The organism is Ectopseudomonas toyotomiensis (assembly GCF_017167985.1).
In the GTDB taxonomy this organism is placed as follows: Bacteria; Pseudomonadota; Gammaproteobacteria; order Pseudomonadales; family Pseudomonadaceae; genus Aquipseudomonas; species Aquipseudomonas toyotomiensis.
On record NZ_CP070505.1, the window covers coordinates 3559854 to 3784685 of the forward strand.

General features: G+C 62.8%; 215 protein-coding genes, 4 tRNA genes and 1 other RNA gene (2 of these 220 running past the window's edge). 122 read left to right on the plus strand and 98 right to left on the minus strand.

What is annotated here, in order from left to right:
• Positions 1 to 11: the 5' portion of an ArsR/SmtB family transcription factor gene (locus JWV26_RS16345; RefSeq protein ID WP_169886839.1), read on the minus strand. It extends 286 nt beyond the left edge of the window; 11 of the gene's 297 nt are visible here — the first part of the coding sequence; its start codon is at positions 9 to 11; the stop codon falls past the left edge of the window.
• 126 nt (positions 12 to 137) lie between these two features.
• On the opposite strand from JWV26_RS16345, the gene JWV26_RS16350 reads away from it, so the two are divergent.
• Positions 138 to 722, plus strand: coding sequence for an acyl carrier protein phosphodiesterase (locus JWV26_RS16350; RefSeq protein WP_072422906.1), 585 nt, complete (start codon positions 138 to 140; stop codon positions 720 to 722).
• 138 nt (positions 723 to 860) lie between these two features.
• Here JWV26_RS16350 and JWV26_RS16355 read toward each other — a convergent pair whose 3' ends face one another.
• Entirely contained in the window at positions 861 to 3575 is a 2715-nt protein-coding gene (locus tag JWV26_RS16355) for a cation-transporting P-type ATPase (protein ID WP_206417344.1), read from the minus strand.
• A gap of 175 nt (positions 3576 to 3750) precedes the next feature.
• On the opposite strand from JWV26_RS16355, the gene JWV26_RS16360 reads away from it, so the two are divergent.
• Entirely contained in the window at positions 3751 to 4599 is an 849-nt protein-coding gene (locus JWV26_RS16360) for a universal stress protein (protein ID WP_045734270.1), read from the plus strand.
• Between the two features lie 6 nt (positions 4600 to 4605).
• On the opposite strand, the gene JWV26_RS16365 is transcribed toward JWV26_RS16360, so the two are convergent.
• Together JWV26_RS16365 and olsB are read right to left on the minus strand one after the other, a co-directional pair.
• Positions 4606 to 5382, minus strand: coding sequence for a lysophospholipid acyltransferase family protein (locus JWV26_RS16365; RefSeq protein WP_206417345.1), 777 nt, complete (start codon positions 5380 to 5382; stop codon positions 4606 to 4608).
• A gap of 68 nt (positions 5383 to 5450) precedes the next feature.
• Entirely contained in the window at positions 5451 to 6182 is a 732-nt protein-coding gene (gene olsB, locus JWV26_RS16370) for an L-ornithine N(alpha)-acyltransferase (RefSeq protein WP_196456797.1), read from the minus strand.
• 147 nt (positions 6183 to 6329) lie between these two features.
• Here olsB and JWV26_RS16375 point away from each other — a divergent pair, with 147 nt between their 5' ends.
• From JWV26_RS16375 to JWV26_RS16420, 10 genes are all read left to right on the plus strand, one after another.
• Positions 6330 to 7220: an acyl-CoA dehydrogenase family protein gene (locus tag JWV26_RS16375; protein WP_206417346.1), complete on the plus strand. Its 891-nt coding sequence runs from the start codon at positions 6330 to 6332 to the stop codon at positions 7218 to 7220.
• 66 nt (positions 7221 to 7286) lie between these two features.
• Positions 7287 to 8072, plus strand: a complete 786-nt coding sequence (locus tag JWV26_RS16380; RefSeq protein WP_074913374.1) for an oxygen-binding di-iron domain-containing protein — start codon at positions 7287 to 7289, stop codon at positions 8070 to 8072.
• A gap of 83 nt (positions 8073 to 8155) precedes the next feature.
• Positions 8156 to 9274, plus strand: a complete 1119-nt coding sequence (locus tag JWV26_RS16385; RefSeq protein WP_206417347.1) for a serine hydrolase domain-containing protein — start codon at positions 8156 to 8158, stop codon at positions 9272 to 9274.
• Positions 9271 to 9591 (plus strand): amidase, encoded by a 321-nt coding sequence (locus JWV26_RS16390; protein WP_206417348.1) that lies wholly within the window; start codon positions 9271 to 9273, stop codon positions 9589 to 9591. The genes JWV26_RS16385 and JWV26_RS16390 overlap by 4 nt, the downstream gene beginning before the upstream one ends.
• A 129-nt stretch (positions 9592 to 9720) precedes the next feature.
• Positions 9721 to 10293 (plus strand): YceI family protein, encoded by a 573-nt coding sequence (locus JWV26_RS16395; RefSeq protein WP_074913367.1) that lies wholly within the window; start codon positions 9721 to 9723, stop codon positions 10291 to 10293.
• A gap of 2 nt (positions 10294 to 10295) precedes the next feature.
• Complete coding sequence (locus JWV26_RS16400; protein ID WP_074913365.1) at positions 10296 to 11450, plus strand: phospholipase D-like domain-containing protein; 1155 nt, start codon at positions 10296 to 10298, stop codon at positions 11448 to 11450.
• 186 nt (positions 11451 to 11636) lie between these two features.
• Positions 11637 to 12653 carry an alpha/beta fold hydrolase gene (locus JWV26_RS16405; RefSeq protein WP_206417349.1) on the plus strand — a complete coding sequence of 339 codons (1017 nt, stop codon included), beginning with the start codon at positions 11637 to 11639 and terminating at the stop codon, positions 12651 to 12653.
• Positions 12654 to 13017: 364 nt separating this feature from the next.
• Complete coding sequence (locus JWV26_RS16410; protein ID WP_072422894.1) at positions 13018 to 14814, plus strand: DUF1302 domain-containing protein; 1797 nt, start codon at positions 13018 to 13020, stop codon at positions 14812 to 14814.
• A 27-nt stretch (positions 14815 to 14841) separates the two neighbouring features.
• Complete coding sequence (locus tag JWV26_RS16415) at positions 14842 to 16209, plus strand: DUF1329 domain-containing protein (RefSeq protein WP_072423740.1); 1368 nt, start codon at positions 14842 to 14844, stop codon at positions 16207 to 16209.
• 170 nt (positions 16210 to 16379) lie between these two features.
• Complete coding sequence (locus JWV26_RS16420; RefSeq protein ID WP_206417350.1) at positions 16380 to 18986, plus strand: LuxR C-terminal-related transcriptional regulator; 2607 nt, start codon at positions 16380 to 16382, stop codon at positions 18984 to 18986.
• Between the two features lie 288 nt (positions 18987 to 19274).
• Here JWV26_RS16420 and JWV26_RS16425 read toward each other — a convergent pair whose 3' ends face one another.
• The 4 genes from JWV26_RS16425 to JWV26_RS16440 form a co-directional block, all read right to left on the minus strand.
• Positions 19275 to 20618, minus strand: coding sequence for a short-chain fatty acid transporter (locus JWV26_RS16425; RefSeq protein WP_074913357.1), 1344 nt, complete (start codon positions 20616 to 20618; stop codon positions 19275 to 19277).
• A gap of 221 nt (positions 20619 to 20839) precedes the next feature.
• Positions 20840 to 22018 (minus strand): acetyl-CoA C-acetyltransferase, encoded by a 1179-nt coding sequence (locus JWV26_RS16430; RefSeq protein WP_206417351.1) that lies wholly within the window; start codon positions 22016 to 22018, stop codon positions 20840 to 20842.
• 130 nt (positions 22019 to 22148) lie between these two features.
• Positions 22149 to 22805 (minus strand): CoA transferase subunit B, encoded by a 657-nt coding sequence (locus tag JWV26_RS16435; RefSeq protein WP_100548368.1) that lies wholly within the window; start codon positions 22803 to 22805, stop codon positions 22149 to 22151.
• A gap of 12 nt (positions 22806 to 22817) precedes the next feature.
• A complete protein-coding gene (locus JWV26_RS16440; protein ID WP_206417352.1) occupies positions 22818 to 23516 on the minus strand; it encodes a CoA transferase subunit A in 699 nt (232 codons plus the stop codon).
• A 123-nt stretch (positions 23517 to 23639) separates the two neighbouring features.
• On the opposite strand from JWV26_RS16440, the gene JWV26_RS16445 reads away from it, so the two are divergent.
• Positions 23640 to 24524 (plus strand): LysR family transcriptional regulator, encoded by an 885-nt coding sequence (locus tag JWV26_RS16445; protein WP_196456813.1) that lies wholly within the window; start codon positions 23640 to 23642, stop codon positions 24522 to 24524.
• A gap of 51 nt (positions 24525 to 24575) precedes the next feature.
• Here JWV26_RS16445 and JWV26_RS16450 read toward each other — a convergent pair whose 3' ends face one another.
• The 3 genes from JWV26_RS16450 to JWV26_RS16460 all read right to left on the minus strand — a co-directional run bounded on the left by JWV26_RS16450 (position 24576) and on the right by JWV26_RS16460 (position 28432).
• Positions 24576 to 25169 carry a nucleotidyltransferase family protein gene (locus tag JWV26_RS16450; RefSeq protein WP_206417353.1) on the minus strand — a complete coding sequence of 198 codons (594 nt, stop codon included), beginning with the start codon at positions 25167 to 25169 and terminating at the stop codon, positions 24576 to 24578.
• Between the two features lie 2 nt (positions 25170 to 25171).
• Complete coding sequence (locus JWV26_RS16455) at positions 25172 to 27370, minus strand: OsmC domain/YcaO domain-containing protein (RefSeq protein ID WP_206417354.1); 2199 nt, start codon at positions 27368 to 27370, stop codon at positions 25172 to 25174.
• 129 nt (positions 27371 to 27499) lie between these two features.
• On the minus strand, positions 27500 to 28432 hold the full coding sequence (locus JWV26_RS16460; protein WP_021488248.1) for a LysR family transcriptional regulator: 933 nt from the start codon (positions 28430 to 28432) through the stop codon (positions 27500 to 27502).
• 212 nt (positions 28433 to 28644) lie between these two features.
• Between JWV26_RS16460 and JWV26_RS16465 the strand changes: the two genes are divergently transcribed.
• Genes JWV26_RS16465 through JWV26_RS16490 form a run of 6 tightly spaced genes read left to right on the plus strand, consistent with a single transcriptional unit; the run spans position 28645 to position 35030 of the window.
• On the plus strand, positions 28645 to 29721 hold the full coding sequence (locus tag JWV26_RS16465) for a 4-oxalomesaconate tautomerase (RefSeq protein ID WP_079784428.1): 1077 nt from the start codon (positions 28645 to 28647) through the stop codon (positions 29719 to 29721).
• A 38-nt stretch (positions 29722 to 29759) separates the two neighbouring features.
• Positions 29760 to 31010, plus strand: coding sequence for an OprD family porin (locus JWV26_RS16470; RefSeq protein ID WP_206417355.1), 1251 nt, complete (start codon positions 29760 to 29762; stop codon positions 31008 to 31010).
• A gap of 41 nt (positions 31011 to 31051) precedes the next feature.
• Positions 31052 to 32032 carry a Bug family tripartite tricarboxylate transporter substrate binding protein gene (locus JWV26_RS16475; protein WP_093049009.1) on the plus strand — a complete coding sequence of 327 codons (981 nt, stop codon included), beginning with the start codon at positions 31052 to 31054 and terminating at the stop codon, positions 32030 to 32032.
• 52 nt (positions 32033 to 32084) lie between these two features.
• Positions 32085 to 32537 (plus strand): tripartite tricarboxylate transporter TctB family protein, encoded by a 453-nt coding sequence (locus JWV26_RS16480; RefSeq protein WP_093049012.1) that lies wholly within the window; start codon positions 32085 to 32087, stop codon positions 32535 to 32537.
• A gap of 4 nt (positions 32538 to 32541) precedes the next feature.
• Complete coding sequence (locus JWV26_RS16485) at positions 32542 to 34056, plus strand: tripartite tricarboxylate transporter permease (protein ID WP_206417356.1); 1515 nt, start codon at positions 32542 to 32544, stop codon at positions 34054 to 34056.
• A 14-nt stretch (positions 34057 to 34070) separates the two neighbouring features.
• A complete protein-coding gene (locus tag JWV26_RS16490) occupies positions 34071 to 35030 on the plus strand; it encodes a D-2-hydroxyacid dehydrogenase family protein (RefSeq protein WP_206417357.1) in 960 nt (319 codons plus the stop codon).
• A 276-nt stretch (positions 35031 to 35306) separates the two neighbouring features.
• Here JWV26_RS16490 and ssrA read toward each other — a convergent pair.
• Positions 35307 to 35698: a transfer-messenger RNA gene (ssrA, locus tag JWV26_RS16495) on the minus strand.
• A gap of 128 nt (positions 35699 to 35826) precedes the next feature.
• On the opposite strand from ssrA, the gene JWV26_RS16500 reads away from it, so the two are divergent.
• Positions 35827 to 38742, plus strand: coding sequence for a hybrid sensor histidine kinase/response regulator (locus tag JWV26_RS16500; RefSeq protein ID WP_206417358.1), 2916 nt, complete (start codon positions 35827 to 35829; stop codon positions 38740 to 38742).
• A gap of 16 nt (positions 38743 to 38758) precedes the next feature.
• Here the strand turns inward: JWV26_RS16500 and JWV26_RS16505 are convergent, their stop codons facing one another.
• Both JWV26_RS16505 and JWV26_RS16510 read right to left on the minus strand, forming a co-directional pair.
• Positions 38759 to 39004, minus strand: a complete 246-nt coding sequence (locus JWV26_RS16505) for a hypothetical protein (RefSeq protein ID WP_004423350.1) — start codon at positions 39002 to 39004, stop codon at positions 38759 to 38761.
• Between the two features lie 67 nt (positions 39005 to 39071).
• The gene (locus JWV26_RS16510) at positions 39072 to 40925 is read right to left on the minus strand and encodes an Lnb N-terminal periplasmic domain-containing protein (protein ID WP_206417359.1); all 1854 of its coding nucleotides are present in this window, start codon (positions 40923 to 40925) and stop codon (positions 39072 to 39074) included.
• Between the two features lie 142 nt (positions 40926 to 41067).
• Here JWV26_RS16510 and JWV26_RS16515 point away from each other — a divergent pair, with 142 nt between their 5' ends.
• Entirely contained in the window at positions 41068 to 41379 is a 312-nt protein-coding gene (locus JWV26_RS16515; protein WP_196456862.1) for a TraR/DksA family transcriptional regulator, read from the plus strand.
• Here JWV26_RS16515 and JWV26_RS16520 read toward each other — a convergent pair.
• Positions 41372 to 43012 carry a cation:proton antiporter gene (locus JWV26_RS16520; RefSeq protein WP_206417360.1) on the minus strand — a complete coding sequence of 547 codons (1641 nt, stop codon included), beginning with the start codon at positions 43010 to 43012 and terminating at the stop codon, positions 41372 to 41374. The genes JWV26_RS16515 and JWV26_RS16520 overlap by 8 nt on opposite strands.
• Before the next feature lie 183 nt (positions 43013 to 43195).
• Between JWV26_RS16520 and JWV26_RS16525 the strand changes: the two genes are divergently transcribed.
• From JWV26_RS16525 to JWV26_RS16560, 8 genes are all read left to right on the plus strand, one after another.
• On the plus strand, positions 43196 to 45685 hold the full coding sequence (locus JWV26_RS16525; protein ID WP_196456865.1) for a Lon protease family protein: 2490 nt from the start codon (positions 43196 to 43198) through the stop codon (positions 45683 to 45685).
• Positions 45686 to 45851: 166 nt separating this feature from the next.
• Positions 45852 to 46205 carry a PA4575 family protein gene (locus JWV26_RS16530; RefSeq protein WP_072422856.1) on the plus strand — a complete coding sequence of 118 codons (354 nt, stop codon included), beginning with the start codon at positions 45852 to 45854 and terminating at the stop codon, positions 46203 to 46205.
• A gap of 139 nt (positions 46206 to 46344) precedes the next feature.
• Positions 46345 to 46836 carry a TIGR00645 family protein gene (locus tag JWV26_RS16535; RefSeq protein ID WP_004423362.1) on the plus strand — a complete coding sequence of 164 codons (492 nt, stop codon included), beginning with the start codon at positions 46345 to 46347 and terminating at the stop codon, positions 46834 to 46836.
• A gap of 132 nt (positions 46837 to 46968) precedes the next feature.
• The gene (locus JWV26_RS16540) at positions 46969 to 47271 is read left to right on the plus strand and encodes a DUF6482 family protein (protein ID WP_206417361.1); all 303 of its coding nucleotides are present in this window, start codon (positions 46969 to 46971) and stop codon (positions 47269 to 47271) included.
• 56 nt (positions 47272 to 47327) lie between these two features.
• Positions 47328 to 48668 carry a 3'-5' exonuclease family protein gene (locus JWV26_RS16545; protein WP_239690017.1) on the plus strand — a complete coding sequence of 447 codons (1341 nt, stop codon included), beginning with the start codon at positions 47328 to 47330 and terminating at the stop codon, positions 48666 to 48668.
• The gene (locus JWV26_RS16550; protein WP_206417362.1) at positions 48665 to 50200 is read left to right on the plus strand and encodes a cryptochrome/photolyase family protein; all 1536 of its coding nucleotides are present in this window, start codon (positions 48665 to 48667) and stop codon (positions 50198 to 50200) included. The genes JWV26_RS16545 and JWV26_RS16550 overlap by 4 nt, the downstream gene beginning before the upstream one ends.
• Positions 50197 to 50340 carry a DUF2256 domain-containing protein gene (locus JWV26_RS16555; RefSeq protein ID WP_072422852.1) on the plus strand — a complete coding sequence of 48 codons (144 nt, stop codon included), beginning with the start codon at positions 50197 to 50199 and terminating at the stop codon, positions 50338 to 50340. Before JWV26_RS16550 ends, JWV26_RS16555 begins: the two co-directional genes overlap by 4 nt.
• 80 nt (positions 50341 to 50420) lie before the next feature.
• Positions 50421 to 51050 (plus strand): BamJ family beta-barrel-assembly machinery protein, encoded by a 630-nt coding sequence (locus tag JWV26_RS16560; RefSeq protein ID WP_072422851.1) that lies wholly within the window; start codon positions 50421 to 50423, stop codon positions 51048 to 51050.
• Positions 51051 to 51155: 105 nt separating this feature from the next.
• Here JWV26_RS16560 and JWV26_RS16565 read toward each other — a convergent pair whose 3' ends face one another.
• Both JWV26_RS16565 and JWV26_RS16570 read right to left on the minus strand, forming a co-directional pair.
• Positions 51156 to 51386: a PA4570 family protein gene (locus JWV26_RS16565; RefSeq protein ID WP_004423370.1), complete on the minus strand. Its 231-nt coding sequence runs from the start codon at positions 51384 to 51386 to the stop codon at positions 51156 to 51158.
• A gap of 254 nt (positions 51387 to 51640) precedes the next feature.
• On the minus strand, positions 51641 to 53266 hold the full coding sequence (locus JWV26_RS16570; protein WP_074913309.1) for a methyl-accepting chemotaxis protein: 1626 nt from the start codon (positions 53264 to 53266) through the stop codon (positions 51641 to 51643).
• A gap of 227 nt (positions 53267 to 53493) precedes the next feature.
• On the opposite strand from JWV26_RS16570, the gene JWV26_RS16575 reads away from it, so the two are divergent.
• Entirely contained in the window at positions 53494 to 54648 is a 1155-nt protein-coding gene (locus tag JWV26_RS16575; protein WP_206417363.1) for an L-talarate/galactarate dehydratase, read from the plus strand.
• Positions 54649 to 54652: 4 nt separating this feature from the next.
• Here JWV26_RS16575 and JWV26_RS16580 read toward each other — a convergent pair whose 3' ends face one another.
• The 6 genes from JWV26_RS16580 to JWV26_RS16605 form a co-directional block, all read right to left on the minus strand.
• Positions 54653 to 55558, minus strand: coding sequence for a LysR family transcriptional regulator (locus JWV26_RS16580; protein ID WP_074913306.1), 906 nt, complete (start codon positions 55556 to 55558; stop codon positions 54653 to 54655).
• Between the two features lie 361 nt (positions 55559 to 55919).
• The gene (locus JWV26_RS16585) at positions 55920 to 57440 is read right to left on the minus strand and encodes a tripartite tricarboxylate transporter permease (protein WP_072422847.1); all 1521 of its coding nucleotides are present in this window, start codon (positions 57438 to 57440) and stop codon (positions 55920 to 55922) included.
• A gap of 9 nt (positions 57441 to 57449) precedes the next feature.
• A complete protein-coding gene (locus JWV26_RS16590) occupies positions 57450 to 57956 on the minus strand; it encodes a tripartite tricarboxylate transporter TctB family protein (protein WP_074913304.1) in 507 nt (168 codons plus the stop codon).
• 66 nt (positions 57957 to 58022) lie between these two features.
• Positions 58023 to 59000 carry a tripartite tricarboxylate transporter substrate binding protein gene (locus tag JWV26_RS16595; RefSeq protein ID WP_072422844.1) on the minus strand — a complete coding sequence of 326 codons (978 nt, stop codon included), beginning with the start codon at positions 58998 to 59000 and terminating at the stop codon, positions 58023 to 58025.
• A gap of 35 nt (positions 59001 to 59035) precedes the next feature.
• Positions 59036 to 60430, minus strand: coding sequence for an enolase C-terminal domain-like protein (locus tag JWV26_RS16600; RefSeq protein ID WP_074913302.1), 1395 nt, complete (start codon positions 60428 to 60430; stop codon positions 59036 to 59038).
• Positions 60431 to 60486: 56 nt separating this feature from the next.
• Positions 60487 to 60651, minus strand: a complete 165-nt coding sequence (locus JWV26_RS16605; RefSeq protein ID WP_162843926.1) for a hypothetical protein — start codon at positions 60649 to 60651, stop codon at positions 60487 to 60489.
• 327 nt (positions 60652 to 60978) lie between these two features.
• Here JWV26_RS16605 and kdgD point away from each other — a divergent pair, with 327 nt between their 5' ends.
• The 8 genes from kdgD to JWV26_RS16645 all read left to right on the plus strand — a co-directional run bounded on the left by kdgD (position 60979) and on the right by JWV26_RS16645 (position 70929).
• Positions 60979 to 61890, plus strand: coding sequence for a 5-dehydro-4-deoxyglucarate dehydratase (gene kdgD, locus JWV26_RS16610; protein ID WP_072422841.1), 912 nt, complete (start codon positions 60979 to 60981; stop codon positions 61888 to 61890).
• Positions 61891 to 62001: 111 nt separating this feature from the next.
• Positions 62002 to 63351: a glucarate dehydratase gene (gene gudD, locus JWV26_RS16615; protein ID WP_206417364.1), complete on the plus strand. Its 1350-nt coding sequence runs from the start codon at positions 62002 to 62004 to the stop codon at positions 63349 to 63351.
• A 146-nt stretch (positions 63352 to 63497) separates the two neighbouring features.
• Positions 63498 to 64823, plus strand: coding sequence for an MFS transporter (locus tag JWV26_RS16620; RefSeq protein WP_206417365.1), 1326 nt, complete (start codon positions 63498 to 63500; stop codon positions 64821 to 64823).
• Positions 64824 to 64845: 22 nt separating this feature from the next.
• Positions 64846 to 66402 (plus strand): galactarate dehydratase, encoded by a 1557-nt coding sequence (gene garD / locus JWV26_RS16625; RefSeq protein WP_074913297.1) that lies wholly within the window; start codon positions 64846 to 64848, stop codon positions 66400 to 66402.
• Between the two features lies 1 nt (position 66403).
• Positions 66404 to 67822 (plus strand): FAD-binding oxidoreductase, encoded by a 1419-nt coding sequence (locus JWV26_RS16630; protein ID WP_206417366.1) that lies wholly within the window; start codon positions 66404 to 66406, stop codon positions 67820 to 67822.
• A gap of 186 nt (positions 67823 to 68008) precedes the next feature.
• A complete protein-coding gene (locus JWV26_RS16635) occupies positions 68009 to 68950 on the plus strand; it encodes a 2-hydroxyacid dehydrogenase (protein ID WP_196456888.1) in 942 nt (313 codons plus the stop codon).
• 291 nt (positions 68951 to 69241) lie between these two features.
• Entirely contained in the window at positions 69242 to 70171 is a 930-nt protein-coding gene (locus JWV26_RS16640; protein ID WP_072422836.1) for an ABC transporter ATP-binding protein, read from the plus strand.
• Positions 70168 to 70929 carry an ABC transporter permease gene (locus tag JWV26_RS16645; protein WP_017678012.1) on the plus strand — a complete coding sequence of 254 codons (762 nt, stop codon included), beginning with the start codon at positions 70168 to 70170 and terminating at the stop codon, positions 70927 to 70929. The genes JWV26_RS16640 and JWV26_RS16645 overlap by 4 nt, the downstream gene beginning before the upstream one ends.
• A 244-nt stretch (positions 70930 to 71173) precedes the next feature.
• Here JWV26_RS16645 and JWV26_RS16650 read toward each other — a convergent pair whose 3' ends face one another.
• The 3 genes from JWV26_RS16650 to JWV26_RS16660 all read right to left on the minus strand — a co-directional run bounded on the left by JWV26_RS16650 (position 71174) and on the right by JWV26_RS16660 (position 74817).
• Positions 71174 to 71566 carry a protease inhibitor I42 family protein gene (locus JWV26_RS16650; protein ID WP_072422835.1) on the minus strand — a complete coding sequence of 131 codons (393 nt, stop codon included), beginning with the start codon at positions 71564 to 71566 and terminating at the stop codon, positions 71174 to 71176.
• A gap of 88 nt (positions 71567 to 71654) precedes the next feature.
• On the minus strand, positions 71655 to 74051 hold the full coding sequence (lon, locus tag JWV26_RS16655; protein WP_206417367.1) for an endopeptidase La: 2397 nt from the start codon (positions 74049 to 74051) through the stop codon (positions 71655 to 71657).
• 61 nt (positions 74052 to 74112) lie between these two features.
• Complete coding sequence (locus JWV26_RS16660) at positions 74113 to 74817, minus strand: hypothetical protein (protein WP_072422833.1); 705 nt, start codon at positions 74815 to 74817, stop codon at positions 74113 to 74115.
• Between the two features lie 245 nt (positions 74818 to 75062).
• On the opposite strand from JWV26_RS16660, the gene JWV26_RS16665 reads away from it, so the two are divergent.
• The 5 genes from JWV26_RS16665 to JWV26_RS16685 all read left to right on the plus strand — a co-directional run bounded on the left by JWV26_RS16665 (position 75063) and on the right by JWV26_RS16685 (position 80240).
• On the plus strand, positions 75063 to 75812 hold the full coding sequence (locus tag JWV26_RS16665) for a helix-turn-helix transcriptional regulator (RefSeq protein ID WP_004423396.1): 750 nt from the start codon (positions 75063 to 75065) through the stop codon (positions 75810 to 75812).
• A gap of 138 nt (positions 75813 to 75950) precedes the next feature.
• Positions 75951 to 76637 (plus strand): methylamine utilization protein, encoded by a 687-nt coding sequence (locus tag JWV26_RS16670; RefSeq protein WP_162843925.1) that lies wholly within the window; start codon positions 75951 to 75953, stop codon positions 76635 to 76637.
• On the plus strand, positions 76624 to 78963 hold the full coding sequence (locus JWV26_RS16675) for a putative bifunctional diguanylate cyclase/phosphodiesterase (protein WP_206417368.1): 2340 nt from the start codon (positions 76624 to 76626) through the stop codon (positions 78961 to 78963). The genes JWV26_RS16670 and JWV26_RS16675 overlap by 14 nt, the downstream gene beginning before the upstream one ends.
• A 3-nt stretch (positions 78964 to 78966) precedes the next feature.
• Complete coding sequence (locus tag JWV26_RS16680; RefSeq protein WP_206417369.1) at positions 78967 to 79818, plus strand: DUF3034 family protein; 852 nt, start codon at positions 78967 to 78969, stop codon at positions 79816 to 79818.
• 2 nt (positions 79819 to 79820) lie between these two features.
• Positions 79821 to 80240: a group I truncated hemoglobin gene (locus JWV26_RS16685; RefSeq protein ID WP_206417370.1), complete on the plus strand. Its 420-nt coding sequence runs from the start codon at positions 79821 to 79823 to the stop codon at positions 80238 to 80240.
• 18 nt (positions 80241 to 80258) lie between these two features.
• Here JWV26_RS16685 and lpcA read toward each other — a convergent pair whose 3' ends face one another.
• The 12 genes from lpcA to minC form a co-directional block, all read right to left on the minus strand.
• Entirely contained in the window at positions 80259 to 80846 is a 588-nt protein-coding gene (gene lpcA / locus JWV26_RS16690; RefSeq protein WP_079784380.1) for a D-sedoheptulose 7-phosphate isomerase, read from the minus strand.
• Between the two features lie 12 nt (positions 80847 to 80858).
• Entirely contained in the window at positions 80859 to 82148 is a 1290-nt protein-coding gene (locus JWV26_RS16695) for a M18 family aminopeptidase (protein WP_017678002.1), read from the minus strand.
• Between the two features lie 186 nt (positions 82149 to 82334).
• Positions 82335 to 83810, minus strand: a complete 1476-nt coding sequence (locus JWV26_RS16700) for an outer membrane protein transport protein (RefSeq protein WP_206417371.1) — start codon at positions 83808 to 83810, stop codon at positions 82335 to 82337.
• Positions 83811 to 83909: 99 nt separating this feature from the next.
• Positions 83910 to 84428: an alkane oxidation protein activator PraB gene (gene praB, locus JWV26_RS16705; protein ID WP_072422825.1), complete on the minus strand. Its 519-nt coding sequence runs from the start codon at positions 84426 to 84428 to the stop codon at positions 83910 to 83912.
• Positions 84429 to 85005: 577 nt separating this feature from the next.
• The gene (locus JWV26_RS16710; RefSeq protein WP_074913275.1) at positions 85006 to 86271 is read right to left on the minus strand and encodes an HlyD family secretion protein; all 1266 of its coding nucleotides are present in this window, start codon (positions 86269 to 86271) and stop codon (positions 85006 to 85008) included.
• Positions 86261 to 87745, minus strand: coding sequence for a TolC family protein (locus JWV26_RS16715; RefSeq protein ID WP_072422823.1), 1485 nt, complete (start codon positions 87743 to 87745; stop codon positions 86261 to 86263). Before JWV26_RS16715 ends, JWV26_RS16710 begins: the two co-directional genes overlap by 11 nt.
• Positions 87738 to 88952, minus strand: coding sequence for an ABC transporter permease (locus tag JWV26_RS16720; protein ID WP_239692289.1), 1215 nt, complete (start codon positions 88950 to 88952; stop codon positions 87738 to 87740). Before JWV26_RS16720 ends, JWV26_RS16715 begins: the two co-directional genes overlap by 8 nt.
• Complete coding sequence (locus tag JWV26_RS16725; protein WP_072423737.1) at positions 88949 to 89653, minus strand: ABC transporter ATP-binding protein; 705 nt, start codon at positions 89651 to 89653, stop codon at positions 88949 to 88951. The genes JWV26_RS16720 and JWV26_RS16725 overlap by 4 nt, the downstream gene beginning before the upstream one ends.
• A 303-nt stretch (positions 89654 to 89956) precedes the next feature.
• Positions 89957 to 90592 (minus strand): RluA family pseudouridine synthase, encoded by a 636-nt coding sequence (locus JWV26_RS16730; protein ID WP_017677995.1) that lies wholly within the window; start codon positions 90590 to 90592, stop codon positions 89957 to 89959.
• A gap of 142 nt (positions 90593 to 90734) precedes the next feature.
• The gene (minE, locus tag JWV26_RS16735) at positions 90735 to 90989 is read right to left on the minus strand and encodes a cell division topological specificity factor MinE (RefSeq protein WP_003241592.1); all 255 of its coding nucleotides are present in this window, start codon (positions 90987 to 90989) and stop codon (positions 90735 to 90737) included.
• Entirely contained in the window at positions 90986 to 91801 is an 816-nt protein-coding gene (gene minD, locus JWV26_RS16740; protein WP_021488304.1) for a septum site-determining protein MinD, read from the minus strand. Before minD ends, minE begins: the two co-directional genes overlap by 4 nt.
• Before the next feature lie 100 nt (positions 91802 to 91901).
• On the minus strand, positions 91902 to 92630 hold the full coding sequence (gene minC, locus JWV26_RS16745) for a septum site-determining protein MinC (RefSeq protein WP_017677993.1): 729 nt from the start codon (positions 92628 to 92630) through the stop codon (positions 91902 to 91904).
• 216 nt (positions 92631 to 92846) lie between these two features.
• Here minC and JWV26_RS16750 point away from each other — a divergent pair, with 216 nt between their 5' ends.
• Together JWV26_RS16750 and JWV26_RS16755 are read left to right on the plus strand one after the other, a co-directional pair.
• Positions 92847 to 93779: a lipid A biosynthesis lauroyl acyltransferase gene (locus tag JWV26_RS16750; RefSeq protein WP_206417372.1), complete on the plus strand. Its 933-nt coding sequence runs from the start codon at positions 92847 to 92849 to the stop codon at positions 93777 to 93779.
• A gap of 35 nt (positions 93780 to 93814) precedes the next feature.
• Positions 93815 to 94996 carry a patatin-like phospholipase family protein gene (locus JWV26_RS16755; RefSeq protein WP_072422821.1) on the plus strand — a complete coding sequence of 394 codons (1182 nt, stop codon included), beginning with the start codon at positions 93815 to 93817 and terminating at the stop codon, positions 94994 to 94996.
• A gap of 6 nt (positions 94997 to 95002) precedes the next feature.
• On the opposite strand, the gene JWV26_RS16760 is transcribed toward JWV26_RS16755, so the two are convergent.
• From JWV26_RS16760 to JWV26_RS16775, 4 genes are all read right to left on the minus strand, one after another.
• Positions 95003 to 95857 carry a pirin family protein gene (locus JWV26_RS16760; RefSeq protein ID WP_021488308.1) on the minus strand — a complete coding sequence of 285 codons (855 nt, stop codon included), beginning with the start codon at positions 95855 to 95857 and terminating at the stop codon, positions 95003 to 95005.
• Positions 95858 to 95967: 110 nt separating this feature from the next.
• Positions 95968 to 96738 carry an MlaA family lipoprotein gene (locus JWV26_RS16765; protein WP_074913263.1) on the minus strand — a complete coding sequence of 257 codons (771 nt, stop codon included), beginning with the start codon at positions 96736 to 96738 and terminating at the stop codon, positions 95968 to 95970.
• Positions 96731 to 98029, minus strand: coding sequence for a serine/threonine protein kinase (locus JWV26_RS16770; protein ID WP_206417373.1), 1299 nt, complete (start codon positions 98027 to 98029; stop codon positions 96731 to 96733). The genes JWV26_RS16765 and JWV26_RS16770 overlap by 8 nt, the downstream gene beginning before the upstream one ends.
• A 159-nt stretch (positions 98030 to 98188) precedes the next feature.
• On the minus strand, positions 98189 to 98413 hold the full coding sequence (locus tag JWV26_RS16775; protein ID WP_021488318.1) for a DUF2061 domain-containing protein: 225 nt from the start codon (positions 98411 to 98413) through the stop codon (positions 98189 to 98191).
• Between the two features lie 192 nt (positions 98414 to 98605).
• Between JWV26_RS16775 and JWV26_RS16780 the strand changes: the two genes are divergently transcribed.
• The 7 genes from JWV26_RS16780 to JWV26_RS16810 all read left to right on the plus strand — a co-directional run bounded on the left by JWV26_RS16780 (position 98606) and on the right by JWV26_RS16810 (position 103794).
• On the plus strand, positions 98606 to 98935 hold the full coding sequence (locus JWV26_RS16780; RefSeq protein ID WP_079784372.1) for a DHCW motif cupin fold protein: 330 nt from the start codon (positions 98606 to 98608) through the stop codon (positions 98933 to 98935).
• Between the two features lie 6 nt (positions 98936 to 98941).
• The gene (locus JWV26_RS16785) at positions 98942 to 99310 is read left to right on the plus strand and encodes a DUF2784 domain-containing protein (RefSeq protein ID WP_074913258.1); all 369 of its coding nucleotides are present in this window, start codon (positions 98942 to 98944) and stop codon (positions 99308 to 99310) included.
• Between the two features lie 105 nt (positions 99311 to 99415).
• Positions 99416 to 100228 (plus strand): SDR family oxidoreductase, encoded by an 813-nt coding sequence (locus JWV26_RS16790; protein WP_206417374.1) that lies wholly within the window; start codon positions 99416 to 99418, stop codon positions 100226 to 100228.
• Between the two features lie 100 nt (positions 100229 to 100328).
• Positions 100329 to 101492 (plus strand): MFS transporter, encoded by a 1164-nt coding sequence (locus JWV26_RS16795; protein WP_074913256.1) that lies wholly within the window; start codon positions 100329 to 100331, stop codon positions 101490 to 101492.
• Between the two features lie 74 nt (positions 101493 to 101566).
• Positions 101567 to 101995: a hypothetical protein gene (locus tag JWV26_RS16800; protein ID WP_072422801.1), complete on the plus strand. Its 429-nt coding sequence runs from the start codon at positions 101567 to 101569 to the stop codon at positions 101993 to 101995.
• 9 nt (positions 101996 to 102004) lie between these two features.
• Positions 102005 to 102337: a YnfA family protein gene (locus tag JWV26_RS16805; RefSeq protein ID WP_206417375.1), complete on the plus strand. Its 333-nt coding sequence runs from the start codon at positions 102005 to 102007 to the stop codon at positions 102335 to 102337.
• A gap of 158 nt (positions 102338 to 102495) precedes the next feature.
• Positions 102496 to 103794: an OprO/OprP family phosphate-selective porin gene (locus tag JWV26_RS16810; protein ID WP_072422796.1), complete on the plus strand. Its 1299-nt coding sequence runs from the start codon at positions 102496 to 102498 to the stop codon at positions 103792 to 103794.
• Positions 103795 to 103951: 157 nt separating this feature from the next.
• On the opposite strand, the gene JWV26_RS16815 is transcribed toward JWV26_RS16810, so the two are convergent.
• Entirely contained in the window at positions 103952 to 104557 is a 606-nt protein-coding gene (locus JWV26_RS16815) for an inorganic diphosphatase (RefSeq protein WP_072422795.1), read from the minus strand.
• Positions 104558 to 104654: 97 nt separating this feature from the next.
• Here JWV26_RS16815 and JWV26_RS16820 point away from each other — a divergent pair, with 97 nt between their 5' ends.
• The 4 genes from JWV26_RS16820 to JWV26_RS16835 all read left to right on the plus strand — a co-directional run bounded on the left by JWV26_RS16820 (position 104655) and on the right by JWV26_RS16835 (position 109348).
• Complete coding sequence (locus JWV26_RS16820) at positions 104655 to 105788, plus strand: GNAT family N-acetyltransferase (protein ID WP_206417376.1); 1134 nt, start codon at positions 104655 to 104657, stop codon at positions 105786 to 105788.
• Between the two features lie 469 nt (positions 105789 to 106257).
• Complete coding sequence (gene putP, locus JWV26_RS16825) at positions 106258 to 107742, plus strand: sodium/proline symporter PutP (protein ID WP_072422793.1); 1485 nt, start codon at positions 106258 to 106260, stop codon at positions 107740 to 107742.
• Between the two features lie 187 nt (positions 107743 to 107929).
• Entirely contained in the window at positions 107930 to 109063 is a 1134-nt protein-coding gene (locus tag JWV26_RS16830; RefSeq protein ID WP_206417377.1) for a redoxin domain-containing protein, read from the plus strand.
• A gap of 72 nt (positions 109064 to 109135) precedes the next feature.
• The gene (locus JWV26_RS16835) at positions 109136 to 109348 is read left to right on the plus strand and encodes a VF530 family protein (RefSeq protein WP_072422791.1); all 213 of its coding nucleotides are present in this window, start codon (positions 109136 to 109138) and stop codon (positions 109346 to 109348) included.
• Between the two features lie 15 nt (positions 109349 to 109363).
• On the opposite strand, the gene JWV26_RS16840 is transcribed toward JWV26_RS16835, so the two are convergent.
• Positions 109364 to 110248 (minus strand): alpha/beta hydrolase, encoded by an 885-nt coding sequence (locus tag JWV26_RS16840; RefSeq protein ID WP_017677974.1) that lies wholly within the window; start codon positions 110246 to 110248, stop codon positions 109364 to 109366.
• 95 nt (positions 110249 to 110343) lie between these two features.
• Positions 110344 to 113442: a transglycosylase domain-containing protein gene (locus tag JWV26_RS16845; RefSeq protein ID WP_206417378.1), complete on the minus strand. Its 3099-nt coding sequence runs from the start codon at positions 113440 to 113442 to the stop codon at positions 110344 to 110346.
• 178 nt (positions 113443 to 113620) lie between these two features.
• Here JWV26_RS16845 and JWV26_RS16850 point away from each other — a divergent pair, with 178 nt between their 5' ends.
• The 3 genes from JWV26_RS16850 to JWV26_RS16860 are packed head-to-tail and all read left to right on the plus strand — an operon-like array spanning position 113621 to position 115546.
• Entirely contained in the window at positions 113621 to 114301 is a 681-nt protein-coding gene (locus JWV26_RS16850; RefSeq protein WP_004423451.1) for a class I SAM-dependent methyltransferase, read from the plus strand.
• A gap of 2 nt (positions 114302 to 114303) precedes the next feature.
• Complete coding sequence (locus tag JWV26_RS16855) at positions 114304 to 114738, plus strand: VOC family protein (RefSeq protein ID WP_206417379.1); 435 nt, start codon at positions 114304 to 114306, stop codon at positions 114736 to 114738.
• Complete coding sequence (locus JWV26_RS16860) at positions 114725 to 115546, plus strand: aldo/keto reductase (protein ID WP_206417380.1); 822 nt, start codon at positions 114725 to 114727, stop codon at positions 115544 to 115546. The genes JWV26_RS16855 and JWV26_RS16860 overlap by 14 nt, the downstream gene beginning before the upstream one ends.
• Positions 115547 to 115648: 102 nt before the next feature.
• Here JWV26_RS16860 and JWV26_RS16865 read toward each other — a convergent pair whose 3' ends face one another.
• Complete coding sequence (locus tag JWV26_RS16865; RefSeq protein ID WP_206417381.1) at positions 115649 to 116605, minus strand: hypothetical protein; 957 nt, start codon at positions 116603 to 116605, stop codon at positions 115649 to 115651.
• Positions 116606 to 116625: 20 nt separating this feature from the next.
• Positions 116626 to 118341, minus strand: coding sequence for a proline--tRNA ligase (locus tag JWV26_RS16870; RefSeq protein ID WP_206417382.1), 1716 nt, complete (start codon positions 118339 to 118341; stop codon positions 116626 to 116628).
• Positions 118342 to 118470: 129 nt separating this feature from the next.
• Between JWV26_RS16870 and JWV26_RS16875 the strand changes: the two genes are divergently transcribed.
• Entirely contained in the window at positions 118471 to 118878 is a 408-nt protein-coding gene (locus JWV26_RS16875) for a PaaI family thioesterase (protein WP_093049077.1), read from the plus strand.
• Positions 118879 to 118947: 69 nt separating this feature from the next.
• Here the strand turns inward: JWV26_RS16875 and JWV26_RS16880 are convergent, their stop codons facing one another.
• Positions 118948 to 120243 carry an OprD family porin gene (locus tag JWV26_RS16880; protein WP_079784358.1) on the minus strand — a complete coding sequence of 432 codons (1296 nt, stop codon included), beginning with the start codon at positions 120241 to 120243 and terminating at the stop codon, positions 118948 to 118950.
• 661 nt (positions 120244 to 120904) lie between these two features.
• On the opposite strand from JWV26_RS16880, the gene JWV26_RS16885 reads away from it, so the two are divergent.
• Positions 120905 to 121336, plus strand: a complete 432-nt coding sequence (locus JWV26_RS16885) for an HIT family protein (protein WP_072422779.1) — start codon at positions 120905 to 120907, stop codon at positions 121334 to 121336.
• A complete protein-coding gene (locus JWV26_RS16890; protein ID WP_004423461.1) occupies positions 121333 to 121539 on the plus strand; it encodes a SlyX family protein in 207 nt (68 codons plus the stop codon). Before JWV26_RS16885 ends, JWV26_RS16890 begins: the two co-directional genes overlap by 4 nt.
• 42 nt (positions 121540 to 121581) lie before the next feature.
• Here JWV26_RS16890 and JWV26_RS24640 read toward each other — a convergent pair whose 3' ends face one another.
• From JWV26_RS24640 to JWV26_RS16910, 4 genes are all read right to left on the minus strand, one after another.
• On the minus strand, positions 121582 to 122205 hold the full coding sequence (locus JWV26_RS24640) for a cold shock domain-containing protein membrane protein (protein ID WP_420890273.1): 624 nt from the start codon (positions 122203 to 122205) through the stop codon (positions 121582 to 121584).
• A 171-nt stretch (positions 122206 to 122376) separates the two neighbouring features.
• Entirely contained in the window at positions 122377 to 123444 is a 1068-nt protein-coding gene (locus tag JWV26_RS16900; protein ID WP_196456945.1) for a GGDEF domain-containing protein, read from the minus strand.
• A 96-nt stretch (positions 123445 to 123540) separates the two neighbouring features.
• On the minus strand, positions 123541 to 124011 hold the full coding sequence (locus JWV26_RS16905) for a Dps family protein (RefSeq protein ID WP_072422775.1): 471 nt from the start codon (positions 124009 to 124011) through the stop codon (positions 123541 to 123543).
• A gap of 198 nt (positions 124012 to 124209) precedes the next feature.
• Complete coding sequence (locus tag JWV26_RS16910; protein ID WP_206417383.1) at positions 124210 to 125328, minus strand: HD domain-containing phosphohydrolase; 1119 nt, start codon at positions 125326 to 125328, stop codon at positions 124210 to 124212.
• A gap of 198 nt (positions 125329 to 125526) precedes the next feature.
• Between JWV26_RS16910 and aspS the strand changes: the two genes are divergently transcribed.
• The 16 genes from aspS (at position 125527) to nadA (ending at position 138708) form a co-directional block, all read left to right on the plus strand.
• Positions 125527 to 127302 carry an aspartate--tRNA ligase gene (gene aspS, locus JWV26_RS16915; RefSeq protein ID WP_206417384.1) on the plus strand — a complete coding sequence of 592 codons (1776 nt, stop codon included), beginning with the start codon at positions 125527 to 125529 and terminating at the stop codon, positions 127300 to 127302.
• Positions 127303 to 127406: 104 nt separating this feature from the next.
• Complete coding sequence (locus JWV26_RS16920; RefSeq protein ID WP_079784356.1) at positions 127407 to 128156, plus strand: YebC/PmpR family DNA-binding transcriptional regulator; 750 nt, start codon at positions 127407 to 127409, stop codon at positions 128154 to 128156.
• A gap of 162 nt (positions 128157 to 128318) precedes the next feature.
• Complete coding sequence (ruvC, locus tag JWV26_RS16925) at positions 128319 to 128843, plus strand: crossover junction endodeoxyribonuclease RuvC (RefSeq protein ID WP_072422771.1); 525 nt, start codon at positions 128319 to 128321, stop codon at positions 128841 to 128843.
• 21 nt (positions 128844 to 128864) lie between these two features.
• Positions 128865 to 129470, plus strand: a complete 606-nt coding sequence (ruvA, locus tag JWV26_RS16930) for a Holliday junction branch migration protein RuvA (RefSeq protein WP_031306450.1) — start codon at positions 128865 to 128867, stop codon at positions 129468 to 129470.
• Between the two features lie 13 nt (positions 129471 to 129483).
• Entirely contained in the window at positions 129484 to 130536 is a 1053-nt protein-coding gene (gene ruvB, locus JWV26_RS16935) for a Holliday junction branch migration DNA helicase RuvB (protein WP_072422769.1), read from the plus strand.
• Positions 130537 to 130589: 53 nt separating this feature from the next.
• Complete coding sequence (gene ybgC / locus JWV26_RS16940; protein WP_074913233.1) at positions 130590 to 131042, plus strand: tol-pal system-associated acyl-CoA thioesterase; 453 nt, start codon at positions 130590 to 130592, stop codon at positions 131040 to 131042.
• Between the two features lie 2 nt (positions 131043 to 131044).
• Positions 131045 to 131740, plus strand: coding sequence for a protein TolQ (tolQ, locus tag JWV26_RS16945; protein ID WP_072422767.1), 696 nt, complete (start codon positions 131045 to 131047; stop codon positions 131738 to 131740).
• 27 nt (positions 131741 to 131767) lie between these two features.
• On the plus strand, positions 131768 to 132220 hold the full coding sequence (tolR, locus tag JWV26_RS16950) for a protein TolR (protein WP_021488348.1): 453 nt from the start codon (positions 131768 to 131770) through the stop codon (positions 132218 to 132220).
• Entirely contained in the window at positions 132217 to 133164 is a 948-nt protein-coding gene (gene tolA / locus JWV26_RS16955) for a cell envelope integrity protein TolA (protein WP_206419227.1), read from the plus strand. The genes tolR and tolA overlap by 4 nt, the downstream gene beginning before the upstream one ends.
• 5 nt (positions 133165 to 133169) lie before the next feature.
• Positions 133170 to 134468, plus strand: coding sequence for a Tol-Pal system beta propeller repeat protein TolB (tolB, locus tag JWV26_RS16960; RefSeq protein ID WP_206417385.1), 1299 nt, complete (start codon positions 133170 to 133172; stop codon positions 134466 to 134468).
• A 54-nt stretch (positions 134469 to 134522) separates the two neighbouring features.
• Entirely contained in the window at positions 134523 to 135020 is a 498-nt protein-coding gene (gene pal, locus JWV26_RS16965) for a peptidoglycan-associated lipoprotein Pal (protein ID WP_003241687.1), read from the plus strand.
• A 6-nt stretch (positions 135021 to 135026) separates the two neighbouring features.
• Positions 135027 to 135839 carry a tol-pal system protein YbgF gene (gene ybgF, locus JWV26_RS16970; protein WP_079784354.1) on the plus strand — a complete coding sequence of 271 codons (813 nt, stop codon included), beginning with the start codon at positions 135027 to 135029 and terminating at the stop codon, positions 135837 to 135839.
• A 214-nt stretch (positions 135840 to 136053) separates the two neighbouring features.
• The gene (queE, locus tag JWV26_RS16975) at positions 136054 to 136701 is read left to right on the plus strand and encodes a 7-carboxy-7-deazaguanine synthase QueE (RefSeq protein ID WP_206417386.1); all 648 of its coding nucleotides are present in this window, start codon (positions 136054 to 136056) and stop codon (positions 136699 to 136701) included.
• Between the two features lie 2 nt (positions 136702 to 136703).
• Entirely contained in the window at positions 136704 to 137378 is a 675-nt protein-coding gene (gene queC / locus JWV26_RS16980) for a 7-cyano-7-deazaguanine synthase QueC (protein WP_206417387.1), read from the plus strand.
• Positions 137379 to 137436: 58 nt separating this feature from the next.
• A tRNA-Lys gene (locus JWV26_RS16985) sits at positions 137437 to 137512 on the plus strand.
• 137 nt (positions 137513 to 137649) lie between these two features.
• Positions 137650 to 138708, plus strand: coding sequence for a quinolinate synthase NadA (gene nadA, locus JWV26_RS16990; protein WP_003241694.1), 1059 nt, complete (start codon positions 137650 to 137652; stop codon positions 138706 to 138708).
• 126 nt (positions 138709 to 138834) lie between these two features.
• Here the strand turns inward: nadA and JWV26_RS16995 are convergent, their stop codons facing one another.
• A complete protein-coding gene (locus JWV26_RS16995; protein WP_093049095.1) occupies positions 138835 to 139908 on the minus strand; it encodes an LOG family protein in 1074 nt (357 codons plus the stop codon).
• A 131-nt stretch (positions 139909 to 140039) separates the two neighbouring features.
• Positions 140040 to 141443: an MBL fold metallo-hydrolase RNA specificity domain-containing protein gene (locus JWV26_RS17000; protein WP_206417388.1), complete on the minus strand. Its 1404-nt coding sequence runs from the start codon at positions 141441 to 141443 to the stop codon at positions 140040 to 140042.
• Positions 141444 to 141567: 124 nt separating this feature from the next.
• Here JWV26_RS17000 and JWV26_RS17005 point away from each other — a divergent pair, with 124 nt between their 5' ends.
• Both JWV26_RS17005 and JWV26_RS17010 read left to right on the plus strand, forming a co-directional pair.
• Positions 141568 to 143970, plus strand: a complete 2403-nt coding sequence (locus JWV26_RS17005; protein ID WP_206417389.1) for a phosphoketolase family protein — start codon at positions 141568 to 141570, stop codon at positions 143968 to 143970.
• A gap of 37 nt (positions 143971 to 144007) precedes the next feature.
• A complete protein-coding gene (locus JWV26_RS17010; RefSeq protein WP_074913219.1) occupies positions 144008 to 144202 on the plus strand; it encodes a hypothetical protein in 195 nt (64 codons plus the stop codon).
• A 13-nt stretch (positions 144203 to 144215) separates the two neighbouring features.
• Here JWV26_RS17010 and JWV26_RS17015 read toward each other — a convergent pair whose 3' ends face one another.
• Positions 144216 to 144617: a quorum-sensing-regulated virulence factor family protein gene (locus JWV26_RS17015; RefSeq protein WP_021488358.1), complete on the minus strand. Its 402-nt coding sequence runs from the start codon at positions 144615 to 144617 to the stop codon at positions 144216 to 144218.
• Between the two features lie 290 nt (positions 144618 to 144907).
• Between JWV26_RS17015 and JWV26_RS17020 the strand changes: the two genes are divergently transcribed.
• Together JWV26_RS17020 and JWV26_RS17025 are read left to right on the plus strand one after the other, a co-directional pair.
• Complete coding sequence (locus tag JWV26_RS17020; RefSeq protein ID WP_206417390.1) at positions 144908 to 146596, plus strand: OmpP1/FadL family transporter; 1689 nt, start codon at positions 144908 to 144910, stop codon at positions 146594 to 146596.
• Between the two features lie 60 nt (positions 146597 to 146656).
• Positions 146657 to 147379, plus strand: coding sequence for a tRNA-uridine aminocarboxypropyltransferase (locus tag JWV26_RS17025; protein WP_074913217.1), 723 nt, complete (start codon positions 146657 to 146659; stop codon positions 147377 to 147379).
• Here JWV26_RS17025 and JWV26_RS17030 read toward each other — a convergent pair.
• A complete protein-coding gene (locus tag JWV26_RS17030; protein ID WP_206417391.1) occupies positions 147339 to 148265 on the minus strand; it encodes a DMT family transporter in 927 nt (308 codons plus the stop codon). The genes JWV26_RS17025 and JWV26_RS17030 overlap by 41 nt on opposite strands.
• 203 nt (positions 148266 to 148468) lie before the next feature.
• Between JWV26_RS17030 and erdR the strand changes: the two genes are divergently transcribed.
• Positions 148469 to 149119 carry a response regulator transcription factor ErdR gene (gene erdR, locus JWV26_RS17035; protein ID WP_206417392.1) on the plus strand — a complete coding sequence of 217 codons (651 nt, stop codon included), beginning with the start codon at positions 148469 to 148471 and terminating at the stop codon, positions 149117 to 149119.
• Positions 149120 to 149179: 60 nt separating this feature from the next.
• Here the strand turns inward: erdR and JWV26_RS17040 are convergent, their stop codons facing one another.
• Positions 149180 to 150106 carry a LysR family transcriptional regulator gene (locus tag JWV26_RS17040; RefSeq protein ID WP_206417393.1) on the minus strand — a complete coding sequence of 309 codons (927 nt, stop codon included), beginning with the start codon at positions 150104 to 150106 and terminating at the stop codon, positions 149180 to 149182.
• A gap of 113 nt (positions 150107 to 150219) precedes the next feature.
• On the opposite strand from JWV26_RS17040, the gene fpr reads away from it, so the two are divergent.
• On the plus strand, positions 150220 to 150999 hold the full coding sequence (gene fpr, locus JWV26_RS17045) for a ferredoxin-NADP reductase (RefSeq protein ID WP_026041990.1): 780 nt from the start codon (positions 150220 to 150222) through the stop codon (positions 150997 to 150999).
• Between the two features lie 122 nt (positions 151000 to 151121).
• Here the strand turns inward: fpr and JWV26_RS17050 are convergent, their stop codons facing one another.
• Genes JWV26_RS17050 through JWV26_RS17060 form a run of 3 tightly spaced genes read right to left on the minus strand, consistent with a single transcriptional unit; the run spans position 151122 to position 153416 of the window.
• Complete coding sequence (locus tag JWV26_RS17050; protein WP_072422755.1) at positions 151122 to 151676, minus strand: peptidylprolyl isomerase; 555 nt, start codon at positions 151674 to 151676, stop codon at positions 151122 to 151124.
• Between the two features lie 5 nt (positions 151677 to 151681).
• The gene (locus JWV26_RS17055) at positions 151682 to 152479 is read right to left on the minus strand and encodes an alpha/beta fold hydrolase (RefSeq protein WP_072422754.1); all 798 of its coding nucleotides are present in this window, start codon (positions 152477 to 152479) and stop codon (positions 151682 to 151684) included.
• Positions 152480 to 152489: 10 nt separating this feature from the next.
• Entirely contained in the window at positions 152490 to 153416 is a 927-nt protein-coding gene (locus tag JWV26_RS17060; protein WP_017677935.1) for a LysR family transcriptional regulator, read from the minus strand.
• Positions 153417 to 153493: 77 nt separating this feature from the next.
• Between JWV26_RS17060 and JWV26_RS17065 the strand changes: the two genes are divergently transcribed.
• The 4 genes from JWV26_RS17065 to rarD all read left to right on the plus strand — a co-directional run bounded on the left by JWV26_RS17065 (position 153494) and on the right by rarD (position 156484).
• Positions 153494 to 153808, plus strand: a complete 315-nt coding sequence (locus JWV26_RS17065) for a 3-phosphoglycerate kinase (RefSeq protein WP_206417394.1) — start codon at positions 153494 to 153496, stop codon at positions 153806 to 153808.
• A gap of 135 nt (positions 153809 to 153943) precedes the next feature.
• Complete coding sequence (locus JWV26_RS17070; RefSeq protein WP_206417395.1) at positions 153944 to 154543, plus strand: FMN-dependent NADH-azoreductase; 600 nt, start codon at positions 153944 to 153946, stop codon at positions 154541 to 154543.
• A gap of 163 nt (positions 154544 to 154706) precedes the next feature.
• Entirely contained in the window at positions 154707 to 155579 is an 873-nt protein-coding gene (locus JWV26_RS17075) for a carboxylate/amino acid/amine transporter (RefSeq protein WP_072422751.1), read from the plus strand.
• Positions 155579 to 156484, plus strand: coding sequence for an EamA family transporter RarD (gene rarD / locus JWV26_RS17080; RefSeq protein WP_206417396.1), 906 nt, complete (start codon positions 155579 to 155581; stop codon positions 156482 to 156484). Before JWV26_RS17075 ends, rarD begins: the two co-directional genes overlap by 1 nt.
• On the opposite strand, the gene JWV26_RS17085 is transcribed toward rarD, so the two are convergent.
• Together JWV26_RS17085 and JWV26_RS17090 are read right to left on the minus strand one after the other, a co-directional pair.
• Entirely contained in the window at positions 156471 to 157049 is a 579-nt protein-coding gene (locus JWV26_RS17085; RefSeq protein ID WP_206417397.1) for a dihydrofolate reductase family protein, read from the minus strand. The two genes, rarD and JWV26_RS17085, sit on opposite strands and share 14 nt — an antisense overlap.
• A gap of 98 nt (positions 157050 to 157147) precedes the next feature.
• Positions 157148 to 157552 carry an anti-virulence regulator CigR family protein gene (locus JWV26_RS17090; RefSeq protein ID WP_206417398.1) on the minus strand — a complete coding sequence of 135 codons (405 nt, stop codon included), beginning with the start codon at positions 157550 to 157552 and terminating at the stop codon, positions 157148 to 157150.
• A 198-nt stretch (positions 157553 to 157750) separates the two neighbouring features.
• Here JWV26_RS17090 and JWV26_RS17095 point away from each other — a divergent pair, with 198 nt between their 5' ends.
• Positions 157751 to 159076: a DEAD/DEAH box helicase gene (locus tag JWV26_RS17095; protein WP_079784344.1), complete on the plus strand. Its 1326-nt coding sequence runs from the start codon at positions 157751 to 157753 to the stop codon at positions 159074 to 159076.
• 151 nt (positions 159077 to 159227) lie between these two features.
• Here JWV26_RS17095 and JWV26_RS17100 read toward each other — a convergent pair whose 3' ends face one another.
• Both JWV26_RS17100 and JWV26_RS17105 read right to left on the minus strand, forming a co-directional pair.
• Positions 159228 to 161063 carry an ABC transporter ATP-binding protein gene (locus JWV26_RS17100; RefSeq protein WP_206417399.1) on the minus strand — a complete coding sequence of 612 codons (1836 nt, stop codon included), beginning with the start codon at positions 161061 to 161063 and terminating at the stop codon, positions 159228 to 159230.
• Positions 161064 to 161109: 46 nt separating this feature from the next.
• Positions 161110 to 162174, minus strand: coding sequence for a metal-dependent hydrolase (locus tag JWV26_RS17105; RefSeq protein ID WP_206417400.1), 1065 nt, complete (start codon positions 162172 to 162174; stop codon positions 161110 to 161112).
• A gap of 131 nt (positions 162175 to 162305) precedes the next feature.
• Here JWV26_RS17105 and arfB point away from each other — a divergent pair, with 131 nt between their 5' ends.
• Positions 162306 to 162719: an alternative ribosome rescue aminoacyl-tRNA hydrolase ArfB gene (gene arfB / locus JWV26_RS17110; RefSeq protein WP_072422745.1), complete on the plus strand. Its 414-nt coding sequence runs from the start codon at positions 162306 to 162308 to the stop codon at positions 162717 to 162719.
• A gap of 42 nt (positions 162720 to 162761) precedes the next feature.
• On the opposite strand, the gene JWV26_RS17115 is transcribed toward arfB, so the two are convergent.
• Both JWV26_RS17115 and gap read right to left on the minus strand, forming a co-directional pair.
• Positions 162762 to 163226, minus strand: a complete 465-nt coding sequence (locus tag JWV26_RS17115; protein ID WP_017677924.1) for a methylglyoxal synthase — start codon at positions 163224 to 163226, stop codon at positions 162762 to 162764.
• Between the two features lie 13 nt (positions 163227 to 163239).
• Positions 163240 to 164241 (minus strand): type I glyceraldehyde-3-phosphate dehydrogenase, encoded by a 1002-nt coding sequence (gene gap / locus JWV26_RS17120; protein WP_196455756.1) that lies wholly within the window; start codon positions 164239 to 164241, stop codon positions 163240 to 163242.
• Between the two features lie 130 nt (positions 164242 to 164371).
• Between gap and edd the strand changes: the two genes are divergently transcribed.
• On the plus strand, positions 164372 to 166195 hold the full coding sequence (gene edd, locus JWV26_RS17125; protein ID WP_079784340.1) for a phosphogluconate dehydratase: 1824 nt from the start codon (positions 164372 to 164374) through the stop codon (positions 166193 to 166195).
• A 128-nt stretch (positions 166196 to 166323) separates the two neighbouring features.
• Here the strand turns inward: edd and rdgC are convergent, their stop codons facing one another.
• Positions 166324 to 167244 (minus strand): recombination-associated protein RdgC, encoded by a 921-nt coding sequence (gene rdgC / locus JWV26_RS17130; RefSeq protein ID WP_013714480.1) that lies wholly within the window; start codon positions 167242 to 167244, stop codon positions 166324 to 166326.
• A 304-nt stretch (positions 167245 to 167548) separates the two neighbouring features.
• Between rdgC and JWV26_RS17135 the strand changes: the two genes are divergently transcribed.
• The 4 genes from JWV26_RS17135 (at position 167549) to JWV26_RS17150 (ending at position 169400) form a co-directional block, all read left to right on the plus strand.
• Positions 167549 to 167624: transfer RNA gene (locus tag JWV26_RS17135), tRNA-Val, on the plus strand.
• A gap of 15 nt (positions 167625 to 167639) precedes the next feature.
• Positions 167640 to 167716, plus strand: a tRNA-Asp gene (locus tag JWV26_RS17140).
• Positions 167717 to 167903: 187 nt separating this feature from the next.
• Positions 167904 to 168620, plus strand: coding sequence for a BamJ family beta-barrel-assembly machinery protein (locus JWV26_RS17145; RefSeq protein ID WP_017677920.1), 717 nt, complete (start codon positions 167904 to 167906; stop codon positions 168618 to 168620).
• A 336-nt stretch (positions 168621 to 168956) separates the two neighbouring features.
• Positions 168957 to 169400: a YkvA family protein gene (locus JWV26_RS17150; RefSeq protein WP_072422742.1), complete on the plus strand. Its 444-nt coding sequence runs from the start codon at positions 168957 to 168959 to the stop codon at positions 169398 to 169400.
• Here JWV26_RS17150 and JWV26_RS17155 read toward each other — a convergent pair.
• Positions 169351 to 170088 (minus strand): substrate-binding periplasmic protein, encoded by a 738-nt coding sequence (locus tag JWV26_RS17155; protein ID WP_241201227.1) that lies wholly within the window; start codon positions 170086 to 170088, stop codon positions 169351 to 169353. The genes JWV26_RS17150 and JWV26_RS17155 overlap by 50 nt on opposite strands.
• Before the next feature lie 212 nt (positions 170089 to 170300).
• Here JWV26_RS17155 and JWV26_RS17160 point away from each other — a divergent pair, with 212 nt between their 5' ends.
• Genes JWV26_RS17160 through JWV26_RS17170 form a run of 3 tightly spaced genes read left to right on the plus strand, consistent with a single transcriptional unit; the run spans position 170301 to position 171464 of the window.
• A complete protein-coding gene (locus JWV26_RS17160; RefSeq protein ID WP_206417401.1) occupies positions 170301 to 170624 on the plus strand; it encodes a helix-turn-helix domain-containing protein in 324 nt (107 codons plus the stop codon).
• Positions 170621 to 170986: a hypothetical protein gene (locus JWV26_RS17165; RefSeq protein WP_017677917.1), complete on the plus strand. Its 366-nt coding sequence runs from the start codon at positions 170621 to 170623 to the stop codon at positions 170984 to 170986. Before JWV26_RS17160 ends, JWV26_RS17165 begins: the two co-directional genes overlap by 4 nt.
• Entirely contained in the window at positions 170979 to 171464 is a 486-nt protein-coding gene (locus JWV26_RS17170; RefSeq protein WP_206417402.1) for an SEL1-like repeat protein, read from the plus strand. Before JWV26_RS17165 ends, JWV26_RS17170 begins: the two co-directional genes overlap by 8 nt.
• Here JWV26_RS17170 and JWV26_RS17175 read toward each other — a convergent pair.
• A complete protein-coding gene (locus tag JWV26_RS17175; RefSeq protein WP_206417403.1) occupies positions 171453 to 173207 on the minus strand; it encodes a bifunctional diguanylate cyclase/phosphodiesterase in 1755 nt (584 codons plus the stop codon). The two genes, JWV26_RS17170 and JWV26_RS17175, sit on opposite strands and share 12 nt — an antisense overlap.
• Before the next feature lie 98 nt (positions 173208 to 173305).
• Complete coding sequence (locus tag JWV26_RS17180) at positions 173306 to 175387, minus strand: carboxy terminal-processing peptidase (RefSeq protein ID WP_196455761.1); 2082 nt, start codon at positions 175385 to 175387, stop codon at positions 173306 to 173308.
• A gap of 128 nt (positions 175388 to 175515) precedes the next feature.
• Between JWV26_RS17180 and JWV26_RS17185 the strand changes: the two genes are divergently transcribed.
• The 3 genes from JWV26_RS17185 to ahpF all read left to right on the plus strand — a co-directional run bounded on the left by JWV26_RS17185 (position 175516) and on the right by ahpF (position 179009).
• Positions 175516 to 176478: an NAD(P)H-quinone oxidoreductase gene (locus JWV26_RS17185; protein ID WP_206417404.1), complete on the plus strand. Its 963-nt coding sequence runs from the start codon at positions 175516 to 175518 to the stop codon at positions 176476 to 176478.
• A gap of 155 nt (positions 176479 to 176633) precedes the next feature.
• A complete protein-coding gene (ahpC, locus tag JWV26_RS17190) occupies positions 176634 to 177197 on the plus strand; it encodes an alkyl hydroperoxide reductase subunit C (protein WP_072422737.1) in 564 nt (187 codons plus the stop codon).
• Between the two features lie 255 nt (positions 177198 to 177452).
• A complete protein-coding gene (gene ahpF / locus JWV26_RS17195; protein ID WP_206417405.1) occupies positions 177453 to 179009 on the plus strand; it encodes an alkyl hydroperoxide reductase subunit F in 1557 nt (518 codons plus the stop codon).
• Positions 179010 to 179156: 147 nt separating this feature from the next.
• Here the strand turns inward: ahpF and JWV26_RS17200 are convergent, their stop codons facing one another.
• Positions 179157 to 179999, minus strand: coding sequence for a bifunctional allantoicase/(S)-ureidoglycine aminohydrolase (locus JWV26_RS17200; RefSeq protein ID WP_206417406.1), 843 nt, complete (start codon positions 179997 to 179999; stop codon positions 179157 to 179159).
• A 143-nt stretch (positions 180000 to 180142) separates the two neighbouring features.
• Here JWV26_RS17200 and JWV26_RS17205 point away from each other — a divergent pair, with 143 nt between their 5' ends.
• Positions 180143 to 180997, plus strand: coding sequence for a LysR substrate-binding domain-containing protein (locus JWV26_RS17205; RefSeq protein WP_093049897.1), 855 nt, complete (start codon positions 180143 to 180145; stop codon positions 180995 to 180997).
• A gap of 114 nt (positions 180998 to 181111) precedes the next feature.
• On the opposite strand, the gene JWV26_RS17210 is transcribed toward JWV26_RS17205, so the two are convergent.
• The 6 genes from JWV26_RS17210 to JWV26_RS17235 all read right to left on the minus strand — a co-directional run bounded on the left by JWV26_RS17210 (position 181112) and on the right by JWV26_RS17235 (position 186511).
• On the minus strand, positions 181112 to 181765 hold the full coding sequence (locus JWV26_RS17210; RefSeq protein ID WP_093049119.1) for an HAD family hydrolase: 654 nt from the start codon (positions 181763 to 181765) through the stop codon (positions 181112 to 181114).
• On the minus strand, positions 181765 to 182751 hold the full coding sequence (locus JWV26_RS17215; RefSeq protein ID WP_045734391.1) for an ABC transporter ATP-binding protein: 987 nt from the start codon (positions 182749 to 182751) through the stop codon (positions 181765 to 181767). Before JWV26_RS17215 ends, JWV26_RS17210 begins: the two co-directional genes overlap by 1 nt.
• Positions 182748 to 183542, minus strand: coding sequence for an ABC transporter permease (locus JWV26_RS17220; protein WP_045734392.1), 795 nt, complete (start codon positions 183540 to 183542; stop codon positions 182748 to 182750). The genes JWV26_RS17215 and JWV26_RS17220 overlap by 4 nt, the downstream gene beginning before the upstream one ends.
• Positions 183529 to 184371: an ABC transporter permease gene (locus JWV26_RS17225; protein WP_206417407.1), complete on the minus strand. Its 843-nt coding sequence runs from the start codon at positions 184369 to 184371 to the stop codon at positions 183529 to 183531. Before JWV26_RS17225 ends, JWV26_RS17220 begins: the two co-directional genes overlap by 14 nt.
• Positions 184368 to 185174: an alkaline phosphatase family protein gene (locus tag JWV26_RS17230; RefSeq protein ID WP_206417408.1), complete on the minus strand. Its 807-nt coding sequence runs from the start codon at positions 185172 to 185174 to the stop codon at positions 184368 to 184370. The genes JWV26_RS17225 and JWV26_RS17230 overlap by 4 nt, the downstream gene beginning before the upstream one ends.
• 278 nt (positions 185175 to 185452) lie before the next feature.
• On the minus strand, positions 185453 to 186511 hold the full coding sequence (locus tag JWV26_RS17235) for an ABC transporter substrate-binding protein (RefSeq protein ID WP_017677903.1): 1059 nt from the start codon (positions 186509 to 186511) through the stop codon (positions 185453 to 185455).
• A 316-nt stretch (positions 186512 to 186827) separates the two neighbouring features.
• Here JWV26_RS17235 and JWV26_RS17240 point away from each other — a divergent pair, with 316 nt between their 5' ends.
• From JWV26_RS17240 to JWV26_RS17255, 4 genes are all read left to right on the plus strand, one after another.
• Positions 186828 to 187544: a UTRA domain-containing protein gene (locus JWV26_RS17240; protein ID WP_017677902.1), complete on the plus strand. Its 717-nt coding sequence runs from the start codon at positions 186828 to 186830 to the stop codon at positions 187542 to 187544.
• 188 nt (positions 187545 to 187732) lie between these two features.
• Complete coding sequence (locus JWV26_RS17245; protein ID WP_206417409.1) at positions 187733 to 188107, plus strand: YciI family protein; 375 nt, start codon at positions 187733 to 187735, stop codon at positions 188105 to 188107.
• A gap of 32 nt (positions 188108 to 188139) precedes the next feature.
• Positions 188140 to 188922 (plus strand): DUF899 domain-containing protein, encoded by a 783-nt coding sequence (locus tag JWV26_RS17250; RefSeq protein ID WP_206417410.1) that lies wholly within the window; start codon positions 188140 to 188142, stop codon positions 188920 to 188922.
• 22 nt (positions 188923 to 188944) lie between these two features.
• Positions 188945 to 189367, plus strand: coding sequence for a YybH family protein (locus JWV26_RS17255; RefSeq protein ID WP_021488383.1), 423 nt, complete (start codon positions 188945 to 188947; stop codon positions 189365 to 189367).
• Positions 189368 to 189584: 217 nt separating this feature from the next.
• On the opposite strand, the gene JWV26_RS17260 is transcribed toward JWV26_RS17255, so the two are convergent.
• Positions 189585 to 190535 (minus strand): helix-turn-helix transcriptional regulator, encoded by a 951-nt coding sequence (locus JWV26_RS17260; RefSeq protein ID WP_206417411.1) that lies wholly within the window; start codon positions 190533 to 190535, stop codon positions 189585 to 189587.
• Positions 190536 to 190726: 191 nt separating this feature from the next.
• Between JWV26_RS17260 and JWV26_RS17265 the strand changes: the two genes are divergently transcribed.
• Positions 190727 to 191437 carry a glutathione S-transferase family protein gene (locus tag JWV26_RS17265; RefSeq protein WP_206417412.1) on the plus strand — a complete coding sequence of 237 codons (711 nt, stop codon included), beginning with the start codon at positions 190727 to 190729 and terminating at the stop codon, positions 191435 to 191437.
• A 20-nt stretch (positions 191438 to 191457) separates the two neighbouring features.
• Entirely contained in the window at positions 191458 to 191841 is a 384-nt protein-coding gene (locus tag JWV26_RS17270) for a VOC family protein (protein WP_026088661.1), read from the plus strand.
• Between the two features lie 7 nt (positions 191842 to 191848).
• Here JWV26_RS17270 and JWV26_RS17275 read toward each other — a convergent pair whose 3' ends face one another.
• The gene (locus tag JWV26_RS17275; protein ID WP_017677896.1) at positions 191849 to 192385 is read right to left on the minus strand and encodes a tetratricopeptide repeat protein; all 537 of its coding nucleotides are present in this window, start codon (positions 192383 to 192385) and stop codon (positions 191849 to 191851) included.
• A 154-nt stretch (positions 192386 to 192539) separates the two neighbouring features.
• On the opposite strand from JWV26_RS17275, the gene JWV26_RS17280 reads away from it, so the two are divergent.
• Positions 192540 to 193667 carry a M14 family metallopeptidase gene (locus tag JWV26_RS17280; RefSeq protein WP_206417413.1) on the plus strand — a complete coding sequence of 376 codons (1128 nt, stop codon included), beginning with the start codon at positions 192540 to 192542 and terminating at the stop codon, positions 193665 to 193667.
• Positions 193668 to 193837: 170 nt separating this feature from the next.
• Here the strand turns inward: JWV26_RS17280 and JWV26_RS17285 are convergent, their stop codons facing one another.
• Positions 193838 to 195097: an OprD family porin gene (locus JWV26_RS17285; protein ID WP_206417414.1), complete on the minus strand. Its 1260-nt coding sequence runs from the start codon at positions 195095 to 195097 to the stop codon at positions 193838 to 193840.
• A 484-nt stretch (positions 195098 to 195581) separates the two neighbouring features.
• Here JWV26_RS17285 and JWV26_RS17290 point away from each other — a divergent pair, with 484 nt between their 5' ends.
• A complete protein-coding gene (locus JWV26_RS17290) occupies positions 195582 to 195935 on the plus strand; it encodes a 5-carboxymethyl-2-hydroxymuconate Delta-isomerase (RefSeq protein WP_206417415.1) in 354 nt (117 codons plus the stop codon).
• On the opposite strand, the gene soxR is transcribed toward JWV26_RS17290, so the two are convergent.
• Positions 195932 to 196378, minus strand: coding sequence for a redox-sensitive transcriptional activator SoxR (gene soxR / locus JWV26_RS17295; protein ID WP_206417416.1), 447 nt, complete (start codon positions 196376 to 196378; stop codon positions 195932 to 195934). The genes JWV26_RS17290 and soxR overlap by 4 nt on opposite strands.
• 78 nt (positions 196379 to 196456) lie before the next feature.
• On the opposite strand from soxR, the gene JWV26_RS17300 reads away from it, so the two are divergent.
• Positions 196457 to 197035 (plus strand): NADPH-dependent FMN reductase, encoded by a 579-nt coding sequence (locus JWV26_RS17300; RefSeq protein WP_072422720.1) that lies wholly within the window; start codon positions 196457 to 196459, stop codon positions 197033 to 197035.
• Between the two features lie 178 nt (positions 197036 to 197213).
• Here JWV26_RS17300 and gcvT read toward each other — a convergent pair whose 3' ends face one another.
• The 4 genes from gcvT to gcvH form a co-directional block, all read right to left on the minus strand.
• The gene (gene gcvT / locus JWV26_RS17305; RefSeq protein ID WP_206417417.1) at positions 197214 to 198338 is read right to left on the minus strand and encodes a glycine cleavage system aminomethyltransferase GcvT; all 1125 of its coding nucleotides are present in this window, start codon (positions 198336 to 198338) and stop codon (positions 197214 to 197216) included.
• Positions 198339 to 198407: 69 nt separating this feature from the next.
• Positions 198408 to 199661 carry a serine hydroxymethyltransferase gene (glyA, locus tag JWV26_RS17310; RefSeq protein WP_206417418.1) on the minus strand — a complete coding sequence of 418 codons (1254 nt, stop codon included), beginning with the start codon at positions 199659 to 199661 and terminating at the stop codon, positions 198408 to 198410.
• Positions 199662 to 199928: 267 nt separating this feature from the next.
• Positions 199929 to 202781, minus strand: a complete 2853-nt coding sequence (gene gcvP / locus JWV26_RS17315) for an aminomethyl-transferring glycine dehydrogenase (RefSeq protein WP_206417419.1) — start codon at positions 202779 to 202781, stop codon at positions 199929 to 199931.
• Positions 202782 to 202790: 9 nt separating this feature from the next.
• A complete protein-coding gene (gcvH, locus tag JWV26_RS17320; RefSeq protein WP_017361715.1) occupies positions 202791 to 203174 on the minus strand; it encodes a glycine cleavage system protein GcvH in 384 nt (127 codons plus the stop codon).
• Between the two features lie 334 nt (positions 203175 to 203508).
• On the opposite strand from gcvH, the gene sodC reads away from it, so the two are divergent.
• Positions 203509 to 204060: a superoxide dismutase family protein gene (gene sodC / locus JWV26_RS17325; protein WP_093049147.1), complete on the plus strand. Its 552-nt coding sequence runs from the start codon at positions 203509 to 203511 to the stop codon at positions 204058 to 204060.
• Positions 204061 to 204269: 209 nt separating this feature from the next.
• Here the strand turns inward: sodC and JWV26_RS17330 are convergent, their stop codons facing one another.
• On the minus strand, positions 204270 to 205790 hold the full coding sequence (locus tag JWV26_RS17330) for a sigma-54-dependent transcriptional regulator (RefSeq protein ID WP_206417420.1): 1521 nt from the start codon (positions 205788 to 205790) through the stop codon (positions 204270 to 204272).
• 73 nt (positions 205791 to 205863) lie between these two features.
• Between JWV26_RS17330 and JWV26_RS17335 the strand changes: the two genes are divergently transcribed.
• Positions 205864 to 206061: a hypothetical protein gene (locus tag JWV26_RS17335; RefSeq protein WP_072422714.1), complete on the plus strand. Its 198-nt coding sequence runs from the start codon at positions 205864 to 205866 to the stop codon at positions 206059 to 206061.
• 205 nt (positions 206062 to 206266) lie between these two features.
• On the opposite strand, the gene JWV26_RS17340 is transcribed toward JWV26_RS17335, so the two are convergent.
• Both JWV26_RS17340 and JWV26_RS17345 read right to left on the minus strand, forming a co-directional pair.
• A complete protein-coding gene (locus JWV26_RS17340) occupies positions 206267 to 206965 on the minus strand; it encodes an endonuclease (protein WP_059390722.1) in 699 nt (232 codons plus the stop codon).
• A gap of 165 nt (positions 206966 to 207130) precedes the next feature.
• Positions 207131 to 208264 carry a mechanosensitive ion channel family protein gene (locus JWV26_RS17345; protein WP_206417421.1) on the minus strand — a complete coding sequence of 378 codons (1134 nt, stop codon included), beginning with the start codon at positions 208262 to 208264 and terminating at the stop codon, positions 207131 to 207133.
• A gap of 480 nt (positions 208265 to 208744) precedes the next feature.
• Between JWV26_RS17345 and JWV26_RS17350 the strand changes: the two genes are divergently transcribed.
• Complete coding sequence (locus JWV26_RS17350) at positions 208745 to 209197, plus strand: hypothetical protein (protein WP_206417422.1); 453 nt, start codon at positions 208745 to 208747, stop codon at positions 209195 to 209197.
• Positions 209194 to 210045 (plus strand): GTPase domain-containing protein, encoded by an 852-nt coding sequence (locus JWV26_RS17355; protein WP_206417423.1) that lies wholly within the window; start codon positions 209194 to 209196, stop codon positions 210043 to 210045. The genes JWV26_RS17350 and JWV26_RS17355 overlap by 4 nt, the downstream gene beginning before the upstream one ends.
• Positions 210046 to 210098: 53 nt before the next feature.
• Here JWV26_RS17355 and JWV26_RS17360 read toward each other — a convergent pair whose 3' ends face one another.
• On the minus strand, positions 210099 to 210554 hold the full coding sequence (locus JWV26_RS17360; protein WP_206417424.1) for a hypothetical protein: 456 nt from the start codon (positions 210552 to 210554) through the stop codon (positions 210099 to 210101).
• Between the two features lie 457 nt (positions 210555 to 211011).
• On the opposite strand from JWV26_RS17360, the gene JWV26_RS17365 reads away from it, so the two are divergent.
• From JWV26_RS17365 to JWV26_RS17395, 7 genes are all read left to right on the plus strand, one after another.
• Positions 211012 to 211233, plus strand: a complete 222-nt coding sequence (locus tag JWV26_RS17365) for a hypothetical protein (RefSeq protein WP_092374246.1) — start codon at positions 211012 to 211014, stop codon at positions 211231 to 211233.
• Complete coding sequence (locus JWV26_RS17370; RefSeq protein WP_092374249.1) at positions 211230 to 211403, plus strand: Arc family DNA-binding protein; 174 nt, start codon at positions 211230 to 211232, stop codon at positions 211401 to 211403. Before JWV26_RS17365 ends, JWV26_RS17370 begins: the two co-directional genes overlap by 4 nt.
• Positions 211390 to 211605 (plus strand): hypothetical protein, encoded by a 216-nt coding sequence (locus tag JWV26_RS17375; RefSeq protein WP_160020599.1) that lies wholly within the window; start codon positions 211390 to 211392, stop codon positions 211603 to 211605. The genes JWV26_RS17370 and JWV26_RS17375 overlap by 14 nt, the downstream gene beginning before the upstream one ends.
• Positions 211598 to 211939: a hypothetical protein gene (locus JWV26_RS17380; protein ID WP_206417425.1), complete on the plus strand. Its 342-nt coding sequence runs from the start codon at positions 211598 to 211600 to the stop codon at positions 211937 to 211939. Before JWV26_RS17375 ends, JWV26_RS17380 begins: the two co-directional genes overlap by 8 nt.
• Positions 211932 to 212330: a hypothetical protein gene (locus tag JWV26_RS17385; protein WP_179545467.1), complete on the plus strand. Its 399-nt coding sequence runs from the start codon at positions 211932 to 211934 to the stop codon at positions 212328 to 212330. The genes JWV26_RS17380 and JWV26_RS17385 overlap by 8 nt, the downstream gene beginning before the upstream one ends.
• Positions 212331 to 212811: 481 nt before the next feature.
• Entirely contained in the window at positions 212812 to 214059 is a 1248-nt protein-coding gene (locus JWV26_RS17390) for a hypothetical protein (protein WP_074940761.1), read from the plus strand.
• Positions 214059 to 215072, plus strand: coding sequence for a phage integrase (locus tag JWV26_RS17395; RefSeq protein WP_206417426.1), 1014 nt, complete (start codon positions 214059 to 214061; stop codon positions 215070 to 215072). The genes JWV26_RS17390 and JWV26_RS17395 overlap by 1 nt, the downstream gene beginning before the upstream one ends.
• A gap of 37 nt (positions 215073 to 215109) precedes the next feature.
• Here the strand turns inward: JWV26_RS17395 and JWV26_RS17400 are convergent.
• From JWV26_RS17400 to JWV26_RS17440, 9 genes are all read right to left on the minus strand, one after another.
• Positions 215110 to 215183, minus strand: a tRNA-Gly gene (locus JWV26_RS17400).
• Positions 215184 to 215268: 85 nt separating this feature from the next.
• A complete protein-coding gene (locus tag JWV26_RS17405; protein ID WP_206417427.1) occupies positions 215269 to 216156 on the minus strand; it encodes an alpha/beta fold hydrolase in 888 nt (295 codons plus the stop codon).
• A gap of 395 nt (positions 216157 to 216551) precedes the next feature.
• Complete coding sequence (locus JWV26_RS17410; RefSeq protein WP_206417428.1) at positions 216552 to 217244, minus strand: pseudouridine synthase; 693 nt, start codon at positions 217242 to 217244, stop codon at positions 216552 to 216554.
• A gap of 3 nt (positions 217245 to 217247) precedes the next feature.
• A complete protein-coding gene (locus tag JWV26_RS17415) occupies positions 217248 to 217451 on the minus strand; it encodes a cysteine-rich CWC family protein (protein WP_206417429.1) in 204 nt (67 codons plus the stop codon).
• On the minus strand, positions 217451 to 218917 hold the full coding sequence (locus tag JWV26_RS17420; RefSeq protein WP_206417430.1) for a sensor domain-containing diguanylate cyclase: 1467 nt from the start codon (positions 218915 to 218917) through the stop codon (positions 217451 to 217453). Before JWV26_RS17420 ends, JWV26_RS17415 begins: the two co-directional genes overlap by 1 nt.
• Before the next feature lie 356 nt (positions 218918 to 219273).
• Positions 219274 to 223005 carry a 5-oxoprolinase/urea amidolyase family protein gene (locus tag JWV26_RS17425; protein ID WP_206417431.1) on the minus strand — a complete coding sequence of 1244 codons (3732 nt, stop codon included), beginning with the start codon at positions 223003 to 223005 and terminating at the stop codon, positions 219274 to 219276.
• Between the two features lie 146 nt (positions 223006 to 223151).
• Entirely contained in the window at positions 223152 to 223787 is a 636-nt protein-coding gene (locus JWV26_RS17430; RefSeq protein WP_206417432.1) for an urea amidolyase associated protein UAAP2, read from the minus strand.
• A gap of 10 nt (positions 223788 to 223797) precedes the next feature.
• Entirely contained in the window at positions 223798 to 224526 is a 729-nt protein-coding gene (locus JWV26_RS17435) for an urea amidolyase associated protein UAAP1 (protein ID WP_206417433.1), read from the minus strand.
• 82 nt (positions 224527 to 224608) lie between these two features.
• A protein-coding gene (locus JWV26_RS17440; protein WP_206417434.1) for a putative urea ABC transporter substrate-binding protein crosses the window boundary here: on the minus strand, positions 224609 to 224832 show its 3' end. The gene runs 844 nt beyond the window's last position; only the last 224 of its 1068 coding nucleotides appear in the window; its start codon lies beyond the right edge, outside the window; its stop codon occupies positions 224609 to 224611.

The window sequence follows — 224832 nt, forward strand, 5'->3', positions numbered from 1 at the left end:
TCGATGTCCATGGCGGTGTCGGTGTGTATCGTCATGGGGCGAACCTTATATCGTCTCTGGACGATATACAGATCGATTGTTCCAATAGTCTCCATCAACGGCTTCGATTGTCCTGCTCAGGGCGGTAAGCTCGTGTCATGAACTATCTGGCCCATCTCCATCTTGGCGGCGACGCACCGCCGCAACTGCTCGGCAGCCTGTATGGCGACTTCGTCAAGGGCCCCCTGGCCGGACGCTGGCCGACAGAGATCGAAGCGGCCATCCGCCTGCACCGGCGCATCGACGCCTTTACCGACAGCCACCCGCTGCAGGCACGCGCGCGTGCCCGGTTTCCCGCCGCGCGGCGACGCACGGCCGGCATGCTGCTGGACCTGTTCTTCGACCATTGCCTGGCCCGCGATTGGGCCGAGTATGCGGCGCAGCCGCTGGACCATTTCACCCGCGAGGTGTACCGGGTACTGGCCGCCGAGGCCGAGCTGCCAGGGCGCCTGGCGCTGATGGCGCCGCGCATGGCGGCGCAGGACTGGCTGGGCAGCTACCGCGAGTTCGCGGTGCTGGAGCAGGTGATCGCCGGCATGCAGCGACGGCTGTCGCGGCCGCAGTTGCTCGACGGCAGCCTGGCGGAGTTGGAGCGGCTGTACGAGCCGTTGAGCGAGGATTTTCGCGCCTTCTACCCCGAACTGATGACCTTCGCCCAAAGTGAGCGACGTGAGCTGGTTTGAGCGGGCCCTCGTGGCAGGGGCTTTAGCCGCGATGGCCATGGTAAAAGCTCGCCGCTAAAGCGCCTCCCACACTGTTGCCTGCGCCCTTGGGACGGGGCGATAGCGTCAGCTCCGTAGGGTGCGCCGTGCGCACCGCGGTCACCCGCTCGGCTGCAGGTGCCAACGCCGGATCAGCCACTTCTCCAGTTCGGCGATGACGAACACCGCCAGCCCGGCCAGCACCACGCGCGCCCACTGCGCCGCATCCAGTGCGGTGGAGTGGAACAGCCGCTGCATCGGTGGCGCGTAGGTGTACAGCGCCTGCAGCAGCAGGCAGGCGGCGATGGCCAGCAGCACAGCGCGGCTGCCGAACAGGCCCTTGAAACTGAGCACCGAGGCGAAGATGCGCCGGCTGTTGATCAGGTAGAACACCTCGCACATCACCACGGCGTTCAGTGCCATGGTCCGCGCGCTGTCCAGCCCGGTGCCCTGTTGCAATTCCCAGAGGAACAGGCCAATGCCGGCGCCGGCCATCAGCAGCGACACCAGCAACACGCGCCAGACGAAGAAGCCCGACAGCAAGGGTTCGTCTGGTGCCCGCGGCGGACGGTCCATCAGCCCGGACTCGGCCGGTTCGAAGGCCAGGGCCAGGCCCAGGGTCACCGAGGTGACCATGTTGATCCACAGCACTTGCGCCGGGGTCAGTGGCAGGGTCAGCTGGAACAGGATGGCGGCGATCACGATCAGCGCCTGGCCACCGTTGGTGGGTAGGGCGAAGAGGATGAACTTCTTCAGGTTGTCGTAGATCGCCCGGCCCTCGCGCACGGCGCCGGCGATGGTGGCGAAGTTGTCGTCGGCCAGCACCACTTCGGCCGCCTCCTTGGCCGCCTCGGTACCCTTGTCGCCCATGGCCACGCCGACGTCGGCACGTTTCAGAGCCGGGGCGTCGTTGACGCCGTCGCCGGTCATCGCCACCACTTCGCCACTGGCCTGCATGGCCTGTACCAGACGCAGCTTGTGCTCCGGGCTGGCACGGGCGAACACCTCGACGCCGGGCAGCACCTCGCGCAGGCTGCGCTCGTCGAGCAGCTCCAGCTCGGCGCCGGTCATCGCTGGCATGTCGATACCAATGCCCAACTGGGCGCCGATGGCGCGGGCGGTTTCGGCGTGGTCGCCGGTGATCATCTTGACCCGGATACCGGCGCGTTGGCATTCGGCGACGGCGGCGATGGCTTCCTCGCGCGGCGGGTCGATGATGCCTACCAGGGCCAGCAGGGTCATGTCCTGCTCCACATCGGCGAAGCTCAGGCTGCGTTGGGAGGCCGAGGCCTTGCGGCTGGCGATGGCCAGCAGGCGCAGGCCACGGGCGGCCAGGTCGGTGGCCTGGCGCCTCCAGTAGTCGGCGTCCAGCGGCTGCACGCCGCCGTCGGCATCGCGCTGGTCGCTGCACATCTCCAGCAGGCGCTCCGGCGCGCCCTTGAGGAAGATCACGCCATGATCCTGATGGTCATGGTGCAGGCTGGCCATGAAGCGATGCTCGGACTCGAAGGGAATGCTGTCGCTACGCGGCAGTTGCAGTTTCAGCGTCGGGGTCTCCAGCCCGGCCTTCAAAGCCAGGGTATGCAGCGCGCCCTCGGTGGGGTCGCCCTGCAAGCGCCAGCTACCCGTCGCGTCTTGCTGCAACTGGGCGTCGTTGCACAGGGTAGCGGCGCGGGCGATTTCCAGTAACGCGGCATCCGGCTCCAGCAGTGCACCATCGAGATGGAAGGCGCCCGTCGGGGCATAGCCGATGCCGCTGACGTCGAGCACGCGGCTGGCGGTGACCAGACGCTGCACGGTCATTTCGTTGCGCGTCAGGGTGCCGGTCTTGTCCGAGCAGATCACCGTCACCGAACCGAGGGTTTCCACGGCTGGCAGACGCCGCACGATGGCGTTGCGCCCGGCCATGCGCTGCACGCCGAGGGCGAGAATCACCGTCATCAGTGCCGGCAGGCCTTCGGGGATGGCGGCAGCGGTCAGCGCCACCACCATCATGAACATCTCGGCCGGGTCCTGGCCGTGCCAGAAGGTGCCGAGGGCGAAGGTAGCCATGGCGAAGATCAGGATGGCCAGTGCCAGCCAGCGACTGAATTGCTCGATCTGCCGCAGCAGCGGCGTGGTCATCGCCTGCACCTGTTGCAGCATGGCGCCGATGCGGCCCAGCTCGGTGCTCGCGCCAGTGGCCACCACCACGCCGCTAGCCTGACCGCTGGCCACCAGGGTGCCGGAATAGGCCATGCAGCGGCGGTCGCCCAGCGCCGCATCGGCCTGACAACGGGCCAGGGATTTTTCCACCGGTAGCGATTCGCCGGTCAGCGCCGCTTCTTCCACCAGCAGGTTCTTCACGCTGATCAGGCGCAGGTCAGCCGGCACCTTGTCGCCGGAGGCGAGCAGGACGATGTCGCCGGGTACCAGCTGATCGGCGTCGATCTCCCGGCGTTCGCCGCCACGCATGACCAGGGCGTGCGGCGACAGCAGGTTGCGGATGGCGTCGAGGGCATTCTCCGCCTTGCCTTCCTGGATGAAGCCGATCACCACGTTGATCAGCACCGCAGCGAGGATCACCCCGGTATCGACCCAGTGGCCGAGCAGGGCGGTGACCAGGGCGGCAGCCATCATCATGTACAGCAGCACGTTGTGGAACTGGTACAGCAGGCGCAGCAACGGGCCGCGCCGTTTCGGCGGTGGCAGACGATTGCGGCCGTGGCGTTGCAGGCGCAGTTCGGCTTCGTCCTGGCTGAGACCGCTGGTGGTGCTGTGCTGCGTGTCGAGCGCTTGTTGTGCAGTCAAACCGTGCCAGGTGTGGTCACTATGTTGTGAGGGGGCATTGCCCATGCGGTGCGTCTCCTTGGTTGGGCCGGGCTGAGCTTGTCGGCCGCCATCCGGCGGGCAGTGAGCAGTCCTGATTACCCTAGTCCGCTTTACCGCGTCGGGCCTGACCTGCATCAAGGAGTACGGAGTCGAGAGGCGCTTGAATGTAACGCGGTGTTAAACCCATGGAGGAAACGAGATGATCAAGATTCTGGTAGCGACCGACCTGTCTGAGCGTTCGGCGCATGCGGTGCAGCGCGCCGTGCAACTGATTCGCCGTCAGGGTGGCGGTGAGTGGAGTCTTCTGCATGTGATCGATGACGATGCGCCGGCCGCGCACGTGCAGCGTCAGGTGCAACAAGCCGAGACGCTCTTGCAGGCGCAGGCCGAACGCCTGGGCGAGCAGGCCGGCAGCGTTCCGCGGGTGATCGTGGGCACTGGCGAGGCCGCGGCGGTGATCGTCGAGAGCGCGCAGGGCATGGGCGCCGATCTACTGGTGGTGGGCGCGCATCGCAAGTCGGCGCTGCGCGACTTCTTCGTCGGCACCACGCTCGAACGCGTGGTGCGCAGCAGCCATCTGCCGGTGCTGCGGGTCAATGGCCCGGTAACCCACGAGTATCGTCATGCGCTGCTGGCGATGGACCTGTCGCGTACGTCGCAACAGGCTCTGAACCGGGCGCGTGAGCTGGGCCTGGCGAGCCTGGACAACCTGCATGTGGCCAGTGCGGTCGAGCCGGTGGCGGCGGGTGCGATGATGGAAGCCGGCATCAGCGCCGAGGTGCTGGAGAACCAGCGCGAGCTGCTGCGTCAGCAACTGGTGGAGCGCCTCGATGCAGTCGGTGCGAAGCTGGGTCACGAGCGTTTGCTGGTACAGATTGGCTCACCGGAAGGGGTGATTGGCGAGGCCTTGCGCCACTCCGGAGCGGACCTCCTGGTCCTGGGCACCCACGCCCGTGAAGGCGTTTCGCGCTTCTTCCTCGGCAGCGTGGCCAGCCAGCTGCTGGCGTCGGTCGACAGCGACGCCTTGATCGTGCCGCCGGCTGACTGAATGCGCTCAAGCCGCCTCGGCCTGCTCCTGCTCGGCTGCATTCAGCAGCAGGGCGCTGGCGATGATGGCCTGGCTGTGCCGGGCCAGTTCGTTGCGGCTGCGTGATTCGCTGGGAATCGGCGCGAGCAGGCGGATCTCCACTTCACAGGCCGAGCTCGAGAGCAGGCGCAGCAGGTGCGAGAGCATGTCGTCGTCGCCGATAAAGGGCGCCACGGGGCAGGGCTGACCGTCGCGCAGATAACGGATGGCGACGGGTTGTACGGCCACGCCGCTGTCGATGGCGCTGCTCAGCAGGCGGCCGTGGAAAGTGCGCAGCGCGAGGCCGTCGGTGGTAGTGCCTTCGGGAAATATCAGCAGGTGATGACCCTGCTGCAGATGTCGAGTGAGCTGCTGGCCGACCTGGCTGCTGTCGCCCGCACCGCGGCGGATGAACTGCGTGCCGGCCTTGTGTGCCAGCCAGCCGGCGACCGGCCAGTCGCGCACCTCCGCCTTGGACAGGAAGGACAGCGGCTGCAGGGCGCCCAACAGCGGAATGTCGGTCCATGACACATGGTTGCTGACCCACAGCATCGGCTGCGTCGGCAGCTCGCCCTCGACCCGTACGCGAAATGGCAGGGCGCGGCCCAGGCGCGCCAGGAACCAGCGCGTCAGACGCTGGCGCAGCGGCATCAGGTCGTGCCGAACCACCCGCTCGAACAGGCTGACGATGCCGGCCAGCAAGGTGCCGAAGGCGATTACCAGGGCCAGATGAAAGAGGCGCAGGGCCAGGCGCAGTCGGGGCATGCAGGACTCCAGATGAAAAAAGCCGGCCTCTGTCTACAGGGCCGGCGCAGGGGATGCAAGTGTAGCTGTCAGACTGCCGCCTTGAAGTGCCGAGCGTAGCGTGGGCACAGCTCGTCACGCTTGAGCAGGATGAACACGTCGGCCACCTGGAAGTCGCGGTCCCAGCAGGGCTCGCCGCAGATTTTCGCGCCCAGGCGCATGTAGGCCTTGAGCAGTGGTGGCATCTCGGCGATGACGTTGCCCGGCAGATCCAGTTGCGGCAGGGGATGTTTGGGCTCGGCACGCAGGTGTTCGGTGCACAGGTAACGTTCGCGCAGACGCTGCATCACGGCATGCGCCTGGATGCCGCCGTCCTGCATGGAGATGCTGGCGCAGCCCATCAGGTAGCGGTAGCCGCCTTCGTTGAGTACCTCGGCCAGTTCGCCCCAGAGCACGGCGATGGTGGCGCCGTTGCGGTAGGCGACATCGACGCAGGTGCGGCCGATTTCCAGCACCGGGCCTTCCAGTTTGGCCAGGCCGTGCAGGGCGAATTCCTCTTCGCTGTAGTAGCGACCGAGGCCCGCGGCGGCCTGGTGATCGAGCAGGCGAGTGGTGGCGACCAGTTCGCCGCTATTGAGGTCACGCACGCCGATATGGCGGCAGTGGATGTCGTAGTCGTCCATGTCCAGACCCAGTTCGGCGCCGTTGAGCTTGGCATCGAATTCCGCGCTGAATACGCGGTAGCGCAAGGCCTGAGCTTCACGCAGGGCGGCGGGGCCTTGCAGACGTTCGGCCTGCAGACGGCGAGCGGTTTGAGTCATGCCAGATCCTCCGTGTGCCGGCTGAATGCTTGCAGCCGGTCGATCTTGTTGGGCAAGCTCAGGCTAGGTAGCTGCGGTGTCACCACCGTGACGCTTTTTTGATGCTTATGTGACGGCGCACCTGGCGCTGCCAAGCGGAGGCCCACGATGCCCTGGTCGAGTCTGTTTCAGCCCATCGAACGCCTGGCTGCCGAAGCCGGCCTGGAAGACTGGTACGCTCGCCTGCTGGCGCGCCTGGGGGATACGCCGCAGCCTTTCGAGTTGGCGTTGGTGGGGGGCTTGCAGGCGGCCACACCGGGCTTGGCCTTTCTCGCCGGCTATCAGGCGGCGTTGCGCATGCTGTGGCCGGCGGCGCCCTGGACAGCAGGCGCCCTGTGCGTGACGGAGAACCGCAGCACCCGCCCGGCGGACATGAACACGCGTATCGACGGCCTGCAGATCACCGGCCGCAAGGATTTCGTCACCGCCGCCGAATGCGCCGACTGGCTGCTGGTGGCGGCGCGCGAGGAGGACGAGGGGCAGGCGCCGCGTCTGGCTCTGGGCGTGGTGCGCCAGGGCGCGCCGGGTGTACGTATCGAACCACTGCCGGCGCTGCCGCTGATGCCGGATATCGGCCATGCGCGATTGCACCTGGAACAGGCCCACGGCGAGCGCCTGGCCGGCGACGGCTGGGACGACTACGTCAAGCCCTTCCGCACTCTGGAAGACGTGCACGTACTTACCGCTGTTGTCGCCTGGCAGTTTGGCGTGGGGCGCGATTGTGCCTGGCCTGAAACGCTGCTATTGCGCCTGCAGGCGCTGCTGGCCGGTTGTGCCGAGGTCGCGCGGCAGGCGCCCGATGCGCCCACTACCCATCTGCTGCTGGCCGGGTTGTTCGCCGAGCAGCAGGCGTTGGCGGGCGAGTTGGCGGTGGCCTTTGCCGGCGGCCCTGTGCACTGGGCCGAGCTGTGGCAGCGCGACAAGGGCTTGCTGCGCATCGCCGAGGCGGCGCGCAGCAAGCGTCTGGAGAAAGCGCGGCGGATTGTCGCCGGCCGTTGATCCATATCAGTACCGGCTGGCGGTCGTGCACTTAAGGTTGCCTCGCGAATCATCCAAGAGGTTTCCATGCGCCGCGAGCCCATCGTGCTGTTCGATAACGGCAGCCACCAATGCCTGATGTTCGATGACCTGGTCAGCGGCGAAGGCGTGCAATCCAACCAGTTTCTGATCACCGACAACGAGCAGTACCTGCTGCTCGATCCGGGTGGTGATCTGACCTACACGCCGCTGTCGCTGGAACTGTCCAAGCACATTCCGGTGCAGGACCTGACCTACATCTTTGCCTCGCACCAGGACCCGGACATCATCGCCTCGCTGGACAAGTGGCTGTTGCACACCCGCGCGCGGGTGATCTGCTCCAAGCTGTGGGCGCGTTTTCTGCCGCACCTGACCGCCAACTACCTGGTGTTGAGCCGTGGCATCAACACCTTCGATCGCATCATCGCGCTGCCCGATCGTGGCCAGAGCATCCCGCTGGGCAAATGCACGCTCAAGGCCGTGCCGGCGCACTTTCTTCACTCGGTGGGCAACTTCCAGGTCTATGACCCGGTGAGCAAGATCCTTTTCTCCGGTGACATGGGGGCCTCGATGGTCGACGACGCTTCGCCGGTGCGCGACTTCGTCAACCACGTACCGAACATGGAAGGCTTCCATCGCCGTTATATGGCCGGTAACAAGGCCTGTCGCCTGTGGGCGGCGATGGTGCGGCAGATGGATGTGGAAATGATTGTGCCGCAGCACGGCCGGCCCTTCGTCGGCGCGGAAATGATCAGCGCCTTCCTCTACTGGATCGAGAATCTGGAATGCGGTCTCGACCTGATGGGGCCTGAGGATTACCAACTGCCCAAATGAAGGTGAGAGATGGCGTTTTCGTCGCTTCAAGCCGTCATCATGGCCATGCTAGGGTGCGCCACGATTTCTGATCGAGGCCGCCCATGCCTATTTCCTTGCTTCGTCGATTGAGCCTGGCGCTCGGTTTCAGCCTGGCTGCCAGCACCGCCCAGGCGCAGAACTGGCCGCAACCCGACTGGCAGAGCCAACCCCGCGTCGAGAGCGCCGCGTTGGCCGAGCTCGAACAGTATGCCTTTCCGGAACGCGATGACGTCGAACGCACGGGCGTGCGTACCGATGCGCTGCTGGTGATACGCGACGGGCAGATCGTTTACGAGCGCTACGCCGAACCAACCACGGCGCGGACCGCGCACCTGACCTGGTCGATGGCCAAGAGCCTGCTCGCCACCACCCTCGGCGTCGCTTACGGCGAGGGGCGCTTCAAGCTCGATGCACCGGCCGCGCAGTACTACCCGGCGATGGCCGAGCATCCGCAGATCAAGATCGGTCACTTGCTCAACTGGGCCTCGGGCCTGGCCTGGGAAGAGGATTACGAGTATGCGCCGCTGAAATCCTCGGTGGTGGCCATGCTCTACACCCGCGGCCGCACCGACATGGCGGCCTTCACCGCCGAGCATGCGGCGGACGCCGTGCCGGGCACGCGCTTTCGTTATTCCAGTGGCGACAGCAACGTGCTGGCTGCCGCGTTGCGCGGCATGGTCGGCGAGCAGGCTTACGCTGACTATCCCTGGACAGCGCTGTTCGAGCCGCTGGGTATCACCAGCGCGACCTGGGAGCGCGATGCCAGCGGCACCTTCGTCGCGTCGTCCTATGCCTACCTGAGCGCGCGCGACCTGGCCCGTGTCGGCCTGCTGATGCAGCGCGGCGGTCGCTGGGGCGAGCGCCAGTTGCTGCCGGCTGCCTGGGTCGATTTCGTATCCACGCCTTTCGCTGGCTACCAGCCGCAGTTGGCCAAGCCGGGTGATGCCGTGCCAGGCGGGCATTGGTGGCTCAACGCCGAACTGCCAGGCAGCACGCGGCCCTGGCCGGATGCACCGGCCGATACCATCGCTGCGCTCGGGCATTGGGGGCAGGGGCTGTACGTGATGCCACAAGAAAACCTGCTGGTGGTGCGTTACGCCGATGACCGCGACGGCAGCTTCCAGCACAACGAGATGCTCAAACGGGTGCGTGCGGCCTTCGCCGAAGAGGTGCAGCCATGATTCGTCGCCATCCGATCCGCAGCGCGCTGGTGCTACTGTTGGTCCTGCTGCTGGCCTGGGCCTGGCCTAATCGCGCCCATCTGGCCGCCTTCCCCGACATCATCGGCGCCTATACGGCCAAGGAGTACTGCTCCTGCCGCTACGTCAGCGGCAACCCGGCGGCCTACTGTGAAGGCTATGTGAGGCAGTATGTGCCGATCAGCAGCCTGCTCGATGACGAAGGCGCCAAACGCGTCACCGCCACCGGGCTGGGCCGCACTCACAGCGCGGCCTGGCTGAGCGAGCGGCAGGGTTGTCAGTTGTTGCCGAGCAAGTAGGGCGGGTGAAACCCGCCACCTCGGATGCGGCGGGTTGCACCCGCCCTATGGTGCTGTGGGCGCCGGGCTTTGCAAGGCTCGCGCTGGCGACTATCGTTGCCGCCTGGTCATGCCGTTTTTCGAGTTCTCATGCGCCGTTCGCTTCTCGCCCTGTTGCTTGCCGCTGCCTTGCCCGTTCACGCCGACTGGTATCTGGACAACGAGTCCTCGCGGCTGTCGTTCATCTCCACCCATTCCGGCAGTCAGTCGGAGGTGCATCGCTTTCTCACCCTGCACGGGCAGATCGCGGCCGATGGTCGCGCGCGCCTGCGCGTGGATCTTGACTCGCTGAGCACCGGTATCCCGCTGCGTGACGAGCGCCTGCGCACCATGCTGTTCGATACTTCGCGTCTGCCCGAGGCGCGCATCAGCGCACAGGTCAACCTGCCGCAACTCACCGACCTGGCACCCGGGGCGCAGCTGGAGTTGCGCTTGCCCCTGCAACTGACCCTCAACGAGCGCACGCGCGAGCTGCACAGCGAACTGTTGGTGACGCGGCTGGATGATCGCCGCTTCCAGGTGGTGACCCTGGCGCCGCTGGTGCTGCACGCCGAAGATTTCGCCCTGGCCAGCGGCGTCGAGGCGCTGCGTAAAATCGCCGAACTGCCGGCCATCAGCCTGTCGGTGCCGGTGGGCGCCGTGCTGATCTTCACGGCGCGTTGAGCGTGCATGCGCGCGGCAGCATCTTTCCCTGGCGAGGCGGCAATCGCTTCGAATTGCTGCTGGACGGGCCGGTGTTTTTCCCGCGTATGCTGGCAGCCATCGAGGGCGCCCAGCAGCAGGTGGAAATCGAGCTTTATCTGATCGAGGACGGCAGCTGCAGCGAGCGTCTGGTCGACGCGCTGTGCCGAGCGGCTGAGCGTGGGGTGAGGGTTCGTGGTCTGTTCGATGCCTACGGTGCGGCAGGCCTGGGCATCGCGTTACGTGAGCGCATGCAGACCGCCGGTGTGCAACTGCGCTGGTACAACCCGGTGCGCTGGCGGCGGGGTATCCGCAACTTTCATCGCGATCACCGCAAGCTGCTGCTGGTGGACCAGCGCCTGGCCTATGTTGGCGGCACCGGCTCCACCGATGAGTTCTGGCTGCCAGACGAGCTTCGGAGTCCCTGGCACGAAGCCATGGTGGAAATCGAAGGGCCGCTGGTGGGCGACTGGCAGCAGCTGTTCGAGCAACTGTGGCTGGCGCGCTTTTCCTGGCGCCCGAGTTATCAGCCGATACCGCTGAGCCTGCCTGAATGCCCGCCGGCCGGCGTTGGTCTGGGGCGCGTGGCCTATGCCGATGCGGCGCAGCATCGCGACATTCTGCTGTCGCTGTTGCGCGCGCTGAAGGGCGCCAAGCAGCGCGTCTGGCTGGCCACTCCTTATTTCCTGCCGACCTGGAAAATCCGCCGCGCCCTGCGCCGCGCTGCGGCGCGCGGTGTCGAGGTGCGCCTGCTGCTGGCCGGGCGCAACACTGATCATCCGCCGGTGCGTTTTGCCGGGCAGCGCTACTACCCCAAGTTGCTCAGGGCCGGGGTGCGCATCTTCGAATACCAGCCACGTTTTCTGCACCTGAAGATGGTGCTGGTGGACGATTGGGTCAGCGTCGGCTCGTGCAACTTCGACCACTGGAACCTGCGTTTCAACCTCGACGCCAATGTCGAGGCGCTGGACCCGGATTTTACCCGGGCAGTGACGGCCAGCTTCATCGAGGACTTTGGCGTCAGCCGCGAGATCACCCTCGATGATTGGCACCAGCGCCCCTGGTGGCGCCGAGCGCAACAGCGCCTGTGGGGCTGGCTGGACCGGCTGGCGGTGAATCTGCTCGATCGCTGGCGCTGAACGCCTGAGCGATCCGCTCGGAGCCATGAGCAACGTTGAAAGGCTCTATCTCAAGGTTTTCGGTCATATCCTGCAATGCATTGCTGCCTTAGCGGTGGAGGTCGGTTGCTATAGTCGATCGCTTCTTTACGCCTGCGTCTGGTCGTAGCGGGCGTTCAGCATTGAACCCGATACAGGAATGCGCCCGTGACGAAAACCCTGCTCATCGCGACACTTTCCGCCAGCCTTCTTCCCCTCTCCGCGCTCCAGGCTTCGCCGCAGGCGGGGTATGGCCCTCAGTTGGAAGGTTTCGAGTACCCCCACCCGATCCAGCGCTTCGAATTCAGTTCGCAGCAGCAGGATCTGTCGATGGGCTTCATGGACGTGAAGCCAGCCGGCCAGGCCAATGGCCGCACGGCGGTGTTGCTGCATGGCAAGAATTTCTGCGGCGCCACCTGGGAGGCGACCATCAAGACCCTGAGCGATGCCGGCTACCGAGTGATCGCGCCGGATCAGATCGGTTTCTGCAGCTCGAGCAAGCCGCGTGGCTATCAGTTCAGCTTCGGCCAACTGGCCAGCAATACTGACGCGCTGCTGGAGTCGTTGGGTGTGGAGAAGGCTACGGTGATCGGTCATTCAATGGGCGGCATGCTGGCCGCGCGTTATGCCCTGAGCCATGCCTCGCGCGTCGAGAAACTGGTGCTGGTCAACCCTATCGGTCTGGAGGACTGGCAGGCGGAGGGCGTGCCCTACATGACGGTCGACCAGCTCTACGAAGGTGAGTTGAAGACCTCCTACGACGGCATCAAGAACTACCAGCTGAAGTTCTACTACAACGGTGTGTGGAAGCCCGAGTACGACCGCTGGGTGGACATGCTCAACGGCATGTACAGCGGGCCGGGCAAGGAGGTCGTCGCCTGGAACCAGGCGCAGACGGCAGAGATGCTGTTCACTCAGCCGGTGGTGCATGAGTTCGCCAATATCAAGGCGCCGACCCTGTTGCTGATCGGTGGTAAGGATCGCACCGCGCCGGGCGCCAACCGCGCGCCTGCCGATGTCGCCGAGCGCCTTGGCAACTACCCGGAACTGGGACGCAAGACCGCCGAGGCGATCCCCGACGCGAAGCTGGTGGAGTGGCCGGAGCTGGGCCATTCGCCGCAGGTCGAAGCGCCGGTGCTGTTCCACGAGGTCCTGTTGCGCGAACTGGCGGCCAGCAGCAACTGATCGACCAGGCAGAGCCCGATTCCGGGCTCTGTCGATGGCGATCGGATTAGGCGCTCCGGGCGGCTTTCGTTACGGCCCTGCCTGGTGGCGGAGCTGTCCGGGCTTCGCGGCCCTTGTTCGCGGTGGTGCGCCGCTCCTACAGTTCAGAGCCGTGGCGCATTGGGCAGCACGGTCTGCCGATAAAAAGTTCCCCACCTTCCTGATACCCCGTCATTCAGCAGGCTGAGTGGCGCGGCCTGCGCCCCGCGCCAGGGCGCCATTCATCCTTTCGGGCGACAGATGAAATCCCTCCTTGGTGCGCTTATCCGAGGTGTGGTCGCTGCGTAGGGTTCCCTGCAGTTGCACCCCACTTCAGGAGACCCGCATGACAAGAACAACAGGGCCCGGACTATTCCAGCCGCACACCTTGGCTTTGGCCGTCGCCGTCGGTTTTGTCGCACCGGCACAGGCCGTCAACTTCAATATCGGTGAGATCGAAGGGCAGTTCGACAGCTCGCTGTCGGTCGGCGCCAGCTGGTCGATGCGCAGTCCGGATCGCGATCTGATCGGCCCCAACAACGGCGGCCAGGGCCAGGCGCAGACTGGTGACGATGGGCGCTTGAATTTCAAGAAGGGCGAGACCTTCTCGAAGATCTTCAAGGGCATCCACGATCTCGAGCTGAAGTACCGTGATACCGGCGTGTTCGTGCGCGGCAAGTACTGGTACGACTTCGAACTCAAGGATGAAAGCCGCCTGTTCAAGGATATCGACGACAGCAATCGCAAGGAGGGCGCCAAGTCTTCGGGGGCGGAAATTCTCGATGCCTTCCTCTACCACAACTACGCCATTGGCGATCTGCCTGGCACGGTGCGGGTCGGCAAGCAGGTGGTGAGCTGGGGCGAGAGCACCTTCATCGGCAACAGCATCAACGCTATCAACCCGATCGACGTGGCCGCCTTCCGCCGCCCAGGTGCGGAGATCAAGGAGGGTCTGATTCCGGTGAACATGCTCTACCTGTCGCAGAGCCTGACCGATCAGTTGAGCATGGAGGCCTTCTACCAGTTGGAGTGGGACCAGACCATCATCGACAACTGCGGCACCTTCTTCTCCACCGCCGATGTGGCCGCCGATGGCTGCGACAACGGCTACCACATCGGCTCGCCGGCCATCGCGCCGCTGCAGCCGATTGCCGCCGCGTTCGGGCAGGGCTTTCGCGTCGACAGCGAAGGGGTGATCCTGCCGCGTGCCGGTGATCGTGATGCGCGTGATAGCGGCCAGTGGGGCCTGGCCCTGCGCTGGCTCGGTGACGAGACCGAGTACGGCGCCTACTTCATGAACTACCACAGCCGCACGCCCATCGTCAGCACGCAGAACGCCGGGCAGGCGACGCTGGATTCGTTGTTGGGGATCATCACGGCGGCAAATGCTATTGCACCTGGCAGTGGCCAGGGCCTGGCGCAGAGCGTGATGCTCGGCAATGGCCGCTATTACCTGGAGTATCCGGAGGACATCCGTCTCTACGGCCTGAGCTTCTCCACCACGCTGCCCACCGGCACGGCCTGGGCGGGCGAGATCAGCTACCGGCCGAACCTGCCGCTGCAGATCAACACCACCGACATGACCCTGAGTTTGCTCAACCCGATCACCAATGGAGCAACTGCCCCTGTCGTGGCCGGCCCAGGGCAGGACAACGTCGGCTACCGGCGCAAGGAAGTCACCCAGGTACAGACCACCTTCACCCATTTCTTCGATCAGGTGATGGGCGCCGGGCGCTTCACCCTGGTGGGCGAAATCGGCATGGCCCATGTCGGTGGGCTGGAGAGCCGTGAAGACCTGCGCTACGGCCGTGATTCGCTGTTCGGTGCCTACGGATTTCGTGGCGACACTCACGGCTTCGTCACCAGCACCTCCTGGGGCTACCGGGTGCGCGGTATCTGGGAGTACAGCAACGTGTTCGCCGGGGTGAACCTCAAGCCGAACGTCTCCTGGTCGCATGACGTCGACGGCTATGGCCCCAACGGCCTTTTCAACGAGGGTGCCAAGGCGGTGAGTTTCGGGGTCGATGCCGACTACCGCAACACCTATACAGCCAGCCTCTCGTACACCGACTTCTTCGGTGGCGAGTACAACACCGCGGTCGACCGCGACTTCCTGGCGCTCAGCTTCGGCGTGAGCTTCTAGGCCAACAGGATCAGTTGAGGAATGCAGATGAATACAACCCTGAAGATGCTCGGCGCGCTGTCCCTGAGCCTGCTGGCCAGCGGTGTGCTGGCCGCGGTCAGCGAGCAGGAAGCAGCCAAGCTCGGTACCAGTTTGACCCCGCTGGGCGGCGAGATGGCCGGCAACGCAGCTGGCACCATCCCCGCCTGGACGGGCGGTCTGGCCAGCAATGCCGGGCAGGTCGATGCACGCGGTTTTCTCAGTGACCCTTTCGCTGGCGAGCAGCCGCTGTTCACCATCACCGCGCAGAACCTGGAGCAGTACCGCGACCAGTTGTCGGCCGGGCAACTGGCGATGTTCGCGCGCTATCCGGAAAGCTATCGCATGCCGGTGTACCCGACGCACCGCAGCACGGTGGTGCCGGATGCGATCAACGCTGCGGCCAAAACCAGCGCGCTGAAGACCGGCCTGCGTGATGGCGGCAACGGTCTGACCGGCTTCACCGACAGCCGCTATTACGCCTTCCCGATTCCGCAGAACGGCCTTGAGGTGGTGTGGAACCACATCACCCGTTACCGCGGTGGCAACCTCAAGCGCAGCATCGTGCAGGCCTCGCCGCAGACCAACGGCTCCTACACCCTGGTGAACTTCGAGGATGAAGTGGCCTTCCCGGACAACATCCCAGATATCGATCCGGCCAAGGCGGAAAACGCACTGCTGTTCTTCAAGCAGCGAGTCACCGCGCCGGCGCGTCTGGCCGGCAACGTGCTGCTGGTGCACGACTCGCTCGACCAGGTGGCCGAGCCGCGCATGGCCTGGCTGTACAACGCCGGTCAGCGTCGCGTACGGCGTGCGCCGCAGGTGGCCTATGATGGCCCGGGCACCGCGTCGGACGGTCTGCGTACTTCGGACAACTTCGACATGTTCAACGGCGCCCCGGATCGCTACGACTGGAAGCTGGTGGGCAAGCGCGAGCTGTTCATCCCCTACAACAACTACCGCCTGGCGCTGCCGAGCGTGAAGTACGCCGACATCCTCAAGGCCGGGCACATCAACCAGGACCTGACCCGCTACGAGCTGCACCGTGTGTGGGAAGTGGAGGCGACGCTGAAGTCCGGTGAGCGCAATATCTACGCCAAGCGCCGCTTCTATGTCGACGAGGACTCCTGGCAGATCGCCCTGTCCGAGCACTATGACGGTCGCGGCCAGCTCTGGCGTGTCGGCGAGGCCATGCTGCTGCAGCACTACGCGCAGAAGATCCCGGTCTACGCCCTGGAAGCACTGTACGACGTCATCGCCGGTCGCTACGTCGCCGTCGGCATGGCCAACGAGGAGAAGATGTCGATCCAGTACGGTACCCAGGCCTCGGCCAAGGACTTCACTCCGGCAGCCCTGCGTAACGCCGGCGTGCGCTGAGCACTAAGCAACTCGAAGCAAGCCGGTGTCGCCTTGTGCGCCGCCGGCTTTTTTCTGTGCGCCTCTTTCACGTGAATCTCGCGCCATAAGCGCCAAGGGGTGGTCGCACGCGGTAAGCGGGGTACCATCGTCTGGTGGTTCAACAATGACAAGCAGAGAGAACCGCTGCCATGCCTACCCTTGCCATCGCCCGTCCGAGTGCGTTGCAGGTGCAACCTGCCGATCTACCACGACTGCCACCCTGTGTGGTTTCCCGTCCAGCCCTGCTGCAGCGCCTGCTCGCCAGCGAGTCGCGACTGCGCTTGCTGTGCGCGCCTGCCGGTACCGGCAAGAGTGTGCTGCTCGGCCAGTGTGCACGCCACACACCAGCCGCCGTCGAGCGTGTATGGCTCGATCTCGGTGGCCGCAGCCTGACGCCGACGCAGCTGTGCAAGCGACTGGCCGCAGCCATGCAGTTGCCGTTCGACGATGGCGGTGAAGCGGGGCTGATCGATCGGCTGCATGAGCGCGCGGGGCGCTTGTGGATCTTTATCGACGACTACCCGCGACAGATTGACGATGAGCTCGATGCCTGCCTCGACCGGTTGTTCGCTGCGGCGCCGCAGCAGGTTACCTGGTGGGTCGCCAGTCGCCGCACACCGGCCTGGAACCTGCCGCGTCTGTTGCTGCAGGGCGATTTGCTGGAGCTCAAGGGCGAAGAGCTGGCGCTGGATGACGCGGCACTGAATGAACTGTTGGCGGCGCTGCAGGTGACGCTGGCGCAAGACGTGCGGCAGGCTCTGCTGGACAGCAGCGAAGGCTGGCTGGCGGCGATTCGTCTGCTGCTGCTCGACGTCGACGAGGATGCGCTACGTCAGCGTTTGCAGGCTGGTTGCCCGCTGCTGCGCGATTACGTACAGCGCGAGGTGCTGGCCGATCTGGACGAAGAGCTGCGCAGCGATCTGCATGCACTGGCCTTGTTGCCGCGTTTTTCCCGGTCGCTCTGCGAGCATCTGCTGGAGGGCCCAGGCAGTGAGCTGCTCGGCGAACTGCAACGACGACAGCTGTTCGTGCGCAGTCTCGACAGCAGCGGCACCTGGTTCCGCCTGTGGCGACCGCTGGCCGAGGTATTGCGTCTTCTGCCGGGTGCGCCGGCGCCGGCCCCGATCCATGTGCGCGCCTGCCAGTGGTTCGCTCAGCACGGCGATATTCGCGAGGCCGTCGAACACGCCCTGCTGGCAGGGCAGGTCGAGGTCGCGGTCAACTACCTGCAACGGTTCAGCCAGGAGCAATTGCTGCAGGGGCACTCTGTCGCGCAGTTCCTGCAATGGCGCGAAGAACTGCCGGCCTGGCTGTTTGCCAGCTCGCCGCGGTTGATCGTGCTGCAGGCCTGGGCCCTGATTATCTGTGCCCGTTTCGATGAAGCGGCCGACTGCATCCAGGGCTTGGCGCATTTCATGCCGCAACCGGATGAGCGCCGCCAGCGCAAACTGATCGCCCATTGGCAGGCATTGACGGGCGTGTTGGCGCGCCAGTGCGGGCGCCGCGATGCCCGGATGCACTGCGAACAGGCCCTGCAGATGCTGGACGAGGGCAGCTGGTCGCAGCGCGTGCTCTGTTATCAGGCGCTGGCCCAGCAGCATATGGCCGAACATGCGCTGGACCAGGCCAAGCAGGCGCTGGATCAGGGCCTGCGCCTGGCGCGGCTCAATGGCAGCCTGATTTTCGAGGCTTTGCTCAATACCGATCACTGCCTGCTGCTGCAGATGCGTGGCGAGGCCGGGCGCGCCGCGGAACTCGCCGAACAGTCCCTGGCGCTGCTAAGCGAACGCTTCAACCATAGCCCGGTGGTCGCTCGCCTGTTATTGGTGCGGGCCAGCCTGCTGGCCCGCCAGGGCCTCGACGATGCTGCGCAGCAGGCATATCGCCTGGGGCTGCAGGAGGCCGAGCACTGCGAGGATGCCTACATCATTTCCGGCTACCTCGGCATGCTGGAACTGGCGGAAAGCCGTGGCGATCTGGACGAGGCGCATCAGTGGTTGCAGCGGGCCGAGCGGACGATGCAGTGGTCGCATGTGCCGGAGGTGCGTTACCGCTGTGTGCTGCAGTTACAGGCCGGCCGCCTGCTGCTGCGTCAGGGGCAGACCGGGCGTGCGCGTGAGCTGTTCGCCCAGACCCTGCAGCAGTTGCAGCAACGCCAGCAACTGGCGCCTTCCGAGTTCTACGATCTGTTGCCGCGCTTGCGTCGCTACCTGGCGCTGAGCGACCTGTTGCTCGGCCACCACGCTGCCGCTGAGCATGCTCTGCGCCTGCTGCTGGAGGAATGCCAGCTCGCCGGGCATCGCAGCCTGGCCTGCGAATGTCGAGTCAGTCTGGCCGAAGCGCTGCTCATGCAGGACGAGGTGGAGCAGGCAGATAACCTGTTGCAGCAGGCGCTTGGTGAGGCGCGACAGCTGCGCCTGCTGCGGCCATTGCAGGAGCTGCAACAGCGTCAGGCGCAGTGGCTCGAGCGCCTGTTGCCGAGTGAGGCTGGGCAGAGCCTGCATCAGCGCCTGTTCGATCCGGCGCCGCGCTTGGATGAGCCGGCCAGTGCCGGTACTGCGCTACTCAGCTCGAGGGAGCTGGCGGTGCTGCAGTTGATCGCGCAGGGTTGTTCCAATCAGGAAATCGCCGATCGTCTGTTCATCTCGCTGCACACGGTCAAGACCCATGCGCGGCGGATCAACGTCAAACTCGGCGTGCAAAGACGCACCCAGGCGGTGGCCATGGCCAAGGCGCAGGGGCTGATGGGGGATTGAGTTAGGCACAGCTTGCTGCGCGTCGGCGCTGCTGCGTTAGAAGCAAGCTCGCAATGCTCATGTACAAAAGTACAGTCGCCCGCGACTCCGACCGTTGCTCGCCTCCTTCTGCCTTGCATCGCTCTAGCTCGCGAGGCTTCACAGGGAGTTGATCGCGAGAGGGTAAAAAGGTGAACGTTCGGCCAGTAGGGTGGGCCGGGCGGCGATCCGCTTTAGCCCACCTGGGTTAGTCAGCGTGGGTTGAAGCGGATCCCCGCCCAGCCCACCCTGCAAGGCCTCGCTGCCTGGTCAGCCGAGGAAGTAGAACGCGCCGCAGATCACCACGCCCGAGTACAGCAGCATGATCAGGCAGTAGCCCATGATGTCGCGTGCGCCGAGGCCGACGATACCCAGCAGCGGCAGTGCCCAGAACGGCTGGATCATGTTGGTCCAGGCGTCGCCCCAGGCAATCGCCATGGCGGTAACGGTCGGCGAGACGCCCAGTGCCTGAGCAGCCGGCAGCATGATCGGGCCTTGCACGGCCCACTGGCCACCACCGGACGGCACGAAGACGTTGACCACACCAGCGCTGAGGAAGGCCAGCAGCGGGAAGGTGTCAGCCGAGGACCAGGAGATGAACGCTTCGGTGATCTGCCTGCCAAGGGAGATGCCGTCGGCGTTGGCGCCCATCATCATGCCCATGATCCCGGCGTAGAAGGGGAACAGCAGGACGATGCCGCCGATGCCGCGCACGCTCTCGTCCACCGCGCGCATGTAGCGCTCCGGGGTGCCGTGCATCAGCAGACCGCTGAACAGGAAGATGGCGATGACCACGTCGAGGCCAAGCACGAAGCCCTTGGTGGCGAAGTGGTTGAACAGGTAGATACCGGCCATGGCCACCAGTGCCAGACCGAGGATACGGCTGTCGTCCAGGCGCTGCGCCGGGGTTTCACGAGCCGGCAGCTCTGCACGCGATTCCACCAGTTTGGCCGGGTCGGCGACCTTGGCGCCCTGACGCGGGTGCATGGCGCGGTTGAGCAGCGGCAGGCCGATGAACAGCAGGGCCACGATGGTCAGGTTCAACGGGCTGAACAGGGTCTCGGTGATGCTCACCGGATCGGTCAGCACGCCTGCAGTGATGCGCGCTAGATCCGGGCCTCCGGTGGCCATGGACAGCGGAATCGAGCCGGCCAGACCGCCGTGCCAGACCAGGAAGCCCGAGTAGGCCGAGGCCACCAGCAGCGGGTAGTCGACGCCATCGACCTTGCGTGCCAGGGCGCGGGCGAACACCGCGCCGATCACCAGGCCGAAGCCCCAGTTGACCCAGCAACCGACCAGCGCCACCAGGGTGACCATGATGATCGCCTGACCGGGTGTGCGTGCCAGTCCGGCCAGACGGTCGAGTTGGCGATTGATGATCGGTGCGCTGGCCAGGGCGTGGCCGGTGACGAAGATCAGCGACATCTGCATGGCGAAGCCGAGCAGCGTCCAGAAACCGCCGCTCCAGTGCTGCACCATGGCCGGTAGCGATTGGCCGGTAGAGAAGATACCAGCCAGTAGAACTCCCAGGGTCAGGAGCGCAGAGAACACGAACGGTGAGGGCAGGTACTTCTGTACCAGGCTCACGCTCATGCGGGTGAGGGTGTTGAACATGGGGTGATGCCTCTTTCTTATGGTTGTGTAAGGGCTTTAACCAGGCATTCGAGGTTGGTTACGCCTCTGATTTGCACTGGATACTACAAAGCCCGGCCGAGGCCGAGCTGGTTGGTGTAGCCCGGAGGTAATCCGGGCTACGGTGATTCAGCTTGTAGGGTGGATGTCGCTTCTTACATCCAGCACAGCGGTGAAGCGCAATCCACCTGACGTGATCCTCATTAGCGCTCGATGGCCAGTGCCACGCCCTGGCCACCGCCAATGCACAGAGTCGCCAGGCCTTTCTTCGCGTCGCGACGGATCATCTCGTGAAGCAGGGTCACCAGCACGCGGCAGCCCGAGGCGCCGATGGGGTGGCCGAGGGCGATGGCGCCGCCATTGACGTTGACCTTGTCTGCATCCCAGCCCAACTCCTGGCCGACCGACAGCGCCTGGGCCGCGAAGGCCTCGTTGGCCTCGATCAGGTCCAGATCGGCCAGGCTCCAGCCGGCCTTGTCCAGGCAACGGCGGGTGGCGGAAACCGGGGCGATGCCCATGATCGCCGGGTCGACACCGGCGTTGGCATAGCCTTTGATCTTCGCCAGCACGGGCAGACCCAACGCCTGCGCCTTGGCTGCGCTCATCAGCAGCACGGCAGCGGCGCCGTCGTTGAGGCTGGAGGCGTTGCCGGCGGTAACGCTGCCATCCTTCTTGAATGCGGGTTTGAGCTTGGCCAGGGATTCGGCGGTGGTGCCGGCACGCGGCTGCTCGTCACGGGCGAAGGCGTCGGGGTCGCCTTTGCGCTGCGGGATCAGCACTGGAGTGATCTCGGCGTCGAAGCGACCGGCTTCGATGGCAGCCACGGCCTTCTGCTGCGACTCGGCGGCGAAGGCGTCCTGGGCTTCGCGGCTGATGCCGTATTTCTCCACCAGGTTCTCGGCAGTGATGCCCATGTGGTAGTCGTTGAAGGCGTCCCACAGGCCGTCGACGATCATGCTGTCGAGCATCTGTGCATGACCCATGCGCAGGCCGGTGCGCGCCTTGGGCAGCACGTAGGGGGCCAGGCTCATGTTCTCCATGCCGCCGGCGATGATGACCTCGGCGTCGCCGCAGCGAATGGCCTGGGCAGCCAGGTGCAGGGCCTTGAGGCCCGAGCCGCAGACCTTGTTCAGGGTCATGGCCGGTACGGCATGGGGCAGGCCGGCGCGGATGGCGGCCTGGCGTGCGGGGTTCTGGCCGGAGCCTGCGGTAAGTACCTGGCCGAGGATGACTTCATCGACCTGGGCCGCGTCGAGGCCGGTCTGTTCCAGCAGGCGCTTGATGACGATGGCGCCGAGTTCCGGCGCGGGAATATCGGCCAGGCTGCCCTGGAAGCTGCCGATGGCGGTGCGGGTTGCGGCAACGATGACGACGTCTTGCATGGGGAATCCTCTTGGCGCGGTAGAGCGGAAAAAGCTTCGCGGATGAATCCGCTCCTACAGTGTGTAGGACATAGCTAAAAAACGTTCCGTAGGCGCCGTGCGTGGTGGCGCCTACAGAACGGTAGACAACTTAGAAGCTCATTTCCGGTACGTGTTCGGGAACGATCAGCTTGCCGGCGGTCTTGGCGACGATTTCCTCGACGCTGACGCCCGGTGCGCGCTCGCGCAGGATGAAGGCGTTGTCTTCGATCTCCAGGTAGGCCAGGTCGGTCAGCACCTTGCGAATGCAGCCACAGCCGGTCAGCGGCAGGCTGCAATGCTCCAACAGCTTGGATTCGCCGTCCTTGGAGGCATGGGTCATGGTGACGATGATGTTATCGGCGCCGGCCACCAGGTCCATGGCGCCGCCCATGCCCTTGACCAGCTTGCCGGGGATCATCCACGAGGCGATGTTGCCGCGCACGTCCACCTCGAAGGCGCCGAGCACGGTCAGGTCGACATGGCCGCCACGGATCATGGCGAAGGATTGCGACGAGTCGAAGATCGCCGCGCCCTTGATCGCGGTGACCGTCTGCTTGCCGGCGTTGATCATGTCGGCGTCCACTTCGTCTTCGGTGGGGAAGGCGCCCATGCCGAGCAGGCCGTTCTCCGACTGCAGCATCACCTGCATGCCTTCGGGCACGTAGTTGGCCACCAGGGTAGGGATGCCGATGCCGAGGTTGACGTAGAAACCGTCCTGCAGTTCGCGGGCCACGCGCTGGGCCATTTGTTCACGGGTCAGTGCCATGCTGGTCTCTCCTCAGGCGCGCAGGGTGCGTTTTTCGATGCGTTTCTCGAAGCTGCCGCAGATCAGCCGGTCGACGTAGATACCGGGCGTGTGAATCTGCGTGGGGTCGAGTTCACCGGGCTCGACGATCTCCTCGACCTCGACCACGGTGATGCGCCCGGCAGTGGCGACCACCGGGTTGAAGTTCTGCGCGGTGTGGCGGTAGACCACGTTGCCGAAATGGTCGGCCTTCCAGCCTTTTACGATGGCGAAGTCGCCGGTGATGGCCGGTTCGAGGATGTAGTGGCGGCCGTTGATCTCGCGCGCCTCCTTGCCTTCGGCAACCGGGGTGCCGTAGCCGGTGGCGGTGAAGAAGGCAGGGATACCGGCGCCGCCGGCGCGCAGCTTCTCGGCCAGGGTGCCTTGCGGGGTGAGTTCGACTTCCAGTTCGCCGGAGAGCAGTTGCTGCTCGAACAGGGCGTTTTCGCCGACGTAGGAGGCGATCATCTTGCGGATCTGCCGGTCCTCCAGTAGCACGCCGAGGCCGAAACCGTCGACGCCGCAATTGTTGGACACCACGGTGAGGTCGCGCACGCCACGGCGGCGGATCTCTGCAATCAGATTCTCGGGGATGCCGCACAGGCCGAAACCGCCGGCCAGTACGGTCATGCCGTCCTGCAGGCCGTGCAGGGCTTCTTCATAGCTGCCGACGCGTTTGTCGAGTCCGCTCATTCGAGGCTGCCTCTCTTTTGTCGTTATGGGGCAGGAGCACTGCCAGGCTGCGGTCAAGCTTCAGTGCTGCGAGCTTATTTGTTAAGTTTGTTTTTCCTCTTGATTGATCAGGTAAATAAATCAATGACCGTCAAGCAGCTACGCGCCTTTCTCGCCGTGGCACAGAGCCTGAGCTTCGCCCAGGCCTGCGAGCGCCTGCACCTGTCGCAGCCGGCACTGAGCCTGGCGATCAAGAACCTGGAGCAATCGCTTGGCGGCCAGTTACTGGTGCGCACCACCCGCAGCGTGGCGCTGACGCCCGAGGGCGAGACGCTGCTGCCGATTGCCGTGCGCTTGCTGGCCGACTGGGACAACGCCGAGGACCTGCTGCGCCAGCACTTCACTTTGCAGATGGGCAAGGTGGCGGTAGCGGCCATGCCGTCGTTCGCCGGCAACCGCCTGCCGGCGGCGCTACGCGCCTTTCGTGACGCCTACCCACGGGTCAACGTGGCGGTGCACGACGTGATCAACGAACAGGTGATGGAGATGGTGCGCGACGGTCGCGTCGAGCTGGGCATCGCCTTCGAGCCGGCGACCCTCGATGGCCTGCAGTTCACCCCGCTGTACGAGGACCGTTTCGTTGCCGTGGTGCCGGCAGCCAGCAATCTTGCCGACCACGAAGCGCTGACCTGGGCACAGTTGCTGGAGCAGCCCTTCATCACCCTGCAACGCCCCTCGGCGGTACGCCTGCTGCTGGAAGACAGCGTCACCGCGCGTCACGGCAAGCTGCCGGTGGCGTTCGAGAGCCACCAGTTGGTGACGGTCGGGCGTATGGTTGCCGAAGGCCTTGGCGTCAGCGCCGTACCGCAACTGTGCCGGCAGCAGATGGAAGAGCTCGGCGCGTGCTGCCTGCCGCTCAGCGAGCCACAGGTATCGCGTCGTGTCGGCCTGCTGCATCAGGCCGGGCATCAACTTTCCAGCGCGGCGCAGGCGTTGAGTGAGGTGCTGCTGCATCAGGCTGGGCAGTAGGGCGGGTGAAACCCGCCGCCTGCGTTGTGGCGAGTGAACCCCTTGGAGGACCTAGAGCTGAGACAGGTCTGCCGGGGTGTCTATGTCCTGCAGTACGCCAGGGTCGTCCAGTTCCACGATGCGCACGGCGTTGGGGTTCTGCTGCAGCACCGGTCTGGCGCCGACATCGCCGCTCAGCGTAGCGAGCTGCGGCCAGAAATCGCGGCCGAACAGCACCGGATGGCCGCGTTTGCCCCGATAGCTGGGCAGTACGATGTTGTTCGCGCTGGAGTGGGCGATCAGGGTTTCCAGGCTGTCCCGATGAATCGCCGGCATATCGGCGAGAAAGATCGCCACGGCATCAGCGTTGGATTCAGCCAGTAGACGCTCAGCGCCAGCGGCGAGGCTGTGGCCCATACCCTGGGCGCTCGCCGCGTTTTGTACGACTCGTACGCCAGTTGGCAGGTCCATTCCCGTTGGCGCTTCGTCCGGGCGCAGCATCAGCCAGACCTCTTCGAGCATCGAGCAGGGCAGGGTCAGGCTGGCCGCCAGTAGCGAGCGGCCGTCGGCCAGTGTCGCACGCCGCTTGTCGCCGCCGAAGCGGCGGCTGTAGCCGGCGGCTAGCATCAGCGCGGCGACTCTTTGAGTTAGGCGCTCGCTGGCCATGCTCAGCCGGCCAGCCCCGCGGCCCTGGCGCGGGCCGCGTGCAGCTTCTTGTAGCTGTCGATCAGGCGCAGGTGCTTGTCCAGCCCTTCCAGCTTCATGCTGGTCGGCGTCAGGCCGTGGAAGCGCACGCTGCCGTTTACTGAGCCGATCACCGCGTCCATGCGCTCGTTGCCGAACATGCGCCGCAGGTTGTGTTCGTAGTCGGTCAGCTCCAGCTCATCGTCCAGCTGGATTTCCAGCACGGCGTTGACCGCCTGGTAGAACAGGCCGCGTTCGACGGTGTTGTCGTTGTACTGCAGGAAGGCCTCGACCAGCTCCTTGGCGTCGTCGTATTTCTTCAGCGCCAGGTTGATCAACAGCTTCAGCTCGAGGATGGTCAGTTGGCCCCACACCGTGTTGTCGTCGAACTCGATGCCGATCAGCGTGGTGATGTCGGTGTAGTCGTCGACCTCGGTGTTGTTGAGGTTGCGCAGCAGCGACTTCAGTTCGCGGTCGCTCAGGGCGTGCAGGTTGAGGATGTCCTTGCGGAACAGCAGCGCCTTGTTGGTGTTGTCCCAGATCAGATCCTCGACCGGGTAGATCTCCGAATAACCCGGCACCAGGATGCGGCAGGCGTTGGCGCCGAGGTCGTCATAGGTGGCCACGTAGACTTCCTTGCCCATGTCCTCGAGGATGCCGAACAGGGTTGCGGCTTCCTGCTCGTTGGAGTCGCTGCCCTCGCCGGAGAAATCCCACTCGACGAAGTCGAAATCCGGCGTGGCGCCGAAGAAGCGCCAGGACACCACGCCGCTGGAGTCGATGAAGTGCTCGACGAAGTTGTTCGGCTCGGTCAGCGCCAGGCTGTCGAAGGTCGGCTGCGGCAGGTCGTTGAGCCCTTCGAAGCTGCGGCCCTGGAGCAGTTCGGTGAGGCTGCGCTCCAGCGCCACTTCCAGGCTCGGGTGCGCGCCGAAGGAGGCGAACACGCCGCCGGTGCGCGGGTTCATCAGGGTCACGCACATCACCGGGAATTCGCCACCGAGCGAGGCATCCTTGACCAGTACCGGAAAGCCTTGCTCCTCCAGACCCTGGATGCCGGCGACGATGGTCGGGTACTTGGCCAGCACGTCCTGCGGCACGTCCGGCAGGCACAGCTCGTTCTCCAGAATCTCGCGCTTGACCGCCCGCTCGAAGATTTCCGACAGGCATTGCACCTGGGCTTCAGCCAGGGTATTGCCAGCGCTCATGCCGTTGGACAGGTACAGGTTCTCGATCAGGTTGGACGGGAAATACACCGTCTGGCCATCGCTCTGGCGCACGAAGGGCAGGGAGCAGATGCCGCGCGCGGTGTTGCCCGAGTTGGTGTCGAACAGGTGCGAGGCGCGCAGCTCGCCGTCCGGATCGAAGATGGCCCGGCAGTGCTCATCGAGGATCTCCTCGGGCAGCGCGTCCTTCGGGCCTGGCTTGAACCAGCGCTCGTTGGGGTAGTGGACGAACTCGGCGCTGGCGATGTCCTCGCCCCAGAATTGATCGTTGTAGAAGAAGTTGCAGTTCAGCCGCTCGATGAACTCGCCCAGGGCCGAGGCCAGGGCGCTTTCCTTGCTCGCACCCTTGCCGTTGGTGAAGCACAGGTTCGACTGCGCATCGCGAATGTGCAGCGACCAGATGTTGGGCACGATGTTGCGCCAGGAGGCGATCTCGATCTTCATCCCCAGCTCGGCGAGGATGCCCGACATGTTGGCGATGGTCTGCTCCAGCGGCAGGTCCTTGCCCGGGATGTAGGTGGTGGTGTCACTCACCGGCATCAGCAGCGCCTGGGCATCGGCGTCGAGGTTTTTCACTTCCTCGATGATGAACTCGGGGCCCTGCTGCACCACCTTCTTCACCGTGCAGCGGTCGATGGAGCGCAGGATGCCCTGGCGATCCTTCTCGGAGATGTCCGCTGGCAGCTCGACCTGGATCTTGAAGATCTGCGCGTAGCGGTTCTCCGGATCGACGATGTTGTTCTGCGACAGGCGGATGTTCTCGGTGGGAATGTCGCGGGTCTGGCAGTACAGCTTGACGAAGTACGCCGCGCACAGCGCCGAGGAGGCCAGGAAATAGTCGAACGGCCCCGGCGCCGAGCCGTCGCCCTTGTAGCGGATCGGCTGATCGGCGATCACCGTGAAGTCATCGAACTTGGCTTCGAGGCGAAGGTTGTCGAGAAAGTTGACCTTGATTTCCATGGGGCAATACCAGCGAGCGAAACAAAATGGCCGCCATTATCCGGGTTTTCGGCGGCCTGTCTTGCTCGCTGGTTGCTGATGAAAGCGCGTCGGACCGGCGGCCTCCATGGCGCCGGCCCTGGCGATAGCTCAGCTTTCGAGTTCGGCGGGATTGCTGGTGCCAATGGAGGTGTAGCTCGGCCATTGCCGCAACAGGGTTTCGACGAACTGTTCGGCCGCCGGCGACAGTGAAGAGCCGCGACGGCGCACCAGACCCAGGGTACGGCTGATCACCGGATCGACCAGCGGGCGACTGACCAGGATCGGATGATCCTCGGCCGGCATCGCCAGGCTGGGGAGGGCGGCGATGCCCAGGCCGGCCTCGACCATGCCGAGTGAGGTGGACAGGTGTTGCACCTCGTAGAACCAGCTTGGGCGCCAGTCGAGATGGGCCAGGCCGTGATCGAGCAGCACGCGGTTGCCACTGAGGCGGCCGACGCCGATCAGGCGGTAGTCGCTGAGCTCGCGCCAGGCCACTTCCGGCTGCTTGGCCAGGGGATGATCGCGCCGGCAGGCGAGTACGAAGGGTTCGTTGACCAGCGGGGTGAAGTCGATTTCTGCGCTCTGCCCGCTCTGCATGTTGATGCCGAAATCCGCCTCGCCGCGAATCACTGCTTCCAGCCCTTCATGGGCGCTGAGGTCGAGGATACGGATGCGGATCTTCGGGTACTGCAGGTTGAAGGCGCGGATCACCGTCGGCAGAAAGTAGAAGGCTGCGGTCGGGATGCAGGCGAGGGTGACCTGGCCGGACTGGCGCTCGGCCAGCTCGCGGATGCCGAGGATAGAACGCTCGAAATCGTCCAGCAGGCGCTGCGCCTTGGGCAGAAAATCCCGGCCCACGGCGGTCAGGCTGACGCGGCGCGTGGTGCGGTCCAGCAACTGGATACCGAGGCTTTCTTCCAGCTTCTGCATGCGTCGGGTCAGCGCCGGCTGCGACAGATGGATGGCGTTGGCGGCCTCGTGAAAGTTGCCGAATTCGGCAATTTTCACGAAAGCGCGGATGTCTTGCAGTTCGTAATTCATGCGCTTGGGTTATCAGTCGTGCGTATTTTTGTTTGAAAGTTAGCAATGAACCCTAGTCTTTCGGTTCAGCACTGGCAAGCGAGGAAATACACACACGCATTAATGCGTAAAATGGAATAAATATCGAAATATATGCATTTTACAGAATAAATATCCGCTCCTCATAATCGACGCAAAGCAACAATCATTGGTTTTATTGCGTTGGAGGCATCATGCGGACGGTACCTTGTGTACTCATGCGAGGCGGTACTTCGAAAGGGCCGGTCTTTCTGGCTAACCACCTGCCCACGGACCCGCAACAGCGCGACGAGGTATTGCTCAGCCTGATGGGATCGGGCCACGAGCTGGAAATCGATGGTATCGGCGGCGGCAGCCCGCAGACCAGCAAGGTGGCGATCGTCAGCCGCTCGCCGCATCCGGACGCCGATGTCGACTACCTCTTCGTGCAGGTCATGGTCACCCAGCGCCGCGTCGACACCGCGCCCAACTGCGGCAACATGCTCTGCGCCATCGGCCCTTTCGCCATCGAGCACGGCCTGGTCAATGCCGGCTCGCCGATGACCCGGGTGCGCATCCGCAACCTCAATACCAACACCTTCGTCGATTCCGACGTGATGACCCCGGGCGGTCGCGTGCGCTATGACGGCGACACCGCCATCGACGGCGTGCCCGGCACGGCCGCGCCGATCAAGCTGACCTTCCTCAACGCCGCTGGTGCCAAGACCGGCCGCCTGCTGCCCACCGGCCGCGTACGTGACGAGTTCGATGGCGTCGTCGCCACCTGCATCGACATGGCCATGCCGATGGTGCTGATGCATGCCGAGGCACTGGGCAAGACCGGCTACGAGTCGCCCGCCGAGCTGGACGCCGACAGCACGTTTCTCCAGCGCCTGGAACGCATCCGTCTGCAGGCCGGCTTGGCCATGGGCCTCGGCGACGTGTCGCAGATGGTCATCCCCAAGCCGGTACTGCTGGCGCCTGCACGCCACGGCGGCACGCTGAGCGTGCGCTATTTCATGCCGCATACCTGCCACCGCTCGGTCGCCGCCACTGGTGCCATCGGCCTGGCCACGGCCTGCGCGCTGCCCGGCAGCGTCGCCCACGACGTCGCGCCTATCGAAGGCGAGGCGCTGGTACGCCTGGAGCATCCGGGCGGGCAGATCGAGGTTTCCCTGCAGCCTGCCGCAGATGGCAACCCCGAGAACCTGCGCGCCTCGTTGGTGCGCACGGCCCGTCGCCTGTTCTCGGGTGAGGTGTACATCCCCAGCCTGAGGCGCACCGGCAGCTGATTTCGCTTCACCACAACCACACCCCCAGGGCCACCACAATGACAAGAAAAAAATCCCTCAGTTGCTCCGTCATCGGTATGACGGTCATGGCGCTGCCTGCCGTCGGTGCCAGCGCTGCCGGTTTCATCGAAGACAGCAAGGCCAGCCTGGAGCTGCGCAACTTCTACCTCAACCGCGACTTTCGCGAGAATGCCGGGCAGAACAAACGCGAAGAATGGGCGCAGGGCTTCATTCTCAACCTGGAATCCGGCTACACCCAGGGCACCGTGGGTTTCGGCCTCGATGCCATCGGCATGCTGGGCATCAAGCTCGACTCCTCGCCCGATCGCAGCGGCACCGACCTGTTGCCGCGCGACAGCAAGAATCGCCCCGAGGACGACTACAGCAAGCTCGGCGTGACCGGCAAGGTACGTTTCGCCGAGAGCCAGCTGCGCGTGGGCACCTTGCTACCGAAGATGCCTTACCTGCAGTACAGCAACTCGCGCCTGCTGCCACAGGTGTTCGAAGGCTGGCAGCTGCAGAGCAAGGATCTCGAACGCGCCACCTTCACCCTGGGTGAGATCGACCGCGTGGTGCAGCGTAATGTCTCCGGCTCCGACAAGCTGACGCTGAACAACAAGAACGGCCGTTTCGGCGGCAGCCCGGAAAGTGATGGGTTGCGCTTCGGCGGTGTCGACTATGCGATCAGCCCGCAGTTGCTTGCCAGTTATCACTACGCCGAACTGAGCGACGTCTATCGCCAGCACTTCCTTGGCATGCAGCACAATCTGGCGCTGGGCGCCGGCAAGCTGAAAAGCGACCTGCGCTACTTCAACAACACCGAGGCCGGACGGAAACTGGTGGGCGACATCGACAACCAGGTCATCAACGCCATGTTCACCTACAGCGTCGCAGGCCACTCCCTGGGCCTGGCTTACCAGAAGATGCTGGGTGACGATGGCTTCACCTACGTCAACGGCGCCACGCCTTACCTGACCAACTTCCTGCAGATCAACGATTTCGCTGGCCCCGACCAGCGTTCCTGGCAACTGCGCTACGACTTCGACTTTGCCAAGGTCGGCGTCCCTGGCCTGACCTTCATGACCCGTTACGTGCGCGGTGACCAGGTCGATCTGGCGAGCGGCGAGGGCCGTGAGTGGGAGCGCAACACCGATATCGCCTACGCCTTCAGCGATGGCCCGTTAAAGAATCTCAAGGTGACCTGGAGAAACGCCACCTACCGCTCAAGCTTCGTCCGCGACCTGGACGAGGATCGCCTGATCCTGAGTTATATCGTGCCGCTCTGGTAATGCATCGGCTGTACATACAAGACCAATAAGAGGAACCCATCATGATCACCTGCTTTCTCCGCCGCATTCTGCCGCTGTCCCTCGCCGTATTGCTTGCCAGTGGCTCAGTACTGGCTGGTGAACCCTCCCGTCCGGAGTGCATCGCCCCGAGCAAACCAGGCGGCGGTTTCGACCTGACCTGCAAGCTGGCCCAGGCTGGTTTCAAGGATGAAGGCCTGCTCAAGTCGCCGATGCGTGTGACCTACATGCCTGGTGGCATCGGCGCCGTGGCCTACAACTCGATTGCCGCCAACCGCCGTGCCGAACCCGGCACCTTGGTGGCCTTTTCCGGCGCCTCGCTGCTTAACCTGGCCCTGGGCAAATACGGTCGTTTCGACGAGACCGCGGTGAAGTGGCTGGCCACCGTCGGCAACGATTACGGCACCCTGGCGGTACGTGACGATTCGCCCTACAAGAACCTCGATGACGTGGTGCAGGCGCTGAAGAAAGACCCGAAAAGCATCGTGGTTGGTGGCGGCGGCAGTGTCGGCGGCCAGGGCTGGGTGAAAATCGCCCTGTTGGCCCGCGCCGCGGGTGTCGATCCGCGCGAGCTGCGTTATGCGGCGTTCGAAGGTGGTGCCGAGCACTACATGGCGCTGATGGGCGGTCATGTGGACCTGGTCACCGGCAGCGCCAGCGAGATTCGCGCGCAGCAGGGCAACAAGATTCGCACCCTGGCGATCTTCAGCGAGGAGCGTCTGGGCGGTGATCTGGCTTCGATCCCCACCGCACGTGAGCAGGGCTACGAGATTCAGTGGCCGCTGATCCGTGGTTACTTCCTCGGCCCTGACGTGAAAGAGGAGGACGTGGCCTGGTGGCAGGAGCGTTTCGCCAAGCTCGCCGCTTCCAGCGACTTCCAGGCCTACCTGGCCGACCGCGATGTACTGCCTTACTACGTGACCGGACCGGAGCTGGATGCGCTGGTCAAGAGTCAGGTCGCGGAGTACCGCAAGCTGGGTCGCGAGTTCGGCCTGGTCGAGTAACAGAGTTTCCATGCGCCGTCACTGACGGCGCAGCGTTCTGGAGCGCATCCACATGCATGACCGTATCTTTGCGGGGGTGACCCTGCTGCTTTGCTGCATCCTGGGATTTTTCGCCTGGGGTTACAGCGCCCCGTTTTCCTACGAGCCAGTCGGGCCCAAGGCCTTCCCGTTGCTGCTGTTATTGCTGATCGCCTTCGGCTGCCTGCAACTGCTGCTCCAGCCGGCCGGTGACGTGCAGGGCGAAGAGCCGCCCCTGAACCGCGAAGTGATGGTCAAGGCGCTGGTCTTTCTCGGCCTGATGATTGGCTATGCCGTGCTCTTCGAAACCATTGGCTTCATCCCCGCCAGCGTGCTGTTCGGCATCGGCATGGCGCGTCTGTATGGCGGCAGCTGGCTGCACAGCCTGATCAGCGGCTTGGTGTTGGCCATCGGCCTCTATCTGCTGTTCGACAGAGCCCTTGCCGTCCCGCTGCCGCTTGGCATCCTTTCGACCCTGGAGAGCTGAACCCATGGATACTCTCGGTTATCTCAGCCATGGCTTCGGCGTGGCGCTGAGCCCCTACAACCTGCTTACTGCCCTGTGTGGCACCTTGATCGGCACCGTCGTTGGCCTGCTGCCAGGCCTTGGCCCGATCAACGGCGTGGCCCTGCTGATTCCCGTTGCCTTCGCGTTGGGGCTGCCGCCGGAAACCGCCTTGATCCTGCTGGCGGCGGTTTACCTGGGCTGCGAATACGGCGGCCGTATTTCCTCGATCCTGCTGAACATTCCGGGTGAGGCATCCGCCGTGATGACCACCCTCGATGGCTACCCGCTGGCCCGTCAAGGCCAGGCTGGTGTCGCGCTTTCCCTGTCGGCCTGGAGTTCGTTCATCGGCGGTCTGATCGCTACCGCTGGCGTCGTACTGTTCGCACCGTTGCTGGCCAAGTGGGCGGTGGCGTTCGGCCCCGCCGAATATTTCGTGCTGATGGTCTTCGCCATCACCTGCCTGGCCGGGATGGCCGGCAACAAACCCCTGAAGACTGCTGTCGCGGCGCTGATCGGCCTACTGCTGTCGTGCGTGGGCATCGACGCCAACAGCGGCGTCTATCGCTTCACCTTCGGCAGCCTGGGCCTGGCCGATGGCATCCAGTTCGTGGTGCTGGTGCTGGGGCTGTTCTCGGTCAGTGAGCTGCTGGTGCTGCTCGAGCGTACCCATCATGGGCAGAAGGCGATCAAGGCCAGCGGGCGCATGCTGTTCAGCCTCAAGGAGGGCGGTTTCGTCCTGGCCACCAACCTGCGCAGTGGCGTGGTCGGTTTCGTCCTCGGCGTGCTGCCAGGTGCCGGCGCGACCCTGGCCAGCGCGGTGTCGTACATGAGTGAGAAGCGCATGGCGGTGAAGGACAACAAGTTCGGCAATGGCGACCTGCGCGGCCTGGCCGCACCGGAAACCGCCAACAGCGCCGCTGCCTGCGGCTCCATGGTGCCGATGCTGACCCTCGGCGTACCGGGTTCGGGCACCACGGCGGTGATGCTCGGCGCCCTGACGCTGTACAACATCACTCCTGGACCGCTGCTGTTCCAGCACCAGCCGGACATCGTCTGGGGGCTGATCGCCTCGCTGTTCGTCGCCAACGTCATGCTGATCATCATGAACGTGCCGATGATCAGGGTCTTCACCAAGGTGCTGGCCGTGCCTTATTGGGCACTGGTGCCAGCGGTGGCGATCATCACTGCCATCGGCGTTTACGCGGTGCATGCGACCACCTTCGACCTGTACCTGATGATCGCCATCGGCATCTTCGGCTACGTCATGCGCAAGCTGGATTTCCCGCTGTCGGCGATCCTGCTCGGCTTCATCCTTGGCGGGATGATGGAGCAGAACCTGCGTCGCGCACTGTCCCTGTCCAGCGGTGATCTCGGTATCCTCTACGCCAGCCCGATCACCTGGGTGGTCTGGGCGCTGGTGGCGGTGATGATCGTGCTGCCATTCTGGCGCGCCTGGCGTGCGCGCCGTCAGCAGAGCCCCGTAGCCAGCGAGGCCTGATTCGGAGACTTGGCATGCGTATCGTGATACCGGATGACTATCAGCGCGTCGTGCAGCAGCTCGATTGCTTCAGGCTGTTGGAGGGCTTCGATGTCCGCCTGTATCACGATGCCGTCAGCGACCCGGACGTGCTGGCCGAGCGCTTCGCCGATGCCGAGGCGCTGGTGCTGACCCGCGAGCGCACGCGCATCGACGCAGCACTGTTGGCACGCTTGCCGAACCTGAAGCTGATCAGCCAGACCGGGCGGGCCGGGCCGCATCTCGATCTGGACGCCTGCCGCGAGCGCGGTGTGACCGTCGCCGAGGGCACCGGCTCACCCATTGCTGCAGCCGAACTGACCTGGGCGCTGATCCTCAATGCCCGGCGTCAGCTGCGCGAGGCCATGAGCGGCCTGTATGCCGGGCACTGGCAGGTCAACCTGGGTCAGCGTCTGTATGGCCAGACACTGGGCATCTGGGGCTACGGCAAGATCGGCCAGCGCCTGGCGCGTTATGCGCGCGCCTTCGACATGCGTGTGCTGGTGTGGGGCAGCGAGGCCTCGCGCCAGGCCGCCGTGGCCGAAGGCCATAAGGCGGCGCCGTCGCGCGAAGCTTTCTTCGAACAATCCGATATTCTCACTCTGCACTTGCGCCTGGTGCCCGCCACGCGGCATTGTGTAAGCGCAGCCGATCTGGCGCGAATGAAGCCTGATGCGTTGCTGGTCAATACCAGCCGCGCCGAGCTGATCGCCCCTGGGGCGCTGCTCGACGCGCTGGACCGTGGCCGTCCTGGCCAGGCGGCGCTGGACGTGTTCGAGCAGGAGCCGATCCTACAGGCCGATCATCCACTGCTGACCCATCCGCGCATTCTCTGTACGCCGCATCTGGGCTATGTCGAAAAGCACAGTTACGAAGCCTACTTCGGCGAGGCATTCGCGAATGTCAGGGCGTTTGCAGATGCGAGGGCAGCAGGGTGCAAGGCGGCAAATTTCTGAGTTGCCCTTCTCGTGAGTACTTCGCTGTTCGTGCTGCGCAGTTATTGCTGATCGGCGCCCAGATACTGCTGGCGTTGGACGCGGGCGTGCTGCGTAGCATTTGCCACACCTTCAGGGGATGAGCGCGAGCCGGGCATCGCGGCTTGTTTGTGGGCTCGACGGGCTTTGCTCTGAACACCGGCACAGCCGCCGTGCCCTAGAGGAAAGTCGATGCCCTGAAAACACAAAACCCTTGACTCTCATGAAGGGCGTCAAGGGTTTCATGTTTGTTTCAATTGGTGGAGCCGGGGGGATTTGAACCCCCGTCCGCCAGTTCTCCACTGTCGGTACTACATGCTTAGCCGTGTCTATTGAGTTAACCCTCAGCCGCCCGACGGGCAGGGTGCATTGGGCGAGTTGTGTAAGTTTTAGCCACTTCGTCCACAACGTACTACGCGGCGATCCTGTTCTGCATGACAATCACTTCAGGTTTACAGGCATCCCCTAGTGATCGCTGGAGCCGAAGCTACCAGAAGGACTAGTCGCGCCGCTTACGCAGCGAGAGCGTAGCCCTCGTAGTTTTCGTCATTGGCAACTATAGAAAGTTGCAACAGTTGATTTACGACTTCTGTTACCAAGTCGGCATGCACCTCGAGCTTCGCTACCGGCGTCGAATCCTAATCGGCCCCAAAACTTTTCGGTTACAGATAGGACGTCGAGTGTACGGCAAAGGTTCCTCAGCGTCGACTGCGGATTCCATCGCGGGAAGCTATTATGGCGCCTCGCATCTGCCTGCGTCCTCTGCAAAGGAGCTGTAATGCCGAGTTCTAGCCGCTACCCTCTACGTCAGTGGATCTGGCGAGCGTTCGTGCAAAGCGCGCTGATCCCGCTGATTCTGGTGGAATCGGTGCTGATCGCGGTGTATCTGCTGAGCAATCAGGCGATTCGTGACGCGCAGATCGAGCATCTGCAGGAAACGGCCGTGAAGGATCTGGCCAGCGCCGCGTTGCGCGAAGCGCAGATCATCGACGGACGTCTGCGCTCTATCGAGTCACTGGTGCAGGTGTACCGCGACGGCGCTCACAAAGCGCTGCTCGATACCCGTTTCCAGGCCGATGAGCTTGAGCGCCAACGCCATGCAGTCACTGACAGTGGTGTGTTCTATACCCGCAGCGATGACGGGCGCGCAGCATCCTTCTATGCCAACAGCACGCCACTTGCTCAGCAGGATCACGCCAAGGTCATGCGTCTTTCGCAACTCGATCCGCTGATGCGTTCGATCCAGCAGGCCAGCCCGCTGGTCGCTGCGCTGTATTTCAATAGCTGGGACAGCTACAACCGTATCTATCCCTGGTTCGATACGCCCGCGCAGTATCCCCACGACATGGTGATACCCGATTACAACTTCTATTACCTCGCCGACGCCAAGCACAACCCCGAGCGCAAGGTTATGTGGACCGAGGTCTACCTCGACCCGGCAGGCCTGGGATGGATGATGTCGGCCATCGCCCCGGTGTATCGCGAGGACTTTCTCGAGGGGGTGGTCGGTCTGGACGTGACCGTCAGCCAGGTGTTGGGCGAGATCGCTGAGCTCAACGTGCCCTGGCAGGGCTACGCGATGCTGGTGAGCCATGACCACAACATCATGGCGTTGCCGAAGGCAGGGGAGCTGGATTTCGGTCTGCGTGAGCTGACCCAGTACTCCTATGAAGAGGCCGTGCGTCGTGAGGTACTCAAGCCCGAGGACTTCAACCTGGCCAAGCGCGAGGGTATGGAGCCATTGCTGCAGGCGATGAACGAGGGCAATGGCAACGTGCAGGAAGTGCTACTCGGCGGCCGCAAGCAACTGGTGGCCTGGAGCGAAATTCCGCAAACCCGCTGGCGCTTGCTATTGGTGGTGGACGAGGGGCAGATCTTCCATGACACCAACCAGTTGGCCGAGCGTTACATGCAGATCGGCTATCTGCTGATTGCCGGCTTGGCAGCGTTCTATCTGCTGTTCTTCGCCCTGATGTGGCTGCGCTCGCGCAACCTCAGCAAGCAACTGGCCGAGCCCATCGATGGCATCGTCGACATGGCGACCAGCCTGGGACAGGGCAAATATTTACCAGCCGTGCCGGACAGTCATATCGCCGAGGTCAGTCGCCTGGCTGACGCCGTGCAGCAGGCCGGCAAGCAGCTGAAGGCCAGCGAGCATGAACGGCAGGAGGCGCAAAGCATTCTGCAACTGGTGCTGGAGAGTACAACTGAAAGTCTCTGGCAGATCGACACCACTGACCTGACCATCGATCTCAGCGAGCGCTTCGTACGGCGTTTTGGCCTGGGTGCGAAGCACCTGACGCTGAGCGAGTTCAACCAGCGCGTGCACCCCGATGATCTGGAACGTTTGCGTCACCTGCGCAAGCTATTCGCTGATAAGGGCGAAGAGTATTTCGACGCCGAATACCGCTATCTCGATTGCCGCGGCGATTACCTCTGGCTGCTCAGCCGTGGCAAGGTGCTGGCGCGTGACGAGAGTGGATGGCCGCTGCGCATCGCCGGTACGCACGTCGACATCACTCGGCTCAAACAAGTGCAGGAAGAACTGCGTCACGCCAGCCTTGAAGCGCTCGCGGCCAGCCAGGCCAAGAGTCGCTTTCTCTCCAGCATGAGCCACGAACTACGCACGCCGCTCAACGCCATCCATGGCTTCGCCCAGTTGATCGAGATGGAGGTGCAGGACAAGCAGGACGCCAGGTTGGAGACCGATTACGCGCGTGAGATCGTCAGCGCCAGCCGTCATCTCACGTCGCTGGTTGATGACATTCTCGACTTGTCGAGCATCGAGAGCCGGCGCCAGCAGCTGCAGTTCCAGCCGATCGAAATCGGTGCGCTACTCAGCGGTTGTGCGGAGCTGGTGCAGCCCGAAGTGCAGCAGAAACAGCTGCAACTGCAGGTGATGGAGGCAGCCAATCCGCCCTTGTTCGTACAGGGCGACCCGCGGCGGGTAAGGCAGATTCTGCTCAACCTGCTGTCCAATGCGATCAAGTACAACAGCCCGCGCGGCATGATCCGCATGGGCTACGAGGTGCGTGCCGATTGTGTGCGCTTGTGGGTTGACGACACTGGGCCGGGTCTTTCCAGCGAGCAACAGGCGCAGCTGTTCCAGCCGTTCCAGCGTCTCGGCCGGGAGAGCTCGAATATTCCCGGTACCGGCATCGGGCTGGTGCTCTGCCGTGAGCTGGCCACGCTGATGGAAGGCGAAATCGGCGTGCGTAGCGAGCCTGGTGTCGGTAGTCGTTTCTGGCTCGACATCCCCAGTGCGGCCAGCCCTGATGTGCTCGGTGACGAGACTGCCGAGGTGCCGGCGCAGGCCGTGCAAAGTCTGGTGCAGGTGCTGTGCGTGGAAGATCACCCCGCCTGCATGAAGATTCTGCAGGCATCGTTGCGTGAGTTTGCCGAGGTCAGGGGCGTGAGTTCATGCCAGCGGGCACTGGCTGAATTGCAGGAAAGCGAGCCGGCACTGGTGTTGCTGGATATCGACCTGCCTGACGGCAATGGGCTGGATGTTCTAGACGCGATGCGCGCTGATCCACGTTTGCGTGATGTGCCGGTAATGGTGATCAGCGCGGTGGCCGATGCACGGTTGTTCGAGGATGCCAAAGCGCGCGGCGCTTCGGCCTGCCTGAGCAAACCGGTGGATTTGCAGGAGGTGCGTCAGGTCGCGCTGGGCTTGCTGTACAGCGGTTATTGAGCGAGCCCAGCGTGATTCATTCGCTGGCGGCCAGCAGGTCGAGGGCTTCGCCCAGCACCTTGACCGACTCGGCATGATCGCCGGCCTTATGCAGGGCTTCGCCTTCGGCGCGCAGCTCCTGCACCTTGGCCAGTACCTCTGGGTCGGCAGGTGGATCGCTTTGCAGCAATGCATCGATCTTGGCCATGTCCTGCGGGCAATGCATGGCCCATAGTGGCAGGCTGATCAGGGTTGCGGCGAGAAACATGAGCGTGCGACGCATGATGACTCTCCTGAAACGTGTGGCGGGAATTTCAGTATAGAAGCCTGTCGTCACTGCGTTGGTTCGATCAATAGTGATACCAGCGCAGCTCCAGCTTCACTTCATTGACCGGGCTGGCCAGTTGGCTGAACTCGCGCTGGGCGCTCAGGCGCAGGCCGAGGTTGCGTGAGACTTCCCACTGCTGGTTGAGCGACAGGCGCCGGCGCACTTCGCCGTTGTGGAAGTAATCGCCGGCCGCCTCCAATGTCAGGTTACCCAACGGGTTGCGCCACAGCAGCCCGCTGTTGAAGCCCAGCGCCGGGGCGATCACGGCAGCGAAATCCTCGTTGTATTCCAGGCGCGCGGTGCCGAGGGTGAAGCCGAGCAGGTCCTCGTGTAGCTGCCAGGTGGCGCCAGCGCCGCCGCTGATATGGCCGACCAGCTGGGTGTCGCCATCTTCGCCGAGCACCCGTTCCAGACCGCCGCCAACCTGCCAGGAAAGCGGCTGCAGCAGGGCATTGCGCGGAGTCAGCGAGCGGATGTTGGCCAGGTCCAGGCGTTGCAGTTGCCAGTGGTTGTTCTCGTACTGGCGCAGCTTGAGCTGGAGGATCTCGATCTGTGCGCCGAGGGGGAAGCCATCGAGGTTGTCGTTGAGGTCGTGGTAGGCCATGCGCAGGCCGTACTCGGCGAAGGCACGATCGTCGCGGCTGCCGCCGGCCAGTTGCCAGGTGCGCGACTCGTGACCTTCCTCGGACAGTGGCGGGCGCTCGACTTCCAGGGGAGGCGGCGGGTTGCGATTGATCGCGCCGAGCAACTGGAAGCTGCGCTGGGCGTTGCTGCTGCGTTCTTCATCGTTGGCGTGGTAGCGCACCAGGCGGAAGGCAGCGTCCTGGATCAGCGCGCGGCGTTCTGCTGGCTGGGTGAGAAAGTCACTGTCATCAAGCAGCGTCGGGTCTTGGCTGAGGCGCAGGACCCACGCCTGTTCGTCGCTATCGAGTGGTTCGGCGCGCGCCAGCAGTTCGCGCTCGCGCGAGGGGCGATAGTCGATTCGTTCGATCAGCCCGGCATCCTTGACCGCGCGCACGGTGTCGGTGGGGATGGCAGTCAGCGGGAAGTATTCGGTCAGCTCGATGCCGGGGCGGGCGATTTCCAGCAGCTCCAGCAGGCGGTAGGAGCAGTTCTCGTCGAAGAAGAAGTAGTCGAAGCGGATCTGCTTGAGCTCCCAGACATGCTCGACCATGCGCGCGGTTTCTTCCGGCGTGAGGTTCAGCCGGTATTCCCACAGGTCGCGGTTTTCCAGGCGGTTGTACTCGCTGAGCTTCTCGCGGTACGGCACCAGGGCGAACAGGCCGGGGTAGCCGCCCATCAGGCCACGCCAGGCATAGAGGATGCTGTTGTCGTCACCTTCGATGAAGGCGCCGAAATTCAGCGCGTAGCTCAGCAACGCGGTGTTGTGGCTGTCTATATCGGGCTGGTCGATGCGCAGCAGGGTATGGCCGAACATCGACGAGGGGCTGTTCAGGTAGGCCGCCGGGAACACCAGCACCGTACTGTGCGGATTGACGTCGGCGAACCAGTTTCGGTATTCGGCGCAGTCGGGGCTGGGCAGGTCATCGAGCTGCAATTGCACCTTGAGCCAGCGGGTACGCGCTGGGTAAACGCATTGCGGGTGGCGGTCGCCTTGTTCAGCGGGTTGGTACAGGGCCTTCAGGGTCGCCTGCAGTTCGGCCGCAGGGTTGCTGTCGCCATCTTCTGCGAGAAAGAAATCGTCGTCATCGACATAGCTGCGCCAGCCGCCGAGCTTGCCGGTCTCGTAGTGGCCGAGGGCGATCCAGTAGGGGTCGTTGGCCAGTTGTGCGAGCGTGGCGGCATGCAGGGGAAGACTGAGGCTCAGGGCAAGGACGGCGAATATCCGTTTCAAGATCGCTGTTCTTCTGGTCATGGCGATGGCCGAGCTTTGGCCAGGCTGTCGATTGGTGTCAAGGCAGTCGAACAAGACATTTCGCGCAAGTGCTGACCGGCGTCAGTCACGAGCTCCGCGTTGCGCATCACACTGAGCGCTCTTCAACGCAAGGAGATTGCTCATGGCTCACCGTGATGTGCTGGACGCTCTGCTGCATGACTACGCCACCCGCGCCGAGGCGATTCGCCGCGATCTGGGGCGCAGCCATTCGGCGGATTTCGCCGAGCAGGCGCAGCAGCGGCAGAACGACGAAGTGCTCGAAGCCCTGCTGGCCGAGGCCGAACATGGCCTGCTGCTGGTGCGCCAGGCGCAGCAGCGCCTGGCCGAAGGGCGTTATGGCGAGTGTCTGTGTTGTGGCGAGCCGATCGAAGCGGCGCGCCTGGCAGCCCTGCCGGTTGCCGAATACTGCCTGGGCTGTGCGCAGTTCAACTGAGCGGTTGCTCCACTTCTTGCAGCAGGCGCCGGGCGGCTGAGTCGGCGGCATCGATATAGGGCTGCAGGACGCTGGCGGCGCCGGCGCGTGTAAAGGCTTCCAGATCGCCTTCGCGGAAGGCGCTGAGGGTCACGCTGCCGCGGAAGCCGGCGCTTCGTGCAGCGCGCAATAGCAGCGCATTGACCTCGCGCTGCGGGATGGTGCTGACCAGCGCCCGCGCCTGTTGCAAGGGTAGATGGGCGATGAAGTCGGCGTCTTCGGCATCGCCATAGCACACCGCCAGGCCTGCTCGGCGGGCGCTGGCCAGCGCCTGCGGGTCGAAGTCCACGCCCAGCACGCGTAAGCCACCGTCCTGCAGACGATGCGCCAGTTGGCGGCCGTAGCGACCCAGTCCGTAGACGATGACCTCGGCCTGGGTCTGGTCCGGGGCATTGTCTTGGGCGTTTTCGCGGTGGGCGACGCGCCGCTCGAATATCCCGAGCCAGGGCGACAGGCGCTCGAACAGCGGCTGCGAGTAAAGAATCAGGTAGGTGGACAGCGTGATGGTGATGATCCCCACCAGGGTGGTCAACCCCAGTGCCGCGCTGCCTACATGGCCGAGGCTGATGCCCATGGCGACGAAGATGATCGAGAACTCGCTGATCTGCGCCACCGTCAGCCCGGCCATGAAGCCGGTGCGCTTGCGATAGCCCATCGCGCCCATGATGGCCATGACGATCAACGGGTTGCCGATCAGCACGAACAGCGACAGCAGCACAGCGCTGCCGATCTGCTGGTGCAGGTAGGAGAAGTCCAGCTGAATGCCCAGGTGCAGGAAGAAGAACAGCAGAAGGAAATCACGCAGGCTGGTCAGGCGGCTGGCGATGGCTTCACGCAGTGGCGTCGACGCCAGGCAGAAGCCGGCGATGAATGCGCCCAGTTCCTTGGACAGCCCCAGTGCCTCGGCGCCGCCGGCCAGCAGCGTACCCCAGGCGATCGCCACCAGCATCAGCAATTCCGGCGAGCGGGCCATGGGCGCCAGCAGGCGTGGCAGGGCGAAGCGCACCAACAGGTAGAGCAGCACAAGGCTGGCCAGTAGCGTGCCGAGCAAGGCCAGTGGCGGCAAGCCAATCTTTTCGCTGCCGGCCGGTTGATACAGGCTGATGACCAGCATGGCCAGCACCACGGCGATGTCCTGCACGATGAGAAAACCCATGGCGATACGCCCGTGCAGCGAGTCGATCTCGCCTTTGTCCGACAGCAGCTTGACGATGATGATGGTGCTGGAGAACGTCAGCGCCACGGCCACGTAACCGGCACTGACCCAGTCCAGGCCGAGCAGGCGGCACAGGACCAGGCCGGCGATGATGGTGAAGCTCAGTTGCCCCAGGCCGGTAGCCAAGGCGACGGCACCCAGAGTGCGCACCAGGTGCATGTCCAGCTTGAGGCCGACGACGAACAACAGCACCGTGATGCCGATTTCCGACAACAGGCTGATCGAGCTGTGATCACCGGCCAGATTCATCGCGGCAGGGCCGGCGACGATACCGACCAGGATGTAGGCGATGATCAGTGGCTGGCGCAGCCGTACGGCGAGCATGCCCAGCAGGGCAGACAGGCTGAGCAGGGCGGCGATTTCCTGAAAGGCACTCATAGGCAAGGCTCCCGATTGTGGTGCTACCCGTCGCGGCCGCAGGCCTTGTAGAGGAATGCATGAAAGCTTATCGCAGACCCGATTTAGCGTATTGCCATGAATCAAGCCTTGATCCCTTTCGCGCCACAGGCCCAGAATCACCCCATGTTTTGCGGAAACTTCCGCCCGCTATAAGGATCGCCAATGTCCAAGCGTAGCCTCGATGCTTTGCGCCTTGCCCCCGACTCACTGACCCGCCCCTTCGCCCCCGAGCAGTTCAACTTCAGCAGTACCGATGATCTCGAACCCTTCCGCGGCGTACTGGGCCAGGCCCGCGCGGTCGAGGCCCTGCAGTTCGGCGTGGCCATGCCGCGCCCCGGCTACAACGTGTTCGTCATGGGCGAGCCCGGTACCGGACGTTTTTCCTTCGTGCAGCGCTACCTCAAGGCCGAAGCCAAGCGCATGGAGACGCCGGCCGACCGGGTCTACGTCAATCATTTCGACGAGCCGCGCGAGCCGCGCGCGCTGGAGCTGCCAGCCGGCACCGCGAGTGCTTTCATCGCCGATATCAACCAGTTGATCGACAATCTGCTGGCCACCTTCCCGGCGGTGTTCGAAACGCCGACCTACCAGCAGAAGAAAAGCGCCATCGATCGCAGCTTCAACAAGCGCTACGACCAGGCGCTGGACGTGATCGAGAAGCTGTCGCTGGAGAAGGGCGTGGCCCTGTACCGCGACAGCACCAATATCGCCTTTACCCCGATGGCTGACGGCAAGGCGCTGGACGAAGCCGAGTTCGCTCAGCTGCCGGAGGCCGAGCGCGAGCGTTTCCATGCCGATATCGCCGCGCTGGAAGAGCGCTTGAACGAGGAGCTGGCCAGCCTGCCGCAGTGGAAGCGCGAGTCGAGCAACCTGCTGCGTCAACTCAATGAAGAGACCATCACCGTCGCGTTGCAGCCATTGCTGGCGCCATTGTCGGAGAAATACGCGGAAAACGCCGGCGTCTGCGCCTATCTGCAGGCCATGCAGATCAACCTGCTGAAAACCGCCGTCGAGCAACTGGTGGATGTCGACAAGGCCGACCCGCAACTGCGCAAGCTGCTGGAGGAAATGTACTGCCCAAGCCTGGTGGTCGGTCACCACGCCAATGGCGGTGCACCGGTGGTGTTCGAGTCGCACCCGACTTACGACAACCTGTTCGGCCGCATCGAGTACAGCTCCGATCAGGGCGCGCTGTACACCAGCTATCGTCAGCTGCGTCCCGGGGCGTTGCACCGCGCCAACGGTGGCTACCTAGTGGTCGAGGCGGAAAAACTGCTCAGCGAGCCCTTCGTCTGGGAAGCGCTCAAGCGCGCCCTGCATTCGCGCCAGTTGAAGATGGAGTCGCCGCTGGGCGACCTCGGCCGCATCGCGACCGTCACGCTCAACCCGCAGGTCATTCCGCTGCAACTGAAAGTCATCATCATCGGCTCGCGTCAGCTCTACTACGCGCTGCAGGACGCCGATCCGGACTTCCAGGAGATGTTCCGCGTACTGGTCGACTTCGACGAGGACATCCCGCTTGCCGAAGAAAGTCTTGAGCAATTCGCGCAACTGATGAAAACGCGTACCTCGGAAGAGGGCATGGCGCCCTTGACCGGCGCCGCGGTGGCGCGCCTGGCCACTCACAGCGCGCGTCTGGCCGAGCACCAGGGACGCCTGTCAGCGCGCATTGGTGACCTGTTCCAGCTGGTCAGCGAGGCCGACTTCATTCGCCAGCTTGCCGGGGAAAGCATCACCGACGTCGGCCATATCGAGCGCGCGCTCAAGGCCAAGGCCACGCGTACCGGACGCGTGTCGGCGCGGATCATCGACGACATGCTGGCCGGCATCATCCTTATCGACACCTGCGGTGCCGCTGTCGGCAAGTGCAACGGTCTGACCGTGCTGGAGGTCGGTGACTCGGCCTTCGGTGTACCGGCGCGGATTTCCGCCACCGTCTATCCGGGCGGCAGCGGCATCGTCGACATCGAGCGTGAAGTCAGCCTTGGCCAGCCGATCCACTCCAAGGGGGTGATGATCCTCACCGGCTTTCTCGGCAGCCGCTACGCCCAGGAATTCCCGCTGGAGATTTCCGCCAGTATCGCCCTGGAACAGTCCTACGGTTACGTTGATGGCGATAGCGCCTCGCTCGGCGAGGTGTGCACGCTGATCTCGGCGTTGTCGCGCACGCCGCTCAAGCAGTGCTTCGCCATCACCGGGTCGATCAACCAGTTCGGCGAGGTGCAGGCGGTCGGCGGCGTCAACGAGAAGATCGAAGGCTTCTTCCGCCTGTGCGAGGCGCGCGGCCTGACTGGTGAGCAGGGGGTGATCATCCCGCACTCCAACGTCGCCAACCTGATGCTCGATGACCGCGTATTGCATGCGGTGCGTGCCGGCCAGTTCAACGTCTATGCCGTGCGCCATGTCGACGAAGCGTTGAGCTTGCTGGTCGGCGAGGCGGCCGGGCACCCGGACGAAAAGGGTCGCTTCCCCAAAGGCAGCGTCAACGCCCGTGTGGTCGAGCGTTTGCGCGATATCGCCGAGATCGGGCTGGAAGAAGAGCCCAAACCGGCCGACGCCGACAAGGCGAAAGCCGAAGCCGAGGCGGCAGCGGCGAAACCGGCCAAGGCACCACGGCGCAAGAAAGGCGAGGGTGAGGGCGCGGCGAGCTGATCATATCTTGCACGATTGTCCCGGATTGCCCGGGACAAAGCGCGCAGGCATTCTTGCTCACGCCTCATGCACAGAGTTATCCACAGATTGCGTGGATAACTTTGGCCTTCACAGTGCGACCACTCGGGGTGTAGGCTGGAGCCTGGATTCCGCGAGGGTCGCCGCCATGTCGCGCAGCCTCTGCCTCACCCGTCAATGCCTGGGCCTGGTCACCCGCATCGAGTGCGTGATCAAGCCGCTGGCAGGAGACAACGGACGTTGGACACTGCTTTGCGCTGCCGGTATGTCGGGAGCACAGCCTTCGGCTATCAAGGCTCAGGGCCCGTTCTATGGGCCTTCTGTCGCTGAAGGGGCACTTACGGCGATTGCCGAGAGCCTGGCCCTGCAAGGCTACGTAGAATGCTGCGAACCGCCGATCTGGTGTCTGCATCTGCAGGCCGAGTTGCGTCGTGTCAACGGCGAACGCCACAGCCATGGCGGTGCATTTCAGCGGCGGCCCGAGACTGACGGGCAGAGCTGAAACGCCTGAAGCAAGGCGCGCCAGGGCCAACTGAGCGAGACTGCAGGGCTGTGGTTATCCACAGTGGGGCGGGCATCTTCTGCTGATGCTGGGCGATGGGTATACTCGCCGCGATTTTCCCTCCCTCAGTGAGTTCTCCATGGAACGCTTCATCGAAAACACCATGTACGCATCGCGCTGGTTGCTGGCGCCGATCTACTTCGGTCTTTCTCTCGCCGTGCTGGCATTGTCGGTCAAGTTCTTCCAGGAGCTTTACCACATCCTGCCGCAGATCTTTTCCCTGGCCGAAGCCGACGTGATCCTGAAGCTCCTGTCGCTGATCGACATGGCCCTGGTCGGCGGGCTGCTGGTGATGGTGATGCTGTCCGGCTACGAGAACTTCGTTTCGCGTCTGGATATTCACGAAGGCACCGAGAAGCTCAGCTGGCTTGGCAAGATGGATTCCAGTTCGCTGAAGATGAAAGTGGCGGCGTCCATCGTGGCGATTTCGTCCATCCACCTGCTCAAGGTGTTCATGGATGCGAAGAACTACGATCTGGAGTACCTGAAATGGTACGTGATCATTCACCTGACGTTCGTTGGCTCGGCCTTCGCCATGGGCTATCTGGACAAGGTCACCAAGCACGACTGACCCGAGACCGCTTCACAACCGCCCGTCCGAACGTGACGGGCGTTTTGCTTTTTGGGCTTGAGCTTTTTCTTTATTGTACAAAAATGAATTTTGTATAAGTTCTTGTATAGTTAAGGGCAGGAGGTAAGCCCGATGAATCTGCATGATCTGTCCGCTCACGCTCAAGCCGGGCGCGTTGATGAACTCAATCTGATCTCCCTGGAGGGTGGCATTTATCTGCTCGAGGCGCGGATGGAAGGACGCGCCCACCCGATTCTTACCGACCAGGGCAGTACGCTTAACCTGCGTTCGATAGAACATGCGCGTGACGTGCTGCAGGAAATGCCGGGGCTGCCATTCTTCCTGGTGCACAGCTCGGTCCATGACGAGATGTGCGGCATGCCATCGGCTGACAACAGCCTGCGCGTGCCCATCGCCTTCCGTTCTGGCTGGTGACGGCTGCCTTCGCACCGGCCGCCACGTTGCAGGGCAGGGCCCTGGCAGTCGTGGAGGTGAAGACCACCGGAGCCCACCCGGCACGTGATGCCATCTGGGAGCTGGCGATCATCCAGGTCGATGCTGAGGGTTGTGTCGCAGAGCGCTTGCACTGGCTGTTCGAGCCTGGTGTCGCGCTGCCCTCGCAGTTGCTCAGCCTGAGTGGTCTGCATCCACTGGAATTACGCGGCCAGCCGCGTATCGAGAGCGAGGCGCAAGCGATAGCCGCTGCCATTCGCGGCCGCATACTGGTGGGCCACAATCTTCGATTCAGTCTGGCGTTCTTGCGTCGCGTGCTGCCTGACTGGAACGCGCAGCGTCCGCAACAGCTCTGCACCCAGCGCCTGGCCAGAGCGGCGCTGCCGGAACTGGCCAGCGCCGGCTTCGATGCGCTATGTGCGCATTTTGGCATCACGCGTTTCTTCCGTGATCGCGCCGTGCCGGATGCGGAGGCCGTTCTGGCACTGGCTCGGCATTTACTGCAGCAGGTCGCTCCGGCGGCGCTGGGGCATCAGTTGCGAAGCGCAGCGCGGCCTCCGTTGCTGGCCGCGGAGCGTTTCGCCCAGTTGCCGGAACGTCCGGGTGTTTATTACTTCCTGGGCGACGGTGGTGCGCAACTGTATGTGGGCAAGAGCCGCAATCTGCGCCGCCGGGTGATGTCGCACTTTCAGAACGATCACCGCGACCGCCGCAGCCTGCAGATGGTGCAGCAGATCCGTGATGTGCAGGTGGCTATCACGGCCGGTGAGCTGGGGGCTCTGCTGTTCGAGTCTGCCGAGATCAAGCGTCTGCAACCCCTGTACAACCGTCGTCTGCGCAAGCAGCGCGAGCTGTTGACCTGGGCGCTGGCGGGCGAGCCTGGCGATCTGCGCATCGAACTGCTCCAGCACCAGGCTTTGACGCCAGGGCTCAGGCAGGCCGGGTTGTTCCGCTCGCGCCATCACGCGCGCCAGTGGCTGCTTGAGCAGGCGCGGCAACGACACCTGTGCCTGCGTGTCCTCGGTCTGGAGGAGGGCGATGGTGCCTGCTTCGCCTATCAGCTTGGGCGCTGTGCTGGCGCCTGCTGTGGCGAGGAGTCGCGCCAGATGCACGATACGCGGTTGCTCGCCAGCGTCGAGCACCTGCGAACCCAAGCCTGGCCATGGAGCGGGCCGGTCGCGCTGGTCGAGCGCGACGAGCAGCACGGCCTGACCCAGTGGCACGTGCTCGATCAATGGCGCCACCTTGGCACGGTAGATCGTTTCGAGCGGGTCGAGCCATTACTGGCCAAGCGCCGTGGCGGCTTCAACCTCGACACCTATCACATTCTGCTCAGCCACCTGCGCCGCCACCCGAACATGGAGATCGTGCTGCTGTGAGTGTTCGTCGTCTGATTCTCATTCTGGGTGACCAGCTCACCCACGGTCTTGGTGCGTTGGAGGACGTCGACCCGGACCATGATCACGTGCTGCTGGCCGAGGTGATGGAAGAGGCCAGCCATGTGCCGCATCACCCGAAGAAGATCGCCCTGATCTTCAGCGCCATGCGTCATTTCGCCGAAGCCTTGCGTGAGCAGGGCCTGCAGGTGCACTACGTGACTCTGGATGATCCTGATAACAGTGGTTCGTTGCCGGGTGAGCTGCTGCGCTGGACGCAACGGCTCGATCCTGCCGAGGTGCATCTGACCGAGTGCGGCGACTGGCGCCTAGAGCAGGCGCTACGTCATTGCGGCGTGCCGATTCACTGGCATCAGGACAGCCGCTTTCTCTGCAGCCGCGATGCGTTCGCTGCCTGGGCCAAGGGGCGCAAGCAGCTGCGCATGGAGTTCTTCTATCGCGAGATGCGCCGTGACAGCAGGCTGCTGCTCAACCCAGATGGCACACCTGAAGGTGGTGCCTGGAACTTCGACGCCGACAACCGCAAAGCCTTGCCAAAAGGCATGCGCCCACCCGCGCCACTGCGCGTCGAGCCTGACGCCATCACGCGTGACGTGCTGACCTTGGTTGGGCAGCGCTTCGCCAACCATTACGGCAGCCTGGAGGGTTTCGATTACCCGGTAACGGCTGAACAGGCCGAGCGCCTCTGGCGGCATTTTCTGGCCCGAGGCCTGGCCGACTTCGGTGACTATCAGGACGCCATGGCCGATGGCGAACCCTTTCTCTTTCACTCGCGCATCAGCGCCGCGCTGAATATCGGCCTGCTCGATCTGCGCCGTATCTGCGCCGAGGTGGAGGCGGCCTATCGCTCCGGCGACGTGCCGCTGAACGCCGCCGAAGGCTTCATCCGTCAACTGATCGGCTGGCGCGAGTACGTGCGCGGCATCTACTGGCTGCGCATGCCGGAGTACGCCGAGGGCAACCGTTTCGGTAATTCACGTGCGCTGCCGGAGTTCTACTGGACCGGCAAGACACGGATGAACTGCATGCGTCAGGCCATCGGCCAGACCCTGGAACATGCCTACGCCCACCATATCCAGCGCTTGATGGTCACCGGCAACTTCGCCTTGCTCGCAGGGATCGCGCCCAAGGCCATCTGCGACTGGTACCTGGCCGTGTACATGGACGCCTTCGACTGGGTGGAACTGCCCAACACCCTGGGCATGGTGATGCATGCCGACGGTGGCTACCTCGGCTCCAAGCCCTATTGCGCCAGCGGCCAGTACATCAAGCGCATGTCCAACCATTGCCAAGGCTGCAGCTACAAGGTGAGCGAGAGCACTGGCGAGTCGGCCTGCCCGTTCAACGCCCTGTACTGGCATTTCCTCATGCGCCATCGCGAGCCGCTGGAGCGTAACCCGCGTATCGGCATGGTCTACCGCAACCTGGCGCGCATGACCGAGGCCAAGCAGCAGGCGCTGTGGGACTGGGGCGAGCACCTGTTGGCGAAACTCGACGCCGGAGAAATGCTGTGAAGAAGAGCGAGCTGCCGGTGAAGACCTGTGCGGTCTGCGGGCTACCGTTCAGCTGGCGCAAGAAGTGGGCGCGCTGCTGGGAGGAGGTGCGTTACTGCTCCGAGCGCTGCCGACGTGGGCGTAAGCCGGGAACATCCTAGGTACCCGCGGCGAGCAACGCCGAGCTCTGTATCTGTGCTAGTCTGGCCGGCCTTTTTCATAGCCCCAAGCGGAGCCTTTCATGTCCGAACTCAACTTCAGCCCCGATCTGTCCTCCGATGAAGGTCGCGTCAGCTATGGCATCGGTCGTCAACTCGGTGGTCAGTTGCGCGACAACCCGCCGCCCGGCGTTGACCTGACTGCCATCCTCGCCGGTCTGACCGACGCGTTCAGCGGCCAGGCCAGTCGTGTTTCCGAGGCCGAGCTCGGCGCCAGCTTCAAGGTCATCCGCGAAATCATGCAGGCTGAAGCGGCCGCCAAGGCCGAAGCCGCTGCTGGCGAAGGTCGTGCCTACCTGGCCGAAAACGCCAAGCGCGAAGGCGTGACCGTATTGGCCTCCGGCCTGCAGTACGAAGTGCTGGTCGCTGGCGAGGGCGCCAAGCCGTCCGCCGAGGATCAGGTGCGTACCCACTACCACGGCACGCTGATCGACGGCACCGTGTTCGACAGCTCCTACGAGCGTGGCCAGCCGGCTGAATTCCCGGTTGGTGGTGTGATTCCGGGTTGGGTCGAGGCGCTGCAACTGATGGGCACCGGTAGCAAATGGCGCCTGCACGTGCCGAGCGAGCTGGCCTACGGCGCCCAGGGTGTCGGCAGCATCCCGCCGCACAGTGTGCTGGTATTCGATGTAGAGCTGCTGGATATTCTGTAAGTCTTGGGACGCAAGCTGTCGCTTCGGTGCGCACAGCGCACCCTACATGGCAGCCTGATCCAACGAAACGGGGCACCCTGCTGACAGGGTGCCCCGTTTTGTCTTTCAGGATGGGCGCAGGGCCCGTGCGTAGCAGTACAGAAACAGGCTGCGCACCAGCTCTTTGAGCACGATGGGCTCGCTGGAGCTGAGCTCGTGCAGGTCCAGGTCGCCCTGGTCGCGCAGCTCGTCCAGCGCTTCTTCTTCCAGCATGGCGCAGACTTCCCCGGTTTCGCGGTTGAGGATGCGCAGGTAGGGATGCGGGCGGTCCAGCCAGGCATCGATCAGGTAGGTCATGGCAGGTCTCCTTGGCCGTCATTACGTAACTGAGAATAATTCCTATTACATAAATAGCAAGGGTTAATTGCGACCTTTTGTCGTTTGCCTGTTCTCAGTGGGGGCGGACATGTCGAATGCTTGTCCGCCCTGTGTACTTTCCCCGCCAGCGAGCGGGAGGGCCGCAGCCTGCATTACGGCGTCCATTCTGCTGCGCAGGCTGTCGGCGCCGGGGCGAACCGCGCGCTGCGTGCCACGCCGGTTCGCAGATTGGCTCAGGAGCCCAGACGGCGAGTCACTTCGCCCAGTTGCCCGGACATGTCATGCAGGTTGCGGCTGGCCTTCTGCGTGCGCTCGACGTTGTCCTGGTTGGCACTGGCGATGGCGGTCAGCTCGGTGAGGTTGCGCGAGATGTCCTCGGCCACCGAGGTCTGCTCTTCGGCGGCGGTGGCGATCTGCTGGTTCATGTCGCGGATGGCCTCCACCGCCTCGGTGATGCGCTGCAGCATGGCGCCGGCCTCGGTGACCTGGGTCACGCCCTGTTCGCTGCGCTGCTGGCCGCTCTCGATGGCGCGCACGGCATTCAGTGCGCCGTTCTGCACGGTGTCGATGATCTGGTTGATCTCGGCAGTGGACTCGGCGGTACGCTGGGCCAGGGTGCGCACCTCGTCGGCGACCACGGCGAAACCACGGCCCTGTTCGCCGGCGCGCGCGGCTTCGATGGCGGCGTTGAGGGCCAGCAGGTTGGTCTGCTCGGCGATGCCGCGGATCACCTCCAGCACCTTGCCGATACGCCCGCTGTCGCTTTCCAGACGACGGATCACCTCGGCGGTGTTGGCGATCTCGCCGCGAATGTCGGTGATGGTGGCGATGGTCGATTGCATCACCGTGCTGCCCTGGCGCGCCGAGTCGTCGGCATCGTTGGCCGCGTGCGCGGCGTCAGCGGCATGGCGCGCTACTTCCTGGGCGGTGGCGGACATCTCGTGCATGGCAGTGGCGACCTGATCGGTACGCTCGAACTGCTCGCTGACGCCCTCGGTCATGCGTGAGGCGATGGCGTTCAGCTCGCTGCTGGCGTTGTCGAGGTTCTGCGTGCTCTGGTGCAGGCGATCGCTGGTGCTGGCGAGAAAGTCGCGCAGGGTGTTCGCGGCACGCGCCAGCAGGCCCAGCTCATCCTGCCGCGTGCTTTCCACGCGCTGGCCGAAGCGCCCCTGGCTGAGCTGGTCGACATGGCCGATCAGGTGGCGGATGGGGATGATCAGATTGCGATTGACCAGCCACAGGCTGAATACGGCGATGACCAGGGCGGCGGCCAGCATCACGATGGTGCCGCTGAGAATGGTGCGCGCGGCATTAGCGTTGATCTGCTCGGCCTGGCTCAGGCTGTTCTGGCGCAACTGCTCGACCAGTGCAGTCATCTGCTCACTGGCGGCGCGGTCGATGCCTTTGACGGCTTCATCGCCGGCCCTGGCATCGGCACCGGCGGCCACGAAGGCGTCGCGGCCCTTGCGGTAATTGCCGCCGAGCGCCTGATGTTCGCTACGCAGGCGTTCGACCTGCGTTTTCAACGCCGGGTCGGCAGCGGCGACCTGGGTCAACTGGCCGAGAATGTCCTGCACCTTGCGCTCCTGCGCTTCGAACTGGCTCCAGTAGCGTTGCAGGTTGGCGTTGTCCTGGCCGCGCAGCAGGACGTTCTTCCATTCCTGCACCTGGATCTTGAATTCGACGTTGGCCGCGTCGATCAGTCGCGAAGACTCCAGCGGCCCATCGAGCAGGCCACGGTAGGACTGAATGCCGCTGGAGAGGACGCTGAAGCATGCCAAGGCGGTGATCAGGATCAGCGCCAGACTGCCGCCGAGCAGGGCGAGAATCTGCGCGCGCAGGGATTTTTGCAGGAACATGATGGGATGCCTCGGAGGTCAGGCGGAGCGGGACATATTCAGCGTAGACGGTGAATGTTGCAGATTTGTGAAATGTCTAGACGAGTCGGGCAAATGGCCCTGAACAGGCCTGGCGTCGGTGGGCAATCCTGATGCTTGAATGATTGCGCAATCATCTTAATCTGACTCGGGTTGTCCATTTTCGGCGGCCCAACTGGGGCGCCGAGTTTCATCACGAGGAAGATGTCATGACCGATAACGCCACCCCATGCGCCGACGATGACCGTATCACCTGGCTCAGCCTGCGCTCGGTAGCGCTGCCGCTGGCCAACCCGATCAGCGATGCCAAGGTGCTCACAGGCCGGCAGAAGCCGATGACCGAGATCGCCATCCTGATCGCCGAGATCGAAACCCGCGACGGTCACCGTGGCCTGGGCTTCAGCTATTCCAAGCGCGCCGGTGGCCCCGGTCAGTTCGCCCATGCCCTGGAAGTGGCGCCTAACCTGATCGGCGAGAACCCCAGCGATATCGCCAAGCTCTGGGACAAGCTGTGCTGGGCTGGCGCCTCGGTGGGCCGTAGCGGCCTGGCGACCCAGGCCATCGGCGCCTTCGACGTTGCCCTGTGGGATCTCAAGGCGCGTCGCAGTGGCCTGTCGCTGGCACGTCTGCTCGGTAGCCATCGTGATTCGGTGCGCTGCTACAACACCTCCGGCGGCTTTCTGCACACGCCGCTCGACCAGTTGTTGAAGAACACCGACATTTCTCGCGAGAAGGGCATTGGCGGTATCAAACTCAAGGTCGGCCAGCCTGACTGGGCGCTGGATATACACCGTGTCAGCACGGTGCGTGAGCACCTGGGTGAAAGCTTCCCGCTGATGGTCGACGCCAACCAGCAATGGGATCGCCCGACCGCGCGGCGCATGTGCCGTCGCTTGGAGCCCTTCGATCTGATCTGGATCGAGGAACCGCTGGACTGCTACGACGCCGAAGGCCACGCCGAGCTGGTGCGCCAGTTCGATACACCGATCGCCACCGGTGAGATGCTCACCAGCCCCGCCGAGCACTGGGAGTTCATTCGCCAGCGCGGCGCCGACTTCCTCATGCCCGATGCGCCGCGCGTGGGCGGCATCACCCCGTACCTGCGCGTGCAGACCCTGGCCGAGCAGGCCGGCATGACCCTGGCGCCGCACTTCGCCATGGAGCTGCACGTGCACCTGGCCGCTAGCCATACGCGCGAGCCCTGGGTCGAGCACTTCGAATGGCTGGAGCCGCTGTTCAACGAGCGCCTGGAGATTCGCGACGGGCGCATGTTGGTGCCGACTCGTCCGGGCCTGGGTCTTAGCCTGAGCGAGCAGGTGGCCGGTTGGACGGTGCAGCAGGCGGAGGTTGTCAAACGCGCTTGAAGCGTCAGTTCTGCGGATAGATGTCGCGAGCGGCCTGACGCACGGCAGCGATCAATGATGGCAAGGCCGGGTTGTCGTTGTCGTCGCGCCAGACCAGATGCAGCTCCCCGCATACGCCCTTGGGTAGCGGTAGCTCGCGGAAACGTACCTGCTCGAAGCGAATGGCGCTGGCGCTACGTGGTACCAGTGCCAGCCCCATGCCGGCATTGACCAGCGACAGGATGGTCAGGGTCGAGCCCAGCGCCTGAACGAATTCAGGCTGGATGCCGCTGGCGCGAAACAGGCCGGTGTGCAGCTCGTTGAAGGGCTGCCAGGCGGTATGCGCGTAAAGAATGAAAGGCTGACCATGGAGCATCTCCAGGGTCGGCCTTTCGTGCTGCGCCAGTGGATGCGCGGCGGGCGCGGCCAGCACGAAGGGTTCGCGCAGCAGGCATTCGCTGACCAGCCCGGGTTGCTGCAAGGGCGCCCGTACGATAGCCAGGTCCACGCGCCGTGCGCGCAATGCCTGCACTTGTTCGAAGGTGCTCATTTCCAGCAAGGCGATATCGACGCCAGGGCGCTCACGTTTGGCCGCAGTTATCGCGCGTGGCAGCACGTCATACACCGCGCTGGCGACGAAGCTAATGGTGAGTGCGCCACTTTCGCCGATGGCGGCCAGTCGGGCGCTTTGCGCGGCACGGTGGGCCTGATCGAGCAGCGCCTGGGCTTCGACGAAGAAGGCGCGGCCAGCCGCCGTCAAGGCAACCGAGCGAGTGCTGCGGGTGAACAGCGTCACGCCCAATTGATGTTCGAGCAGCTGGATCTGCCGACTCAGCGGTGGCTGGGTCATGTTCAGGCGCTCGGCAGCGCGACGGAAATTCAGCTCGGCGGCCAGGGTGGTGAAGCAGCGCAGTTGGGCCAGGTCGAACATTGATTCATTCCGGGTATCAATCTAGTGGTTGATTAGATTAGACCTGGATCAATGAGCGCGTCCATTATCCTGCTCAAGCCGCTTCAGTTGGCGTTGTAGAGGGCTAGCAGGCCGTTGAAAAACGTAGGCGAGGCAGCCAGTGCAATACCGATGGCGGCCCGCAAAAACAGGCGAAAAAAGCACTGGGCCCGCATTCGGGTTTACGAGCTGTAAATGAGCATTTTGATCGGACTCGCGCACGAGCCTGTTTTTAACGCAGCAATGGCAACGCAGGTAGTTTTTCAACAGCCTGCTAGAGGCACAGAGGTGGGAGTCAGAAAAGAACCGCCCCCGGGCAGAGGGGGCGGCATGGTGGAGGGGATCAGGTACGCAGGATCTCGTTGATCGCGCTGGGTTTGGGACGTAGCGCGCTGAACACTTGCCAAAGCACGAACGCCAGGGCCAAGCCGAGGAAGGTGCCGGCAATCGGATTGGTGAAAAACTCGGCGAAGCTGCCGTCCGACAGCATCAGGCCACGACGCAGGTTGGTTTCTGCCATCGGGCCGAGGATGAAGCCGATGATGAATGGCGCCGCTGGCATGCCGGCCTTGACGAAGGCGTATCCGAGCAGACCGAACAGCAGGATCGACCAGACGTCGAACAGGCGGCTGGACAGGCCGAACGCACCGACCACGCACAGCACCAGAATGATCGGCAGCAGGATGTGCTTGGGTACGTCGAGCAGCTTGATGAACAGGCGCAGGCCGTAGAACTCCATGAACAGCATCATGCAGGTAGCAACGATCAGCGCGGCGAAGATGGTGTACACCAGCGGGCCCTGGCTGATGAACAGCAGCGGGCCTGGTTGGATGCCGTGGATCAGGAAACCGCCGAGCATGATCGCGGTGACGGTGTCCCCGGGGATGCCAAGGGTCATCAGCGGCATCATGGCGCCGCCGATACCGGCGTTGTTGGCCGTTTCGCTGGCGACCACGCCGCCGATATTGCCCTTGCCATAGGTGTGACCGTCTTTCGCGCGTTTCTTGGCGATAATGTAGGACACCAGGTTGGAGGTACCGGCGCCGATACCCGGCAGGATGCCAATGCCCAGACCGATGATGCCGGAGCGACCGGCGTTCGGCAGTTGCTCGCGGAATTCTTTCAGCGAGAAGCCGAAGCCCTTGATGTTCTTCATGCTCACCGACCTGGCCTTGCCCTGCACGGCATGACGCCCGGTTTCGGCGAGCTTGATGATCTCGGCCACGGCGAACATGCCGATCATCACCGTGAGCATGGAGAAACCGCCGTTGAGCTCACTGACACCGAAGGTGAAGCGGCGCACTGCCTCGACCGGGGCAATGCCGACGGTGGATACGGCAATACCCAGCGCACCGGCGAACAGGCCCTTGACCATGGAACCGGCCGACAGGGTGGCGATCAGGGTCAGGGAGAACACCGCGATGGCGAAGTATTCATGCGGGCCGAAGCTCAACGCCACCTTGGCCAGCTGCGGGGCGATGAACATCAGCGCGACGATACTGAAGATGGTACCGAGAAAGGAGAACACGATGCCCACGCCCAGCGCCTTGACGCCATGACCCTGTTCCATCAGCGGGCCGCCGTCGAATACCGTGGCGATCGATGAAGGCGTTCCCGGAATCTTCAGCAGGATCGCCGAGATCAGGCCTCCAGACGTGGCGCCGATGAACAGCGCGACCAGCAGTGACAGGCCGGCCTGCGGGCCCATGGTGAAGGTCAGCGGCAGGCACAGCGCCACGGCCATGGTGGCCGACAGGCCGGGCACGGCACCGAAGACGATGCCCATGGCCACGCCGACGGCCATCAGCATCATGATGTTGAGTGAAAAGACGGCACCGAAGCCTTGCTGCAGTAATTCGAGCATGGTCGATCCTCAGATGAAGTTGTTCAGCAGGCCAGCGGGCAGCATCAGGTCGAAGGCCTCGCGGAACAGCAGGAAAATGAGCGCAGAGCAGATGACGGCGATCAGCAGATAGGTCAGGTGTCTGGCTTTCTGGTTTACCGGCGTCAGCACGAGGAACTGCAGATAGAGGTAAACCACGGTCATGATCGGGAAGCCCACAGGGCCGAGCAGAGCCATGTAGCCGAGGATCAGGCCGAGGGTCTTGAGGACGGTCTTGGGTTCTATGACGTCGGCAGGTTGCTCTTCAGCTTCTGTCGGCACCGGGCTTGCGGATTCGGCGGCAGCCTTGGGTTTGGCAAAGGCGCTGATCAGTTGCATCACGCCCAGCAGCGACAGTAGCCCGGCCAGCAGCTTGGGCACGGTGGCCGCATCGACGCCATCATGCCCGGGCAGCTGTTGTGCCAGTACCAGATAGGCAAGGCTGGCGCCGAGCATGGCAAGGCCGATGATCAGTTCTTTCTTGTTCAGGGTGTTCATCGTGTACCTCGATGTTCTGAGGTGCTGCGCCGGTCCGAATCGATCGGGCCGGCGCTGCGTTGTGGCTTACTTGGCCTTGCGCAGTTCATCCTTGAACTGCATGAAGTCTTCGCGGGTCTTGGCCAGAATCTGCTTGGCCTCTTCGGTGCCGTAGAACGCGACCGGTTGCTTGAATTTCTTCAGGTCTTCGGCGTAAGCAGGTTGCTCGGTGATCTGCTTCATGATGTCAGACATCTTCTTCACGATCGCCGGGTCGGTGCCTTTCGGGAAGGCCACTACGTAGGGCTTATCCATGGTGATGTCCAGGCCTTGCTCCTTGAGGGTCGGGACCTCGCCGAGCATGGCGTTGCGTTCGTCGTTGGGCTGGCCCAGCGCGACCATCTGCCCGCCCTGCACATAGTCCTGTACGGAACCATAGGTGATGGCGCCCATGTCCAGACGACCGCCGAGCATGCCGACCACGCGGTCGGATACGGTGCCCCCGTCAACCATCTTCAGTTTGGCGCCGGTGAGTTTCTCCAGCATCAGGCCCTGGATGTGCGAGAAACTGCCCATCTCGGTGCCATAGGTGATGCTGCCGGGGTTGGCTTTCGACTTGTCCACCAGGTCCTGCATGCTGGTCACGCCGGACTGTTTGGAGGCGACGAATACGGTGCTCTTGTCGACGCCCGCGATGCAGGCGACATCGAAGGTCTCGTAGCTGTCTTCGGTCAGGCCGGCCACTTCGTTGACGATCAACTGACCCGGATGGGTGAAGAGGATGGTGTTGCCATCCGCGGCTGCGCCCTTGACCTGTTCGGCCGCCAGGGTGCCACCGCCGCCAGCGACGTTGGTCACCACCATGGTCTTGCCGGTGATCTCGTTGAAGTACTTGGCCATCATGCGGGCGTTGAAGTCGGTGTCGCCGCCGGGGTTGGCGATCACCACCACCTGCACCGGACGAGTCGGCCATTTGACCTCATCGGCGAAGGTGGCGGAATGAGTGGCCAGGGCACCCATACCGACCAGGGCAGAAAGGAGGGAGGCGCGGAATGTTTTTTTCATTGGAATACTCCGGGTTGGGATGAAAGCCGCGCGAGTCAGTCGCGGCCGAGGCTGGGACGTTTCGGGTCGTACTGCCAACCCGGAACCAGGTACTGCATGGCCATGGCGTCGTCACGCGCGCCGTTGGCCACCTTCTTGTAAAGCTCGTGAGCGGCCATGATCCGCTCCATGTCCGGCTCGATACCGAGGCCGGGCTTGTTGGGAACCTCCACCTGGCCGCCGATGATATGCAGCGGCTCGCGGGTCAGGCGCTCTTCGCGTTCCTGCCAGATCCAGTGCGTGTCGATGGCGGTGACGCGGCCAGGCACGGCCGCGGCGGCATGAGTGAACATGGCCAGGGAAATGTCGAAGTGGTTGTTCGAATGCGAGCCCCAGGTCAGGCCGAATTCCTCGCACACCTGGCCCAGGCGGACGGCGCCCTGCATGGTCCAGAAGTGCGGGTCGGCCAGCGGAATGTCCACCGCCTCCAGGCGCAGCGAGTGGCCCATTTGCCGCCAGTCGGTGGCGACCATGTTGGTGGCGGTAGGAATGCCGGTGGCACGCTTGAACTCGGCCATGATCTCGCGGCCGGAATAGCCGTTCTCCGGGCCGCAAGGGTCTTCGGCGTAGGCCAGCACATGGTTCTGGCCTTGGCACAGGGCGATGGCTTCATCCAGTGACCAGGCGCCGTTGGGGTCCAGGGTGACGCGTGCATCGGGGAAGCGCGCCTTGATCGCGCGGATCGCGTCCATCTCCTCGGCGCCACGCATCACCCCGCCCTTGAGCTTGAAGTCGTTGAAGCCGTAGCGTGCATGGGCGGCCTCGGCCAGGCGGGCGACGGCCTGCGGTGTCAGCGCGGCCTGATGGCGCAGGTGATACCAGTCATCCGCCGAGCCTTTGCCGGCGAGGTAGGGCAGGTCGGTACGCTGGCGCTCACCGATATAGAAGAGGTAGGCGAGCATCGGCACATGATCACGTTGCTGGCCGCTGCCGAGCAGTTCGCAGACCGGCACATTCAGATGTTGGCCGAGCAGATCGAGCAGGGCAGCCTCGACCGCGGTGATCACGTTGTCCAGGCGCAGATTGATTTCGTGGGGCTGCTTGAGCACGCGTGCTTCGGATTCGGATGTGACCTGATGCTGGGTGGTCTGAGGCCCTTTGGCCGGCCCGGCGATGGCCTGGCGCAGACTATTGAGTATGCGGTTGTAGCGGCCGACCGATTGCCCGATCACCAGCTCGCGGCAGCGTTCCAGTGCCTGACGGATGCCTTCGCCACCGGGGACCTCGCCACAGCCGATGTGCCCGGTATTGTCCTTGAGCAGCACCAGATTGCGCGTGAAGTAGGGGGCGTGTGCGCCACACAGGTTGAGCAACATGCTGTCATGGCCGGCGACCGGGATGACCTGCATCTCGACTATCTGAGGTGTGCTGTTGCGGGAGGCTTCGTACATCTTGGCAGGGGCTCCAGACTTGGTGCGGCCCTCGGCCGCAATGGCGAAGGTACGGTTCAGTCTTGCACCGGGATCATCAGGCGATCCGCGCTGCAATGGATGAGAGCATGGGCAAAGATGGCGACGAAGCCAGTGCAGGCAGTGCTGTGCTGGCGAGCGCTGGCATCGATGTGGCGATGCGCAGGTTGGCAGCATGTAGCGGCAGTGAAGGTCTGTGACATGACCTGGCCTCGTTTGTTTTTATTGGAATGTCATAGGTTGTCGTATGACTTGGTGAAATTAGTACCAGCCTGTTCCTGACCTGTCAACGCCGCTCATGGCTAATGATGATTGCGCTGCCATTTCTTCTGGCGTGATCATGGAGCCTGCTCTAGTCTGAGCTTTGCGCTTGTGTAGCGGTTTTCCGGCGAGGTGGGCGAGGGCGGGTAAATCTTCGACGAACGGACGATATAAAAACTGGTGTTTTTTTTATTGTTGTACGATAACGTATCTCTACAGCTGCGGCTGACGCTATTCCTCACAACTCGCTTTACTAGGGTGTTCGCATAATGAATCCACAAGAACTTAAGTCCATCCTCTCCTCTGGTCTGCTGTCTTTCCCGGTGACCGACTTCGATGCCGCCGGTGATTTCAACCAGGCTGGCTACGTACGCCGCCTCGAGTGGCTGGCGCCTTACGGTGCTTCCGCTTTGTTCGCTGCCGGCGGTACTGGCGAGTTCTTCTCCCTGGCGCCGGATGAATACAGCGCCGTGATCAAGACTGCCGTGGATACCTGCGAGAAGTCCGTACCTATCCTGGCTGGCGTTGGCGGCCCGACCCGCGTGGCCATCCAGATGGCGCAGGAAGCCGAGCGCCTGGGCGCCAAGGGCCTGCTGCTGCTGCCGCACTACCTGACCGAAGCCTCGCAGGACGGTGTTGCCGCTCATGTCGAGCAGGTGTGCAAGTCGGTGAACATCGGCGTGGTGATCTACAACCGTAACGTCTGCCGCCTCAATGCCACTCTGCTGGAGCAACTGGCCGAGCGCTGCCCGAACCTGATCGGCTACAAGGATGGCCTGGGTGACATCGAGCTGATGGTGTCGATCCGTCGCCGCCTGGGCGAGCGCCTGACCTACCTCGGCGGCCTGCCGACCGCTGAAGTCTACGCTGCGGCTTACAAGGCCCTGGGTGTACCGGTCTACTCCTCGGCCGTGTTCAACTTCATCCCGAAAACCGCCATGGCCTTCTATCGCGCCATCGCCGCGGAAGATCACGCCACCGTTGGCAAACTGATCGACGATTTCTTCCTGCCGTACCTGGACATCCGCAACCGCAAGGCCGGCTATGCCGTGAGCATCGTCAAGGCCGGTGCCAAGATCGTCGGTTACGACGCCGGTCCGGTACGTGCTCCGCTGACCGATCTGCTGCCGGACGAGTACGAAGCCCTGGCCAAGCTGATCGAAGCGCAAGGCGCGCAGTAACACCGTAGATGGCCGCTCGCCTTGGCGAGCGGCCCAGTTGCGCTCCGGCAGGCCGGGCGCGAGTGCGTTGAACCATTGTCGAACCCGCATAAGAACAACAGGGTAACGCTCATGACTTCACAGATTTCTGCCGCTGTCGGCACTCCGCTGATCACCGAGCTGCAAGTCGTACCGGTCGCCGGTCAAGACAGCATGCTGCTCAACCTGAGCGGAGCCCACGGCCCGTATTTCACCCGCAACATCCTCATTCTCAAGGACAGCGCCGGCCATGTCGGTGTCGGCGAAGTCCCTGGCGGCGAGGGCATTCGCAAGACCCTCGAAGACGCTCGCTCGATCCTCGTCGGCCAACCGGTCGGCAACTACAACGCATTGCTCAATCAGGTACGCCGCGCCTTCGCCGATCGTGATTCCGGCGGTCGCGGCCTGCAGACTTTCGATCTGCGCATCACCATCCACGCCGTCACCGCGCTGGAGTCCGCGTTGCTCGACCTGCTCGGCCAGCACCTCGGTGTGCCGGTGGCTGCACTGCTAGGCGAAGGCCAGCAGCGCGATGCGGTGGAAATGCTCGGTTATCTGTTCTTCGTCGGTGACAAGGACAAGACCGATCTCGGCTACCGCGACGAGCGAGATGCCGATGACACCTGGGAGCGAGTTCGTAACCAGACCGCGCTGACCCCGGAAAGCATCGTCCAACAGGCCGAGGCCGCGCATGCGCGCTATGGCTTCAACGACTTCAAGCTCAAGGGCGGCGTGCTGCATGGCGAAGCCGAAGTCGAGGCGATTCGTGCCCTGGCTGCGCGTTTTCCCAATGCTCGCGTGACGCTCGACCCCAATGGCGGCTGGTCGCTGGATCAGGCCATCGCCCTGTGCCGTGACCTGCATGGCGTGCTGGCCTATGCCGAAGACCCGTGCGGCGCCGAGAACGGTTACTCCGGTCGTGAGGTGATGGCTGAGTTCCGCCGTGCCACCGGCCTGCCCACTGCGACCAACATGATCGCTACCGACTGGCGGCAGATGGGCCACACCATCTCCCTGCAATCGGTGGATATCCCGCTGGCCGACCCGCACTTCTGGACCATGGCCGGTTCCGTACGCGTGGCGCAGATGTGCAACGACTGGGGCCTGACCTGGGGCTCGCACTCCAACAACCACTTCGACATCTCCCTGGCCATGTTCACCCATGTCGCCGCGGCGGCGCCGGGCCGAGTTACCGCCATCGATACCCACTGGATCTGGCAGGACGGCCAGTATCTGACGCGCAACCCGTTGCGCATCGAAGGTGGCCTGGTCCAGGTGCCGAAAACGCCGGGTCTGGGCGTTGAGCTGGATTGGGATGCGCTGGCCAAGGCGCACGAGCTGTACCAGGTCAAGGGCCTGGGCGCGCGTGACGACGCAGTGGCCATGCAGTATCTGATTCCGGGCTGGACCTTCAATAACAAGAAGCCCTGCCTGGTGCGTTGAGCTAAGTCCGACGTCGTTCCGTGATCCTACTGTCCCGTAGGGTGGGCCAAAGCCCACCCTACGGATTGATGACCTTGTCTGACGCGGAACGCCGGCCGGCCCACCCTAGAGGCTGAACCTTTCCTTCTGTCTCACGAGCCTTGCCGATGCCAGATGCCAAACCGGGTCGTGTGCGCTACAGCATTCTGCTGATGCTGTTTCTGGTCACCACCATCACCTTCGCTGATCGCTCCAGCCTCTCCGTCGCCGGTTCGGCGATGCAGGCCGGGCTGGGCATCGACGCGGTGACGCTCGGCTATATCTTTTCGGCATTCGGTTGGGCCTACGTGATCGGGCAGATTCCCGGCGGTTGGCTGTTCGACCGCTTCGGCACCAAGCCGGTCTATACCCTGGCGCTGTTCATCTGGTCGGTATTGACCTTGCTGCAAGGCTTTGTCGGCTGGCTGCCGACCACCTGGGCGGTGACCTCGATGTTCCTGCTGCGGCTGCTGGTGGGCTTTGCCAGCGCGCCGTGCTTTCCCGGCAACGCGCGGATCATCGCCTCCTGGTTTCCCACCGCCGAGCGCGCTACTGCCACGGCCATCTCCAGTTCGGCGCAGTACGCCGCCACGGCGTTGTTCGCACCGTTGATGGGCTGGGTGGTGCAAACCATGGGCTGGCAAGCGGTGTTCATTGTGCTCGGCTGCCTGGGCCTGGCGCTGTCGTTCGTTTGGCTCAAACAGTTGCACGGCCCGCGTCAGCACCCGCGTATCGACGCGGCCGAGCTTGCTCACCTGGAACAGGGCGGGGCGCTGATCGATCTGGAAGGGCAGCGTGGTGGCAGTGGCGGTTCGCAGTGGGGCTACCTGGGGCTGCTGCTGCGCCAGCGCACCATGATCGGCATCTACCTTGGCCAGTATTGCAACAACGCCATTACCTACTTCTTTCTGACCTGGTTTCCGGTCTACCTGGTGCAGGCGCGCGGCATGAGTATTCTCGGTGCCGGGTTTGCCGCCGCCTTGCCGGCCATCAGCGGGTGTGTCGGTGGCGTGCTCGGCGGGCTGCTGTCCGATGGCATGCTGCGCCGTGGTCATTCACTGACCCTGGCGCGCAAGCTGCCGATGGTGCTCGGCTTGCTGCTGTCGAGCGCCCTGGTGCTGTGCATTTTCGTCGAGAGCGACACCGCCGTGGTGGCGCTGATGGCCCTGGCTTTCTTCGGCAAGGGTCTTGGCTCGCTGGGCTGGACGCTGGTGGCCGACACCTCGCCCCGGCAGATCCTCGGCTTGTCCGGCGGGCTGTTCAACACCTTCGGCAACCTGGCAGCGATCACCACACCTATCGTTATCGGCTACCTGGTCAGCCGTACCGGATCATTCGATTGGGCATTGGCCTATGTCGGCCTCAATGCCTTGCTGGCGGTCGTGAGCTTCGGCCTGATCGTCGGTCGTATTCACAGGGTCGAGCTGGACGCCACGTCCGGCTCGGCTTCCTGAGCGCACAACAGGAGCACGCAGCATGCAGTTGATTCCCCATCAGGATTCGCCCCGCTATATCCGCCTGCACCCGACCGACAACGTTGGTGTGGTGGTCAATGACCAGGGCGTTGCCGCAGGCGGCCAGTTCGACGATGGCCTGACGGCTATCGAAGGTATCCCGCAGAGCCACAAGGTGGCGCTGGTGGATATCGCCGAAGGGCAAGAAGTGGTGCGTTATGGCGAGGTCATCGGCTATGCGCTGAAACCCATTGCCGCCGGCAGTTGGGTCACCGAGCAGGTGCTGCGCATGCCCGAGCCGCCGGTGCTGGACAACCTGCCCAAGGCGACCATCAAGACCTCGCCCGGCGAGCCGCTGGAAGGCTATACCTTCGAGGGCTTCCGCAACCCGGACGGCAGCGTTGGCACCCGCAATATCCTCGGCGTTACCACCACCGTGCAGTGCGTGGTCGGCGTGCTCGATCACGTGGTCGAGCGCGTGCGCAAGGAAGTCTTGCCCAAGTACCCCAACGTCGACGACGTAGTGGCGCTGTCGCATAGCTACGGCTGCGGCGTGGCGATCAACGCGCCGGACGCCGTGGTGCCGATCCGCACCCTGTACAACATCAGCCGCAACCCCAACCTGGGTGGCCAGGCGCTGGTGATCAGCCTCGGCTGCGAGAAGCTGCAGGCCAACCAGTTGATGGATGGCGACCAGCTCACCAACGGCATGGACGAGGAAGACTGGCTGTTCCGTCTGCAGGATTCCGGCACCGGCTTCACCGGCATGGTCGAGCAGATCATGGGCATGATCGAGGAGCGCTTGAAAGTGCTCGACCAGCGTCGTCGCGAGACCGTGCCGGCTGCCGAGCTGGTGGTCGGCATGCAGTGCGGCGGCAGCGACGCCTTCTCCGGTATCACCGCCAACCCGGCCCTTGGCGTGGCCGCCGACCTGCTGGTGCGCGCCGGCGCCACCGTGATGTTCTCCGAAAACACCGAAGTGCGTGACGGCATCCACCTGCTCACCCCGCGCGCCGCCAGTGTCGAGGTGGCCGATGCGCTGATTCGCGAGATGGACTGGTACGACCGCTACCTGCAGCGCGGCATGGCCGACCGCAGCGCCAACACCACGCCGGGTAACAAGAAGGGCGGGTTGAACAACATCGTCGAGAAGGCCATGGGTTCGATCGCCAAGTCCGGCAACAGTCCGATTGCCGGCGTGGTCGCGCCGGGCGAGCGTATTCGTGGCAAGGGTCTTTGGTTCTGCGCCACGCCGGCCAGCGACTTCATCTGCGGCACGCTGCAGCTGGCGGCGGGTATGAACCTGCACATCTTCACCACCGGTCGTGGCACGCCTTATGGCCTGTCCATGGTGCCGGTGATCAAGGTGGCCACGCGTACCCAGCTGGCCGAGCGCTGGCCAGATCTGATCGACGTCGACGCCGGGCAGATCGTTTCCGGTCGCATGACGCTGGAGGAAATGGGTTGGCACATCTTCCAGCTCTATCTGGACGTGGCCAGCGGGCGCAAGCAGACCTGCGCCGAGCACCTGCGCCTGCACAACGACCTGGTGCTGTTCAACCCGGCGCCGGTGACCTGAGATGAGCAGCATGTCCGATAGTCTGCTCCAGGCATTGCGCGAGGCGGTCGGCGAGGCTGGCCTGATCACTGACGTCGAGCGCATGCAGAGCTACCTCAGCGACTGGCGCGGCGCCTACCGTGGCCAGGCGGCTGCGGTTTTGCGTCCGGCCTCGACCGAGGAGGTTGCTGCGGTGGTACGCCTGTGCGCGCAGGCCGGCGTTGCCCTGGTGCCACAAGGTGGCAATACCGGCCTGTGCGGCGGCTCGATTCCGGACGATACCGGTTCGCAGATCGTGCTATCGCTGACGCGCATGAAGCGCATCCGCGAAGTGGACGTGGCCAACGCCACCATCACCGTCGAAGCGGGGGTGATCCTGCAGCAGCTGCAGGAGGCCGCCGCCGAAGTCGGCCGGCTGTTCCCGCTGTCACTGGGCGCCGAGGGCAGCTGCACGGTAGGCGGCAACCTGGCAACCAATGCCGGCGGCACTGCGGTGCTGCGCTACGGCAATATGCGCGACCTGGCCCTGGGCCTGGAGGTGGTGCTGCCCGATGGGCGCATCTGGGACGGCTTGCGCGGGCTGCGCAAGGACAATACCGGCTACGATCTCAAGCACCTGTTCATCGGCAGCGAGGGCACCCTGGGCATCATCACCGCTGCCGTGCTCAAGTTGTTCCCTGCTGTGCGCAGCCTGACCACCGCCTGGGTAGCGCTGCCCGGCCCGCAGGCGGCCGTCGAGCTGATCGGGCAGATGCGCGGTCTGTGTGGCGACCGCCTGACCGGCTTCGAGCTGATGTCGCGGCAAAGCGTCGAGTTCGTCCTGCGTCATGTCGCCGGTGTCAGCGATCCGTTCGCCGACGCGCATCCCTGGTACGTGCTGATTGAGCTGAGTGACACCCAGCCCAACGCGCCCTTGAACGAGTTGCTGGAAGAGGGCCTCGGCGCTGCCTTCGAGCATGGCCTGGCGCTGGATGCCGTGGTCGCCGCCAGCGATGCGCAGGTACGCGCCTTGTGGGCGTTGCGCGAGGGCATCTCGGAAGCGCAGAACCACGAGGGGCCGAGCCTCAAGCACGACATCAGCGTGCCGGTCAGCCGTATTCCCGACTTCATCGCGCTTACCGATGCTGTATTGCAGCAGGCGTTTCCCGGTGTGCGCATCGTGGCCTACGGGCACGTTGGCGATGGCAACCTGCACTACAACATCAGCAAGCCAGTCGGCGCCGCGGATGCTGCGTTCAAGGCGCAGGCCGAAGCGATCATGCGCCTGATCTACGACCAGACCCTGCACTATGCCGGTAGCATCAGCGCCGAACATGGCCTGGGCCAGTCCAAGCGCCTGGCCGCGCAGCACTACAAGGCGCCGCTGGAGCTGGAGTTGATGGCCCGCGTCAAGCAGGCGCTGGATCCGGCCGGGCTGATGAATCCGGGCAAATTGCTGTAACAGGCCGTTGAAAAACGTAGGCGAGGCAGCCAGTGCAAGGCAAATGCAGGCGAAAAAGCGGAGTTTACGAACTGTAAATGAGCATTTTGATCGGACTCGCGCACGAGCCTGTATTTAACGCAGCAATGGCAACGCAGGTAGGTTTTCAACAGCCTGGTAAGTCGTACATTCGAGACAGGAGGTTCCATGAGCAAACCCAAGGTGCTGCAGATCGGCCCGCTGAGCGAGCGTTTCAACCGCGAGCTGGCCGAGGAATACGAGGTCAGCGCGCTGTGGCAACAGGCCGAGCCGCTGGCGTTCCTGCGTGAGCAGGGTGAGCAGTTCATCTACATGGTGTCCTCGGCACGTTTCGGCTGTACGGCTGACCAGCTCGCGCTGCTGCCGAATCTGCGTGCCATCTGCAGTTTCGGCGTGGGCTACGACCCCTATCCGCTGGAGCTGCTGCGGGACCGTGGCATCGTGCTCAGCACCACGCCGGACGTGCTCAACGACTGCGTGGCCGATCTGGCCATGGGCCTGATGATCGATAGCGCGCGGCGCCTGTCCGAGGCTGATCGCTTCGTGCGCAGCGGCGCCTGGAGTAGCACCACGGGCTTCCCGCTGGCGCGTCGAGTAAGCGGCAAGCGCCTGGGCATCGTCGGCCTCGGCCGCATCGGCGAGGCGGTAGCCATGCGTGCGTCGGGGTTCTCCATGCCGGTGCGTTACCACAATCGCCGTGCGGTCGAAGGCAGCCCTTACCAGCACGAACCCGATCTGCTGGCGCTGGCGCGCTGGGCGGATTTTCTGGTGCTGACCTGTCCGGGCGGCAAGGCCACCCATCATCTGATCAACGCCGAGGTGCTCGAAGCGCTGGGGCCGGATGGCTTTCTGATCAATGTGGCGCGCGGTTCGGTGGTCGATGAAGCGGCGCTGATCGCTGCACTGCAGCAGCAGGTCATCGGGGGTGCCGGACTGGATGTTTTCGAGCGCGAACCACTGGTTCCGACGGCGCTGCACGAGCTGGACAACGTGGTGCTGCTGCCGCATGTCGGCAGCGCCAGTGTCGAGACGCGTCAGCAGATGGCTGATCTGGTACTGGACAACCTGCGTGCCTTTATCGCCACCGGCAAGCTGCTTACGCCGCTGTAACCCATTCGTGTGGCGCGTCCGTCGCCACGCTTATCGCCGTAACGCCACAAGCGCTACGGCCGTTTCTCCCTAAACCTCACCTGCAGCACCGGCGCGCCACAAGCGCGCCGGGTTATCCCACTCTGCCTTGGGTAGGGAGCTTTGTGCGCACCAAGACAGGTACGTTACTCAGCGCGTACGGCGCACCCTACCGGCCCGAGGCTTTTCTACTGCGCACCAATAATGCACTTGCCTTGTCTGGCTGGTCAGGCTCTACACTATGTGGTTTTTCCGCAGGCAAGGACTCTCACCGTGCAGTCGGTCATCTCTATTCAGCAACTGAACAAGATCTATGCGTCCGGGCATCCTGCCCTGCAAGGCATCGACCTGGACATTCGCCAGGGCGAAATCTTCGCCTTGCTCGGCCCCAACGGCGCCGGCAAGACCACCCTGATCAGCATCATCTGCGGCATCGTCAATCCGGGTGAGGGCCGGGTGCTGGTCGGCGGCAAGGACATCGTCCGTGACTACCGCGCAGCCCGCTCGCAGATCGGCCTGGTGCCGCAGGAGCTGGTCAGCGACGTGTTCGAAACCGTCTGGGCGACGGTCAAGTTCAGCCGTGGCCTGTTCGGCAAGAAGCCCGATGCGGCCTACCTCGAGCAACTGCTCAAGGACCTGTCGCTGTGGGACAAACGTAACGCCAAGATCATGGAGCTGTCCGGCGGCATGAAGCGCCGGGTGATGATCGCCAAGGCGCTTTCGCACGAGCCGCAGATTCTCTTCCTCGACGAGCCTACCGCTGGTGTCGACGTGGAACTGCGCCGCGACATGTGGAACATGGTCAGGCGCCTGCGTGAGCGTGGCGTGACCATCATCCTCACCACCCATTACATCGAGGAGGCCGAGGAGATGGCCGACCGCATCGGGGTGATCAGCAAGGGCCGGATCATTCTGGTGGAAGACAAGCAGGTACTGATGCACAAGCTGGGCAAGAAGCAGCTGACCCTGCACCTGCAGCAGCCGTTGTCCTGCGTACCGGCCGAGCTGGCGCGCTACGGCCTGGAGCTGGCCGATCAGGGCCATGCCCTGGTGTTCACCTTCGATGCCCAGCACGAGAACACCGGCATCGCCGAACTGCTGCGTGACCTGGCGCAGCACGGTATCGACTTCAAGGATCTGCAGTCGAGCCAGAGTTCGCTGGAAGAAATTTTCGTGTCACTGCTGGAGGAGTCGCGCGCATGAACCTGTACGCCATCAAGGCTATCTACCTGTTTGAGCTGGCGCGCACCTGGCGCACCCTGCTGCAGAGCATCGCCACGCCGGTGATCAGCACCTCGCTGTATTTCGTGGTGTTCGGTTCGGCCATCGGTTCGAGCATGACCCAGGTGCAGGGTGTGAGTTACGGCGCCTTCATCATTCCGGGGCTGATCATGCTGGCGCTGCTGACCGAGAGCATTTCCAACGCTTCGTTCGGCATCTACATGCCCAAGTATTCCGGGAGCATCTATGAGCTGCTGTCGGCGCCGGTGTCCTATCTGGAGATTCTGATCGGTTATGTCGGCGCGGCGGCGACCAAGTCGGTGATCCTCGGCCTGATCATCCTGCTCACGGCGCGTCTGTTCGTTGATTTCGAGATTCAGCATCCCATCTGGATGGCGGCGTTTCTGGTGCTGACGGCACTGACCTTCAGCCTGTTCGGCTTCATCATCGGCGTCTGGGCCGATGGCTGGGAGAAGCTGCAGATCGTCCCGGCGCTGATCGTCACACCGCTGACCTTCCTCGGGGGCGCCTTCTATTCGATCAGCATGCTACCGCCGGCCTGGCAGACGGTGACCCTGTTCAACCCGGTGGTGTACCTGATCAGCGCGTTCCGCTGGAGCTTCTACGGCGTGTCCGACGTCAACGTCGGCGTCAGCTTGGCCATGGTGCTGGGCTTTCTGGCGCTGTGCATCCTGCTGGTGGGCTGGATTTTCAAGACCGGTTACCGGCTCAAGAGCTGAGTCTGGCCGGATAGCGGTATTCGCGGCTGAAGCCGCTCCTACAATCAGAGGCGTACGCGACCTATGTAGGAGCGGCTTCAGCCGCGAAACGTTGGAAACGAGGGGCGCATCTGCGCCTCTTGTTAATTTCAGTCTGCAGGGGGGAGTAAAACGCGCCGTGAATGGGTAGCGTACGAGAGGCGCTTTAGCGGCGATTCGCTTCGAGCCGTCGCGGCCAAAGCCCTTCCCACAGAAGCAGTTCCGCTCACTTCACCCGCAGTTCACACTCGAAGGTTTCCGCTGGCGGTACGTTCGGCTCCCACGGCTGCTGGTAGGTCAGCAGCAGCCTGCCTTCACCTGCCTCGCGCGCGGTAAAGCGCCAGGTCGAGATGCCGCCAGCGCCCACCAGTCCGGCATCTTCCGGGTTGCTGTACACCTCCGGACCAAGGCTTTGCAGCACGTTCGCCGCGGCGTCGCGCACCTCCCAGCGAAAGCCGGTGGTGGGGTTGCTCGGTAGGCTGAGAATCAGTTGCTGACCCTTGTTCAGCGTCAGCGGACACTGCCGGTCCTTCTTCAATTCCAGCGTGCCGGATTGATGGGCGCAGGCCGTAAGCAGGGCCAGGGCGGGCAGGGCAAGCAGGCGCAAGGTGGCGTGCATGAGGAACTCCAGTCGAACAAAAACTGGCCCAGCATAGCCGCACCGGGGGGCGGCACGCGAGCCGTAGGGTGCGCCGTGCGCACCACGGTCAGTCGAACAATACCTTGGCCACGTCGCCATAACGCTTGGCGAAGTGCACCGTCAGGCCTTCCTTGAGGTAGTCCGGCAGTTCCTCGTAACTGCCGCGGTTGGCCTCCGGCAGTATCAGCTCAAAGATCTTCTGCCGGCGCGCCGCGATCACCTTCTCGCGTACGCCGCCGATGGGCAGCACCTGCCCGGTCAGGGTCAGCTCGCCGGTCATGGCCACGCCCTTTTTCGGCGCCTGGTTGCGCGCCAGGGAGAGCAGGGCGCTGGCCATGGTGATGCCGGCGCTGGGGCCGTCCTTGGGCGTAGCGCCTTCCGGCACGTGCAGGTGGACGAAGGCCTGGTCGAAGAAGGTCGGGTCGCCGCCGAACTGCTTCAGATGCGAGCTGACGTAGCTGTAGGCGATCTCCGCCGATTCCTTCATCACTTCGCCGAGCTGGCCGGTAAGCTTGAAGCCGCGATTGAGCGTGTGGATGCGCGTCGCCTCGATCGGCAGGGTGGCGCCGCCCATGCTGGTCCAGGCCAGGCCGGTGATCACCCCGGTGCCGGCCAGCACCCGCTCGTTACGGAACACCGGCATGCCGAGGGCTTCCTCGAGATCCTTGGCGCCGATGCGGATTTTCGCCTCGGGATCCTCCAGCAGTTTCACCACCGACTTGCGCACCAGCTTGCCCAGCTGTTTCTCCAGCTGGCGTACGCCGGCCTCGCGGGCATAGCCTTCGATCACCGCACGCAACGCTGCATCGCTTATGCTCAGCCGCGTCTTCGGCACGCCGGCCTTTTCCAGCTGCTTGGGCCACAAGTGGCGCTTGGCGATGGCGAGTTTTTCCTCGGTGATGTAACCGGACAGGCGGATCACTTCCATGCGGTCGAGCAGCGGCCCGGGGATGGAGTCGAGGGTGTTGGCGGTGCAGACGAACAACACCTTGGACAGATCCAGGCGCAGATCCAGGTAATGGTCGAGGAATTCGACGTTCTGCTCCGGGTCCAGCGTTTCCAGCAGCGCCGAGGCGGGGTCGCCCTGGTAGCTGGTACCCATCTTGTCGATCTCGTCGAGCATGATCACTGGGTTCATCACTTCGGCTTCCTTCAGCGCCTGCACCAGCTTGCCGGGCATGGCGCCGATGTAGGTGCGGCGATGGCCCTTGATCTCCGCCTCGTCACGCATCCCGCCCACCGAGAAACGGTAGAACGGCCGGCCGAGCGATTCGGCGATGGACTTGCCGATGCTGGTCTTGCCCACACCGGGCGGGCCGACCAGCAGCACGATGGAGCCGGCGATCTCACCCTTGAAGGCGCCGACGGCGAGGAACTCGGTGATGCGCTGCTTGATGTCGTCCATGCCGGCGTGGTGCTTGTCCAGCACCTTGCGTGCGCGGCCCAGGTCGAGCTTGTCCTCGCCGTGAACGCCCCAGGGCAGGGCGGTGGCCCAGTCCAGGTAGTTGCGCGTGACGGCGTATTCCGGCGAACCGGTCTCCAAGATCGACAGCTTGTTCAGCTCCTCGTCGATGCGCTTCTGGGCCGGTGCGGGCAGGGTCTTGCCTTCGAGGCGGGCGAGGAACTCCTCACGGTCGGCACTCTTGTCGTCCTTGCTGATGCCCAGCTCCTGCTGGATCAGCTTGAGCTGCTCCTTGAGGAAGAATTCGCGTTGGCGCTCGCCGATCTGCTTGTTCACCTCGGCCGACAGCTCTTTCTGCAGGCGGCCGACCTCCACTTCCTTGCGCAGCAGCGGCAGCACCTTTTCCATGCGCTTGAGCATGGGCACGGTATCCAGCACTTCCTGCAGCTCGTGGCCGGAGGCGGTGGTCAGGGCGGCGGCGAAATCGGTGAGTGGCGACGGGTCGTTGGGGCTGAAGCGATTGAGGTAATTCTTCAGCTCCTCGCTGTACAGCGGGTTGAGCGGCAGCAGCTCCTTGATCGCATTGATCAGCGCCATGCCGTAGGCCTTGACCTCGTCACGCGGATCGTTCGGCGCCTGTGGATATTCCACTTCGGCCAAGTACGGACCGCGGCGGCTGAGCCAGCCGCGAATGCGCACGCGGGTCAGGCCTTGGGCGACGAACTGCAGTTTGCCGCCTTCCTCGCTGACGTGATGTACACGCACCAGCGTGCCGTGCTCTGGCAGGGTATCGAGGTCGAACTCGCCATGTTCGTCCGGCTGGGTGTCGACGAAGAACACTGCCAGGCATTTATGCTCGGTATTGCCGACGCGAGTCAGCGTGCGGCCCCAGGGCTGCTGGTTGACCATGACCGGCAGCACCTGCGCCGGAAAGAACGGGCGGTTGTGGATGGGGATGATGTAGAGCTTGTCCGGCAACTGCTGTGCGGGCAGTACCAGGCCGGTGCTATCGGCCTTGACGTGAACTTCGACAGCTTCGGGGGTGTTGTCCTGATCGTTCATGGAGCACCTTTGCGTGTACGTTGGTAGCTACATGGGGCGAGTGCAGGATTTTTTCAACGTTTCAGTCGAGGCTCAGGCGAATGCCTTGCAGGCGCTGCTCGATCAGTGGGGTGAGCAGTGCGAAGCACTCACCGGGCGCCAGGCGAATCTGTGCCGACTCGATCAGGTCACTCTGCAGGCGCTCGATCAGCGCGAGCAGATGCGAGTCCTGCTCCTGATCGAGCATGCGGTTGCAGAGAAAGCGCAGTTGCATCTGCAGCCCAGGCGGGCAGCGCTCGTAATTGGCCGCGCGTACCGCCAGGCCGCGCAGCCTGGCCAGGTCTTCTAGCGAGCGGCAGGCCTCGCCGAGCCCGCGAATTCTGGGGTGATGTTGACGATAGAGGCGATCTTCGAGTTGTTCGATCACCGTTAGCAGTGTTTCGATCAGTCGGCAGTGGGCATCGAAGTCAGCGGGTTTGCGGCGCAACTGCGGCCAGTGTTGCTGCAGCGGAGGGAGCTGCATGCTGGCGCCGGGCCAATTCAGCCACAGCTGATCCAGCTGCTGCGCCTGCGTATTGCGCTGCGCGACGCTCGCGGCGTCCTGCTGTGCGCCCAGCCCACGATGTTTCTGCAGAGCCTGAAGCAGGTCGAGGCAGCGCTGCACGATCTCGGTGTCCGCCTGTTTGCTGGCTTTCAACTGGCGATTCTCCGCGCGGTGGGTGAGCCAGTAGCTCAATGTGAGCAGCGCGACCAGCAGGGTCAGAAAAATGAGGGCGGCATCGCTCATCGGGGTTCGCTTGTCAGGGGCGGTCGAGAGTAGCGAAGCAACTCTCCTGCCATTCGTCGGAGGTTGTGTAATGCGGTTCAGCGGGATTGATCGGGTGCACGGTAATAGGGCCTGAAGCTGTCCAGAGCTGCGAATTGGTGCGTTGGTTGCTATAGGTGCAACCATTTCGCTGATAGGTGGTTGCGGCGTTTTTCCTTGGAAAGGAGTAAAGTGCAACCCTTGTTTCGTGCTGCCAGTCTTTTGCGATGCTGCAAGCCCGTGTGATCCGCCTGGATGAACAGGCCCATGAACATGCCCATGATCATCACCAGTTGGTGATGTCCCTGGTCGGCCGCGCCGAATTCGAGGTCGGCGGCCGCGGTGGGGAAGTCTGCCGTATGCGCGCCTGCCTGGTCCCGGGCGATGCCGCCCACCAGTTCGCCGGCATGGGCGACAACCGCATGCTGATTCTCGATCTGGACGAACAGGACACCCCCAGCGAAGACCTGGAGCTGCTCCACCGTCTGTTCGAAACACCGCGTTATCCCGCCCTTGATGTCGATTTCCAGCACCTGCTGAGCTATGCCGGCGCAGAGCTGGAGCGCTACGGCAGCGACTCCATCCTCGCGCGTTCTCTCGGCGGCGTATTGCTCCGTGCTCTGCACCTGCGTCTGTTTGGCGAGCAGCGCCGGCAGCCGCAGGGGGCACTGGATCTGCAGCGCCTGGATGATTACATCGGCGAGCACCTGGCACGGCGTATCAGCGTCGCCGAGCTAGCGCACGAGATGTGCCTTAGCCCCAGCCACTTCCACGCCCAGTTCAAGGACAGCGTCGGCCTCACGCCACACCAGTACCTGCTCCAGACCCGCCTCGACCGCGCCGCGCGCATGCTGCGCGAGAGCAACCTGCCGCTGGTGCGTATCGCCGAGGAATGTGGTTTCTCCAGCCAGAGTGCGTTGACCACAGCCATGCGCCGCTATATGGGCCTGACCCCGAAACGTCTGCGCGCTGCATAGCGCCGCTGCTGGCCAATTGCTGCTGGCCGGTTCGCCGCCGGCCAGCTAGGCTGTTAATTCCGTACGCCAAACTCGGTTGCCAAGATGGCATGTAATCCTGTGGACGCCCCGGCCGCCGGCTCGGGCCAAGGCTCGCGCATGAGTGGTCGCAATTCCCGCCTGCTCCCCCTCGTTCTGTTCTCCGCCCTGGTCCTGCCCGGCCCGGCGCATGCCGCTGCGCTGCATGCCGATCTGCTAGACACCGCCGGCCAACCGCTGGCCGATGCGGTGATCAGCCTGAACGGCCCGCTGGACGGATCCCAGGCTCCAACGTCGGCGCTCATGGATCAGCGCGACAAGCAGTTCCAGCCCCATGTGCTGGCGGTTCGTACCGGCACCCTGGTGTCCTTCCCCAACAGCGACGATATCCGCCATCAGGTCTACTCCTTTTCGCCGGCCAAGCGTTTCGAGCTGCGCCTGTACCAGGGTACGCCGAGCGAGCCGGTGCTGTTCGACAAGCCCGGGCTGGTGGTGCTGGGCTGCAATATCCACGACTGGATGCTTGGCTATATCTATGTCACCGACGATCCCTGGTTCGCCGTCAGCGACGAGAACGGTCGCGCGACCATCGCCGGGCTGCCGGCCGGTCGCTACGCCGTGACCCTCTGGCACCCGGGTAATCCGCAATTGTTGCCGCAGTCCGCCGGCGAGCTGCAGGTGCAGGCGCAGACGCTGAGCCAGCGGTTCACCCTGGCCAGCAGCGGCCCTGCCGAGCCGCCCGCGCCGCCGGCGCCGAGCACGTTCGGCGAGGCTTTCAGGAAGGCCGCCGAAGATGCTGCGCAGTAGCTTCCAGGCGCGCATCAGCGGCGTCCTCATCCTGCTGTTGCTGGTGGTGATCGGCGCCCTCTATGTCGCGGTGAAGGCCGCCACCGATGCCGCAGTGCGCGCCCAGGCGCAGGAGCAGCTGAACGTCGGCAGCCTCGTCTTCGAGCAACTGCTGGCGCTGCGCAGCGACCAGCTGCAGCAGGCCGCCCAGGTACTGGCGGCCGATTTCGGCTTCAAGGAGGCGGTGGCCAGCGGCGATGCGCCGACCATCCGCTCGGCACTGGCCAACCAGGGCGCGCGCATCAACGCCGACGCGGTGTTCCTGCTGGGGCTGGACGGCAGCCTGCAGGTGAGCACCGACCCGGACATCGACGCCGAGGCGCTGGCCCGTCTCGACGGCCAGCTGCAGCTGCCACAACGCGACGGGGCGCGGCTGTTCCTGCTGCCCATCAGCAGGCAGATATATCTGCTGGTGGATGCCACAGTGAGCGCACCGCTGCCGATCGCCCGAGTGCTGATGGGCTTTGCCGTGGACCGCGAATTCGCCCTGCAACTGCGTGAGCTGACCCACCTGGAGCTGAGCCTGGTGGCCAGTCGCGACGGTGCGGCGCCGACCTGGATCAGTACTCTGCCGGCCAGCGCCCAGGCCCTGTTGGAAGCGCAGATGAAGGCCGCCGGCGCGATGCCGCAGCGTCTCGACGGCGGCAGCGAGCATTACTTCGGCCAGCATCTGCAACTGGCCAGCGGCCCCGGCTATCGCGTCGAGGCGCTGCTGCACAAGTCCCTCGGCGAAACCGAGGCGGCGTTCGCACAGCTGGATCGGCGCATCCTGCTGATCAGCCTGGGGGCCATGCTCGCCTCGCTGGTCGGCGCGCTGTTGCTGGCACGCAGCGTGTCGCGGCCGGTGCGCGATCTGGCCGCTGCCGCCCAGCGCATCGGCCGTGGCGACTATCAACAGCCGGTGGCCCTGGCCCGCAGCGACGAGCTTGGCCTGCTGGCGCTGGCGGTCAATGACATGCAGCGCGGCATCGCCGAGCGCGAGCGGCAGCTGGCGCACAACGCCCTGCACGATGTGCTGACCGGTCTGCCCAACCGCACCCTGGCCCTGGAGCGGCTGGGCAGCGCGATCACCGCCGGGCGACCCACCGCGCTGCTGTACCTGGGTATGGGCAACTTCGCCGCGATCAACGAGAGCTGCGGCCAGGGCGGCGGCGACCTGGCCCTGCAGCAGCTGGCCCGGCGCCTGCAAGCGACCCTGCGCCCCGGCGACAGCTTGGCGCGCCTGCTGGGCGACGAGTTCCTCCTGCTGCTGGAACAGTGCGATGGCGACAGCGCGGTGGCCAGCGCCGACCGCCTGCACCAGCTGTTGCTCAAGCCGCTGCGCATCGGCACCATGGACGTCGCCCTGGACTGCCGTATCGGCATCGCCGCCTACCCGGCCGACGGTGACACGCCGGACGATCTGCTGCGCCGTGCGCGCATCGCCATGCAGGACGCCGCCCAGCAACCCGGTCGCCTGCAGCTCTACCAGCAGGGCCGCGACGCCGCCCAGCAGCGGCAGGTCCGCCTGATCCGCGATCTGCGCCACGCCGCCGCGCAGGGCCAATTGCTGCTGCACTACCAGCCCAAGCTGGATATCCGCGAGGGCCTCGTGCGCCAGGCCGAGGCGCTGCTGCGCTGGCAGCATCCGCAGCTGGGCATGGTATCGCCCGGTGAATTCATTCCGCTGGCCGAGCGCACCGGCAGCATCCAGCTACTCTCTGCCTGGGTCATCGAGGAGGCCATGCGCCAGCTGCAGGAATGGGACGGGCGCGGCGTCTGGGTACAGCTGTCACTGAACATCTCTACCACAGACCTGCTTGACGCCGAGCTGCCGGGGCGCGTTGGCGCACTGCTGGCACGCTACCGGGTGGCGCCGGAGCAATTGATCTTCGAAATCACCGAGAGCGGAGTGATGCTCGACCCCGAGCGCGCGTTGCAGGTACTGCACGGCTTGCGCGGCTACGGCATCGGCCTGTCGGTGGACGATTTCGGCACCGGCTATTCCTCGCTCGCGCAGCTCAAGCGCATGCCGGTGCAGGAGTTGAAGATCGACCAGAGTTTCATCCGTGAGCTGGACGATCACAGTGAGGACTCGGTGATCGTTCGTTCCACCATCGAAATGAGCCACAGCCTGGGCCTGAAGGTGGTGGCCGAGGGCGTCGAACTGGCGTCCGGCCTGGATCTTTTGCAACGTTGGCACTGCGATACCGCACAGGGCTATCTGATCAGTCGACCGCTGGCCGCCGAGGCTTTCGAGGCCTGGCTGGCGCAACCGTATCGCTCTCCTCTGGCCAAGGTGCACTGAAGCATGCGACTCACTTATCTGTTGGGCCTGTGCCTGTGCGGCGAGTTGGCAGTTGCCGGCGAAGGCCGCCTGCTGGTCACCGGCGGTGCCACCAGCCTGGAGGGCGCCGCCGGCGGCGGGATCATGCCCTGGGCGGTATTGGCCGGTTACGGAGAGCGCGGCGAATGGGGCGCGGACGTGTTCGTCACCCGCGTCGAGACCGGCGACTACCGCCTCGACGTGGCCGGCGTGGCGGCGGCTTACGGTAACCGCATCGAGCTGTCCTACGCGCGCCAGCGCTTCGACCTCGGCACCCTGGCGCGTGATCTGCGCCTGCCGGACAACAGCCTCAGCCAGGACGTGGTCGGCCTCAAGCTGCGCCTGGCCGGCGACCTGATCTACGACCGTCTGCCGCAGATTTCTCTCGGCCTGCAGCACAAGCGTCAGCGCGACTTCCTGGTGCCCAGCCTGGTCGGCGCGCAGCGCCGCGAGGACAGCGACGGCTACCTGGCGGCCAGCCGGCTGATTCTCGGCGGCGCATTCGGCTATAACCTGCTGCTCAACGCCAACCTGCGCTACAGCCGGGCCAACGAACTGGGCCTGCTGGGCTTCGGCGGCGACCGTCGCGACCGCCATTCCTGGCTCAAGGAAGGCTCGGTGGCGGTGCTGCTGGATCGGCACTGGGCAGTGGGTATCGAGTATCGGGAAAAACCCGACAACCTGAGCTTTGCCGGCGAGAGCGACTGGGCCGATCTGTTCGTCGGCTACTTCCCGAGCAAGAACCTGGCTGTGGTGCTGGCCTACGCGCGGCTCGGCGAGATCGCCACGCTGGACAACCAGGACGGTGTATACCTGTCCGTGCAGGGGAGTTTCTGAACATGCGCCTGGCCATGCTCTGCCTGCCGCTGCTGCTGGCGGCCTGCGCCCAGCAGGCGCCGCGTGACGATGGCCTGTACCGCGCCCTGGGCGAGGAGCCCGGTATCGTGCGGATCGTCGAAAGCATGCTGCTGGGCTCCGCGCGCGATCCGCGCATCGCCCGGCATTTTCTCGACATCGACATCGAGCGTCTGCGCGAGAAGCTGATCGAGCAGCTGTGCTTCGAGAGCGGTGGCCCCTGCGTCTACACCGGCGACAGCATGGAGGAGAGCCACAAGGGCCTGCGCCTGACCCCCAGCGACTTCAACGCCCTGGTCGAGCACCTGCAGGACGCCATGGAGGCCGAGGGCGTGCCGACGCCAGCGCAGAACCGCCTGCTGGCGCGCCTGGCGCCGATGCGCGGGCAGGTGATCGACCGCTAGCGAGCGGGGCGCCCGGGTTCAGGCGTAATTCTGCGGGCTGAGCTTGCGCTCGATCAGCTCGATCAGAATGTGCAGGGTCTTGATGTGCAGTTCCTGCACGCGGTCGGCGAAGTCGCCGCCCGGGGCGCAGATGCACACGTCGGCCAGGCTTTCCAGCAGCGAGCCGGGTTTGCCGGTCAAGGCGATCACCTTCACACCCAGCGTCTTGGCGGCTTCGGCAGCCTTGACCACGTTTGGGCTCTTGCCGCTGGTGCTGATGGCGATCAGTACGTCACCTTCGCGGCCATGGGATTCGATATAGCGCGAGAAGATGAAGTCGTAGCCGAAGTCGTTGGCCACGCAGCTGATGTGGCTTGGGTCGCTGATCGACACGGCGGCGATGCCGGGACGGTTCTTGCGGTAGCGCCCGGTCAGCTCCTCGGCGAAGTGCATGGCGTCGCACATCGAGCCGCCATTGCCGCAGGAAAAGGCCTTGCCCTTGTTCTCGAAGCTCTCGACCAGCAGCTCGGCGGCCTTCTGGATGTTGCCCAGGGTCTGTTCGTTGGCGAGGAAGGCCTCCAGCGCGCGCTGGGCCTCCTGCAGGCTGTTGCGGATGTGTTCGATCATCGCGTCAGAACCTCAAGGGAGTTCAGGGCTGGAATAGAAGGCCGTCAGCACTTTCACCAGGTGCTCCAGGTCGTGGCTGCCGGCCAGTTCGCGGATCGAGTGCATGGCAAAGGTGGGCAGGCCGATATCGACCGTGCGCACGCCGAGCTGGCTGGCGGTGATCGGGCCGATGGTGGAGCCGCAGGCCATGTCGCTGCGCACCACGAAGCTCTGCACCGGCACTTCGTTCTCCAGGCAGAGGTGGCGGAAGAAGCCGGCAGTCTCGCTGTTGGTGGCGTAGCGCTGGTTGCTGTTGATCTTGATCACCGGGCCGGCGTTGAGCTTGGGACCGTGGTTGCCATCGTGCTTGTCGGCGTAGTTCGGGTGCACGCCGTGGGCATTGTCGGCCGATACCAGCAGCGAACGCTGGATGGTGCGCACGAAGGCGTCACCGTCTGGCAGCACGCGGCGCAGTACCTGCTCGAGGAAGGGGCCGTCGGCGCCGCAGGCCGAGCAGGAGCCGACTTCTTCGTGGTCGGTGCAGACCAGCACGCAGGTTTCCTCGTCGTCTGCGTCGATCAGCGCCTGTAGGCCGGCGTAGCACGACAGCAGGTTATCCAGGCGTGCACTGGCGATGAAGTCCTGGTTGAGGCCGACGATGGCGGCGCTCTGGGTGTCGTAGAAGCTCAGCTCGTAATCCAGCACCGCGTCCGGGTTGAAGTCGTGCTCCATGGCCAGCTGTTCGGCGAGCAGGGCGCGGAAATCGGCGGTTTCGCTGCTGGCGAGCTGGGCCAGGATCGGCGGCAGCTCGTTCTGCGGGTTGATCGCCCAGCCCTGGTTGGCCTCACGGTTGAGGTGAATGGCCAGGCTGGGAATCACGGCGATGGGCTGATAGAAGTCGATCAGCTGGCTTTCGACCTTGCCGTCGCGGCGGTAGGTTACGCGGCCGGCCAGCGACAGGTCGCGGTCGAACCAGGGGGCGAGCAGGGCGCCGCCGTAGACTTCCACGCCGAGCTGGAAGAAGCCCTGGCGCTGCAGCTCCGGGTTTGGCTTGACGCGCAGGCATGGGCTGTCGGTATGCGCGCCGACCAGGCGAATACCGCCGTCCACGGCCGGGCGCTTGCCAAGCTTGAAGGCGATGATCGAGGAGTCGTTGCGGGTCACGTAATAGCGGCCGCCAGCTTCAGTGTGCCAGGTTGCGCGCTCGTCGAGGTGACGATAACCGGCGGCTTCCAGGCGCATGGCCAGGCTGGTGGTGGCATGGAAAGGGGTCGGCGAGGCGTTGAGGAAATCGAGCAGGCCTTGAATCAGTTCTTCGCGCATGTATCACTCCGGGCAGCGATGGCGCAGTGTAACCGTTTTGCCTGTTCTTGGCAGAGCGGCGCGTGCATGGCCCGGATAGAGAACCGCAATATTGCGTGAGGAACGGCCGCATCAGGTGATGGGGCCCCCGGAACAAAAAACGGATACCGACAGAGCCCCGAACCGCCGGTATCCGTAAGCTGCAAATCAGAATTTGTAGGTGGCTGATAGGCTGAACACATCTCCCCTGGCGCTCACTTCGCCATCCGCGCGTGCGCCGCCCAGGCGATCCTGGTTGACGGTGCGCAGGCGCGCCTTGTCGACGAACTGGCGGGAGTAGGCCACGTCGAGGCTCAGATTGGGTTCGGTGGCGAAGCGGTAGCTGCCACCGAGAGAGACGAAGGTGCGGTCGCCATCGGGGATGCGAGCATCACGGGTGGAGTTGCGCGTTGGCGTCTGATCCAGGGCCACGCCTGCACGCAGAATTAGCTGATCGGTAGCGCGGTAATCGCCGCCAATCGAGTACATCCAGCTATCCCTGTAGTTGTAGGGGATTGCCACCAGGGTGTTGCCGTTGGATTTCAGGGTGAGATTCTTGAATGATGACCACTGGGTCCAGGTGACGCTGGCACCCAGTGAGAGACGGTCATTGAACTCATGCACCCAGTCGAGTGTAGCGCTGGCAGGTACATCCAGGCGGGACTTTGCATTGGCGCCATTTGAATTCAGGCTCAGGCCGGGAAAGGCCTGCTCGACGGCTGTCTGGTCGCTTCCAAAGAACGGGTCGTCCATCAGGAACCGGGAGAACTCATCCGCATAGAAGTTGTACTTGCCCTCGAGCTTGTTACGAATGCGGGCATGGTAATTGAGGCCCAGAGTGTCGCGATCGGTGGGTTTCCAGGCGATGCCGGTAAACCAGCCAAAGGAGGTATTGTCCACCTTGACACGGATCAGGGCATCGCTGAGACCCGAGGGAAGGCCTATATTCAGCTCTGACGTGGGTGTGCCAGCAGCGGCCAGAAGATCGATGTTCTGACTGATGAAGCCTTTGGTGTTCTGAACGATGACGCCACCACCAATCGCGAAGGTATCGTTGACCTTGAACGACAGCGAGCCGGTCAGACCAACCGTTTCGATCTTGGTATCGACAGCGAAGTCCTGACCTTTCCAGTCGCGATCCCAGGTCGTTCTGGCCCCCATAGGCACTACCTGGCTCAGGCCGAAGCTCAGCCGATCGTTGATCGGCATGACCAGGAAGCTGGTGGGCAGCACTGCAGCGAAGCCGCCTTGGCCGCCGTCATTGGTAACGGCGCCATTATCGATAATGCCGCCTGTTGGGTTGCCATCCGCATCGCGCTCAAAATCCCGATTCGCGCGCAAGTCGCCTTGATAGTCGTAAACATTACCTTTGAACTTCAAGCTGACACGTGCGTGGTGCACGGATACCTGGGCAATATTCTGATCAATAAAGGCCATGGCCGCTGGGTTATTGAACGCGGCGCTGGGGTCGTTCTTCCACATCGAACCGCCAGCAAATGCACGACCCCAGCCAGGGGTGCCGTAAGTTGGTACGCCGAATGCGCCGGCATGGGCTTGTGAAGTGATAAGAATCGAACCGGTCAGTGTGGCAATGCAGAGTGTTCGATAGGTTCTGGCAGATACTGCTTTGTTATTGTTTTGCATGGCTGATCTCTTGTAGGGAGAACTTTTATTCGATAACTCGCACGCTTGTGGAATTTCTTAACAAGCGTGCGAGTTATTACTTCTTGTCGGTCGATTGGATCAGTTGACCGAAATGCCCGGCGCCGTGACGCTCAGCGAGCGTACGGTGCAGCCACCCGCCAGGGACTGTGCGGACGTGATGCTCAGGTTGTTGCTGGAGTTGATCCATTGCGCGTTGATGGTGGTCGGGCCTGCGCAGTTGGAAGCCGGAATAAAGGGAGGAGCCCCGGCAATGGTGAAACCCACGCCGGAAACGGTGCCGGCCCAGGTATTGCCACCGTCGGAACTGGTGGTGGGGGTCAGCGTCCAGGGCAGACCGGTGATTTTCGCCTGTGTGCACAGCGAACTGCCGCTGACGGTTACGCCGGTGATGCTGGCGCTGGCACCGCCAGCATCCACGCTGCCATTGAAGACGACGTTGCAGTTCACCGTGGCGCCGAAGGACGAAGGCCCGGAAACGCCAATGGTTCCGGTCGCGGTAAAGGTGGAGCCGGTAATGGTGGCAGCTGAGGCCATGCTCGATACACCCAGGCCGATCACCAGGGCACCCATGGCGGCAAACAGTTTATGGTTTTTCATTGTTTCCTCACTAACAGATTGTTGTTGTATGTATGGCTGTTACGAGATGCACAACAAAACACTGACCTATCTCTTCCAGCCCGAACTTCCCGAACAGTCCCGAGTGTTTTTCAGGCAGGCGCTCGGGATACAGCTAACTTCATGCAGGTGTCGCCATGTGCATGCAGTTGACTGTTTTGCAGGCGAAGCAAAAGTTCGCCGAATCGTGGTGAAACGTCCTTATTTCTTGCCGGGTGTAATGGCTGAAGAAATAGAGTGGGAGGCCGCAACATGCCTAGGCGTGATGTGATTGCGCCCAGATAGAAAACAGGAGCGAATAAAGAGTTGCCTAGCGAGCAGTTCCATCTGGTTCAAGCTCCCCGTTATGTGTTGGCAGGACCGTTCGAGTTGAGCGATATGCAGACCGTGCGGTGCAATCGGCGGGCTCGTTGTCTGCCTCTAAGGTAATCTTCCGTGGCGAAAGAAAACCCCAGCCAAGGATGGGTAGGACTGCTGACCGATCGATCAACTGCGAGTAACCGGGAAGAAGCTACACACCGCCTGTCGCCGATCCATACCAATGGATGGGGCGGTGGGATCAGTTGGGGACTCGTACGTAACCGGGCTCGAGTCCGAAGACTTCCAGCCCCTCAGGCATCGAACGACCGGCCTCGATTTCGACCACGCTGACGGGATGCTGGGGTGTGCTGCGGTAGTCGAGTAGCCACTTGCCCCCAGCGCGACGCATGGCGGCGCTGGGCACCACGAGCGCTGCGGGATTGTGATAGGTGAGGATGCTCAGCTTGGCGCTCATGCCGAGCCTGACCCTATGCATCTGGGCCTCATCCAGCGCGGGGATGACCACCACCACCTCGAACTGCGCACTGCCGCTGGAGGTGCTGGTGAGCGCCTGCCCGCCAACCACCTTCAGGCTGCCGTGCAACTGCTGCCCCTCGAAGCCGTCGCCGGTAACCTCCACCGGCTGGCCTTCCTGAAGCTGATTGACGTCCAGTTCGGCGACCCGCGCGATGACTTTCAGCCCCTCGATGCTGGCGAGGCCGAGCAAGGGTTGCCCCTGGCTGACCCGGCTGCCGGCCTGTATGGGGCCTCTGGCCACCTCCTCGGCGCTGATGCCGGGCGCTTGCACGACGATGCCGGAAAACGGCGCCAGTACCTCGCGCGACGCCAGTTGCTGCTTGAGTGCCTGATATTTGACCTCGGCATTGGTCAGCTCCATTTCGGCGATCTGTCGGTATTCGCCTTGACCTCGCTGGAGCGCGCTTTCCAGTTCGGCTTGCGCCGCACGCAGGTCGAGGCGCTGGAGCTGGGTCTGCCTTTGCAGGTCTTCCAGCTCGTTGCGTGGCACGATGCCCTTTTCGTGCAGAGCCTGGGTTTCCTTGAGTTTCTGCTCGTTGCCGTCCAGGCTCATCTGCACGCTGCGCAACGCGCGCCGGGCGCGGCTGACTTCCTGGCCGTTTTCCCAGTCCTGCAGTTCACGCACGTTGCGCCGTGCCTTGAGCAGGGTCGAGAGGGCTTCGCGTACCTGTGTCTCCAGTTCGCTGGCGTTCATTTCGAGCAAGCGTTCGCCTTTGACGACGCGTTGCCCCGGCTCGACTAAGAGGCTGGCGACATTGCCGTTGAAGGGCGCGCTGATGGTGAGTGTGCGCTCTGGCTCGATGCGCCCGACCAGGCCGATGCGATGTTCCAGGACACTGGGTTGCACGGCCTGCCAGTGTCCGGAGGCTGGCTCGACGCTGGCGTCCGGGCGGGTCTGCAGGAGCAGTGGCGCGGTTACGCCGAGCAGCAGGGCGAGTGCGGCGATTGCCAGGCGTAGCCTGCGCCGGCGCGTCGATTCAATGGTCATTGATGATGATCTCCCAGCTTTCCAGCGTCATGCCCAGGGTCAGATCCAACTGCGTCTGTGCGTTGAGGTAGGCGATCAGCGCGTTGAGACGGGCGTTCTCGGCGTTCTGCAGATCGCTCTCGAAGCTGAGCACCTGAAAGTTGCTGGAGCGCCCGGCGGCCAGCTTGTCCCGTTCGATCGACAGTTTGCGCTGGGACAGCTCCACGCCGCGTTGGGCGATCTCGTATTGCCGCCAGCGGGTGCCGAGGTCACGCACCACATCCTTGACGTTGCGTATCAGCGTCTGCCGGCTTTCTTCCAGTTGCAGTTGCTGATCCTCGACGTTGATCCGGGCATGCACTTCGCCCTGGCGTCGGCTCAGGTCGCCGATGGGAATGTCCAGGCGCAGCCCGGCATAGCTGTCCCAGCGTCTCTCCCCGCCGCTGTCATTGGATGAACCATAGCGATCGCGGGCTTGGTTGGCACCGAGCTCGACGGAGAGGTCCCACTGGCTCTGGTTCTTGGCCAGCAGCAGGTTGATGTCCGCCTGTTGGCGCTGGATCAACTGGCGCAGATAATCGGGTTGCTGTTGTTCGGCCAGACGTATGGCCAGGCTCGGGTCGATCGCTATCGCTTCGGCCTGCAGGGAATCGGTCGCCCGCACCGGCGAGGAGAGATCCAGGGCGAGCAGGCGCAACAGATCGAGGCGGCTGGTATCCACCTGATTGGCAGCTTCTTCCACGCTCAGCTCCTGGGTAGCCAGGCTGGCTTCGGTCTGTACGGCATCGAATTCGGCCATGCGCCCGGCCTGGATCATGGCCCGGTTGACCTCCAGCAACTCCCGGGAACGTTGCAGTGCCGTCTTGGCGATGCGCAGTTGCTCTTGAGCCCGCAGCAGGTCGCGGTAGGCATAGATGATTGTTGAGACTGTCTGCGAAATGTTGGCTTTGAGGCCGAGGCGATTGGCCTGCTCGGTGAGGCGGGCGAGTTGCCGGGGCGCGGTGGTGACCTCTCGCCCGGCGCCGCGCAACAGCGGCTGGATGATGCTGAAGTCGACTCCGTCGTTGCGGCGCCAGCCAGCCTCGTTGGCTTCGCTGTGATTGTTGCTCCAGCCGAGGCTGAACAGGGTGCCGTACTCGCTCAGCAGTGTGCTGGTCGCGCCGAATTCGCCACGGCGCTCACGGTCCTCACTGCTGCGAGAAGCCCGGTAGTAGCTGGACAGATACAGCTTAGGGCTGAAAACGTCCTCTGCTACCCGCAGGTCGAACTTGTCGGCGACCCGCCACAGATAGGCGCTCTTGATCGAGCGGTTGTTGCGCAGCCCGAGAAAGACCGCATCGAGCAGGGACAGATCTGTCATTTGCTCGCTGAGCAGAATCGGGTTTGGCGCGGCAGGCATGCTGGGCGCCGAAGGGGTCAGCGGCTCCTCACGCCAGGCCTGCGCAGGAGCGCAGGCCATGGCCAGGAGTACGGCGAGGAGCAGCCGTTCATTCATCGCGCAAGGCTTCCACAGGTTGCAGGCGTGAAGCGGTCATGGCCGGATGCAGGCCGAAGAACAGACCAACCAGCACGGTGCTGCCGAGCCCCAGAGGCAGTGCCCCGGGCTCCAGCGAGAAGGCCCAGCCCGAGAGCTGGGCGTAACCCCAGCCGCCGGCCACCCCCAGGGCTGCACCGAACAGCGCGCCGACGCTGGTCAAGGCCACCGCTTCGACCAGGAACAGGTTGCGGATGTCGCGTCTGCGTGCGCCCAACGCCAGGCGTATGCCGATCTCCCGGCGGCGTTCGTTGACGTTCATGAGCATCACGTTCATCACGCCCACGCCGCCGCCCAACAGGGAAACCAGGCCAAGGGCGGCGAGCAGGTAGGTGAAGGTTTGGCTTTGCTGCTGCATGCCTGCCAGTACCTGCTGCGCATAGACCAGGTTCGGCTGGACATCGCCGGCGATACGTCGCGTCACGGCTCCGACCAGTTGTTCACCGGCCAGTGGCACCTGCTCGGCGCTGTTGGCGCGGGCCACTACATGGCTGAGCCGCGCATTGGGATCGAGGCGTGGCATGCCTTCGAGCGGAATGAACAGGGTTTCGTTGGCATTGAACGGCAGCAGCAGGCCGGGCGCCTCCTGCTTGAGTATGCCGACGATCTGGAACTGATAGGCATGCAGGCGCACTCGGTCGCCCAGCTTGAGCGGTGCGTTGGGTTGGCTCAGCGCCTGTGCCAGCGAGGCACCGATCACGGCATAGGTTTCCCGGCGATCGAAGCCCGACAGCGCCCGGCCAGCCTCCACGGACAGAGCAGCGGCGGTGAACAGTTCGGGGATGGTGCCGATGATATTGGCATTGCTCTGCTGGCCATTGAAGATCGCCGGCGCGCCGTAGCTCATCACCGGCGCAAGGTTGGCGATGGCGGGCATGTCCTGGCGCAGCGAATCTGCATCCAGCCGCAGCGGCAGGCCGTCATGCCCCGTCGTCAGGGGCGGTAGCTGCAGGATCAGGATATCGCTGCCCAGGTTGCGAAAGATCGCCAGCGATTGCGTTGCGGCATTGCCGCCGATATTGAGCAGGGCGACCACCGAACAACTGCCCATGACGATGCCCAGCAGGGCCAGCAAGGCGCGCCTGCCCAGGGTGCGCAGGCTGCCGATGGCTTCGCCCAGGATCTGGCTGACGGTCGGGCCGCCAGTTTCCGGCATGACGGCGATCATTGGCCGCTCGACTCGTGCAGGCGCCCTTGACGCACTTCTATCTGACGCCCCAGACGGCTGGCGATGCCGGGGTCATGGGTGACCACGACCAGGGTGACGCCCTGGCGCAGGTTGAGCTCGATCAGCAGCTTCATGATGTCCTGGGCCGTGGCAGCATCCAGATTGCCGGTCGGCTCATCGGCAAGGATCAGCGCGGGATCGCCGATCAGGGCCCGGGCTATGGCGACGCGCTGGCGCTGACCGCCGGAAAGGCTGGCCGGGCGGTGCTTGCTGCGTTCTGCCAGGCCGACCTGCTCGAGCATGGCATGTGCCTGCTCGCGGGCCAGCTTCGGGGCAATACCGCGATAGGTGAGGGGCAGGGCGACGTTATCCAGCGCACTGAGCCGAGGCAGCAAGTTGAAGCTCTGGAAGACGAAGCCGATCAGGCGGTTGCGTAGCGCGGCCAGGTCGTCCGCGCTGGCCTGGGCGACGTCGATGCCATTGAGGTGGTAGCTGCCCGTGTCGGGGCGGTCGAGCAGGCCCAGGACGTTGAGCAGGGTGCTCTTGCCCGAGCCGGAACGGCCGATGAGGGCGCAGCTGTCCCCACGTTCGATCAGCAGATTCACGTCCTGCAGGACGGGCAGTGCCGTGTCGGCCAGCCGGTAGTGCTTGCCAATGCGCTGCAACTGGATGAGCTGTTCTTCGTTATTGTTTTCGAGCATCCCGATGCCACTGCCTGCGTCCATGTCGATGAACCACTGAGCATCGCCTTGTCAGGCACTTCCCGGAGCCGATGCCATAAGGCTCTGTTCCGGGAAATCAAAGGGCGGTCGCCCTCCTGCAAACGATCGCAACAGGAGCATGTCCGATAGCAGGATTGGCAGCGCTGACTTGTCTGTAAAGCCAACTTTTTTCTGGTTCGCTCAGGCAGTGTTACCGATGCTCACACCTTCCATGTCGAGCGCTGAGCGTGCCGAAACAGGAGATGGATGAGGGCATCGGGCTGCCTCGGCGCAGGCGCAGGATCAGAACGGCGCGGGGCACTCGAAACGCATGCGCTCGCCGGTTTGCGGGTGGGTGAGGGCGAGCATGCTGGCGTGCAGGCACAGGCGCTCATGGGCGGCCAGGGCTTGTTCGTGGGCGTAGAGGCGGTCGCCCAGCAGCGGATGACCGATGGACAGCATATGCACGCGCAACTGGTGCGAGCGTCCGGTGATGGGCGTGAGCTCGACCCGGCACCAGTCGCCGCAGCGCTCGATGACGCGCCAGTGGGTCAGAGCATGTTTGCCCAGTTCGTGATCGACCACATGACGTGGTTTGGTCGGCGGGTCGTAGCGCAGCGGCAGGTCGATGCTGCCGCTGTCGGCCTGTGGCTGGCCCCAGCACAGGGCGGTGTAGGCCTTCTCGGTTTCACGGTCGTGGAACTGCCGGGACAGCTCGCGGTGGCTGTCGGCATCGCGAGCCAGGACGATGATGCCGGAGGTTTCCCAGTCCAGCCGATGCACGATGCGCGCTTCCGGGTAGCCGTTTTCCTGCAGGCGGGTGACCAGGCAATCCTTGTTGTCATCGGCGCGGCCGGGCACCGACAGCAGCAGGGTGGGCTTGTTGATCACCAGCAGGGCGGCGTCCTGGTGGAGAATTTCGATCTGGCTTAGCGGCATGGTGTGTGGGCTGGTGTAGGAGCGGATTTATCCGCGATGCTGTTGGCCTGTAGAAGCTTCGCGGATGAATCCGCTCCTACAGGTGCGTGTTGCTACAAACGAACACGGCGGCCGAAGCCGCCGTGAGCGCAACCGGTCTCGATTAACGGTCCGGTAGAGTGATGTTCAACTCCAGAATCGAGCAACTGCCCTGGTTTTCCAGGGCGACCTGGACCTGGTCCGATTCGATGTTGACGTACTTGCGGATCACTTCCACCAGCTCCTGCTGCAGGGCAGGCAGGTAGTCCGGCTGGCTACGCTGACCACGTTCGTGGGCAACGATGATCTGCAGGCGCTCTTTGGCGATGGATGCGGTGGTTTCCTTCTTGCGCGAACGCAAGAAGTCAAAAATATTCATTCTCGACCTCCAAACAGGCGCTGCAGGAAGCCCTGCTTCTTCACATCCAGGAAGCGGTGCGCCACGTCCTTGCCGAGCAGGCGATCAACTGCGTCGCTGTAAGCCTGGCCGGCATCGCTCTGGTCATCGAGGATGACCGGGATGCCCTGGTTGGATGCCTTGAGCACGGCCTGGGATTCGGGGATCACGCCGAGCAGGCGAATGGCGAGGATTTCCTCGACGTCTTCGACGCCAAGCATCTCGCCCTTGGTGACGCGCTCGGGATTGTAACGGGTGAGCAGCAGGTGTTCCTTGATCGGCTCTTCACCTTTCTCGGCGCGGCGCGATTTGCTCGCCAGCAGGCCGAGCATGCGGTCGGAGTCACGTACCGAGGACACTTCCGGGTTGGTCACGACAATGGCTTCGTCGGCGAAATACATCGCCAGGTGAGCACCTTTCTCGATACCGGCTGGCGAGTCGCAGACCACGTATTCGAAATTCTGCGACAGCTCGGTGATGACCTTCTCGACGCCTTCCTGGGTCAGCGCGTCCTTGTCACGGGTCTGGCTGGCGGCCAGCACGTAGAGGTTCTCGAGGCGCTTGTCCTTGATCAGGGCCTGGGTCAGGGTTGCTTCGCCGTTGACGACGTTGACGAAATCGTACACCACGCGGCGTTCGCAGCCCATGATCAGGTCGAGGTTACGCAGGCCGACGTCGAAGTCGACGATGACGGTCTTGTGCCCGCGCAGGGCGAGGCCGGTACCGATGGCAGCGCTGGTGGTGGTTTTACCGACGCCACCTTTGCCGGAAGTGACTACGAGGATCTTGGCCAAGGTGATTCACCCCAAAAAATGAAGATAACGCGGGAATCTGGGGCCTTTAAAGGCTTCCAGATGCCCTTTTTGTGTCCGTAAAAAGTGGCCGCAGTATCCGTTAAAGGCGGGTGATGTTCAACACGTCACCCGACAGGCTGACGTGCACTGCATCGCCCCACAGCGGGTCGCGGCGCAGGTCTTCGGCAACCTTGTAATGGCCGGCGATCGACAACATTTCGGCGCCCATTTGCTGACAGAAAATCCGTGCCTTGGTGTTGCCCTTGATGCCCGCCAGGGCGCGGCCACGCATGGGCGCGTAAACATGGATGTTGCCATCGGCGAGAAGTTCCGCCCCGGCGCTGACCGGTGCCAGCACGATCAGATCGCCACCCTGGGCATAGATCTGCTGGCCGCCGCGCACCGGGCTGGTGATGATGCGACTGGGTTTGTGCTCGGGTTCGGCCGGTTTTTCTTCGATTTTCTTTGGCGCTGGATCGAGGAGGCGTTCGCGTGCACCGGAGGGCGGCAGTACCGGCAGATCCATGGCTTCGGCAGCGGCGACATCGCTTTCCCGCGAGGCGCGGATGGCCAGGGTGCGCAGGCCATGGCGGCGGCAGACGGCCATCAGTTCGGCCAGGTCCAGTTCACCTTCGCCTTCCGGCAGTTTGTCCAGGGCCAGCACCAGCGGCGTGTTGCTGAAGAAGGCCGGGGCCTGGGCGACTTTTTCCGTCAGTTGCGCGTCGAGGCGTTCGAGATCGTTGTGCGCCAGTTCCATCACGGTGATGGCGAGCATGCTGCCCTTGAGTTGGAATACGGGGTCTTGGGCGAGGAGGTCGGCTTGGCTCATGGTGGGGCGATGGGCCTTCTGGCGAGTCGAAAGATGCCGGACTTATAACGAGATAGCCCGCATGCCGCAAGCCGCGCGCGTCAGCGAGCCGGGGGCGAGGCGAAGGCTTGGCTGTCGATTCGCTGTCGTGACCTGCTCCTGCGGCAGTGATGCCAGCGAGCCGGTCGGGAAAACTGCGTTAGAATGCGCGGCTTTGTAAGTGATCGGAAACGTCTCATGGATCGCCCCCGCTTTCGCGCCTATTTTCTTCATCCGCGCTTCTGGCCGCTGTGGCTGGGCTTCGGATTGCTGTGGCTGGTGGTGCAACTGCCTTATGGCCTGCAGTTGAAACTGGGGCGAGCACTGGGCTGGCTGATGTACCGCACGGCAAGCTCGCGCCGGCAGATCGCTGCGCGCAATCTGGAACTTTGCTTCCCTGGCAAGAGCGCTGCCGAGCGCGAGCGCCTGCTCAAGGAGAACTTCGCCTCCACCGGTATCGCCTTCTTCGAGATGGCCATGAGCTGGTGGTGGCCCAAGGCGCGTCTGGCGCGACTGGCGCACGTCGAAGGCCTCGAGCATCTGCAGCAGGCGCAAGCCGAGGGGCAGGGCGTGATCCTCATGGCGGTGCACTTCACCACCCTGGAGATCGGCGCCGCGCTGCTTGGTCAATTGCACACCATCGATGGCATGTACCGCGAGCATGACAACCCGCTGTTCGACTACATCCAGCGCCGTGGCCGCGAACGCCACAACCTCGACGCCAGCGCCATCGAGCGCGAGGACATTCGCGCCATGCTCAAGGTGCTGCGTGCCGGCCGTGCGATCTGGTACGCGCCGGATCAGGATTACGGCCGCAAGCAGAGCATCTTCGTGCCGCTGTTCGGTATTCAGGCGGCCACGGTTACCGCCACCACCAAGTTCGCCCGCCTGGGCAAGGCGCGCGTGGTGCCTTTCACCCAACAGCGTCTGGCCGATGGCAGCGGTTATCGTCTGGTGATCCATCCGCCGCTCGAAGGCTTCCCCGGCGAGAGCGAGGAGGCCGATTGCCTGCGTATCAACCAGTGGGTCGAGCAGGTGGTCAGTGCCTGCCCGGAGCAGTACCTGTGGGCGCATCGGCGTTTCAAGACGCGCCCCGAAGGCGAGCCGAAGCTGTACGGTAAGCGCAAGTAGCGCATCTATACTGCAACGAAAAACAGGATCGTTCGATGACAGTGATTGCCCGCCACGATGCGCCCGTTACCGGGCTGATCCTCTCTGGTGGCGGGGCGCGGGCGGCCTATCAGGTCGGGGTGTTGGCAGCCATTGCCGACCTGTTGCCGGACGCCTCGCACAATCCCTTTCCGGTTATTGTCGGGACCTCGGCCGGGGCGATCAATGCCGTTGGCCTGGCCTGTGGCGCGCTGCAGTTCGGCGAAGCCGTGCGGCGCCTGACCTCGGTCTGGCAAGGCTTTCACACCCATATGGTGTACCGCAGCGACTGGCCCGGCGTGCTGCGTCAGGCGGCGCGTTTCATTGGTCATAGCCTGCTTGGCCTGGGGCGCGATGTTCCGGTGGCCTTGCTCGACAGTTCGCCGTTGCGTGAGTTGCTGGAGCGCGAGCTGGACTTCTCCGGGATCGCTGCGGCCGTGCGCCATCGCCAGCTGCGGGCGGTAGCAGTGACTGCCTTCGGCTACGAAAGTGGTCAGGCGGTGACCTTCTATCAGGGCCGCGCCACTATCGATCCCTGGTTCCGCCATCGTCGCGTCGGTGTACCAACGCGTCTGCAGCTTGACCATTTGCTGGCCAGTGCGTCGATCCCGCTGATCTTTCCGCCGGTGAAGATCAACCGCGAGTATTTTGGCGACGGCGCAGTGCGCCAGGCGGCGCCGATCAGCCCGGCACTGCATCTCGGAGCCAGCCGCGTGCTGGTAATCGGTGTCAGCGGCAACGCCCAGCTCGAACCCGATGCCGCGCTGCCGCGCGTGATCAGCACTCGACCGCCGAGCCTGGCGCAGATCGGCGGGCATATGCTCAACAGTACCTTTATCGACAATCTGGAGACGGACATCGAGCTGCTCGAACGGCTCAACCAGATGAGCGCACTGGTGCCGCCGGAGCGGCGTCCGCGTGGGTTGGGTTTGAACCCGGTGGACGTGCTGGTGATTGCTCCGAGCCAGCCGCTGGATCAGATCGCCGCGCGCCATCAGCGTGAGCTGCCCAAGGCGCTGCGACTGTTTCTGCGCGGCCCGGGGGCGACCAAGGCCGGTGGTGCGGGCGTACTCAGTTACCTGCTGTTCGAGCCCGGCTACTGCAGTGAACTGATCGAGTTGGGTTATCAGGATGCGATGACGCGCAAGGCCGACCTCTGCCGTTTTCTCGGGTTGGCCGAGGTCGCCCATTCCGCTTGAGGCGCGTCAGGCCAGCACACCATCACGAAAATCGCGCATGGCCTGCTCGATTTCCTCGCGGCTGTTCATCACGAACGGTCCGTACTGGACGATGGGTTCGTTCAGTGGTGTGCCGGCGATCAGCAATACCCGCGCGCCATGGGCGCTGGCCAGGTGCAGCTCACCCTCGTCGGACAGGCGCACCAGGCGCCCGGCGCTGACCGGTTGTGTACTGGCCTCCGGCAGCTCGAGCAGGCCTTGGTAAACGTACAGCATGACCCGCTGACCATCGGCCAGGCGCGGTGAAACCTGGCTGCCGGCCGGCAGGTTCAGGTCGAACAGCTGAGGCTGGGTGTGCGGACGCTGCACGGCTCCGGCCTGGCGGATCTCGCCGTCATCGAATTCACCGGCGATCACCACCACCTCGGCGCCGGACGCCGTGTTGATGCGCGGGATGTCGGTGGCTGGGATGTCGCGGTAGCCCGCTTCACCCAACTTGTCCTTGGCCGGCAGGTTGAGCCACAGCTGGAAGCCGCGCATGGCGCCGGACTCCTGCTCGGGCATCTCGCTGTGGATGATGCCGCGCGCAGCGGTCATCCATTGCACGCCGCCGCTGCCGAGCAGGCCGACGTTGCCCAGATGGTCCTCATGGCGCATGCGCCCTTCGAGCATGTAGGTGATGGTCTCGAAACCACGATGCGGGTGCGGCGGGAAGCCGGCGATGTAGTCGTCGGGATTGTCGGTGGAGAACTCGTCGAGCATCAGGAAGGGGTCGAAGCGTTCCAGACCCGGTCCGCCGATCACGCGGTTGAGGCGCACTCCGGCGCCGTCCGAGGCGGGTTGGCCTGGCTGGATGCTGATGACGCGGCGTTGCGAAGTCATGGCGGGCTCCTTGAAAGGTAGGAATGACGCCATGCTAGTCGCATTCAATCGATGTTTGGGTGGAAATTTTGCGGGCCATGCATCGATAAATTCGATGCATGGCCGAGGGCTCAGTCGGCAATCTTCAGCTTGCGCGACTCGTGGTAGAAGTAGCGAATCTTCTCGTACTCGAACGGCGAGTTGAGTTGGCCATAGCGGAAGCCGGTATTGGCGCGGGTGTCGATGATGCGTAGTGCGGTGATGCCGGGATTGCTGCGACTGGCGTCGGCCACATCGAGGTAATTGACCGCATTCTCCAGGCTGTAGTCCGCCACCAGCCCGCCGGTGTCGCGCAGGTTCGATGGCCCGAGCAGCGGCAGCATCAGGTAAGGCCCTGCGGGTACGCCGTAGTAGCCCAGGGTTTGGCCGAAGTCTTCGCTCAACCGGGGTAGGCCCATCTTCGTCGCCGGGTCCCAGATACCGCCGACACCAAGGATGGTATTGAACAGCAATCGCGCGGTACTGTTCATCGCCCGCTTGCCCTTTAGCTGCAGCACGCTGTTGGCCAGCGTGGGAATCTCGCCGAGGTTGTTGAAGAAGTTGTGCACGCCGGTCTGCACCAGGTTCGGTGTGACGTAGCGGTAGCCGTCGACCACGGGCAGGAACACCCATTGATCGAAGCGGTAGTTGAAGTGATAGACGCGGCGGTTCCACGACTCCAGCGGGTCATAGACCTGCAGGGCGTCACTGGAGGCGCGTTCGAACTCCTGCTGATCCAGTCCTGGGTTGAACTGCAGATTCTGCAGCGGGTTGGTGAAACCGTCGGCATCGACCTTGCTTTCGGCCAGTGCCTGCCCGCTGCCCAGCAGCAGGGCGATGATGAGCGTGCTGTGTTTAACCACGGAAGAACTCCAGCATGGCGTCGCTGTTGACGCGATAGTTGAGGTTGCCGCAGTGCCCGCCGCGCGGGTAAAGGGTCAGGCGGTCGCCAAAGGTGCGGCGCAGAAAGCCGATGTCACCCTGGCCAAGGATCAGGTCGTCGGCGTTGTGCATCACCGAGACCTTGTCGCTGCCTCTGAGATAGTCCTCCAGCGCATACAGGCTGCTCTTGTCGACCAACTGGTTGAGGCTGCCGCCATCGTGGCGAGCACGCCACATGGGCATCAGTTGCTCGGCGATATAGCAATCGAAGTCGCAGCGCAGGGCCATCTGGAAGAATAGCGTGAGGCTTGTGCTCTCAGTGATGCGGTAGTCGCGCGGGGTAATCAGGCCGCGGCGGTTGAGCAGGTCCGAGGTGAACACGATGTCGGCCGACGAGAAGCGGAACGAGGTGCCGATGAGCATGGCCATCTGTTCGTCGGAGAGCCGCTCTTTTGACTGCTGGAAGTCATAGAGCATGGCGTCGTTGATATCCAGATAGCCCTTGTCATTGAAGTAACGGGTCAACTTGCCCAGCACCAGATCATAGAAGTTGGTGCTGTTGTCGATGCCTTGCACCTTGGTCTGCACCAGCTTGTCGAGGTTGGTGATGGAGGTGTAGAGGTTGACCGGCGGGTTGAGCAGCAGCACGCGTTTGAAATCGAAGGCGCGGCGGGTTTCGTCGATCTGGCTGACGAAGGCGGCATGCAGCGCGCCGAGGCTGTAACCGGTCAGCAGGAACTCGCTGACTTCCAGCTTCGGATGCTGGGCGCGTACGGCCTGCATGGCGCGGTACAGGTCGTCGGCATCGTCTGGGCTGTAGCCCGGCGTGGCAGAGCGCGAGGCGGCTGCCATGAAGTCATAGCTGGTCGGCGACGACAGCTGCACGACATGGAAGCCGGCGCCGTAGAAAAGCTTCTTCAGGTACTCGGTGGTGCCGCTGGCATAGTGCGCGCCAGTGCCGGCGATGATGAAGATCAGTGGTGCACGGCCTTTCTGCTGGGCCAGGCGATAGTGCAGCTTGGTCACCGGCCAGAAGTTGTCCAGCAGCTCGAATTCGCGGTCCGGGCGCAGGCGTACCGAGTAGTCGCGCTGCCTGATGTCGCCGTCGGCCGGCAGCGTCGGGCGCAGTTCGGGCGGTGTGGTGGCGATGGTCGCTTCGAACGGGTTGGCCAGTGGATAGCCATAGCTTTCCGCATCCACATCGGCGGCCATCGCTGAGACACAGAAGGCCAGGCCACCGAGCAAGGCGGCGAGTCGGGCAAGGCTGGGCATGTGGTAAGTCCCTTTGAATAAGAGAACGTCTGGATTGAACAGCTGGCTTATGACAGCAGCAAGCTGGGCAAAGTGCCAGACTATCCTGCCTTATCGCAGGAAAACTTGAGTAACTGGGGTAGGCGTCCCCCGCGCCTGGCCGATTGCAGGCTTGTTCAGTCAGGCGTGATGATGCAGCCAGGCATGCTTGGGGCGCTCCGCCGACGGCTGGCGACGGCGCTCGAAACGCTGCCAGACCTTCTCGTGGAAGTAGAAGCCCACGGAGTTGCACAGCGGTTCGATAGCCGCCACCAGGCTACTGGCCGCAACGCTGCCGGTCAGTGCGTAGGTAACGGCGAAGGCGATGCAGAAGTGCATGATGGTGAAGGTCAGGGTCTTGAGCATGATGCACCTCGTTGAGAATCATTTCGTCATGTGAGAGAGGCTAGTCCTGTTCGTCAGTGTCGGGAAATGTGGCCTTTGCATGGTCTTGATAGTGGTGGTCAATTGATATTGTCTTATGGAAAGTCTCTTTCTATTTATTTCGCCCAGGGGTGGCTGCGTTAAGGTGGCGCTCTATTTCGATGGAGTCGGGCGATGCAGATCAGTGATATTCCCTTTGGCGTGACGGACTGGGCGGCGATACCAGTGACCGAACATCCGGGCGAGCGTGGCGTGGCACGTTGGCGTACTTGCCAGTTCGGTGCGCTGCGTGTGCGTATGGTCGAATATTCACCGGGTTATCTGGCCGACCACTGGTGTCAGAAAGGGCATGTGCTGTTGTGCCTGGAAGGGGAGCTGACCACCGAGCTTGAGGATGGCCGGGTATTCGTGCTCAAGCCCGGTATGAGCTACCAGGTGGCTGATGGCGCCGAGGCCCATCGTTCCTCGACAGCGTCCGGTGCGCGCCTGTTCGTGGTGGACTGAGCCGCGATGCTTTGGCGCATGGCTGCCGACGCTCTGGTACTGGTGCACCTGAGCTTCATTCTGTTCGTGCTGCTGGGTGGCTTGCTGCTGCTGCGTTGGCCGCGGTTGATCTGGCTACACCCGCCTGCAGTGGCCTGGGGCATCGTGGTGGAGTGTCTGCATCTGGGGTGCCCGCTGACGCCCTGGGAAAACCAGCTGCGCCGAATGGCCGGACAGGCGGGTTATGACGGCGGCTTCATCGAGCACTACCTGATACCGCTGATCTATCCGGCCGGGCTCACGCCACAGATCCAGATCGGGTTGGGTGCCATCGTCGTGCTGGTCAACCTGGCCGTTTACACCTGGCTGATCTGGCGCTGGCGCAATAAGGCTTGACCGCGATTTGCCCTGCCTATTCATAAGTCTGATGAAGGCGCGGGAGCTTTATTGCCTTCGCTACACTGGCAGCCATTGCAACCAAACATTGAAGGCAGGGCTGCTATGCAAAACCGCATGATGATCACTGGCGCGGGCTCCGGCCTGGGACGCGAAATTGCCCTGCGTTGGGCGCAAGAGGGCTGGCGCCTGGCGCTGGCTGACGTCAACGAGGCTGGTCTGGCAGAAACCCTCAAGCTGGTGCGCGAGGCCGGCGGCGACGGCTTCATCCGTCGCTGCGACGTGCGTGACTACAGCCAGCTGACCGCCTTGGCCCAGGCCTGCGAGGAGCAGTTCGGCGGCATCGATATCATCGTCAACAACGCCGGTGTTGCCTCCGGTGGCTTCTTCAGCGAGTTGTCACTGGAGGACTGGGACTGGCAGATCTCGATCAACCTGATGGGCGTGGTCAAAGGCTGCAAGGCATTCCTGCCGCTGCTGGAAAAAAGCAAGGGCAAGATCGTCAACATCGCCTCCATGGCCGCGCTGATGCAGGGGCCGGGAATGAGTAATTACAACGTCGCCAAGGCGGGCGTGGTGGCACTCTCGGAAAGTCTGCTGGTAGAGCTGCGCCAACTGGAGATCGGCGTGCATGTGGTCTGTCCGTCGTTCTTCCAGACCAATCTGCTGGATTCCTTCCGTGGCCCGACTCCGGCGATGAAGGCTCAGGTGGGCAAGCTGCTGGAGAGCTCACCGATCAGCGCGGCAGATATCGCCAATTACATCCATGATGAGATGGCCGAGGGCAGCTTCATGATCCTGCCCCACGAAATGGGCCGTATGGCCTGGGCGCTGAAGCAGAAGAACCCTCAGGCGCTGTACGACGAGATGGCCAGCATGGCCGAGAAAATGCGTGGCAAGGTCAAATCCGTCAGCTGACCACAGGGTCAGTTATTTGCACCTGCAGGCTTGCCTGGCATGGCCTGCAGGGGTAGGGTGGCCACCCCGGCCTGCCTGCCGTCATGACCTCGGATAACTCGTGAAACCTGTCCCTCGGGCCCTGTTGCTAGTGGCCCTGGTGCTGGCGGCGATCAACTTGCGCCCCGGTATCACTTCCCTTGCACCGCTGATCGAGCGCATCGCTGCGGAGCTCTCGCTGAGCCGCAGCTTCATCAGTTTGACCACCGCCTTGCCGGTGCTGTGCATGGGCCTGCTCGCGCCATTGGCGCCGCGCCTGGCGATGCGCTGGGGCCTCGAACGCACCATCGTGCTATGCCTTGGACTGATCGGCCTGGCGTTGCTGGCGCGTCTGGCCGCGCACCAGAGTGCGGTGCTGATCGGCAGCGCCATCGCTTTGGGCGCTGCCATCGCGGTTGCCGGGCCTTTGCTGTCCGGGTTCATCAAACGCCATTTCGCCAGCCAGATGGGCCGTGTGGTGGGCTGGTATTCGCTGGGTATGGCCATCGGTGGTGCTGGCGGTGCGGTGCTCACGGCTCCGGCTACGGCGCTGTTCGGCGATGCCTGGCATCTGGGGCTGGCGGTATGGGCGGCACCGGCGCTGTTCGGGGTGATGCTCTGGCTGTGGTTGCCCAATCAGGCCAGCGCTGCTGACGAGCATGAAGGCGGTGGTCTGCCCTGGCGCCAGCCGCGCGCCTGGCTGATCAGTTGCTTCTTCGCCATTCAGGCGGGCTTGTTCTATGCCATCGCGACCTGGGTGGTGGCGCGCTATCACGAAGCGGGGCTGAGCCTGCTGCGCAGCAACTCGCTGCTGAGCATTTCGATGCTGATGGGTTTGCCCAGTTCCTTCCTGCTGCCCTGGCTGGCGCAGCGCTACAACGCCCGTTATCCATTGCTGCTGGCGTGCGGGGCGATCACCTGTGGTTGCCTGGCGATGGTTACCTTCATGCCGCGCCTGGTGCCGGAATTGTGGGCGGTGATCATGGGCTTCTCGCTGGGCGGCTCTTTCGCCTTGTCGCTGGTGCTGCCGCTTTACGAGGCCGGCTCGCCACTGGCGGTCAGCCGCTGGACGGCGATGATGCTGTTCACCGGCTATAGCCTGGGCTGTCTGACGCCCATTCTCACCGGGCTGGCACGTGACCTGTCTGGCAGCTACCGCCTGCCGTTCGCGGTACTCACCGCGCTGGCACTGGTGATGACACTGGTGGCCTGGTTGTTGGGGCGTAGCCGACGTCAGTCTCGCTGAAGAATTCGCGCCAGTTCCTTTCTTGCCCAGGCATGCTGTGTTAGAAGGCGTTCTGCTTTTTCAGGAGTGCCGGTGTGGAGTCCGAATCCATCGTCTATGGCTGCATCCGCGACTGGCCCTCGGATGACCCCGAGTTGCGTCGCCTGCGCCGTGAAACCAACCATGGCGTGCTGGCCGAGTTGCCGGCCGGCGAACTCTGGCCGTTTCTTGGTCGTGAGATGTTTTCCTTCTGCGACTTGCCCGGTGCCGGCCTGTACCAGACCCAGGTGATCCACTTCGGCGCCAGCTATGGCGCGGTCGAGTACGAGTGGAACCTGTGGATCGAAGCTTTCGAGGCGCTGCTCAAGCGCCTGTACTGGGCCAGCGCGGTGGTGCACCTGGAAACCGAACTCAATGGCATGCACACCTTTCGTTGGGAGTCCGATAGCGGCTTTCACAGCCCGCAGGAGGGTGGACTGCGCGTGCGCTGCGCCTGGGAGCGCGAAGGTGCTTTGCGCGGTTAAGGAGCGAGGATGATCAACTATCTATGGTTCCTGCTGGCTGCCCTGTTCGAGATCGCCGGTTGTTACGCCTTCTGGATGTGGCTGCGGCTCGATCGCAGCGCCTGGTGGATTGCTCCGGGGCTGCTCAGCCTGGCGGTTTTCGCCCTGATTCTGACCCGCGTCGAAGCCTCGTTCGCCGGTCGCGCCTATGCCGCCTATGGCGGTGTATATATCGTCGCATCGCTGCTGTGGCTGGCGCTGATCGAAAAGACCCGGCCGATGCTCAGCGACTGGTTGGGCGCTGTGCTGTGCCTGGCAGGCGCCACCATCATCCTGCTGGGACCGCGCTTTCATCCCTCTTGAATTGCTTATAAGCAGTAGAAGTAAAAAGTTCCGCTGTCATCAAATCTTTATATATCGGCAACTGAGCTGAAATAACCCCTCGCCAAGATTCCCCCAGCACGAACGAGCCAGTGGCTCGGGTGTTTTCAACACTAAAAGTCCAACAGGGGAATTTCTCGATGATCCGTAAGCACTTCGCCGGTTTCGTAGCCAGCGCCCTGGCCCTGGCCGTTTCCGCCCAGGCTTTCGCCGGTACCGTCACCACTGACGGCGCCGATATCGTGATCAAGACCAAAGGCGGTCTGGAAGTCGGTACCACCGACAAGCAGTTCGGTTTCAAGATTGGCGGCCGTCTGCAAGCTGACTACAGCACCTTCGACGGCATCTATACCGTGAACGGTGACAATGCCGATGCTGCCTACTTCCGCCGCGCCTTCCTCGAGCTGTCGGGCTATGTCTACAAGGACTGGGCTTACACCTTCAGCTACGATTTCTCTCACAATGCCGGCAGCTCTGAAGATGGCTACTTCGATGAAGCTTCCATCGCCTACAACGGTTTCGCTCCGGTCTCCATCAAGGTAGGTCGTTTCGACCCTGAATTCGGTCTTGAAAAAGCCACGAGTTCCAAGTGGGTTACCGCTCAGGAACGTACCGCTGCTTACGATCTGGTTGACTGGGCCAACGCCCATCAGAACGGTCTCGGTATCCAGGTTTCTGGCAGCGCAGGTGATTCGCTGTACGGTTCCTTCGGTCTGAGTGCCAAGGACCAGAACGATGTCGATGGTGAAAGCACCAAGCAATTCAACGTACGCGGTGTTTTCGCTCCGATGCACGAAGCCGGCAACGTTCTGCACTTCGGTGTCAACTACGCCCAGCGTGACCTTTCCGACACCGCGTTCGACGCTCGTATTCGCAGCCGTATGGGTATGCGTGGTGTGAGCACCAGCGGTGGTAACGATGCTGGTACCAACGGCAACCGTCTGGTTCTGGGTGGTACCAACGTTTCGCCGGCAGGCTCCTACGACAACGACAGCGCCCTCGGTCTTGAAGCAGCATTCGCCATGGGCCCGTTCTCGATTCAAGGCGAATACATCAAGCGTGAAATGGAAGCTGACAGCGCTGCCTTCGACGATATTGAAGGTGATGGCTACTACGCTCAGGTTGCATACACCCTGACCGGTGAAGCCCGTGGCTACAAGCTCGGCAAGTTCGACAGCATCAAGCCCAGCAACAAGCAGATTGGCGCCTGGGAGCTTTTCTATCGTTATGACCACCTGTCGGTAGATGACGATAACGGTGCTCGTGCGGCTATCAGTGACATCGAAGCCAAGGTCCACAACCTGGGTGTCAACTGGTACGTCAACGACTCCGTCAAGATCAGCGGTGTCTACGTCAAGGCCAAGGTCGACAACTCCACCAACGCAAATGGCGACGACGACGGTGACGGCATGGTCTTCCGTGCTCAGTATGCGTTCTAAGTAATACCTGATTGCTCCTTTGAACCCCGCCATGTGCGGGGTTTTTTATTGTTTCCAGCTTGGCGGCATGTAACCGAAAACATCGCCATTTCATTCGCCATACATTTCAACTGAACAAAAAAGCCCCAGACCTGCTGGGGCTCTCTGCTCGCTACGATCAGTTTTGCTTCTGGAAACGCTCCAGTGCTTCTTCGATAAGCTGTCGCGCCTCGGCTGCATTGCCGTAGCCATTGAGTTCGACTTTCTTGCGACCTTCCGGCAACTGCTTGTAGACGCTAAAGAAAGCTTCGATGCGCTGACGTTCGATCAGTGGCAGGTCATCGACATCGAGGATCTTGTCGTAAGTAGGATCGACATCACTGCTGGGGACACCGATGATCTTCTCGTCCGCCTCCCCACCATCGATCATTCTCAGCACCGCGACCGGGCGGAACTTGATCAGCACGCCTGGATGCAGCGCTTCGCGGGTGAGTACCAGCGCATCGAGCGGATCACCGTCGCCACCCAGGGTGCGTGGCAGCGAGCCATAATTGGCCGGATAGGCAACTGGCATCGACTGGAAACGGTCGACGAAGACCAAGCCCTCCTCGTTGATCTCATATTTGGTGATGCTGCCGGCGGGAATCTCGACAGCCATGTGCACTTCATTCGGCGCATCTTTTGCCTGCGCGGCATGGAAGGGATGAACGATACCAGGCGCTGCGAGGGTACTAGGAGCAGCGAAGCTGATGGCAACACCGAGGGCAAGCAATGATCTACGCATGATGACTCCCGATAAGCTTGAGGGTTAATAAGCCGGCAGTCATCTTGCTGGCGCCTTGTTAGAGATATATTGCAGTCTGGCTTCTGGGACTCAGGTCATGCCCCTCACCATCATCGACTCGCTTCATGCTGTGCCCGCGGACGTATGGGACGGACTGCTGGCGCAGCCACAACCCTTTCTTCGTCATGCCTTTCTCAGTGCGCTGGAGGACAGCGGCAGCGTTGGCGGCCGCAGCGGTTGGCAGCCCTCACACCGGCTTTGGTGCGATGAGCACGACAAGGTGCAGGCGGCGCTGCCGGCGTATCTGAAGCAGCATTCCTACGGCGAATACGTGTTCGATCACGGCTGGGCCGATGCCTGTCGTCGCGCCGGAATCGGCTATTACCCCAAGCTGTTGGGCGCCGTGCCGTTCTCGCCGGTGAGCGGGGCGCGCTTGCTGGGTGATGCCCATGCGGCCGGGGATTTGCTTGACGCGCTGACGGCTGGTTTGAGCCAGGAAGAGTTGTCGAGCCTGCATATCAATTTCACCAGTCCGGCCTGTGATGCCGTGATGGTGCGGCGACCGGGGTGGCTGGAGCGCTTGGGTTGCCAGTTCCATTGGCACAATCGGGGTTACCGGGATTTCCAGGACTTTCTCGATGCGCTCAGCTCGCGCAAACGCAAGCAGATGCGCAAGGAGCGTGAACAGGTGGCGGGGCAGGGCATCGAGTTCGACAGGCGTCTGGGCCGCGAATTGAGTGAGGCGGACTGGGATTTCGTCTATCACTGCTACGCCAACACCTACCACGTACGTGGCCAGGCGCCCTATCTGACGCGGGATTTCTTCAGTCTGCTGGCTGAACGCATGCCCGAGATGATTCGGGTGGTGTTCGCGACGCAGCGTGGCCGTGCGCTGGCCATGGCCTTCAGCCTGGTCGATGGTGATACCTTCTATGGCCGCTACTGGGGGTGTCTGGCTGAATTCGACCGGCTGCATTTCGAGACCTGCTTCTATCAGGGCATGGAGCTGGCCATCGCCGAAGGTTTGCAGCGCTTCGATGCAGGGGCGCAGGGCGAGCACAAACTGATCCGAGGCTTCGAGCCGGTTCTTACTCGCTCTTGGCACTATCTGCGTCACCCGGGACTGCATGCTGCCGTTGCCGACTTTCTCGAGCAGGAGCGCTCTGGCGTGCGGGTTTACGCGCAAGAGGCGCGAAGCTATCTGCCTTTTCGCCAGCCTGACAATGGCTGATCGAGCGATCAGGTTATCGGCGAAGGGTCGAAACAGCTGTTTGCCGGAAGCTCCCTGAGTCGGAGATTTCTGTAAAAACTCCAGAGCTTTCAGCAAGAAGCCCGTTCGCTTCTGCCACTAAATTCCGCCCTTCACTTTCGTTACGACCGTTTTTGTCTGCGTCTATTGGTCAGACCAGCATTGCTGGGCTAGACCGATAAGAGAAGTTCTTGCAGTCGAACTGCGGTGGTGACGCGATTCGGTGGCCGCAGGCGCAAGCCAGGGAGGTCAGGGAAAGTGCCCAGGCACTTGCCGATGCATTGACGAGATCGTGGAGATTTCACTGCACCGGTATATGCCTCGATCGTGCTCACTCGATATCGATGTGACGAGGAAGAGAGACCGGAGCCCCGCATCCGCAAAAGCGGGTGCACTTTGCCAATCAGGGCACGGTGCCCGAGAACAACAAACGAGAGGGGAGCCCCCCAAAATGACAGCTAGTACTCCAATGCTCGTCACCTTCGTGGTGTACATCGCAGCCATGGTGCTGATCGGCCTGATCGCCTATCTGCGCACCAAGAACCTTTCCGACTACATCCTCGGTGGCCGTAGCCTCGGAAGCTTCGTTACCGCATTGTCCGCCGGTGCCTCCGACATGAGTGGCTGGCTGCTCATGGGCTTGCCGGGTGCGATCTTCATCGCCGGCATCTCGGAAAGCTGGATCGCCATCGGTCTGGTGATCGGTGCCTACCTCAACTGGTTGTTCGTCGCCGGCCGTCTGCGCGTGCAGACCGAGCACAACGGCAACGCCCTGACCCTGCCTGACTACTTCACCAATCGCTTCGAAGACAACAGCCGCATCCTGCGCATCTTCTCGGCACTGGTGATCCTGGTGTTCTTCACCATCTACTGCGCTTCCGGCGTGGTGGCCGGTGCTCGCCTGTTCGAAAGCACCTTTGGCATGTCCTACGAGACCGCGCTGTGGGCCGGCGCCGCGGCGACCATCGCCTACACCTTCATCGGTGGCTTCCTGGCAGTGAGCTGGACCGACACCGTGCAGGCCACGCTGATGATCTTCGCGCTGATCCTGACCCCGGTGGTGGTGATGATCGCCACTGGCGGCTTCGATCCGGCCATGGTCGCCATCGAGGCGGTCGATGCCACCAACTTCGATATGCTCAAGGGCGCTACCTTCGTTGGTGTGATCTCGCTGATGGCCTGGGGCCTGGGCTACTTCGGCCAGCCGCACATTCTGGCGCGCTTCATGGCCGCCGATTCGGTCAAGTCGATCCCGGCTGCCCGCCGTATCTCCATGACCTGGATGATCCTGACCCTGGCGGGTGCCGTTGCCGTAGGTTTCTTCGGTATCGCCTATTTCGCGGCACACCCTGAGGTGGCGGGCCCGGTCGGCGAGAACCCGGAGCGCGTGTTCATTGAGCTGGCCAAGCTGCTGTTCAACCCCTGGATCGCCGGTATCCTGCTGTCCGCCATCCTGGCTGCGGTGATGAGCACCCTGAGCTGCCAACTGCTGGTGTGCTCCAGTGCGCTGACCGAAGACTTCTACAAGGCTTTCCTGCGTAAAGACGCCTCGCAGACCGAGCTGGTTTGGGTCGGCCGCGCCATGGTACTGCTGGTCGCCTTGATCGCCATCGCCCTGGCGGCCAACCCGGAAAACCGCGTACTGGGTCTGGTGTCCTACGCCTGGGCCGGCTTCGGCGCTGCGTTCGGTCCGGTGGTCATCCTGTCCCTGCTGTGGAAGGGCATGACCCGCAATGGCGCCCTGGCTGGCATGCTGGTTGGTGCCGCCACCGTGATCGTGTGGAAAAACTGGATTGGTCTGGGTCTGTACGAGATCATTCCGGGCTTCATCCTCGCTACCCTGGCCATCGTCATCTTCAGCCGTATCGGCAACGGCCCGAGCAAGACGATGCTGCAGCGTTTCGACGAAGCGGAGAAGGAATACCAGTCGGTCTGATCCCCAGGCAGTGACGACACAGGCGGTGGTTGCCTAGGCAACCACCGCCTTTTTCATGCCTGCGCTGCGGGTCGGTCAGCGCCACGGAACCCGGCAGATGAGGTCCTGCCATCGTTCTGGCCTATGCTTAGGCCTGAGTTCCCTATGACAGGGGCCGCTTTCCCTCAGTCGCGCGGAGGGCCCGGGCATGGCCAACAACTTACTCGGCGTCGGTGAGGCCGCGCCCTGGTTCGTCTGTTCCACGCAGAGCCGGCAGCGCTTCGTGTTCGACACGGTCGGCGGGCGCTACATCCTGCTGTGCTTCTTCGCCTCGGCCGCCGACCCCGTCAGTCAGGCGCTGCTCGCCGGGCTGAGCAAGCAGCGTCAGCGCTTCGACGACCTCAACCTGGCCTTCTTCGGCGTCTCCGTAGATGCCGACGATGCGCGCCTGCAGCGCGTCGTCGAGTCGCTGCCGGGGATGCGCTACTTCTGGGACGTCGACCGCCAGGTCAGCCGCCTGTACGGCGCCTGCCGCGAGGACGGCCGCTACCAGCGCGTCAGCTACGTGCTCGACCCCATGTTGCGGGTGCTGGCGGTGCTGCCCTTCGCCGGCGACGCGGCGGTGCACCTGCAGGCGCTGACACAGGTGCTGGACAGCCTGCCGCAGATTGGCGCGCCCTGCCGCGCGGCGTTCCAGGCGCCGGTGCTGGTGCTGCCGCGGATCTTCGAGCCGAGCCTGTGCCGCGAGCTCATGGACTACTACCGGGCGCGCGGTGGTGAGCCCTCCGGCTATATGCAGGACATCGACGGCAAGACCGTGCAAGTGATCGGCCAGACGCACAAGAGCCGGCGCGACTGTCTGGTGGAGGACGAAACCCTACGCGAGGCCTGCGCCTTGCGTATCCACCAACGCCTGGTGCCGCAGATCGAGCGTGCCTTCCAGTTCAAGGTCTCGCGCATGGAGCGCTACCTGATTGGCTGTTACGACGCCGAGGAAGAGGGGCACTTCCGCCCGCACCGCGACAACACCACCAAGGGCACTGCACATCGCCGCTTCGCCGTCTCGCTGTATCTCAACAGCGGCGAGTACGAGGGCGGCTGGTTGCGTTTTCCCGAGTTCGGCGCGGCGCTGTACAGCGCGCCACTGGGCGGTGCCGTGGTGTTCGCCTGTTCGCTGCTGCACGAGGCGCTGCCGGTGACTCGCGGGCGGCGCTTCATGTTCCTGCCGTTTCTCTACGACGAGGCGGCCAAGCAGATCCGCGAGGCCAACCTGGGCTATCTCGAGGAGGGCGTGCGCGGCGCTGCCGATGTCGCCGGCGACTCGCCGACGGCGAGCGGCTGAGCGGGCTTTCGCCGATGGCCGCCTTTGGCTAAGGTGGCGGCCCCGACTTCCCGAACCCGCACAGGCTACCCCATGACCGCGAAAGACCCGCTCCACGGCCTCACCCTGCAGGCTATCCTCAGCGCCCTGGTGGAGCGCCTGGGCTGGGACGGCCTGGCCCGGCGCATCGATATCCGCTGCTTCAAGCACGAGCCGAGCCTCAAATCGAGCCTGGCCTTCCTGCGCAGGACGCCCTGGGCGCGGGCCAAGGTCGAGGAACTCTATCTGCAGCAGTTCAAGTCCTGAGGTCGTTCAGCCCCATCAGTTGAGTTCGAGTCCCAGCGCCTGCAACGCCTGCCGATAGCTGTTGCCCGCCATGCGCAGGCCGTTGTTGTGGTTGGCGCCATCGATCAGCAGCAATTGCTTGGGTTCGTTGGCGGCGGCGAACAGCGCCTCGCTGAAGCGCGACGGCACATAGCGGTCGTCGCGCCCGTGGGCGATCAATACCGGGATACCCACCTCGCCGATCTTGCCCAGCGAATCGAACTCCTGCGACAGCAGCCAGCGCACCGGTAACGAGGTATTGGTCACCGCGGCCGCCACATCACCCAGGTTGGTGAAGCTGGACTCGACGATCAGACCGGCGGCCTGCGCTGCTTCATCTTCGCCCGCCAGCTCGTGCGCCAGGTTGACCGCCACGGCGCCGCCCAGGGAATGACCGTAGATGAAGCGTTTGTCCGCCTCTGGCTGCAGGCGCACCAGATGCTGCCAGGCGATCAGGGCGTCCTGATAGACGCTGCGCTCGGAGGGCAGGGCGCCACGGCTTTCGCCGAAGCCGCGGTAGTCCACCGCCAATACCGAGAAGCCCATGGCATGCAACTGTTCGATGCGAAACAGCTGGCCGGTCAGGTTCCAGCGTGAACCGTGCAGGTAGAGCAGTGCCGGAGCATCCTTGCGCGCGGCTGGCCACCACCAGGCATGCAGGCTTTCATCGGCCGTCAGGTCCGGTGACTGCAGTTGCACGTCCTCGATGCCTGCGGGCAGGCCGCTGAACCAGCGGGCGGTGCCGGGTTCGATGCGAAACACCAGCTCGCGCTCGGTCTGCTCCAGTTTGGCGCAGCCAATCGGTAGCAGCACCAGCAGGCAGGCCATCACAATCAGACTCAGGCGACGGCGGCGGAGCAGGGCGAACCAGGATGAGGGCATCGGCGATACTCATGAACGGTAACGGATGATGCTGCCATGGACTGCATATCCGGTGCCGGGTTTCGCCAGTCACTGGTCGTCGTGGTTACCAGGTATTACTGCCGGCTGATCTGCGCTGCACTCAGCGGAGTGTTGCAGAGCGTGGCGCTGCCTGGTTCGAGGTAGGGGGCGAGGATCGGCGCCATGCCCTTGAGCACCTGTACCGGCAGGGCCGAGGTGAAGGTGAAGCGTTCTGCCTCTCGTCCCGGTACGAATGCGGTCAGGGTGCCGTAGTGACGCGGGCCGAGGAAGAACACGAAGGTGGCCGTGCGGTTCATCGCCCGTGAGCTGATCACCCGTCCACCTGCACCGACGCTTTCGATGCGGTTGTCGCCGGTGCCGGTCTTGCCGCCCAGGGTCAGATCACGCCCGTCCTGCAGCTGGAAAGTGCCCTGCAAGCGCCTTGCGGTGCCGCCTTCGACCACTTGGGAAAGTGCATTGCGCAGCGCGGCCGCAACTTCCGAGTGCATTACCCGCTTGGCGCCGTGGGTGTTGCGCTCGACCCGCGTTTCGTAGGGCGTGTTGGCGGCGAAGTGCAGCTCGTCGATGCGCAGTACCGGCTGGCGAATGCCGTCGTTCTGGATGATGCCCATCAGCTCGGCCAGCGCTGCCGGCCGGTCACCGGAACTGCCCAGGGCGGTGGCCAGGGAGGGCACCAGGTGCTGGAAGGGATAGCCGAGGTTCTTCCAGCGTCGGTGAATATCGGAAAAGGCCTCCACCTCCAGCATGATGCGGATACGGCTGTCGCGGGCACTCTTGTGCCGGGTGCGCAGCAGCCAGCCATAGACTTCCTGGCGCTCGTCGACGCTGGCTGCCACGGCGTCGCTGAAGGTGGCCTGCGGGTTGTCGATCAGATACTTCAGTAGCCACAGTTCCAATGGATGCACGCGAGCGATATAGCCCTGATCCGGCAGGCTGTAGGCGCCAGGGCCGTAGTCCTTGTACAGACGCGCGATGCGTTGATCGGTGAGTTTTTCCTGTGGCAGTTGCGCCCGCAGAAAAGCGGCGAAGGTTTCTTCATCGGCCTGCGGCAGCAGGTAACGGTGCACGGCGCCCAGGCGCACAGAGGTCTGGCGCAAGCCGCTGATGAAGGTCTCCAGGCGCTGCTGCTGCGGCTGGCCCTGGTACTTGCGCCAGAAACGCAGCAAGAAGGTACGCCCCTCCTGGTCAGCGAAGCGTTGCAGATATTCCTGGCGGCGTGGGTCCTTGTCGTCCTTGAGCAGCTCGGCGCTGTTCTGATAGGTGCTGTAGCGCACCAGGTCGCGCATCAGGCGGACGAACGGCAGGTTGATCGACTCGCGCAGCGATTCACGCAGGGTCGGGTTGCGGCCGTTGTCCTCGCGGCGGAAGTTACCGAAGGTGTGCAGGCCGCCGCCGGTGAAGAAGCGTTCGTGCGGGCTGGCCGAATAGCGCCGCTCCAGCGCGGCCTCCAGCATGCTGGCCAGCTCGGTGCCGGGGTTGGCTTGCAGGTAAGCGACGGTCCAGCGGCTCAGGTAGTCCTGCTCGGCGATCTCGACGTTACGCAGCTCGGCCGGGCTCTTGTCGGAGTGGCGCTGATGCAGCTCGGCGATGATCTCCAGATAAGTCGCCAGTACCCTTAGCTTGGCGGTGGAGCCCAGTTCCAGCTTGCTGCCTTCGTTGATGTCGAAAGGCTGGTCGGTGCTGTCGGTCTGCACACGCACCCGACTGCCGGTGGCCGTGCGCTCGAACAGGGTGAAGCTGTAGCGCACCTCGGAGGTCTTTTCCGGGGACAGCAGGCGCTCGCCGAACAGGCCTATCTTGCCGGCGAATTCCGGGTCGGCCAGGCGTTGCAGGTAGGTGCTGGTCTCCTGCTGCAGATCGCGTTGCAGGGTGCTGCGTGCGGCCAGATCGAGGCGGTCCAGATCATACAGGGGCATGCCCAGCAGGTTGGACAGGCGTGAACGGGCCACACTGATGCCCTTGTCGCTTTCCACCGGTCGTAGATTGGGCTCCTGTTGCCAGTCGCGGTATTGCAGCTTCTGCGTCAGCGCCGCGTCACGCAGCTCTGCGTCGATCAACCCCGCTGCAGCCAGCAGGCGGATATGACTCTCCGTCAGTGCTTCCATCTCCTTGCGCCCTTGCGCCAGATAGTAGGAGGGACGGCGTTGGGCGATCATCAGTGACAGCATCTGGCGCAGGGCCAGGCCACGCTCAGCCATGCTGGCGTCGGGCGTGCGGCCTGGGTCGAGCAGTGCATTGCTGCGCTCGAAATCCGCGCCGTACCAGATGCGCAGGCCATCGGCCAGGCCATGGACCTCGCCATGCCCCGGGGCGGCTGACAGCGGTACGCTGTTGAGGTAGTCGCGCACGATGGTCTGGCGCGTTTCAAGGGTTTGCGGTCCCTGCTGGTAGGCTCGCACGCTGGCGGAGATCATCTGCCGCAGCTTTTCTTTCGCCGACAGCGTCAGGCCATCGGGAGAGTGTCGGTATTTCTCCAGCTGGGTCGCCAGGGTGCTGCCGCCGGCGGACTGATCCTGCACATCGAGCAGCTTGCCGATCTGCGACAGTGCGGCCATGGTGAATCGTGGCCAGTCTACCGCGGGGTTGGCCAGTGGCTGATCGCTATCCAGCAGATGACGGTTCTCGATGAACAGCAGGCTGCTGACTACCAACGGTGGAATGCTGGCGAAATCGGCATAACCCTGTTGTGGATAGCGGAACTCATAGAAGGGTGTGCCACGGCAATCGCTGATGCTGAGGCCGGTTTGGCTTTTCTCGATGAAGGGCGGGAACAGGCCGCGACGGCTGTAGGCCATCAGCGCCGGCGAGAAGCGGGCCTGCTCGCTGATCAGGAAGTCGCGTTGCTGCAGGCGCTCCAGCATCAGTGGCAGGTAGGCGTAACCCTGACGTTTGTCGAAGGGGCCGTCAGCGGGGTAGAGAATATCCGGGCTGGGCCCAGGCTCGACGCGGTAAGTGAGGGTAGCGGCATAGCGGCTCAACTCGCGGGCCTGGAAGTGCGCGCTACGCAGTTCGAAAAACAGCAGCGCGGCTGCAGCGGCCAACACCGATGCCAGTAGCAGGTAAAGCACCAGGCGCCAGCGGCGTGGCCGCGGGGCCGGCTTGTCGTCGACCGCCGGCAAGACGTTCGACGCAAGTTCGCGGTGCTGAGGATCCGATTGCCATAACGCGCCCATAGTCCACCGGCTTGGCCTATCTGCTCCACGGAAAACACGAGACGGCCGCTGGCGCCTCGTCTGCTTATTATCAGCTTAGCTGCTGTGAACGGGGCTGGCTGGCGGTTTTGACGCAAAGCGTGTCGGGCTGGCTCATTAGCGCTAGACTCGCTGCAACGCACAAATGCAGGGAATCAGCATGCAGCGCGACCACCGAGAACAGCTTCAGCAAAGCTGGCAGGCCAATGCCGACGCCTGGGCTGCTGCGGTGCGTGAGCAGCGCATCGAAAGCCGGCGCCTGGTCACCGATGCTGCGATCATCCAGGCTGTCTTGGCGCTGCAACCCAAGCGGGTCCTGGACATCGGCTGCGGCGAGGGCTGGCTGTGTCGGGGCCTGGCCGAGCACGGTATCGAACCGGTCGGGGTGGATGCCTCCGCGCCGCTGATCGAGGCGGCTCGCGCCGCGTGCGACGGGCGCAGTCAGTATCGGGTCTGTGGCTATGCCGAGCTGGAGGAGCATGCCGAGCAACTCGGGCGTTTCGAGGTGCTGGTCTGCAACTTCGCCCTGCTCGAAGAGCCGCTGCAGCCTATCCTGCGCAGCTTGCACGGCTTGCTGGCACCGGGGGGCAGTCTGCTGATTCAGACCCTGCACCCGTGGCGGGCCAGCCATGGCGAGCCTTATCAGGACGGTTGGCGGGTCGAGGATTTCGTCGGTTTCGGCGAGGGTTTCCAGGCGCCGATGCCTTGGTTCTTCCGCACGCTGCAATCCTGGCTGACGCTCATCGGTGAAACCGGCTGGCGCCTGGAGTGGCTGCAGGAGCCGCTGCATCCCGAGAGTGTGCAGCCGGTGTCCCTGCTGCTGTTGCTCAAGCCGCTCTGATCATGCGGCTGCTGCTCAACCTCGATGTTCCCGATCTGTCGGCGGCGGTTGCGTTCTACCAGCAAGCGCTCGGGTTCAGTGTCGGGCGTGTGCTGTTCGACGGTACGGTCGTCGAGATGCTCGGCGCGGCTGTACCGCTCTATCTGCTGCACAAGGCCGCGGCCACTCGACCCTGCCTCGAGGCTGGCGTGCAACGTGATTACCGCCGCCACTGGATGCCACTGCATCTGGATCTGGTCGTCGGTGATCTGGATGCTGCACTGGCACGGGCGGTCGCTGCCGGCGCTCGGCAGGAGGGCGACATCCACGAATATGACTGGGGACGCCTGGTAACGCTGAGCGATCCCTTTGGCCACGGGCTGTGCCTCGTGCAGTGGCTCGAAGAGGGGTACGACCTGGTCACCACCCATATGGGAGAAATCGATGCGCAGAATTGAGTTGGCCGGTGTGCAGGTACCGGTGATAGGCCAGGGAACCTGGCGCATGGGGGAAGATGATCGCCAAAGCTCGCGTGAGGTTGCGGCGCTGCGTGAGGGGCTGGATCTGGGCCTGAGTCTGATCGATACCGCCGAGATGTACGGCGAGGGTGGTGCGGAGCTGGTGGTGGGCAAGGCTATCGCCGGGCGCCGGGACGAGGTGTTTCTGGTCAGCAAGGTGTATCCGCACAACGCCAGTCGGGATGGCGTTCAGGCGGCCTGTGAGCGCAGTCTGAAAAGACTGGGCTGCGAACGTATCGACCTCTACTTGCTGCATTGGCGCGGGCGCTACCCGCTGGAGGAGACCGTCGAAGGCTTCGAGCGGCTGCGCGAGCAGGGCAAGATCGGTGCCTGGGGCGTCTCCAACTTCGATCTGGACGATCTGCTGGAGTTGGATCAGCCTGCGTGCCGGACCAATCAGGTGTTGTACAACCTGGAGGCGCGCGGTATCGAGTATGACCTGCTGCCCTGGCAGCAGCGCACCGCTATGCCGCTGATGGCTTACTGTCCGCTAGGTCAGGCCGGCACGCTTCTGCACGAGCCGGCATTGCTCGAGGTGGCCCAACGGCATGGGATGACGCCGGCCCAGGTCGCACTTGCTTGGGTGCTCAGGCAGGAGGGTGTGATCGCCATTCCCAAGGCCGTGGGCAGCGCACATCTACGCGATAATGCTGCGGCGGCTTCGATTAACCTGAGTGCGGATGACCTGGCCTTGCTCGAAGCCGCTTTCCCGCCGCCGCGGCGCAAGCAAGGATTGCAGATGGTATAGCGAGCAACGCCACTCGGTAGGTGCGCCGCGCGCCACGACAGGCGGTGGAATCCGTGCATCGCCTGGACTGCTCCACGACACCCTAAGGACCTGGGGTGGGGCTCAGTTGGCCGGATCGGCAGCCAGGCGTCCGGCATCCTTGAGCAGTGCCTTGAGAAAGGCATCCTGCAGTTCGGGATCGTTGCGGGTCAGCTCGATCAGGCTCTGCTCCAGTTCGCTGGCCTCTTCTTCCAGCCCCAGATCGGAAAGGCGTTTGACTCGGTGCACCCACTGGTCAACATCGCCACCTTCGAGGTCGTCGAAGATCAGGTCATGCGCTTCACGCAGCTTGCCGCGCAGGGTATGGCTGACCATGAGGGTCGTTTCCGCACGCGCGACATCGTCGCCCAGGCGATCTTCGACGCTCAGTTGCAGCATGTTCAGACGCGCGATGTCCTGTTCGCTGAACGGGCTGTCGAGCAGGTTGAGGCGCAGTACACCGCTGCTGTCGGTGAGCAGTTCGAATTGCTGGTCGCCAGCCTTGACCTGCACCGGGCGTTCGGACCAGGGCAGGTTGGTGTACTCCATGCGCCGGTCGCGCTGCAGCTCATCGATACTGGCCAGGTTCTGCTCGGCGCGGCCGTTCGACTCGACGTTCATGAAGGGGTTCAGGCCGGCCATACCGTAACTGATCCAGCCACGGGTAGCGGTTTCCGGCAGGCTGCCGAGCAGCACGACGTTGAGTATGTTGGCCCCCACGCCCGCAACCACCGCTACCGCGCCCATCGGTACTTCATAGATCTCGCGCCAGGGCTGGTAGGGGGTGTAGCGGTCGTAGCGGCGGGTCACCTCGAAAGCGGTGACCTCGTAGCTTTTCTGGTCATGCACGCGCACGCGGCGTTGCGGTAGCTCCAGCACCTTGGGTTCGCCAGCATCGATCTGCAGCTGGTGATCCAGCAGCTTGCGTTCGATGCGCTCCTCATGCTCGCTGCGTTGCGGCAGCTGATTGGCGCAGCCGCTGATCAAGAGGGCGCCGCACAAGGCGGCGCCGGTCAGGCGAAGGTTGTTGCTCGTGTGCATGATTTCTCGGTAGGGCGCGGTCAGCGGCTGATACGGGCTTGCAGGAAGGGCAGGATCTCGGCCAATGGCACGGCCTGGGCTTCGGTCTCGGCACGGCTCTTGTACTCGAGGTTACCCTCGGCCAGGCCGCGGTCGCTGACCACCACGCGGTGCGGAATGCCGATCAGCTCCATGTCAGCGAACTTGATGCCGGGGCTGGTTTTCTTGTCACGATCATCCAGCAGTACTTCGTAACCTGCGGCGGTCAGCTCGGCATACAGCTTGTCGGTGGCCTCGCGCACCTGCTCGGTTTCGTAGCGCAGCGGTACCAGGGCGATCTGGAACGGTGCCAGGGCGTCGTTCCAGCGGATGCCGCGCTCGTCGAAGTTCTGCTCGATGGCAGCAGCCACCACGCGCGATACGCCAATGCCGTAGCAGCCCATGGTCAGGGTGACCGGCTTGCCATTCTCACCGAGCACCTGGCAGTTCATCGCCTCGCTGTACTTGGTGCCGAGCTGGAAGATGTGGCCGACTTCGATGCCGCGTTTGATTTCCAGGGTGCCCTGGCCATCCGGGCTGGGGTCGCCGGCGACGACATTGCGCAGGTCGGCAACCTCTGGCAGCGGCAGGTCGCGCTCCCAGTTTACGCCGAAGTAGTGCTTGTCTTCGATGTTGGCTCCGGCCGCGAAATCGCTCATCAGCGCCACACTGCGGTCGATGATGCAGGGGATCGGCAGGTTGACCGGGCCCAGTGAGCCGGGGCCGGCGCCGATGGCAGCGCGAATCTCGGCTTCATTGGCCATCTGCAGCGGGCTTGCCACCAGCTCCAGGTTGGCCGCCTTGATCTCGTTCAGCTCGTGGTCGCCGCGGACGATCAGGGCGATCAGCTTGCCTTCCTCGGCAGCGTGCACCACCAGGGTCTTGATGGTCTTCTCGATGGCCAGGCCAAAACCCTGCACCAGCGCGTCGATGGTCTTGGTATCAGGGGTATCGACCAGACGCATTGCTTCGGTCGCAGCGCCGCGCTCTTTCTCGCGCGGGATGGCTTCTGCTTTCTCGATATTGGCGGCGTAGTCGGAGACATTGCTGAAGGCGATATCGTCTTCACCGGAATCGGCCAGTACGTGGAACTCATGCGAGCCGGTGCCGCCGATGGAGCCGGTGTCGGCCTGTACCGGGCGGAAGTTGAGGCCCAGGCGGCTGAACACGTTGCAGTAGGCCTGGTGCATGCGGTCATAGGTTTCCTGCAGGGAAGCCTGGTCGGCATGGAAGGAATAGGCGTCCTTCATGATGAACTCGCGGCCACGCATCAGACCGAAGCGCGGACGGATCTCGTCACGGAACTTGGTCTGGATCTGATACATGTTGATCGGCAGCTGCTTGTAGCTGTTCAGCTCGTTGCGGGCCAGGTCGGTGATCACTTCTTCATGAGTCGGGCCGACGCAGAATTCGCGATCATGACGGTCCTTGACCCGCAGCAGCTCGGGGCCGTATTGCACCCAGCGACCGGACTCCTGCCACAGCTCGGCCGGCTGAATGGCTGGCATCAGCACCTCCAGCGCACCAGCGGCGTTCATTTCCTCGCGCACCACGGTCTCGACCTTGCGCAGTACGCGCAGGCCCATCGGCAGCCAGGTGTACAGGCCAGAGGCCAGCTTGCGGATCATGCCGGCACGCAGCATCAGCTGGTGGCTGATCACCACGGCATCGGAAGGGGTTTCTTTCAGGGTCGAGAGCAGGAACTGACTGGTACGCATGTTTGGCCGTTCTGTCGGTTGCTAGGGCTTGGAATAGGCCGGCATTGTACGGTGCCTATACAGTGGCGTACAGGACGGGTGCAGGCGCGAAAGTGCTGCTGCACGTGCCGGGAGGATTAAAGAGTGGGATTGACTGCGCTTGAGGTTCAGAGCCTGATTCGAGCTGGGCTACCGATGGCCGAGGATATCGATCTGCGGATCGACCGCCTCGATGAAGACGGTGTGTTGGCGCGTGTGCCTTTTCACGCCAAATTGGTGCGTCCGGGCGGCACCCTCTCTGGCCCGACCATCATGGCGCTGGGGGATGCGGCGATGTATGCCGTGGTGCTAGGGCGTCTAGGCCGAGTGGAAATGGCGGTGACGTCCAATCTCAACATCAACTTTCTGGTCAAACCCCAGCCGGTGGACTTGTTGGCCGAGGCGCGCATATTACGCTTGAGTCGGCGTCAGGCAGTTTGCGAGGTTTCGTTATATTCGGCTGGGAATGAGAATGAGTTGGTGGCGCATGTGACGGGTACTTATGCTCTCCCATTGTAAATCTTGAATAAAAAGAAAAGGCCCGGTTTCCCGGGCCTTTCTTATTCGAGCGCTAACAGAGTCCTGAAATTACAGGATGCTCAGCGGGTACTCGAGGATTACGCGAACTTCGTCGATCGACGGAGAACCGTAGTAGACACCGTCGCCGCTGCGATAGGTGGCTTGACGAACGCGCATGTTGAGGTCTTTGGCCGGACCGTTCTGAACGGTATAGCCAACCTGAATGTCGCGCTCCCACTCTTTACCGTTGTTGGTAGTGCCAGTATCAGCACCCGAACCACTGATATAGCGCGCCATGAACTTCAAACCGGGGACGCCGAAGTCAGCGAAGTCCAGATCGTAACGCAGCTGCCAGGACTTCTCATCTTTGCTGTTGAAGTCCGAACGCTGTACGGAGTTGGCCAGCCACACAGTGCCGCCGCCGTCAACGCCGTAGTCGTAGCCACGGGTTTCGGCGTCGCCATCGTCGTTGATAAAGGTGTAGCCACCATGGGACTTCTGATAAGCAGCAGTCACAGTGTGAGCACCCAGGTTATAGGCTGCTGCGAGACTCCAGATAGTGTTGTCTTCGCTCTTGCCGGTGTTGGTGTACTCTTTATCGTAATCGGTCTTGTAGATGTTGAAGTCGAAGTTCAGGGACTGATCTTCGCTGATACCGAAGGTGTAGTTGAGGTTGCCGTAGTACTTCTTGAACGAGTCTTCCACGTCGGAGTAGTACAGCGCAGCCGACAGATCATCGGTGAAGCTATAGCTGCCGCCAAATACGTCGGCACCTTTCAGGCCGAGGCTGTCGTGATAGGTCTGGGCCTGTGCGTTGATGGCGGTGAAGCGGCCTGCATGCAGCTCAAGACCTTCGATTTCATTGCTGGTGACCAGGAAGCCTTCAGCTACTTCAGGCAGCAGGCGGCTGTCGTCAGTGCTCAGAACCGGAAGAGCGGTGAACTGATCGCCGTATTTCAGCACGGTATTGGAAAGGCGCAGTTTTACTGCACCACCCGCTTCGGAGTAATCATCCTGCGAGCGACCGTCGCTGCCGGTGGGGAACAAGCCGGAACCGGCGCGGCCCTTGCCACTGTCGAGCTTGATGCCCAGCAGGCCGATGGCGTCAACGCCGAAGCCGATGGTGCCCTGGGTAAAGCCGGACTCGTAGGTAGCGATGAAACCTTGACCCCACTCTTGAGGATCATCGTTGAGGTCTGGGCCTGCGTTGCGGAAGTCGCGGTAGAAGTACAGGTTGCGGCTCAGAACGTTCAGGCTGCTGTCTTCGACAAAGCCGTTGGACTCGGACTGCGCGCTGGCGAAAGCCAGTTGGCTGGTGCCCGCGGCTACTGCCAGGGCGATTACGCTCCACTTCATCACTTGCATCGTGATTGCTCCTTTGGTTTAGAAGAGTTGCGCTGCCCACTGTTTTGTTATATGGGCGGCTCTTTCTTTTTGTGTCGGCGCTAACTTATAGCACGCAGCCAATATTGGCGATAGTTGCAGTCTATTCATTACGACTTCGTTCATGCTGGTGTCGCATCGCATTAGGAGGAATGTCGCAAATCTGTAGCTCTGTCCTTGCGTTTCGTTATGCCAACGCTTTCGCGGCTCTGAGGTGCCTGGGGCCACTGTTATTGATCGACTGCACGGCTCGCCGAGCATTGCTTTCACAGATAGCAAAAGTCGTGCTCAAAACCTGGATGCACCGCTAAAACCTTGATTTTCTGGCATGCGATGCGTCGAGTAGCGACGCTGATCCCACGTCTGGCGCGGGTTTGCCTGAGCGATGTCAGTTCTTCGCGTCTGGCCAGCGGCAGGCGATATCGCCTGCGTTCATATCGCTGCTCCGGTAACGTCTGGCACTGTCTATTACGGGAAGAAACAAAATGGTGCACGTCTGCGGTGCGTGTGCGTCCGGGCTGCCTTGCGTTGGTGCGTAGCCGCCGGATGAAGTCTCGACTGAGCCAGCGTATGCTGCGCGCCATCGTTTGGCCCTTGCTGGGGGCTACGCTTGATTGATCCCTTTATAAGGAGGAGAGCCGTCATGTTCGCTCTGGATTCGCGTCTGCAGCAGGACTGCCTGCTGGTCGGGGATTTTCCCCTGTGTCGTTTGCTGCTGATGAATGACTCCAACTACCCCTGGTTCATCCTCGTGCCTCGGCGTGAGGAGGTCAGCGAGTTGTTCCAGCTCGACGCTGACGATCAGCGTCAACTGTGGCAGGAAACCACGTTGCTGGCAGAGATCCTCAAGGACACTTTTGCCGCCGACAAGATGAACGTGGCCACGCTCGGCAATGTGGTCAGTCAGCTGCATATGCATGTGATCGTGCGCCGGCGTGACGATGTCGCTTGGCCCGCACCGGTCTGGGGGCGGCATCCGGCGCAGCCTTACGCAGGGCAGCAGGTGGGACAGGTCATCGACAAGCTGCGCCTGGTGCTGACCGAGGATTTTCAGTTTGCCGGAGAGCCAGCATGAGCCTCGAGTCGCGGATCATGGAGTTGGAAAGCCGCCTGGCTTTTCAGGATGACACCATTCAGGCGCTCAGCGATGAGTTGGTCGAGCAGAACAGACGCATCGAGCGGATGCAACTGCAACTGACGGTTCTGGCGCGGCGCCAGGAGGAGTTGAGCGGTCAGGCGGGTATTGCCGAAGACGAAGCGCCGCCACCTCATTACTGATATGAAAAAGCCCGGTTTCCCGGGCTTTTCTTTGCGTGCTGCTCAGCGCCGCGAAGGGGCTGCTGCAATCACGTCTTCCGCCTGCAGGCCTTTGTCACGCTGCATGACCGAGAACTCCACGCGTTGGCCTTCGATCAGTACGCGGTGGCCCTCGCCGCGAATGGCGCGAAAGTGCACGAAGATATCGTCACCCGAGTCGCGGGAAATGAAGCCGAACCCCTTGGACGTATTGAACCACTTGACCGTACCAGTCTCGCGATCATCTGGAGTCACGCTGGTGCTGGCGCTGGCTTGTTGCACGGGCGGGCGTCGGTCTGCGCTGCGCGGCTGCGTGCCCAGCTGTGCTGCGAGGCTCAGCGCCACGGCAACGACCAAGGCCAGAAGCGGTAACCAGATGGCGGGTTGGCTACCGATGCTGGGCAGCGGGGCAAGCAGGATCAGGCTCTGTACCACGGCAGCCAGTATCAATAGTGCCGATGACAGCCCCTGCAGTTGTTGCCGCGCGGCGTGAACGTTCTGTTGTTGCGCTGCGGCAAGCAGGTTGAGCAGGCCGATCAGGGCCAGATAAATGGCATCCGAGGTGGTCAGGAGCGAAGTGGAAAAACCGGGGACGGCAGACAGCAGCAGGGCGGCAAACCCTGTCACGAGATGGGCAATCTTCAACATCTTCGATGAACTCACTGATTGAATGATGACTCAAGGTATTGCGGAGAGAGCGTGCTTCAAGGTTGCCAGTCGAACGGCAACGACGCGCGCCGGTATACAGGGTTGGCGACGCCGCAGAGCGGTAATGCGGCGTGCAAGGCTATTTAACAGCAAAGGCGGGGGCTTCTCAAATCAAGCGCTTAGCATCGTTTCGCTGGTAATCGGGTGGACCTGATTGCGCCCGGCGCGTTTGGCTTGATAAAGCGCGTCATCGGCCCGCGTGAGCAGAGATTCGAATGTGTCGCCTTCTTCAGCCATGGCGCAGCCGAAGGATGCGGTAATGCTGTCCAGAATCTGGTCCGTGCGCCTTACCTTGACCCTCAATGACTGGATCTTGTGGCGCAGTTGTTCGGCGAAATCGAGGACTCCGTTGAGGTTGGTGCAGTTACGCAGTACCACACAGAACTCTTCGCCGCCGTAGCGCGCAGCAAAGGCCTCCGGTGGCAGCAGGTCACGCAATAGTTGCCCGACGTGTTGCAGTACGCGGTCACCCAGTGGATGGCCGTATTGATCGTTGAACTGCTTGAAGTGGTCGATATCCAGAATCACCAGCGCCAGGCCCTGCTGTGATTCGTTCAGGGCTCGCTCCAGCAGGCGGGTAAAGGCATGGCGATTGAATACGCGGGTCAGGCTGTCGAGCGTTGCTGCCAGATGCGCGCGTTCCAGCTGGCTGCGCAGATGCGTGATCTCTTGCTGCGCGGCGCGCAGACGATAGAGGAATTTTTCCTGCTGATCCTGCATCAGCTGGGTGCTTTCCTGCAGGTCGCTGAGCACGCTGGGTAGATCGTCGATGATGGGTTCCTGCAGTGCGCTGAGACCCTGGCTCAGGCTCTGCTGGTAGTGCTGGCCGCCAATCACGCTGCGTGAGACGTCGCCTTCGATATCATCGACCAGCTCGATTACCTGCTGTTGGCCGGCGCGAGCTTCCTCCAGCTCGCCGCGGATGATGTAATCGCGAAACAGCCGGCTGGCGGTTTCCGGCGGGAACACGTCGAAGTCCTCGACCACCTTGTCCAGGCGGCGGTTGAGCTCTGGTTCACTGCCTCTGCTGTAGGTGTACCAGAGTGCATAATGTACCGGGTTCGGCGGGATATCGTGGCGCATCATCAGTGGCACGGCTTGCTTCAGGAGCTCGGCCGCCTCGCGGGTTTCTTCCGGATACAGGTCGATGATGCTGGGCGGTTTGGCTGGCTGACTCATGGATGTCGGAAACTCAATGGCGAATGGCCAGAGCATAGATCAGGGCGAGGCTGCATGCCTAATGAAAAGGCCCGGATCACCGGGCCTCTGAGCGTCTCAAGCAGCGAGCAGGCTGCGCAGCATCCAGGCGGTTTTCTCGTGCACCTGCATGCGCTGGGTCAACAGGTCGGCAGTCGGCTCGTCGCTGACCTTGTCCAGCAGCGGGAAAATACCGCGCGCAGTGCGTACGACAGCCTCTTGGCCTTGCACCAGTAGTTTGATCATTTCGTCGGCACTGGGTACGCCTTCCTCTTCCTTGATCGAGGACAGGCGGGCGTAGGCGGCGTAGGTGCCTGGCGCCGGGAAGCCCAGTGCACGGATTCGTTCGGCGATTGCGTCAACCGCCAGCGCCAGCTCGGTGTACTGGCCTTCGAACATCAGGTGCAGAGTGTTGAACATCGGACCGGTGACGTTCCAGTGGAAGTTATGGGTCTTCAGGTACAGGGTGTAGGTGTCAGCCAGCAGGCGCGAGAGGCCTTCGGCGATGGCGGCGCGATCCTGTTCGGCGATTCCGATATTGATTTCCATGGTTTTTCTCCTTTCAGGTGAGCCCGGGGTGTCTATCCCGCAGTGTTGGTGAGAGCCTAACACGCAGGGCTTCGTGATGATCTTGGCTTATATCAATGAAAGCGATGTTTAGAGGCTATTGATAGCGGACGGTTCATTTGCGGCCAATAAATCTCGGCCCTGGCGCGGCGTCAGCCCTGTGCGTGGCGCAATGCCCGATCAGTCGTGCGCCAGCCCCGGCTTCTGCTGCAGGGTGCGATTGAATACCTCCACCCAATGGGCGCTGAATTGCTGTCCGGCAAGGTTGTTGATTTCGAGAATGGCGCGTAGCAATGGGCGTTTGCTCAACGTCTGATGCGCGCGTTCATGGGTCCTCGCGTCAAATGCATCGACGATATGCAGGATCAGTGCGCCTGGGGCTATCTCCCGTTCACGCAGGCCTTTGGGGTAGCCAGAACCATCGGCATGTTCCTGGTGCTGCATGATGATCTCCATGGCCACCGACCAGTCTGGCATGCGTTTGAGCAGGTCGCTGGCCAGGCGCGGATGGCCTTGCATCATGCGACGTTCTTCGCGGCTGAAATGGCTTTGCTTGTGCAGAAGCTCCAGCGGCAGGAAGGCCATGCCGATGTCATGCAGGCAGACTGCGGCCGCCAGTTGCTGCGGCTGTTCGGCGTATCCGCCCGCTGCATTGATACTCAGTGCCAGTTCCAGCAGGCGCAGGTTGCGGCCTCGCCAGTAGGGGGAGCGCTGTTCGGCAGCCTCGGCCAGCGCGCAAAAGAACTGCAGGTCGGGTTGGATCACGATCGCGTGGCGTGCCAGCAGCGCTTCGATGCGGCTAGGTTGCGCTTCTTCGGTGAGCTGCAGGCGAGTGTTGGGGTCTATCTGCTGCAGCAGCTCGAGACGTACCTCGGTCTGTCGCTCATTCGGCGTCATGGCCAGCGCCTGCAGCGCGCTGCACAGCTGGCTGACCTGTGGGCTATCCGGGGCTGTGTCGGCGCCGTCCAGCGCCTGAGCGACCTGGGCACGCAGATGGTCGAGGCTGAGCAGCAGTATGTCTCCGAGCAGGCTGTCGAAGGTCAGGTGTCCCGAGCGCAGGGCATCGAGTACGTCCTCCATGGCTTGTGGCAGCGGCATCAGCTCGTTGAGCTCGACGTAACCCAGATTGCCCTTGAGCGTATGGATCAGGCGAAACAGCTCGCGCAGCCGTTCCGAGCTCTTTGGTGCTCGTTCCAGTTCGATCAGCAGTTGCTCGCAGCGGGGAAACTGCTCGGCTGCGTCGAGGCGGAAGTCTTCCAGCAGATCGCTGGACAGGTCGCTGCGATGGGCTTGGGCCATGGTCATTCTCCAGGCAGGAGGCGCTGTTCATTATAGAAGGCATCTGCCGAGCGGCTGCGTCATGACGATTTACGCTATATAATCCCGCTCTTTATCGAAGCGCGGCGTAGGGTTGGACGTTCGCCGCGGTGTAGCTCCTACCCAGGGCGTTGGGGGCTGCCTGACCTATCCAAGACCTTAGAGAAGCGAAACACGATCATGATGCGCAGCCACTATTGCGGCCAGTTGAACGAGAGCCTGGATGGCCAGGAAATCACCCTTTGCGGCTGGGTACACCGTCGCCGTGACCATGGCGGGGTGATCTTCCTCGATATCCGTGATCGTGAAGGTCTGGCTCAGGTGGTATTCGATCCTGATCGTGCCGAGACCTTCGCCAAGGCCGACCGCGTGCGCAGCGAATACGTGGTGAAGATCACCGGCAAGGTTCGCCTGCGTCCGGCTGGTGCGGTCAACCCGAACATGGCGTCCGGTGCCATCGAAGTGCTGGGCTATGAACTGGAAGTGCTCAACGAAGCGGAAACCCCACCGTTCCCGCTCAATGAATACACCGACGTTGGCGAGGAAACCCGCCTGCGCTATCGCTTCATCGATCTGCGCCGCCCGGAAATGGCCGAGAAGCTCAAGCTGCGTTCGCGCATTACCTCGAGCATCCGTCGCTACCTTGATGACAACGGTTTCCTCGACGTCGAAACGCCGATCCTGACTCGCGCCACTCCGGAAGGCGCGCGCGACTATCTGGTGCCGAGCCGCACCCACGCCGGCAGCTTCTTCGCCCTGCCGCAGTCGCCGCAGCTGTTCAAGCAACTGCTGATGGTGGCCGGCTTCGACCGCTACTACCAGATCGCCAAGTGCTTCCGCGACGAGGACCTGCGCGCCGACCGCCAGCCGGAATTCACCCAGATCGACATCGAGACCAGCTTCCTCGACGAAAAAGACATCATGGACATCACCGAGACCATGGTGCGCAACCTGTTCAAGGAAGTGCTCGATGTCGAGTTCGGCGAGCTGCCGCACATGACCCTGGCCGAAGCCATGCGCCGCTTCGGCTCGGACAAGCCGGACCTGCGTATTCCGCTGGAACTGGTCGATGTGGAAGACCAGCTCAAGGACGTCGAATTCAAGGTCTTCGCCGGCCCGGCCAACGACCCGAAATGCCGCGTTACCGCGCTGCGCGTACCGGGCGGTGCGAGCATGCCGCGCAAGCAGATCGACGACTACACCAAGTTCGTCGGCATCTACGGCGCCAAGGGCCTGGCCTATATCAAGGTCAACGAGCGTGCTGCCGGCGTTGACGGTTTGCAGTCGCCGATCGTCAAGAACATCCCGCTGGACAACATCAATGTCATCCTCGACCGCGTGGGCGCTGTCGATGGCGATATCGTGTTCTTCGGTGCCGACAAGGCCAAGATCGTCAGCGAGGCCCTGGGCGCGCTGCGCATCAAGCTGGGTCATGACCTCAACCTGCTGACCTGCGAGTGGGCGCCGCTGTGGGTCGTTGATTTCCCGATGTTCGAGGAAAACGACGATGGCAGCCTGACCGCCATGCACCACCCGTTCACCTCGCCGAGCTGCAGCCCCGAGGAACTGGAGGCCAACCCGTCTGCCGCGCTGTCGCGCGCCTACGACATGGTGCTCAACGGTACCGAACTGGGTGGCGGCTCCATCCGTATTCATGACAAGGCCATGCAGCAGACCGTGTTCCGCGTGCTCGGCATCAGCGAAGAAGAGCAGCAGGAGAAGTTCGGCTTCCTGCTCGATGCGCTCAAGTACGGTGCACCGCCCCATGGCGGCCTGGCCTTCGGCCTGGATCGCCTGGTGATGTTGATGACCGGTGCCAGCTCGATCCGCGAAGTGATCGCCTTCCCGAAAACCCAGAGCGCAGCCTGCGTCATGACTCAGGCGCCGGGCGTCGTCGACAACAAGTCGCTGCGCGAGCTGCACATCCGCCTGCGCGAGCAAGCCAAGGCCGAATAAGCCTGCAAAAGAAGCCTGGTGATCCCAGGCTTCTTCGTTATGGGGTGGAGAGACTCAAGTGCTTACGCCCCGGCAATTGTGAAACCTTATAGATGGAGTGAGTTATGGCTGGTCATTCCAAATGGGCCAACATCAAGCACCGCAAGGGGCGTCAGGACGCCAAGCGCGGCAAGATCTTCACCAAGCTGATTCGTGAACTGACGGTCGCCGCCAAGCACGGCGGTCCGATCCCGGCGGACAACCCGCGTCTGCGTCTGGCGGTGGACAAGGCGCTGACCAACAACATGTCGCGTGACGTGATCGACCGCGCCATTGCCCGTGGTGCCGGCAACAACGAAGCCGACAATGTTGTCGAGTTCAGCTACGAAGGTTATGCACCGAGCGGCGTGGCGATCATCGTCGAGGTGATGACCGATAACCGCAATCGCACCGCCGCCGAAGTACGCCATGCCTTCACCAAATGCGGCGGCAACCTCGGCACCGACGGCTCGGTCGCCTACATGTTCGACCGCAAGGGGCAGATCAGCTTTGCGCCGGGTGTCGATGAAGATGCCCTGATGGAAGCGGCTCTGGAGGCCGGTGCCGACGATGTGGAAATGGGCGAGGACGGTTCGGGCCTGGTGTCGACCAGCTTCACCGAGTTCCATGCCGTCAACGAAGCACTTAGCGCCGCTGGTTTCAAAGCCGAGGAAGCGGAAATCGCCATGATCCCCTCGATCAGTGCGCCGATTGCCGATCTGGAAACTGCGCAGAAGGTCTTCAAGCTGATCGACATGCTCGAAGACCTGGATGACGTGCAGAACGTCTACCACAACGCCGAAGTCGCCGACGAGATCATGGAACAGCTTGGCTGAAGCAGCTTGTCGCCCGGATGCGTAGGGTGGGCCGGACGGCGATCCGCTTTAGCCCACCCTACGCCCTTCTACGGTTTTCTCTGCTTCCTCAGGTGCGTCACGAGTGACGGCGTATGAGGAGCCCCGTATACTCGCCAACTGGATAAATAGACAGTTGCTGATATGACCCTGATTCTAGGCATCGACCCGGGTTCGCGCATTACCGGCTATGGCGTGGTGCGCGATACCGGGCGTGGTTGCGAGTACGTGGCGTCAGGCTGCATTCGCACGGGTAACGGGCCATTGGCCGAACGTCTGCAAATCGTCTTTCGCGGCGTCAGCGAGGTGATTCGCACCCATGGTCCGGTGACCATGGGTATCGAGCAGGTGTTCATGGCGCGCAATGCCGACTCGGCGCTCAAGCTGGGGCAGGCGCGTGGCGCCGCTATCGTCGCAGCGGTGGAGGCGGGGCTGGAAATCAGCGAATACACCGCGACCCAGGTCAAGCAGGCCGTGGTTGGCACCGGTGCGGCGGACAAGCAGCAGGTGCAAATGATGGTCATGCATCTGCTCAAGCTGGTGCAGAAGCCGCAGATCGACGCCTCCGATGCCCTGGGCATCGCCCTGTGCCACGCCCATCACCGACAGAGTCTCATTCCCCACGGGCTTGCTGGCGCCAAGCGGCGTGGCGGCCGTCTTCGTTTGTAATCGGATTAAAGGAAAACACTGGTGATCGGACGTTTGCGCGGCACTCTGGCGGAGAAGCAGCCGCCGCATTTGCTTCTGGATGTGAATGGCGTCGGTTATGAGCTGGAAGTACCGATGACGACCCTTTATCGTCTGCCTGCGGTGGGCGAACCGCTGACCCTGCACGCTCACCTGGTGGTGCGTGAAGATGCGCATTTGTTGTATGGCTTCTTCGAAAAGCGCGAGCGTGAGCTGTTTCGCGAGCTGATTCGTCTCAATGGCGTCGGTCCCAAGCTGGCGTTGGCGCTGATGTCTGGGCTCGAGGTCGATGAGCTGGTGCGCTGCGTGCAGGCCCAGGACACGGCGGCGCTGGTCAAGGTACCTGGAGTGGGCAAGAAAACCGCCGAGCGTCTGCTGGTCGAGCTCAAGGATCGTTTCAAGGCCTGGGAGTCGATACCGTCCATTGCGCCGTTGGTGGTGGAACCTCAACTGGCTCAGGCAGTCTCAAGCGCGGAGAATGATGCCGTCAGTGCCCTGATATCCCTTGGCTACAAGCCGCAGGAGGCCAGCCGAGCAGTTGCCGCCGTCAAGGAAGATGGTATGAGCAGTGAAGATTTGATCCGACGCGCGCTGCGCGGCATGGTTTAGTGGAACCTTATTGATGATCGAAGCCGATCGCCTGATTACCGCCAGCCCCCGTGAGCGCGAAGAGCAGCAGGACAGAGCCATTCGTCCGCTGCGTCTGGCCGACTACATCGGTCAGCCCGTCGTGCGCGAACAGATGGCACTGTTCATCCAGGCTGCGCGGGGTAGGGTGGAAGCACTCGACCATACGCTGATCTTCGGCCCGCCGGGCCTGGGCAAGACCACCCTGGCCAATATCATCGCCGAGGAAATGGGCAGCTCGATCAAGAGCACTTCCGGCCCGGTGCTTGAGCGACCGGGTGATCTGGCTGCGCTGCTGACCAACCTGGAAAGCGGCGATGTACTGTTCATCGACGAAATTCACCGTCTTTCGCCGGTAGTTGAGGAAGTCCTTTATCCGGCCATGGAAGACTTTCAGCTCGACATCATGATCGGCGAGGGCCCGGCGGCCCGCTCGATCAAGCTGGATCTGCCACCCTTCACCCTGGTTGGCGCCACCACCCGTGCCGGCATGCTGACCAATCCGCTGCGCGACCGCTTCGGTATCGTCCAGCGCCTTGAGTTCTACGGTATCGACGACCTGGCCACCATCGTCTCGCGCTCAGCCGGGATTCTCGGCTTGCCCATCGAGGCCAAGGGAGCCTACGAGATTGCCCGTCGTGCGCGTGGTACGCCGCGTATTGCCAACCGCCTTTTGCGTCGTGTGCGCGATTTTGCCGAAGTGCGCGGTAACGGCCATATCACGCAGCTGACCGCCGATCAGGCGTTGAATCTGCTGGATGTCGACGAGCGCGGTTTCGATCATTCCGACCGCCGCTTGCTGCTGGCCATGATCGAGAAGTTCGACGGCGGTCCGGTAGGGCTCGACAGTCTGGCGGCAGCGATAGGGGAAGAGCGCCATACCATCGAGGATGTGCTCGAGCCGTATCTGATTCAGCAGGGGTACATGATGCGCACGCCGCGCGGGCGTGTGGTCACTCGCCATGCCTACCTGCACTTCGGGCTGAACATTCCCAAGCGCGCTGGCGAGCAGGTCGCTGGCGATCTTTTCGCGGCAGGTGACGAATGACGAAAAAATTGTTACCAGCCCGGATTGGCAAGCAGCAGGCCGGGGACTAGAGTATGCGCGCGCAAAACGGAGTCCAGCCGTTCAGCCACCACTGCCGGGTCTATTACGAAGATACCGATGCGGGCGGCATCGTCTACTACGTCAACTACCTCAAATTCATGGAGCGGGCTCGCACCGAGCGCCTGCGTGAGCTGGGTTATGCCCAGTCGACGCTTGCCGGTGAGGGCCTGTTGTTCGTCGTGCATTCGGCCGAGGCGCGTTATCACGCGCCGGCGCGCCTGGATGACGAACTGGTGATCAGCGCCGAAGTGATCGAATTGAACCGTGCCAGCCTGCGCTTTCGTCAACAGGTCAGGCGGGCTGCGGATGATGCGCTGCTCTGCGAAGGGCAGTTCCTGGTGGCCTGTGTGCGCGCCGACAACTTGAAACCCCGGGCTATCCCCGAAACCCTGCGACACGCGTTCGCCGGGACGCAGGCGCCGGGTCCAATTGCAGCAGGAGAGTAAGCGTGGAAGCTAACGCCGTTGACCATATGTCGATGTGGAGTCTGATCAGTAACGCCAGTCTGTTGGTTCAGCTGGTGATGCTGACCCTGGTGGCCGCCTCGGTCATTTCCTGGGTGATGATCTTCCAGCGCAGCAATGCCATCCGCGCCGCCAAGCGTGCTCTGGACAACTTCGAGGATCGTTTCTGGTCCGGCATCGACCTGTCCAAGCTGTATCGCCAGGCCGGCAGCAACCCCGATCCGGATTCCGGTCTGGAGCAGATCTTCCGTGCCGGCTTCAAGGAATTCTCCCGTCTGCGTCAGCAGCAGGGCGTAGATCCGGATGCGGTGATGGACGGCGTGGCGCGTGCCATGCGTGTGGCCATTTCCCGCGAGGAAGAGAAGCTGGAAACCGCGCTGCCGTTTCTCGCCACTGTCGGCTCCACCAGCCCGTACATCGGCCTGTTCGGTACCGTATGGGGCATTATGAACTCCTTCCGCGGCCTGGCCCAGGTGCAGCAAGCCACGCTGGCTACCGTCGCGCCGGGTATTGCCGAAGCGCTGATCGCCACTGCCATCGGCCTGTTCGCGGCGATTCCGGCGGTCATTGCCTACAACCGTTTCTCTGCCCGCAGCGAGATGCTGATCGGTCGTTACTACACCTTCGCCGACGAGTTCCAGGCCATCCTGCACCGCAAAGTGCACACCTCGGAAGACTAAGGCGAGCGAAGAGGACAGGTTTTAACCATGGCGAGAATTCGCAACAGACGCAAACCGGTCGCCGAGATGAACGTGGTGCCCTACATCGACGTGATGTTGGTACTGCTGGTCATCTTCATGGTCACCGCGCCGATGCTCAATCAGGGCGTCAAGGTCGATCTGCCCAAGGTCAGCAGTGAAGCGCTGCCGCAGGACAACGACGCGCAGGTACTAACCATCTCCATCAAGGCCGACAAGACCTACTACTGGAACATGGGCAGCGAGGTCGACGTCGACACCGAGCAGGAGCGTGCCTCGACCCTCGAGCAGATGACTCAGGCCGTGTCGGCGATCATTGCCGAGAACCGTCGTCAGGGTAAGCAGGTGCAGGTATTCGTGCGCGGTGATCGCACGGTTGATTACGGCACTGTGATGTCGGCCATGGGCGGTCTGCAGCAGGCCGACGTGGGCAACGTCGGACTGATTACCGAGGCTCCCTGATGCAGCAAGCCGAGCGTTCGCAATCGGAAAGCTACTTCTGGCCCGTGGTTTGGGCGGTGGGTCTGCATGTCCTGATGTTCGCCATGCTGTTCGTCAGCTTCGCCTTCACCCCGGAGCTGCCACCGGCGCGCCCAGTGGTGCAGGCTACGCTGTATCAGTTGCAGTCACAGAGCCAGGCCACTACGCAGACCACGCAAAAGGTTGCAGGCGAGGCGCAGAAGACCTCGGCGCCGCAGTTCGAGACCGAGCGGCTGGAACAGAAGAAAGCCGAGGAGCAGAAGCAGGCCCAGGCCGAAGCGCAGAAGGTAGCAGCGGCCAAGAAAGCCGAGGAACAAAAGCAGGCCGAAGAAGCTCGAAAGGCCGAGGCGGCGAAGAAAGCCGAGGCCGATAAGGCCGCTGAGCAGAAGCGTCAGGCGGATATCGCCAAGAAGCGCGCCGAGGAAGAGGCGAAGAAGAAAGCCGCTGAAGAGGCCAAGAAGAAGGCCGCTGCAGAAGAGGCCAAGAAAAAAGCGGCAGCCGCCGAAGCTGCGAAGAAGAAAGCCGCCGAGGATGCACGGCGCAAGGCCGCCGAGGATCAGAAGGCGGCAGCGTTGGCCGAGCTGCTGTCGGACAATGTGCAGAACCAGCAGGCGCTGGCCGAGACTCATGGTGACCAGGTGGCCGGCAACCTCGATGATCTGATCATCAAGCTGATCACCGAGAACTGGCAGCGGCCGATGTCGGCGCGTCGAGGCATGAGCGTCGAGTTGCTGATCCAGATGCTGCCCGATGGCACCGTGACCAACGCCAGTGTATCGCGCTCCAGTGGCGATGCACCGTTCGACAGCTCGGCCGTTGCAGCTGTGCGTAACGTCGGGCGTATTCCCGAGATGCAACAATTGGATCGCGCTACCTTCGACCGTATGTACAGGCAGCGACGCGTTATTTTCAAACCGGAGGATTGAGCTCTGTGAACAACCTGATTCGTATCGCCCTGCTGGGGCTGGTCATGCTGGTCGGTAGCGTCCAGGCGGCCGACCCGCTGGTGATCTCCCAGGGCGCTGACCGCGCCACACCCATTGCTGTCGTGCCGTTCGGTTGGCAGGGTGGTTCGGTACTGCCTGAAGACATGTCGCAGATCATCGGCAACGACCTGCGCAACTCCGGCTACTTCGAACCGATCCCGCGGCAAAACATGATCAGCCTGCCGACCCAGGCCCGCGAAGTGATCTACCGCGACTGGAAAGCGCTCGGCGCCCAATACGTACTGGTCGGCAATATCGTGCCCAATGGTGGCCGCTTGCAGATTCAGTACGCGCTGTTCAACGTCAGTACCGAGCAACAGGTCATGACCGGCAATGTCGGTGGTGGCACCGATCAGTTGCGCGATATGGCTCACCATATCGCCGACCAGTCGTTCGAGAAGCTCACCGGCGTCAAGGGAGCATTCTCCACGCGCCTGCTGTATGTCACTGCCGAGCGCATGGGCACCAACAACACCCGTTACACCCTGCAGCGTTCCGACTACGACGGTGCCCGTGCGGTGACCTTGCTGCAATCGCGCGAGCCGATCCTGTCGCCGTCGTTCGCGCCGGATGGCCGCCGTATCGCATACGTGTCGTTCGAGCAGCGTCGCCCGCGCATCTTCGTCCAGCACATCGACACCGGGCGTCGTGAGCAGATCACCAACTTCGAAGGCCTCAATGGCGCGCCGGCCTGGTCGCCGGATGGCAATCGCTTGGCCTTCGTGCTGTCGCGCGATGGCAACCCGGAAATCTACGTGATGGATATGGGCAGCCGGCAGATGCGCCGTATTACCAACCATTACGCCATCGATACCGAACCCTTCTGGGGTAAGGACGGTCAGACCCTTTACTTCACCTCGGATCGTGCGGGTAAGCCGCAGATCTACAAGACCAACATCAATAGCGGGGCTGTGGAGCGAGTGACCTTCGTCGGTAACTACAACGCCAACCCGAAATTGTCGGCTGATGAGAAGACCCTGGTGATGATTCATCGTCAGGATGGCTTCACCGTGTTCAAGGTGGCTGCACAGGACCTGGAAACCAACCGTTTGCGTATTCTTTCAGACACAAGTTTGGATGAGTCGCCCACTGTTGCGCCCAATGGCACCATGCTAATCTACGCCACCCGCCAGCAGGGCCGGGGAGTCTTGATGTTGGCGTCCACCAATGGACGCGTGAGGCTCCCTCTTCCTACCGCTCAAGGCGAAGTTCGAGAGCCTTCTTGGTCCCCTTACCTGAACTGATGCGGCGCTACACCTTTTTGCTTAACACAACTGGGGTTCATTAGGAGTTACATGATGGAAATGCTGAAATTCGGTAAGTTCGCTGCACTGTCCCTGGCTCTCGCCGTTGCTGTAGGTTGCTCCTCCAAAGGCGGCGACGCTGCTGGCGAAGGCGCTGTTGACCCGAACGCTGGCTACGGTGCCAACACTGGCGCTGTTGATGGCAGCCTGAGCGAAGAAGCTGCTCTGCGCGCTATCACCACCTTCTACTTCGAGTACGACAGCTCCGACCTGAAGGCCGAAGCCATGCGCGCTCTGGACGTACACGCCAAGGACCTGAAAGGCAACGGCGCTCGCGTCGTTCTGGAAGGCCACGCTGACGAGCGCGGTACCCGTGAGTACAACATGGCTCTGGGCGAGCGTCGTGCCAAGGCCGTTCAACGCTACCTGGTTCTGCAGGGCGTTTCCCCGGCTCAGCTGGAACTGGTTTCCTACGGCGAAGAGCGTCCGGTTGCCACTGGCAACGACGAGCAGTCCTGGGCTCAGAACCGTCGCGTAGAGCTGCGTAAGTAAGCTGCCATGCGAGATTGCCGCCGTATCCTGACCCTTCTGACACTCGCCTTGCCGCTTGCGGCGATGGCGGAGGTTCCCGTACTGGAAAGCAGCTCCATGCAACAGGGCAGCAGCTATCCACCGGCGGGTTATGGTACGGCCGGCGCCTACGCCGGAGCGGGTGCGCAAGCACCCGCTTCTGCGCAGGGCATGCTGTTCAACCAGCTTGAGCAGATGCAGCAGGAAATTGCGCAGCTGCGTGGCATGGTCGAAGAGCAGCAGAATGAAATCCAGCGCCTCAAGCAGGAAGGCCTGGAGCGTTACCAGGATCTGGACCAACGCATTTCCTCCGGCGCCGCTGCCGGTGGAGCTCCCGCACAGAATTCAGCCGATGGCGCGGTAAACGCCAATGGCACCCCGACGCCACCTGCCGCACAGCAGCAGGCCAGCGCCGAGCCGGGTGATCCGGCCAAGGAAAAACTCTATTACGACGCTGCCTTTGACCTGATCAAGGCCAAGGACTTCGACAAGGCGTCGCAGGCGTTTAGCGCCTTTCTCAATCGTTATCCCAACAGCCAGTACGCGGGTAACGCGCAGTATTGGCTGGGCGAAGTGAACCTGGCCAAGGGTGATCTGCAAGCAGCCGGTCAAGCCTTTGCCAAGGTCAGCCAGGCCTATCCGAGTCACGCCAAGGTGCCGGATTCGCTGTTCAAGCTGGCCGACGTCGAGCGTCGCCTGGGCAACAACGACAAGGCGCGCGGCATTCTGCAGCAGGTCATCGCCCAGTATCCTGGCAGTTCGGCCGCGCAATTGGCCCAGCGCGACTTGCAGCGGCTGTAAGCCAGCAATTGACGAAAAACCCGCGCTCGTCGCGGGTTTTTCTTATCTGGCCTCACGTGATCCATTAGAATGAGCGCTCGCATGCGAGGTGGGGTTTCAGCTCGGCTGATGTCCTTGTCGCCATGCCTTGTCGAACGTCGGCCGCTGCCGGCGTTCCTGTCTTTCCACGCAACGGAAGCGGATGGCCTGTTTCGTCATCACGCTCGTGGCTACCATGCAAGAAACCCTGCGCATCACCGAGATTTTCTACTCGTTGCAGGGGGAAACGCGTACCGCTGGCTTGCCGACGGTATTCGTGCGCCTTACCGGCTGCCCCCTGCGCTGTCAGTACTGTGACACCGCCTATGCCTTCAGTGGCGGCGAGATCGTCACGCTGGACAGTATCCTCGACCAGGTGGCCGCCTATCGGCCGCGCTACATCTGCGTCACCGGCGGCGAGCCGCTGGCTCAACCCAACTGTATCCCTCTGCTTGCGCGCCTGTGCGATGCCGGTTACGAGGTATCGCTGGAAACCAGTGGTGCGCTTGATGTCTCAGCGGTCGATGCACGGGTCAGCAAGGTGCTCGATCTGAAGACGCCTGGCTCTGCCGAAGTGCAGCGCAATCGCTACGAGAACATCGAGTGGCTGACACGAAACGATCAGGCCAAGTTCGTCATCTGCTCGCGTGAAGACTACGACTGGGCAGTATCCAAATTGATCGAGTATGACCTGGCTGCTCGTGCCGGTGAGGTGCTGTTCTCGCCCAGCCACAAACAGGTCGATGCACGTGCGCTGGCAGACTGGATCGTGGCTGACAACCTGCCCGTACGCCTGCAATTGCAGCTGCACAAGATTCTCTGGAACGATGAGCCGGGACACTGAACATGAACGACAAGAAAGCGGTCATCCTCCTTTCCGGTGGCCTGGACTCGGCCACCGTGGTCGCCATGGCCAAGGCCGAGGGCTACAGCTGCTACAGCATGAGCTTCGACTATGGGCAGCGTCATCGCGCCGAGTTGCAGGCAGCCGAGCGTGTGGCGCGGCAGCTGGGCGTGGTCGAGCACAAGGTGATCGGCCTGAACCTCAATGGTATCGGTGGTTCGGCGTTGACCGATAGCAGCATCGCCGTGCCCGAATCACCCTCCGAAGGCATTCCCGCCACCTACGTGCCAGCACGCAACACGGTGTTCCTGGCGCTGGCCTTGGGCTGGGCTGAGGTGCTTGAAGCGCGTGATATCTTCATTGGCGTCAATGCGGTTGATTACTCGGGCTACCCGGATTGCCGTCCCGAGTTCGTCGACGCCTTCGAGCGTATGGCCAACCTGGCGACCAAGGCGGGTGTGGAAGGGCAGGGCTTTGTCATCCGCGCACCGCTGCAGCAAATGAGCAAGGGCGAGATCATCCAGGCCGGTATGCGCCTGGGCGTGGATTACGCACTCACGGTCTCCTGCTACCAGGCCGATGATGACGGCCGCGCCTGTGGCAAGTGCGACAGCTGCCGCCTGCGTGCAGCCGGTTTCGCTGCTGCCGGTGTGCCTGATGCGACGCGCTACTTCTGAAAAAGTTTTCGCGAAGTGTTGATTTCCTGAATTAAATCAGTATCATGCGCCTCGCGTTGGGTCGTTAGCTCAGTTGGTAGAGCAGTTGGCTTTTAACCAATTGGTCGTAGGTTCGAATCCTACACGACCCACCAGATCGCAAAAGCCAGTCGTGAGACTGGCTTTTTTTTGCTCTCGGAAAAGCCCTCTGGCCGATACTGCCCCGCCTGTGGTGATGGGCAACCAGGGGGTATACTCGCAGCTCGCTCAAGAGCGCCGCAGGTTCGATGATATGACGCAGATTTCCGAACGCCTTCTGGTTCAAGCCCACCTCGATGCCAAACAGCCCAAGCCGCTGACCGCCGAGGAGGAGGCCTTCTATCGCCGCGAAATCGCCGCTGAGCTGAAGAAGCAGAACGCGGTGCTGGTGGCGCACTACTACTGTGATCCGGTGATCCAGGCGCTGGCCGAGGAAACCGGTGGCTGCGTTTCCGACTCCCTGGAAATGGCCCGCTTCGGCAATCAGCACCCGGCTCAGACCGTGGTGGTGGCCGGGGTCAAGTTCATGGGCGAGACGGCGAAGATCCTCAACCCGGAAAAGCGCGTGTTGATGCCGACCCTGGAGGCGACCTGCTCGCTGGATCTGGGTTGCCCGGTGGACGAGTTCTCGGCTTTTTGCGACCAGCACCCGGAGCGCACCGTGGTGGTTTACGCCAACACCTCGGCAGCGGTGAAGGCGCGTGCCGACTGGGTGGTGACCTCCAGCTGCGCGCTGGAGATCGTCGAGAGCCTGATGGACAACGGCGAGACCATCATCTGGGCGCCGGACAAGCATCTGGGCAACTACATCCAGCGCGAGACCGGCGCCGACATGCTGCTGTGGGATGGCGCCTGCATCGTGCATGAGGAATTCAAGTCCAAGCAGCTGCTGGACATGAAGGCACTCTACCCGGACGCCGCCATCCTGGTGCACCCGGAATCGCCGCAGAACGTGGTCGAACTGGCCGATGCGGTTGGCTCCACCAGCCAGTTGATCAAGGCGGCGCAGACCCTGCCGAATTCCACCTTCATCGTCGCCACCGACCGCGGCATCTTCTACAAGATGCAGCAGCTATGCCCGGACAAGACCTTTATCGAGGCGCCAACCGCCGGCAATGGCGCCGCCTGCCGTAGCTGCGCGCACTGCCCGTGGATGGCGATGAATACGCTGGAGCGCGTGCTGACCGGCTTGCGTCAGGGCTCCGGCGAGATTCATGTCGACCCGGCGCTGATTCCCAAGGCGATCAAGCCGCTCAAGCGCATGCTCGATTTCACCCAGGCGGCGCGGATGAAGGTCGCCGGTAACGCCTGATAGGCATGCAGTAAGAAGAAGCCCAGCCAATGCTGGGCTTCTTGCTTTACGTGGCCCGGATGCCATCCGGGAATGGCGAGAGCTCAGTACCCCCGGATGCCATCCGGGCTACGGCAGCACGTCAGCTCAGGTTGCCCAATTCTCCGGCTCGTTGACTACATTGAGCAGCGCGCGCAGGCGGCCATAGTCGCGACCGTTGAAGGCAAAAGCCAGACGGGTCAGGTGGCACAGTTCCGGTTCGTCGCGCTCCTGCTCGCAGTAGGGTTGTTGGGTAAAGCCACCTTCCTTGCACAGGCTGGCGAAGTCACTGTCCAGCTTGGCCAGAGTTGCCTCGTTGAGCGGATGATTGAGGCGAATCACGAAGCGATCCTTGAGCCAGCGGCTGGAGTGGAAGTTGCGGTAGAAGCGCGCGATTTCATCCACCGCCTCTTCGGCGCTGTAGACCAGGTGCATCAGGTTGAGATCGGTAGGCAGGATATAGCCGTTATCGCCAAGCTGACGACGGATGAAGCCCAGTGCATCTTCCCAGTAGCTACCGCCCGGTTGGTCGAGCAGTACCACGGGCACCAGCGGGCTCTTGCCGGTCTGGATCAGGGTCAGCACTTCCAGCGCTTCGTCGAGGGTGCCGAAACCGCCGGGGCACAGCACCAGGCCATCGGCCTCCTTGACGAAGAACAGCTTGCGCAGAAAGAAGAAGTGGAACGACAGCAGGTGATGGCTACCGCGCATGGTCGCGTTGGCGGTTTGTTCGAAGGGCAGGGTGATATTGAAGCCCAGGCTGCTTTCCGCACCGGCGCCTTCATGGGCTGCTGCCATGATGCCGCCACCGGCACCCGTGACCACCATCAGATCGCGATATGCCAGTAATGCGCCGAGCTCGCGAGCCTGCCTGTACAGAGGATGATCGGGTGGTGTTCGTGCCGAGCCGAATACCGTGACCTTGCGTCGCCGTTTCAGTTGTTCCAGCACGCCGAAGGCATGCTCCATCTCACGCAGGGTCTGCATCATGATCTTGGCGTCCCAGCGGTTACGATCCGCCTGGGCCATATGGATCACCGTGGTGAGCATTTCACGGTACAACGCCAGGTTGGGGCTGTTGCTCGGGGTTGCCAGAGCTACCAGCTCCTCCACCTTGCTGCTCAGGTCGACCTCGCTGGTTTGCACGTGGCGCGACAGATAGTCGTCCGGTTCAAAGGGCATGGAAACTCTCCTCTTCTTGGCCTGTGAGAGGCGAGTAGCCTCTCGCGGTGGCCGGTTCCTTGATTATGGAGTGTTGAGCAGCTTGCCACAGGCAGTCTGCCGTTTCGTTGCCAGCTTTTCGTAAGCGCCGATTACAGGGCGATCTGTTCACCGGGTTCGGGAATGTTGGCGATCCAGTTCAGGCGTTCGCGCAGAGCGGCTTGCAGGGCCTGCATCTTCTCCAGCTCACCGTGCACCAGGTACAGCTCGGGGTGATGCGCGAACCGGCTGGCCCAGTCGAGCAGTTGCGTTTGCCCGGCGTGCGCGGAGAAACCGCCCAGGGTATGCACCTTGGCCTTCACCGCGATGCGCTGGTGCAGCACCTTGACCGTTTCCGCACCGTCGACGATCAAACGACCCAGCGTGCCCTTGGCCTGGAAACCGGGGAATACCAGGTGGCAGTTCTCGCGCCAGAGATTGTGCTTGAAGTGATGGACGATACGCCCACCATTGCACATGCCGGCACCGGCGATGATGATCGCGCCGCTCTTGATCCGGTTGATAGACATCGATTCTTCGGCGGTTGGCGTGCAGCGCAACACTGGCAGCCAGTCCTCGACTCGCTTGACACCCTTGGCTGCCAGTGCCGCGCGATCGGTAGCCGCGAACTGGTCATGAAAGCGGCTGTAGATGGCGTTGGCGCGGATCGCCATGGGACTGTCGAGGAACACGGCCTGCTGTGGCAGACGGCCTTCCTGATAGAAGCGGCCAAGGTAATAGATCAGATCCTGGGTGCGGCCGACGGCGAACGACGGGATCAGCACGTTGCCGCCTTCCTTGTGCGCCTGTTGCAGGATGTCGGCCAGCTCCTCCAGGGTTTCGTCGCTGGGGCGATGGTCACGGTCGCCGTAGGTCGACTCCATCAGCAGCACATCTGCCTGGTTCAGTTGCGTCGGCGCTTGCATCAGCGGCGAGCAGGTGTTGCCCAGGTCGCCGGAGAACACCAGATGACGGTGCAAATGGTGATCCTCTACCTGCATCTCGACGATGGCCGAGCCGAGGATATGGCCGGCATTGTGGAAGGTGACCTGCACGCCCTTGGCAACCTCGACCGCTGTGCCGTAGGCATGCGCGCGGCGCTGGCTGAGCGCCTGCTCGGCATTGGCGATGGTGTATAGCGGCTTGACCGCCGGCTTGCCCTGGCGTGCGCGCCAGCGGTTTTCCCATTCGGCGTCCTTCTCCTGCAGGAAGGCCGAATCCAGCAGCATCAGCTCGAGCAGTTCGCAGCTGGCCTCGGTGGCGTGGATCGGGCCGCGATAGCCTTCGGCGACCAGGCGCGGCAGCAGCCCGCTGTGATCGAGGTGGGCGTGGGAGATCACCACCGCATCCAGGCTGCTCGGGTCGAAAGGAAATGCACTGCGGTTCAGATCCTCTTCCTGGCGGCGTCCCTGATGCATGCCGCATTCGAGAAGCACCTTGGCGCCATCGCGGCTTTCCACCAGGTAACAGGAGCCGGTGACCTGTTGAATCGCGCCGAGAAAAGTGAGCAGAGCCATGGTTTTTTCCTTGTCGTGATCTTGAGACGAGTCTGCCGCTTCGAACCGGAGCGAGTCTTGATGCAGGTCAGCGGGTGCCTCGTAGCGATACCTAAACTGCAGGCAAACATTCAGGAGAGCACTCATGACCCAGCTATTGCCCGACGCTGCCACCTTGGTTCAGCACGCCCAGCAATACCCCGACTTTGCCCGCTGGCAAGCTGGCCACGGACCTGTCCAGCATAGTCCGCAGACCTGCGCTGCGGTCTTTCGTCTTGCCCATCAGCTGGTGCAGGGCGGTTTGCAGCCTGACTTGCCGAGCGTTTACCGCCTGATGCACGCGCTGGATTCGCTGACCGCAGCCGGTCTGTGGCTGGTGGTGCACATGACCTATGCGCGACGCGTGAGGTTCGATGGCCAGCCGCTGCAGGCCGATGATTTCAAGGAGGTGCCGGAAGGGCATACCGGTGGCGCGCTGAACATGGTGCCGGCCTATGCCGGCTACCTGGCACTCAATGCCCTGACCGGTGAGACGCGCGGCTGGTTGATGGGGCAGGGCCATTGCGTGGCAGCAATCGAGGCGCTGAACCTGCTGACCGGCAACCAGCATCCAGAGCAGGCCGCGCGCTACGCTTGTGATGAGGCGGGCATGAGCCGCCTGGCGGCGGATTTCTACAGCTACGCCCAGGCGGCGGACGGCAGCCCTGGCGTGCCGTTGGGCAGTCACGTCAATCCGCATACCGCTGGCGGTATCGCCGAAGGCGGATACCTCGGCTTCGCTGAGCTGCAGTACGCGCATCTGCCATTGCCGGGGGAGAAGCTGGTGGCGTTCCTGTCCGACGGCGCCGCCGAGGAGCAGCGCGGCAGCGACTGGATGCCGCGCTGGTGGCGTGCCGAGGATTGTGGCGTGGCGCTACCGGTGATGATCGCTAACGGCCGGCGTATCGAGCAGCGTACTGAGCTGGGTACATTGGAGGGCCTGGAAGGGTTTCGTCGGCACCTGCGCGGTTGCGGCTTCGATCCCCTGAGTTTCGATGGGCGTGATCCGGCAGCTTTCGTCTGTTCGCTGTGGGAGATGGAGCAGCGCCTGACGCATCGAGTGGGTGAACTCAACCGCGAGCTGATCGGTTATCCCTTGCCGATGCCCTACGGCATTGCCGAAACCACCAAGGGCTATGGTTTCTTCGGCGCTGGCAGCAACGCCGCTCATAACCTGCCGCTACCGGCTAGCCCGGCTCTCGACGCGCAGGCGCGCGAGCTGTTCAACCAGCATGCTGCGGCCTTGTGGGTAGAGCCGCAGACGTTGTCCTACGCCTGCAATCTGTTCGCCAGCCGCAAGGGTCGTGTGCTGGAACGGGACAACCCGCTGGCACGGCGTCAACCGTCGCAACCGGTACAGCCGGCGCTGCATTTTCATGATCGGCCCTGTTCGCCCATGAGTGCGCTGGATCGTTATTTCGTCGATCTGGTGCGCTCCAACCCGCAGTTGCGGCCGCGTGTCGGCAACCCGGACGAATTGGCCAGCAACCGTCTGAGCGGTGTGCTGGCAGCGCTCAAGCATCGCGTCAGCCAACCCGAGAGCGAGTTGGAGTCGCTACATGGCGCGGTGATCACCGCACTCAATGAGGAGGCCGTGGTATCAGCCTGTCTCGCCAATCAGGGCGGCCTGAATCTGGTGGCCAGCTACGAGGCGTTTTGCGTGAAGATGCTCGGCGCCGTGCGCCAGAGTCTGATCTTCGCACGCCAGCAGAAGGAGGCGGGGCGTCCAGCCGGCTGGCTGGGCTGGCCGCTGGTGGCCACTTCGCACACCTGGGAGAACGGCAAGAACCAGCAATCGCATCAGGACACCACCTTCTGCGAGGCACTGCTGGGCGAAATGCACGATGTCATGCGCGTGCTGTTGCCGGCCGATCACAACTCGCTGCTGGCCCTGCTGCCTGGCATCTATCAGGAGCGCGGCCGGCTTGCGTGCCTGGTGGTAGCCAAGCGTGAACAACCCTGCGCCTTTACAGTCGAACAGGCTAAGCAACTGGCCCGTGATGGAGCATTGCTGGTCGATGCGCAGGGCGAGGGCGAGCCAGTGCTGCTGATTGCCAGTGGCAGCTATCAGCTGCGCGAGATGCGCCGCGCCGCCGTTCGTCTGAGTGAGCAGGGTGTGGCCTGGCGTCTGATTTACTTGCAGGAACCGGGACGCTTTCGTGTACCGCGCGATGCCTGGGAGGCCGCCAGCGTGGCCAGCGCAGCTCAGCGTGAGGCGCTGTTCCCGGTAGCCTGTCGGCGGCGCGTGCTGCTTAGCCACATGCGCCCGGAAGTGGCCTTGGGGCATCTGGCGACGGTGCTGGGCGATGCCGCTACGTGCCGCGCGCTTGGTTACCGCAACCGTGGTGGCACGTTCGACGAAGCCGGCATGTTGTTCGCCAATGGCTGTACCTGGGCACACGTGCTGCAGAGTGTGGCCGAGGTGCTCGGCGTATCGGTCGACGCCTGGCTGACGGCTGTGGAACAGGCGGCTCTGGCAGGGAGGGGGGATGCTCGCTCCTTGCGTTGAGTCGGCTGAATGGGTCGATAGGAAGGGAGAGGCAGGTATGCCCAAGCTGATTCTGGAGATCGAAATGGACCTCTATCGCATGCTTCAGCAGGCGGCGCGAACCAATCAACTGAGCCTGGAGGATGAATGTCGACGTCGCCTCGAGGGCGGCGTACGACGTTCGCGCTATATGGAGGCCTTGCTCGCCGAGCTGCGCGCCGATGAGGCGCAGCGGCGAGCGGAACGGGGCTGAGTTTTCGCCTGCTTCAGAGACCGCAGTCGCTCTTGTCGAACACTTCCACGGTGACCGGACGGTTGCTGCGATACTCGCTGAACTGATAACGCAGCTGCGCGCCCTGCGCCAGCAGGCTGCGATAACCCGGATTGCGGCAGACGCTGGCCGCGAGCTGGCTGCGCACCGTATCGGGGTTGCCGCGCATCTGCGCCGCATGCGCTTCGCGCACGCTGAGGTGGTTGATCAGCGTGTGACCTTCCACGGTATAGCCCTGATCGAGAATGTCCTCGTTGATCGCCCGCGGCGTGCCTTCACTGCTCTGTCGGGCGACCTGCTCCAGGGTGCGAGTCAGCTCCATCTCCTTCAGCGAGGCTGCCTGGGCAGTGGGAAGCATCAGGCTGAGCGCGAGAGCGGGGAGGATGTAACGCAGCATGTCATGTGACTCCTGAAAGCGGGGACGAGGGGTTGGACAGGGCGTCGCAGCGAATGTTCGCGCCGCTGGCCATTTGCCCGCGTGAAACAAAGTGTTACCGATGGAGACATGCTGGCCTTTGGCCGCCGCCCGTCACCACGACCAAAGGCCGGGGATCATCGGCCAAACCTGCACGTCACAGACATTGAGCCGCCGTCGCAGTCGGACGTCGCCAGTACAGACCTGCCTGAAGTCTGCCGCTGGTGCAGGAAGGACTGCGCGGTGTTCAAGCAGCGTGCAGGAGAATAACAATGACAATGCTCTTTCGGCGCTGGCCATCGCGGGTGATGGTCGGCAGTTTACTGGTTTTGCCCGTTGCGCAGGTGCAGGCATCCGGTTATCACTTCGGTTCGCAATCGGTGGCGGCGCAGGGTTCGGCACATGCCAACGGTGCCGAGGCGGCCGACCCTTCGACCATTTTCTACAACCCCGCTGGCTTAGCCCGGCTCAAGGGCACCCAGGTGACTTCCGGTCTGAGCATTCTGCTGCCGGACGGCGATTACGAGGACAAGGGTAGCCGCGATGTGTTCGGCAATCCGGTGTCGGGCGATGCCGGCGAGTTCCTGCCCGATGCCGCCGCTGCGCCCAACTTCTATTTTTCCCACGAGATCAACGACCGGGTGACGATCGGTCTGGGCATCTTTACCCCGTTCGGCGCGAAGCTCGACTACAAGGAGGACTGGGCCGGGCGCTACGGCATCCAGTCGGCCAGCCTGGAGACGGTGACCTTCAACCCGAGCATTGCCTTTCGGTTCAATGAACACCACAGCATCGGTTTCGGTGTTTCGGCGCAGTACATCAAGTCGGTGCAGCGCGGTGCGGCGGATGTCAAAGGTGCGTCGCGGCAGTTGGCTGGGCAGTTCGTCACCGCCAATCAGGAACTGACCGAGCTGGCCGCATCACCGCTTGGTCAGTTCGCCATTCCGCTGTTATACGGCATCAATGTGCCCAGTGAGATCAGCAGTTGCGACGGTCAGGCCGATGACGCTTTCGTCGACTGCGTGGCGAAGAATTTCGCCGACAACGTCCAGGGCGACGGCTATTTCCGGGTCAAGGGTGATGACTGGGGTTTTGGCTGGAATATCGGCTACATGTGGGAACCGACCGACTCGACGCGCTTTGGCGTGTCCTATCGTTCCAACATTCGCCACACCCTTGAGGGTGAGACCAAGTGGAGCTTCGCCGGCGTGTCCGGCAGCGTGCCTTCACCCGATACCGATCTGAGCGGTGGCATCGATCTCGGCATCATCACCTTGCCGCCAGCCGATGCATTGGGGCAGGTGCTGGACCCTGACAACTGGGTCAACCCTGGCGATTTCGCCGGCTCCAGGTTGCACCCAAACTCCAAGGGCAAGACCGCCATCGACACGCCGGAGATGCTCTCCTTCAACGCCTTCCATCAGCTCAACGACAAGGTGGCGCTGATGGCGGATCTGACCTTCACCCGCCACTCGCGGCTCGACGAAGTGCGTATCGGCATCGATCAGGTGGCCGGCTATCCCTACTTCAATGGCGTGACCGAGGGCGACCTGAGCGTCAAGCAGGACTGGAAGGACAGCTACAAGATCTCCCTGGGCATGAACTACCAGTACAGCGATGACCTGCTGCTGCGCACGGGGGTTGCCTACGACCGCTCGCCGGTCAATTCTCCGCAGCTACGTCATCCGGCCTTTCCCGATGCGGATCGCTACTGGCTGTCGTTCGGCGCCAACTACAAGGTGATGCGCGATACTTCGCTGGACTTCGCCTACAGCTACGTGCAGTTCTCCAGCGGCAAGATGGACTACCAGGACGGCTGCTCCCCGGCCGGCTGGGTGCCAGGCGCCGGCGGGCTGTACCAGGATAGCGGCGTGCGCTGCACCGGCAACGGTGGCAATTACACCGGGGAGTACAACACCCACATCCACTTCATCGGCCTGGCGTTGAACCATACCTTCTGATCCATCTGAGCGGCGAACGGGGGTGGTAGAATCCCACCCCCGTTCGCTGTTGCTCCCGCCATGACCCATCCAGCCCCACATGCCGTCGCCCGCCTGCGCACAGAGCGCCTGGCGCGCAGCCTCAAACCTTTTATTGCCCGTGGTTCGCGCGCCGAGCGCTGCCCGCACTGCCGGGTGCAGCCGACCCATTGCCTGTGCGCCTGGCGCCCGCAGGTCGAGGCCAATGCCGCCATGTGCCTGGTGATGCATGACATCGAGGCGTTGAAACCGAGCAATACCGGCTGGCTGATCGCTGATGTGGTGCCTGAAACCCACGCCTTCGGCTGGACGCGCACTGCCGTCGACCCGGCGCTGCTGGAGTTGCTGGCCGATCCGCAGTGGCAGCCTTATCTGGTGTTTCCCGGTGAGTACGTGGCGCCGCAGCGCGTGGTGGAGGAGGTGCGGCTTGCGCCCGGCAAGCGGCCGCTGTTCGTGCTGCTCGATGCCACCTGGACCGAGGCGCGCAAGATGTTTCGCAAGAGCCCCTATCTGGATGCGCTACCGGTGCTGAGCCTGACGCCGGCGCAGCTATCGCGCTATCGCCTGCGTCGCTCCACTCGTGGCGAGCACCTGTGCACCGCCGAGGTGGCCGCCATGTGCCTGGAGCTGGCTGGCGACCTGCGTGCCGGCGAGGCGCTGGACGATTATCTCGATGTGTTCAGCCAGCACTACCTGGCTGCCAAACGGCGTCTGCCGCTGGATCTCAACGACGCTCTGCACCAGCGTTTGCAGACGTACCGCTGAGTTCGCTGGGCAGCGGCTTGGGCCACAGCTGCGCCAGCAGCATGCCGCCGAACATCAGCGCACAACCCAGATAGCCGCGCGGTGCCAGCACTTCGCTCAGCAACAGGGCGCCGGCGATGGCAGCGAATACGGCTTCCAGCGAGAGGATGATCGCCGCATGCGAGGCGATGGCATGCTGCTGCGCCACCACCTGCAGGGTGAAACCGATCGCCACGCCGAACACACCGCCGTAGAGGATGGCCGGCCCAGCGGCAATGATGCCGTCCAGTGTCGCGGTCTCGAACACCAGCGCCAGGATCAGGCTGATCACCGCGCAGGTGGCGAACTGGATGAAAGCCAGGCGCAGCGGGTCGTGACGGCTGGCGAAGAATCCCACCAGCAACACATGCACGCCCCAGACGAAGGCGCCAGCCAACTGCAACCAGTCGCCGGAGGCCACGGTGAAGCCTTCGCCGACGCTGAGCAGGAACATGCCGACCACTGCCAGGCTGGCGCCCAACCAGATGCCGGCGCTGCTGCGTTGGCCGATCAGCAGGCCGAGAATCGGTACCACGATCACGTACAACCCGGTGATGAAGCCTGAGTTGGTCACCGTGGTGAACAGCAGGCCAACCTGCTGCAGATTGATCCCCAGCGACAGCGCCAGACCCATGATCACGCCACCCACCAGCAGGTTGCGGTTCAGCGGTGCAGCGGGGCGCTGCGAGCGACGTTGCAGCAAAGCCAGCACCGGCAACAGGACCAGGCAGGCGAGGGCGAAGCGCAGGCCGGTATAAAGGAAGGGGCCGATGTTATCCATGCCCAGACGCTGGGCGACGAAGGCGCTGCCCCAGATCATCGCGGTAATCAGCATCAACAGGTCAGCGCGCAGGGCTTGGCTTCGCATCAGGGCGTCTCGGCAGGAAAGCTGCGCATCGTGCCGCAAAGCATTGAGCTTGACCACCCCGCCACAGCTCGGCATGCTGAGCGCCGCCGTCGGTCCGAGTGGGGAGTCTGTGATGCTCAATGAGCAGGCTTGAGCGGGTCTTCAGGCGAAAAGCACTGCCATACTCACCTCAGTGCCACTCATAACAAGAACAGGATCTGCCAATGGCCGCCTACGAAATCCTGATTGCCGACGACCACCCGCTGTTTCGCAGCGCGCTACAACAAGCATTGACCCTGGGCCTGGGACCTGAAGTGCGTCTGGTCGAAGCTGCCAGCATCGCCGAGCTTGAAGGCCACCTGGCCGCCAAGAGTGATTGGGACCTGGTCCTGCTCGACCTCAACATGCCCGGTGCCTATGGTTTCTCCGGCCTGGTACTGTTGCGCGGGCAGTACCCGCAGATTCCTGTGGTGATGATCTCCGCTCAGGAAGAGGCGTCCGTGGTCAACCGGTCCCGTGAGTTCGGTGCCAGCGGCTTCATCCCCAAATCCAGCCCGCTGGAAACCCTGCAGCAGGCCGTGCGTCAGGTACTCGATGGCGATACCTGGTGGCCACCGTTGGACGAAGACAGTGCCCCGGTTTCCGCTGAGGCCAAGGCGGCCAGTGCCGGCCTCGCCAGCCTGACGCCGCAGCAGTTCCGCGTATTGACCATGGTCTGCGAAGGCCTGCTGAACAAGCAGATCGCCTACGAGTTGAGCGTATCCGAGGCGACGGTCAAGGCGCATGTGACGGCGATCTTCCGCAAGCTGGGCGTGCGTACACGCACCCAGGCAGCGTTGTTGTTGCAGCAGATGGAGTCGATCCCTGCGCAGTGAGAACCTGTCCGCGATCCACCGCATGCCGGTCTGAGCGATCATTCTGCTCAGCCAAGCCACTCAGACGATCGGCGGCAGCACGATCTGATCGCTACGACTGACGCCAGCAGTCAGCGCGCGGCATTGTTCGAGAAACTCGCGCATCGCCGCTGTCTGGTACTTCTGCTTGTGCCAGATGAAGTAGAACTGCCGGCGCAGGTCTAGCTGCGGCGTCTCCACTGGCATCAGACTGCCGCGACGAAAGGCGTCGCGCAGCGCCAGACGCGAAATGCAACCGATACCCAGGCCTGACTCCACGGCGCGTTTGATTGCCTCGGTGTGTTCCAGCTCCAGGCGGATATTCAGGTTGCGCGGATGATGCCGCATGGCCTGATCGAAGGTCAGGCGCGTGCCCGAGCCTTGCTCACGCAGAATCCAGGCTTCGTGCGTCAGCTCCTCCAGGCTGGCACTGCCGCGCAGGGCCAGTGGGTGCTGCGGCGCGCAGAACACCACCAGCTCATCCTCCACCCAGGGCTGCACCTCGATGTCCGGGTGCTGGCAGTCGCCTTCGATCAAACCGAGGTCCAGTTCGTAATGCGCGATCTGTTGCACCACATGAGCGGTGTTATGCACCTGCAGCTTCACCCTGCATTCGGGATGGCGCTGCATGAAGCTGCCGATCAGCAGGGTGGCCAGGTAATTGCCCACGGTCAGGGTGGCGCCGACGTTCAGCGAGCCATAACCGCTCTTGCCCCCCAGCAGACGCTCGATCTCTCGGGCCTGATCAATCAGGGCCACCGCCTCGGGTAGCAACTGCCGGCCCAGGGCATTGAGCGCCAGGCGCTTGCCGGCGCGATCGAACAGCTGGCAGTCGGATTGGCGTTCCAGTTCGGTCAGCGAAGTGCTGGTCGCAGACTGCGACAATGCGAGCGATTGCGCGGCGCGCGAGACGCTTTCATGCTGCGCCACGGCGACGAATACCTGAAGTTGTCTGAGAGTAAATCGCATATCGATATAACCGATAACCTATATCTTGATAATCCACTTAACAGATATTGTTGCCGCGAATAGAATGCCGCGCAATCGCGCCTTTGGCGCTGAAGTTCTTCGAGGAAATCATCATGAGCAATATGAACGTCGAGCGCGTGCTCAGCGTCCACCACTGGAACGATACGCTGTTCAGCTTCAAGTGCACCCGTGATCCGGGCCTGCGCTTCGAGAATGGTCAGTTCGTGATGATCGGTCTGCAGCAGGACAATGGCCGCCCGCTGATGCGCGCCTACTCCATCGCCAGCCCGAACTGGGAAGAGCATCTGGAATTCTTCAGCATCAAGGTGCCGGACGGTCCGCTGACCTCGCAGCTGCAGCACCTGAAGGAAGGCGACGAGATCATCATCAGCAAGAAGCCCACCGGCACGCTGGTGCTCGATGATCTCAACCCCGGCAAGCACCTCTATCTGCTCAGCACCGGCACCGGTCTGGCACCGTTCATGAGCGTGATCCAGGACCCGGAAACCTACGAGCGCTTCGAGAAGGTGATCCTGGTTCATGGCGTGCGCTACGTGAACGAAGTCGCCTATCGCGAGTTCATCACCGAGCATCTGCCGCAGAACGAATTCTTCGGTGATGCCCTGAAGGACAAGCTGATCTACTACCCGACCGTGACCCGCGAGCCGTTCGAGAACCAGGGCCGTCTGACCGACCTGATGCGCAGCGGCAAGCTGTTCGCCGATATCGGCCTGCCGCCGATCAATCCGCAGGACGACCGCGCCATGATCTGCGGCAGCCCGAGCATGCTCGACGAAACCAGCGAAGTGCTCGACAGCTTCGGTCTGAAGATTTCCCCGCGCATGCGTGAGCCGGGTGATTATCTGATCGAGCGCGCCTTCGTGGAAAAATAAGCGTCACCGTTCAATGACAAAGCCGCCCGATTGGGCGGCTTTGTCGTTTCAGGCAATTCACGCATCGTAGCCCGGATGCAATCCTCCCGGATTGCATCCGGGCTACGGGCTACATCAGTGTCTTACAGACGCTTGGCATCGATGATCAGCACCGGCTCGCGCGGTACGTTCTGGTGCATGCCGCGGTTGCCGGTGGGCACCTGGGCGATCTTGTCCACCACGTCCATGCCACGGGTCACCTTGCCGAATACGGCGTAGCCGAAGTCGCGCGAGCTGTGGTCGAGGAAGGCGTTGTCCTTGTGGTTAATGAAGAACTGGCTGGTGGCCGAATCGCGTACCTGCGTGCGAGCCATGGCCAGGGTGCCACGAACGTTATGCAGGCCATTGTCGGCCTCGTTCTTGATCGGTGCGTCGGTGTCCTTTTGGCGCATGTCGGCATCGAAACCGCCGCCCTGAACCATGAAGCCCGGAATCACCCGGTGGAACTGGGTGCCGTTGTAGAAGCCACTGTCGACGTACTTGAGGAAGTTCTGCGTGCTGATCGGCGCCTTGTCGGCGGCCAGTTCGATTTCCACTTCGCCGAGGCTGGTGGTCAGCAACACCTTGGGGTTTTCCGCGGCGAGCAGACTGGTCGACAGCAGCAGGGCGCCGGTGGCGAGAACGAGTTGCTTGAGCATGATGGTCAGTTTTCCTTGTTGGCAGTTTCGCCGAGAAAGGCGAGCAGGGCGTTATTAAAGCGTTCCGGTTGATCCAGTGGTGTGGCGTGGCGCGAATTTTCGATCACCAGCAGGCGCGCGTTGGGCATTTCTGCCACGTACTCGCGCTTGCGTTCAACAGGCGTGTAGTCGTGGTCGGCGGTAATCACCAGGGTAGGACAGGTGATGCGATCGAGGCGTTCCCGCACGCCCCAGCCGATGATCGCGTCGAGGCTGGCGAGGTAGGCGCGCTTGTCGTTCTGCGGCCAGCGTTCTTCGATCTTGCGCCGCAATTCGGCCTGCTCGGGCTTGGGGAACAACAACTTGCCCAGCGCCTTGGCGATGGTTTCCAGGCTGAGCAGACGCGATAGCGTCCAGCGCTTGCCGATCTCCAGCCAGTCCCGCGCACTCTTGGCCTTCACCTCCGGGCCGCTGTTGACGATGGTCAGGCTGCGCAACAGTTCGGGGCGGTCGACGCCAAGCTGGAAGCCGATCATGCCGCCCATGGAGATGCCCACCAGATGCACCGGCGGCAGATGCAGGTGTTCGATCAGGGCGACGACATCCTCGGCGAAGTCGGCAATGCGATAAGCCTCGCGTGGTTTGTCCGAGCGGCCATGGCCGCGAATGTCGAGAACGATCACCCGGTAGTGCTGACTCAGTACGGGGATCTGGTACTCCCAGTCGCGCGTGCTCGAGCCCAGGCCATGCACCAGTAGCAGTGGCGAACCGTGGCCGTATTCTTCGTAATGCAGCTGACAGCCATCGTTGTCGAAGTAGGGCATGGCGGGGCTCTCAGTTAGTCGACTGCGGTGCGGCGAAGGGTGCGTCCAGAGGGGCGGCATCGAAGTTCTTGATCAGCTCGATGAGAATCTGCGTGGCCGGGCCGAGTACGCGTTCCTTGTTGCTGTAGAGAAAGAAGCGCGGTTTGCGGATAGCGCCCTGAGTCAGGGGCAGAGGTTTCAGCAGACCATCCTGCAGTTCGCGGACGATCAGATGGCGCGGCAGCCAGGCGAAGCCCAGGCCGCTGCTGACGAAGGTGCGTGCGGTCGGCAGGCTGCCCACCGTCCAGCGCTGCTCCGCGCCGAGCCAGCCGGCGTCGCGCGGCTGCAGTCGGCCGCTGTCACGGGTGACTACCTGCATCTGGCCTTCCAGATCCTGGAAGCTCAGCTCGCGTTGCAGGCGGTGTAGTGGGTGTTCCGGGTTGGCGACGGCGACGAATTCCACTTCACCCAGTTCGATGCCGAGGTGGCCAGTGATGTTCAGCGCGCTGATGGCCAGGTCGGCAGTGCCTTCGAGCAGTACTTCCTCTACTCCAGACAGCACCTCCTCACGCAGGCGCACACGACAGCCGCGGCTCTGCGGCATGAAGGCGGTCAGGGCACGGACGAGGTTGGCGGTGGGGTAGGCGGCGTCCACCACCAGGCGTACCTCGGCTTCCCAGCCTTGTTCCATGTGGTGAGCCAGATCTTCCAGCTGGCTGGCCTGTTTGACCAGTTGCCGCGAACGGCGCAGCAGCACGTCGCCGGCCTCGGTGAGCACGGCCTTGCGCCCGTCGATGCGCAGCAGCGGTACGCCGAGCTGTTCCTGCATGCGCGCCACGGTATAGCTGACCGAGGATTGCGAGCGGTGCAGTACGTCGGCAGCCTGGGCGAAGCCGCCCTGATCCACCACGGCCTGCAGCGTGCGCCATTGATCCAGGGTTACACGAGGAGCTTTCATAACATCATCCTGCTTGAATCGGCTGTTATCGCCGACGATCTCCACCTACACTGGCGATCCCATGTTGGAGAGCACCGATGAAAAAAATAATCTGCTTGCTGTTCGCCTTTCTACCGCTGGCCGCCCATACCTATCCCATCGAGGTGGAAAAGCAGTTCAACGGCGCCGAGGTGTCCGCGACCACCCATGAAATCGACCACAACATGGCCGCGCTGATGCTCTACAACTATGGCCAGAGCGAGGCTGAGTGCAGCGCGGTGTTCCGCAATGGCCCGGAAGCGCCACGTACCCGGCGTAGCGTGTTGGCGCCTGGCGCCAGCAACAACATGACGGTCAAGTTCACCCGTAGCGTGATTCGCCTGCGGATCAACCTGACCTGCAATCTGAAGTGATGAAAGCCTAGATGCGATGGCTCGATAAATCAATTTAGTCGATATATATAAGCGGATATTTGCGCTTTTTAATCGAAATTCGTATCTCTACTCTGTGTTCCATCGACTCGTAACCACCTCGATGGAGCCTCAGACATGTCCCGTATTCTCGTAATCGAAAGCAGCGCCCGCCAGCAAGGTTCGGTCTCCCGCGAACTGACCCAGCAGTTCATCGCCAACTGGCAGGCTGCGCACCCGGCTGATCAGGTCCAGGTGCGTGATCTGGCGGCCGAGCCGGTACCGCATCTCGACGCCACGCTGCTGGGTGGCTGGATGACTCCGAGCGAGCAGCAGAACGATGCCGAGAAGGCTGCCCTGGCCCGCTCCAATCAACTCACCGATGAGTTGCTGGCTGCCGATGTGCTGGTGCTGGCTGCGCCGATGTACAACTTCGCCATCCCCAGTACCCTCAAGGCCTGGCTGGATCATGTGCTGCGCGCCGGCGTCACCTTCAAGTACACCGAAACCGGCCCCCAGGGCCTGCTGACCGGCAAGCGTGCCTTCGTGCTCACCGCCCGTGGTGGTATCTACGCCGGTAGCGCGCTGGATCATCAGGAGCCCTACCTGCGCCAGGCACTGGCCTTTATCGGTATCCATGACGTGCAGTTCATCCATGCCGAAGGCCTGAACCTGGGCGCCGAGTTCAGCGAAAAAGGCCTGGCTCAGGCCAAGGCCAAGATGGCTGAAGTGGCCTGATGCCGATCCGACTCTCCTGAGCGCCCGCTAGTGGGCGTGCTATGCCGGTCGCTTCGTGACGAAGTGGCCGGCTTTTTTATCTGGCTGGACAGCGCAGTCCGGCGCATGGATTGTCCGGCGCAGGGGAACGCGCTAAGGTCGCCGCCTTCCTTGGGAGGTGGCTGTGCGATATCTGCTGATAGTGACCCTGCTGTGGGCGTTTTCCTTCAGCCTGATCGGTGAGTACCTGGCCGGTCGGGTCGACAGCTATTTTGCGGTGCTGACGCGCATCGTCATTGCCGGCTTGCTGTTCGTGCCGCTGACCCGTTGGCGCGGTCATGCTCCGGCGTTCGTGCGCGGCATGCTGCTGATCGGTGCCCTGCAGTTCGGCATCACCTATGTCTGCCTGTACCTGAGTTTCTCGGTGCTCACGGTGCCGGAGGTGCTGCTGTTCACCATCCTCACGCCGCTGCATGTGACGCTGATCGAGGATGCCCTCAATCGCCGATTCAACCCCTGGGCACTACTGGCTGCGCTGGTCGCGGTGCTGGGCGCCGGGATCATCCGCTACGACGGTATCAGCAGCGGCTTTTTGCTCGGTTTTCTGTTGCTGCAGGTGGCCAACTTCACCTTCGCCGCCGGGCAGGTGCTGTACAAGCATCTGCTGCTCAAATACCCCTCCACCGAGCCGCAATACAAGCGTTTTGGTTTCTTCTACCTGGGCGCGCTGCTGATTGCGCTGCCAGCCTTCCTGCTGCTGGGCAACGGCGAGCGACTGCCGAGCACCGCACTGCAGTGGAGCGTGCTGGTCTGGCTTGGTGTGGTTGCGTCCGGATTGGGACTGTACTGGTGGAACCAAGGCGCCAGCCTGGTCGATGGCGGCACCCTGGCGGTGATGAACAACGCACTGGTGCCTGCCGGCTTGCTGGTCAATCTGCTGATCTGGAATCACGACGCTGACCTGTTGCGCCTGGCCTTGGGCGGTGTGGTGATTGCCGCTTCGCTACCGCTGGTCAGTCTGGGACGCACGCGTCGTACGCCTGCCGAGGTGCACTGATGCAACTGTCCGGGCGGGGTGTGGCGTTATCGGTTGGCGCGTCGATGCTGTTTGCCGTGTTGCCTGGCTACGTGCAGTGGCTGACGCCGCTCGATGGCGTGCAGATATTCGCTCAGCGTGTGCTCTGGTCGATTCCCCTGGTCTTGCTGCTGGTACTGCTGGCGCGGCAGACCAGCTTGCTGCGCGAGACCTTCGTGCGTCTGCGTCGCGAGCCGCTGTTGTTGGCCGCCTGCCCGCTGGCAGCGGCGCTGATCGGCGTGCAGTGGGGGCTGTTTCTCTGGGCGCCATTGGCCGGGCACATGCTGGAAGTGTCCATGGGCTACTTCCTGCTGCCGTTGGCGATGGTGCTGACCGGTAGGCTGTTCTACGGCGAGCGCCTGCGCCCGCTGCAGCAGTTGGCGGTGACCTGCGCCATGCTCGGCGTGCTGCACGAGTTGTGGCGTACCCAGGCGTTTTCCTGGCTGACGCTGATCACCGCACTGGGTTACCCGCCTTATTTCATGCTGCGCCGCTGGATGCGCCTGGATGCCTTGTCCGGTTTCGTGCTGGAGATGCTGGTGCTGGCACCGTTGGCGATCTGGCTGATCATCGCATACGGCTCGGTGGGGGCGTTCAGCGATCGTCCCTTGCTATGGCTGCTGGTACCGCTGATGGCGTTGATCGGCACCCTGGCGTTCGCCGCTTACATGGCATCGAGCCGGTTGTTGCCCTTGGGGCTGTTCGGCATTCTCAGTTATGTCGAGCCGGTGCTGTTGTTCGCCGTGGCGCTGCTGGTGCTGGGCGAGCGCTTCGACAGCGGGCAATGGCTGACCTATCTGCCGATCTGGGGAGCTGTGCTGCTGGTTGGCTGGGACAGCGCTCGGCTGCTGCGCAAGCAGCAGCGCGAGAGCATCAGGCCACGTTGATACGCGGCGCGGGGATCTGCGTCGGCACATTGGCCTGCTTCTGCACCCGATAATGCACCTGCAGGGTGCCACTGTTGAAGCGGCGCTGGTCGCTTAGGGTCAGGCTGCGTTCCATGCCCGTGGCCAGCAACGGGATACCGGCGCCGAGCAGGTGCGGCACCAGATTGATCACCACCTCGTCGATCAGCCCGGCGGTGTAGCAGTTACCCGCCAGCAGGCTGCCACCGACCAGCCAGATACGCTGGAAGCCGGCTTCGTTCAATGCCGCCATGGCTTGAGCAGGCGTGCAGTGGGTCAGCTGGATTTCGTCTGCGGCGCGCGGCAGGGCGAGGCGAGTCAGCACCACGCAGGGCTTGCTGGGGTAGGGCCATGGGCCACCGCGCTTGAGGAGGGCCTCGTAAGTGCCTCGGCCCATCAGCAGTGCGTTGATGCCGGAGTAGAAGTACTGAAAGGCATATTCTTCATCGGCCTGGCGTAGCGAGTCGAACCAGTCGATGCGCCCATCGGGGCGAGCGATGTAGCCATCGAGGCTCGAAGTGACGTGATAGATCAGTGACGGGTTCATCATTGCACCTCGGCGGGCCATCTGAAAATTGGAGTGGCGCCGCCGAGACAAGTTCGTCGCGCGCCGTACCGCTTGTCGGGTGGCCGCGCGATAGTCTCTCAGTCGAGAACGTTGCGCAGGATTTCGTAGACGATTCCGGTCGCGATGGCGACCAGCACCACGTCACGGCCGATCTGCTTCCATTCGTAGCCCTCGTAATAGGGCAGGCGCGAGATCAGGCGGCTGTCGAAGTTCTTGGCGATACCCGGTGGCAGTGGTTTGCCGCGGGCCAGGTTCTTGGCGATGCCCGGTGGCAGGGAGGAGGTCGGGCCGATCAACTGACGATTGTCGCCGAGGATGATGCGCACCCTTCCAACATCCACGGTCGGGCCGCGCAGATCGATCTGGACGCCATCATGCTGGCCCGGTTTGCCTTTGCCGGGAGGCGGGTTGGCAAGCACTGGCGACGCGGCCAACAGGACGCACAGGCCGATACTGAGAGTGGTCTGGGATTTCATGGGCATGGGGCAGCGCTCTTCGGGTGGATACAGATTGGATATCCGGCGCGCGCTCCCGGTTCCGGCCCGCTCCTGCCGGATAGCGACTCCAGACAGCCGTCCGTCGTCGCCTGAACGCGAGTTTCATGCAAAGAAATTCGGCCCCGACGGCGGAAACCGTTAGGCTATGCATCGTTTTGTCGATTTCTTTGAGGTAGTGCCCCCGTGTTTGCCCAATTCGCCCTGCATGAACGCCTGCTGAAAGCCGTGGCCGAGCTTAACTTCGTCGAGCCGACTCCGGTGCAGGCGGCAGCGATTCCGCCTGCGCTGGAGGGCAAGGACCTGCGGGTGATCGCCCAGACCGGCAGTGGCAAGACCGCCGCTTTCGTCCTGCCGTTGCTCAATCGCCTGCTCGGTGATGGCAGCTCGCAGCAGCGCGTGAGCATTCGTGCACTGATCCTGCTACCGACCCGCGAGTTGGCGCAGCAGACGCTGAAGGAAGTCGAACGCTTCGCTCAGTTCACCTTCCTCAAGGCCGGCCTGGTGACCGGTGGCGAGGACTTCAAGGTGCAAGCCGCGATGATGCGCAAGATCGATATTCTGATCGGCACGCCGGGCCGTCTGATCGAGCACGCCAACGCCGGCAACCTGCCGCTGAACGAGGTCGAGGTGCTGGTGTTCGACGAGGCCGACCGCATGCTCGACATGGGCTTCGCCGAGGACGCCCAGCGCCTTGCCGAGGCCTGCGGCCCGCACCAGACCCTGCTGTTCTCCGCTACCACCGGCGGCAATGGCCTGCGCGAGATGGTCGCCAAGGTGCTCAAGGACCCGCAGCACCTGATGCTCAACAGCGTCAGCCAGCTCAATGAGGGTACTCGCCAGCAGATCATCACGGCCGACCATAACTACCACAAGGAGCAACTGGTCGACTGGTTGCTGACCAACGAGGCCTATGACAAGGCCATCGTCTTCACCAACACCCGTGTGCAGGCCGATCGTCTCTACGGCAAGCTGGTGACCGCCGGGGTCAAGGCGTTCGTGCTGCATGGCGAGAAGGACCAGAAGGATCGCAAGCTGGCCATCGACCGCCTGCGCCAGGGAGCCGTCAAGGTTCTGGTGGCCACCGACGTGGCCGCGCGCGGTCTGGACGTCGAAGGCCTGGATCTGGTGATCAACTTCGACATGCCGCGTTCCGGCGATGAGTACGTGCACCGCATCGGCCGTACCGGCCGCGCCGGGGGCGAAGGCCTGGCGGTATCGCTGATCTGCCACACCGATTGGAACCTGATGTCGAGCATCGAGCGCTACCTCAAACAGCGTTTCGAGCGTCGCACCATCAAGGAGCTGAAAGGCATCTACCAGGGGCCGAAGAACCTCAAGGCGTCCGGCAAGGCAGCTGGCAGCAAGAAGAAAAAGACCGAGAAGAAAGACCCGAAGAAAGCCACCGCCTCCAAGCGCAAGACCGGCCCGCGTCCGGCTGGCAAACCTTCTGTGCTGGTCAGCGCCGATGGTAGCGCGCCGCTCAAGCGCAAGAAGCCGGCTGCTGAATAGTTCTGCTGGGCTAAATAGCTTCGTTTAGGCACGGTCTGCCCCCTCTCCCATTTATGGGAGAGGGCTGGGGAGAGGGTTGTTCAGTCAACTCGGAGCTGTCTGGCATACCCTCTCCCCCGGCCCCTCTCCCGCGCGGGAGAGGGGAGTTCCCTTATTCCACCCCAACGAAACCACCGGTCTGATGCTGCCATAGGCGCGCATACAGGCCTCCGTGAGCGATCAGCTCGGCGTGGGTACCGGTTTCGATGACCTGCCCCTGATCGATCACCACCAGCCGATCCATCCGTGCGATGGTCGACAGGCGATGGGCGATGGCGATCACCGTCTTGCCTTCCATCAGGCTGTCCAGGCTTTCCTGAATCGCCGCTTCCACTTCCGAGTCGAGTGCCGAGGTAGCTTCGTCCAGCACCAGGATCGGCGCGTCCTTGAGCAGCACGCGGGCGATGGCAATGCGCTGACGCTGGCCACCGGACAGCTTCACGCCGCGTTCACCGACCTGAGCATCCATGCCGCGTCCGCCCTGGCTGTCATCGAGGGTGGGGATGAAGGCATCGGCGCGGGCCTTGCGTACTGCCTCCCAGAGCTCGTCGTCGCTGGCACCGGGTTTGCCGTAGCGCAGGTTGTCACGGATCGAACGGTGCAGCAGGGCGGTGTCCTGGGTCACCACGCCGATGTTGGCGCGCAGGCTTTCCTGGGTCACCGTGGCGATGTCCTGATCGTCGATCAGGATGCGACCGCTTTCCAGGTCGTACAGGCGCAGCAGCAGGTTGACCAGGGTCGACTTGCCGGCGCCGGAGGGGCCGACCAGACCGATTTTCTCGCCGGGTGCAATGGCGATGTCCAGGCCGCTGATCACGCCGCCCTTCTTGCCGTAGTGGAAGTGGATGTCCTCGAAACGCACGCCGCCCTGCGTCACCTGCAGCGGTTTGGCATCTGCGTGGTCGAGCACTAGGCGTGGTTGAACGATGCTCTGCATACCGTCCTGCACGGTGCCGACGTTCTCGAAGATGCCGTTGACCACCCACATGATCCATTCGGCCATGTTGTTGATGCGGATCACCAGACCCAGTGCCAGGGCGATGGCGCCAGTGGTGATCAGCGACTGGCTCCACAGCCACAGGGCCAGCGCACCGGTGCCGACGATCAGCACGCCGTTGAGGCAGGTGATGAGAAAGTCCAGGGCAGTGATGGTGCGTGACTGCAGGCGGAACTTGTCGAGCAGATCCTGCATGGCTTCGCGGGCGTAGCTTTCCTCTTCCTGCGAGTGGGCGAACAGCTTGAGCGTGGCGATGTTGCTGTAACCATCGACCACGCGCCCCATGACCTTCGAGCGCGCCGAGGAAGCGGCCGCCGAGCGCGCCTTGATGCGCGGCACGAAGTACCAGAGCGCTGCGCTGTAGCCGACTATCCACAGCGACAGCGGCACCACCAGGCGCAGATCGGCGGCGGCGAACAGGTACAGCGCGCTGCCGGCATAGACCACCACATGCCACAGTGCGTCGATCACCTGCATGGCCGAGTCACGCAGCGAAGGGCCGGTCTGCATCACGCGCTGAGCGATGCGCCCGGCGAAGTCGTTCTGGAAGAAGCTCAGGCTCTGCTTGAGCACGTAGCGGTGGTTCTGCCAGCGAATTAGGTTGGTCAGGCCCGGATTGACTGCCTGGTGCGTGAGCAGGTTGTGCAGGCCGAACACCACGGGGCGGATGATCAGCGCCACCAGCAGCATCCACCACAGCTCGCTCTGGTGCTCGCTGAAGAAACTGCTGGCATCCGTGCTGGCCTGGGCCATGTCGATCAACTGGCCGAGGAAGCTGAACAGCGCGACTTCGATCAGGGCGGCGAAGAAGCCGATGATCAGCACTGCCAGCATCAGCGGCCACACCTGTTTCAGGTAGTGGCCGTAGAAGCGCAGCATGCCGGTTGGCGGGGCGGCGTCGGGGCTTGGTTTGAAGACGTCGATCAGGGATTCGAAGCGGCGAAACAGCATTGCAGGCGTCCTGCCTCAATAAGAGTGGACGCCGATAGTAACGCTGTCAGTGCGAGCGAGTCTCAGTTAAAAGCGGTTTCTGCAACTCGCCGGCCCAGGCCAGCAGTGGAATCTCCAGCTGCGGTTGCCAGATGCGCTTGAACAGCAGGGCCAGATGTTCGGCTTCGCCGCGTTCGAAGGGCAGGCGGTCGATGCGCTCGTGCACCTGCCATTGGCCGTCCTGCAGGCGGGCGAAGTCGAAGCGGAAGGGATGAAAGCCGGTCATGCCCAGACGCAGATCGGTGACGATCAAACGCTCACCCACCTGGTCGTAGCGCAGCACGCCGCCGGTGAACCACTCCAGCCGCTGGTGCATGGGCGAGTCCGTCAGTTGCTCGCGCAGGTGCGTGCCGCGCGGCAGGCGTTGCAGTTGCGGCGGCTTATCATCGAACCAGCCGACCAGGGCTTCGTGGTAGTCCTCGCCATCGAGCACGATGACCCGCCACAGCAGGGTGTTGAGCGGCGTCGGTGTGGTGAACAGCTGTTCGGCCTGGATGCCCTGGCGCGCCAGCTCGCGCTCTACACGTTGCTCGGCCATGAATTTGCCGGCCAGGCTGAAACCGATGTACAGCGTCGATACGGCCAGCGCCACGGCCGGTACGCGCCAACTCTGCTCGCGCAGGCCGGTGAACAGGCTGATCACCACCGCTGCTATCAGCGGCACGGTATACATCGGGTCGATGATGAACAGGCTCGACCAGGCCGTGGGTGTAGGCATCAGCGGCCAGAACAGCTGGGTACCGTAGCTGGTGAAGGCGTCCAGCAAGGGATGGGTGATCAGCACCAGCCACAGCGTCAGCAGCAGGCGATTGGCCGAGTAACCGGGGTGAGGGCGAAAGCGTCTGGCCAGCCAGGTCAGCAGCAGGGCAAAGCCGCTGAGGACGAATAGCGAGTGGCTGAAACCGCGATGGTAGGTCATGTTGGCCACGGCATCGCCGTATTCCATGACCACGTCCAGATCGGGAACGGTGGCGAGCAGCGCGCCGTAAAGCAGTGCCTTGCGCCCCTGCCAGCGACCGAGCAATGCGCCCTGGATACTGGCGCCGAGTACCGCCTGGGTTATGGAGTCCATCGAGTGCTTCCGAAAAAAGACAGGCCGCTACGTTAGCCGAGGTGCCGAGCGAATGCCGTGGGGAAATTTCAAGCAAAGATTACAGCTATGGCGGGTATCCTGATGCCCATGCCTTTCAAGAAATCATGGCCATGCTGATCGTCTCCAACAGTGTTCACCTTCCCGATGATGAAATCGAACTGACCGCCATCCGTGCCCAGGGCGCAGGTGGGCAGAACGTCAACAAGGTGTCCAGTGCCGTGCATCTGCGCTTCGACAGTCAGGCCTCGTCGTTGCCGTCGTTCTACAAGGAGCGTCTGCTGACGCTTGCTGACAGCCGTATCACCGCCGACGGCGTGGTGATCATCAAGGCGCAGCAGTACCGCACCCAGGAGCAGAATCGCGCCGACGCCCTCGAGCGCCTTGCCGAGTTGATCCGCAGCGCTGGCAAGGTGGAAAAGAAACGCCGCCCGACCAAACCGACCCTCGGCTCGAAAAAACGCCGTCTGGACGGCAAGAGCAAGCGCGGGGCGATCAAGGCGGGGCGGGGTAAGGTGGATTTCTAGTCGCGTGCCCGGCAGCCAGGCGCCGCGAAGGATAGCGATACCCTAGCCGCGTGCAGCCAGATAAGCCTGATAGTCAGGAATACGGTATTCGTGCTGCTGTTCCAGCAGGCTGCTGCTGAGCATGTAGTCGGCGCTGCTCTCGTTGCAGGCTACCGGGATGTTCCACACCGCCGCCACACGCAGCAGTGCCTTGATATCCGGGTCGTGTGGCTGTGGCTCGAAGGGGTCCCAGAAGAACACCAGCATGTCCACGCGCTGTTCGGCGATGCGCGCGCCGATCTGCTGGTCGCCGCCCAGCGGGCCGCTGATCATGCTTTCCACCGGCAAATCCAGACGCTTGCTCAAAAGCAGGCCGGTGGTGCCAGTTGCCACCAGTTCATGGCGAGCCAGTTTGTCGCGCTGACGCTCGCACCAGTCCAGCAGGAAGCCTTTGCAGTGGTCGTGCGCCACCAGGGCGATGCGCTTACGTGCCGGCAATTGGGCATGGGTGAAGCTGATACGGCTCATCGAGCCTCCTCGTTCAGTGCAGACGGGCCAGAACCAGGCAGTTGTCCAGCATGCGGTTGGAGAAGCCCCATTCGTTGTCATACCAGGCCATGACCTTGAGCAGCCTGCCGCTGACCTTGGTGTGGTTGGCATCGAAGATCGATGACAGCGGGTTGTGGTTGAAATCGCAGGACACCAGCGGCAGCGCGTTGTAGCCCAGCACCGGGGACTTCTCGCTGGCGGCCTTGAGCAGGGCGTTGATTTCCTCGGCAGTGGTCTCGCGCTTGACCTGCACAGTCAGGTCGACCAGCGACACATTGATCACCGGCACCCGCACGGCCATGCCGGTGAGCTTGCCTGCCAGCTCCGGCAGTACCAGGCCGACCGCTTCGGCGGCACCGGTCTTGGTCGGGATCATCGACTGGGTCGCTGAACGCGCACGGTACAAATCGCTGTGGTAAACGTCGGACAGGTTCTGGTCGTTGGTATAGGCGTGAATGGTGGTCATCAGCCCCTGTTCGATGCCCAGTTCGCGATGCAGCACCTGCGCCATCGGCGCCAGGCAGTTGGTGGTGCAGGAGGCGTTGGAGATGATCTGCATGTCAGGTGTCAGCACCTGCTCGTTGACGCCATATACCACGGTAGCGTCGGCACCCTTGGCAGGCGCGGAGATCAGCACCTTGTGTGCGCCGGCCGCGAGGTGCGCGGCGGCCTTGTCACGTTCGGTGAACAGCCCGGTGCATTCGAGCACCACATCGACCTGATGAGTTTTCCAGGGCAGCTCGGCCGGATTGCGAATGGCGCTGACAGCGATGCGGTCACCCTTGATCCACAGGCTTTCGCCGTCCACTTTAACTTCTTCAGGGAAATGGCCGTGGACGCTGTCATATTGCAGCAGGTGGGCATTGATCGCGCTGTCGCCCAGGTCGTTGATCGCCACGACCTGCAGGTGCTGGCGATAATTCTGGGTATAGAGTGCGCGTAGCACGTTGCGACCGATACGGCCGAAGCCATTGATGGCGATGCGTAGTGTCATGGTGAGGGTCTCGTTAATTTGTTGTTGTAATTACAAGATTATTCCCATTGCTCTAGAAATCAAGCCCGTTGAGTGGCAGTATTTTGTTGTAAATACGAACAGACGCTAGAAGCTAGCCTGGAGATTTCCCATGCATCCCCGCGTTGTTGAAGTTACCGAACGTCTTGTCGAGCGCAGCCGCGCCACGCGCCAGCGCTACCTTGAGATGATCCGTGCGGCCGCCAGTGAGGGGCCGCAACGTGGCAAGCTGCAGTGTGCCAACTTCGCTCACGGCGTCGCCGGTTGCAGCGGTCACGACAAGCAGACCCTGCGCCTGATGGATGCGGCCAACGTGGCCATCGTGTCCGCCTACAACGACATGTTGTCGGCCCATCAGCCTTACGAAACCTTTCCCGAACAGATCAAGCAGGCCCTTCGCGAGTTGGGCTCGGTGGGGCAGTTCGCCGGTGGCGTGCCGGCCATGTGCGATGGCGTCACGCAGGGTGAGCCGGGCATGGAGCTGGGCATTGCCAGTCGTGAGGTGATCGCGATGTCCACCGCCGTGGCGCTGTCGCACAACATGTTCGACGCCGCTCTTTATCTGGGGGTGTGCGACAAGATCGTGCCGGGGCTGGTGATGGGCGCGCTGCGCTTCGGTCATCTGCCATCCATGTTCGTGCCGGCCGGCCCCATGACCTCGGGGCTGTCCAACAAGGAGAAAGCCGATGTGCGCCAGCGCTACGCGGAGGGCAAGGCGACTCGCGACGAGCTGCTGGCTGCGGAAATGGCCGCCTATCACGGGCCGGGCACCTGTACCTTTTATGGCACGGCCAATACCAATCAGTTGCTGATGGAGGTGATGGGCCTGCATCTGCCTGGCGCATCCTTCATCAATCCGGGTACGCCGCTGCGTGATGCGCTGACCCGTGAGGCCGCGCAGCAGGTCACGCGCCTGACCAAGCAGAGCGGGAGTTTCATGCCCATCGGCGAGATCGTCGACGAGCGTTGCCTGGTCAACTCCATCGTTGCCCTGCATGCCACTGGTGGCTCCACCAACCATACCCTGCACATGCCGGCAATCGCCCGCGCCGCCGGCATTCTGCTGACCTGGCAGGACATGGCCGACCTGTCCGAAGTGGTGCCGACTCTGGCCCACGTCTACCCCAATGGCAAGGCCGACATCAATCACTTCCAGGCCGCAGGCGGCATGGCCTTCCTGATCCGTCAGTTGCTCGACGCCGGCTTGCTACATGAAGAGGTCAACACCGTGGCCGGACGTGGCCTGTCGCGCTACACCCGCGAGCCCTTCCTCGAAGACGGCAAGCTGGTCTGGCGCGACGGTCCGACCGAAAGTCTGGAGGAAAGCGTGCTGCGCCCCGTGGCGCGGCCGTTCTCGGCAGAAGGCGGCCTGCGCTTGATGCAGGGCAACCTTGGTCGTGGGGTGATGAAGGTGTCTGCGGTGGCACCCGAGCATCAGGTGGTGCAAGCGCCGGCGCTGGTGTTCGAGGATCAGCTGGATCTGGTCGAAGCCTTCAAGGCCGGCAAGCTGGAGCGCGATTTTGTCGCCGTGGTGCGTTTTCAGGGGCCGCGCAGCAATGGCATGCCGGAACTGCACAAGATGACGCCTTACCTGGGTGTGCTGCAGGATCGCGGCTTCAAGGTGGCACTGGTCACCGACGGGCGCATGTCCGGTGCCTCGGGCAAGATCCCGGCAGCCATTCATGTCTGCCCGGAGGCTTTCGATGGCGGGCCGCTGGCGCGGGTGCGTGACGGCGATCTGATACGCCTCGATGGTACGACGGGAGAATTGCTGCTGCAGATCGACGAGGCCGAATTCGCAGCGCGCGAGCCGGCCGCGCGGCCTGCGCAGGCGATTGGTTGTGGGCGCGAGCTGTTCGCCTTTATGCGCCACAACTTCAGTTCGGCCGAGCAGGGCGCCAGTGCCTTTACCGAAAGTCTCGAGTCACTGGTCTGAGGTCGATCGGATAAGGCTTCCAAAGCTGCCTTTGGTAGCAGCCCCGCCTCCGGGAGGCTTCTCACAGTGCGCCCCGCCCTGATTCGCGGCGGGGCGCCGCTCCTACCTGTTCAGGCCTGCGTCTTGCCTTAGATGCCCTGCGGAATTTCTTCGCCGCCAAGTGCGGTGAACAGCTCCGGCAGGAATTCCACCAGGGTCATCATCATCAGGATAAAGCTGGCGTCCTGTTGAGCCAGGGCGTCGTCACCGCCGTCCTGTTCGGCCTGCTCCTGCAGCACGTCCTCGAAACGCAGGCGCTTGATGGTCAGCTTGTCGTCGAGCACGAACGACAGCTTGTCCTGCCAGGCCAGCGACAGTTGGGTGACCTGCTTGCCGGTGGACAGGTGCAGCTGGATTTCCTCGCTGGTCAGATCCTGGCGCTTGCAGCGCACCACGCCGCCGTCCTCGTGGGTGTCACGCAGCTCGCACTCGTCGAGGACGAAGAAGCCTTCGGCAGCACTCTGGTTCTTCAGCCAGTCGGTGAGGGTGGCGGTGGGCGCGATCTTCACCGACAGCGGGCGCACCGGCAGCGAGCCGATGGCTTCACGCAGGGTGGAGAGCAGGTCCTCGGCCTTCTTGGCGCTGGCGCTGTCGACCAGAATCAGGCCCTGTTTCGGCGCGATGGCGGCGAAGGTGCCGGATTTGCGGATGAAGGCGCGCGGCAGGAAGGCCTGGACGATCTCATCTTTGATCTGGTCGCGCTCTTTCTTGTACACCTTGCGCATCTGGGTGTTTTCGATTTCGTCGACCTTCTCTTTCAGCGCGTCGCGCACGACCGAACCCGGCAGGATGCGCTCTTCCTTGCGTGCGCCGATCAGCAGGAAATCACCGCTGACATGCACCAGCGGAGCATCGGCGCCTTTGCCGAAGGGGGCGGTGAAACCGTAGGTGGTCAGCTCCTGGCTGGCGCAGGGACGTGCCGGCTTGCTGGCCAGTGCGGTCTCCAGTGCTTCGGCGTCGAAAGGAATGTCCTGGGTGAGGCGGTAGACCAGCAGGTTACGAAACCACATGAGCGGTTGATTCTCCATTGATGATGAGGTCGCAGGTTGGCGCCGTCCTTGCGCTCTCCCGTTGGGGAAAGCCGGCGCGCAGCGACGGATGAAGGTGGCGGGCCATCAACAGGATCATGATCGCTCCGCCGGCACAGAGCGCGCATTATTCTCCGCTGGCGTGCTCAGGCCAACCCTGACAACGAGCCACTGAGGAAATTCGCTGGCCTCGCCTAAGTTCTTGCTGCGGCGATAAATTTTTTTGCGAAGAGGGCTTGCCAAGGTCCGGATCGCTCTCTAGAATGCGCCCCACTTCGAGAGTGAAGGGTGATTAGCTCAGCCGGGAGAGCATCTGCCTTACAAGCAGAGGGTCGGCGGTTCGATCCCGTCATCACCCACCAATCTCGCAGTTACGCGCAGCGGTAGTTCAGTCGGTTAGAATACCGGCCTGTCACGCCGGGGGTCGCGGGTTCGAGTCCCGTCCGCTGCGCCATTCTTCTCCTCGCTTCATCCCCTCCTGTGACAACGCTTCGGCATCCGCTGAAATCTTCGAAAAAATCCTTTGTTTGCTTGAACTTATGCGCATTGCTCGGCTCCTATGCCGTAGCCAGTGATTGCGGCGTACTGCTAAGCTCGCGCTTTCACTCGACGGCCTTCGGGCGCATCTACAAGGAACAAGCATGAAACAGCATCGTTTGGCGGCAGCGGTTGCCCTGGTGGGCCTGGTGCTTGCCGGTTGCGATTCGCAAACCAGCGAAGTCGAACTCAAGAGCCCGGCGCAGAAAGCCTCCTACGGCATTGGCCTGAACATGGGGCGTAGTCTGTCCGAGGAAGGCATGGATGACCTGGATTCCAAGGCCGTCGCTCAGGGTATCGAGGACGCGCTGGCGAAGAAGGAGCCGCGCATCAAGGACGAAGACATGATCGAGGCTTTCTCCTTCCTGCAGAACCGTGCTGAAGAGCGCATGACTGCGCTGAACAAGGAAGCCGCTGAAGCTGGCAAGAAATTCCTTGAAGAGAACGGCAAGCGCGAAGGTGTGGTCACCACCGCTTCTGGCCTGCAATACGAAGTGATCAAGAAAACCGACGGCGAACAGCCGAAGGAAAGCGACGTAGTGACCGTTCACTATGAAGGCAAACTGACCGATGGCAGTGTATTCGACAGTTCCGTCGCTCGCGGTAGCCCCATCGATCTGCCGGTTGGCGGCGTGATCCCGGGTTGGGTCGAAGGCCTGCAGCTGATGCACGTCGGAGAGAAGTACAAGCTGTACATCCCCAGCGAGCTGGCTTATGGCGAGCAGAGCCCATCCCCGGCCATTCCGGCCAACTCGGTACTGGTGTTCGATCTGGAACTGATCGGTATCAAGGATCAGGCCGCCGAGCCGACCGAGCAGTAACACTCGGTACTCGTTTACAACGCCCCGTCTTGACGGGGCGTTGTCGTTTCTGGGGGGGTGTAAGCAAGGATGTGGAGGTCAGGGTGTTACGCTTATGCACATTATGGGAAACATTCCTAACAAGTCTGAGCTACAACTGAGTCGCGCTCATGTCAATCAGCAACTTGTTGATTTTCATGGATTTTATATGCTGTATAAAAAATATCCGATCTAAGCCCAGGCCCCATGCCACGGGGCTTTGATAAGCTTGTCGAAAGACTTTGCACAGATTTATCCACAGCTTCGGTGGATAAGCGAGGCAAGCCCTGATACTGCCTGGCTTGCCGAGGAGGCCGAATGAAAACACCGTGGAAACTGACGCGTTACCTGCCGCTGGCTGCCCGCTTCCTGCGTGAAGGCCGGTTGCCGGAATTGCTCCGCGCACTGGCTGACAAGCGCACACCACAAGGCCAACGCTTCGCCGCTCTGAAAGAGGACCTGCAACTGCTGCGTGCACTCAGTCTGGCCTGGTTCAAGGGAGAGTACCGGCAGATCAGCAGTCAGGCGCTGTTGATGGTGGTGGCTGCGCTGCTGTACTTCATTACCCCCTTCGATGCCATTCCCGACTGGCTGGTCGGGGTCGGTTTCGTCGATGACCTGGCCGTGCTGGCCTGGGTAATGCGCACCTGGCATGGCGAGCTCGAAGCCTTCAGGGCTTGGCGCGACAAACAAAGCCCGGAACGTTTGGCGCTCATCGAGCACCTGCCGACAGCGGAGCGGGTCGATCCATTGCACTCCTGAGCGCTTCATCCAGCCACTGGCCGATCATGCGTCGATCGCGCAGTTCCAGCAGTAGGGCGTCCAGTCGATCTGCAGGGATGGGCAGGTGGCTGCTGTACGCGCAGTAGACCTGATAGCGCTGCACTACCCAGGGGCTGAAGCGCAGCTGCATCTGCGGATGCTGAGCGAGCTTGTAGGCCAGATTGCGCTGCATGTCGATCACCGCGTCCAGGCGCTGCCTGTCGAGCATGTGCAGGCTGGTATCCAGATCGCGTACGTCCTGCCTGGCGACCTGGCCAGTGCTGAATGCGCTCATCAGGGGCTGGCTGTAGATGTAGCCGAGGCTGGTGCCAAGCACCTTGCCGTAAAGACTGGCAAGGCCGGTGAGCTCTGGTTGGTCCATGCGCTGCAGCAGGACGTCCTGCTCGTCATAAAGTGCCGGTGACCAATGATACTGCTGCGGTTGGCTGACCCACTCGGGGTTGGTGTTGCAGATCAGATGCAGGCGGCCCTGTTGCAGATAGGGTTCCAGTCGATTGTTGGGCGTCTCGACAAACTCGACGGGCAGCTCGAAGCGTTTGCTTATTTCCTGACTGACCTGGTAGGCCAACCCGTGTCGCACTTGCTGTTGTGCGAGGCCCACATAAGGCATGGAGTCGGCCGGACCGTAGCCCCACATCAGGCTTTCGGCGCTACAGAAGTTGCTCAACAACCCGAGCGACCATGCGCATGACCTTCTCAAGGCGACTCCCCACCCCAGGTTTACGGGGTCGTTTCTGCGCAGATACGGCTGGCGCCGCAGTGTGGGAACCTGATACCTCGGCAGTATAGATCACGCCCCAGGCGCTACACGCCTGTTAAGATGGCCGCGTGCAAGGAAGGGGTCGTGATCGTCGGCCCTGCTTTCCAACGGAGAGACTCATGAGTGTGCAAATCATTGCTCGCGATGGCCAACCCGAATACGCGGTGCTGCCATGGGCCGAGTATCAGACCTTGCTGCAGACCGCAGGGCGCCAGCCAGCGGCAGAGCCCAAGGCCGTTGAACTGCCGGTCGAGGCCAAGCGGCCAGCGCTCGATCAACTGCGTGCACTGCGCGAGGCCAAGGGGCTGGCGGCAGAGAGCCTGGCGCGCAGCGTCGGCATCAGCCCGCACTACCTGGCGATGATCGAGAGTGGCGAGCGTCAACCCGATGCCGCGATCATGCGCTCGCTGGCCTGGGAACTGGGCTTGGAGGGCTGGTCTTGAGCGTACGTATCAGTCGCCAACACTGGCAGGCGCTACTGGCGGAGCTGGACGAGGCTCGCCGTCAGCGTCATCTATTGACCTACCGCGCGCTGATCGAACGTCTCGATCTGCCCACGCCGGCCATGCAGACGCTGACCGCTGCATTGGAGCATCTGGCGGCGCTGGATGCTCGCGCCGAGCGTCCGTTGCGCAGCGCTCTGGTGATCAGCCAGGGCGCCAGTCGCTTGCCACGTACCGGATTCTTCGACTGCGTGACGAGCCTGGGACGCTTCAGTGGCGCTTCCGATGGTGTGGCAGCTGCATCCTGGCACGCTGCCGAGGTGGTCAGGGTGTTCGAGTTCGACTACCCCGCCGATGTCTAGGTTGCTCTGGCAGGTGCGCGCACGCCTTGGCTACTGGCTGGCCCGGCGCCTGTTTCACTGGCCCGCGGCGCTGCGTCAGCCACGTGTGTGGCAATGGATGCAGGGCCAGTACGGGCGCATGGCCAATCTCGGCGACCGCGCGGCACAGAGCTTTTACGGCCATATTCTGCTGTTCAGGGGGCAGGGCCTGGGGGCGCGTGAGGAAGGGCTGAGGTTGTTGCGCCTGGCCGCCAATGGCGGTGACGGCAAGGCCGCCTATCAGTTAGGCGTGCAGGCCCTGCAGGGCGATACCCGGCAGGCGCCGGATGCCTCGCAAGCCGTAGGTTGGTGGGAAATGGCGTTGGCTGCCGGCCATCCTCTGGCGGCCAGTCGTCTGAGTCAGCTCTATCGCGACGGTGCTCCCGGGCTGGAAGCAGACCTGCAAGTCGCCGAGCGCTATGCCGCCATGGCGAACGAGGCTACGCGCTCAGGCCGTTGAGCCTTGCAGAATATGCAGGCTGTAGCCAGGCACGGCCTTGGCCTGGCGCTTGGCCTCGGAGGCCAGTTCGGCCAGGCGCGAGGCATCGAGCTGGGCGCAATCTTCCGCTTTTACGTGCACCACGCCGATCGAAAGCGACAGCAGCGCATATTCCTGGCGCTGGCCGTGGCGGTTGTGGGCAATGAAGCAGCCGGCCTGAAGGTGCTCATCGCGGTAAAAGCGTCGGCACTGATTCTGGAAATCCTCGATCAGCTTGCCAAGTTTTTCGCGCCAGTCTGTCGAGCCGAGTACCAGCATGAAGTCGTCGCCGCCGATATGCCCGACAAAGTCGCGGGCCGGATCGACCCGATCATTAAGGCATTGCGCCAGGCATAGCAGCACCTCGTCGCCCTTGGCATAGCCGTAGAGGTCGTTGAAGGGTTTGAAGCTGTCGAGATCCACGTAGCACACCGCAGCTTCGCGCTGCTGTTGCAGTAGGCGGCCAAGGCATTGCTGGATAGGTACATTACCCGGCAGCAGCGTAAGCGGATTGGCGTGACGGGCCTGCTGCAGCTTCTGTTCGGTGATCAGCTTGAGCACGTCGATGACCCGGCCCAGGCCCAGGTAACGTCCGTTCTGGATGATGATGAAATCTTCCTCGATGCGCTGGCGCGCGCGGCTGGTGAGCAGGCGACTGACCTTCTGCAGGGACTGCGTCAGTTCCACGGCGAGAAAGTCCTGGCTCATCAGGCGACTGATGGGTTTGCGCGCGAACAGATCGGTGGCGAAGGGCTTGAGCAGCGCTTCGGACAGCGAGTGACGGTGGACGATACCGACCGGTTGGCGTTGCGTGTCCAGTACGGCCAGGGAGTTGAGGTTGGCCTGGGCGCGAAATACGTCCAGCACTTCAGCTATGGCCGTGTGCTGATCGACCGCGGGCTGGTCGTTGAGCAGGGCGCTGAGGTCATGGCTGTCCTCACTTAGGCTGACGTGATTGCTCAGGACCTGGGGCAGCAGTTGCCGGGCATCGCGTGGCGGCTTTTCCTGCGGCCTGCTGAGCAGATAGCCCTGCACCAGGTCGACCCCCATCTCTGCCAGTACGGCCAGCTCTTCTGGCAGTTCGATACCTTCGGCGATCACTTGAGCACGCGAGGCCTCGGCCATCTTCAGGATCGAGCCGACGAACTCACGCTTCACTGCATCTTGATGAATGCCATCGATGAAGTGGCGGTCGATCTTCACGTAGTCCGGGCGCAGCTCCGACCACAGGCGCAAGCTGGAGTAGCCTGCGCCGAGATCATCCAGGGCGATGGAAAAGCCCATGGCGCGGTAGTGGTGCAGGGCGTTATCGAGCAGGGCGAAGTCTTCGGTGGGGGACTGCTCGGTGAGTTCGATCACCACCTGGCTTGGTGGAATACCGAAAGCCTGCAGCAATTTCAGGGTACGCCCTGGTTGATGGCTGGGGTCGAGCAGCGACTCCGGCGAGACGTTGAGAAACAGCTTGCCGTCCAGGCCCTGTGCGCTGAAGCCTCTGCAGGCGCTCTTGCGGCAAGCCATTTCCAGCTCGCTCAGGCGCCCTGCATGACGGGCGACGGCGAACAATGTCAGTGGCGAATGCAGTGGGCTGTTGGAGGGGCCACGGGTCAGGGCCTCATAGCCGAGAATGCGCTGTTCGGACAGCGAGACGATAGGTTGGAACAGGCTACTGAGGTCGCCGTGAGCGAGGATGTTGCCCAGCGCGCTCAACTGCTCGGTGACGGTCATGGTGTTCTCGATCTGCCGGAAACGAAAGGGCCGGCTTATGGCCGGCCCTTTATTTCACGACAGTTCGATGACGATTTGATGACGCTCGATAGGTCGCCTCAATGCAGCGCCAGGGAAGGGTTCAGGCCCAGGTAGTCGAGCAGGATGCGTCCGCTCTCTGCCAGGTAGGCGTCGTCCTCCGGCGTACTCTTCTCATCGGCGACTGGCAGTGCGTCCTCGTCTTCTTTCTCCAGTTCCTTGAGCGGCTCTTCGCCCTTGGCCTGGCGGCGGTTGTTCTCCAGTGCCAGTTGCTTGGCTTCGACTTCGGCCTGGCGCGCCCGACGGGTTTGCTCGTTAAGGCTGACGGTGGTTTCCGCCATCAGCTTCTTGGCCAGGGTCAGACGGTCGCGAGTGAAGACGAAGTCCGGGTCCTTGGCCGTGCGCAGGTCATGACGGGTCTTGAGCTCGGTCAGGAAAGGCTTGATCGGGTCCAGTTCTGGAGTGATCGCCGGGCGAATGCTGTCCCAGGGCAGAGCCGCGGGCAGCGCGCTTTCGCCGATGTCCTTGGTGTCCATCACGTCCGGGTAGGTGATGTCGGGAATCACGCCCTGATGCTGAGTGCTCTGGCCGGAAACACGATAGAACTTGGCCAAGGTCAGTTTCAGTTCGCCATGGTTGAGCGGCTGGATGGTTTGCACCGTGCCCTTGCCGAAGGTCTGGCCGCCGAGAATCAGCGCGCGGTGATAATCCTGCATGGCGCCGGCGAAAATTTCCGAGGCCGATGCGGACAGGCGGTTGACCAATACGGCCAGCGGGCCGGTGTAGTAGACGCCCTTGTTCTCGTCGGCGAGCACGTCGACACGGCCGTCGGCGTTGCGTACCAGTACGGTGGGACCCTGCTCGATGAACAGGCTGGTCAGTTCGGTGGCTTCCTGCAGCGAGCCACCGCCGTTGTTGCGCAGGTCGATGACCACGCCGTCGACCTTCTCGGCCTGCAGCTCGTCGAGCAGGCGTTTGACGTCACGGGTGGTGCTCTTGTAGTTCGGGTCGCCAGCGCGGAAGGCCTTGAAATCGAGATAGAAGGCCGGAAGCTCGATGACGCCGAGCTTGTAGTCACGACCATCATGCTTGAGGTCCAGAACCTTCTTCTTGGCAGCTTGCTCTTCCAGCTTGACCGCTTCGCGGGTGATGGTGACCACCTTGCTGGTCTGGTCGCTGGGCGGGTTGCTGGCCGGGATCACTTCCAGGCGTACGGTGGAACCTTTGGGGCCGCGAATCAGCTTGACCACTTCGTCCAGACGCCAGCCGATCACATCGACCATTTCATCATTGCCCTGGGCGACGCCGACGATCTTGTCTGCCGGAGCGATCTGCTTGCTCTTTTCGGCCGGGCCGGCAGGCACCAGGCGCACCACCTTGACGTGCTCGTTGTCGCTTTGCAGGACGGCGCCGATGCCTTCGAGCGACAGGCTCATGTTGATGTCGAAGTTTTCCGCATTATCCGGCGACAGATAGGTGGTGTGCGGGTCGTAGGTGGTGGCGAAGGCGTTGATGTAGGCCTGGAACACGTCCTCGCCACGGGTCTGCTTGAGGCGCGCCAACTGGTTCTTGTAGCGCTTGGTCAGCAGTTCCTGGATGTCCTTGGTTTCCTTGCCGGCGATCTTCAGGCGCAGCACTTCGTCTTTGACACGCTTGCGCCACAGTTCGTCGAGTTCAGCACGGTCTTTGGCCCAGGGCGCTTTCTCGCGATCGACCTGCAACTGCTCGTCGACGGTGAAGTCGATCTTGTCGACGCCCTTGCCCAGTTCCGCCAGCGCGTAGTTGAGGCGCTCTTCCATGCGGGTCAGGTGGCGGCGATAGATGGTGAACCCTGGCTCGAGGTCGCCACTTTTCAGCAGATCATCGAATTTGCTGCGCCACTGATTGAATTCGGCGATGTCAGCGGCAGTGAAATAGCTGCGAGATGGATCGAGCAACTTCAGGTAGTTGTCATAGATCTGAATCGAGCGTTCGTCGTTCAGCGGCGGCTTGTTGTAGTGATGGCGGCGCAGCAGCTCCACTACGTTGAGGCTGGCGATCACCTGCTCGCGATCCGGCTGCAGATAGTCCCAACTGGTCGCTGTGGTGGTCTTGGCCGCCAGCGGCAAGGCACTGAAGCCGAGGACGAGGGCGAGGGCGGTGCTTGCAAGAGATCGCTTCATGCTGATTCGACGTAGTGGCAGTTGATAACGCATATTAGGCCGTATTTGAGGGCGCCAGGTTCCGTTGGCGCTAGGCGAAAGCCCGGCGGTCTGCGCTGGGCTCGGTTCACTTGCACTATGGAGGCAGCATGAAGGCATTGCAAGGCGTCGAAGGGCGTGCAGAGTGGCTGGAACAACCGGCGCAGACCTGTGATGCAGGGCAGATTCGGGTCAAGGTGGCTGCCGCTGGGCTCAACCGGGCTGACCTATTGCAGCGCGCCGGGCTTTATCCGCCGCCACCCGGTGCGAGCCAGGCGTTGGGCCTGGAGTGCGCCGGGGTAGTTGTCGAAGTCGGTGCTGGCAGCGCCTGGCAGGTGGGAGATCGCGTCTGCTGTCTGCTCGCGGGCGGTGGCATGGCCGAAGAGGTGGTGCTCGATGCTCGCCACGCCATGCCGGTGCCAGAAGGCTTGAGCCTGGTCGAGGCGGCTGTGGTGCCCGAGGTATATGCCACCGCCTGGCTCAATCTGTTCCTGCTCGGGGCCCTGCGTCCCGGTGAGAAGGTTCTGCTGCATGCCGGCGCCAGCGGCGTCGGTTCGGCCGCCATCCAGCTGTGCAAGGCATTCGGCAGCCCTTGCTGGGTCAGCGTCGGCTCACCAGAACGGTTGGCCTACTGCGAAGCGCTCGGTGCCCAGGGTGGCGCCCTGCGAGGCGAAGACCTGCAAGCGCTGCGTGATTTCGGGCCGTTCGATGTGATCCTCGATCCGGTTGGCGGGCAGTACGCGGCGCTCAACCTGGAATTGCTGGCCCGTGATGGTCGTTGGATCAATATTGGTTTGATGGGCGGACGCGAGGCCACCCTGGACCTGGCCCAGGTGCTGGGCAAGCGCGTTCAACTGATCGGCTCGACCCTGCGCAATCGCGACGATTCGTTCAAGGCCGACCTGTTGCACGATCTGCAGCAGCAGGTCTGGCCGCTGTTCGCAGAAGGGCGGTTGAAGCCGCAACTCGAGCGCAGTTTTGCCCTCATAGACAGTGAAGCGGCATTCGAGACACTCGCCGGAAATCAGGTTGCAGGTAAAATTGCGCTGCTTATCGATCCCGATCTTGTCTGAGCAAGAGCTCTAGCCCGCGCCTGGCGCGGGCTTGGTCAACGATTGGCTCATTCAATCAATATCATGGCCGTAATCAATAAGCTTTTTTTCGTTAGGTCGCTAAGATACGTCCTGTAAATTTCAAACCCTCACAGAAACCTCAGAAGGAGTCAGAGATGTCCCTCATCAACACTCAGGTACAACCGTTCAAGGTCAACGCTTTCCACGCTGGCGAGTTCATCGAAGTCACCGAGCAGTCCCTGCAGGGCAAGTGGTCCGTGCTGATCTTCATGCCGGCTGCCTTCACCTTCAACTGCCCGACCGAAATCGAAGACGCTGCCAACAACTACGCCGAGTTCCAGAAGGCCGGTGCCGAGGTCTACATCGTGACCACCGACACCCACTTCTCGCACAAGGTATGGCACGAAACTTCGCCGGCTGTTGGCAAGGCTCAGTTCCCGCTGATCGGTGACCCGACCCACCAGCTGACCAATGCGTTCGGCGTGCACATTCCGGAAGAAGGCCTGGCGCTGCGTGGCACCTTCATCATCAACCCGGAAGGCCAGATCAAAACTCTGGAAATCCACTCCAACGAAATCGCTCGCGACGTTTCCGAGACTCTGCGCAAGCTGAAAGCTGCTCAGTACACCGCCGCTAACCCGGGTCAGGTTTGCCCGGCCAAGTGGAAAGAAGGCGAAGCCACTCTGGCTCCTTCGCTGGACCTGGTTGGCAAGATCTAAAAACGGCTTCAGAGCTGCTGCGCTCGGCTAGGCAGCGTTGTAATCAGACTCGGGCTTGTCATGTACTTCAGTACACTCCGCGCCCTCGCCAGATTACGCCTTGCCTGGCCGTCGCTCGCGACGCTCTGAATTCCGTTTTGCAATTGCTACCTGCGCTGTCAGGGCCACTAACCGGCCCTTGTGGTGCCCGATGCCCGGGCGCGATCCGTCCGGGCATTTTATTGCCCGAATTTTCGTATTTGAGGAATTTCCGCCATGTTGGACGCCAATCTTAAAGCCCAGTTGAAGGCCTACCTGGAGAAGGTCACCCTGCCGTTCGAGATCGTCGCGTCCCTCGATGACAGCGCGAAATCTCAGGAGCTGCTCGGCCTGCTCCAGGACATCGTCGGCCTGACCGACAAGATCACTCTCAAGACCGACGGCAGCGATGCCCGCCGTCCGTCCTTCGCCCTGAATCGTCCGGGTGAAGACACCGGCGTCGCCTTCGCCGGTATTCCCATGGGCCACGAGTTCACTTCGTTGGTGCTGGCGCTGCTGCAGGTTGGTGGTCACCCATCGAAGCTGGATGCCGACACCATCGCGCAGATCAAGAGCATCGAAGGCAAGTTCGAGTTCGAGACCTATTTCTCGCTGTCCTGCCAGAACTGCCCGGACGTGGTCCAGGCGCTGAACCTGATGGCTGTGCTCAACCCCAATATCCGCAACGTCTCCATCGACGGTGCGCTGTTCCAGGAAGAAGTCGAGCGTCGCCAGATCATGGCTGTGCCGAGCATCTACCTGAACGGTGAGGTGTTCGCTTCCGGTCGCATGGAAGTGAAGGAAATCCTTGCCAAGATCGACACCGGCGCTGCCAACCGCGACGCCGAGAAGATGAGCGCCAAGGACGCCTTCGACGTACTGGTAGTCGGTGGTGGCCCGGCCGGTGCTTCGGCTGCCATCTACGCCGCGCGTAAAGGTATCCGTACCGCGATTGCCGCCGAGCGCTTCGGTGGTCAGGTGCTGGACACCATGGCCATCGAGAACTTCATCTCCGTCAAGGAAACCGAAGGCCCGAAACTGGTGCGCGCTCTGGAAGAACACGTCAAGGAATACGAAGTCGACGTGATGAACCTGCAGCGTGCTTCGGCTCTGGTGCCGGCCAGCAGCGAAGGCGGCCTGCACGAAGTGAAGTTCGAGAACGGCGCGTCGCTCAAGGCCAAGACCGTGATCCTCTCCACCGGCGCACGCTGGCGCGAGATGGGGGTGCCCGGCGAGCAGGAATACAAGGCCAAGGGCGTGTGCTTCTGCCCGCACTGCGACGGCCCGCTGTTCAAGGGCAAGCGTGTGGCGGTGATCGGCGGCGGTAATTCCGGCGTCGAGGCAGCCATCGACCTGGCTGGCATCGTCGCCCACGTGACCCTGCTGGAATTCGCCGACACCCTGCGTGCCGATGCTGTACTGCAGAAGAAGCTGGGCAGCCTGCCCAACGTGACCGTGATCAAGAGCGCGCAGACCACCGAGGTCAAGGGCGACGGTCAGAAGGTCAACGGCCTGGTGTACAAGGATCGCACCACCGAGGAGCTGCACACCGTCGAGCTGGAAGGCATCTTCGTGCAGATCGGCCTGCTGCCCAACAGCGATTGGCTCAAGGGCACCGTGGAGCTCAACCGCTTCGGCGAGATCATCGTCGATGCCAAGGGCGCGACCAATATCCCTGGCGTGTTCGCCGCCGGTGACGTGACCACCGTGCCGTACAAGCAGATCGTCATCGCCATGGGCGAGGGGTCGAAGGCATCGCTGTCCGCCTTCGACCATCTGATCCGCCATAGCTGATCGGGCGTTGCATGAATGAAGAAGGCCACCCCTCGGGGTGGCCTTTCTTTTTTATCTCTACCCAGGAGCCGCTTCGTAGGGTGCGCTGCGCGCACCGATGCCTCGGTTCTGCTGGTGCGCACGGGCACCCTACGAGTGGGGTATCACTCAGCGCTTCAGACCGCCCAGGGTCAGCGGCATCTGGCGGTTCACATCCTTGTACAGCAGGTAGCGGAAGCGGCTCGGGCCGCCGGCGTAGCAGGCCTGCGGGCAGAAGGCGCGCAGCCACATGAAGTCGCCGGCCTCGACCTCGACCCAGTCCTGGTTCAGGCGGTACACCGCCTTGCCTTCGAGCACGTACAGGCCGTGTTCCATGACGTGGGTTTCGGCGAAGGGGATCACGCCGCCCGGCTCGAAATTGACGATGTTGACGTGCATGTCATGGCGCATGTCGCTGATCTCGACGAAGCGCGTGGTGCTCCAGCGGCCCTCGGTGCCGGGCATGACGATCGGCTCGATGTCCTGCTCGTTGGTGACGAAGGCTTCCGGGTAAGGCACGCCTTCGACCGGTTGATAGGCCTTGCGCAGCCAGTGAAAGCGCACGGCTTGGCTGCTGTTGTTGCGCAGCGACCAATCGCTCTGCGGCGGGATGAAGGCGTAGCTGCCCGGACGCATGGCGTGCTGGGTGCCATTGAGGGTCAGGCTGAATTCGCCTTCGACGACGAAGATCACACCCTCGGCGGTGGCGTCCAGCTCAGGCTTGTTGCTGCCGCCGTTCGGGCCGACTTCGACGATGTACTGCGAGAAGGTTTCGGCGAAGCCGGTCAGCGGACGGGCGATGACCCACATGCGCATGTTGTCCCAGAACGGCAGGTGGCTGGTGACGATGTCACGCATCACACCCTTGGGGATCACGGCATAGGCTTCAGTGAACATGGCGCGGTCGGTCAGCAGTTGCTCCTGACCTGGGTGACCGCCATGCGGTGCGTAGTAGTAGGGCGATTTGCTCATCGAGAGGTTGCCTCGGCGGGTGAATGGCGCAGGGATGGCTCCCGGCGCGGAAAATTGGCTCCCATGCACTATAGGAATTCGCGGCTGGATTCGGAAATTAAATAGTAGAATGCCTGTCAGTGGCTTTCATGATGGGTGGCGACATGCTCGATCCGGTGCTGTTACGCAGTTTTCTCGCCGTGGTGCAGACCGGTGGTTTCACCCGCGCGGCTGCCAGCCTGCATCTGACCCAGTCCACGGTCAGCCAGCAGGTGCGGCGTCTGGAGGAGCAGCTTGGCGCCGAGCTGCTCGACCGCAGTGGCCGCTACGTGGTGACCACCACCGAGGGCGAACGCCTGCTGGGTTACGCCAACCGCATCGTCGCACTGATGGACGAAGCCATGCTGGCGCTGGGGCAAAGTGCGGTGGAAGGCGAAGTGCGCCTCGGCGTGCCGGACGATTTCGCCGCCAACAGCCTGACGCCCTACCTGGCCGATTTTGCCGATGCCCATCCGGGTATTCGCCTGGAGATCACCAGCGGCCTCAGTCATGACGTGTGGCGTGCGTTCAATGCCGGCGAGCTGGATCTGGCACTGATCAAGCAGCGCGCCGGCAGCGCCAAGGGCCTGGCCAGTTGGGCCGAACCACTGGCCTGGCTCGACAGCCGAACGCGCCCGGTGCTGGCGCGTAACCCGGTGCCGCTGGCGGTGTTTCCGCCCAATGGCCTGTACCGTCTGGAGATGACTCACGCGCTGGACGCCATGGGCAAACCCTGGCGCATCGCCTATGTCAGCAGCAGCCTGCCCGGCGTCAGCGCCGCGGCCGAAGGCGGGCTGGGTCTGACCCTGTTGCCGCGCCGGTTGATCACTGCCGCACACCGCGAACTGGGTGAGGCCGAAGGTTTTGCCCCAGTGGCGCCAGTGGAAGTAGCCCTGCATGCGCGCAACCAGCTGCCCGGCTATGCGCGGGAGCTGGCGGCGGCGCTGATTGAGGCCTGCGAAGGGATCATGAGCCAGTAGGGTGCCACGGGGCCGGGTAGGGTGCGCCGTGCGCACCTTGAAACAGCGGGCCCCACGCATCAGAGGACGCCGGTGCGCACGGCCTGGGCGGCCCCGCGACATCCTACGACAGGATCAGCGCCAGCTGAGAATCGGCCAGCCGGCCTGTTCGGCGTGGGCGCGCAGGGTCGGGTCGGGGTTGACGGTGAAGGGCTTGTCGACCAACCGCAACAGCGGCAGGTCGTTGCGCGAGTCGGAATAGAAGCTGGCGCCAACCAGACTTTCGCCCTGTTCGATCAGCCAGCTTTCCAGGCGGATCACCTTGCCTTCGCGGTAGGTCAGTACGCCTTCGGTACGGCCGCTGTAGAAGCCATGCTGCAGCTCCAGGTCGATGGCCAATACCTCGTCGATGCCGAAGCGCTCGGCGATGGCGCTGACCAAGAAATGCGCCGACGCCGAGATCACCAGCAGGCGATCGCCCGCAGCGCGGTGTGCCGCCAGCGTACGACTGGCGTCGCTGTAGAAGATCGGCTCGATCACGTCTTCGACGAAGGGTTCGACCACATGGGCGACCTCCTCGGGCGTGCGGCCGACCAGCGGCGACAGGGTGAAGGCCATGTAGTCCTCCATGGCCAGGGTGCCGGCGGCGTACTGGCGCATCAGCTCCTGTTCGTGGGCGATAAAGGAGTCGCCATCGGCCCAGCCGATCTTCACCATTTCCTGTGTCCACAGGCTGGCGCAGTCGCCGTGGATCAGGGTTTCGTCGAGATCGAAAATCGCCAGGGCCATCACGCCACCTCCCGGATCGCATCGGCGCCAATGGCCAGGCTGACGCTTTGGCCATCGTGGTGCAGGTCGGCAGCGGAGCGGTTGAGCACGTCCACGAGCAGCTCCACGCCACGGGCCTCGACGCGGTAGCGGATCACGTTGCCGAGCAGGCTGTGGCTGCGAATCTGCGCTTCGATGCCGCCGTCGGCGAAGTGGATGGCTTCCGGGCGAATCGCCACGCGGCTGCCGATCTGTTGGCCGAGCAGGCGGCTGGCAGCCTCGGCATCGAGCAGGTTGTAGTTGCCGATAAAGCCAGCGGCGAAGGCATCGGCTGGCGCGGTGTAGAGGGTTTCGGCGTCGCCGCTCTGGACGATCTGGCCGCCGTTCATCAGCACGATTCGATCAGACAAGACCAGCGCTTCCTCCTGGTCATGGGTGACGAAAATGGTGGTTAGGCCCAGTTCACGCTGGATGGCGCGGATCTGTTCGCGCAGGTGCTTGCGGATGCGTGCATCCAGCGCCGACAGTGGTTCGTCGAGCAGCAGCAGGCGCGGGCGGGTGACCAGTGAGCGAGCCAGGGCCACGCGTTGGCACTGGCCGCCGGAGAGCTGTTGCGGGTAACGATTGGCGTAGTCGTTGAGCTCCACCAGTTCCAGCACCTCGGCGACGCGCTTGCTGGCCTCGGCGGCTGGGACTTTCTGCATGCGCAGGCCGAAGGCGACGTTCTGTTGCACGGTCATGTTGGGGAACAGCGCATAGCTCTGGAACACCATGCCGATGCCGCGTTTTTGCGGCGCCACGGGTACCAGGTCCTCGCCGCCCAGCAGGATCTGTCCGCCATCGACTGCGGTCAGGCCGGCGATGCAGCGCAGCAGGGTGGACTTGCCGCAGCCGGACGGGCCGAGCAGGGTGATGAACTGGCCCTGGCCGATCTCGATGTTGATGTCGGTGAAGATGGGCGTTGCGCCGTAGCTTTTGTGCAGGCCGCGGATATTCAGGTAACTCATGATTTGTCCTTGTTCAGACGGTTGGCTGCCCAGGTCATCAGCAGCACGAACATGAAATAGGAGATCACCAGGGCGCTGGTGAAGTGGCCGCTGTCGTTACGCATGTTGTACAGGTACACCTGCAGCGTCTCGTAGCGGCTGCCCACCAGCAGGTTGGCGAAGACGAATTCGCCGAACAGGAAGCTGAAGGACAGGAACACCGAAACCATCAAACCTTTGCGCAGATTCGGCAGCACCACCATGAAGGCCGCGCGCCAGGTGCTGGCACCCAGCAGGTGGGCGGCGTCCATCAGGTCGCGCAGGTTGATCGCCTGCAGGTTGTTGGTGATCGCTCGGTACATAAAGGGCAGGGCGATGGTGAAGTAGCAGCCGATGAGGATCCATGGCGTACCGAGGATCGGCAGCGGGCCGGATGCGAACAGCTGCATCAGGCCCACCGAGGACACCACCGGCGGAATGGCGAACGGCAGCAGGATCAGCACGTTCATCACGCCGTCCAGCCTGGGGAAGTGGTAGTTGACCACGAACAGCAGCGGCAGGATCAGCAGCAGCGCCAGCGCCAGGGCACCGAAGCACACCAGCAGCGAGCGGCCGAAGGCGGCGAGAAAGCGCGCATCGCTCCACAGTGCCACGTACCATTTGAAGGTGAAACCGCTGGGCAGGATGGTCGCCGACCAACTGGTGGATAGCGAGTACACCAGCGTGCCGAGCAGCGGCAGCAGCAGGATCAGAAACAGCAGGTAGACCACCAGTTGGTGGAACAGCGGCGAGCGTTTTTCAGCGGGTGACATGGTAGCTCCGGCGCAGCAGCCATTGGTGGACGATGGTGATCAGGGTCATCAGGCCGACCAGCACCATGGCCAAGGCGCTGGCCATGTTCGGGTCAAGGAAGATGTCGCCGGAGACCATCGCCGCGATACGGATCGGCAGGATGTTGAAGTTGCCGGTGGTCAGCGCGTAGACCGTGGCGTAAGCGCCCAGGGCATTGGCCAGGAGGATGACGAAGGTGCCGAGCAGCGCGGGGGTCAGCACCGGCAGGCCAATGTGCCGCCAGAACTGCCAGGTGCTGGCGCCGAGCAGTTCGGCCGACTCGCGCCAGTCTTCGCGCAGGGCGTCGAAGGCCGGATAGAGCAGCAATACGCCGAGGGGAATCTGGAAGTAGGTGTAAAGGACGATCAGGCCGGTCTTGGAATAGAGGTTGAAGTCCTCGATCACCCCCATCTGCTTGAGCAGGATGGTCAGCGCGCCGTTGAAGCCGAGGAGGATGATGAAGGCGAAGGCCAGCGGCACCCCGGAGAAGTTGCTGGTCATGTTGGAGAAGGCCATGACGAAGTCGCGCAGGCGGCTGCTGACCTGGCGCAGCGAATAGCTGCCGATGATGGCGATGACGATGCCGAACAGGCTCGACCAGAAGGCCACCTCCAGGCTGTGGCGCATGGCCTGGCGGTAGAAGGCCGAGGAGAAGGCCTGCTGGAAGTTGCCCAGGCCCCAGCCTTCTGCGGTGTTCAGGCTGTTGCTCGCCACCCAGACCAGCGGCGCGATCTGGAAGGCGAAGAAGAACAGGGCGAAGGGCACCAGGCACAGCAGTGCCCAACCCTTGCTGGAGATGGATGACTTCATGCAAGCAGCTCCCTGCACCAGGGTTTGTCGTGGGTCACGCCGAGTAGCTGGCAGATGGTGCCGCATAACTCGGTCTGTTGCGGGCGAGCCGCCGGGTCGAGGCTGAAGGCGCTGCCGAGGACGATCAGCGGTACTTCGCGCTCTTCCGGCAGCACGCCGTTATGGCTGCGGTCGTTGTTCATGCCGTGGTCGGCGGTCACCAGGATCTGGTAACCGGCGTCGAGCCAGGTCTGGATATATTCGGCCAGCAGCACGTCGGCCATGCGCGCGGCGTTGCGGTACTGCGAGCTGTCGAGGCCGTGCTTGTGGCCGGCGTCGTCGATGTTCATCGGGTGCACCAGCAGCAGGTTGGGGCTATGACGCTGGCGCAGGCTGTCAGCATCGGCGAACAGGTGCGAGTCCGGATAATGGTCGGCGTAATAGAAATTGCCGTGCTGGATCGGTAGCGACTCATCGCTGGTGTGGCGGTCGCGGGCGGCCTGGAAGGGCGCTCGGTTATACAGCTCGCTGACCCAGTGATAGGCCGCAGCGGCAGTGCTCAGGCCGGCATCACGGGCGTAATGAAAGATGCTGCGCTGATTCGACAGACGCACCACATCGTTGTTGACGATGCCGCTATCGATGGGCGCCACGCCGGTGAGGATGCATTCGTAGAGCGGGCGGGACAGCGCCGGCAGTGCGCAGTCCAGCTTGTACAGCGCGGCGCGCCCGGCCTGGCAGTAAGCCAACAGGTGGCCCAGCGCATGCTGGGCCACCTGATAGCTCAGGCCATCCAGTACCACCAGGATGACGTTGTGTTTCATCGGTTTCTCTCGTTCGCTCGTAGCCCGGATGCAATCCGGGGCACTTTCTGCAATTGACCCTGACGCTACTCACTTAGCCTGTGCGCGATCAGCTCCCCTCTCCCATTTATGGGAGAGGGGTTGGGGGAGAGGGCAGAACATAGTGAGACCGCCCGTTTTCCCCTCTCCCTAACCCTCTCCCCTGAGGGGCGAGGGGACTGATCGTGTTCAGTCACTTCTTATGTGAGCGTGCCCTCGGATTTCATCCGGACTACGAATCAATGACGGGGAGGCGGGCATCAATTCATATTGATGATCACGTGCTCCTGCCACAGGCGCGGCAGGGCCTTGGAGGTGGCCTCCCAGGCGGCGGCATCCTTGATCGGCTGGACCTTGGCGTACTGCTCTTGCGGCAGCAGCTTGGCCTGCACCTCGGCCGGCAGTTCGATGTGCTCGGCGCGGATCGGACGGGCGTTGCCCTTGGCCAGGTTGATCTGCCCCGCGTCGCTCAAGATGTATTCGCGGGTCAGCTTGGCGGCGTTGGGGTTCTTCGCCCACTTGTTGATGATGGTGCTGTAGCCGGAGATCACCGAACCGTCGGACGGGATCAGCACCTCGAAGCGCTCGGGGTCGATCTGGTCGCGGTAGCTCAGGCCGTTGAAGTCCCAGACGATGCCGACTTCAACTTCACCCTTTTCCAGGGTCTGGATGGTCGGGTTGGCCAGCGACAGGCGACGCTGCTTGGCCAGTTCGCCGTAGAAATCCAGCGCCGGTTGCACGTTGCTCTCGTTGCCGCCCATGGCGATGGCAGCGGCCAGTACGCCGTTCACGGCTTGCGCAGCGGTGCTCACGTCACCGGCAGAGACCTTGTAGGTGCCGGTCTTGAGGTCGGCCCAGGAGCGTGGAATGTCCTTGACCAGTTGCTTGTTGACGATGAAGGCGATGGAGCCGGTGTAGGCCAGCATCCAGTGACCGTCCTGGTCCTTGGCCCAATCCGGAATCTGCGCCCAGGTGCTCGGTTTGTACGGCTGGGTCACGCCTTGCTGTACGGCGATGGGGCCGAAGGCGGCGCCGACGTCACCGATATCGGCGGTGGCGTTTTCCTTTTCGGCGGCGAACTTGGCGATTTCCTGCGCCGAGCTCATGTCGGTGTCCTGATGCTTGAGGCCGTAGAGGCGCGCCAGGTCCGCCCAGGTGTCTTTCCAGTTGGCCCAGCTGTCGGGCATACCCACGCTATTCACCGCGCCCTCGGCGCGTGCAGCCTGTTCCAGTGCCTGCAAGTCGGTGCCTTCGGCCATGGCGGAGGTCGCCAGGGCGATGGCCGAACCCATCAGTGAAGCCAGCAGCAGTTGTTTCATTGGAAACTCCTTTGCAGTGAGAGTGTTGGTCTAGATCAGCAATACCCGAGCCAATCTAAGCGCCTTCGGTGACAGTTTTATGTCCGGCCACGGCTGGCAGATGTCTAGGTGCAGTCAACTGGCGCGCTCATCAAGCGTAGACCATGGATAAGTAGCTGATTTCGCGGGCCGTGAGTGGATGTGACGGTGGCATGCGGCGTGCTTGCAGCATGGCTGTCATCTATCAGTCATCTAGACTGCCTAGGCTTGTAACCCGTCTGAGCAAGTGACTTTTGCCCTGTCATGGGGCTGGACTAGTCCAAAAGGGGAAATTTTGATGCGCGAAGAAGCGCCACGGGCCGTCACCATCATCTGCCGCGCGTTGCAGGAGCAGATCGACCGGGGCCTGTTGCCCTCCGGCAGCAAGTTGCCGGCCGAGCGCAAGCTCAGTGAGTTGTTCGATACCACGCGCATCACCCTGCGCGAGGCGCTCGGCCAGTTGGAGGCGCAGGGGCTGGTCTATCGCGAGGAGCGTCGTGGCTGGTTCGTTTCGCCGCAACGGGTGGCCTACAACCCTCTGGTACGTACCCACTTCCACGCCATGGTCGCCGAGCAGGGGCGGGTACCGGCTACCGAGGTCCTGAGTGCGCGCTTGATGCCGGCCTCCGCGCAGATCTGTCAGGTGCTGGAGCTGCCGGCGCTGTCGAGCGTCTATCAGGTGTGCCGCGCGCGGCGCATCGACGGGCGCCTGGTGCTATATGTCGAGCACTACCTGAATCCGGCCTACTTCCCCGGCATTCTCGAGTTCGACCTGACTCGCTCGCTGACCGACCTGTATGCCAGCGAGTACGGCATCCACTACGGTCGCGTGCGCTTCGACATGGTACCCACCGCGCTGCACGCCGAAGCCGCGGCCAGCCTCAAGGTGGCGCCCGGCAGCCCGGCGCTGCGCATTACCCGGGTCAACCGCGATCAGCACGGACGCATCATCGACTGCGACCTGGAGTTCTGGCGCCACGACGCCATTCACGTCAGCGTCGAAGTCCCCGAGTAGAGTGCGCTGCGCGCACCGAGGTTGCCAGCAGACGTCTAATCGCCAGTGCGCAAGGAGTACGGAGAGGCTGATGCGCACGGCGCACCCTACCGTTCGTCGGCTTCTGTGATGTTTTTGCGGCCAATGTCGAAATGCGCTCGCTGCGTTCGACTATCCAGTACCCACCCGCCAAGGAACTGGAGTGCGTCATGAAATACCTCTGCCTCGTCTACGCCAACGAACAGGAGCTGCACAGCTCCCCCGACAGCCCGCATGACAGCGAGTGCTTCGCTTACGCCAATGCAGTACAGGAGAGCGGGCGCATGCTCGCCGCCGAGGCGCTGCAATCGGTGCAGACCGCCACCACCGTGCGCATGCGCGGCGGCAAGCTGGCGATCACCGACGGCCCCTTCGCCGAAACCAAGGAGCAACTGGCCGGCTTCTATCTGGTGGAGGCGCGCGACCTCAATGAGGCCATCCAGCTCGCCGGGCACATCCCCGCCGCCCGTGTCGGCTGCGTGGAAGTGCGCCCGGTGCGCGAGCTGGATATCCAGCCGGTGCAACTGCAGGCCGCTCAGCACTGAGCCGGCAGGCTCGATCAACCGGGAGAACCGCTATGGATCGCCACTATGTCCCCGAGGTCGCCACGCGTGAGCAATGGCTGGCCGCTCGCAAGGCGCTGCTCGAGCAGGAAAAGGCGCTGACCCGCCAACGTGACGCGCTCAACCGCGCCCGCCGTGCCCTGCCCATGGTGCCGGTGGAAGAGGATTACCGCTTCGACGGCCCGCAGGGCGAGGTCGGTCTGGAGGCGCTGTTCCACGGGCGCAGCCAGCTGATCGTCTACCACTTCATGTACCACATGGATCGCGGCGAGGGCTGCGACGGCTGTTCCTGCCTGGTGGACAACATTGGCCACCAGGCCCACCTGCATGCCCGCGACACCAACCTGGTGCTGGTTTCGCGCGCGCCCTTGGCAGATCTCGAGGCGTTCAAACGGCGCATGGGCTGGACCCTGCCCTGGTATAGCTCCTACGGCAGTCGCTTCAATTACGACTACCACGCCACCACCGACGAGCAGGTCGCGCCGGTCGAATACAACTACCGCGACAAGGACGAGCTCGAGCGCTTGGGCCTGACCTATCACATCCAGGGCGAGCAGCCCGGTGTCAGCGTGTTCCTGCGCGACGGCGGGCAGATCTACCACACCTATTCCACCTATGGCCGAGGCGTGGAGATGCTGATGAGCAGTTTCCATTTCCTCGACTTCACGCCTTTTGGCCGCGGCGAGGGTTGGGACGGCATGCCCGATCTGGACGGCAAGGGGCTCAACTGGACGCGCCTGCACGACGAGTACGAACAGACCGCGCCCACCCACGACTGCTGCGGCCACAAGGCCTGAACCTCAGCGAAGGAGAAACGACATGAGTCAGCACGAACTGCAAGATGCCCTGAACGACTGGACCGAAGCCTGCCGCAGCAAGGACGTGGCGCGCATCATGAGTCACTACGTCGAGGACGTGGTGTCCTACGATGCCATCGGCCCGTTGCGTTTTCAGGGGCGCCCGGCGTACCAGGCGCATTGGCAGGCCTGTATGGAGATGTGCAGTGGCCCGGGGATGTTCGAACCGCACGAGCCGACCTTCACTGCCAGCGGCGATCTGGGCGTGACCCATTACCTGCTGCATTGCGGCGGCAGCAATGAAAAGGGCGAGCTGGAGACCTGCTGGATGCGCGTGACCCAGTGCCTGCGCCGCCAGGGCGGCCGCTGGCTGATCTTCCACGAGCATTTCTCTGCGCCGAGCGACATGGAAAGCGGCAAGGCGCTGTTCGATCTGCAGCCCTAGCAGGCTGTTGAAAAACTACCTGCGTTGCCATTGCTGCGTTGAAAACAGGCTCAAAATGCTCATTTACAACACGTAAAGTCGAGCGCGACCCCGGCCGTTTTTCGCCTGTTTTTGTGGGGCCGCCATCGGTATTGCACTGGCTTGCCTCGCCTACGTTTTTCAACGGCCTGCTAGCGAGCGGGGACTGCGCGATGGTCTGGTGCGTACCAGACCATCCTTAGCGCGCGACCAGTTCCAGCATGCGTTGCGCCTGCTGGCGTACGGCCTCACGCAACTCGACCGGCTGTTCGATGGTGAAGTCGAAGGACAGGCGTAGCAGCAGGCGAGCGAACCAGGTCGGGCTGTCGGTGCTGGTGGTCAGGCGCACGCTATTGCCTTCGGGCATCAGCAGACCGGCGTTGTGCCCGAGTTCGGCGATGGCACCGGCGAGGTCGGTGTGCAGCTGGATACTCACCGGGTAGGCTCGTGGCAGGGTGGCGATGCTGGTATTGAGGTGGGCGGCGGCATCGAAGGCTTCCGGCCGCTCGAAGTGGCTCTCCAGGGCGCGTACTTCGCGCAGCCGATCCAGACGGAAGGAACGCACCGCCTGGCGTAGGTGGCAGTAGCCGCTCATGTACCAGAAGCCCTGGCGGAACACCAAACCGTAGGGATCGACCTCGCGCTCGCTGCATTGGCCCTGATCGCTGCAATAGCTCACCCGCACCTGACGGCGCGCCTCGGCGGCGGCGGCGAGTTCGGCTAGCAGTTGCTGGTCGCCATTGGCGCGGCTGCGCGGCAGATCCAGAATGGCGCTCTGGCTCAGGGCGCGCACCCGCTGCTGCAGCCCCTTGGGCATTACCCGCTCCAGCTTGGCGCGGGCATTGGCCACCGCCACGGCGGTTTCTGCCAGGCCCAGATTGGCCGTCGCCAGCAGGCCCAGCGCCACCGCCTGAGCTTCCTCAGCCGTGAACATCAAAGGCGGCAGCTTGAAACCGGCCACCAGGCGGTAACCACCGTGCCGGCCGCGCTCGCTGGTCACCGGAATTCCCAGGTCCTCCAGGTGGCGGATGTAACGGCGCAGGGTGCGGCCGTCCACCTCAAGGCGCTCGGCCAGTTCGCGGCCGCTGAGCTGGCCATGACTTTGCAGCAGCTCCAACAGGGCGAGCACGCGGGTGGTGGGGCTGTTCATGGGGGATCGCAGGCTCCGTAGGGGGCGCTGTGCGCACCGATCAAGCCCCTGGCTGTCTTGCTGCGCGCGCACTCAACAAAAACAGCGGTAGGCGATTTTATTAGGGCTGAATATAGCCTAATTTGCTCTTAGTCTGGAGGCAGGTCGACGCTTTAGGCGTGTCGGCCATCAGCAGACAAGGAGCACCCCTTATGCAACCGATACTGTTCTACGGCGTTCCGCAAGGCTGTTCGTTCGGCTCGATCGTAGCCCTTGAGTGGCTCGGCCAACCTTATCGCCTGTGCCGGGTCGAGATGCTCGAGCAACCCTGGGACCCGCTTTTCGAGCGGATCAACCCGCTCTATCAGACGCCCACGCTGCTGCTGGAGAATGGCGAGTTCCTGAGCGAGAGCCTGGCCATTCTCCTGAACCTGGCGGCGCGGTCGGTGGAGACGCCGCTGGGCCCACGCCAGGGCAGCGACGAATTCGATGCACTCAACCAGATGCTGTCCTACCTGGTGAGCGACTTTTTCTCCGCCTTCAACCCGCTGTGGCTGGCTTATGAAAAGGCTGAGCTGGACGAGCCGCAGCGCGAGCTGTTGCGCAGCCTCGGCGCAGAACAGGTGAAGGCGGGCTGTCGTTATCTCGATCGGTTGCTCAGCGAGCGTGACTGGCTGCTGGGTCAGCGACGCAGTCTGGCGGATGCCTACCTGAGCGGTGTCGGCCGCTGGGTCGACTACCACCAGTTGTTCGATCTGCGACACGACTACCCGTATCTGGCCCGCCACCTGGCTCGACTCGCCAACGATCCGGCGGCGCGTTTCGCTCATGCGATCGAGCAGGGCATGACGGTTGAGGGCGCTGGCGGCTTCCTCGGCCATGTGGGCTTCCAACAACTGCGCGAAGGGCTGTGCGCAGCCTGAAAACCTATGGTGAGGTTTCGATGATCGACCATCTTTGTATCACCGTGGCCAACTTTCGCCGCAGTCGCGCCTGGTATCAGGCGGCCCTGGCGCCTTTGGGCTACGAACTGAAATACGACGGCGAGCATGGTGCTGGGTTGGCCGCCGGCTTCGGTCCGCAGGCCGAGGAGCAGGCCGTGCTTTACCTGCTCAGTGCCGCCCCCGGACGTGGTCAGTGTGAGCCGCTGACGCATTTTTGCCTGCGTGCCGACAGCCAGGCGACAGTGCAAGCCTTCCATGCCGCGGCGTTGCAGGCCGGTGGCGAAGACAATGGCCGGCCCGGCCTGCGCGAAGAATATGGTTACTACGCCGCCTTCGTGCTTGACCCCGATGGCTACAACGTCGAGGTGGCCTGTTACGTCTGAACCTTCGTCACTGCTGGCCCAGCGCCGCGCAGGAAGGCTCGTAGCGCTGCTGGCAGGCGCTCTGGTACAGGCGCTGGGCCTGGTCAGGGTCACGTGGTACGCCGCCTTCACCGCGACGGTAGAGGTTGCCCAATACATGCTGCGCCATCGGGTTGCCCGCAGCGGCTGACTGGTTGAGGTACTTGAGCATGTCGCGCTGGTTGGCGAACTCAGGGGCGTCGCGGCCAGTATAGAGGTAGGCCAGGCTGACCGCGGCCATGGCGTGGCCCTTGTCGGCGGCCTGCTTCCACCAGTATTCGGCCTGCTTGAGGTTCTTTTCCGGCTGGCCGACGAAGTAGCTGCTGCCGAGCTGGAACTGGCTTTCCAGATCACCACGCTGGGCCTGCTGGCGCAGTTGGTCCTGTTCGGTCTGGGTGATGGGCTGTTCCACCTGCGGCTGTTTTTCCGGCGCGCTGGAGTCAGGTTCACGCCCGGCGCAGCCCGCCAGCAACGCAAGGGCGAGCAGGGCAGTGGTAGCGTGACGCAGGTTGATAGGGCTGGGCATGGCAGAAACTCCGTAGGCGGGAAACAGGGCAAGTCGCTATTAGGCTGACCCTGGACACCATAGTTCGCCGTCGTTGATCAGTCTGTCGCGGTGCGACTTCACACTCGCGTCATGAACTGCAATCCTGAGCGCTGATTTCGCTTACGAGGCAGTCATGAAGATCAGTGCGGATTTCGACAGTGGCAACATTCAGGTCGTCGACGCCTGCGACCCGCAGCGCGTAATGCTGGCCATGCGGCCGGACCTCAACAGCCACCATTTCCAGTGGTTTCACTTTCAGGTCGATGGTCTGCAACCTGGCCAGGGTCATGGCTTCTGCCTGACCAATGCCGGGCAGTCGGCCTACAACCGCGCCTGGGACGGTTACCAGGCCGTGGCCAGCTACGATCAGCAGGACTGGTTTCGCGTGCCCACCCGTTATGAGGACGGGCAACTGCACTTCGAGTTGCAGGCCGAGCACGAGCGCGTCTGGTTCGCTTATTTCGAGCCTTACCCGCGAGCGCGGCATGAACGCCTGATCGCCAACGCGCTGGAGCGCGGCGCTGAACTGGTGGCCAGCGGTAGAAGCCTGGAAGGCCGTGATATCCAGCTACTGCGCATTGGCGGGCAGGCTGCCGCACCACGCAAACTGTGGATCATCGCCCAGCAGCATCCGGGGGAGCACATGGCCGAGTGGTTCATGGAAGGGCTGATCGAGCGTTTGCAGAATCCGCATGACGCCGAGGTCCAGGCGCTGCTGAGCCAGGCAGAGTTCTATCTGGTGCCGAACATGAACCCGGACGGTGCCTATCGCGGTCATCTGCGCACCAACCATGCCGGGCAGGACCTCAATCGCGCCTGGCAGTCAGCCAGCTCCGAGCGCAGCCCCGAGGTGTTGTTCGTGCTGCAGCACATGCAGCGTATTGGCGTTGACCTGTTCCTCGATATCCACGGCGACGAAGAGATACCTCACGTGTTCACCGCCGGTTGTGAGGGCAATCCGGGCTACACCCCACGGTTGGCTGCGCTGGAAGAAGACTTCCGCAATCGTCTGGTAGGTATCGGCGCCGAGTTTCAGACCCGTTTCGGTTATCCGCGTGACGAGCCGGGTCAAGCCAACCTGACCCTGGCCTGCAACGCCGTCGGCCAGGCCTTCGATTGCCTGTCGTTCACCATCGAGATGCCGTTCAAGGACCACGACGACAACCCGCAGCCGCGCACCGGCTGGAATGGCGCACGCTCGCAGCAGCTGGGGCATGATGTGTTGACCGTGCTGGCGCAGATGGTCGGGCGCTTGCGCTGAAACTGGGCGTGCCGGCTGATGGCGTGTAAGCCGGTGCGTACGGCGCACCCTACGGGTTAACGTTGCGCAGGGAGCGTCAAAGTTGGCAGGCAAAAAAAGCCCGTCACGAGGACGGGCATAAAGTGCCGTTAACACACAGGAGTCAATAGGACGCAGTGATGCGTCCGGTATTACAGAATCGACAGCGGGTAGTTGATGATCAGACGGTTCTCGTGCAGATCCTGGCCAACGTCACGGCGGACGTCGGAGTTACGCCAGCGAACGTTCAGGTTCTTCAGGGTGCCTTCCTGAATGGTGTAGGCCAGTTCGGTTTCACGACTCCATTCTTCGGCATCGGTACGGCCGCCGGCATGGATATTGGAGCCGCTGGTGTAGCGGTTCATCAGGGTCAGGCCCGGGATGCCGAGGCCGGCGAAGTTGTAGTCATGACGCAGCTGCCAGGAACGTTCCTCGGGGCTGTCGAAAGCAGACAGGAAACCGTCGTTGACCAGGGTGCCGCCACTGGCGCCGTCGATACGCAGGAATTTGGTATCACCGCTCAGTCGCTGGTAGGTGACCTGGAAGGTGTTGTTGCCCCTCTTGGCCGACAGCGCACCCTGATAGACCTTGTTGTCCAGGTCGCCGGCCTTGGCCGCGCCTTCGTCCTTGCCGTTGAAGTAGCCGAGGTTGGCGCCCAGTACCCAGTCACCGACAGGCTGGCTGTGGGTCAACTGCAGGAAGCTCTGCTGATAGACGTCTTCCAGGCGTGCGTGCCAGACGCCGACCATGGTGTTGTTGCCGTTGAAACGGAACTCACCGCCACCGAAGTTGAAGTCATCACCTTCCACGCCATTGAACGACATGTCTTCGCGGCTGGCGTCGTTGCGCTGGCTGTTCTTCCAGAACTGGCCGCCGTACAGGGTCAGGCCATCGATCTCGCTGGAGGTCAGTTGGGCACCCTGGAAGGTTTGCGGCAGCGAACGACCATCGTCAGCACGCAGGATCGGCAGCACGGCGAACCATTCGCCGACCTTCAGCTCGGTCTTGGAAATCTTGGCCTTGGCAGCTACGGCGGTGCGGCCGAACTGGTCGGCGGCCTGGCCGTCGTCGTGGATCGGCATCAACTGGGTGTTGGCCGCACCACGGTTGCCGTCCAGCTTGATGCTGTAGAGGCCGAGTACATCAAGACCGAAACCGATGGTGCCCTGCGTGTAGCCGGAGCGGGCATCGAGGATGAAGTTCTGCGTCCATCCTTCGGCCTGGCCCTGGCGCTCACCGCGGATCACGGGGTCGGTGCCGTTCAGGTAGTTACGGTTGAAGTAGTAGTTGCGCAGGCCGAGGGTGACCTTGGCGTCTTCGACGAAGCCGGCAGCGTGCGTGGTGGTCGGCATAACCAGGGCCAGAGCCGTGCTGCCGAGCAGGGCCAATGGAATGATGTTGCGTGCGGTCATTGTTGTTGTGCTCCCAGTTTTTGAACGAACCATCCCCTGCTGGTCTGCATCAGGACCTGCATGATGGGAATGTTGTGTTTGCCCCCGTAGAGGGCGATAGCCCGGCCGAACGCGGCCGGTCATTGCTGGTGGCTGACGTCAGCCTCCGGCGAATCCGGTTCTATGGCGTGTGGCGGCGATGGATGCCGAGCAGGCGAAGGGCTGCTGCGCTGAGGGAGAGGCAAGGATAGTCATGTCATGGCCCTGATTCTTGTTGTTATCGTTGTCATATGTCGTCATACAACTTGCTGGATTATCGACAGCCTTTTTATCGCTTGTCAACGCATTGCTAGACGAAAGTCTGAGTAGGTTTTCCACATGTAGCGGCGCTATTGGCGATGTCGCGGGCTTGCGGCGTGGTTCTGCGCAGAGCTGGTAAACCAGCTGGTATCGAATTCGTTGTGTGATAACGTATGACAAATTCACTTACATCAAGGGTTTGCCCATGCCGCATTGCCTGATCGAAGCCGCCCGCGAGGTGAGTGAGCTGATCGCGCCGCAGGAGCTGGTGCAGCTGGTGCACGACCAGGCGGCTGACACGGGACTGTTCCAGCCCGGCGAGGTCAAGGTGCGCCTGGGCCTGTACGAGCACCACTGCGTGGGTGGCGAGCCGGGGTTGTTCGTGCACCTGATCTTCTACGTGCTGGCCGGGCGCAGCGATGACGACAAGCGGGTGCTGTCGCGGCGTGTTGTGCGTGCACTGGTCGAGCGTTTGCCGCAGGTGCCGGCGATCTCTCTGGACGTGCGCGACATCCGCCGCGAGGTGTTCAGCAACAGGCGCAACTGCCTGGACGATTAATCCGTTTCGAGCAATCGCGCGCCAGCGCCCTGTGCGCCGAGTTCGTCGCTGGGGTTGCGCAGTGGGCAGTCCTGCATCGACAGGCAACCGCAACCGATACAGCCGGTGAGCTGGTCGCGTAGCCGCGTCAGTTGCTCGATACGCGCATTCAGGTCGCGCTGCCACTGCGCCGAGAGCTGTTGCCAGTCGGCAGCCGTGGGCATGTGGTCGCAGGGCAGGGTGGCGAGTGCCGCGCCGATATCTGCCAGCGGAATGCCCAGGCGCTGCGCCACCTTGATGATCGCCACGCGGCGCAGTACATCGCGCCGGTAGCGTCGCTGGTTGCCGGCATTGCGCTGGCTGTGGATCAGCCCCTTGGCTTCGTAGAAATGCAGGGTGGAAACTGCCACGCCGCTACGTTCAGCCATCTGGCCGACGCTCAGTGGGCGTTCGTGAATGGACATGGAAAATCCCTCTTGACCTTAAGTTAAGTTGAGGTTTTACCCTCGCTGGCCTTGATAGACAACACCGAGGGCAATTCCATGCAGGACCGCATCCGATTGGTACTGATTTACGGCAGCGTGCGAGAAGAGCGCTTCTGCGACCAGGTGGTGGCCTGGGCGCGTGAGCAGATCGAGCAGCGCAGCGAATTCGAGCTGAGCCTGGTCGATCCGGCCGTGATGTTTCGCCAGCCCGGCGAGGCACTGGAGTTAGCCGAGCGTCGGCATCAATCGCTGCAGCAGTTGCTGCGCGCCGATGCCTTTCTGATCGTTACACCGGAGTACAACCACGGCTATCCGGCGGCGCTCAAGCAGTTCATCGACGAGGTACCGGCATCCTGGGAAGCGCGGCCGGTGGGGTTCGTCAGTTATGGCGGGGTGTCCGGCGGGCTGCGCGCGGTGGAGCAACTGCGCCAGGTGCTGGCGGAGCTGCATGCGATGACGGTGCGCGGCTCGGTGAGCTTCACCAATGCCTGGGAACAGTTCGATGAGCAGGGCCGTCTGAGCGAGCCGCGGCGCGCCAACTCGGCGCTGGCGCATACGCTGGTGCAGTTGAACTGGTGGGCACAGACGCTGCGCGCCGGGCGCGAGCGGGTGCCCTATGAGCGGATCAGGGGGTAGAAACGACGTAGCCCGGATGCAATCCGGGAGCTTTTCAGGGCATCCGCGGATTGCATCCGGGCTACGGAGCAGAGCGCGCGCAATGAATGTAGGAGCCTCGCCCCGAGGCGAAGCTTTTGCGTCTTTCGACGCATTCACCGCGAGGCGCGGCTCCTACAGCGCAGGGCTGCCTTGCGGATCAGCCGCGGTAGTAGCGCTGCGGCACGAACGGGGTCTTGGCCACTTTCATCGCCACGCGCTTGCCACGCACCACCGCCCAGACGTCGCTGTCGATGGCGACGTGGCTGGCATTGACGTAACCCATGGCCACCGGCGCGCCGAGGGTCGGGCCGAAGCCGCCGCTGCACACCTGGCCGATCACCTGGCCGTCTGCATCGACGATTTCCGCGCCTTCACGCACCGGTACACGCTCTTGCGGTAGCAGGCCGACGCGCTTGCGCGCCACGCCTTTTTGCTGCTGCTCCAACACGCGTTCGGCGCCCGGGAAGTTGCCGGCGCGCTCGCCATCGGCACGACGCACCTTGGAGATGGCCCACAGCAGGCTGGCTTCGATTGGCGTGGTGGCGCTGCTCATGTCGTGACCGTACAGGCACAGGCCGGCTTCCAGGCGCAGCGAGTCGCGCGCACCCAGGCCGATCGCCTCGACTTCCACTTCGGCCAGCAGGCTGCGCGCCAGGGCTTCGGCCTGGTCGACGGCGACGGAAATCTCGAAACCGTCTTCGCCGGTGTAACCGCTGCGGCTGACGATGCACTCGCTGCCCAGCAGGCGCACGCGGGCGACCTGCATGAAAGTCATCTTGCTCACCTCCGGTGCCAGGCGCGCCAGTACCTCGACCGCCTTCGGGCCTTGCAGGGCGAGCAGGGCGCGCTCCTCGAACAGGCACTCGATCTGGCACTGCTCGCCGATGTGCTTCGTGAGGTGGGCCAGGTCCTGATCCTTGCAGGCGGCGTTGACCACCAGGTACAGGGTGTCGTCACCCAGGTTGGCGACCATCAGGTCGTCGAGGATGCCGCCCTGGGCATCGGTGAACATGGCGTAGCGCTGCATGCCCACCGGCAGGTCGATGATGTCCACCGGTACCAGGGTTTCCAGGGCGCGCGCGGCGTGCTCGCCACGCAGCAGGATCTGGCCCATGTGCGAAACGTCGAACAGGCCGGCGGCGTCGCGGGTGTGCAGGTGTTCTTTCATCACGCCCAACGGGTACTGCACGGGCATGTCGTAGCCGGCGAAGGGCACCATGCGCGCGCCGAGTTCGAGGTGCAGAGCGTGCAGCGGAGTCTTGGCGAGAGTTTCAGGGGTCATGTCGATTTCCTGTTGGGTGCGCCGCGCGCACCGGTTGGGGCCGCCGCGCGGCCCGTGGTCAGTCGGGTATCAGTCAGCGTAGACCGGGAAGGTGGCGCAGAGGTCGGCGACCTGGCCGCGCACGCGCTCGATCACGGCCGGGTTTTCCAGGTCGTCGAGGATGTCGCAGATCCAGCCGGCCAGGGTCCGGCATTCGCCTTCCTTGAAGCCGCGAGTGGTCACCGCCGGCGTGCCGATACGGATGCCTGAGGTCACGAACGGCGACTGCGGGTCGTTCGGCACGGCGTTCTTGTTCACCGTGATGTGGGCATCGCCAAGGGCTGCGTCAGCCGCCTTGCCGGTCAGGCCCTGCTTGACCAGGCTGATCAGCATCAGGTGGTTGTCGGTGCCGCCGGAGACCACGTCATAGCCGCGCTCGACGAACACTGCCGCCATGGCGCGGGCATTGTCGATCACCTGCTGCTGGTAGGTCTTGAAGCCCGGCTCCAGTGCTTCCTTGAAGCACACCGCCTTGGCCGCGATCACATGCATCAGCGGGCCACCCTGGGCGCCGGGGAAAACGGCGGAGTTGAGCTTCTTCTCGATCTCTTCGTTGGCCTTGACCAGGATCAGGCCGCCACGCGGGCCGCGCAGGGTCTTGTGCGTGGTGGTGGTGACCACATCGGCGAACGGCACCGGGTTGGGGTACAGACCGGCCGCGACCAGGCCGGCGACATGGGCCATGTCGACGAACAGCAGGGCACCGACCTTGTCGGCGATGGCGCGGAAACGTGGGAAGTCCAGCACGCGCGAGTAAGCCGAGAAACCGGCGACGATCATCTTCGGCTTGTGCTCGACTGCCAGGCGCTCGACTTCGTCGTAATCGATCAGGCCGTTCTCGTCGATGCCGTACTGCACGGCGTTGTACAGCTTGCCCGATGACGACACCTTGGCGCCGTGGGTCAGGTGGCCGCCATGCGCCAGGCTCATGCCGAGGATGGTGTCGCCCGCGCTCAGCAGTGCCAGGTACACGGCGCTGTTGGCCGAGGAACCGGAGTGCGGCTGGACGTTGGCGTAGTCGGCGCCGAACAGGGCCTTGGCGCGCTCGATGGCCAGCGCCTCGACCTTGTCCACATGCTCGCAGCCACCGTAGTAGCGCTTGCCCGGATAGCCTTCGGCGTACTTGTTGGTCAAGCCACTGCCTTGCGCCTGCATCACGCGCTGGCTGCAGTAGTTTTCCGAGGCGATCAGCTCGATATGGTCTTCCTGGCGCTGTTCTTCGGCCTGGATTGCCGCGAGCAGGGCATCGTCATAGCCCTGCAGTTGGTCGTGCTTGCTGAACATGGTGAGGCCCTCTTTATCGTTTTTTTCGGGATGCAGTCGGCCCGCCCCGGTGAGGGGAGCCGAAAGGAACTGGATGAAGCGAAGAACGGTTCCCTCCACCCTCGGGGAGAGGGCTAGGGAGAGGGGGCGTGAACCGTCTTGCCCTCTCCCCCGGCCCCCGCTCCGCGCCCCAGCCCTTCGCAGAGCTCAGCGCGCTCAAGCGGGCGAAGCGGTGCTTCGCTTTTTCCGCTTTCGCCCCGCAAGCGGGAGAGGGGAGGTTCATCGCGCTTACGCGTCCTGATACGCCTCGATGGACGGGCAGGCGCAGACCAGGTTGCGGTCGCCGTAGACGTTGTCCACGCGGCCTACCGGCGGCCAGTACTTGGCCTCGATCAGGCTCGCCAGCGGGTAGACGGCCTGCTCGCGGCTGTAAGCGTGGTGCCACTCGCCGACCAGTTCCAGGGCAGTGTGCGGGGCGTTCTTCAGCGGGTTGTCGTCCTTGTCCAGACGGCCTTGCTCGACTGCGCGGATTTCCTCGCGGATGGCGATCATGGCGTCGCAGAAGCGATCCAGTTCTTCCTTGGACTCGCTCTCGGTCGGCTCGATCATCAGGGTGCCGGCCACCGGGAAAGACATGGTCGGGGCGTGGAAGCCGAAGTCGATCAGGCGCTTGGCCACGTCGTCGACGCTGATGCCGCTGCTGTCTTTCAGCGGACGGATGTCGAGGATGCACTCGTGCGCCACCAGGCCGCCTTCGCCGGAGTACAGCACCGGGTAGTGCTCTTCCAGACGACGGGCGATGTAGTTGGCGTTGAGGATGGCCATCTGCGACGCACGCTTGAGGCCGTTGCCGCCCATCATGGTGATGTACATCCAGGTGATCGGCAGGATGCTGGCGCTGCCGAACGGCGCGGCGCTGACTGCACCGATCTTGCGTTCCATGTGGCCATGGCCCGGCAGGAACGGCGACAGGTGCGACTTGACGCCAATAGGGCCGACGCCCGGGCCGCCACCGCCGTGCGGGATGCAGAAGGTCTTGTGCAGGTTCAGGTGCGACACGTCGCCGCCGAACTGGCCCGGCGCGCAGAGGCCGACCATGGCGTTCATGTTGGCGCCGTCGATGTACACCTGGCCGCCGTTGTCGTGGATGATCTGGCAGATCTCGCGAATGCCTTCCTCGAACACACCGTGGGTGGACGGGTAGGTGATCATGATCGCGGCCAGGCGATCCTTGTGCTCTTCGGCCTTGGCCTTGAGATCGGCGATGTCGACGTTGCCGCGCGCATCACAGGCGGTCACCACCACGCGCATGCCGGCCATGGAGGCGGTCGCCGGGTTGGTGCCGTGGGCCGATTGCGGGATCAGGCAGATGTCGCGCTGATCGTCGCCGCGGCTCAGGTGATAGGCGCGAATGGCCAGCAGACCGGCGTACTCGCCCTGAGAACCGGCGTTGGGCTGCAGCGACACGGCGTCGTAGCCGGTGGCGGCGCAGAGCATGGCTTCCAGCTCAGTGGTCAGCTGGGTGTAACCCGCAGCCTGCTCGACCGGAGCGAACGGGTGCAGGTTGCCGAATTCCGGCCAGGTGACCGGGATCATCTCGCTGGCGGCGTTGAGCTTCATGGTGCAGGAGCCCAGCGGGATCATGCTGCGATCCAGGGCCAGGTCCTTGTCGGCCAGCTTGCGCAGGTAGCGCATCAGCTCGGTTTCGCTGTGGTAGCGGTTGAACACTTCGTGCTGCAGGATCGCCGATTGGCGCAGCAGGCCTTGCGGCAGGCGGCTGGCGATCTGCGCGGCCAGATCATTGACGGCCGGTGCAGCCTGGTCAGTGGCGAAGAGGTTCAGCAGCGCCTCGACGGCGGCCTGGTCGGTGGTTTCGTCCAGCGACAGACCCAGACGCTCGGCGTCGATCTCGCGCAGGTTGATGCCGGCAGCACGGGCCTTGGCATGCAGCTCGGCGGTCTTGGCGCCGGTCTTGATGCTCAGGGTGTCGAAGAAGTGCTGCTGCTCGACGCTGTGGCCCAGCTTGGTCAGGCCCAGGGCGAGGATGGCGGTGAAGCTGTGGATGCGCTGCGCGATCTCGGTCAGGCCTTTCGGGCCGTGGTACACGGCGTACATGCTGGCGATGTTGGCCAGCAGCACCTGAGCGGTACAGATGTTACTGGTGGCCTTCTCGCGGCGGATGTGCTGCTCGCGGGTTTGCATGGCCAGGCGCAGGGCCGGCTTGCCGAAACGGTCGACCGACATGCCGACCAGGCGGCCCGGCATGTCGCGCTTGAACGCGTCGCGGGTGGCGAAGTAGGCGGCGTGCGGGCCACCGAAGCCCAGCGGCACACCGAAACGCTGGGCGCTGCCCAGGGCGACGTCGGCGCCGAACTCGCCCGGCGGGGTGAGCAGGGTCAGGGCCAGCAGGTCGGCGGCGACTGCCACCAGGGCATTGGCGGCGTGGAAACGCTCGACCAGGGCGCGGTAGTCGAAGATGTCGCCGTTGCTGGCCGGGTACTGCAGCAGGGCGCCGAAGTAGGCGCTGGCGTCAGTGATGGCGGCTTCGTCGCCGACTTCGATGTCGATGCCCAGCGGCTCGGCACGGGTGCGCAGCACGTCGAGGGTCTGCGGGTGGCAGTGCTGGGAAACGAAGAAGGTGTTGGCGGCCTTGTTCTTCGACAGACGCTTGCAGAAGGTCATGGCCTCGGCGGCAGCGGTGGCTTCGTCGAGCAGGGATGCGTTGGCGATCTGCATGCCGGTGAGGTCGCTGATCAGGGTCTGGAAGTTCAGCAGCGCTTCCAGGCGGCCCTGGGAAATCTCCGGCTGGTACGGGGTGTAGGCGGTGTACCAGGCCGGGTTTTCCAGCAGGTTGCGCAGGATCGGGCTCGGCGTATGGGTGCCGTAGTAACCCTGGCCGATGTAGTTCTTGAACTGCTGGTTCTTGGCGGCGATGGCCTTGATCTTGGCCAGGGCGTCGGCTTCCGACAGGCCCGGCTGCTCGCCGAGGATGCTGGTGCCCTTGATGCTCTCGGGGATCACGGCACCGGTCAGCGCATCGACCGAATCGTAGCCGAGCAGTTCGAGCATGGCGGCGGTGTCGGCATCGCGCGGGCCGATGTGGCGTGCGATGAATTCGTTCTGGGTATCGAGCTTGGTCATGGCGGTCACTCAGGCGTCGGCGTTGGCGTTCAACAGACGATCATAGCCGGCCTTGTCCAGCAGGTCGGCCAGCACGGCGTTGTCGGCCAGACGCATGCGGAAGAACCAGGCCTTGTCCAGCGGCGACTCGTTGACCAGTTCCGGGCTGCCTTCCAGGTCGGCGTTGATTTCGACGATCTCGCCATCGAGCGGCATGACGATGTTGCTGGCGGCCTTCACCGACTCCAGCACGGCCACTTCCTCGCCCTGGGCGTAGGACTTGGCTTCCGGCAGTTGCACATACACCACGTCGCCGAGCGCGTCCTGAGCGTAATGGGTGATGCCGACGGTAACCAGGCCATCGTTGTCCAGACGCAGCCATTCGTGATCGGCGGTGAAACGCAACTCGCTCATGTCAATTCCTCAGGGGGTAATGGTGCCCGCTTCTAGGTGGCGGGCAGGTTGTGGGAGCGTTTGCAATGCCGGTGCCAAAGTATAAATTTTCAATAAAATCAAATACTTAATTATATTATCAGGGGTTGTATACAGTCATCTGGAACGATATCGCTACGAATCCGGGCGTCGTAAATGGAAAAGTCGAAGTCGCACCAGACAGGGCGTGGCTTTCACTCATTTGTTGCTTAATCGTTACGGTGTAATGATATCGATACGTTATCTAACTGGAACCGCTCAAGGCCATTGAGGGTCGGTAACTGGGAGGCTTCATAAACAAGGAGATAGATCGACCATGAGATCCCTGATTCCCCTGGCATTCGCGTTGCTCGGCGCCACCAGCCTGCAGGCCAGCGAGACAGTCACCGTGACCCTCGAACAGGCCACCGAAAACGGCACAGGCGCGCCTGTCGGCAGCGTGACCATCAGCCAGTCGCCCTATGGGTTGGTCTTCACCCCCGATCTACAAGGCCTGGAACCGGGCGTGCATGGCTTCCACGTGCACACCGAGGCCAACTGCAACGCTGCCGAAGTGGACGGCAAGCTGACACCAGCTGGCGCGGCAGGCGGCCACTGGGACCCGCAGAACGCCGGCCGCCACGGTTTCCCCTGGGAAGACGATGCCCATCTCGGCGACCTGCCGGCGTTGCTCGTCACCGAGGATGGCAGCGCCAGCCAGCCGGTGCTGGCACCGCGGCTCAAGAGCCTGCAAGACCTGCATAACCGTTCGCTGATGATCCACGCCGGCGGCGACAATCACGCCGATCACCCGCAACCCCTGGGCGGCGGCGGTGCGCGTGTAGCCTGTGGGGTGATCAAGGTGCCGACCAGCACCACGCCAATCTGACTCAACGCCGAGAACTGTGGGGTGGGTTAGCGGCGCTGATCGATGAACGATCTGACAGCGCGGTGGTGGTGCGCTGCGTAACCCACCGAGCGATCTTCCGCGTTGCGCCGATGGTGGGTTATGGAGCATCTGACCCTGCGGGATTTTCGTATCTAAGACAGGCGCCTAACCCACTCTACAGTGCTGGGCGATGGCGTAGGGCGAGTGGGTCAGTGCTTGCCAGGAATCCCGTACTTGCGCAGGCGCTTGGCGATGGCGGTGTGCGAGGTGCCCAGGCGTGCGGCCAGCAGGCGGCTGGAGGGGTGGCTGTCGTAGAGCTTTTCCAGCAGCGCCTTCTCGTATTCGTCCATGGCCTGTTCCAGGCTGGCGACTTCCCCTTCCACCTTCGGCGCCACTTCGGTGCCGGCGATATCCAGGTCATCCATCTCCACCCAGTTGCTGTCGCAGATGGCGGCGGCGCGGAAGATGACGTTCTGCAACTGGCGCACGTTGCCCGGCCAGCGCCCGGCCAACAGCGCCGGGAAGGTGGCGGGCGCCAGGCGGCAGGGCAGGCGCTGGATCTGCGCGCAGGCCTGGGCCATGAAGTGCTGGGCTAACAGCAGGATGTCCTGGCCGCGCTCGCGCAGCGGCGGCACCTCCAGGTTGAGCACATTGAGTCGGTAGAACAGATCCTCACGGAAGCTGCCTTCGGCCACCATCTTTTCCAGGTCACGGTGGGTGGCGCTGAGGATGCGCACGTCCACCTTCACCTCGCGGTCGCCACCTACGCGGCGGAAGCTACCGTCGCTGAGAAAACGCAGCAGCTTGGCCTGCAGATAGGGCGACATCTCGCCGATCTCGTCGAGAAACACCGTGCCCTGGTTGGCCAGCTCCAGCAGCCCCGGTTTGCCGCCGCGCTGGGCGCCGGTAAAGGCGCCAGGGGCGTAGCCGAACAGCTCGCTCTCGGCCAGGTTCTCCGGAAGGGCGGCGCAGTTAAGTGCCAGGAACGGTGCAGTGCGGCGCACGCTGACGGTATGACAGGCGCGAGCCACCAGCTCCTTGCCGGTACCGGTTTCGCCGTGTATCAGCAGCGGCGCATCCAGCGAGGCTACACGCAGGGCACGAGCCTTGAGGGCACGGATCGGTGCCGACTCGCCAAGCAGCGAGTCGAAGCCCTCGGCATGGTCATGATGCAGTGCAGCCAAACGCTGACCCATGCGGCTCGGGGCATAGAGGGTGAGCAGGCCGCCGGTGAGGCGACCGTCCTCGGTGATCGGCTGGGCATCGAGCAGCAGCGGCTGGCCGGCGAAATGCACCTCGCGCAGCGGCTGATGGAAGCCGGCGGCGAGCAGCGATTGTTGCAGCGCGTCATCGGCGAACAGCGCAGCGATGCTCAGGCCTTCGGGGGGGCGATTGCACATATCCACCAGCGCCGGGTTGGCCAGCAGCACGGTGGCACGATCATCCACCGCTAGCACCGGGTCGGGCATGGCCGCGAGGAGGGCATCGAGCTGCAGGCGGCGGCGCTGGCCGGGCAGAATGTCCACCACTTCCACGCTCTGCACGCCGTGCACCTGCAGCAGCGCGCCACGCAGTTCCTCGAGCACCGCCGCGCTGAGGGTCGGTGCGTCGATATAAACGTTTGGCGGTACCATCTCCACCGCATCGAGGTTCAGATTACGCCCGCCAAGCAGCGCCAGGACTTCCTGGGTGATGCCGACGCGGTCGATGAAACTGACGTGGATGCGCATTGATGACGGTCGAAATGGGCGAACAGGCGGCGATTATGCCTGCTCTGCTCGATATGAGGAAAAGGGCTGCGCTGTGAGCACAGAAAAACCGAGCCGCGCCGACTACCACCGCGAGCACCAGGCCCGCGCCGAAGCCGAGGCCCAGCGCCTGCTGGCGCGCAAGGCCGAGCTGCAAGGGCGCTGGCTACCCTGGGTGGCGCAGGAGCTTTACCAGCTCAGCCCACCGGAGTTCGCCAACATGGTGCGGCGCGAGTTACAGCGCCTTTCGTAGCCCGCCACGCTGCAACGCACACCCGTAGGAGCGGCTTCAGCCGCGATGCTGTGAGCGTCCCGGATTGCATCTGAACGATGTGCCGGACAAAAGCATCAGGGCGGTTTGGGCAGCGGTAGAAGTTCTAATCGCGGCTGAAGCCGCTCCCACAAGTCTCCCGCATCTGTGGGAGGGGCTTCAGCCGCGACCCTTCGTATCCTGCGCCCTAAGCCCGCTTGCGCGCACAGCGGCTCATATCCACCTTGCCCACATAAGGATTGCCCCAGCCCATCACGCAGGCTACCTGCTGGTTGCGTTGCTGCTCCCAGACCTTGGGTGGGTACGCCTTGCTCCAGGCTTCGTAGAGCTGCCGGTCCTGTTTCGACAGGCGCAGCTTGTAACGGTCGGACATGTAGAAATAGGTGCGCGCGATCATCCCGCGAATGGCCGGGCGCGGCATCACCTTGCGCGCCTTGAAGTCCACCACCGTCTCGCAACGGCCGTATTGATGCGGCTTCTGCGGCAGCCAGGCAAAGCTGTAGTTGCTGCGGTCGCCATTAACCTCGCCAATGCTCGGGACCAGGTTGTGCAGATCGGCTTCGGCCTTGCGGAACTGCGCATCGTTGGCCGCGCAGTTCTTGCGGCCGCCTTTCTGCCAGCACTGACGTTGATGACCGATCACCCAGGCCGGGACGATATGTTCCCACTCGATGCGCTGGGCGCGATTGGCGTTCTTGCGCGGCGTGTAACCACAGGAGCGCAGATCGACCCGATTGCCGCTGTACTTGCAGCCGCAATAGAACTCGGTGGACTGCTGCTCATACAGCGGCCAGGCCAGGCGCTTGGCCTCGGCGAAAGTGGCGGGTGCGGCGTGCAGGGAAAGGGCTGTGAAACAGCAGAGCAGGGGTAGTAGGCGTCGAATCATGGGGCGGCAGAGTAGCCGTCACCGCTGTCGGTGGGAAGATAGAAATTTAAGGTTTTCAAGCACTTGCGTGATGGCTAGAAGCCTTTATTGCAGGCTGGTTGGCGCATTGGCTGCTGCTCAGGGCGTCAGCCTGCAAACAGCACTGACGCCCTCCGGCCTTTGCAATTAGCTGAACTTCGGCAAGCGCTGATCCGAGTCGCTGCCCTCATTCTCCAACTGCTGCGGCAGGCCGGCGACCTTGAGCACCGGCATCCTCTCGCCCACCAGACGCAAATCGCGACGGGGCAGGGCGAAGCGCACATCCAGCTCGCGCAGGGCATCGAGCAACTGCAGGTTGATCTCCTGCTGGATGTCCATGTACTGGTTGTAATCCGAGGTGAGCACGATATAGACCACCTCGAAGGTCAGCTGGCTTTCATCGAAGCCGAGAAAATGCGCGCGGTCGAAGCGGGCCTTGGGCGTGGCGCGGATGATATCGCCGACCTTTTCCGACACCTGACGCACCTTGGCGCTGGGCGTGTCGTAATTGATGCCGAACTTGAAGACGATGCGGCGAGTATTCATGCGCTTGTAGTTGTGGACGATCTGGCGCAGCAGATCGGCGTTGGCGCACACCACCTGCTCACCGCTGAGGCTACGAATACGCGTGGTCTTCAGACCGATATGCTCGATGGAGCCGGCGACTTCGCCGAACACCACGAAATCACCGATCTCGAATGGCTTGTCGACGCCAATCGATAGCGACGCGAATACATCGCTGAGCACCGTCTGCACCGCCAGCGCCACGGCGATACCACCGACACCCAGGCTGGCCACCAGGGCGGTGATATCCACCCCCAGGTTGGCCAGGATCGACAGTAGCATCACCGACCACACCACGATCAGGATCATGATGCTGATGATGGTGGTCATCACCGGGTTATAACTGCCACCGTTCTTGCCCATCACCAGGCTGCGCGACCAAAGGCGCACGCCGGTATCGACCCACAGCGCCACCTGCAGGGCCAGGGCGACGAACCAGGTATGGCTCAGCGCGCTGTGCCAACTGCCGGGCAACTCTGGCAGACGCAACGCCAGCAACAGGGAAAAGGCCAGCAGCAGCACGCGGCTGGTACGCCCTATCACCATGGCGACGAAGTGCTGCCAGTTGCCGTCCTGATCCTTCGACCAGGCCTTGAGCCGCTTGTGCAGGGTGTTCACCAGGGTACGCAGCACGCTGTAGATCAGCGCCGTGGCGACCACCACGATCGCCACGTTGAGCCAGAGATCGCGCTCGAGCCAGATATTCCACTGTTCCATCGCCGGGGCCTCCAGAAAAAGACGTATAGGGTTCTGGTGGCGTTGGGGGGCAGAAGTTCCGGGGAAATGGGTGAGTGGTTAGGATGACTTTAACCCGCAGGAGAAGAGGCCGTGGCAGTAAGTAAAAACTGGAGTAGTAAAACGAAAAAGCCCCGTCAGTGATTACGGGGCTTTTTCTTTGCTGTCTGGAGCGGGTGATGGGAATCGAACCCTTTCCAGCCACCCGCTGTGATCCGCAAAGCCCGGCTTTACTGGCCTGCCGGCCCAGCCACTACGGCATTTTTCCGCTATGCCTTGCAGTGATTTCGACACTTTTTCGACAGCATAGCTAGACAGTCGGGAGGCTGTGGCGGTAGCGTTTGGCCAGCGCACGTAACGGTAAGGGGGGGATATGGGTAGGAGAGCGAAATATAACCTCCATAGTCGTATTTGGTGCACAATTAAATCTGCCCCCTTTTTTAAATAGGAAGCTTGTGGTTTATGGAAGTAAAAAAGCCATCGACAGGGGCTTGGCTGATCATACATGTTGTCTTTCCACTATGCCCTTTCTTGATAGAAGGTGGAATTCGGTTTGTTGTATTTAACAACGACTTAAGCTTGGCTACTTTTAGTAGTACTACTTTGGCAATATCAAGCGGGCTAATTTGTCTTTTTGTTAGTCAAAGCTTGTTTTCATACAAGCCCATCATTCCTAGTGACGACGAGCAAGAGCGGGCTATAGGTACTGCTCACTACTTTAATATACTTGGTATTGTTTGTTTTGTTGCATTTGGGGTTTTGGTTCTACTGACTGCGCTAAGTGAATCTATCCCTCCAATAGATGTGAAAAATATAAAATCCACTTTTGATTTAATTGTTTTGATTGGGGCCTCGGTTCCTGTGATTTCTTCATTTTTCACACAGAGAAGCTACAAGCTTAAGGCTGTTATATGAGTGATAGTGAATTAATATTTCTTATTGAAAGAATAAGCGGAAGTTTTCCTTCGGCTGTTGTTGGCGCAATTGTAGCGCTGACATTTTCTATAGTGCTATCGATCACAGCTAGACGAAAATTACCAATTGCCCATAGTGTTGCGATACTCGGTTTCCCTAGGTCTGGCAAAACAACTTTAATTACTTCTCTATTTGCAGAGGTTTTTGCAAGAAATATTAATTTTGTCTCCATCACGCCCAGAGGTGAATCCACAATTAATAGAGTGAACGAAGATATTGCACGGCTCGAAAACGGTGAGACCTTAGGACCAACTACAGATCAAGACCTGTTTGCCTATCGTGCTGAATTAAGATTGGGGAGAGGTTTTTTTTCCAAAAGATACAAATTTGAAGTTGGTGACTTTCCTGGGGAGGATACCGAAAAATTTGCCGCAGAAAGTGATCGATGGCTTCACGAATCATCATATTTCAAATGGGCAATGGAGGCCGATGCATTTGTATTCGTCATTGATCTCGGTAAAGTGCTCGATGACAACATTAGTGCAAGCTATAGGGCGCATGTGTCAAGTGCGTTTAGGGCATCTTGGCAGAAGCTTAAAGATCATCATTATGACGGAGAGTTCGAGCTTTCGAGAAAGCCAGTTGTGCTTGTGTTCTCTAAATTAGATCTACTTTCTGAAAGAAAAAAAGACAGCATTACTGATGAGTATTCAGAGTTAATCCGATACTTTGAATCAGAATCTCGTTATTTTCGCGTTGTTTTTACTAGCGCTTATCAACGAACTAGAGAACGAGGAGGGGTTCGTCAAGGAATGGATGATCTGTTGAGAGGTGTTCTGCCAAGATGAAGTCAACAAACGTATACAAGGGGCTGTCCCGTAGCTTATTTATGAGGCATATATTAAAAGATATCTCTACGGGAGTGAGCGTGTACAGTTTCTTTTTTGCTTAGCCAAAGGGTTACGAGTACCCAGTAGTCGCTGGCTCTTTGATTGTTTAAGTTCATTCCTGCTTCAAGATCTTTGATTATCAGTTTCTCCCCAGGGCGCACGTTCTTATTGATGGGGTGAAAGCTATCAACCGATTTGAAGTCCCATACTCCGTCTTTGTTGATATAGGCGTAGGCGACTTCAACACTCTCTATGTATCTGGTTTTTGAGTGTTTTGGATTGTTTACGATCTGCAGCTCGTCGAGCCTTGTATAGATAAGGCTCTTTCCTGCTAGCGCTCGGCCTTTGCCTGTTACTTTGAAAGCCCATTCGTCATGGGCTTGTCCGACGTAGAAGGCCACTTCTTCGGCTGCATTGGCCTGCGTTACCGCGATCAGGCACAGGATGGTGCATATCAGTTTCTTCATGGTTTACCGAGCTCCTTTCGGGCGTACCAGCGCCTAGCTGCTTCCTGAGTGATCGCTATCCCGCGTTGGGTTGGCTCAAGTTTCGGTTGGCTTCGTCGTAGTCTGGGCTGGTCTGGCCAATCTCGGGCGCTATTTGTCCGCTCGCGATCCAGAAGGCGTATTGGGGGAACATCTGCACGATGGCCTCAATGTCCTGCTCGTTGGCGCGCCGCTTTCCGTTTCTCAGGTGATACCAGCTGCTGCGGTCTATGCCTGTCAGCTTCTCAAGCTTAGGGGCCGAAAGCTTTTCCTTATCCCATACGGATATCAATCTTTCTCTTATCATTCCGAAAGCATCTAAAAAGCTTGCACATAGTGGTGGTTTATGTGTGGGGGCTTGGCTTATATTTTGTCCGCGCCTTGCAATATGTGTAAGGCATCTAATGCAAGATAAAGCGGAATATAGCGGAGCAAGCTGATGCTACCACCTGAAGGTCTTGACCCCCAAAAGCTGCACGGCGCACCGCCCTTGATGCCGTGGCAGAAGTTCGCTGAATGGATCGGCATGGGCGACGAACCCGTCGTTGTCCGCACCTGGGTGGAGCGTAACTACCTGCCTTCACAGAAGGTCGGCAAGCGCACCATGGTCAACGTGGCCTTGCTGCATCAGCAGCTTCTGGAACAGGAGTGGACGCTGTGAGCCGAACAGACCCGCAATTCAAGCTGCGCGTACCGCCCGAGCTGCGCGCCAAGATCGAACAGTCCGCCTTCGCCTCGCGTCGTTCGATGAACTCGGAAGTCGTCATTCGCCTGGAAGCGAGCTACGCCCAGGACAAAGCCGCCAAGGAGGGCACTCATGAGCAAGCCTGACGAAAGCCTCGATCTGTGCAGCGTGAAGACCTTCGCCGATCTAAGCGGCGTAACGGTCGAAGAGGTCATCAACTGGGTAGACAGCCAGACCATCCCGAGCATGAAGCTGGCCGACTTCCGCATGGTCAACCTTGCCCGTCTGCGCGCTGATCTGGAGAAGGGCAAAACCGTGTTCAAGGCGGGGGACTACGCCCATGTCTAGCCCGACTCTCACCTTCGACCCTATCACCGCTATCGGCTACATCGGCCAGACCGTTCTTGTCGAACTGGTATGGGAGGGAGACCCGGAACCTATCTGGCGTTTCAAACATATCGTTGGGGTGGTAGTGCCAGTCCAGGGCGTTAACGAAGTGGGGTACTTCTTGACCCTCCCTGTTATCGGCAGCGCTGATTTTCCAGACGAAATCTACTTCGACAGCATCCACACCATTCGGGCTGTCCGTGACCGTCACGCTCCCGCCAAGGTGCTGGGCCGCCTGCCGTTGCCGCAAGTGCTTCACAGCCAAGCCAAGGAAGGGGAGTGCAGCCATGCGTAAGCCACGTATCCAGCTCGACACGGCCACGGCTCTTAGCTACGTCGGCAAGACCGTACTGGTCGAAACCGCCTGGGATGCTGAGCCGGAATCCTTCTGGCAATGCATCCAGATTGTCGGCGTGCTGATCCCTACGCCGGATATGCAAGGCGCCCCGTGCTTCCTGGGTGTCGAACTCAGCTCCAGCACGCGCAACCCGAACGAGTTCTACTTCGACGACATTTGCTCTATCAGGGCGATGCGGTACCGCGACCGGCATGGTTCCGGCAACGTACTGGGCCGCATGACCCTGACCCATTCCGCCGATGGTTCCGGGTCAGGGGCCGCGCTCCCGGCTCGTCGGAACAGCTCCACCGTTCCGGCGAACGGAAGCACGGGCGCAGCGCACCCTTGACCCCACGCCATGAAAACAAGCCTGACCACGGGAGTGTGGGGTAGCTTCACCACCCCGCGCTCCCGAGCCCTCGGCGGCAAGAGTGGGATGACAAGGGCAAAGCCCTTGGTGTTGATCTTCAACGCCCGCCAGTGCCGCACAACCTCCACGTCTGATCCTGGGCGTTCGCGCCTGCACCTGCTCCCGCCCACACCTGAAACCCTGCCGGGTTTTCTCGCGCTGATCCTCTACCTGCTGCTGTCCGCCTGGGGGAATAACTGGGTCTCCATGATGAGCCCAGGAAGTCCCTCGCCGAGCGCCTGGACAGTGACAGACGAAGGATGCGGGCCGGCGGTGGGGTTGCGTGCGAGGCACGAGCGCGGGTGCGCGCCGCCGGCCCGCTGACGCTCCTGTAACACGTCAGAAAGTAAGACGAAAACTTCCGCAGTAATCAGCAATAGGTGACCAAGTGAAAAAGCCAAAAGACTTCCTGAGACTCGACATGCTGGCACGTGAGGATGCGACTGGCCGGCTGTTCGTAGACCCGGGCAACGCCCGTATCGTTGACCTGTCGAAAGTCCGCCTGCTGCACTGCGGCGTCGATACCGTTCGCCAGTTGTACCGTGGCCTGCTCCGGCCGGAGCTGCTGTGCCTGTTCGACAAACCCGGCACCATCGTCGACTTCGCGGGGGAGCGTTGGCATGCAGGCCGAGTGAGCAAGGATTCAGGCTACCAGTACAAGCTGCAGAACGCCGACCTGGGCTTCGTGCTGCTGCTCAAGAACTACAATGCCAAAGTCGAGAACATCGGCCCACACCTGAAAATCGAAGTGTCACCCCATGCCATCGACAGTCTGTCGCCCGAGCGCCTCCAGGCCCGCATGGATTTCTACGCCGAGCAGATCCTCACCCACATTGAACGCAACCAATGCGCGGTCCATCTCGCCCTGGATGTTCAAGGCTGGCAACCGCCCGCTGATCTGGTCGCCCGCATGCACTGCCGCGCCCGCTCGGCCCGTGATATCTCCGGCATCAAGGAAATCACCTGGGACACGAAAAGCAGCGTCTACGGCCGTGGCGAGACCTACATGTTCGGCTCTGCTGGTGGCGTCCAGCTGGCGATCTACAACAAAACCGAGCAGGCCAAGGCCACCGACAAGCTCGACTACTGGGAAGGCGTCTGGCGGCGTCGTGACAGCTTCGACGAAGGCGATCCGGACAACTACAACCGGGATCAGACCGTCTGGCGCGTAGAGCTGCGTTACCACCATTCGGTGATCCAACAGTTTGCCTCTGGCTCCGTCGATCTGCACACCGGCAACGCCATCGATACGAACAGCTACGCCGCCTTCACACCGCACTTGGATGGCCTGTGGCGCTACGGCATGCAGCAATTCAAGTTGCTGGCTCGCCCTGGGTACTACGAACCGATCTGGACCCTGCTACGTGAAGACGCCCGCGTCGATCTGCCGGTCGATTCACTGCTCGATGACACCGAATACAAGCGCAACTACAAGACGTCTCGGGGCTTCTCGGGCAAGAACGTCGAGTTATTCCTGGGAAACTTCGTAAGCCTGCTGGCACGGGAGCGAGTGGGCGCTAGAAAGGGTTTTTACCGGCTCAAGGATTGGGAATGCTGGCCGGTGATTCGTGACCACTACGCGGCCAAGGGGATGGATGAGGATGGGCTGTACAAGCACCTCAAGAACATCCTGGAGGAACGACACGTCAGGTGGGGCAGGGCGATCTGATGGCGATCATTCAACAGCCTGACGGGCGCTGGAAGGTCGATGTAGAACCCATCAAGGGGCGGCGCTTCCGCAAGACGTTCAAGACCAAGGCTGAGGCGCAACGGTTCGAAACGTCCTGCAGGGCCAAGGTGATGGAAACGCCCGATTGGGCACCCAAGCCAAAGGACCGCCGCAAGCTCTCTGAGGTGTTCACCCGCTATTACGATCTGCACGGCCACACCCTGGCCGACTCCAAGCGCTTGAAGCATGTACTGCGGAACATCGCCCGCGACCTGGGCGACCCGATAGCAGCCAAGTTCACCGCTGACCAGTTCTGCACCCTGCGTGGAAAGCTGCTGGCTGAGGGCATCAACGGCAAGACGCTGAACAATCGCCTGGGCTACGTGAAGTCGGTATTCAACGAGCTGCATCGCCTGGGTGATATCGACTACCCGAACCCGTTGGCCAAGGTGCGTCCGTTACGCCTGCAGGAACGCCCGCTGTCGTATCTGACCCAGGAACAGATAACCGAGCTGCTGGAGGCCTTCGACAACTACCCGAACTGCACGCATATGGCGCTGATCGCTCGCGTCTGTCTGGCCACCGGGGCACGTTGGGGTGAGGCTCAGGGGCTGGTGCCATCCAGGGTGAAGAATGGCGCCGTGACCTTCGCCAATACCAAGTCGAGACGCACACGAACCGTGCCGATCGCGCCTGCCCTGGAGCGGATGCTGTTGGACTACTTCAAGGAGTACGGGGCGTTCCCGAACTGCATTCGGCATTTCAGTCGTGTGCTGCAATCGACCTCGATCACGCTCCCGGCCGGACAAGCCACGCACGTTCTGCGGCACACGTTCGCCAGTCACTTCGTTATGGCCGGTGGCAACATCCTCACGCTGCAGAAGGTGCTTGGACACTCTTCCGTGACGATGACCATGCGCTATGCACACTTGTCACCCGATCACCTACAGGACGCGGTGCGGCTGAATCCCATCTTCGACACTTTGTCGACACTTCCAAAACCCGGAAACTAAAAAGCCCTGTAAAAACAGGGCCTTAAAGCTGCGATTTTGGAGCGGGTGATGGGAATCGAACCCACGGCTCTAGCTTGGGAAGCTAGGGTATTACCATTATACGACACCCGCAGCGGGTGCCTTTATACCGGAACTCGGCGGGGAAATGAAGGGCGAACCGGCGCTTGTCGTGCGGCCGGTTCGCCTCTGGGCCGGTTCATATGGCCATGGCCTGCAGTTCCTGCAGCTCGCCGCGCGTCGGCAGTTGCAGGCGTTTGCTGGGGGCGTTGAAGAAGTCCAGCAGCACGCGTTGGGTCTGCAGCCAGGCGGCCTTGTGTTCCATGTCGAGGAAGTGGCCGGCGTCGTTGATCACGGCGAACTGGGCGTGGTCGATGTGCTGGGCGAACAGGCAGGCGTCTTCCACCGAGGTGTATTCGTCGCGGTCGCCGTTGACGAATATCAGCGGGATGTCGATGGCTTGCAGGCATTCCTTGCTGCAGTGCGCTTCCATGTTCAGTACCTGCTTGATGTGCGCGTACATCTGCCGGTACTCGTGCTCGTCGAGGGTGCTGACATGTTTGTGGTTGAAGCGCTTGAACAGCGACGGCAGGTGCTTGCCGATGGTGCTGTTGACCAGCAGGGCGACGTTGTCGCGGTCTACCGAGCCAAGGAAGCGTAGGCCCTTGTGCAGGTAGTCGAGCATCGGCACGTTGAGGATCGGCGAGAAGGAGCAGATCGCGGCCTTTTCCAGCGTCGCCGGGCGTTGGGCCAGGGCGAGCAGGGAGGCGACGCCGCCCCAGGAGAAGGACATCAGGTAGTTGGCACCGTAGTGGTCGATCAGCTGGAGCAGGATCGCCGCTTCGTCTTCCTTGGTGATGGGCGTGAAGTCGCTGTTGTGTGGTTTCGACTGGCCGGCATAGGGCAGGTCGAAGGCCACCACATTGAATTGCGGCTGCAGGTACTTGACCGTTTGCGTGAACGAGGCGGTGGTCGCCAGAGAGCCATTGACCAGGATGATGGTCTTGCTTGCTGCCGGGTTGCCGTAGAACTCCGTGTGAACCTTGTGCTTCCTGTTGATCTCGACGACTGCGGTTTCTGGCCTCATGTCGTTTCCTCCTGGCGCAAGTGTGTCAAGGCGAGCGGGCGGCCGTTCGCATTTGATTGAGCAGTCAGAAAAGCGCCTGAGCGTGACAGCATGATGTCAGGCTGGAGATTTTTATAAGTATCGGAATTTCAAGCAGTTAGGATCGAAACAGGCGAGCGCTCCGGACCTTTTTCAAGGCCTTGGAGAGGGCGGTGTTACCAGGCAGGAATCCAGTCGGCGCAGAGCGCCAGCAACTGAAAGAACGTATAGCTGTCTCGTAGTGACCGGTTGGTCATCTCAAGACTTATGGCTCGATTCAAGCAGTTACCTTGCAGCCACGCAAGGGTGAGTCACATCTTTGTAGCCGATTGGCGCTGCCGTTGGTCGGGTAGTCAGATTCAGGCACAGGATGGCGATCAAACGCTGGCGATTTCGGCATCCGTCAGTGCGCGGTATTGGCCGGGGGCGAGCTGCGGGTCGAGAACGATTTCGCCCATGCTTTCGCGGTGCAGGGCGACGACGCGATTGCGGAAGTGGCCGAACATGCGCTTGACCTGATGGTAGCGACCTTCGAACAAGGTCAGCCGGGCTTGGTGGCTGCTCAGCACCTTGAGCTGGGCGGGCAGGGTGGTGAGGTCTTCGAAGGCGAAGTACAGACCATGGGCGAAGACCTCGGCGTACTCGGCGGTGATCGGCTGTTCGGTGGTGACGTGGTAGACCTTGGGCTTGCGCTGCTGCGGCTGGGTGATGCGCCGCGACCAGCGCCCGTCGTTGGTGAGCAGCAGCAGGCCGCTGGTGTTCAGGTCGAGGCGGCCGGCCAAGTGCAGGTCGTGCTTGTCCGGCTCGTCGAGCAGATCGAGGACGGTGCGGTGTTCGTCGTGCTCGGTGGCGCTGACCACGCCGACCGGTTTGTGCAGCATCCAGTAGCGCGCGCTGCGTCCGGCTTGCAGCAGTTCGTCGTCCAGCTCGATGCGCTGGAAGTCGCGCACCTCATGGCGCGGGTCGTGGACGATCGCACCGTCTACACGCAGGCGGCCGGCGCTGATCAGCAGGCGGCTGTCCTGGCGGCTGAAGCGGGGGAAGTTGCTGAGGAAGCGATCCAGGCGCATGGCTCAATCGCGCTCGCGGGGCTCAGTGGCTTTCAGCGCCCCCGCGCAGGCCGGGCACAGGCAGGCCTGGTTGCGTTGTTCGGGCGTCAGGCGCTGCAGCGCAGCCGGGTCGATCTGCGCGTCGAAGCACCAGCAGGGCTCGTCACGCCCGGCGGCGACGCTGCACTGGTTGCTCTTGCCGCATAGCGGGCAGTGTAGAGCGTCCATCAGAGATCTAGGCAGACGCGGTCGCGCCCGGCTTGCTTGGCACGGTACAGGGCGCGGTCGGTGCGGCCGAGTAGGGTGTGCAGGCTCTCGCCGGCATGCCACTGGCTGAGGCCAAGGCTGACGGTGACCTGCAGGCTCTGGCCTTCGACTTCATGGCGCTGTTCGGCGCATTGCTGGCGCAGTTTCTCGGCCAGGTCATGGGCGGCCTGGCGGTCGGTGTTCTTCAGCAGCAGGATGAATTCCTCGCCACCCCAGCGGCAGAGAATGTCGGACTGGCGCAGCGTGCCGCGCAGTTGCTGGGCGAAGTCGTGCAACACCTGGTCGCCGGCCAGATGACCGTGCTGGTCGTTGATCAGCTTGAAGTTGTCGAGGTCCAGCAGTACGGCGCACAGCGGGCTGCTGTCGCGCTGCGCTTCCTGCAGCGCCTGTTCGGCGAGGATGTCGAAGCCACGGCGGTTGGGCAGGTCGGTGAGGCTGTCGGTGGTGGCCAGGGCGGCAATGCGTTGCTGGTAGCGCCGAATCGCCAGGCTCACCAGGGTCAGTACGATGGCGGTGACCAGCAGGCACAGCAGCAGGTTGATGTAGAGCCCCTGGCGGATGCCGGCCAGGGCCTTGTCCTGCTTGTCGACGAACAGATACCACTCCAGCTCGGGGATGTAGCGCACGTTGAGGAAGTGCTCGCGGCCCTGCTCCTGGTACTCGAACTGGCCGCTTTGCGGCGTGGGCAGTTTTTCCATCAGGCCGTCGAGGCCGGGCACGTCGGCCAGTGAATCGCCGACCTGGGCGCCCATCGGTCCGCCTTGGGCGCCGGTGAGGGTGATGCGCCCGGTGGTGTCGACGAAGTAGACGCTGCGTTCGTAGCGCGCCTGGTATTCGTCGATCAGCTTGACCACGGCATCGACCGCCAGGCCGACGCCGGTGGCGCCAATGAAGCTGCCGTCGTAGTCGAGCACCTTGTAGTTGATGAAGATGGTCAGGCGGTCGGCGTTGGCCATGTCGACGTCGACGTTGATCTCGTAGGGCTCCTTGAGGCCGCGTACGCGGTAGTACCAGACGTCGCGCTGCTCTTCCGGCTTGACCTGCTTGAGCACGCCCTTGGCTTGGTAGTAGGTGCTGGTCCTGTCGGAGACGAAGAAGCTGGTGAAGGCGCCGTAGTGCTCCTGCACTTCACGCAGGTAGCGAGTCATCTGTCCGGTGTCCTGTTCGCCGGCCAGTACCCAGTCACGCAGGAAGGTGTCGCGGGCCATCATCGAGGAGATGAGGATGGGACGCACCAGATCCTTCTGGATTTCCGAATAGACGGTGTCGGAGGTCAGCGGCAGTTCGGTGTTGATGATGCTGTCGCGGATCGAGTCGCGCGAGGCGTAGTAGCTCAGCAGCGAGGTGGTGAGAAAGCCGCTACCGAGCAGGAACAGGAGCAGTAACACCAGCGAGGTTTGCGTGTGCCGTTTGGGGCGCAGGGACATGGGTGAATCCGGGAGCGGGCTAATGGCGTGATGCTAGCTTGCCGGAAGGGGATAGCGCCAGTTGTGATCACGATCGATGCTGTATATGGGGCGGATGAAAGTTGGGGTTACGCCAATCCGGCAAGGCGAGCAAAGCAGCCTTGCGTAGGAACCCCGCCCCGGGGGCGAGGCTTTGCGTATCCGCGTCAGGCGGGTTCGCGGCGGGGCGCCGCTCCTACAGGCCTGGTGTCTCGACATTTGACTGGGTGGCTGATTTTCCTACGGGATGTCCAGTTGCGTGGCGGTCTTGACCCTCTCCCCCAACCCCTCTCCCGTAAAGGGGAGGGGGGAGCAAGCGTTCAGGCGCCTGCGAGCTTTCAGGCTTCTTCCAGCACTACCACGCGCTGCCCGGCCCGCACGGGCGAACCCGGTTGCACGCGCACTTCGCGCACGGTGCCGGCCATTGGGGCGGTGAGCGGGATTTCCATCTTCATCGACTCGAGGATCACCAGCACGTCACCAGCCTGCACCTGCGCGCCGGCTTCCACCTGCACCTGCCAGAGGTTGCCGGCGATATGGCTGTCGATGCCGTGTTGGCCGGCTGCCAGCGGGGCGTCATCGCCGAGTTCGGCGGCCACTTCCTCGACTTCGAAATGCGCCTGGCCGCTGTCGATCCAGCGCTTGCGTTCGGCGTCGAAGGCGGCGCGCTGCTGCTGGCGGAAGGCGGCGATGCCATCGGCTTCGTCGTCGAGAAACTGCTGGTAGTCGGCCAGAGCCAGTTCGCTGTTTTCGATGCGCAGCGGGTAGCGGCCCAGCGGGAAGTCGCGGCGGATACGCAGTAACTCGTCGGCACTCACCGGGTAGAAGCGGATCTGGTCGAAGAAGCGCAGCAGCCAGGGCTTGCCGTCGAAGGCTTCGACCGCGCGGTAGCGGTTCCACATCTGCAGGGTGCGGCCGACGAACTGGTAGCCGCCGGGGCCTTCCATGCCGTACACGCACATGTAGGCGCCGCCGATGCCGACGGAGTTCTCTGCCGTCCACGTGCGCGCCGGGTTGTACTTGGTGGTGACCAGGCGATGGCGCGGGTCGAGCGGGGTGGCCACCGGTGCGCCGAGGTAGACGTCACCCAGGCCCATGACCAGGTAGCTGGCTTCGAATACCGTGCGGTAGACCTCGTCGAGGTTCGGCAGGTCGTTGATGCGGCGGATGAACTCCAGGTTGCTGGGGCACCAGGGCGCGTCTTTGCGCACAGTGGTCATGTACTTGTCGATGGCCAGCTGGCAGGCGGGGTCGTCCCAGGACAGCGGCAGGTGGACGATACGCGACGGCACTTTCAAGTCGCGTGCGGCGCAGACGGCGTCCCACTCGCCGGCGACGATATCGAGCAGCGTCTGCAGTGCCAGGGTTTCCGGCTGGTAGTGCACCTGCAGCGAGCGAATGCCGGGCGTGAGGTCGATCACGCCGTCCAGTTGTTTGGCCTCCAGTGCCTGCATCAGCGCATGGCCACGGAAGCGCAGCACCAGGTCGAGTTCCGGCGCACCGATTTCCAGCAGCAGGTGCGTGTCACCGGAAAGGCGCGCGACCAGGCGGGTGTCGGTTTCGCCTATATCGAGGACGACGGGGGAAGCCAACACCGAACGGCTCCCTCTCCCATTCATGGGAGAGGGCTGGGGAGAGGGGCTTTGGGTGTTTTCAAGAACCCTCTCCCCCGGCCCCTCGGCTTTAGCGTCCTGCGTCGCCCTACCTCCTGCATCCATGTAGTCGTCTCCCGCAGGCGGGAGAGGGGAGACAAGCGCTAGTTCAGCGTATTCACGTGCATTGCTTTGCGCCAACTCCCGCGCGGTGGCGATATCCACCGGCACGAAGCGCACCTTGTCGCCGGCCTTGAGTTGGCCGAGCTGCCACAGGTCGGCTTCGATGATTGTCACCAGGCAGACGAAGCCGCCGAGGCTGGGGCCGTCCGGGCCGAGGATCACCGGCATGTCGCCGGTAAAGTCCACTGCGCCGATGGCATAGGGGTTGTCGTGGATGTTGGACGGGTGCAAACCGGCTTCGCCGCCGCTGTCGCGCACCCATTCCGGTTTCGGGCCGATCAGGCGTACGCCGGTACGGCTGGAGTTGAAGTGCACTTCCCAGTCGGTGGCGAGGAAGCTGTCGACATAGGTGGGCGTGAAATATTCCGGCGCGCCGTGCGGGCCGTAGATCACCCGCAGTTCGCGCACGGCCGGCAGGGCGGGGTAGAGTTCGGCGGGTAATTGCGCGCCGGCCTCGCGGTTGGCGAGCGGCAGCAGGTGCAGTACATCGCCGGCACGCAGGGCACGGCCGCCATGGCCGCCGAACTGGCCGAGAGTGAAGGTGCTCTTGCTGCCCAGGTAGTCCGGCACCTGAATGCCGCCGCGAATGCTCAGGTAGCTACGTGCGCCGGACCCGGCAATGGTGCCGAGGGCCAGGGTGCTGCCGGCCTGGATCAACAGGGTGGTGTTCATCGGCTGGGCGATGCCGTCGAGGCTGACGGGAATCTCGGCGCCGGTGACGGCGACCACTGCGTCGGTGTTGAAGCGCAGTGTGGGGCCGTTCATGGTGATTTCCAGGCCGGCGGCGCCTTCGTTGTTGCCGAGCAGACGGTTGCCCAGGCGCAGGGCGCGGCTGTCCATCGGCCCGGACGGCGGCACACCGACGGCCCAGTAACCGAGGCGACCGGGGAAGTCCTGCACGCTGGTCTGTGTACCGGCGCTGAGCACCTCGAAGGTGCTGGCCTGGTAGACCAGATTCTCCAGGCAGCGCGTCCAGGGATGGCCGCTGGCGAAAGGCGCATCGCTGAGGATCTGGCGCAGGTAGTCGCGGTTGCATTCCACGCCGTACAGCACCGAGTCGGCCAGGGCCTTGTCCAGCGCTTTGGAGGCTTCATCTCGGCTTGGCGCCCAGGTGATCAGCTTGGCGATCATCGGGTCGAAGTAGGGCGGAATCTCGCAGCCGGCTTCGACCCAGGTGTCGATGCGCAGCGCCTTGCCGTCTGCGGGCGGGAAGGCGACGGCGGTGAGCAGGCCGGGGCTGGGCTGAAAATCCCGGCCCGGATCTTCGGCGTACAGCCTAGCCTGAATGGCATGACCGCTGGGTTGCAGGTTGACGGCCAGTTGGCTCAGCGGCGGCAGATCGCCAGCGGCCAGCTCGATCATCCAGCGCACCAGGTCGACGCCCCACACCTGTTCGGTGACGCCGTGTTCGACCTGCAAGCGGGTGTTCACTTCCAGGAAGTAGAAGCGCTCGGCCTCGCTGTCGTAGACGAATTCGACGGTGCCGGCACTGCGGTAACTGACCGCCTTGGCCAGCTTGATCGCAGCGGCGCACAGCTCCTCGGCCATGCCGGCCGGCAGGTTCGGCGCCGGGGTTTCTTCCAGCACCTTCTGGTTGCGCCGCTGCACCGAGCAGTCGCGCACGCCGAGGGCGAGCACTTCGCCCTGGCCGTCGCCGAACACCTGCACCTCCAGGTGGCGGGCGCGCTGGATGTATTTCTCGATAAATACGCCGCTGTCGCTGAAGTTGTTCTGGCCCAGGCGCTTGACCGCCTCGAAGGCGTCGCTTAGCTCGGCGGCCGAACGGCAGACGCGCATGCCGATGCCACCACCGCCGGCAGTGCTTTTCAGCATCACCGGGTAGCCGACGGCTTCGCCTGCGACCAGCGCGGCGTCGAGGTTTTCCAGCAGTTCGGTGCCTTCGAGCAACGGCACGCCATGTTGTTTGGCCAGGGCGCGGGCGGTGTGCTTGAGACCGAATACGCGCAGTTGCTCCGGCGTCGGGCCGACGAAGGCGATGCCGGCGGCTTCGCAGGCTTCGGCGAAGGCGGCATTTTCGGAGAGAAAGCCGTAGCCAGGGTGGATGGCCTGGGCGCCGCTGGCCTTGGCAGCGGCAAGAACCTTCTCGATCACCAGATAGGTCTGCGCGGCCGGGCCGTCGCCGAGGGAGAAGGCTTCAGTGGCCTGCTGGATATGCAGGCTGGCGGCGTCGGCTTCGGAGTACACGGCGACGCCACCGACCTTCAGTTCACGCAGGGTGCGCAGGATGCGGCAGGCGATGGCGCCACGGTTGGCGATCAGCAGTTTCTCAAACATCAGGGTGACCCTCGAAGGTCATGGCGGGCCGTCCCGCCGTGATTCGTCATGTGCCACGGTCGTCCGTGGTCGAAATTCCGTAGCCCGAATGCAATCCGGGATTCTGCTTTTCAGCTCCCTCGCCCCTCTGGGGAGAGGGGAGGCAATCAATCCCACACCAGCACTTCGGCCGGGGTCGGGTTCCAGTCGTTGCAGGGGTTGTTCAGTTGCGGGCAGTTGGAGATCAGCACGATCACATCGGTCTCGGCGCGCAGCTCGACGTACTTGCCCGGTGCGGAGATACCGTCCTCGAAGGTCAGGCCGCCCTCTGGCGTTACGGGGACGTTCATGAAGAAGTTGATGTTGGCGCCGATATCGCGCTTGCTCAGGCGGCCGTCGTGCAGGCTGGCGCGCAGGAAGTTGTCGCGGCAGCTGTGCATGTAGCGCTTGTCCAGCGCATAGCGCACGGTGTTGCTCTCCTGCGCGCAGGCGCCGCCGAGGGTGTCGTGGCGGCCGCAGGTGTCGGCGACGATGGTCAGCAGCGGTTTGCCGAGGTTGGAGTAGAGCACTGTTCCGGTGGTCAGGTAGACGTTGTTCTGCTTGCGCAGGGTGCGCTGCGGATCGAAGCGTTCGCGCGGGTTTTTCGCGGCGAAGAACAGGGTGTCGATCGCCTGGTTGCCTTCCAGGTCATGCAGGCGCAGGGTCTGCCCGGCCTTGACCTCGAACAGATAGGGTTCGCCCGCGGGGATGGTGTGGCGGAACACGGCGGTTTCGGGATGCAGGTTGCTTGCAGTCAGGCTCATGTCGGCACCCTCAGATGTACTGGCGTTCGGTGTTGTGGAAGCCCCGGCCGTTTTCCGGGCGCGAGGTGCGGCAGAGCACGGTGATGCCGTCGCTGTCGACCTTGCTCCAGGCCAGTTGCACCGGCTTGGGTGCGTACTGCAGGTTGGGGTCCATCGGGTGCTGCAGGGCGGTGAGCACCACCAGGCAGTCCATTGGTGCGTACAGCTCGATGTAGTCGCCGGCTTTGCTGTTATCGGGTTGGAAGTGGAAGGCGCCTTCGGCGTCGACGTCCACGCGGCTGAACAGGTTGAGGTTCATCAGCAGGTCGAGCAGGTTCAGGTCCCACTTGCCCATTTCCACCAGCAGGTTGTCCATGCCGTTGCGGAAGAAGCCATTGCGCAGTTCCTGGTAGCGGCCCTGGCCGTATTTCTCCAGCACTTCGTCGGCGCTCAGCACGCCGCCAAAGCTGTCGTGCCAGCCACAGGTATCGGCCGTGATCGCCGCCAGCACCTTGCCCATGTCCGAGTACAGGCAGTGGCCGGCGGTGAGCTTGGCGGTGTGTTGGCATTTCAAAGTATCGGGAAGGTTCAGGCGCTCGCTTTTTTCGGCGGCGTTGAACAGCAGCAGGCTGACGTTGGCGCCGCCTTCTATATCGGTGATGCGTAGCAGCTGGCCACGTTTGAGGATGAAGGAGGTATGGCCGCCACCGGGGACAGTTTCCTCATAGAGAGTGGGACGGAGAGTGAGGGCAGTGTTCATGAGTACCTCGGGATCAAAGCCTGGTCGTCAGGCGCCGGCAGGGGCGCCTGATCATCGTTGCGAGGGAGTGGGGGAGTACGCTTCAGAGCTTGCCGTCGACAGCCATCTGTATGTAGCTCGGGTCGAAACGCAGCTTGATGTTGGCGCTGTCGCCGGTAGTCACGTCGCCCGCGAAGGTCATGCCGATGGCGTCGGCGCTGAGCGCGCCTTCACCGAGGATGCCGTGCTCGAAGCTGAAGTTGGCGACCTTGGTCATGGTCTCCGGCAGGGCCGGGCTGGTGACGAAGTCCAGGGTTTCCTTCGGCG

Bases quoted from the DNA above. Each gene is read 5' to 3' on its own strand.
- erdR (WP_206417392.1), top strand. From the start codon at position 148,469: ATGGCCGCCTACGAAATCCTGATTGCCGACGACCACCCGCTGTTTCGC.
- JWV26_RS16515 (WP_196456862.1), top strand. From the start codon at position 41,068: ATGGCTCACCGTGATGTGCTGGACGCTCTGCTGCATGACTACGCCACC.
- JWV26_RS17040 (WP_206417393.1), bottom strand. From the start codon at position 150,106: ATGCGATTTACTCTCAGACAACTTCAGGTATTCGTCGCCGTGGCGCAG.
- JWV26_RS17175 (WP_206417403.1), bottom strand. From the start codon at position 173,207: ATGACCGTCACCGAGCAGTTGAGCGCGCTGGGCAACATCCTCGCTCAC.
- ruvB (WP_072422769.1), top strand. From the start codon at position 129,484: ATGATCGAAGCCGATCGCCTGATTACCGCCAGCCCCCGTGAGCGCGAA.
- JWV26_RS16685 (WP_206417370.1), top strand. From the start codon at position 79,821: ATGCGCCTGGCCATGCTCTGCCTGCCGCTGCTGCTGGCGGCCTGCGCC.
- JWV26_RS16360 (WP_045734270.1), top strand. From the start codon at position 3,751: ATGATCAAGATTCTGGTAGCGACCGACCTGTCTGAGCGTTCGGCGCAT.
- fpr (WP_026041990.1), top strand. From the start codon at position 150,220: ATGAGCAATATGAACGTCGAGCGCGTGCTCAGCGTCCACCACTGGAAC.
- JWV26_RS16810 (WP_072422796.1), top strand. From the start codon at position 102,496: ATGATCCGTAAGCACTTCGCCGGTTTCGTAGCCAGCGCCCTGGCCCTG.
- JWV26_RS17215 (WP_045734391.1), bottom strand. From the start codon at position 182,751: ATGAGTTACCTGAATATCCGCGGCCTGCACAAAAGCTACGGCGCAACG.
- JWV26_RS16530 (WP_072422856.1), top strand. From the start codon at position 45,852: ATGTCGCGCAGCCTCTGCCTCACCCGTCAATGCCTGGGCCTGGTCACC.
- JWV26_RS17390 (WP_074940761.1), top strand. From the start codon at position 212,812: ATGCTGGCACGTGAGGATGCGACTGGCCGGCTGTTCGTAGACCCGGGC.
- JWV26_RS16645 (WP_017678012.1), top strand. From the start codon at position 70,168: ATGAACCTGTACGCCATCAAGGCTATCTACCTGTTTGAGCTGGCGCGC.
- JWV26_RS17020 (WP_206417390.1), top strand. From the start codon at position 144,908: ATGACAATGCTCTTTCGGCGCTGGCCATCGCGGGTGATGGTCGGCAGT.
- gap (WP_196455756.1), bottom strand. From the start codon at position 164,241: ATGACACTACGCATCGCCATCAATGGCTTCGGCCGTATCGGTCGCAAC.
- nadA (WP_003241694.1), top strand. From the start codon at position 137,650: ATGACGCAGATTTCCGAACGCCTTCTGGTTCAAGCCCACCTCGATGCC.
- JWV26_RS16815 (WP_072422795.1), bottom strand. From the start codon at position 104,557: ATGCGTAGATCATTGCTTGCCCTCGGTGTTGCCATCAGCTTCGCTGCT.
- JWV26_RS16730 (WP_017677995.1), bottom strand. From the start codon at position 90,592: ATGCCGCTAAGCCAGATCGAAATTCTCCACCAGGACGCCGCCCTGCTG.
- JWV26_RS17245 (WP_206417409.1), top strand. From the start codon at position 187,733: ATGAAATACCTCTGCCTCGTCTACGCCAACGAACAGGAGCTGCACAGC.
- JWV26_RS17030 (WP_206417391.1), bottom strand. From the start codon at position 148,265: ATGCGAAGCCAAGCCCTGCGCGCTGACCTGTTGATGCTGATTACCGCG.
- glyA (WP_206417418.1), bottom strand. From the start codon at position 199,661: ATGTTCAGCAAGCACGACCAACTGCAGGGCTATGACGATGCCCTGCTC.
- lon (WP_206417367.1), bottom strand. From the start codon at position 74,051: ATGAACGATCAGGACAACACCCCCGAAGCTGTCGAAGTTCACGTCAAG.
- JWV26_RS16385 (WP_206417347.1), top strand. From the start codon at position 8,156: ATGCCTATTTCCTTGCTTCGTCGATTGAGCCTGGCGCTCGGTTTCAGC.
- JWV26_RS16375 (WP_206417346.1), top strand. From the start codon at position 6,330: ATGCCCTGGTCGAGTCTGTTTCAGCCCATCGAACGCCTGGCTGCCGAA.
- JWV26_RS17000 (WP_206417388.1), bottom strand. From the start codon at position 141,443: ATGGCTCTGCTCACTTTTCTCGGCGCGATTCAACAGGTCACCGGCTCC.
- JWV26_RS16440 (WP_206417352.1), bottom strand. From the start codon at position 23,516: ATGAGCGGACTCGACAAACGCGTCGGCAGCTATGAAGAAGCCCTGCAC.
- JWV26_RS16920 (WP_079784356.1), top strand. From the start codon at position 127,407: ATGGCTGGTCATTCCAAATGGGCCAACATCAAGCACCGCAAGGGGCGT.
- JWV26_RS16350 (WP_072422906.1), top strand. From the start codon at position 138: ATGAACTATCTGGCCCATCTCCATCTTGGCGGCGACGCACCGCCGCAA.
- JWV26_RS16465 (WP_079784428.1), top strand. From the start codon at position 28,645: ATGCGGACGGTACCTTGTGTACTCATGCGAGGCGGTACTTCGAAAGGG.
- JWV26_RS17255 (WP_021488383.1), top strand. From the start codon at position 188,945: ATGAGTCAGCACGAACTGCAAGATGCCCTGAACGACTGGACCGAAGCC.
- JWV26_RS16565 (WP_004423370.1), bottom strand. From the start codon at position 51,386: ATGACCTACCTGATCGATGCCTGGCTGGACCGCCCGCATCCCTACCTG.
- JWV26_RS16430 (WP_206417351.1), bottom strand. From the start codon at position 22,018: ATGCAAGACGTCGTCATCGTTGCCGCAACCCGCACCGCCATCGGCAGC.
- gudD (WP_206417364.1), top strand. From the start codon at position 62,002: ATGACTTCACAGATTTCTGCCGCTGTCGGCACTCCGCTGATCACCGAG.
- JWV26_RS17220 (WP_045734392.1), bottom strand. From the start codon at position 183,542: ATGTCACCCGCTGAAAAACGCTCGCCGCTGTTCCACCAACTGGTGGTC.
- garD (WP_074913297.1), top strand. From the start codon at position 64,846: ATGCAGTTGATTCCCCATCAGGATTCGCCCCGCTATATCCGCCTGCAC.
- JWV26_RS17015 (WP_021488358.1), bottom strand. From the start codon at position 144,617: ATGCTGCGTTACATCCTCCCCGCTCTCGCGCTCAGCCTGATGCTTCCC.
- JWV26_RS16695 (WP_017678002.1), bottom strand. From the start codon at position 82,148: ATGCGCGAAGAACTGATTCAAGGCCTGCTCGATTTCCTCAACGCCTCG.
- JWV26_RS16855 (WP_206417379.1), top strand. From the start codon at position 114,304: ATGCGGCTGCTGCTCAACCTCGATGTTCCCGATCTGTCGGCGGCGGTT.
- JWV26_RS16670 (WP_162843925.1), top strand. From the start codon at position 75,951: ATGAGTGGTCGCAATTCCCGCCTGCTCCCCCTCGTTCTGTTCTCCGCC.
- JWV26_RS17085 (WP_206417397.1), bottom strand. From the start codon at position 157,049: ATGAACCCGTCACTGATCTATCACGTCACTTCGAGCCTCGATGGCTAC.
- JWV26_RS17270 (WP_026088661.1), top strand. From the start codon at position 191,458: ATGATCGACCATCTTTGTATCACCGTGGCCAACTTTCGCCGCAGTCGC.
- gcvT (WP_206417417.1), bottom strand. From the start codon at position 198,338: ATGACCCCTGAAACTCTCGCCAAGACTCCGCTGCACGCTCTGCACCTC.
- JWV26_RS16355 (WP_206417344.1), bottom strand. From the start codon at position 3,575: ATGGGCAATGCCCCCTCACAACATAGTGACCACACCTGGCACGGTTTG.
- JWV26_RS16830 (WP_206417377.1), top strand. From the start codon at position 107,930: ATGGCCAACAACTTACTCGGCGTCGGTGAGGCCGCGCCCTGGTTCGTC.
- putP (WP_072422793.1), top strand. From the start codon at position 106,258: ATGACAGCTAGTACTCCAATGCTCGTCACCTTCGTGGTGTACATCGCA.
- JWV26_RS16675 (WP_206417368.1), top strand. From the start codon at position 76,624: ATGCTGCGCAGTAGCTTCCAGGCGCGCATCAGCGGCGTCCTCATCCTG.
- rdgC (WP_013714480.1), bottom strand. From the start codon at position 167,244: ATGTGGTTTCGTAACCTGCTGGTCTACCGCCTCACCCAGGACATTCCT.
- olsB (WP_196456797.1), bottom strand. From the start codon at position 6,182: ATGACTCAAACCGCTCGCCGTCTGCAGGCCGAACGTCTGCAAGGCCCC.
- edd (WP_079784340.1), top strand. From the start codon at position 164,372: ATGCATCCCCGCGTTGTTGAAGTTACCGAACGTCTTGTCGAGCGCAGC.
- JWV26_RS17360 (WP_206417424.1), bottom strand. From the start codon at position 210,554: ATGAAGAAACTGATATGCACCATCCTGTGCCTGATCGCGGTAACGCAG.
- ybgC (WP_074913233.1), top strand. From the start codon at position 130,590: ATGCGCGCGCAAAACGGAGTCCAGCCGTTCAGCCACCACTGCCGGGTC.
- JWV26_RS16665 (WP_004423396.1), top strand. From the start codon at position 75,063: ATGCTGCAAGCCCGTGTGATCCGCCTGGATGAACAGGCCCATGAACAT.
- JWV26_RS17285 (WP_206417414.1), bottom strand. From the start codon at position 195,097: ATGACCGCACGCAACATCATTCCATTGGCCCTGCTCGGCAGCACGGCT.
- gcvP (WP_206417419.1), bottom strand. From the start codon at position 202,781: ATGACCAAGCTCGATACCCAGAACGAATTCATCGCACGCCACATCGGC.
- JWV26_RS16590 (WP_074913304.1), bottom strand. From the start codon at position 57,956: ATGAACACCCTGAACAAGAAAGAACTGATCATCGGCCTTGCCATGCTC.
- JWV26_RS16910 (WP_206417383.1), bottom strand. From the start codon at position 125,328: ATGGCCCAAGCCCATCGCAGCGACCTGTCCAGCGATCTGCTGGAAGAC.
- JWV26_RS17240 (WP_017677902.1), top strand. From the start codon at position 186,828: ATGCGCGAAGAAGCGCCACGGGCCGTCACCATCATCTGCCGCGCGTTG.
- JWV26_RS16900 (WP_196456945.1), bottom strand. From the start codon at position 123,444: ATGAGTCAGCCAGCCAAACCGCCCAGCATCATCGACCTGTATCCGGAA.
- tolR (WP_021488348.1), top strand. From the start codon at position 131,768: ATGGCGAGAATTCGCAACAGACGCAAACCGGTCGCCGAGATGAACGTG.
- JWV26_RS16790 (WP_206417374.1), top strand. From the start codon at position 99,416: ATGCAAAACCGCATGATGATCACTGGCGCGGGCTCCGGCCTGGGACGC.
- JWV26_RS17145 (WP_017677920.1), top strand. From the start codon at position 167,904: ATGAAACAGCATCGTTTGGCGGCAGCGGTTGCCCTGGTGGGCCTGGTG.
- JWV26_RS17170 (WP_206417402.1), top strand. From the start codon at position 170,979: ATGTCTAGGTTGCTCTGGCAGGTGCGCGCACGCCTTGGCTACTGGCTG.
- JWV26_RS16570 (WP_074913309.1), bottom strand. From the start codon at position 53,266: ATGTTCCTGCAAAAATCCCTGCGCGCGCAGATTCTCGCCCTGCTCGGC.
- lpcA (WP_079784380.1), bottom strand. From the start codon at position 80,846: ATGATCGAACACATCCGCAACAGCCTGCAGGAGGCCCAGCGCGCGCTG.
- ybgF (WP_079784354.1), top strand. From the start codon at position 135,027: ATGCGAGATTGCCGCCGTATCCTGACCCTTCTGACACTCGCCTTGCCG.
- JWV26_RS24640 (WP_420890273.1), bottom strand. From the start codon at position 122,205: ATGTTGAAGATTGCCCATCTCGTGACAGGGTTTGCCGCCCTGCTGCTG.
- JWV26_RS17340 (WP_059390722.1), bottom strand. From the start codon at position 206,965: ATGATTCGACGCCTACTACCCCTGCTCTGCTGTTTCACAGCCCTTTCC.
- JWV26_RS16835 (WP_072422791.1), top strand. From the start codon at position 109,136: ATGACCGCGAAAGACCCGCTCCACGGCCTCACCCTGCAGGCTATCCTC.
- JWV26_RS17230 (WP_206417408.1), bottom strand. From the start codon at position 185,174: ATGAAACACAACGTCATCCTGGTGGTACTGGATGGCCTGAGCTATCAG.
- JWV26_RS17250 (WP_206417410.1), top strand. From the start codon at position 188,140: ATGGATCGCCACTATGTCCCCGAGGTCGCCACGCGTGAGCAATGGCTG.
- JWV26_RS16415 (WP_072423740.1), top strand. From the start codon at position 14,842: ATGAATACAACCCTGAAGATGCTCGGCGCGCTGTCCCTGAGCCTGCTG.
- JWV26_RS17100 (WP_206417399.1), bottom strand. From the start codon at position 161,063: ATGCTGTTTCGCCGCTTCGAATCCCTGATCGACGTCTTCAAACCAAGC.
- JWV26_RS16750 (WP_206417372.1), top strand. From the start codon at position 92,847: ATGGATCGCCCCCGCTTTCGCGCCTATTTTCTTCATCCGCGCTTCTGG.
- JWV26_RS17150 (WP_072422742.1), top strand. From the start codon at position 168,957: ATGAAAACACCGTGGAAACTGACGCGTTACCTGCCGCTGGCTGCCCGC.
- JWV26_RS17275 (WP_017677896.1), bottom strand. From the start codon at position 192,385: ATGCCCAGCCCTATCAACCTGCGTCACGCTACCACTGCCCTGCTCGCC.
- JWV26_RS16535 (WP_004423362.1), top strand. From the start codon at position 46,345: ATGGAACGCTTCATCGAAAACACCATGTACGCATCGCGCTGGTTGCTG.
- JWV26_RS17425 (WP_206417431.1), bottom strand. From the start codon at position 223,005: ATGTTTGAGAAACTGCTGATCGCCAACCGTGGCGCCATCGCCTGCCGC.
- minC (WP_017677993.1), bottom strand. From the start codon at position 92,630: ATGAGCCAAGCCGACCTCCTCGCCCAAGACCCCGTATTCCAACTCAAG.
- JWV26_RS16380 (WP_074913374.1), top strand. From the start codon at position 7,287: ATGCGCCGCGAGCCCATCGTGCTGTTCGATAACGGCAGCCACCAATGC.
- JWV26_RS16755 (WP_072422821.1), top strand. From the start codon at position 93,815: ATGACAGTGATTGCCCGCCACGATGCGCCCGTTACCGGGCTGATCCTC.
- JWV26_RS17105 (WP_206417400.1), bottom strand. From the start codon at position 162,174: ATGGACTCCATAACCCAGGCGGTACTCGGCGCCAGTATCCAGGGCGCA.
- JWV26_RS17380 (WP_206417425.1), top strand. From the start codon at position 211,598: ATGTCTAGCCCGACTCTCACCTTCGACCCTATCACCGCTATCGGCTAC.
- JWV26_RS16390 (WP_206417348.1), top strand. From the start codon at position 9,271: ATGATTCGTCGCCATCCGATCCGCAGCGCGCTGGTGCTACTGTTGGTC.
- JWV26_RS16820 (WP_206417376.1), top strand. From the start codon at position 104,655: ATGCCCCTCACCATCATCGACTCGCTTCATGCTGTGCCCGCGGACGTA.
- JWV26_RS16395 (WP_074913367.1), top strand. From the start codon at position 9,721: ATGCGCCGTTCGCTTCTCGCCCTGTTGCTTGCCGCTGCCTTGCCCGTT.
- JWV26_RS16660 (WP_072422833.1), bottom strand. From the start codon at position 74,817: ATGAGCGATGCCGCCCTCATTTTTCTGACCCTGCTGGTCGCGCTGCTC.
- JWV26_RS16575 (WP_206417363.1), top strand. From the start codon at position 53,494: ATGACCGATAACGCCACCCCATGCGCCGACGATGACCGTATCACCTGG.
- JWV26_RS16455 (WP_206417354.1), bottom strand. From the start codon at position 27,370: ATGGAAATCAAGGTCAACTTTCTCGACAACCTTCGCCTCGAAGCCAAG.
- JWV26_RS17265 (WP_206417412.1), top strand. From the start codon at position 190,727: ATGCAACCGATACTGTTCTACGGCGTTCCGCAAGGCTGTTCGTTCGGC.
- JWV26_RS17260 (WP_206417411.1), bottom strand. From the start codon at position 190,535: ATGAACAGCCCCACCACCCGCGTGCTCGCCCTGTTGGAGCTGCTGCAA.
- JWV26_RS17395 (WP_206417426.1), top strand. From the start codon at position 214,059: ATGGCGATCATTCAACAGCCTGACGGGCGCTGGAAGGTCGATGTAGAA.
- JWV26_RS16650 (WP_072422835.1), bottom strand. From the start codon at position 71,566: ATGCACGCCACCTTGCGCCTGCTTGCCCTGCCCGCCCTGGCCCTGCTT.
- JWV26_RS17405 (WP_206417427.1), bottom strand. From the start codon at position 216,156: ATGAGGCCAGAAACCGCAGTCGTCGAGATCAACAGGAAGCACAAGGTT.
- JWV26_RS17070 (WP_206417395.1), top strand. From the start codon at position 153,944: ATGTCCCGTATTCTCGTAATCGAAAGCAGCGCCCGCCAGCAAGGTTCG.
- JWV26_RS16905 (WP_072422775.1), bottom strand. From the start codon at position 124,011: ATGGAAATCAATATCGGAATCGCCGAACAGGATCGCGCCGCCATCGCC.
- ruvC (WP_072422771.1), top strand. From the start codon at position 128,319: ATGACCCTGATTCTAGGCATCGACCCGGGTTCGCGCATTACCGGCTAT.
- JWV26_RS16870 (WP_206417382.1), bottom strand. From the start codon at position 118,341: ATGCGTACCAGTCAGTTCCTGCTCTCGACCCTGAAAGAAACCCCTTCC.
- rarD (WP_206417396.1), top strand. From the start codon at position 155,579: ATGCAACTGTCCGGGCGGGGTGTGGCGTTATCGGTTGGCGCGTCGATG.
- JWV26_RS17430 (WP_206417432.1), bottom strand. From the start codon at position 223,787: ATGAGCCTGACTGCAAGCAACCTGCATCCCGAAACCGCCGTGTTCCGC.
- arfB (WP_072422745.1), top strand. From the start codon at position 162,306: ATGCTGATCGTCTCCAACAGTGTTCACCTTCCCGATGATGAAATCGAA.
- JWV26_RS17055 (WP_072422754.1), bottom strand. From the start codon at position 152,479: ATGCCCTACTTCGACAACGATGGCTGTCAGCTGCATTACGAAGAATAC.
- JWV26_RS16865 (WP_206417381.1), bottom strand. From the start codon at position 116,605: ATGCACACGAGCAACAACCTTCGCCTGACCGGCGCCGCCTTGTGCGGC.
- JWV26_RS16775 (WP_021488318.1), bottom strand. From the start codon at position 98,413: ATGCTCAAGACCCTGACCTTCACCATCATGCACTTCTGCATCGCCTTC.
- JWV26_RS17355 (WP_206417423.1), top strand. From the start codon at position 209,194: ATGAGTGATAGTGAATTAATATTTCTTATTGAAAGAATAAGCGGAAGT.
- aspS (WP_206417384.1), top strand. From the start codon at position 125,527: ATGATGCGCAGCCACTATTGCGGCCAGTTGAACGAGAGCCTGGATGGC.
- JWV26_RS17300 (WP_072422720.1), top strand. From the start codon at position 196,457: ATGCAGGACCGCATCCGATTGGTACTGATTTACGGCAGCGTGCGAGAA.
- JWV26_RS16595 (WP_072422844.1), bottom strand. From the start codon at position 59,000: ATGAAAAAAACATTCCGCGCCTCCCTCCTTTCTGCCCTGGTCGGTATG.
- JWV26_RS17210 (WP_093049119.1), bottom strand. From the start codon at position 181,765: ATGGCCCTGGCGATTTTCGATCTCGACGAAACCCTGATCCACGGCGAC.
- JWV26_RS16525 (WP_196456865.1), top strand. From the start codon at position 43,196: ATGTCCAAGCGTAGCCTCGATGCTTTGCGCCTTGCCCCCGACTCACTG.
- JWV26_RS16605 (WP_162843926.1), bottom strand. From the start codon at position 60,651: ATGTCACAGACCTTCACTGCCGCTACATGCTGCCAACCTGCGCATCGC.
- JWV26_RS16770 (WP_206417373.1), bottom strand. From the start codon at position 98,029: ATGCCCAGCCTTGCCCGACTCGCCGCCTTGCTCGGTGGCCTGGCCTTC.
- JWV26_RS16725 (WP_072423737.1), bottom strand. From the start codon at position 89,653: ATGCTCGAAAACAATAACGAAGAACAGCTCATCCAGTTGCAGCGCATT.
- JWV26_RS16850 (WP_004423451.1), top strand. From the start codon at position 113,621: ATGCAGCGCGACCACCGAGAACAGCTTCAGCAAAGCTGGCAGGCCAAT.
- JWV26_RS16785 (WP_074913258.1), top strand. From the start codon at position 98,942: ATGCTTTGGCGCATGGCTGCCGACGCTCTGGTACTGGTGCACCTGAGC.
- JWV26_RS16885 (WP_072422779.1), top strand. From the start codon at position 120,905: ATGTTCGCTCTGGATTCGCGTCTGCAGCAGGACTGCCTGCTGGTCGGG.
- JWV26_RS16520 (WP_206417360.1), bottom strand. From the start codon at position 43,012: ATGAGTGCCTTTCAGGAAATCGCCGCCCTGCTCAGCCTGTCTGCCCTG.
- JWV26_RS17330 (WP_206417420.1), bottom strand. From the start codon at position 205,790: ATGCGCATCCACGTCAGTTTCATCGACCGCGTCGGCATCACCCAGGAA.
- JWV26_RS16840 (WP_017677974.1), bottom strand. From the start codon at position 110,248: ATGCCCTCATCCTGGTTCGCCCTGCTCCGCCGCCGTCGCCTGAGTCTG.
- JWV26_RS17160 (WP_206417401.1), top strand. From the start codon at position 170,301: ATGAGTGTGCAAATCATTGCTCGCGATGGCCAACCCGAATACGCGGTG.
- JWV26_RS17225 (WP_206417407.1), bottom strand. From the start codon at position 184,371: ATGAAGTCATCCATCTCCAGCAAGGGTTGGGCACTGCTGTGCCTGGTG.
- JWV26_RS16460 (WP_021488248.1), bottom strand. From the start codon at position 28,432: ATGAATTACGAACTGCAAGACATCCGCGCTTTCGTGAAAATTGCCGAA.
- JWV26_RS16890 (WP_004423461.1), top strand. From the start codon at position 121,333: ATGAGCCTCGAGTCGCGGATCATGGAGTTGGAAAGCCGCCTGGCTTTT.
- JWV26_RS16445 (WP_196456813.1), top strand. From the start codon at position 23,640: ATGACCGTCAAGCAGCTACGCGCCTTTCTCGCCGTGGCACAGAGCCTG.
- JWV26_RS16475 (WP_093049009.1), top strand. From the start codon at position 31,052: ATGATCACCTGCTTTCTCCGCCGCATTCTGCCGCTGTCCCTCGCCGTA.
- JWV26_RS16600 (WP_074913302.1), bottom strand. From the start codon at position 60,430: ATGTACGAAGCCTCCCGCAACAGCACACCTCAGATAGTCGAGATGCAG.
- JWV26_RS17185 (WP_206417404.1), top strand. From the start codon at position 175,516: ATGAAGGCATTGCAAGGCGTCGAAGGGCGTGCAGAGTGGCTGGAACAA.
- JWV26_RS16425 (WP_074913357.1), bottom strand. From the start codon at position 20,618: ATGTTCAACACCCTCACCCGCATGAGCGTGAGCCTGGTACAGAAGTAC.
- JWV26_RS16635 (WP_196456888.1), top strand. From the start codon at position 68,009: ATGAGCAAACCCAAGGTGCTGCAGATCGGCCCGCTGAGCGAGCGTTTC.
- JWV26_RS16680 (WP_206417369.1), top strand. From the start codon at position 78,967: ATGCGACTCACTTATCTGTTGGGCCTGTGCCTGTGCGGCGAGTTGGCA.
- JWV26_RS16560 (WP_072422851.1), top strand. From the start codon at position 50,421: ATGTCCGAACTCAACTTCAGCCCCGATCTGTCCTCCGATGAAGGTCGC.
- JWV26_RS16995 (WP_093049095.1), bottom strand. From the start codon at position 139,908: ATGCCCTTTGAACCGGACGACTATCTGTCGCGCCACGTGCAAACCAGC.
- JWV26_RS16505 (WP_004423350.1), bottom strand. From the start codon at position 39,004: ATGCGTCGCACGCTCATGTTTCTCGCCGCAACCCTGATCAGCCTGCCA.
- JWV26_RS16435 (WP_100548368.1), bottom strand. From the start codon at position 22,805: ATGGCACTGACCCGTGAACAAATGGCCCAGCGCGTGGCCCGCGAACTG.
- kdgD (WP_072422841.1), top strand. From the start codon at position 60,979: ATGAATCCACAAGAACTTAAGTCCATCCTCTCCTCTGGTCTGCTGTCT.
- JWV26_RS17435 (WP_206417433.1), bottom strand. From the start codon at position 224,526: ATGAACACTGCCCTCACTCTCCGTCCCACTCTCTATGAGGAAACTGTC.
- sodC (WP_093049147.1), top strand. From the start codon at position 203,509: ATGAGATCCCTGATTCCCCTGGCATTCGCGTTGCTCGGCGCCACCAGC.
- JWV26_RS16760 (WP_021488308.1), bottom strand. From the start codon at position 95,857: ATGACTTCGCAACGCCGCGTCATCAGCATCCAGCCAGGCCAACCCGCC.
- JWV26_RS17200 (WP_206417406.1), bottom strand. From the start codon at position 179,999: ATGAGCAAATCGCCCTACTACTACGCACCGCATGGCGGTCACCCAGGT.
- JWV26_RS16845 (WP_206417378.1), bottom strand. From the start codon at position 113,442: ATGGGCGCGTTATGGCAATCGGATCCTCAGCACCGCGAACTTGCGTCG.
- JWV26_RS17180 (WP_196455761.1), bottom strand. From the start codon at position 175,387: ATGAAGCGATCTCTTGCAAGCACCGCCCTCGCCCTCGTCCTCGGCTTC.
- JWV26_RS16880 (WP_079784358.1), bottom strand. From the start codon at position 120,243: ATGCAAGTGATGAAGTGGAGCGTAATCGCCCTGGCAGTAGCCGCGGGC.
- ahpF (WP_206417405.1), top strand. From the start codon at position 177,453: ATGTTGGACGCCAATCTTAAAGCCCAGTTGAAGGCCTACCTGGAGAAG.
- JWV26_RS16450 (WP_206417353.1), bottom strand. From the start codon at position 25,169: ATGGCCAGCGAGCGCCTAACTCAAAGAGTCGCCGCGCTGATGCTAGCC.
- JWV26_RS16620 (WP_206417365.1), top strand. From the start codon at position 63,498: ATGCCAGATGCCAAACCGGGTCGTGTGCGCTACAGCATTCTGCTGATG.
- queC (WP_206417387.1), top strand. From the start codon at position 136,704: ATGAACGACAAGAAAGCGGTCATCCTCCTTTCCGGTGGCCTGGACTCG.
- JWV26_RS17050 (WP_072422755.1), bottom strand. From the start codon at position 151,676: ATGCTCAAGCAACTCGTTCTCGCCACCGGCGCCCTGCTGCTGTCGACC.
- JWV26_RS17290 (WP_206417415.1), top strand. From the start codon at position 195,582: ATGCCGCATTGCCTGATCGAAGCCGCCCGCGAGGTGAGTGAGCTGATC.
- JWV26_RS16485 (WP_206417356.1), top strand. From the start codon at position 32,542: ATGGATACTCTCGGTTATCTCAGCCATGGCTTCGGCGTGGCGCTGAGC.
- JWV26_RS16715 (WP_072422823.1), bottom strand. From the start codon at position 87,745: ATGAATGAACGGCTGCTCCTCGCCGTACTCCTGGCCATGGCCTGCGCT.
- JWV26_RS16780 (WP_079784372.1), top strand. From the start codon at position 98,606: ATGCAGATCAGTGATATTCCCTTTGGCGTGACGGACTGGGCGGCGATA.
- JWV26_RS17385 (WP_179545467.1), top strand. From the start codon at position 211,932: ATGCGTAAGCCACGTATCCAGCTCGACACGGCCACGGCTCTTAGCTAC.
- JWV26_RS17205 (WP_093049897.1), top strand. From the start codon at position 180,143: ATGCTCGATCCGGTGCTGTTACGCAGTTTTCTCGCCGTGGTGCAGACC.
- JWV26_RS17065 (WP_206417394.1), top strand. From the start codon at position 153,494: ATGAAAAAAATAATCTGCTTGCTGTTCGCCTTTCTACCGCTGGCCGCC.
- JWV26_RS16860 (WP_206417380.1), top strand. From the start codon at position 114,725: ATGCGCAGAATTGAGTTGGCCGGTGTGCAGGTACCGGTGATAGGCCAG.
- JWV26_RS17280 (WP_206417413.1), top strand. From the start codon at position 192,540: ATGAAGATCAGTGCGGATTTCGACAGTGGCAACATTCAGGTCGTCGAC.
- queE (WP_206417386.1), top strand. From the start codon at position 136,054: ATGCAAGAAACCCTGCGCATCACCGAGATTTTCTACTCGTTGCAGGGG.
- JWV26_RS16630 (WP_206417366.1), top strand. From the start codon at position 66,404: ATGAGCAGCATGTCCGATAGTCTGCTCCAGGCATTGCGCGAGGCGGTC.
- JWV26_RS16540 (WP_206417361.1), top strand. From the start codon at position 46,969: ATGAATCTGCATGATCTGTCCGCTCACGCTCAAGCCGGGCGCGTTGAT.
- JWV26_RS17060 (WP_017677935.1), bottom strand. From the start codon at position 153,416: ATGAAAGCTCCTCGTGTAACCCTGGATCAATGGCGCACGCTGCAGGCC.
- JWV26_RS16490 (WP_206417357.1), top strand. From the start codon at position 34,071: ATGCGTATCGTGATACCGGATGACTATCAGCGCGTCGTGCAGCAGCTC.
- JWV26_RS17410 (WP_206417428.1), bottom strand. From the start codon at position 217,244: ATGCGCCTGGATCGCTTCCTCAGCAACTTCCCCCGCTTCAGCCGCCAG.
- soxR (WP_206417416.1), bottom strand. From the start codon at position 196,378: ATGTCCATTCACGAACGCCCACTGAGCGTCGGCCAGATGGCTGAACGT.
- JWV26_RS16720 (WP_239692289.1), bottom strand. From the start codon at position 88,952: ATGATCGCCGTCATGCCGGAAACTGGCGGCCCGACCGTCAGCCAGATC.
- JWV26_RS16710 (WP_074913275.1), bottom strand. From the start codon at position 86,271: ATGACCATTGAATCGACGCGCCGGCGCAGGCTACGCCTGGCAATCGCC.
- JWV26_RS16410 (WP_072422894.1), top strand. From the start codon at position 13,018: ATGACAAGAACAACAGGGCCCGGACTATTCCAGCCGCACACCTTGGCT.
- JWV26_RS16480 (WP_093049012.1), top strand. From the start codon at position 32,085: ATGCATGACCGTATCTTTGCGGGGGTGACCCTGCTGCTTTGCTGCATC.
- JWV26_RS17350 (WP_206417422.1), top strand. From the start codon at position 208,745: ATGGAAGTAAAAAAGCCATCGACAGGGGCTTGGCTGATCATACATGTT.
- JWV26_RS16510 (WP_206417359.1), bottom strand. From the start codon at position 40,925: ATGACCAGAAGAACAGCGATCTTGAAACGGATATTCGCCGTCCTTGCC.
- praB (WP_072422825.1), bottom strand. From the start codon at position 84,428: ATGAAAAACCATAAACTGTTTGCCGCCATGGGTGCCCTGGTGATCGGC.
- JWV26_RS17025 (WP_074913217.1), top strand. From the start codon at position 146,657: ATGACCCATCCAGCCCCACATGCCGTCGCCCGCCTGCGCACAGAGCGC.
- JWV26_RS16700 (WP_206417371.1), bottom strand. From the start codon at position 83,810: ATGCAAAACAATAACAAAGCAGTATCTGCCAGAACCTATCGAACACTC.
- JWV26_RS17365 (WP_092374246.1), top strand. From the start codon at position 211,012: ATGCTACCACCTGAAGGTCTTGACCCCCAAAAGCTGCACGGCGCACCG.
- pal (WP_003241687.1), top strand. From the start codon at position 134,523: ATGGAAATGCTGAAATTCGGTAAGTTCGCTGCACTGTCCCTGGCTCTC.
- JWV26_RS17235 (WP_017677903.1), bottom strand. From the start codon at position 186,511: ATGAAACAACTGCTGCTGGCTTCACTGATGGGTTCGGCCATCGCCCTG.
- JWV26_RS17375 (WP_160020599.1), top strand. From the start codon at position 211,390: ATGAGCAAGCCTGACGAAAGCCTCGATCTGTGCAGCGTGAAGACCTTC.
- JWV26_RS16470 (WP_206417355.1), top strand. From the start codon at position 29,760: ATGACAAGAAAAAAATCCCTCAGTTGCTCCGTCATCGGTATGACGGTC.
- JWV26_RS17420 (WP_206417430.1), bottom strand. From the start codon at position 218,917: ATGTCCCTGCGCCCCAAACGGCACACGCAAACCTCGCTGGTGTTACTG.
- JWV26_RS16365 (WP_206417345.1), bottom strand. From the start codon at position 5,382: ATGCCCCGACTGCGCCTGGCCCTGCGCCTCTTTCATCTGGCCCTGGTA.
- JWV26_RS16500 (WP_206417358.1), top strand. From the start codon at position 35,827: ATGCCGAGTTCTAGCCGCTACCCTCTACGTCAGTGGATCTGGCGAGCG.
- JWV26_RS17415 (WP_206417429.1), bottom strand. From the start codon at position 217,451: ATGGACGCTCTACACTGCCCGCTATGCGGCAAGAGCAACCAGTGCAGC.
- JWV26_RS16580 (WP_074913306.1), bottom strand. From the start codon at position 55,558: ATGTTCGACCTGGCCCAACTGCGCTGCTTCACCACCCTGGCCGCCGAG.
- JWV26_RS17115 (WP_017677924.1), bottom strand. From the start codon at position 163,226: ATGAGCCGTATCAGCTTCACCCATGCCCAATTGCCGGCACGTAAGCGC.
- JWV26_RS17090 (WP_206417398.1), bottom strand. From the start codon at position 157,552: ATGCCCATGAAATCCCAGACCACTCTCAGTATCGGCCTGTGCGTCCTG.
- JWV26_RS17010 (WP_074913219.1), top strand. From the start codon at position 144,008: ATGCCCAAGCTGATTCTGGAGATCGAAATGGACCTCTATCGCATGCTT.
- JWV26_RS16420 (WP_206417350.1), top strand. From the start codon at position 16,380: ATGCCTACCCTTGCCATCGCCCGTCCGAGTGCGTTGCAGGTGCAACCT.
- JWV26_RS17345 (WP_206417421.1), bottom strand. From the start codon at position 208,264: ATGGAACAGTGGAATATCTGGCTCGAGCGCGATCTCTGGCTCAACGTG.
- gcvH (WP_017361715.1), bottom strand. From the start codon at position 203,174: ATGAGCGAGTTGCGTTTCACCGCCGATCACGAATGGCTGCGTCTGGAC.
- ahpC (WP_072422737.1), top strand. From the start codon at position 176,634: ATGTCCCTCATCAACACTCAGGTACAACCGTTCAAGGTCAACGCTTTC.
- JWV26_RS16585 (WP_072422847.1), bottom strand. From the start codon at position 57,440: ATGCTCGAATTACTGCAGCAAGGCTTCGGTGCCGTCTTTTCACTCAAC.
- JWV26_RS16805 (WP_206417375.1), top strand. From the start codon at position 102,005: ATGATCAACTATCTATGGTTCCTGCTGGCTGCCCTGTTCGAGATCGCC.
- JWV26_RS17005 (WP_206417389.1), top strand. From the start codon at position 141,568: ATGACCCAGCTATTGCCCGACGCTGCCACCTTGGTTCAGCACGCCCAG.
- minE (WP_003241592.1), bottom strand. From the start codon at position 90,989: ATGAATATTTTTGACTTCTTGCGTTCGCGCAAGAAGGAAACCACCGCA.